The sequence below is a fragment of the Psychrobacter sp. PAMC 21119 genome, from assembly GCF_000247495.1.
Lineage (GTDB): Bacteria > Pseudomonadota > Gammaproteobacteria > Pseudomonadales > Moraxellaceae > Psychrobacter > Psychrobacter glaciei.
This window is the reverse complement of record NZ_AHVZ01000040.1, coordinates 1-165,371: the sequence shown is the minus strand read 5'-3', so window position 1 is coordinate 165,371 and position 165,371 is coordinate 1. Positions and strand designations below refer to the sequence as shown.

Annotated in this window: 120 protein-coding genes, 5 tRNA genes and 2 pseudogenes; 83 read left to right on the top strand and 44 right to left on the bottom strand. The window is 43.0% G+C overall.

Going from position 1 to position 165,371, the window contains the following annotated elements; all coding sequences use genetic code 11:
• A partial coding sequence (locus RH96_RS13485; RefSeq protein WP_010201744.1) for an FAD-binding oxidoreductase occupies positions 1–284 on the bottom strand: 284 nt, incomplete at its 3' end.
• A gap of 336 nt (positions 285–620) precedes the next feature.
• Here RH96_RS13485 and serA point away from each other — a divergent pair.
• Positions 621–1,847, top strand: a complete 1,227-nt coding sequence (serA, locus tag RH96_RS13480) for a phosphoglycerate dehydrogenase (protein ID WP_010201743.1) — start codon at positions 621–623, stop codon at positions 1,845–1,847.
• Positions 1,848–2,057: 210 nt separating this feature from the next.
• Here the strand turns inward: serA and RH96_RS13475 are convergent, their stop codons facing one another.
• Entirely contained in the window at positions 2,058–3,143 is a 1,086-nt protein-coding gene (locus RH96_RS13475) for a rhodanese-related sulfurtransferase (protein WP_010201742.1), read from the bottom strand.
• 506 nt (positions 3,144–3,649) lie between these two features.
• Here RH96_RS13475 and RH96_RS13470 point away from each other — a divergent pair.
• Complete coding sequence (locus RH96_RS13470) at positions 3,650–4,447, top strand: hypothetical protein (protein ID WP_010201741.1); 798 nt, start codon at positions 3,650–3,652, stop codon at positions 4,445–4,447.
• Positions 4,448–4,986: 539 nt separating this feature from the next.
• Here RH96_RS13470 and RH96_RS13460 read toward each other — a convergent pair.
• From RH96_RS13460 to metX, 3 genes are all read right to left on the bottom strand, one after another.
• Positions 4,987–5,568 carry a tetratricopeptide repeat protein gene (locus RH96_RS13460; protein WP_010201739.1) on the bottom strand — a complete coding sequence of 194 codons (582 nt, stop codon included), beginning with the start codon at positions 5,566–5,568 and terminating at the stop codon, positions 4,987–4,989.
• 402 nt (positions 5,569–5,970) lie between these two features.
• Positions 5,971–6,588, bottom strand: coding sequence for a methionine biosynthesis protein MetW (metW, locus tag RH96_RS13455; protein WP_010201738.1), 618 nt, complete (start codon positions 6,586–6,588; stop codon positions 5,971–5,973).
• The gene (gene metX / locus RH96_RS13450; RefSeq protein WP_010201737.1) at positions 6,585–8,069 is read right to left on the bottom strand and encodes a homoserine O-acetyltransferase MetX; all 1,485 of its coding nucleotides are present in this window, start codon (positions 8,067–8,069) and stop codon (positions 6,585–6,587) included. Before metX ends, metW begins: the two co-directional genes overlap by 4 nt.
• A 300-nt stretch (positions 8,070–8,369) precedes the next feature.
• Here metX and hemH point away from each other — a divergent pair, with 300 nt between their 5' ends.
• Both hemH and RH96_RS13440 read left to right on the top strand, forming a co-directional pair.
• On the top strand, positions 8,370–9,389 hold the full coding sequence (hemH, locus tag RH96_RS13445) for a ferrochelatase (RefSeq protein ID WP_010201736.1): 1,020 nt from the start codon (positions 8,370–8,372) through the stop codon (positions 9,387–9,389).
• A 235-nt stretch (positions 9,390–9,624) separates the two neighbouring features.
• Positions 9,625–10,455: a BPSS1780 family membrane protein gene (locus RH96_RS13440; protein ID WP_010201735.1), complete on the top strand. Its 831-nt coding sequence runs from the start codon at positions 9,625–9,627 to the stop codon at positions 10,453–10,455.
• 101 nt (positions 10,456–10,556) lie between these two features.
• On the opposite strand, the gene RH96_RS13435 is transcribed toward RH96_RS13440, so the two are convergent.
• Positions 10,557–10,889 (bottom strand): hypothetical protein, encoded by a 333-nt coding sequence (locus RH96_RS13435; RefSeq protein ID WP_010201734.1) that lies wholly within the window; start codon positions 10,887–10,889, stop codon positions 10,557–10,559.
• Between the two features lie 178 nt (positions 10,890–11,067).
• Here RH96_RS13435 and RH96_RS14660 point away from each other — a divergent pair, with 178 nt between their 5' ends.
• The gene (locus tag RH96_RS14660) at positions 11,068–12,378 is read left to right on the top strand and encodes a NosD domain-containing protein (protein WP_010201733.1); all 1,311 of its coding nucleotides are present in this window, start codon (positions 11,068–11,070) and stop codon (positions 12,376–12,378) included.
• Positions 12,379–12,443: 65 nt separating this feature from the next.
• On the opposite strand, the gene RH96_RS13425 is transcribed toward RH96_RS14660, so the two are convergent.
• The 3 genes from RH96_RS13425 to RH96_RS13415 all read right to left on the bottom strand — a co-directional run bounded on the left by RH96_RS13425 (position 12,444) and on the right by RH96_RS13415 (position 15,484).
• Positions 12,444–13,229, bottom strand: a complete 786-nt coding sequence (locus tag RH96_RS13425) for an SDR family NAD(P)-dependent oxidoreductase (RefSeq protein ID WP_010201732.1) — start codon at positions 13,227–13,229, stop codon at positions 12,444–12,446.
• Between the two features lie 294 nt (positions 13,230–13,523).
• Positions 13,524–14,072, bottom strand: coding sequence for a hypothetical protein (locus RH96_RS13420; protein WP_141629770.1), 549 nt, complete (start codon positions 14,070–14,072; stop codon positions 13,524–13,526).
• A gap of 365 nt (positions 14,073–14,437) precedes the next feature.
• The gene (locus RH96_RS13415) at positions 14,438–15,484 is read right to left on the bottom strand and encodes a hypothetical protein (protein ID WP_010201730.1); all 1,047 of its coding nucleotides are present in this window, start codon (positions 15,482–15,484) and stop codon (positions 14,438–14,440) included.
• Positions 15,485–15,576: 92 nt separating this feature from the next.
• On the opposite strand from RH96_RS13415, the gene RH96_RS13410 reads away from it, so the two are divergent.
• Complete coding sequence (locus RH96_RS13410; RefSeq protein ID WP_010201729.1) at positions 15,577–16,353, top strand: hypothetical protein; 777 nt, start codon at positions 15,577–15,579, stop codon at positions 16,351–16,353.
• Here RH96_RS13410 and RH96_RS15395 read toward each other — a convergent pair.
• From RH96_RS15395 to RH96_RS13395, 4 genes are all read right to left on the bottom strand, one after another.
• Positions 16,350–16,574: a WG repeat-containing protein gene (locus RH96_RS15395; RefSeq protein ID WP_202801466.1), complete on the bottom strand. Its 225-nt coding sequence runs from the start codon at positions 16,572–16,574 to the stop codon at positions 16,350–16,352. The two genes, RH96_RS13410 and RH96_RS15395, sit on opposite strands and share 4 nt — an antisense overlap.
• The gene (locus RH96_RS15155; RefSeq protein ID WP_010201728.1) at positions 16,525–16,860 is read right to left on the bottom strand and encodes a WG repeat-containing protein; all 336 of its coding nucleotides are present in this window, start codon (positions 16,858–16,860) and stop codon (positions 16,525–16,527) included. The genes RH96_RS15395 and RH96_RS15155 overlap by 50 nt, the downstream gene beginning before the upstream one ends.
• Positions 16,861–16,982: 122 nt before the next feature.
• Complete coding sequence (gene polA / locus RH96_RS13400; protein WP_010201727.1) at positions 16,983–19,961, bottom strand: DNA polymerase I; 2,979 nt, start codon at positions 19,959–19,961, stop codon at positions 16,983–16,985.
• A gap of 339 nt (positions 19,962–20,300) precedes the next feature.
• Positions 20,301–20,714 (bottom strand): Ohr family peroxiredoxin, encoded by a 414-nt coding sequence (locus RH96_RS13395; RefSeq protein ID WP_010201726.1) that lies wholly within the window; start codon positions 20,712–20,714, stop codon positions 20,301–20,303.
• 298 nt (positions 20,715–21,012) lie between these two features.
• Here RH96_RS13395 and RH96_RS13390 point away from each other — a divergent pair, with 298 nt between their 5' ends.
• From RH96_RS13390 to RH96_RS13295, 20 genes are all read left to right on the top strand, one after another.
• Positions 21,013–21,918 (top strand): hypothetical protein, encoded by a 906-nt coding sequence (locus RH96_RS13390; RefSeq protein ID WP_010201725.1) that lies wholly within the window; start codon positions 21,013–21,015, stop codon positions 21,916–21,918.
• A gap of 190 nt (positions 21,919–22,108) precedes the next feature.
• On the top strand, positions 22,109–23,704 hold the full coding sequence (locus RH96_RS13385) for a peptide chain release factor 3 (protein ID WP_010201724.1): 1,596 nt from the start codon (positions 22,109–22,111) through the stop codon (positions 23,702–23,704).
• A gap of 455 nt (positions 23,705–24,159) precedes the next feature.
• Entirely contained in the window at positions 24,160–25,014 is an 855-nt protein-coding gene (locus tag RH96_RS13380) for an RsiV family protein (protein WP_010201723.1), read from the top strand.
• A gap of 79 nt (positions 25,015–25,093) precedes the next feature.
• Complete coding sequence (locus RH96_RS13375; RefSeq protein WP_010201722.1) at positions 25,094–26,440, top strand: FHA domain-containing protein; 1,347 nt, start codon at positions 25,094–25,096, stop codon at positions 26,438–26,440.
• Positions 26,441–26,635: 195 nt separating this feature from the next.
• A complete protein-coding gene (locus RH96_RS13370) occupies positions 26,636–28,132 on the top strand; it encodes an anthranilate synthase component I (RefSeq protein ID WP_010201721.1) in 1,497 nt (498 codons plus the stop codon).
• A 193-nt stretch (positions 28,133–28,325) separates the two neighbouring features.
• Positions 28,326–28,401, top strand: a tRNA-Thr gene (locus tag RH96_RS13365).
• 67 nt (positions 28,402–28,468) lie between these two features.
• Positions 28,469–28,552 (top strand) — tRNA-Tyr (locus RH96_RS13360).
• Positions 28,553–28,634: 82 nt separating this feature from the next.
• A tRNA-Gly gene (locus tag RH96_RS13355) sits at positions 28,635–28,708 on the top strand.
• A 119-nt stretch (positions 28,709–28,827) separates the two neighbouring features.
• Positions 28,828–28,902, top strand: a tRNA-Thr gene (locus RH96_RS13350).
• A gap of 436 nt (positions 28,903–29,338) precedes the next feature.
• Positions 29,339–30,529 carry an elongation factor Tu gene (gene tuf, locus RH96_RS13345; protein ID WP_010201720.1) on the top strand — a complete coding sequence of 397 codons (1,191 nt, stop codon included), beginning with the start codon at positions 29,339–29,341 and terminating at the stop codon, positions 30,527–30,529.
• Positions 30,530–30,838: 309 nt separating this feature from the next.
• A tRNA-Trp gene (locus RH96_RS13340) sits at positions 30,839–30,914 on the top strand.
• Between the two features lie 51 nt (positions 30,915–30,965).
• Positions 30,966–31,454 carry a preprotein translocase subunit SecE gene (secE, locus tag RH96_RS13335; RefSeq protein WP_010201719.1) on the top strand — a complete coding sequence of 163 codons (489 nt, stop codon included), beginning with the start codon at positions 30,966–30,968 and terminating at the stop codon, positions 31,452–31,454.
• Positions 31,455–31,511: 57 nt separating this feature from the next.
• Positions 31,512–32,042 carry a transcription termination/antitermination protein NusG gene (gene nusG, locus RH96_RS13330; protein ID WP_010201718.1) on the top strand — a complete coding sequence of 177 codons (531 nt, stop codon included), beginning with the start codon at positions 31,512–31,514 and terminating at the stop codon, positions 32,040–32,042.
• An 89-nt stretch (positions 32,043–32,131) separates the two neighbouring features.
• Positions 32,132–32,563, top strand: a complete 432-nt coding sequence (gene rplK / locus RH96_RS13325) for a 50S ribosomal protein L11 (RefSeq protein ID WP_010201717.1) — start codon at positions 32,132–32,134, stop codon at positions 32,561–32,563.
• Positions 32,564–33,265: a 50S ribosomal protein L1 gene (gene rplA, locus RH96_RS13320; RefSeq protein ID WP_010201716.1), complete on the top strand. Its 702-nt coding sequence runs from the start codon at positions 32,564–32,566 to the stop codon at positions 33,263–33,265. It abuts the gene before it with no gap.
• Between the two features lie 431 nt (positions 33,266–33,696).
• Entirely contained in the window at positions 33,697–34,224 is a 528-nt protein-coding gene (rplJ, locus tag RH96_RS13315; RefSeq protein ID WP_010201715.1) for a 50S ribosomal protein L10, read from the top strand.
• 126 nt (positions 34,225–34,350) lie between these two features.
• Positions 34,351–34,722 (top strand): 50S ribosomal protein L7/L12, encoded by a 372-nt coding sequence (gene rplL, locus RH96_RS13310; RefSeq protein ID WP_010201714.1) that lies wholly within the window; start codon positions 34,351–34,353, stop codon positions 34,720–34,722.
• Positions 34,723–35,570: 848 nt separating this feature from the next.
• Positions 35,571–39,689, top strand: a complete 4,119-nt coding sequence (gene rpoB, locus RH96_RS13305; RefSeq protein WP_010201713.1) for a DNA-directed RNA polymerase subunit beta — start codon at positions 35,571–35,573, stop codon at positions 39,687–39,689.
• 185 nt (positions 39,690–39,874) lie between these two features.
• A complete protein-coding gene (gene rpoC / locus RH96_RS13300; RefSeq protein ID WP_010201712.1) occupies positions 39,875–44,092 on the top strand; it encodes a DNA-directed RNA polymerase subunit beta' in 4,218 nt (1,405 codons plus the stop codon).
• 215 nt (positions 44,093–44,307) lie between these two features.
• Positions 44,308–44,835 carry a DUF6586 family protein gene (locus RH96_RS13295; protein ID WP_010201711.1) on the top strand — a complete coding sequence of 176 codons (528 nt, stop codon included), beginning with the start codon at positions 44,308–44,310 and terminating at the stop codon, positions 44,833–44,835.
• Between the two features lie 127 nt (positions 44,836–44,962).
• Here RH96_RS13295 and RH96_RS13290 read toward each other — a convergent pair whose 3' ends face one another.
• Positions 44,963–47,635, bottom strand: coding sequence for a penicillin-binding protein 1A (locus RH96_RS13290; RefSeq protein WP_010201710.1), 2,673 nt, complete (start codon positions 47,633–47,635; stop codon positions 44,963–44,965).
• 193 nt (positions 47,636–47,828) lie between these two features.
• Between RH96_RS13290 and pilM the strand changes: the two genes are divergently transcribed.
• The 11 genes from pilM (at position 47,829) to RH96_RS13235 (ending at position 64,762) form a co-directional block, all read left to right on the top strand.
• Positions 47,829–48,884, top strand: coding sequence for a type IV pilus assembly protein PilM (pilM, locus tag RH96_RS13285; protein WP_010201709.1), 1,056 nt, complete (start codon positions 47,829–47,831; stop codon positions 48,882–48,884).
• Positions 48,884–49,543, top strand: a complete 660-nt coding sequence (locus RH96_RS13280; RefSeq protein WP_010201708.1) for a PilN domain-containing protein — start codon at positions 48,884–48,886, stop codon at positions 49,541–49,543. Before pilM ends, RH96_RS13280 begins: the two co-directional genes overlap by 1 nt.
• Positions 49,540–50,271 carry a type 4a pilus biogenesis protein PilO gene (locus RH96_RS13275; protein WP_010201707.1) on the top strand — a complete coding sequence of 244 codons (732 nt, stop codon included), beginning with the start codon at positions 49,540–49,542 and terminating at the stop codon, positions 50,269–50,271. The genes RH96_RS13280 and RH96_RS13275 overlap by 4 nt, the downstream gene beginning before the upstream one ends.
• Complete coding sequence (locus tag RH96_RS13270; RefSeq protein WP_010201706.1) at positions 50,271–50,804, top strand: pilus assembly protein PilP; 534 nt, start codon at positions 50,271–50,273, stop codon at positions 50,802–50,804. Before RH96_RS13275 ends, RH96_RS13270 begins: the two co-directional genes overlap by 1 nt.
• 27 nt (positions 50,805–50,831) lie before the next feature.
• A complete protein-coding gene (pilQ, locus tag RH96_RS13265; RefSeq protein ID WP_010201705.1) occupies positions 50,832–53,192 on the top strand; it encodes a type IV pilus secretin PilQ in 2,361 nt (786 codons plus the stop codon).
• 165 nt (positions 53,193–53,357) lie between these two features.
• Positions 53,358–53,918 carry a shikimate kinase AroK gene (aroK, locus tag RH96_RS13260; RefSeq protein WP_026037374.1) on the top strand — a complete coding sequence of 187 codons (561 nt, stop codon included), beginning with the start codon at positions 53,358–53,360 and terminating at the stop codon, positions 53,916–53,918.
• Positions 53,919–54,056: 138 nt separating this feature from the next.
• Complete coding sequence (aroB, locus tag RH96_RS13255) at positions 54,057–55,166, top strand: 3-dehydroquinate synthase (protein ID WP_010201703.1); 1,110 nt, start codon at positions 54,057–54,059, stop codon at positions 55,164–55,166.
• A gap of 83 nt (positions 55,167–55,249) precedes the next feature.
• Positions 55,250–56,356 carry a hypothetical protein gene (locus RH96_RS13250; protein ID WP_026037373.1) on the top strand — a complete coding sequence of 369 codons (1,107 nt, stop codon included), beginning with the start codon at positions 55,250–55,252 and terminating at the stop codon, positions 56,354–56,356.
• 899 nt (positions 56,357–57,255) lie between these two features.
• Entirely contained in the window at positions 57,256–61,719 is a 4,464-nt protein-coding gene (gltB, locus tag RH96_RS13245) for a glutamate synthase large subunit (RefSeq protein WP_010201702.1), read from the top strand.
• A gap of 192 nt (positions 61,720–61,911) precedes the next feature.
• Positions 61,912–63,333 carry a glutamate synthase subunit beta gene (locus RH96_RS13240; RefSeq protein ID WP_010201701.1) on the top strand — a complete coding sequence of 474 codons (1,422 nt, stop codon included), beginning with the start codon at positions 61,912–61,914 and terminating at the stop codon, positions 63,331–63,333.
• 205 nt (positions 63,334–63,538) lie between these two features.
• Positions 63,539–64,762 (top strand): FUSC family protein, encoded by a 1,224-nt coding sequence (locus tag RH96_RS13235; protein WP_010201700.1) that lies wholly within the window; start codon positions 63,539–63,541, stop codon positions 64,760–64,762.
• An 85-nt stretch (positions 64,763–64,847) separates the two neighbouring features.
• Here RH96_RS13235 and RH96_RS13230 read toward each other — a convergent pair whose 3' ends face one another.
• On the bottom strand, positions 64,848–65,981 hold the full coding sequence (locus tag RH96_RS13230; RefSeq protein ID WP_010201699.1) for an ABC transporter substrate-binding protein: 1,134 nt from the start codon (positions 65,979–65,981) through the stop codon (positions 64,848–64,850).
• A gap of 890 nt (positions 65,982–66,871) precedes the next feature.
• On the opposite strand from RH96_RS13230, the gene RH96_RS13225 reads away from it, so the two are divergent.
• The 6 genes from RH96_RS13225 (at position 66,872) to RH96_RS13195 (ending at position 74,897) form a co-directional block, all read left to right on the top strand.
• The gene (locus RH96_RS13225; protein WP_010201698.1) at positions 66,872–67,930 is read left to right on the top strand and encodes a DUF2156 domain-containing protein; all 1,059 of its coding nucleotides are present in this window, start codon (positions 66,872–66,874) and stop codon (positions 67,928–67,930) included.
• Between the two features lie 320 nt (positions 67,931–68,250).
• A complete protein-coding gene (locus RH96_RS13220; RefSeq protein ID WP_010201697.1) occupies positions 68,251–69,009 on the top strand; it encodes an HD domain-containing protein in 759 nt (252 codons plus the stop codon).
• 5 nt (positions 69,010–69,014) lie between these two features.
• Positions 69,015–69,812, top strand: a complete 798-nt coding sequence (locus RH96_RS13215) for an alpha/beta fold hydrolase (protein WP_010201696.1) — start codon at positions 69,015–69,017, stop codon at positions 69,810–69,812.
• Between the two features lie 395 nt (positions 69,813–70,207).
• On the top strand, positions 70,208–71,107 hold the full coding sequence (locus tag RH96_RS13205) for a hypothetical protein (protein ID WP_010201694.1): 900 nt from the start codon (positions 70,208–70,210) through the stop codon (positions 71,105–71,107).
• A gap of 50 nt (positions 71,108–71,157) precedes the next feature.
• A complete protein-coding gene (locus RH96_RS13200; protein WP_010201693.1) occupies positions 71,158–72,207 on the top strand; it encodes an acyl-CoA/acyl-ACP dehydrogenase in 1,050 nt (349 codons plus the stop codon).
• Between the two features lie 95 nt (positions 72,208–72,302).
• The gene (locus RH96_RS13195; protein ID WP_010201692.1) at positions 72,303–74,897 is read left to right on the top strand and encodes an aminotransferase class III-fold pyridoxal phosphate-dependent enzyme; all 2,595 of its coding nucleotides are present in this window, start codon (positions 72,303–72,305) and stop codon (positions 74,895–74,897) included.
• 222 nt (positions 74,898–75,119) lie between these two features.
• Here the strand turns inward: RH96_RS13195 and RH96_RS13190 are convergent, their stop codons facing one another.
• On the bottom strand, positions 75,120–75,956 hold the full coding sequence (locus RH96_RS13190) for an HAD family hydrolase (protein ID WP_010201691.1): 837 nt from the start codon (positions 75,954–75,956) through the stop codon (positions 75,120–75,122).
• A 257-nt stretch (positions 75,957–76,213) separates the two neighbouring features.
• On the opposite strand from RH96_RS13190, the gene RH96_RS15000 reads away from it, so the two are divergent.
• On the top strand, positions 76,214–76,411 hold the full coding sequence (locus RH96_RS15000; RefSeq protein ID WP_141629769.1) for a hypothetical protein: 198 nt from the start codon (positions 76,214–76,216) through the stop codon (positions 76,409–76,411).
• Between the two features lie 336 nt (positions 76,412–76,747).
• Positions 76,748–77,227, top strand: a complete 480-nt coding sequence (locus RH96_RS13180; protein ID WP_010201690.1) for a BLUF domain-containing protein — start codon at positions 76,748–76,750, stop codon at positions 77,225–77,227.
• Between the two features lie 192 nt (positions 77,228–77,419).
• Here the strand turns inward: RH96_RS13180 and RH96_RS13175 are convergent, their stop codons facing one another.
• Together RH96_RS13175 and parC are read right to left on the bottom strand one after the other, a co-directional pair.
• Positions 77,420–79,645 (bottom strand): P-loop NTPase fold protein, encoded by a 2,226-nt coding sequence (locus RH96_RS13175; RefSeq protein ID WP_010201689.1) that lies wholly within the window; start codon positions 79,643–79,645, stop codon positions 77,420–77,422.
• Positions 79,646–79,751: 106 nt separating this feature from the next.
• Positions 79,752–82,058, bottom strand: a complete 2,307-nt coding sequence (parC, locus tag RH96_RS13170; protein WP_010201688.1) for a DNA topoisomerase IV subunit A — start codon at positions 82,056–82,058, stop codon at positions 79,752–79,754.
• A gap of 350 nt (positions 82,059–82,408) precedes the next feature.
• On the opposite strand from parC, the gene RH96_RS13165 reads away from it, so the two are divergent.
• From RH96_RS13165 to RH96_RS13140, 6 genes are all read left to right on the top strand, one after another.
• Entirely contained in the window at positions 82,409–84,211 is a 1,803-nt protein-coding gene (locus RH96_RS13165) for a vWA domain-containing protein (RefSeq protein WP_010201687.1), read from the top strand.
• A gap of 360 nt (positions 84,212–84,571) precedes the next feature.
• Complete coding sequence (locus tag RH96_RS13160; protein ID WP_010201686.1) at positions 84,572–86,299, top strand: AMP-binding protein; 1,728 nt, start codon at positions 84,572–84,574, stop codon at positions 86,297–86,299.
• Positions 86,300–87,048: 749 nt separating this feature from the next.
• The gene (locus tag RH96_RS13155) at positions 87,049–88,833 is read left to right on the top strand and encodes an AMP-binding protein (protein WP_010201685.1); all 1,785 of its coding nucleotides are present in this window, start codon (positions 87,049–87,051) and stop codon (positions 88,831–88,833) included.
• A 259-nt stretch (positions 88,834–89,092) separates the two neighbouring features.
• Positions 89,093–89,809, top strand: a complete 717-nt coding sequence (gene rph, locus RH96_RS13150) for a ribonuclease PH (protein ID WP_010201684.1) — start codon at positions 89,093–89,095, stop codon at positions 89,807–89,809.
• Between the two features lie 163 nt (positions 89,810–89,972).
• Positions 89,973–90,464 carry a hypothetical protein gene (locus RH96_RS13145; protein ID WP_010201683.1) on the top strand — a complete coding sequence of 164 codons (492 nt, stop codon included), beginning with the start codon at positions 89,973–89,975 and terminating at the stop codon, positions 90,462–90,464.
• A 303-nt stretch (positions 90,465–90,767) separates the two neighbouring features.
• Positions 90,768–91,604, top strand: coding sequence for a hypothetical protein (locus RH96_RS13140; RefSeq protein ID WP_010201682.1), 837 nt, complete (start codon positions 90,768–90,770; stop codon positions 91,602–91,604).
• 152 nt (positions 91,605–91,756) lie between these two features.
• Here the strand turns inward: RH96_RS13140 and hemJ are convergent, their stop codons facing one another.
• The 6 genes from hemJ to serB form a co-directional block, all read right to left on the bottom strand.
• Positions 91,757–92,191: a protoporphyrinogen oxidase HemJ gene (gene hemJ, locus RH96_RS13135; protein WP_010201681.1), complete on the bottom strand. Its 435-nt coding sequence runs from the start codon at positions 92,189–92,191 to the stop codon at positions 91,757–91,759.
• A 76-nt stretch (positions 92,192–92,267) separates the two neighbouring features.
• Complete coding sequence (gene bioB / locus RH96_RS13130; protein WP_202801467.1) at positions 92,268–93,338, bottom strand: biotin synthase BioB; 1,071 nt, start codon at positions 93,336–93,338, stop codon at positions 92,268–92,270.
• A 335-nt stretch (positions 93,339–93,673) separates the two neighbouring features.
• Positions 93,674–94,180 (bottom strand): SCP2 sterol-binding domain-containing protein, encoded by a 507-nt coding sequence (locus RH96_RS13125; protein WP_010201679.1) that lies wholly within the window; start codon positions 94,178–94,180, stop codon positions 93,674–93,676.
• Positions 94,181–94,369: 189 nt separating this feature from the next.
• Positions 94,370–94,768 carry an AciT family ciprofloxacin tolerance protein gene (aciT, locus tag RH96_RS13120; RefSeq protein WP_010201678.1) on the bottom strand — a complete coding sequence of 133 codons (399 nt, stop codon included), beginning with the start codon at positions 94,766–94,768 and terminating at the stop codon, positions 94,370–94,372.
• Between the two features lie 241 nt (positions 94,769–95,009).
• A complete protein-coding gene (locus tag RH96_RS13115; protein ID WP_010201677.1) occupies positions 95,010–96,005 on the bottom strand; it encodes a DUF368 domain-containing protein in 996 nt (331 codons plus the stop codon).
• A gap of 165 nt (positions 96,006–96,170) precedes the next feature.
• Positions 96,171–97,361 (bottom strand): phosphoserine phosphatase SerB, encoded by a 1,191-nt coding sequence (gene serB, locus RH96_RS13110; protein ID WP_010201676.1) that lies wholly within the window; start codon positions 97,359–97,361, stop codon positions 96,171–96,173.
• A gap of 460 nt (positions 97,362–97,821) precedes the next feature.
• On the opposite strand from serB, the gene RH96_RS13105 reads away from it, so the two are divergent.
• The 6 genes from RH96_RS13105 to RH96_RS13080 all read left to right on the top strand — a co-directional run bounded on the left by RH96_RS13105 (position 97,822) and on the right by RH96_RS13080 (position 103,366).
• Positions 97,822–99,387 (top strand): hypothetical protein, encoded by a 1,566-nt coding sequence (locus RH96_RS13105; RefSeq protein WP_010201675.1) that lies wholly within the window; start codon positions 97,822–97,824, stop codon positions 99,385–99,387.
• Positions 99,388–99,581: 194 nt separating this feature from the next.
• Entirely contained in the window at positions 99,582–99,815 is a 234-nt protein-coding gene (locus tag RH96_RS13100; RefSeq protein WP_010201674.1) for a PA3496 family putative envelope integrity protein, read from the top strand.
• Between the two features lie 505 nt (positions 99,816–100,320).
• Positions 100,321–100,878, top strand: coding sequence for a YecA family protein (locus RH96_RS13095; protein ID WP_010201673.1), 558 nt, complete (start codon positions 100,321–100,323; stop codon positions 100,876–100,878).
• Positions 100,879–101,051: 173 nt separating this feature from the next.
• Positions 101,052–101,513: a heavy metal-binding domain-containing protein gene (locus RH96_RS13090; protein ID WP_413540233.1), complete on the top strand. Its 462-nt coding sequence runs from the start codon at positions 101,052–101,054 to the stop codon at positions 101,511–101,513.
• A gap of 49 nt (positions 101,514–101,562) precedes the next feature.
• Complete coding sequence (locus RH96_RS13085) at positions 101,563–102,048, top strand: YbjQ family protein (RefSeq protein WP_010201671.1); 486 nt, start codon at positions 101,563–101,565, stop codon at positions 102,046–102,048.
• A 394-nt stretch (positions 102,049–102,442) separates the two neighbouring features.
• Positions 102,443–103,366, top strand: a complete 924-nt coding sequence (locus RH96_RS13080; RefSeq protein ID WP_010201670.1) for a bile acid:sodium symporter family protein — start codon at positions 102,443–102,445, stop codon at positions 103,364–103,366.
• A 146-nt stretch (positions 103,367–103,512) separates the two neighbouring features.
• Here RH96_RS13080 and RH96_RS13075 read toward each other — a convergent pair whose 3' ends face one another.
• The gene (locus RH96_RS13075) at positions 103,513–104,640 is read right to left on the bottom strand and encodes a formate/nitrite transporter family protein (protein ID WP_010201669.1); all 1,128 of its coding nucleotides are present in this window, start codon (positions 104,638–104,640) and stop codon (positions 103,513–103,515) included.
• Between the two features lie 356 nt (positions 104,641–104,996).
• On the opposite strand from RH96_RS13075, the gene RH96_RS13070 reads away from it, so the two are divergent.
• The 5 genes and pseudogenes from RH96_RS13070 (at position 104,997) to RH96_RS13055 (ending at position 112,266) form a co-directional block, all read left to right on the top strand.
• Positions 104,997–107,942, top strand: coding sequence for a valine--tRNA ligase (locus tag RH96_RS13070; RefSeq protein WP_010201668.1), 2,946 nt, complete (start codon positions 104,997–104,999; stop codon positions 107,940–107,942).
• Between the two features lie 189 nt (positions 107,943–108,131).
• Complete coding sequence (locus RH96_RS13065; RefSeq protein ID WP_010201667.1) at positions 108,132–108,806, top strand: NYN domain-containing protein; 675 nt, start codon at positions 108,132–108,134, stop codon at positions 108,804–108,806.
• Between the two features lie 48 nt (positions 108,807–108,854).
• A pseudogene (locus RH96_RS15390) lies at positions 108,855–108,977 on the top strand (hypothetical protein); the annotation flags it as partial.
• 269 nt (positions 108,978–109,246) lie between these two features.
• Positions 109,247–110,680, top strand: a complete 1,434-nt coding sequence (locus RH96_RS13060) for an integral membrane protein (RefSeq protein WP_010201665.1) — start codon at positions 109,247–109,249, stop codon at positions 110,678–110,680.
• A gap of 287 nt (positions 110,681–110,967) precedes the next feature.
• Positions 110,968–112,266: a VWA domain-containing protein gene (locus tag RH96_RS13055; RefSeq protein ID WP_010201664.1), complete on the top strand. Its 1,299-nt coding sequence runs from the start codon at positions 110,968–110,970 to the stop codon at positions 112,264–112,266.
• Between the two features lie 192 nt (positions 112,267–112,458).
• Here the strand turns inward: RH96_RS13055 and RH96_RS13050 are convergent, their stop codons facing one another.
• On the bottom strand, positions 112,459–113,289 hold the full coding sequence (locus tag RH96_RS13050) for a hypothetical protein (protein ID WP_010201663.1): 831 nt from the start codon (positions 113,287–113,289) through the stop codon (positions 112,459–112,461).
• A gap of 281 nt (positions 113,290–113,570) precedes the next feature.
• On the opposite strand from RH96_RS13050, the gene RH96_RS13045 reads away from it, so the two are divergent.
• Together RH96_RS13045 and RH96_RS13040 are read left to right on the top strand one after the other, a co-directional pair.
• Positions 113,571–113,993 (top strand): YbaN family protein, encoded by a 423-nt coding sequence (locus tag RH96_RS13045; protein ID WP_026037370.1) that lies wholly within the window; start codon positions 113,571–113,573, stop codon positions 113,991–113,993.
• A gap of 244 nt (positions 113,994–114,237) precedes the next feature.
• Positions 114,238–114,447: a cold-shock protein gene (locus RH96_RS13040; protein WP_010201661.1), complete on the top strand. Its 210-nt coding sequence runs from the start codon at positions 114,238–114,240 to the stop codon at positions 114,445–114,447.
• A 465-nt stretch (positions 114,448–114,912) separates the two neighbouring features.
• Here RH96_RS13040 and RH96_RS13035 read toward each other — a convergent pair whose 3' ends face one another.
• Positions 114,913–115,998, bottom strand: coding sequence for a YeiH family protein (locus RH96_RS13035; protein WP_010201660.1), 1,086 nt, complete (start codon positions 115,996–115,998; stop codon positions 114,913–114,915).
• A 192-nt stretch (positions 115,999–116,190) separates the two neighbouring features.
• Here RH96_RS13035 and RH96_RS13030 point away from each other — a divergent pair, with 192 nt between their 5' ends.
• Complete coding sequence (locus RH96_RS13030; protein WP_010201659.1) at positions 116,191–117,126, top strand: LysR substrate-binding domain-containing protein; 936 nt, start codon at positions 116,191–116,193, stop codon at positions 117,124–117,126.
• 154 nt (positions 117,127–117,280) lie between these two features.
• Here RH96_RS13030 and RH96_RS13025 read toward each other — a convergent pair whose 3' ends face one another.
• Positions 117,281–117,742, bottom strand: a complete 462-nt coding sequence (locus RH96_RS13025; RefSeq protein WP_010201658.1) for a universal stress protein — start codon at positions 117,740–117,742, stop codon at positions 117,281–117,283.
• A gap of 434 nt (positions 117,743–118,176) precedes the next feature.
• On the opposite strand from RH96_RS13025, the gene RH96_RS13020 reads away from it, so the two are divergent.
• Complete coding sequence (locus RH96_RS13020; protein WP_010201657.1) at positions 118,177–121,254, top strand: insulinase family protein; 3,078 nt, start codon at positions 118,177–118,179, stop codon at positions 121,252–121,254.
• A gap of 72 nt (positions 121,255–121,326) precedes the next feature.
• Here RH96_RS13020 and RH96_RS13015 read toward each other — a convergent pair whose 3' ends face one another.
• On the bottom strand, positions 121,327–121,890 hold the full coding sequence (locus RH96_RS13015; protein ID WP_010201656.1) for an NUDIX hydrolase: 564 nt from the start codon (positions 121,888–121,890) through the stop codon (positions 121,327–121,329).
• 655 nt (positions 121,891–122,545) lie between these two features.
• On the opposite strand from RH96_RS13015, the gene RH96_RS13010 reads away from it, so the two are divergent.
• Positions 122,546–123,283, top strand: a complete 738-nt coding sequence (locus tag RH96_RS13010) for an NUDIX hydrolase (RefSeq protein WP_010201655.1) — start codon at positions 122,546–122,548, stop codon at positions 123,281–123,283.
• A gap of 54 nt (positions 123,284–123,337) precedes the next feature.
• Here RH96_RS13010 and RH96_RS13005 read toward each other — a convergent pair whose 3' ends face one another.
• Both RH96_RS13005 and nhaA read right to left on the bottom strand, forming a co-directional pair.
• Positions 123,338–124,669 (bottom strand): oxygenase MpaB family protein, encoded by a 1,332-nt coding sequence (locus RH96_RS13005; RefSeq protein WP_010201654.1) that lies wholly within the window; start codon positions 124,667–124,669, stop codon positions 123,338–123,340.
• A gap of 73 nt (positions 124,670–124,742) precedes the next feature.
• Positions 124,743–125,942: a Na+/H+ antiporter NhaA gene (nhaA, locus tag RH96_RS13000; protein ID WP_010201653.1), complete on the bottom strand. Its 1,200-nt coding sequence runs from the start codon at positions 125,940–125,942 to the stop codon at positions 124,743–124,745.
• 541 nt (positions 125,943–126,483) lie between these two features.
• Between nhaA and RH96_RS12995 the strand changes: the two genes are divergently transcribed.
• Positions 126,484–127,239 carry a TSUP family transporter gene (locus RH96_RS12995; RefSeq protein ID WP_010201652.1) on the top strand — a complete coding sequence of 252 codons (756 nt, stop codon included), beginning with the start codon at positions 126,484–126,486 and terminating at the stop codon, positions 127,237–127,239.
• 200 nt (positions 127,240–127,439) lie between these two features.
• On the opposite strand, the gene RH96_RS12990 is transcribed toward RH96_RS12995, so the two are convergent.
• The 3 genes from RH96_RS12990 to radC form a co-directional block, all read right to left on the bottom strand.
• Positions 127,440–128,816, bottom strand: coding sequence for a dicarboxylate/amino acid:cation symporter (locus RH96_RS12990; RefSeq protein WP_010201651.1), 1,377 nt, complete (start codon positions 128,814–128,816; stop codon positions 127,440–127,442).
• Between the two features lie 450 nt (positions 128,817–129,266).
• Complete coding sequence (locus RH96_RS12985) at positions 129,267–132,164, bottom strand: acyl-CoA dehydrogenase (RefSeq protein ID WP_010201650.1); 2,898 nt, start codon at positions 132,162–132,164, stop codon at positions 129,267–129,269.
• Between the two features lie 540 nt (positions 132,165–132,704).
• A complete protein-coding gene (radC, locus tag RH96_RS12980; RefSeq protein ID WP_010201649.1) occupies positions 132,705–133,388 on the bottom strand; it encodes a RadC family protein in 684 nt (227 codons plus the stop codon).
• A 128-nt stretch (positions 133,389–133,516) separates the two neighbouring features.
• Between radC and coaBC the strand changes: the two genes are divergently transcribed.
• Complete coding sequence (gene coaBC, locus RH96_RS12975) at positions 133,517–134,920, top strand: bifunctional phosphopantothenoylcysteine decarboxylase/phosphopantothenate--cysteine ligase CoaBC (RefSeq protein WP_010201648.1); 1,404 nt, start codon at positions 133,517–133,519, stop codon at positions 134,918–134,920.
• Between the two features lie 39 nt (positions 134,921–134,959).
• The gene (locus RH96_RS12970; RefSeq protein WP_010201646.1) at positions 134,960–135,742 is read left to right on the top strand and encodes a sulfite exporter TauE/SafE family protein; all 783 of its coding nucleotides are present in this window, start codon (positions 134,960–134,962) and stop codon (positions 135,740–135,742) included.
• A 48-nt stretch (positions 135,743–135,790) separates the two neighbouring features.
• Here RH96_RS12970 and RH96_RS12965 read toward each other — a convergent pair whose 3' ends face one another.
• From RH96_RS12965 to RH96_RS12955, 3 genes are all read right to left on the bottom strand, one after another.
• On the bottom strand, positions 135,791–136,708 hold the full coding sequence (locus RH96_RS12965; RefSeq protein WP_010201645.1) for a histone deacetylase: 918 nt from the start codon (positions 136,706–136,708) through the stop codon (positions 135,791–135,793).
• Between the two features lie 118 nt (positions 136,709–136,826).
• Entirely contained in the window at positions 136,827–137,681 is an 855-nt protein-coding gene (locus RH96_RS12960; RefSeq protein ID WP_010201644.1) for a YbjN domain-containing protein, read from the bottom strand.
• Between the two features lie 61 nt (positions 137,682–137,742).
• Positions 137,743–138,780 carry a hypothetical protein gene (locus tag RH96_RS12955; RefSeq protein ID WP_010201642.1) on the bottom strand — a complete coding sequence of 346 codons (1,038 nt, stop codon included), beginning with the start codon at positions 138,778–138,780 and terminating at the stop codon, positions 137,743–137,745.
• A 133-nt stretch (positions 138,781–138,913) separates the two neighbouring features.
• On the opposite strand from RH96_RS12955, the gene ccmA reads away from it, so the two are divergent.
• The 5 genes from ccmA to ccmE all read left to right on the top strand — a co-directional run bounded on the left by ccmA (position 138,914) and on the right by ccmE (position 142,364).
• On the top strand, positions 138,914–139,543 hold the full coding sequence (gene ccmA, locus RH96_RS12950; RefSeq protein ID WP_010201641.1) for a heme ABC exporter ATP-binding protein CcmA: 630 nt from the start codon (positions 138,914–138,916) through the stop codon (positions 139,541–139,543).
• Between the two features lie 56 nt (positions 139,544–139,599).
• Positions 139,600–140,337, top strand: a complete 738-nt coding sequence (locus RH96_RS12945) for a heme exporter protein CcmB (protein WP_010201640.1) — start codon at positions 139,600–139,602, stop codon at positions 140,335–140,337.
• A gap of 218 nt (positions 140,338–140,555) precedes the next feature.
• Positions 140,556–141,344, top strand: coding sequence for a heme ABC transporter permease CcmC (gene ccmC, locus RH96_RS12940; protein ID WP_010201639.1), 789 nt, complete (start codon positions 140,556–140,558; stop codon positions 141,342–141,344).
• 44 nt (positions 141,345–141,388) lie between these two features.
• Positions 141,389–141,610, top strand: a complete 222-nt coding sequence (ccmD, locus tag RH96_RS12935; RefSeq protein WP_010201638.1) for a heme exporter protein CcmD — start codon at positions 141,389–141,391, stop codon at positions 141,608–141,610.
• Positions 141,611–141,863: 253 nt separating this feature from the next.
• A complete protein-coding gene (gene ccmE / locus RH96_RS12930; RefSeq protein ID WP_010201636.1) occupies positions 141,864–142,364 on the top strand; it encodes a cytochrome c maturation protein CcmE in 501 nt (166 codons plus the stop codon).
• A gap of 271 nt (positions 142,365–142,635) precedes the next feature.
• On the opposite strand, the gene RH96_RS12925 is transcribed toward ccmE, so the two are convergent.
• The 7 genes from RH96_RS12925 to RH96_RS12895 all read right to left on the bottom strand — a co-directional run bounded on the left by RH96_RS12925 (position 142,636) and on the right by RH96_RS12895 (position 151,306).
• Positions 142,636–143,484 carry an aldo/keto reductase gene (locus RH96_RS12925; RefSeq protein WP_010201635.1) on the bottom strand — a complete coding sequence of 283 codons (849 nt, stop codon included), beginning with the start codon at positions 143,482–143,484 and terminating at the stop codon, positions 142,636–142,638.
• A gap of 357 nt (positions 143,485–143,841) precedes the next feature.
• Entirely contained in the window at positions 143,842–144,801 is a 960-nt protein-coding gene (locus RH96_RS12920) for a MetQ/NlpA family ABC transporter substrate-binding protein (RefSeq protein ID WP_010201633.1), read from the bottom strand.
• A gap of 169 nt (positions 144,802–144,970) precedes the next feature.
• Complete coding sequence (locus tag RH96_RS12915; RefSeq protein ID WP_373299678.1) at positions 144,971–145,627, bottom strand: methionine ABC transporter permease; 657 nt, start codon at positions 145,625–145,627, stop codon at positions 144,971–144,973.
• A 48-nt stretch (positions 145,628–145,675) separates the two neighbouring features.
• Complete coding sequence (locus tag RH96_RS12910) at positions 145,676–146,446, bottom strand: methionine ABC transporter ATP-binding protein (protein ID WP_037033699.1); 771 nt, start codon at positions 146,444–146,446, stop codon at positions 145,676–145,678.
• A 281-nt stretch (positions 146,447–146,727) separates the two neighbouring features.
• Entirely contained in the window at positions 146,728–148,935 is a 2,208-nt protein-coding gene (locus tag RH96_RS12905; RefSeq protein ID WP_010201628.1) for a sensor histidine kinase, read from the bottom strand.
• Positions 148,936–149,046: 111 nt separating this feature from the next.
• Entirely contained in the window at positions 149,047–149,769 is a 723-nt protein-coding gene (locus RH96_RS12900; protein WP_010201627.1) for a response regulator transcription factor, read from the bottom strand.
• A gap of 295 nt (positions 149,770–150,064) precedes the next feature.
• Complete coding sequence (locus RH96_RS12895; protein WP_010201624.1) at positions 150,065–151,306, bottom strand: efflux RND transporter periplasmic adaptor subunit; 1,242 nt, start codon at positions 151,304–151,306, stop codon at positions 150,065–150,067.
• An 815-nt stretch (positions 151,307–152,121) separates the two neighbouring features.
• Between RH96_RS12895 and pilG the strand changes: the two genes are divergently transcribed.
• From pilG to RH96_RS12855, 8 genes and pseudogenes are all read left to right on the top strand, one after another.
• Positions 152,122–152,499 (top strand): twitching motility response regulator PilG, encoded by a 378-nt coding sequence (pilG, locus tag RH96_RS12890; protein ID WP_010201623.1) that lies wholly within the window; start codon positions 152,122–152,124, stop codon positions 152,497–152,499.
• Between the two features lie 334 nt (positions 152,500–152,833).
• A complete protein-coding gene (locus tag RH96_RS12885) occupies positions 152,834–153,196 on the top strand; it encodes a response regulator (RefSeq protein WP_010201622.1) in 363 nt (120 codons plus the stop codon).
• A 3-nt stretch (positions 153,197–153,199) separates the two neighbouring features.
• Positions 153,200–153,730, top strand: coding sequence for a chemotaxis protein CheW (locus RH96_RS12880; RefSeq protein WP_010201621.1), 531 nt, complete (start codon positions 153,200–153,202; stop codon positions 153,728–153,730).
• A 548-nt stretch (positions 153,731–154,278) separates the two neighbouring features.
• Positions 154,279–155,325, top strand: a pseudogene (locus tag RH96_RS12875) (methyl-accepting chemotaxis protein); the annotation flags it as partial.
• Between the two features lie 128 nt (positions 155,326–155,453).
• Entirely contained in the window at positions 155,454–156,404 is a 951-nt protein-coding gene (locus tag RH96_RS12870) for a CheR family methyltransferase (protein ID WP_010201619.1), read from the top strand.
• Between the two features lie 30 nt (positions 156,405–156,434).
• Positions 156,435–163,406 carry an Hpt domain-containing protein gene (locus RH96_RS12865; RefSeq protein ID WP_010201618.1) on the top strand — a complete coding sequence of 2,324 codons (6,972 nt, stop codon included), beginning with the start codon at positions 156,435–156,437 and terminating at the stop codon, positions 163,404–163,406.
• On the top strand, positions 163,396–164,391 hold the full coding sequence (locus RH96_RS12860) for a chemotaxis protein CheB (protein ID WP_010201617.1): 996 nt from the start codon (positions 163,396–163,398) through the stop codon (positions 164,389–164,391). The genes RH96_RS12865 and RH96_RS12860 overlap by 11 nt, the downstream gene beginning before the upstream one ends.
• Before the next feature lie 17 nt (positions 164,392–164,408).
• Entirely contained in the window at positions 164,409–164,993 is a 585-nt protein-coding gene (locus tag RH96_RS12855; protein ID WP_010201616.1) for a hypothetical protein, read from the top strand.
• The last annotated feature ends 378 nt before the right edge of the window (positions 164,994–165,371 follow it).

Below are 165,371 nucleotides of genomic sequence, written 5' to 3'. Positions count from 1 at the left end.
CCAGCAGAGAGTCCTGTACGACCACCACTTGGAGTCAGAACAACGTTGTGCTCATTGGCAAGGAGTACGATAGATTGCACTTGTTCGGTAGTTTTTGGAAAGACAATGGCGGCAGCCGCTGGCGCAAAGTGCTTGGTCCAGTCTTTGCCCCAATGCTCTAAGCTTTCAGCGTCGGTTTTTATTTGGCTCGCATCAAAGTCATGAGTATCAATTAAAGTACTCAAAATAGTTTGGACGGCAGTTGTATTGGTTTCGGGTGTAGGCTGAGCGGTAGTTGGCGTCATGATAAAATCTCAATATTAGCGTAAACACGATGCTGGGGTTGACTATTATATAACGAAATATCTCTAAATTCAGTGATCAGTCAGCTCGTGATGGCAATAAGTAGGTGATAATCTGTCTATATGGCAGGCTGTAAATCACAAAAAAATGGTCTGGTTAGTTTCAAACAGAATGATTCACTATAGCATAAAAATTTTTCAGGCTTGATAACCAATAATTCATCTAATCTCCTAACATCGACGTCGAATTTTGTGTAAGATATCGGGACTGTTTTCGTTTCATCCCTCAGACTTATCCCACTGATGATTTTTATAAGACAATTATAGGACAGTTCTCATATGGCGTTATCACTACAGAAAGACAAAATACGTTTTTTATTGCTTGAAGGTCTACATGCCAATGCTCTAAAAGTATTGGAAGGTGCTGGCTATCATAACATCGAAAATATCAGTCACGCGCTGGATCAAGATGAGCTGATCGAAAAGATTAAAGACGCTCACTTTGTTGGTATTCGCTCGCGCACGCAGCTGACTCGTGAAGTACTTGAGCATGCGCACAAGCTGATCGGTATTGGTTGCTTCTGTATCGGTACCAACCAAGTAGACTTAGAAGCCGCTCGTGAACTGGGTATTCCAGTCTTTAACGCGCCATACTCAAATACCCGCTCGGTGGCTGAACTGGTATTGGCCGAAGCTATTATGCTGTATCGCGGCATTCCTGAAAAGAATGCGACTGTGCATCGCGGCGGTTGGGGTAAGTCTGCCACCAACTCACATGAAGTGCGTGGTAAGACCATCGGTATCGTCGGTTACGGCTCTATCGGCTCACAACTGTCAGTATTGGCAGAAAGCTTCGGTATGAAAGTCATTTATCATGATGCTGTCACCAAGTTGCCATTAGGTAATGCGGTACAAGTGGGAAGTTTAGAGGAGCTGTTATCAACGGCTGACATCGTGACCTTGCATGTACCTGATGTGCCAAGCACGCGCTATATGATGAAAGCTGAACAATTCGCTCAAATGAAAGAAGGCAGTTACTTTATCAATGCTGCACGCGGTACGTGCGTCGAAATTGACGACCTAGCTGCTGTGCTTGAGTCTGGTAAAATATTGGGCGCGGCGATTGACGTGTTCCCAAAAGAGCCAAAATCTGCTGACCAAGAGTTTGAGTCACCACTACGTAAATTTGACAATGTTATCCTGACCCCGCACATTGGTGGTTCGACCCAAGAAGCTCAAGCTAATATTGGACTCGAAGTAGCGGATAAATTCGTCAGATACTCTGATCAAGGTGATACAGCTACTGCTGTCAACTTCCCAGAAGTCTCAATTCCATTCAAAGAAAACTCGCATCGTCTGCTGCACATTCACAGAAACGTACCGGGCGTACTGTCACAGATTAACCGCTTGTTTGCTGAAGCGCATATCAATATCTTGGCACAGAGCTTAATGACGGAAGGTGATGTTGGTTATCTAGTGATGGATGTCGATTATAATGATTCGACCGCTGCGCTAGATCAACTCAAAGACGTAGAAGAAACTATCCGCGTACGTATCTTATTCTAGTATAGTCAATCCACTATAAAAGAGTGACAGCGTTAACCTCGCTTGAAGTATTGCATATACATCTGCACTCGGTTGCTTTGTACCACTTTTAAATTGGATCAACTATATCAGCGTTGATTGTTGCGATAAGCACTGACAATTTGTCATAAAAAAAGAGAGGCTCTATTAATTAGAGCCTCTCTTTTTTTGTTTAGCTTGAAGTAAGACTGTTTATCTATTTTTGGCTTGATTTGCTGCATCGGCTAATCGTTGTGCTTCAACCTTAGCGGCTTTGCGTTTCTCTATCACATCTATCACGTCGCTGCCGATATGCGCTTCACCACGTTTTTTCGCTAGCTGCATTTGATGCTCGCGTTCACGAAAGCGCGCCTTTTGTTCATCAGTTGCTTTATCGATACAATGTGGGCATGACTCGCCTTTAATGTAAGCACTGCTTTGCATCTCTTCTTGAGTAATGGGCATACGGCAAGCGAAGCATTGCTCATAGCTGCCTTTTTCTAAATTGTGATTGACCGACACGCGATTGTCAAAGACGAAGCAGTCGCCTTGCCACATAGAGTCGCTGGCAGGCACTTCTTCTAGATATTTTAGGATGCCGCCTTCTAGATGATAAACCTCTTCAAATCCTTGCTCTCGTAAGTAGGCAGTAGATTTCTCACAGCGGATACCACCCGTACAGAACATCGCGACTTTTTTATGCTTCGTTGGGTCAAGCTCTTTTGCCACGTATTCTGGGAACTCGCGGAAGGTTTCCGTATTCGGGTTGACCGCATTTTGAAACGTACCGATTTGCACCTCATAATCGTTACGGGTATCGATGAGCATAACCTCAGGATCAGAGATTAGCGCATTCCACTCGCTTGGTTTTACATAGCGACCGACCGATTGCAAAGGATCGATATTTTCGACACCCATGGTGACGATTTCTTTTTTGAGCTTCACCTTAGTTCGATAAAAAGGCTGAGCATTGGTATAAGATTCTTTAAAGGTAAAACTGCCAATCGCTTCGATACTACGCAGGTAGTCAAGGACGGTGTCAATACTTTGGCGCGTGCCAGAAATCGTCCCGTTAATGCCTTCAGCGGCAATCAACAAAGTGCCTTTGACGTCGTTATCGAGCATGGTATTTAGGATTGGCTCACGATATTGCTCAAAGTCAGCAAAGCGCGTGAACTTATAAAGGGCAGCAACGACGATATTATTGGTGACGCTATCGTAAACGGGGGCTGACTTGTTATCAGTTACTGTGTTGTCTTGGATATTGCCATCTATATTTTTGTCTTGAGTGATGCTCATGTGTTTCTCCTGCTGGCTAGGTCGCAAACCTAGTGCGTTGGGTTAACAGTCTGGTTCAAATAAACACGCTATTGTGTCATCCTCGCTTGATGTACTTTGGGTACAATCTGTGCTCGGCTTCCTTATATCGAATTTATTTGAAATAGACTTTGTCGGTTCGAAATGGGTTATAACACTAGCCCGATTGTGGGATTGGCTAATGCGCAGGTAGTGTAGCAAATTTTAGGTGAGTTTTGAATATTTTAAAAGTTAATAGCATCGTTAAGCGTATACATAACTCATTAAGTGATCTGCTCTAAGCTGTAATAGCTTTTAAGCGTTTATCCTATGAGTAGAGCTTGCTATAGTAGACATTTCTCATTATCTGTTCTGTTTATTTCATGGTAAAGGCAACTAATTATATTTATTTTAGCCATCACCATCGAAAATATATTAACAAGATCCATAGTTCCTTATAGAGCTATAAATCGTGCAAAATTTGTGACGAGTAGAAAATAAGAGATTGCATGCCAAAAACAAAACCTAATAAAGTTTTAAACCTAACTTGTCCTCATGAAAGTTGTCATGAGTCGTTTGCTGTCCCTTTAATCGAAAAAGGAATACTATTTTGTCCACATTGTAATCACAGTCTTTTGACGGAGAAACCAGTTGATATAGCTCAAATCAACAAAGTAAGTATAGTTGAAAATAAAAAATCTAAATCATTGTTACATCACTGGCCCTATTTCGCATGGCTGTCGCTATACGCAATTCTTTTAATTATGGCAAAAATATATAGTTGGACAGATATCATGGACTTATATCTGATCGCGATATTTTTGGTAGGTTCCATAATATTTGAGAGGTATAAATCTCACTATAACAGTGTGTTATACGGATTGAAGCATAATAAAGTGAAGTTTGAGGCTGGTGTTGATACCTTATCTAACATTAATAAGTTTTCTGAAATTAATACTGACTATGTAAATGATGATGGTGTACTCAAGCATAGCAAGTGTCGCTTCAATAAAGTAGAAATGCCAGTTCTAAAAAACTGTCCTCATTGTAAATCGCAAATGGTTATAAAGTTGCAGCAGATGGTTGATTGGCAGAAAAACCTTTACACTAAATATGATATTTCTCGTCCAGAGGGAGTTCCAGATAGTGAGTATTGCAGGGTCACAAATCGTTATGTGTCGAGCGATACTACACTGGCTAATATATTCTTATGTTTAAATTGTTACACTCATTATAGTTGGTTATATATTGCAAATGAGCATTCAATTATAGATGAGGAAGGTGCACGACAGTTATGCAAAATGTAGGCATAAAATCCAAAATTTAAATGTGGCTATCAAATAGACGTCACCTTTCCTCACTATTGTAGAATATAGAATGACAAACCTTGTTTTAACCTACCTTCCGAGTGGCATGAGCATAGCGGTCGAATATATTGATAAAACCAAAGCCAGTGTACCGGTCAGACTAATAATGAGTGTTAAAGCTGACAAGAGCTTTGATTGGCGTTGTAGTGTAATGACCACAAGTATTAAACACACAACAGGAACTATCGACCACCATTCAATGGTACTAAAAACAAACTTAGTATAGGCTGTTTGTTCGACACCAAAGCTTATCCAAAGTGAGATAAAATGTTCAATGAATTGCGGTTGTGCTATGAAATAGATAAAAAATGACTGTATTGTGATACAAGTCATGATGAAAATCCAAAAAATTACTTTTTTCGTAATATGGTTCAGTACTGCTGAGAAATAATATTAAAGGGCATAATGCCTTAAGTATAAAAAATCCAGCTCAAAGGCTGGATTTTTATTTTTAAACTAAAACTGTATGTTGCTAGATATTACTTACTCTGGAACCAAGTATCTGCTTTGCTACGAGCGCTAGCGATATCTGAGCTTGATAAGTTCAATGCCAACTGACCGATTTTACCACGAGCCTTGTTACGGACTTTTTCATCTAGCATGCCATCACGGGCAGCCAAGTCGTACCACTTATAAGCATCGACCAAATTCTTTTGCTTCTCATCTAACAAAGCAAGCGTATAGCTCGCACGGTTATCACCACGCATGGCCGCTTTCTCTAACCAAACTTTCGCTTGTTGCAAGTTAGGCTGCACACCTTCACCGCGCAAGTACATGATGGCAAGATTCAACTGAGCAGGGGCAACGCCTTGCTGAGCAGCTTTGGTATACCATTGGATGGCTTGCTGGGTGTTTTGGGCAATGCCTTCACCTTTTTGCAAACGTTTGGCTAAGTAAAACTGAGCGTGATCGTTGCCTTGGGCAGCACGATTAGACAATTCACTGACAGGCATTAGCTCAAAACGTGAGGTATCAAGTGGCACGTTTGATATTAACTCAGCGTTGGCAAGGCCGGCACAAGAAAACAAGGCAGTGAACAACGCAGCTTTTAATAATTTCATAGCAGCTCCAAAATTAGGCAGTTAATAGGCAAAAAGAGTTGTACCGCTAAACATTGTCTCGCTAAAGACAGTTAGACGGTGATAACAATTAGGTGACATCTTGCGATATAAACCTACCTAATTATTAGCAATATAGTTAATCGTTGAGTGTTGCAATTACCGTTAGTCGGACCGATAAACGGTCGAAATCAGGGTGCGGTTGACACTATTTTGCTAGCTTAACACCCAAACTTACGAAACTCAAATACTAATTACACGATTTAATCCTCAATACTACCTTAGCGTCCTCAACAAAATCATAGAGTTACTAAGAGGTAATAAAGAATTAACAATGTATTAAGGTTAAAAAGGTGTTTATTAGCCATCATTAGATAGCTTAAAAGGAGGTGGAATTGCCTATGACTATACGGGTTTTTGTTTGGTCACGCGGTAAATAGCGACGTCTGCCAGCAGATTTGGCGCTTGGCGTATCAATGCTTTCATGAGCGGTGTGTGGCCTTTTTCCGAATCACTAACGGCGAAACGGTTAATAATATGAATGTCATGCTTGGCACAAAGCTGCTCAAAGTCTTTAAAGGTACATAGATGAATATTTGGTGTGTTATACCATTCGTAAGGCAGCGCTTCTGAAACGGGCATCATCCCTTTAAGCCCTAAATGCAGCCGGTTTTGCCAGTGGGCAAAGTTAGGGAAGGTGATAACTGCTTCGCGAGCAACTCGCAGCATATCGAGCAATAGCACATCTGGTGACTTGACTGCTTGCAGGGCACGCGCCATGACGACGGTATCGAAGCTATCATCAGCGAAACGCGCGAGACCATCGTTCAGATCTTGCTCGATGATGGACAACCCTTTGGCGATGCCATCATTGATTTTTTCTTCGTCAATCTCAAGCCCATATCCCGTCACGCCGCGATTTTGTTGTAAATGCGCGAGCAATTCGCCATTGCCACAGCCTAAGTCTAGTACATGGGACTGCGGGGCAATCCAACGCTCAGCCAATTGATGATCCATTCTCATGAGCGCTCTCCAGTTTTCCGATGGCTGTTTTTCGACTGACTATTTTTTGACTGGCTGTCCGTGATAAATGGCGCGGTCAAAAACCCTCTGACGGCACCCATATAACGGGGGATATCGAATAAGAAGGAATCATGACCATGCGGTGCATCGACATTGATATAGTTGACGGGTTTTCCAGTCGCCATTAAGGCATCGACAATCTCTTGCGAGCGCTCAGGGGCAAAGCGCCAATCGGTGGTAAACGACACCACTAAGTACTGACACTGAGTATGGGCAAAGGCCGCTTTGAGCGCCGCTAATTCTTGCTGACGATCAATTTCATTGTCAGTTTGAACGTCATTGTCGGTTTCATTATCAGTTTTTAAGTTGTCAGTAGGTAAGTCATCTGCAAGCTCATATTTAGCGGATTTTTCGGTCGCATTTTTGGTCGTTTCGACAGATGCCGCGATTGAGTCCTCAAGTAGCGCTCCAGACTCCGACGGATTTGTAGAGTCTACTGATGGTGTTGATGACTGTGTTGATGGCTGTACGGATGATTGTACTGACAGATAGCCACGCGTTGGGTCAAAGTAATCTAACGCTTTGGTCATAAGCAAATAAGTATTGGCATCGAAGTTTTCGCTAAAGCGCTCACCTTGATAGCGTAGATAGCTTTCAACCTGAAACTCGACATCATAGCCATACATAAATTTGCCAGATTTTAAATCACGACCGAACTTGGCTTTCATCGCATCATCGGTCAAATAGGTGATATGACCAACCATTCGTGCGAGGATTAGTCCGCGACGAGGATAAGTACCAGCTTGTAAATAGCGTCCGTCCTTAAAGTCAGGATCCGATAAAATCGACTGACGTGCGACCTCATTAAAGGCAATATTCTGTGCAGAGAGTTTCGGTGTGCTGGCGATGACTACGCAGCGCTTCAGCCTCTCAGGGTAATCGACCGACCATTGCAGCGCCTGCATACCGCCCATAGAGCCACCGACGATAGCATGCCAAACATCGATACCGAGACGATCTGAGAGCATGGCTTGGGTTTTGACCCAGTCTTTGATGGTGACTAACGGAAAGTCAGGGCCGTAAACTTCTGATGCGCTAGCGTTGTCTGCTTTTTCTGAATCGATGCTGTCTGGATTGATCGTCGTTGGACCCGTCGAGCCAAAGCAGCTGCCGATATTATTGAGGCACACCACATAAAATTGATTGGTATCGATGGCCTTATTAGGGCCAATCATATTGTCCCACCAGCCTGCTTTTTTATCATCGGCACTATACCTGCCTGCCGCATGATGGTTGCCAGATAAGGCGTGACAAATTAATATCGCATTTGATTGATCGCTATTGAGGGTGCCATAAGTCTCTACCATCAAGTCAAACGAGGGCAAGGTTCGATTGCACTCCAAGGTCAAGGGTTCAGCGAAATGGAAGTTCTGTGGTGTGACGATTCCAACTGAGCCAACTGTATCGACTGAGCTATCCACATGAGCGTGATCTTTTGGGGAGTGGTCACTGGTAGTACTATCAGGACGTGCGTTCAAAGCTACCTCGCAAGACGACAATTATCAATAAAAAATAGGACGGCAATATGCTTGCCTATTGTATGGCGATGCGTGGATGAGCACAACCTTCGAGTTGAGTCTTTCGCGCACAGTAAAAACTCAGTGCGTATCAAATTGTAGGGTTGCTATTTTTACCATGCGTTATTGCGCTATAAAATGCTACACTAATAATCGTTTATCCTATATTCTTTTTTAATCAACCTAATAATAAAATAGTACTTTATGAAACCAAAACTGCCCCCACGTATTGCTGTTCTATTGGTCAACCTTGGTACGCCTGATGAGCCGACAGCGCCTGCGGTACGTCGCTACCTCAAGCAGTTTTTATCAGACCCGCGTGTGATTGAAATCCCAAAATTCCTGTGGGCGATTATCCTGAATCTGTTTGTGTTGCCAAGCCGTCCTAAACGCGTGGCAGAAGCTTATGCCAGTATTTGGGATGGTGACTCGCCAATGCGCAATATCCTGAACCAACAAGTAGCGATGTTAGATACGCGTTTGGCTGAGCAGGCTGCACCATTTCGCGTTTCTGTCCATTCTGCAATGAGCTATGGTAATCCAGGTTTGCCCGATGTGATGGACAAACTGCGTAGCGAAGGCGTTGACCACTTTGTGATGTTACCCGTATTTCCACAGTATTCAGCGACTTCAACGGGTGCAGTGTACGATGCCATTACTAAATGGTCTCTAAAGCAGCGTAACTTGCCTAATATTACGATAGTTAAAGACTACTTCGCGCATCCTTTATATATCAAAGCATTAGCGGATAGTATTCGTCGCTTTCAAGCGGTACATGGCAAACCTGACAAGCTTATGTTTAGCTTCCACGGTATTCCGCAGCCGTATATGGATAAAGGCGACCCTTATCCTAGACGCTGTAAATGTACCGCAGCGCAAGTGGCACAAGCGCTTGGCCTAAAAGATGATGAATGGATTATCAGCTTTCAGTCACGCTTTGGTAAGCAAGAATGGGTTAAGCCTTATACCGACGTCATACTCGATGAATGGGCTAAATCAGGTGTAAAATCAGTACAAATTCTCAGTCCAGCGTTCTCAGCGGATTGTCTAGAAACCTTAGAAGAATTGGCGATTGAAAACCGTGAGAACTTTCTTCATGCTGGCGGGCAAGAATATCACTATATCCCAGCGCTGAATGCTGATGAGGCACATATTGATTTATTAGAAGCCATGAGTGCGCCATTGGTCAAAGGCTGGGCAGGCACGCTGGATGGTTGGGTTTAATCGCTTAGTTTGATCGCTAGATGTCATTGATGTAATGGCTACAATGAATAAATGATAAAAAATACCGGACATAATGTTCGGTATTTTTTTGTATAGGCAAAATTAATAGAATAAAGTCGATATTTTTTGTTACTGGTATGTAACAATGTACCAAGCAGATTTTTTTTGTGCACTTTGCTATTTTTACATAGTTGCTTAATTTTATATTTGTACCACTTTATTTTTGAGGATAAGCATGTCTAGTTTTAACGATTCACAGAACCCTATATCATTGCAAAAACCTAATGGCCAACCACCGAAATTATCGCCAACTGATGAGTATGGCAGCCCATTACCGCAGTTATTGGCAGAACCTCGATTTTGTAAAATATCATGGGGAATAAGTTGGATAATTAAACCTTTTGAGTTGTTTAAAGATAATTTTTCAGTATGGTTAGCAGTCGGCTTGATATCTTGTGTTGCCTCATTAATAGGCGCATACGTACCCATAATCGAGATTTTTTTTAAAGTTATAAGCATACTAATTATTGGAGTAATCATACTCATTTGTGCAGCACAAGCTCAGAATGAAGATCTTGACTTCACTGAACTTTGGTTAAAACTCAAAGTACAATTACGACCTTTAATCATTCTAAGCTTATTATTCGTCGTAGGAATAGTAGTGGTATTGATACCCTTGTTAATCTTATTTGGCTTCATGTCCGTAACAGCTTCATTAGATATCGAGGCGATAAAGCTCCAAGAATATCCCATGGGTGCATTAATATTTAGCGGGATAGTATCATTGGTATTGTTTTTATTATTATTGATGGCAATGTGGTTTGCTCCCGCGCTGATTATCCTGCACGGCCTAGAACCAAAAATAGCAATGAAAAGTAGTCTCAAAGGGTTTTTGGCAAATCTATTACCAATGATGGTTTACAGTTTAATTGGCAGTATTATACTGTTGTTTTTTTTGAGCATAACATTAGGTTTTGGCATCGTTATAGCTCTCCCATGGGTAATGATGAATCATTACATTAGTTATCGTGACGTTTGGACCGATCAGCCAGTGTCAGCAGTGTAGTTTTTGAATTTGATAAAACCTTAAAACTTAAGCATCTTCTAAGAAACAAAAAATCCCGCTCAATGCTATCGAGCGGGATTTTTTATGACTGAATAGTTGTTCTAAAAAGAGTCATCGTTACTACGTTCTGCTGCTTCTTTATCAGCGATATCCATCGCATCTGGATAATTATTGTCATCTAAATTGTCTTGAACCAAGACTTCATCGACACGTGATTCGTCAATATTTTGGCGGTGCATGGGTGTTAGTCCTTGCGTGGCATCTGTACCGACTTCTGAATTATCAAACCCAGCACTATTGTCGATCACGTCATCATTATCAATCGTGTGCAGCATAGGATTGTCTAGATTCACTTCTTGACTGTTATCATTGATGTTTGTATCACCTTCAATGTGATCCATATTTTCTGGTAGCGGACTCTTTGAATTGTCCATAGTGGTTTCCTTATTATTGGTGGTTATTATTAGATAATTATCAGCTGTTATTGTTGATTTTGTTTATCAAGATTCATTTATCAAAGTTAGTGTGACGCGTTATGATAGCTACTGATAGTAGTAAGGTGTCACAGGATGTTCAAAAAATGTAAGACGGACAATAAATAAGAGGTGCTTAATGGTCGCCAGCAAGAAGGGTTTACTCACATTCTCGTTAATAACAGCCTCATTGATGGGTGTCACGGTAGGCATGACAGCTTGCGAACGTTTGCCTTTTATTAATCCTGAGGCCATGAGAGAAACGAGTCATGTACAGCCGCCGCTTATAATCGATGCCAAGCTACCAAAAGCTACGACGATAATAAATTGTGCACCATTGAAACCTAAGCAGACAGTGACGGTAAAAGGTCATAGCGCACTCAGTAACGGCTGTGATTTGACAGGCAAGTCGATACGTTTTGAGCTAAACCACTCAAACAGCTCACTCGACTGTCGAGGCGCACGGCTTAGTACCACGGCTGATGACCCATCAAAAGCTAGTGCTATTACCATTAAGCCTAAAGCGGATGTGGCTATCGACAATATTGCCGTTGCCAATTGTCATGTGGAGGGCTACGGTCATGCGCTGCACATTCGCCAATATAGCAATCCCAACCAGCGTTACGCGCGCGGCTTTATTAAGCCTGCTGCCAACCGTGCTCTTGCGCCAAGTAATATCCGAGTCATTAATGTCAGCAGTCGCAATAGTATCAATAGCGGGATGTTCGTCGGCGATCATGTGTATGACATCACTTTTGATAAAGTGCATGTCCAAAACGCAGGCACCGTTGGGCTCTATTTAGAGTTTGGTAGTCGCGATAACGTGATTAAAAACTCTGTGTTTGTCGGGAATGGTTTTCGTACGTTTAAACCCAATCGTGAAGCTATCGCCGTTGATTCATCGAGCAATAATCGTATCGAAAACAATCAATTTATCCATAATGGCGCAGGCAGTATATTGTTATATCGCAATTGCTTTGAGCACGCCGATGACCCGACGCGGGGCAACCATTTTAAACGTACTGAATCGAGCCGTGACAATATTATCGCCAACAATAATTTTGAAGATGAGCCAGTTGGTGTATGGGTGGCATCCAGACAGTCGCGCAATCTGAAAGGTTTTGAATGCGGTGCTTATTTGGTTAAGCAAACGCCATTTGCCAGCTATCATTTAGACAGTGCTAAAGACAATCAGATCATTAATAACCGTTTTGAGCAAGTCGAGCAGGGGATAATCGTAGAGGATGACGGCACGCTGATTAAGGGCAATAAGTTCGCAGCAAACGTCCGCTTACCTATCAGTGTTGGTTCTGAGATTCGTGAACAAAGCGCAGCAGGGGTGATAAAAGGGACGGTTATCAGCAACAATGTTTTTATTGATAAGACCACTGAGCAAGCCATAAAAATTCGTGAGGCAAGCAAAACGGCTACTCATATTGAGCAGCCGTAAGTGTGGTTTTATATTAAATAAGCATTACCGGTCAATAACAGTATAACGAATAGGTGATGTTGTTATTAAGCACCAACCTTGGTATTGACCCAGCGGATTACAGAATCTGGCGTGACTTGCGAGACTGCTTGAAAGAGTTTTGCTGGCATGCCCACAGAGTAATGCGTACTTTTGAGTTTACGATTGGGGCTGGTCGTCAGTTTACACAATGTTTTGGCGACATCGTTGACCGTTAGATGGATGCCCAAGCGATCCATACTGGTCACTTCGATGTCGGCAGTCATGTCAGATTTGACCCACAGCGGCATCACATCGATCACCTTGATACCCAATTTTTCGTATTCAATATTGAGGCCTTCTGTGAGACCCCGCACAAAAAATTTGCTGGCCGCATAAGTCGCGACTTCGGGTTGACCATAGATAGCAGAAGCAGAGGACACATTGATAATTTTGCCGTCTTTGCTATCAGCCAGATAAGGCGCCAGTTTATGACAGCCAATCAAAACACCTTTACAGTTGACGTCAATCAAAGCCAGTTGCTCATCCAAGTTGGTCGTTGGCAATGCGCCACTGACCAGCACCCCAGCATTATTAATGAGTGCATCAATACCACCGAAATGTTCAATCATTTGATTGATCGCATTGTCCCACGAGTCAGGCTGGGTGACATCCAACTGACCTGTGATAATACGCTGTTGTTTGACGGCTTTTTTAAAAGATTTGTCTTTAATGGCGCTTTCAAGGGTAGCAGTATTGGTCGCAAATAACCCAATATGATGGTCTTTTTCCGCCAGCTTTTTGGCGGTGGCCAAGCCGATACCACGTGATGCGCCTGTAATCAATATATTCATAATAAGTGACTTAATCGTTATTAATCATGAGTAAATCGAGGTCGTATACTAGGATGCTTATCCCTCGGACTTATTATTATAGTCATTCCACTATAATAATATTACTGCGTTAGCCTCGCTTGAAGTATTAAATATACATCTACACTCGGTTGCCTTGTACTATTTTTAAATTGAACCGACTATAGTATAACAAATTCGTCTAAATGTATTTTGCTAGAGAGTATAACTATTGATGTAGGGCGCATGGTAATTAATATAAAGAGTAGTTATCACTGTTAGCAGAGACACTCTGCGTTAGTGTGAAGCCGTTTGACAATGCAGCTCGCTCGTCTCTTTTGCTTGACAGTCGTACTCGTTTAAGTTTAAGCGCCACAAATAAATCAAGGCAATGCCATAAATAGCAGTCTCTGACAGCTCTTCTGTAACGACACCAAAAGCTTCGGGAATCATAATGGCGTTTTCGCCCATATATTCTAATAATGCCAAGGCGGCGACGCTAAAATACAAAGAAACGGGTACTTTTTTTAATATTGCCCAAAGATAACGCCATGAATAAGCCAATAAACCAACGATCAGCACATAAACGATGGTCAGGACGAGGTCTTCCCACCAGTCATAAGAATGGCTGAACAATACAAAGTCAGTGGGAACCAATAAGTCTGGTAGATAATTTAACTCACGGCGTATCACAGCAAAGAATACCAGCACCGATGCCAACCAAAAAGCTCGAATCTGTTTAAAAGTATTTGGGGTAGAGCTTTGTAGTAAATACTGCACACAACGTAGCAGACAGGCGAATAAAATAATGATACCGGGGGCTTCGATGATGCCATCTGAACTCAAAATAAAAATCTCCTGGTTTTTTAAAATAAAAAAAGTGAGCACAAAGGCTCACTTTAGACCGAAATTAATTTAATTACAGGTAACGTAATAAGCCGCTATTATAACGCCAATGTCAGTGCTATAACGTTATTTAATATAACTAATGAGTCATATATCATTGTTAATACAAGCAAACAAATGCTCTTCGTTGTGCACATTGCTATCGGCTATTTATACCTATGATGATACAACCAATTCAATAGATAGTAGGGTTAAAATAAGGCTTCCATCCGTAATAATGCTGACGGGTAATGGTCCTTATCCGCTGTTTTATCATTGTAATAATTTAGCTCTGTTTGTACATAAAGCCACTCTCGCCAGACAGGTTAGCGGTAGCTTATAGCAGGGCCATAGCTGTTTAATGTTGATTTATCATGGTCAAAGTAACCGCCAGTAGAGACACCATAAGCCAACTGTTTTTCATTGCCCAAATAGTGCACTTGTCTGAGATCGTTGCTCCAGTCCGTGCTTTCTTCATTGTCTTGATTGCGATAACGGATGGCGGTGCGATTATTGATGAACCGCTCAGCATTTGTGCCATATTGCAGATTTAGCCCGCCTTTCGCATAGTGCTCACTATCGAGTCCATAACGATAGTAACTATTACTAGTGACAGTCCATTTTTTGTTGTCATACCAGTCTTTATCGACGCTCATTTTTACGTATAAGTCATCGAGCGAGCGAACCCCGACATCGATATCTGTTTTGACCCCTAACTGCTGCTCAACCTCATGACTAAAACGTGACCAACGAATGGCGATAGAACCATTGTCTTCTCGCGTTTTTCTCCTGTTGACGAGTCCATCTTGGTTACTGGCACTTGCTTGGTAAGTATCGCCCGTCACATTCTGTTTTAAGAAAGTATCCTCATCCAAATCTTCATCACCGATAATCAGGCTCAATCTTTTTTCTAACACTGGCAATCGTAAGCGGCCGCGAATCCTAGGTTCAACGCTCACGTCACTGCCTGATTGTGGATCGTTGACCCAGCGGGTATCTAGTACAACTCGTAAACTGGCTTTGGCGGGTTTTTTGGGATCCGGTTCGCCGAACCAACCGTCCATTTTGTGCGCCCATTCATGCAGCTGCTCTTGGACATCTTCACGGCGTTCGTCCGTCCAGTTTTGTGCTCCTTGTACTGATGGAGCAAACTGCTCGGCAGATGTTTCGGTAGGTTGAGGTCGATAGCCAAATTGATTGAAGTTTTCATCTCGATTAGAGTTAGCATCATGAGATAACGAAGCCGTGTCAGATTTTGGCAGTTCGACTTTCGGCTCTGTGGTGGACGTAGTATCCGCCCATGCTTGCGTGCATAAACTTAAGCTGGCAAGTGTGTAAAGGGTAATGGTGTTGAGATTTGCTGGTTTAATCATGGAGAGCTTCAATTACTTTGGGTAGCTAAAAAGGACAAACAAAAGTATTATGCCATAGGTCGTTAAGCACATACATATAGAGGCGCCATTATATGAAAGTTTTAATCATTGTAAGCTTGTTTCTGATAGTCTTGCCTTCAGCACATGCTGAAATATCTCTTGATGTCAGGCAAGCGGTTGAAAAAATTATGAGTGTTTATTACAGTTCAAGCTATGATAAGTTGCGTGGTTGTACCTTATATGATGACGGCTCAGAAATCTATTGCCTTGCTCCTAAGCATTATGAATTTAAAAACATCAAGGGAATAGATACTTTATATGTATTGGTTTCTGGTGATACGGTGGAAGATGGTGCACGAGTGACACCAGGACTTGGCGGTTTATTCATTCTTTATAAGCTAGGCAATTCTTGGGTCGTCTCTTCAAGCAGTCCTTATATAAAAAATGGCGGAGCGGGTAGAAGTCAGCTGATAGATTTTGATTTAAGAGAAGTGGGTGCTGATAGGTACGGTTGGGTAGGTAAGTTTTGTGGCTCCGGTGCAGGTGGTCAAACCAATTGTTCTTGGAGTATGTACGCTGCTATGACAAGTGGTAAAGTCGAAGAAGTGGCAAGATTGGATTTAGATTATTCGTATGAGCTGATGAGTAAACCGTCATATGGTGAAGCTGAAAGTGATGTTAGTATCAATACAGGTGGGGTTATGACTCAAGGCTTTTATCCCTTAAAAGTCACTGTCGATTACGAACACGGTCTTTATGATAACAACTACGAGCCAATACCCTCTAGTCTGGATAAAGGTACAGATAGCTTTATTGTAGAGTTCAACGAGCAGACACAGACGTTTAACTTGCCAGATGATAAAAGTTAAGATGAAAAATTATTATTATCTTTCTCTTTTGCCACGACTGCCAAGCCATTATGAAACGAACCAGCATTCAGATAGTTTAAGGGTACAACAGTCTTTCCACTGCTATCAATATAACCCCACAGTTCATCCTTTCTTACAGCCGCCTTACTTTCAGAAAAAGGTCTGATATCATCATATATTATCGGAATAATGACTTGGGTTTTTTTTGTTGATGTATCCATGATGTTCATTTTTTTTAACGATGGCGAGTCCTTCAGAAAACTCAGCAGTAAAGTTATAATTGAATGGAACGATGATATTGGCTTGTTTATCAATAAAACCATATTCCCCATCTTTCTGAGCACTTGCTAAACCTTCATTGAAGTCACATAGCTCACCCCAACTTACTCCCTTCGACAACTTATATCCTGGCAATAATCCGCATGCTATTGCGTAATTACTTAAAGACAAGCTAAAAGCTAGGATGAGCGTGGTCAATAATTGTTTGATAACGGAATCCTTAGTCATCAACGTCAGCTCCTACGAATTAGATACTATCGATTGGGTATGATATGGGCAATCTAAAGAACAGCCCATATCCTATAAAATAAAAACGTTAGGTCTTGAACTGTTTTATTCTACAAAAACGCTTAATGCGCCTCATCCCAGTTTTGACCGCTATCAGTCTCGACCAATAATGGCACTGCAAAGTCTACATTCCAGCCTTTTTCCACGGCTGTCGTCCTTAAGACATCTTGCATTGCATCGGTAATCAACTGGCTAATCTCATCGACCTTATCGGCATCGACTTCGAACACCAATTCATCATGGACTTGTAGCAGCATCTTAGCTTGCTCTTTTGGCAATACCTTATCGACGGCAATCATAGCAAGCTTAATTAGATCAGCCGCTGAGCCTTGTAGTGGCGCATTAATCGCCGCACGTTCAGCGCCTTGCTTAACCATGCGGTTGCTATGGGTGATATCAGGGGTATAAAGCTTGCGGCCCAATATTGTCTCGACATAGCCTTGTTCGTGAGCGCTGGCGCGCGTATTGATCATATAGTTTTTCACACCCGGATAGCGATCAAAGTACATGTCGATATAGTCTTGCGCCTCATTGCGGCTCATTTGCAATTGCTTGGCAAGTCCAAAGGCACTCATGCCATACAGTAGTCCAAAATTGATGGCTTTGGCATTACGGCGCTCAGTTGGCGTGACATCTACGACCTCTTTGCCAAGTACTTCGGCGGCAGTCGCAGCATGAATATCTAACCCTTCGTTAAAGGCATGCGTTAAATTATTATCGCCTGAGAAATGTGCCATCAAACGCAATTCAATTTGTGAATAATCCGCTGCGAGAATTACGCGACCTTCTGGTGCGATAAAGGCTTGGCGAATTAGGCGACCAGTTGCCGTACGGATGGGAATGTTTTGTAAATTGGGGTCAGTTGAAGATAAACGACCTGTGCTGGTCAATGCCTGATGATAGCTGGTATGCACACGATCAGTCTCGCTATCTGCGACATTATCAAGCGCATCGGTATAAGTGCTCTTTAGTTTAGATAGTCCGCGATATTCTAAGGTTATATCGACCAATGGGTGATCAATTTTCGATAGTATGGCTTCACCAGTAGAGTATTGACCGGATTTGGTCTTTTTGCCACCCGGAACGCCGAGTTTCTCAAATAACATTTCGCCGAGCTGCTTAGGTGAGCCTAAGTTAAATTCTTCGCCAGCGATTTCATAAGCCTGTTTTTCAAGCGCGATAATTTCTTCATCGAAGCGCTTAGATAATTCGTTTAAGAATGGACGCTTGATGAGAATGCCATTTGCTTCCATTTGACAAAGTATCTCTGCCGTTGGAATCTCTAACTCATGTAGCAGCTTGGTATTATTGGCATCGTTCGCCAGCTCAACGCTAAACACTTCAAATAACTGATAGGTGATGTCAGCATCTTCACAAGCATAGTCGCTAGCTATATCGATGGCGACTTGGTCGAACGTAACTTGTTTAGCGCCTTTACCAGCGACGTCTTCATAGCTGATGGTTTGCGTTTGTAGGTAATGGCGTGATAAATCATCCATGCCATGACGAGTGATAGCGGCATTAATCACGTAGCTGGCAAGCATAGTATCCATCGCCCAATTATTAGGACTGGCATGAATGCTACCTAACAAGTCGATATCATAATGACTGAGAATATGCGCATCGTATTTTAGGTGTTGACCGATTTTACCGATATCTGCGTTTTCCAAGATAGGTTTTAAGCGTGTCAAAACGGTATCACGGTCGAGCTGTTTAGCCGTTAGCTCGTCACCTTCTAGACTATGCGTCAGCGGAATATAATAGGCTTCGTGGGCTTGCATGGCAAAAGACAGACCAACGATTTGTGCCTCACGCCAATGAACACTAGTGGTTTCGGTATCGATAACAAAATGCGGCGCAGATTCTAACAATTCAACTAAGCTGTCAAAAGCAGGCTCGTCTAAAATCGTGTGCCACGCTCTATCAGGATTTTGGCTGTCAGTGATATTATCCATCTTGCTTGATTGTAGCGACTTAGCGATTTGTGCTTGTGATTCAGCATCTGCTTGACTGTCAGCGACACTCTGCGAGCCATTGGCAGGATGATTTGGGTGGTCAAGAGACGCTAGCTCGTTTCTAAACTCAAGCTCATTATACAATTCGCGCAATTCGTCTATATGAGCACAAGGATCGGTATTGATTTTCAAATCATTCCAGTCTTGACCGATACCTAAGTCTGTCACGATGGTAGCCAGCTTCCGATTAAACGGAATGTCATCAGCGTGTTCAATCAAACCTTTGGCACCGCGCCCTTTGATAAAGCCAATATGCTTTAACATATTGCCGATATCGCCATACTCAACGAGTAGGTCTTTTGCTGTTTTTTTACCGATACCAGGCACGCCTTTGATACCGTCTGAGGCATCGCCCATCAATGTTAGAAAATCAATCATTTGGTTTGGCGTGATACCAAGTTTGTCTACGACCGCTTGAGTGTCCGTGACTTTGCCAGTAAAGCTGTCTTCTAATATGACGCAGTCATTAACCAGCTGCATCATGTCTTTATCGCCGGTGGAGATGACGACGTGATGACCTTGTTCGACTGCACGATGCGCCAGTGTCCCGATGATGTCATCGGCTTCTGCACCCTCGATGCGCAACAGTGGAATACCTAACGCGGTCACCAAGCGATGGATATAAGGAATCTGCTCTAGCAGTTCGATATCGATGGGCGGGCGAGCGGCCTTGTAATCAGCAGACATATGGTGGCGAAAAGTCGGTGACTTGGTATCGAAACAGACGGCCATATGAGTAGGGTGATAACGACGCATCAGCTTGAGTAACGCATTGAGCGTACCACGGATGGCATTGGTTATCAGGCCTTGTGAGTTTTGCATGGTCTTTGGTAAGGCATGATAAGTGCGAAACAGATAGTAAGAGCCATCAACCAAAATAAAAGGGGGCTGATTGCCGTCCACATGACTGGTGTCCATGGTCGCTACATTGGGCATGGTATCAAAGTTTGGCAAAGCGGCAGGATCAATCGCGTGATGGGAGTTGTGGTCACTGTCGGTAATGGAGTCGGTCATAGGATCAGTCATGGAGTCGGTCATAGAGGTCACTTATCAGCTATTAGATAGAAATATGTGCTTATTATAACGATAAAAATGACGTGTGCCGAACTGCTTAAAAGTTATGATAGGTTCTATAGTCAAAATATTCTAAAAACACGACGGTATGGCTGATATCAATTTTTTGTCGCCTATGTCTGCGCAGGCACAGCAAGCAAGAAAAATGGATATCAGCAGTGCGTGATGGTTCGATACTACTTTTCACTCACTATAGCGTTATTATTTTTTGGCCAAAATTTAAGAAAAAAAAGAACCCAGCGTTAACTGAGCTCTTTTATATCTATTACTGATACTGTCATTGATCAGGAATTATTTTACTTCTGACGTCACTTCGCTGTCGATATTACCGTGTGTGGCTTTCGAGTATGGGCAAACTTTATTGGCTTTTTCGACCAGCTTTTGAAATTCATCAGCAGATAGCTCAGTGTTTTCAGCAGCCACATGAATTTTCACCGCCAATTGAAAGTCTAGACCTTCACCTTTACGTAAATCTACCGATACTTGAGTGGTCGAGTCAAATTTTGCCTTTTCTTCGCCTTTTACTGCCGCAAGTGCGCCATCGAAGCAAGCCGCATAACCCATAGCAAATAATTGCTCTGGATTATTACCGTCTTTACCTGAACCCGGTGCGACCATATTAATCGTCAAATCACTATCTTGCAGACTAGCCTTACCAGCACGGCCGCCAGTAACGGTTGCTTGAGTAGAATATAGAGTTTTCATAACAAATCCTTTGTAATTGGTTTATTTATATAATTATTAAATTCAATCAGCCATTAAGCATAACAAACTATGCGCCTAGCTCCATAGGTCAGTCGTAACTATATGGTACGACTTTGTAAGTGAGCATTTGCATGGATAATGAGAATATTTTTAACATTCACCAATAAGCCCTGCTACACAATTAATGGCTTTAGATATATAAGTCATGGTGACATTGATGTAAACTAGTAACATGGTTTTCATACCAACATTATCAGCAGAGATGTGTAAAACATCTTAATCGTAAGGACACCTTATTATGAAAGCAACAGTATTTTTACCTATGACCTTATCCTTGCTCGCGATGGCACTCGTGGGATGTGGCGAAGACGATGACGGTGTCTACGGTTCAGGCGGCAATAAGATTACGCTGACGAGTTTTTCTAATAGCTATGACAACCAAGCCAACGCGAGCGCCATTGCGCGAATCGAACAGACCTACCGTACTGGTGGACGTGAAATAAAAATAAAAAATCTGGTCAACAGTTACAACAACCAAAGTCTTAATAACTTAGACAGAACCGTGCTGGCAGATGATTTTGAAGGCAGACTGGAAAATAACGATATTGAAGTCAATGGTCGCACGGTTAAACGTCCTATTTATGAGACAAACAGCAACAATAAATTGAACTATGAGACCACCTATAAAACCCTTGATTTAGCAGGTTTGAACGCTGGTAGTTATAGTTCTGGCACCAATATAGACAACAGCCGCGGCATCATTACTGATTTGAACAACTATCCTGATATTCCAGCCAATGTGACGTTCCCAGCTGGCTCGGTTTGTTATATTCCAGTTGTCACTAGCGAGCGCTCTTTTTTAGCCTTTAGTGACAGTAATAAAACGGGCTATAGTACGCTAAACAGATGGATTGAGGCGGCCGAAGAACGTTTTAACGACGATAGAGACTTTAGCACCTCGCGCTTTGGGGTGGGTTTTGACAACGACCAAAAAGCGGCGCAAGTGACGTTTTTTGAGTTTAACAACCAGCCCGCTTATCGATACAATGGTGTTGAATATGATAATGATATTTATGAAGCCGATTATGTGGCGCAAGGCCGCATTGACCCGAATACCAACAGTGTGCGCGGTGTCGTTGACTGTACGCTAGTCAATGAGGTGGCAGGGGACTTCTTGGCAGCGCAAATCACGCGCTATTATTAAATTCCAAAAAATGACTGACACTCTCTATTTAACGATCTAGAGAGTGTTTTTTTATGCGCTAATTCTGCACCCTCACGCTAAATCCGCTACAATACGCCCATTATTTATTTTATTTATTGAAATTAATACCCAAAAGAAAGTTACTGTCTAAGAGACAGCCTTTTTGAAGTTAAGGTTGAAGCCAAAAATTATGAGCGTAGATCCAAAGAAATTGAACAAAGAAGTGGCCAAACGCCGCACCTTTGCCATTATCTCGCATCCCGATGCGGGTAAGACCACCATGACCGAAAAGCTGCTGCTATGGGGTCAAGCGATTCAGGTGGTTGGCGAAGTAAAAGGCCGCAAAACTGACCGTCATGCCACGTCCGACTGGATGAGTATGGAGCAGGAGCGTGGTATTTCTATCACCACTTCAGTCATGCAGTTCCCTTATCAAGACCATATGGTCAATCTACTAGACACGCCGGGTCACGCCGACTTTAGTGAAGATACCTATCGTACGTTGACCGCTGTCGATAGCGCGCTAATGATGGTTGATGGTGCGAAAGGTGTCGAGGAACGAACCATCAAATTGATGGAGGTTTGCCGCATGCGTGACACACCGATTATCTCATTTGTGAACAAGTTGGATCGTCAGATTCGCGAGCCGCTTGAGCTGCTGAGTGAAATTGAAACGGTGCTTAAAATTAAATGTATTCCGTTGACGTGGCCGATTGGTATGGGGCAGGATTTCGTTGGCGTCTATCATTTGACCGAAAATAAGACTTACCTTTATGAAAAAGGTAATGGCGGCAAGATGACGGTCTCTGAGACCCGCGACGGTTATGATTATCCGGATATACGCGAGCGTCTTGGGAAGCTGATGTTTGATGCTTTTGAAGAGTCGCTTGAACTGGTACAAATGGCGCTAGAGGACTTTAGCGAAGAGGCGTTTTTAGCGGGCGAGATGACGCCAGTATTGTTCGGTACGGCGCTGGGTAACTTCGGTGTCAATATGGTACTCGATACCCTTGTGAAATATGCACCACCTCCAAAAGCCCATCCGACTACTGAGCGTGAAGTCTCAGCATCTGAGACAGACTTTACAGGTTTTGTCTTTAAGATTCAGGCCAATATGGATCCGCGTCATCGTGACCGCATTGCATTCTTACGCGTGTGCTCAGGTAAGTACGAAAAGGGCATGAAGCTGAAGCATGTACGCTTGGGTAAAGACGTGCGTATTGCGGATGCACTGACCTTTCTAGCCGGTGACCGTGAAGCGCTAGAAGAAGCTTATCCGGGTGATATTATTGGTCTGCATAATCATGGGACAATTTCTATTGGTGATAGCTTTACCGAAGGCGAGGAGCTGAACTTTACCGGTATTCCACATTTTGCCCCTGAATTGTTTCGCCGTGTCGTTCTAAAAGATCCTCTGAAGTCTAAGGCTCTACAAAAAGGTCTACAGCAGTTAAGTGAAGAGGGCGCAACGCAGGTCTTTATGCCGCAGATTAACAACGATTTAATCTTGGGCGCGGTGGGTGTGCTACAGTTTGAAGTGGTCGCGCATCGTCTCAAAGAAGAGTATAAGGTTCAATGTATTTTTGAGCCAGTATCGATTGCAACGGTACGTTGGATCCATTGCGATGATGATGTGGCCTTGGCCAAGTTTAAGAAAAAAGCCCACGATCAGTTATCAATCGATGGCGGTGGTTATCTGACCTATCTTGCGCCATCGCGAGTCAACTTGCAGCTGATGCAAGATCGTTATCCAGAAGTGACTTTTAGCAATACTCGCGAGCATTAATATCTGTTATTTAAGTATGAGCAAATGGTTGAAACCTATTTTCTATCTTTTAAAAGACACGCTAGCCGTGTCTTTTTTATTGCCTGTCGTTTAGTCCGTTATTAAATCACTACTTCTCATAAACATCGATACTAGCATTTTGAAACCAGTCTTTTGAAACTGGTACTTCAAAAGATTAGGGCGTGTCTTCATTTCAAAAATGGTGATAAAAATGAGATAAATTGCCGTCAAACAAGAAAAATAGCGCAGATAATATCGGGATATTAACCAGCTATTTGACGATGTTTGGCAAGATTTAGCCATTTTTAGCCCATTTAGATGACTATCGAGTGAATTGAAGACAAGCCCTAATACCTCAAAAACACAAACAGTGTTTCAACAATACATCACAGTAGTTACGGTAGAATATTATTAACCATTATATTATTAATCAATGTTTTTTTATGGAAAAAATTATGACAGCCATGCCTCAATCTAGTAGCGCCACACCAAAAGCCAACCAATCATTAGTACTGAGAAAGACCAGTCTACGCCGAGTTGGTACGTTAGTGACTGGCCTACTATTTGGGGCAATAGGGTTGTCAGCTAATGCGGGTAATCTCATTAGCAGTACCGATTATTTGGATTATGAGTTGCCCAACGATGTGCAAGAGAAATGTGCCGAACGACAGAATTGTCCAGAGATCGAGATTAAGTATCTCAAAACCAATCATGATTGGATAAACGATATTACCAATGCCCGTATCAATCATTTCGTCGTCAATAGTAAACCGACTGAGTCAGCATCTATTAACACCAGAGCGACGCCAGCTATTGTCAAGGCAGCTATCGATGACTTTGCGAGCTCACAATTTATAGATATGCCAAACGACAGTTCAGGGTCGTATAATTTGATGGTCACGCCTGATTATTTGGGGCATGTGAGTGATTTTGAGTTGTTTGAAATCAACTCGTATGTGTTTACAGGTGGCGCGCATGGCATGCCCTATAGTGAGTATTTAATATTCGATGCCAGCGGCAAAAAACAAATCCAACTGGCAGATATGTTGCAGACAGGCAAAAAATCACGTTTTGAAGCGCAAGCTTACGCTGCTTATAAAACGTGGGTAAAAACGGTCGATAATGACCTAAGCAGCTATGAGAAAAACTGGCCGTTTACCTTGAGTGATAACGTCACATTGACGGATAAAGGCGTCGATATTCGCTATCAACATTATTCTATTGGGCCTTATGCTTATGGGATGCCAGTCTTAAGTATCCCTTACAGTAAACTTGGTGGTGTGATCAAGCCGCGTTTCATGCCCAAATAACCGTTTTATCCCGAAATAATATGAGTCATAAATTTTAGAAAACCATTGAATATTTAATAATAAATTAAGGAGCGATGTTATGACGAGCGATATAGAAAACACAGCAACGACAACAGCGTCAACAGTTACAGATACTTGGCGTCTCAATGCTTTAACAGTAGCGCTGGGTGATCTGGCACTTACTGTGAGCGACAGCTTGTCTGTGGGACGTGGCAGTGATAATGATGTGGTACTTGGCAGCAAGGAAGTATCACGAAATCACGCGGTGCTGAGCGTACTAAATGGTAAGCTGTACGTCAAAGATCTGGACTCATCTAACGGTACGTTTATTAATGAGCAACGTATTGATAGCAATAAGTCTAAGCATCTTGAGGCTAATGATACGCTTGGTTTTGCCAGTTTTGCCTTCACAGTAACGCCGTTGAGTGTCGTAAATGAAGCTGTAGTGGATGAATCTGTAGAGCAGCCAGTCATCGCTGAAGAACCGATAGTTGACCACGAACCTGTCGTTGATATTACTGCTGCGCCAGTGCTCGCATCAGATTCTACTAATGCCCATGATGCTGAGTCTATCGTTGCCGATTCAAGCAGTGTTGATTCTGAAACTGTTGCTTCCAAAACCATTGACTCTGAGATTAGTCCGTCTCCTATCGTAGAAGAGCAGGTAACACCGACTGTTGCTGACAAACCAGAGATGGCTACTGATACACCAGAAGTGAATCCTGAGCCGCCTGTAGAGGTTGAGCCTATCGTGAAAGAAACCATCATTGCAGATGTGTTGTCATCGGCGAATAGTTCGGATAGCACACCTGTTCAACCAGCTGATATTACCGAAAGCAAGGTTGATAAGACTAATGAGGCAGCTACTCCAGTCGTTAAAGAAACGATGATCGAAGAAGTCTTAACCGCCAAAGATACTGTGGATACCACACCTGTACAAGCGACTCCAGTTGCCGCCGCCGCAGTAGACGAGCCGACGCCCATTACTGAGCAAGAGAATGCCATATCTAAAGAGGTCATGCATAAAGAAACAATAACTGAGACGCCTGTTGCTGAGAAGCCTTTAGCTACTGAAAAGCCGTTAGCTACTGATAAGCCTTTAGCCAAACAGCCCGTTGTCGAGCAACCAGCATTAGACAGTGCAGAGCATGACAAAACCACCAAAACTGAACTGCAGGAAGAGGCTGATCCGGACGTCTTACGTGCTAAGCAAGCAGCAACTGCCCAGTTTTCGGGTACAGCCAATCTAGGACAGGCTCACGATCTCGGTACCAAAGGTAATAATGCGATGGATCAAGCCGTTGATAACCCTGCCAATGCTGGATACGTAGAGAAGAAGCCCAGCGGTGGTTGGTTTATATGGGTGTTTGCCGTCATTCTTATCATTGGCTTAGCGCTATGGCTGTTCAATATGGGCGGTGTATAAGCCAAGCTTTGGCATGTCCATCATGTCATGCTGAGATGCATTAAGGCTAACGTCCTTATACTTATAACTAGCGTTCTATAGCGTCAACGTTCATGAGAGTGTTGACGCTATATTTTAATTGTACTTTTACTCTCTTTTTAAGATTGCTTTTAAGTTTATGGCCTTTTGCCAATACTGTGTTAAGAGACAGCTACTATGATGACCTTTGTAGAATATCAAGCTTTCAAAAATCAAGGCTTTAGTCATACCCCTTTGGTAAAAAAGCGTTTGATGGATGCGCAAACGCCCGTGTCGGTATTCTCTAAAGTACGTGATTTGAATGGTTCTGCTTATCTGTTTGAGTCCGTGGTAGGTGGTGAGCGCTGGGCACGATACTCTATGATAGGCTTGGGCAGTGATCTGATAGTACAGTATGCTGACGGCAGTATGACGACCAAAAAAAACGATCATACGGATACCGAGTCAGTAGAAAATCCATTTGAATATATTCGTCAGTTAATGGCTCAGTACCAGATGCCAACAGTTAAAGATATTCCCACATTACCGAGCTTCAGTGGCGGTTTGGTGGGTTACTTTGGCTATGACATGGTGCGGGTCATTGAGCCTAGTGTAGGCTTGTCTGATGCGCCTAATCCGATGTTAATGCCAGATATGTGGCTGATGCTCTCGATGAGCGTCATTGTCTTTGACAATTTAGAAAATACTTTATCAATTATTGTTTATGCTGATTGTCAGGCTGAGGATGGTTATAGCATGGCCATACGTGAGCTAGAAAAAATCGAAGAGAAGTTGACAGAGCCGTCAAATTTATCTGCGCCAGTTATGCCGACTCCAGCTTTTACCTCGCAGACAAGTGTAGAAAAGTATGTTGGCGACGTCAAAAAGATAAAAGCTCACATCGAAGAAGGCGCTGTGACGCAAGTGGTTGCATCACAGCGTTTGACGGCGGATTATACAGGTGACTCACTGGCTGTCTATCGTGCGCTACGATACCTTAATCCATCACCTTATTTATTTTTGGTACATGGCTATACGCTTGATGATCACAAGCGTTTTGATATCATTGGCGCTTCTCCTGAAAGCCTGTCACGTATCGAAAACGGCAAAGTGACGGTGCGTCCACTGGCTGGTACCCGTAAGCGTGGCCGAGATAAAGCAGAAGACCTAGCACTCGAGCAAGAGCTACTCAACGATGAAAAAGAGACTGCCGAGCATTTAAGGTTCATTGATTTAAGCTGCGAGGATATTGGCCGTGTTTGTACAGATGGCAGTGTGAAAATCACTGAAAAGATGTCTATCGAGCGTTATTCACAAGTCATGCATATTGTGTCCAATGTTGAGGGCAAGGTGCTGCCTGATAAAGATACGCTAGATGTGTTTTGCGCTACCTTTCCTGCTGGTACATTATCAGGTGCACCTAAAATTCGTGCCATGCAAATCATTGACAAAATAGAGCCGGTGCGTCGAACAGTGTTTGGGGGCTCAGTAGGATATCTGGGCTGGAATGGGAATATGGATACGGCTATCGCTATCCGAACAGCAGTGATGCGCCGTGGCCAAATACATATCCAAGCAGGGGCAGGGATCAATGCCGACTCTGTGCCAGAGGCGAAGTGGGATGAAACCAATAAAAAAGCACTTATATTGGTAAAAGCGGTAAAAATGGCCTGTAATGGATTGTATATTCGTTAGCGATATTGTCAGTCGTATCGCAAAAATAAGAGTCGCAAGCATAAAGAGCCATCAAGCTTGAATTTTTATCTGAAAAAAATAGCAATATAATCAATGTCTTGAATATTATTATTAAAATAATTAGAAAAAACATGAAAAAGAGCTTGCGTCTGTCCAAATATTTGATAGAATAGCCACCACTTTGAGAGAACAAGCCGACTTAGCTCAGTTGGTAGAGCAACTGACTTGTAATCAGTAGGTCGCCAGTTCGATCCCGGCAGTCGGCACCATCTCTCTCAAAGTAGCTTTTTATGAATATGTCTTGAATTAAAGCCATTTTTATTCAAAGCAACCTAAGGTGGGATTGGGGAGCGGTCAAACCCAACAGACTGTAAATCTGTCGCGAAAGCTTCGAAGGTTCGAATCCTTCTCCCACCACCATATTTTTTTAAGTTTGTCATAGCGCCAAGCATACTCGATATATAATCACTCTTTATTAGAGTGAGCTTACAGAAGAGTAAATGCGGGTGTGGTATAATGGTAACACCTTAGCCTTCCAAGCTAATGACGCGGGTTCGATTCCCGCCACCCGCTCCATATAGGCACAATCGCAAAAACTATTAAACATTCATCACGACAGTCAGTATATTATTGCTGTATCGTGATATTTTTTTTAGTGCAACCCACTGGTTGGCTACCGTAGTTGTTAAAAGCATGCTCATATAGCTCAGCGGTAGAGCACTCCCTTGGTAAGGGAGAGGTCTCGAGTTCAATTCTCGATATGAGCTCCATTTATTATTCAGCCTTTTATGTTTGCTTTGCTACTTTAACACACAGCTTTATGTCGATATCGAAACTATAGAATATTGAAAACAATAAAAAATTGGTACGGTAAATAAAAATTTAAGGGTGACACTGAGGTGTTGCCTTTTAGTGCTGTCAATTTCTAAATCAATTGCATTCACAAAAAAATACTGTAATGACAATGTTATATAATACAGTGTAATGCTTGAAAAGTTAGTGATTGAAAAGTAGGTATAATGCCTGCATATAAAAGTATGGTGTTTACATTTTACTAAAGCATTTAACAGCAACACGATAAAGTAATTTTTAGTAGATAAGCCATAGCGTCAACGGTTTGATGGTTTTGTACGCATCATAAGCCGTCAAACAGCTATTCATCGATCTTTGACTGATAAAGATTCACCAAAAAAAGAGGAAATACCCATGGCAAAGGCCAAGTTTGAACGCAGCAAGCCACACGTCAACGTCGGTACCATCGGACACGTTGACCATGGTAAAACAACCCTAACAGCCGCTATCGCAACCGTAGCAGCAATCACCTCAGGTGGCGAAGCCAAAGACTACGCGTCTATTGACTCAGCCCCAGAAGAAAAAGCACGTGGCATCACCATCAACACCTCACACGTAGAATATGACACCCCAGCACGTCACTACGCCCACGTAGATTGCCCAGGTCACGCCGATTATGTTAAAAACATGATCACCGGTGCAGCCCAGATGGACGGCGCAATCCTAGTAGTATCAGCCACTGACGGCCCTATGCCACAAACACGTGAGCACATCCTGCTTTCGCGTCAGGTTGGCGTACCGTACATCGTCGTATTCATGAACAAGTGCGACGTTGTTGATGACGAAGAATTGCTTGAACTAGTAGAAATGGAAGTTCGTGAATTACTAAGCGACTATGACTTCCCAGGTGATGACACCCCAATCATCCATGGTTCAGCCACTGAAGCCCTAAAAGGCTCACAAGAAAAATATGGTCAACCAGCTGTCGTAGAACTACTAAACGTTCTTGACACCTACATCCCAGAGCCAGAGCGTGACATCGACAAAGCATTCCTAATGCCAATCGAAGACGTATTCTCAATCTCAGGTCGTGGTACAGTTGTAACTGGCCGTGTTGAATCTGGTATCGTTAAAGTTGGTGACGAAATCGAAATCGTCGGTATCCGTGACACTCAAAAAACCACCTGTACTGGTGTAGAGATGTTCCGTAAACTGCTTGACGAAGGTCGTGCAGGCGAAAACTGTGGCGTACTACTACGTGGTACTAAGCGTGAAGACGTACAACGTGGCCAAGTACTTGCTAAGCCAGGTTCAATCACGCCTCACACTAAGTTTGACGCTGAAGTATATGTGTTGAGCAAAGAAGAGGGTGGTCGTCACACACCATTCCTAAACGGCTATCGTCCACAGTTCTACTTCCGTACTACTGACGTAACTGGCGCAATCCAATTACAAGATGGTACTGAAATGGTTATGCCTGGTGATAACGTTGAGATGGGCGTAGAGCTTATCCACCCAATCGCTATGGACAAAGGTCTTCGCTTCGCTATTCGTGAAGGCGGCCGTACTGTAGGCGCTGGTGTTGTTGCTAATGTATTGAACTAATCTATCAGTCTCAGTAATGAGCTTATGAGTTAGTTATGAAAAAGCCGCTCTCTTTATTGAGGGTGGCTTTTTTTTGGATAGTAGAAGGTTGTTTTAGAATTCTTAGAGAGATTTAAATTGAATGCCATATCTGCTATGTCTCCTATTGTAATATAGCGCTTGCCTTGTTATATTAATGCTGCTTCTTACGAAGCGTTTTTTATGAAAAGAGCGTTTGTTGATTAGAAAAATTAGCTAAAATATACAATTTTAACGCTAAAGGCTTGCATTTTATGCTCAATATTGTATAATGCTGTCCTTTACACCCATAGGCGATTGGCTCAATTGGTAGAGCATCGGTCTCCAAAACCGAGGGTTGTAGGTTCGAGTCCTACATCGCCTGCCATCTTCTTATCACATCTTTGTTACACCTCACCATCTCCGAAGCGAGTTCTTTATGAGCAATAATCAAGATAACCTCGAGAATAAGTTATCTGATGCCAAGGCGGGTGCTGGTGGAATGCTGTCTAAAGGTCAGCACATCTCAGCAGGCAATCAAACGACGGCTGTTGAAGTTGCTAAAACTGGCTCAATGAAAGATGTGATTCTGTGGCTACTTGCCGCAGCAGTTTTAATTGGGGCGACGTTAGTTAATCAATATTTACCTGGCTATTGGCAGCCTGCCAATGATGTCTGGATACGTATTGGTATTATCGTTGCCCTTATTGTATTTGCTTTAGTCTGTTTAGCATTAACGCATCAGGGTCGCGCTTTTAAAATATTGTTAAAAGATGCTGCCGTTGAATTACGCCGCGTGACATGGCCAGGCAAAGACGAGACTTTTCAGTATACTTGGCAAGTTCTTGTGATGATTGCCATTGTTGGATTTCTAGTTTGGTTATTAGATAATTTCTTCAACTGGTTCGTTGGCCTCTTTATTGGTTAATAGCACGTATTAGTGAGTATTAACCCAAAATTTACTTATAACGATTAGGAGCGTGACATGCGTTGGTATATTGTCCAAGCGTTTTCAGGATATGAAAAGCAAGTACAGCGTTCATTAACTGATCGTATTAATCGTAGTGACTTCGCTGAATCATTCGGTGACGTATTGGTTCCTACTGAAGAAGTCGTCGAAATGAAAGACGGCAAAAAGCGTAAAAGCGAGCGTAAATTCTTTCCAGGCTATGTATTGATCCAAATGGAAATGAACGACAATACTTGGCACATCGTCAAAGACTGTCCACGTATTATGGGTTTCATCGGTGGTACACCTGAAACACCAGCGCCAATTACCCAAGTAGAAGCAGATCGTATTCTAAACCGTTTGAATCAGACTGAAACTGACCCACGTCCTAAGACTCTATTTGAGCCGGGCGAAGAGTTGTTGGTTATCGATGGTCCATTTACTGACTTTAAAGGGTTGGTTGAAAAAGTGGATTATGAAAAGTCTAAACTACATTTAACGGTAAACGTATTTAATCGACCGACTCAGGTCGAGCTTGAGTTTAGTAAAGTTGAGAAACTAGACTAAACCCGTAAAAATTCATCAACCGGGGAGCTGTTAGTCAATAAGGTTTATACCACGTTGATTTGGCGCTATTACCCATTTAGGAGAGTATCATGGCTAAGAAGATTGATGGTTACATCAAACTGCAAGTGCCTGCAGGCAAAGCAAATCCTTCACCACCGATTGGTCCAGCATTGGGTCAAAAAGGCGTGAACATCATGGCATTCTGTAAAGAATTTAACGCTGCAACCTCAAACCAAGAGCCGGGTCTACCGATTCCTACTGAGATCACTGTATATAGCGATAAGTCTTTTACCTTTATCATGAAGTCGCCACCGGCTGCATACTTACTACGTAAGGCTGCTGGTATCGCTAAAGGTTCTGGTACGCCAAACACCGCTAAAGTCGGTAAAGTTGATCGTGCACAATTAGAAGATATCGTTAAGACTAAAGATGCAGATTTAACTGCTGCTGATCTTGATGCTGCTGTTCGTACCATCGCTGGTACTGCACGTTCAATGGGTATTACCGTGGAGGGTGTGTAAATGAGTAAACTTACTAAGCGTCAAAAGTTAATCGCTGAGCGTGTAGAAAACGAAAAGTTATACACGATTGAAGAAGCGGTTCAAATCTTAAACGATTTGCCAGCACTAAAATTCAAAGAGTCTATCGACATTGCAGTAAACTTGGGCGTTGACCCACGTAAATCTGATCAAGTCGTTCGTGGCGCTACCAACCTACCTGCTGGTACTGGTAAAACCAAACGCGTTGCTGTATTTGCTCAAGGTGCTGCTGCTGAAGCCGCCAAAGAAGCTGGTGCTGACATCGTTGGTTTTGAAGACCTAGCAGAACAAATCAAAGCTGGCAACATGGACTTTGATATCGTTATTGCTGCTCCTGATGCAATGCGTGTTGTTGGTCAGTTAGGTACTATCCTAGGCCCACGTGGCCTAATGCCTAACCCAAAAGTTGGTACAGTAACGCCTAACGTTGCTGAAGCTGTGAAAAATGCTAAAGCTGGTCAAGCACAGTATCGTGTAGACAAAGCAGGTATCATTCATACTACTATTGGTCAAGTTGGTTTCACTGCTGAGCAAGTTATTCAAAATGCTGAAGCATTAATCACAGATCTAAAACGTGCTAAACCTGCTACGTCTAAAGGTACTTTCATTAAGAAAATCACCTTGTCTAGCACTATGGGTCCAGGCATCACTATTGATGCTGTTCCTTATCGCACTGCTAAATAATTAAGTATTCACTCTTCAAATATTTTGAATAATGAGTACAAACCAATTCTAAAAAATTAGGTCAGCGTAGCATATGCTACGCTGTCTAAGACCGTAGGTAGAGAGTGGTTTAGTGTCATAGATAGCAATTTTCGAATGGTTAAATATGATAACAAGCTGCTTTTTTTAATCGACCACAGATGAAAATCTTAGTTGTCCTACGCAGACGGTGATCCACCCAGTTGTTGATAAGAGCCGATAGTTCAATCTATCACTTGATGTCATTCTGATAACGGTGCCGTAATCAGTCGTTACGAGTAGGTTTTATTTTTATAGAATTTATAAATAACGTGTCGTATCAAGTCAGTCTAAGCCAGTCGTTCAATCATTGAGAACTTAGGTTGTTGAGCATTGAATACTGAGCGGATTGATAAGATTAAAGGAGTCAACTTATGGCATTAACGCTAGAGCAAAAACAACAAGTTGTGGCTGAAGTGTCTGAAGTTGCTGCTAATGCTTACTCAGCAGTAGCTGCCGAATATCACGGTATTGGTGTTGCAAAGCTTACTAAGCTGCGCGAACAAGCCCGTGAGAAAGGCGTGATTTTGAAAGTGGTAAAAAATACCCTAGCAAAACGCGCTTTTGAAGGCACTAAGTTTGAGAGCATGTCAGACCGTATGACTGGTCCACTACTTTTGGCTTTCTCTATGGAAGATTTGGGATCTGCCGCTCGAGTCGTTTTCGACTTTAGCAAAGATAACAAAGCTTTAGAGACCAAATTGGTATCAGTCGGTGGTGTTGTTTATGGTCCAGAAGAGCTAGAGCGCGTATCGAAGCTACCAACTCGCGACGAAGCAATCTCTATCTTGATGGCTACTATGAATGCACCAGTGACCAAGCTTGTCCAGACTATGAACGCTGTTCCTGGCAAGTTCGTTCGCACTGTAGCGGCAATCAAAGACGCAAAAGAAGCTGCTTAATTGCTTGTTTTAACGTAACTTTGACATCGCTGATTGTACTTTATTGCCAACACTATTTGAACATTTGGCAAACAATCAAAGCGATATTAAAATCAATTAAATTTTATCAGATAACGGAGAGTTCTCATGGCACTATCTAAAGATGATGTGTTAAACGCAATCGCTGAAATGTCAGTAATGGATATCGTTGAGTTAATCAGCGACATGGAAGAAAAATTCGGCGTAACAGCTGCTGTTGCTGCTGCACCTGCTGCTGCTGGCCCTGCTGCTGCTGCTGCTGAAGAAAAAGACGAGTTTGACGTAGTTCTTGCCAGCTTTGGCGAGAAGAAAGTTGGCGTAATTAAAGCCGTACGTGAAGCTACTGGTCTTGGCTTGAAAGAAGCGAAAGATTTGGTTGAAAGCGCTCCAGCTCCAATCAAAGAAGGCGTTAACAAAGCTGAAGCTGAAGAGTTGAAAAAGAAACTTGAAGAAGCTGGTGCAACTGTTGAACTAAAATAAGCTGAGCTTATCTTAGTGTTGTACAAAAAAAGCTGGTAATGCCTTGCATTGCCAGCTTTTTTTTATTATAATTCGTAGCTTGACCTTTTGTGTCTGCCAACATACGTATGCAACAACACGGTGGATACCCATCAAAAGGACAGACGATAGCTATGCAAATAAACACAGTGCAAGCACACATACCAGTTTTTGAAATCAGTTAATATCAGCTAAACGTCCATAGATGTTTGGCATTTTTTTGTGTCTGCATGCTTTCCCATTAACACTATAGTTTATACTGATTCTAAAAGTTATAGTTACCCCAATTATTATTAATTCTGAAAAGCTGTTAATCTTAGGTTATCCATTTAGCATGGTTTTACTGTCAGTAGGTAGGCTCGTAGACGGTATATATCAGCGACGACATTGGTTTTGATGGTAAGTAGATTAGGATAACCCTAATAGAAGTTGTTTCTTCTCAAGAGTATTGGTAAGTATTAACCTATAAATCAATTTATTGTAGATTGGCTTATATTGAAACTGTCGGTCTAAACCATCATATAGAGTGGCTTAGATACCGATGATAAGACTAGATTGATTTGTAAGATTAAATGCAGTTATAACATTAAATGCAGTTGCAACATTAAATGCAGTTGTAACATTAAATGATAGTGTCATAGTGGCGCACTGATGAAGCACATACCAATGTATCACCTGTACGAATGGATAAACAGTCACTAGCTGAGTATTAACACCCGTTTTATATTATCGTTTACGTTGCCAAGTTTGCATAATATTAATATCAAATAGTATTGATGCATGCTGGCCACGCTTTCAATTTGTTTCCACGTTTACTGTAAGGACTCTCGATGGCATATTCTTATACTGAAAAAAAGCGTATTCGCAAAAGTTTTGCTGAATTGCCCACTGTGATGGACATTCCCTATTTACTGTCTATTCAAGTAGATTCCTACGAGCAATTTTTGCAAGAGCATAAAAAGCCAAAAGCTCGTGAGAATAGTGGCCTGCAAGCTGCGTATTCCTCTATTTTCCCAATTGAGAGTCACTCTGGTAATGCTGAGTTACAATTCGTTGAATATTATTTGGGCGATCCTGAGTTTGATGAGCGTGAGTGTATCTTACGTGGCTCAACGTTTGCAGCACCAATGCGTGTCAAGATCCGCTTAATTATCAAAGATAAAGACAGCAAAGACAAAGACAGTAAAGCGGCAATCAAAGATATCCGTGAGCAAAGTGTCTATATGGGTGAAATCCCATTGATGACCCAAAACGGTACTTTTATTATCAATGGTACTGAGCGTGTTATCGTATCGCAATTACATCGCTCACCTGGCGTGTTCTTTGATCATGATAAAGGCAAGTCACATTCAAGTGGTAAAGTGCTTTATAACGCCCGTATCATCCCTTACCGTGGTTCATGGCTTGACTTTGAATTTGATGCAAAAGACTTAGTCTTTGCTCGTATTGACCGTCGTCGTAAATTACTGGCGTCTATTATTCTACGTGCGCTTGGTTTAACAACTTCTGAAATCTTAGATCTTTTCTTTGATAAAGTAGCGGTTTATAAAGGTGAAGAGCAGTTTGAGATTGATCTGGTTGCAGATCGTCTGCGTGGCGAGATGGCTCAGTTCGATATCGTATCACCTGAAGGTGACGTTATCGTAGAGCAGGGCAAACGTATCAATGCCCGTCGTATCCGTCAGCTTGAAGAAGCGGGTATGACTAAAATCTCTATCCCTGATGAATACTTATATGAGCGTATTTTGGCCGAAGACATCGTCGTTAACGATGAAGTCATCGCTAAAGCCAATACATTAATTGACCATGAATTATTGGTTAAATTAAGCGCATTTGAAGCCAGTGACTCTATCAAAGAGTTCAGCATTCTGTTCACCAATGATATCGATCAAGGCAGTTATATTGCCGATACGTTACGTGCTGACAGTACTTCAAGCCGTGAAGAAGCCTTGATTGAAATCTATAAAGTCATGCGTCCAGGTGAGCCACCAACGGTCGAAACTGCTGAAAAACTATTTGATAGCATGTTCTTTAACGCTGATCGTTATGACCTATCAAATGTTGGTCGTATGAAATTCAACCGTCGTCTTGGTTTAGAATTTGATAACACGGATGATCCAGATATCCAGCGCGAACGTAGCGTATTGACCAATGCTGATATCGTTAACGTGCTAAAAGAGCTGATCGAAATTCGTAACGGTCGCGGCGAAGTCGATGATATTGACCATCTAGGTAACCGTCGTATTCGTTCGGTTGGTGAAATGGCAGAAAACCAATTCCGTGTTGGTCTAGTGCGTGTTGAACGTGCAGTTAAAGAGCGTTTAAGCTCAGCGGAATCTGATAACTTGTCACCACAAGATTTGATTAACTCAAAGCCTGTTGCGGCTGCGGTTAAAGAGTTCTTTGGTTCAAGTCAGTTGTCACAGTTTATGGATCAGAACAACCCGTTGTCTGAAGTTACCCATAAGCGCCGTGTATCAGCATTAGGACCCGGTGGTCTGACTCGTGAACGTGCAGGCTTTGAAGTACGTGACGTACATGATACCCATTATGGTCGTGTATGCCCAATTGAGACTCCTGAAGGTCCAAACATTGGTCTTATCAACTCATTGGCAACATTTGCAAAAACCAACAGCTTTGGCTTCTTAGAAACGCCTTATCGCCGTGTGGTTGATGGTAAAGTCACAGATGTTATTGAATATCTATCAGCGATTGAAGAAGTAGGTACAGTCATTGCACAGGCTGATTCACCAGTAACCGCAGAAGGCGCGTTATCTGATGAAATGGTCAGTGTGCGTAGCTATGGTGAATTCGTTCGCATGCCGCCAGAAAAAGTGACGCATATGGATGTGTCACCGAGTCAGGTCGTATCGGTCGCAGCAGGTTTGATTCCGTTCCTAGAGCATGATGATGCTAACCGTGCCTTGATGGGTTCGAACATGCAGCGTCAGGCTGTTCCTACGCTACGTGCTGATAAGCCGTTAGTAGGTACGGGTATGGAGCGTCACGTTGCTCGTGACTCTGGTGTTTGTGTGATCGCTAAGCGTGGCGGTGTGATCGAAGACGTTGATGCCTCACGTGTTGTGGTTCGTGTAAATGAAGATGAGATGATTGCTGGTGAAGCCGGTATTGATATCTATAACTTAGTTAAATATACGCGTTCTAACCAAAACACTTGTATCAACCAACGTATTATCGTTAACCAAGGCGATGCTATTGCTGTGGGTGATATCTTGGCTGATGGTCCGTCAACGGATCTTGGCGAGTTGGCATTGGGTCAGAACATTCGCATCGCATTTATGCCGTGGAATGGTTATAACTTCGAAGATTCAATCTTGTTATCTGAAAAAGTGGTTAAAGAAGATCGTTTCACCACTATTCATATTCAAGAATTGACCTGTGTGGCGCGTGATACCAAGCTAGGTACTGAAGAGATTACTGCTGATATTCCAAACGTTGGTGAAGCGGCTCTATCAAGCCTTGATGAAGCGGGTATCGTTTATATCGGTGCTGAAGTTGACGCTGGTGATATCTTAGTTGGTAAAGTGACGCCAAAAGGTGAAACACAACTAACGCCAGAAGAGAAACTCCTCCGGGCTATCTTTGGTGAAAAAGCGGCTGATGTTAAAGACACGTCATTACGTGTTCCAACATCAAGCAAAGGTACGGTTATTGACGTTCAAGTCTTTACCCGTGATGGCGTCGAAAAAGATGCGCGTGCAAGAGCGATTGAAAAATCACAGCTTGATAGCTACCGTAAAGATTTAAAAGAAGAGCTACGTATCTTTGAAGAAGCTGCTCGTGGTCGTATTGGTAATCTGTTAGATGGTCAAAAAGTCAGTGGTGGTTCAGGTCTAAAAGCCGGTACAGTGATGGCATTGGCTGATATGAAAGATATGAGTCTTGAGACTTTGCTTGATATTCAGCCAGTTGAAGAAGAAATCTCTGAGCGTCTGACGCAAATCGCTGATTACTTAGTTGATAAGCAAAAAGACATCGATGTGAAGTTTGCTGAGAAAAAACGCAAATTGACTGCTGGTGATGACTTACAACATGGCGTACAAAAAATCGTTAAGGTATATCTAGCGGTTAAGCGTCGTATTCAGCCTGGTGATAAGATGGCTGGTCGTCATGGTAATAAAGGTGTTGTATCGCGCATTATGCCGGTTGAAGACATGCCTTATGACGAAAATGGTAATACCGTTGACATCGTACTGAACCCACTAGGTGTTCCGTCTCGTATGAACATCGGTCAGGTGCTAGAGACGCATTTGGGTATGGCAGCAAAAGGTTTGGGCGAGAAAATCGATGGTATGCTTAAAGCACAAGCCGCGATCAAAGACTTACGTGATTTCTTAGACCAAATCTATAACAAAGTAGGCGGTGAACAAGTTGATCTAGATAGCTTGAGTGATGACGACATCATGGCGCTATCAGACAACTTGCGTGGCGGTGTACCGATGGGCACGGCAGTATTTGATGGTGCGCATGAGCATCAAGTCAAAGACTTGTTAGAGCTTGCTGGTCTAGCCAGAAACGGTCAGCAGACGTTGTATGATGGTCGTACGGGTCAGAAGTTTGATCGTCAAGTAACCGTCGGCTACATGTATATGCTCAAGCTTAACCATTTGGTTGATGACAAAATGCATGCACGTTCAACCGGTTCTTATTCACTAGTGACGCAGCAGCCACTTGGTGGTAAAGCGCAGTTTGGTGGTCAGCGCTTCGGTGAGATGGAAGTATGGGCACTAGAAGCTTACGGCGCGACTTACACGCTGCAAGAGATGTTGACAGTGAAATCGGATGATGTTGAAGGCCGTACCCGTATGTATAAAAACATCGTCGATGGTGAGCAATATATGGATCCAGGTATGCCTGAATCGTTTAACGTCTTGACCAAAGAAATCAAATCATTGGGTATTAACATTGAGTTAAAACAAACCCATTAAGAATGGCTGGCTGACTGAATTAAGATTATTACAGTCAGTTATTAACCTTAGTGGTTAGCTAAAAGCAGTATGCTAAATTGCTGCTGCTTTTAGCCATTTATCTCAACCCTATTCATTGCCTTCATTCATCTTATCCGCGTTAATAGTACGCTGTCAGATGATTATAAAGATAACGGAGAAGCAACTTGAAAGATTTACTCGATATCATGCAAAGCCCTACCGGCAACGGTAATCAAGAGTTTGATAGCATCCAAATTACCTTAGCCTCACCTGACGTAATCAAGTCATGGTCGCATGGTGAAGTGAAAAAACCTGAAACCATTAACTATCGTACGTTTAAGCCTGAGCGTGATGGTCTTTTTTGTGCCAAAATTTTTGGCCCAGTAAAAGATTTTGAATGTCTATGTGGTAAGTACAAACGCCGTAAATTCCAAGGCGTTATCTGTGAAAAATGTGGCGTTGAAGTCACTACTGCTAAAGTCCGTCGCGATCGCATGGGTCATATCGACCTAGCCAGTCCTGTGGCGCACATTTGGTTCTTAAAATCATTACCAAGCCGCATCGGTCTCTTGCTAGACATGACGCTACGTGATATTGAGCGCGTTCTATATTTTGAAAGCTATATCGTTACTGAGCCGGGTTTAACTTCTTTAGAGAAGTACCAATTGCTTGACGATGAAGATTACTACCGAGCGCTTGAAGAGTTTGGCGACGAATTCACTGCCAAGATGGGTGCAGAAGCGGTACAAGACCTGCTAAAAGATATCGACTTAGATTTAGAAATCGATGAGCTGCGTGAAGCGATTCCGCAAACGGGTTCTGAAACTAAGCTTAAAAAGATGTCTAAGCGTCTTAAACTATTAGAAGCATTCCGTGATTCTAATAACAAACCTGAATGGATGGTCATGACCATCTTGCCAGTATTACCACCAGATTTACGTCCTTTAGTACCACTAGAAGGTGGTCGTTTTGCGACTTCAGATCTAAACGATTTGTATCGCCGCGTTATCAACCGTAATAACCGTCTTAAGCGCCTGCTTGAGCTGAGCGCCCCTGATATCATCGTACGTAACGAAAAACGTATGTTGCAAGAGTCAGTCGATGCGTTGCTAGATAACGGTCGTCGCGGTCGTGCAATTACAGGTAGTAATAAGCGTCCATTGAAATCTTTGGCAGATATGATCAAAGGTAAGCAAGGTCGTTTCCGTCAAAACTTACTTGGTAAGCGTGTCGATTATTCTGGTCGTTCGGTAATCGTTGTAGGTCCAACCCTACGTCTACACCAGTGTGGTCTACCAAAGAAAATGGCGCTTGAGTTATTTAAGCCATTTACTTATAACAAACTGTTATCTCATGGTTTGGCAACGACGATTAAAGCTGCCAAAAAGATGGTTGAGCGTGAAGAGCCGCAAGTGTGGGACATGCTGGCCATGGTTATCCGTGAGCATCCAGTGCTTCTTAACCGTGCACCGACGCTTCACCGTTTGGGTCTACAAGCGTTCGAGCCAGTACTAATCGAAGGTAAAGCAATTCAATTGCACCCGCTCGTATGTACTGCATTCAACGCCGATTTTGATGGTGACCAAATGGCCGTTCACGTGCCATTGACGCTAGAAGCTCAGCTTGAGTCACGTGCTTTGATGATGTCGACCAACAACATCTTGTCACCTGCGAACGGTGATCCAATCATCGTACCGTCACAGGATGTGGTATTGGGTTTGTACTACATTAGCCGCTCATCAGTGAATGCTAAAGGCGAAGGCATGATCTTTGCCACCGTCAATGAAGCATTGCGCGCGATTGGCTCAAACGATTTGCATGTAAACGCGAAAATTAAAGTTCGTGTGACTGAAACGCATTTCGATGAAGAAGGCAACGAGACCAAAGAAATCAGTATCAAAGATACGGTTGCTGGTCGTCTACTTATTTGGAACATCATGCCTAAAGGTATGACGTTTGATGAATGTAACCAAGAGATGACGAAGAAAAACATCTCACGCTTGATCAACTCTTGCTATCGTAAAGTAGGCGTTAAAGACAGTGTTATGTTTGCTGACCAATTGATGTACCTAGGTTTTGCACAAGCAACGCTGTCTGGTGTGTCTATCGGTTTGGATGACATGGTTATTCCACCGAGCAAAAAGCAAATCATCGAAGTTGCTGAAGGCGAAGTGCGCGAGATTGAAGATCAGTTTGAGCAAGGTTTTGTGACGGCTGGTGAGCGTTATAACAAAGTGGTCGACATCTGGTCACGTACCAATGACAAAGTCGCTAAAGCTATGATGGATAACTTGGCGACTGATAAAGTCATCAACGCGCAAGGTGAAGAAGAAGAGCAGAAGTCATTTAACTCTATTTTTATCATGTCAGATTCTGGTGCTCGTGGTAGTGCGGCACAGATTCGTCAGTTGGCTGGTATGCGTGGCCTGATGGCGAAACCAGATGGTTCAATCATTGAGACACCGATTAAAGCCAACTTCCGCGAAGGTTTGACGGTACTACAGTACTTTATCTCTACGCATGGTGCACGTAAAGGTCTAGCAGATACGGCATTGAAAACCGCTAACTCGGGTTATTTGACTCGTCGTTTGGTTGATGTTGCACAAGATTTGGTTATCACCAGTGATGACTGTGGTACCGAGCAAGGCTTGCTCATGAAACCACATATTCAAGGTGGCGAAATCATTGAGAAGTTGGGTGAGCTAGTACTTGGTCGTGTAACCGCTCGTGATGTTACTTATAATGATGACGCTGATAAGATATTGATTCCAGCGGGTACGTTGATCGATGAGCATTGGGTCAATGTGCTTGACGAAAATGCTATCGATGATATCTGGGTACGTTCAGTTATTACTTGTAATGTTGAGCACGGTGTTTGTTCACAGTGCTATGGTCGTGATCTTGCTCGTGGCCATAAAGTAAATATCGGCGAATCAGTCGGTGTTATGGCGGCACAGTCTATCGGTGAGCCGGGTACTCAGTTAACCATGCGTACGTTCCACGTGGGCGGGGCAGCAAGCTCAGCCTCTGTAGACAACAGCATCTCTGTACGTAATGCTGGTCAAGCGCATTTCGAAAACATGAAAACGGTTCAACATACCGACGGTCACTTAGTCATCGTATCGCGTTCTGCTGAAATTGCATTGACTGATGAGCTTGGTCGTGAGCGTGAACGCTATAAAGTTCCTTACGGTTCAAGCGTACTTGTGAAAGATGAAGATCAGGTCGAAGGCGGCCAGACCATCGCTAAATGGGATCCGCACACGCATCCTATCATCACAGAATTTGCTGGTACAGCACGTTTCAGTGACATCACTGATGGCTTGACAGCGACTGTGAAGGTTGATGACGCGACTGGTATGAGCTCGTTTGAGATTCTTGCTACTCGTGACCGTTCAAGCTCAGCAAAAGACTTACGTCCTGCTATTATCTTGAACACAGACGAAGGCAAAGAAGTGGTTTACTTCTTACCAGCCGAAACCATCATTCGTGTGAGCGATGGTGAAAAAGTAGCAGCAGGTTCGATCCTAGGCCGTGTACCACAAGCTTCTTCTGGTACGAAAGATATTACCGGTGGTCTACCACGTGTTGCTGATTTGTTTGAAGCACGTCGCCCGAAAGATCATGCCATCATGGCAGAAATGTCAGGTGTGGTTAGCTTCGGTAAAGAGACTAAAGGTAAAAACCGCTTTATTATCACCAATGAAGATGGTGAAGTACATGAAGAGCTGATCCCGAAATGGCGTCAAATTAACGTCTTTGAAAATGAGACAGTTGCCCGTGGTGAAGTGATCGCTGATGGTCCACAGAACCCACACGATATCTTGCGCCTAAAAGGTCAAACGGCACTTGCCGATTATATCGTTAACGAAGTACAGGACGTTTATCGTCTGCAGGGTGTAAAAATCAACGATAAGCACATCGAAGTTATTATTCGTCAGATGCTGCGCAAAGTTGAAATTACCGATGGCGGCGATTCAAGTCACTTCAAAGGTGATCAGGTCGAGTACGCTGATATCAAAGCGTTGAATGCCAAACTAGAAGCGGAAGATAAATTCCCAGTACAGTTCGAGCGTCAATTACTAGGTATCACCAAAGCCAGCTTGGCAACTGAAAGCTTTATCTCAGCAGCGTCGTTCCAGGAAACGACTCGTGTTCTAACTGCTGCTGCTGTGACTGGTAAAGTCGATGAACTACGTGGTCTGAAAGAAAACGTCGTCGTTGGTCGCTTGATTCCAGCTGGTACTGGTCTTGCTTATCATAAAGCCCGTAAAGAGAAAGCGGATCAAAAGCTACAAGACAAAGATCTCAATGCAGCGTTTGATATGACTGCTAGCACTGATAGTAAAGACTTTGCTAGCTTTGATGAAGCCTTTGCACAAGAGCTGAACCAAGATAACTAATAGTATTAGACATCTTTGATTCATTGTTAACTTAATAAAAAAGCCAGCCTAAGTTGCTGGCTTTTTTATGCGCTGAAAAAACAGATAAAAATGAATGATTGAAAGTACATATAATGAAAGACAATTCTCTTAGAAATCTGTTTCAAAAAATAGTAAACTGAAAAGTAGCTTATTTTTTATGAATACTGAACTCCCAATATAAGGATAATCAAAGCATGGCAGGCAAAACGCGCGTTGCTAAATATCAAGCAGATCGAACCAACCAAAAGCTGTATTTTTGTCGTTTATCTTGCCAAGCGGCTGGAAGTACCAACGATAAGCAGTTATATCAAGCACATTGTGAAACTGCTATTTTTCATTTGTATGGCAGTTTTTTAGCTTTTATCCAAGAGCTTGGTCATTTTTATAGCTTAAACATGACGGCACCTACTTTGTCAGATATCGAGCAAGTACTGAGCGAACGTACTCAAGTGTCACCTGAAATTCAACGCTTGCAGCAGTTACAAGAACAAGGCTTTCTTGCCAATGTAGAGCGCGCTTATCAACGTTGCCTGTATGCGGTACTGCCAGATAATTCGGTGGCTGAAAATACTAATATGGTTGAGATAGAACCAAAAGATCTTATCGTTAACGTTGTCACTTTATCGAATCAATGGTTGCCAGATGAGGCGACCATACGTGAGTGGCGGCAGCAGCTTTTAGAGCTGATTGAGCAGTTGCGTGCTGGCATGGTTGAGTTTTAGCAGGGTAGGACTTAACTGATTTTATAAGCAGGTCTTTAAGATTATAGTTCTAAAATAAAAAAGGGCTGGTTCAGTGATTACTGAACCAGCCCTTTAATGCTAAGTAGCCGTTACCCTCGCAAAGTATTTACTCTGGCATGGGCGGCATACGTTCGACAGGGGTGACCGTTAAGGGGTTTTGTGGCACGCTATCGGCGTTATTATTGCTTGGCTGTGACACGGGCGAACGCTCAGGTTCTAAAGGCTTACGTTGCTGTGCTTTGGTCTTGACGGGTTTGGCTGACGTGCTAGTATCGATACCATCATCTTCGCTGTCAACAGTGCCATCATCTGTCATCTCTATGATTTGTTGCATCTGTTTCTTAGATTTGGCACGGTTGTTAACAGACACCCATTGATTAGGCGCATCTTTAAGCTGCGCTCTCATAAAGTCCATCCATACAGGCAGCGCTGCCACGCCACCATACTCACGGCGACCCATAGTTGATGGTTGATCAAAACCCATCCATACGACAGTAGTGTTAGTAGGATGAAACCCTGCAAACCATGCGTCTTTCGCATCGTTGGTTGTACCAGTTTTACCACCAATATCATTACGTCCCAACGCTTTTGCTCGTACAGCTGTACCACGCTGCACGACATCACGCAAGATATCAGCCATATCATAAGCTACCCTTGGCTTCAAAATACGCGGTGCTTGCGTGGCAGTAATGTACTGCACGACAGGTGCTTTCAAACGATCTGAGGCTGGACTCCCATCATAAATATTTAAATCAAGCGCCTCGTTATCTTTTGCCGTATTGTCGCTATTTTCTGCATTGAGGTCAGCAGCTGATTTATTCTCTGCTGCTTTGTCTTTAGCGTTGGCTTTTTCCTCTTTTTTAGCAGCAAGCGCTGCATTCTCTTTTTCTATTTTTGCCTCATAATCTACGATAAGCTTTTTATTGAGATTTTCAAGTTGTTCGTTAAAGCATACAGCACAAGCTTGCTGCGGATTGGCTTGGAACAACAATTTGTTGTCGTAGTTGTAGATTTGTTCTATAAAGTAAGGCTGAACACGGTGACCACCATTTGCAAACGTGGCATAAGCTGTTGCCATCTGTAATGGTGTAGCCTGTCCTGTGCCTAGCGCTAACGATAAAGTCGTCGGTAGCTTTTCTTTATCAAGACCGAATTCGTCCAATAGATTGCGGGCATCGGAGATACCAATAGCCTGTAATAAGCGAATAGAGACTAAGTTACGCGATAAATACAAGCCACGACGTAAAGTGATGTCACCTAAGAATCGTTGATCAGAATTTTTCGGTTTCCAATCACCTACTTGAATCGGTCGATCCGAGACAATGCTATCTGGGCGATAGCCTTTTTCTAGGGCAGCGGTATAGACAAGCGGTTTAATGATGGAGCCTGGTTGACGCCAGCCTTGTAGAGCACGGTTGAACTTACTGTGGTTAAAGTCAAAACCACCAACCAAGGCATTAACCGCTCCAGTTTCGGGATTCAAGGAGACCAGACTTCCTTGTATTTTAGGGATTTGTCCCAACTGCCAATTACCATTCGCGGTCGGTATCAAACGAATGATATCGTTTTTATTGACAATTTGGCGAGCATTGTCAGGAAAGTAACCGATACGATTAGCAGAAATATACTTGCGTGCCCAGCTCATCCCAGACCAACCGACAGTCACATTCTCACCAGAGGGCATTGTCGCCTCAAAACTGCGGGCATTCACTTTGGTGACTTTGGCAGGAGTCATATTACTATAACGACGGAAATTTTCTAGCGGTTCATCATTTGCTTCCGCACCGCGCCAACCATGACGATGTTCGTAAGCCACCAAACCTGTCAGTACCGCCGCTTCCGCATCTGTTTGTGCTTTGCTATCAACCGTAAGGCGTACCCGCCATCCACTATGCATCACTTGCTCACCATAGCGATCAACTAAGGTAGAGCGTGTCATTTCTGCCAAATAAGGCATATTAACGTCTAGCTTTTCTTGGTATAAATTGATAGCTACCGGAGAGTTTACCGCTTCGTCGTGTTGCGCTTTATTGATATAGCCCAGCTCAAGCATACGGCCAATGATCCAGTTACGGCGAGTAAGGGCGCGGCTAGGATTGGCAACAGGGTTATATTTAGAAGGGGCTTTTGGCAGACCTGCTAACATTGCCATCTCAGCAATATTCAGGTTTTCTAACGATTTACTATAATATTTTTTGGCAGCGGCACGAATGCCATAAGCCCCTTCACCGAGGTAAATTTTATTAACATAGAGAGTCAAGATATCATTTTTACTGAGTTCGTCTTCAATCTTACGAGCCAAAAACAATTCCGTCAATTTACGATTTAAGGTACGTTCGGGACTTAAAAAGTAATTTTTGGCAACCTGCATGGTGATGGTAGAGCCACCAGTTTGGCTGTCATCGTCAGTCACCACTTCAGTCACCGCGCGACCAAGACCTTTAATGCTAATACCACTATGCTGGAAAAAGGCCGCGTCTTCTGCGGCTAAAAAAGCATGGGTGAGATCTTTAGGAATGTCATCAAAAGTAACAGGTAGGGAGAGACGATTACCATACTGACCGATTAATTTGTCATCTCGGCTATAGATCTGTAATGGCATCTCTAAATTGGCAGTTTTGATTTCTTGGGTACTAGGCAAGGTGGGTGATAGATACATCGCCATCCCATAAAAACCAATAGGCACGGCAAGCGCTAAGATAACGGCGAGCGCCAAACAGGCAATGAAAAGCCCCACCAAAAAGCGAATGAGACGAACGGTAGCATTTTTTTTAGCCATAATGAGACTTATCAATTAAAATTTGCAACAAATAAGCTATTATACCTTGAACAAAATAGGGAGGTCATAATAAATGTGTAAGTTCACCTTAATAACTTATTTAAATGCTTGAATCTATCTGTTAAGTAAAGTATTGTACTAAAATATTACAAATCACTATCAGATTGTACACTTAATATAAGGTATAGAGTTTGTGAGGCTATTTACTTCCAAAAGTCGACATTTGATTGGCATAGATATCTGTGCTACTTCGGTCAAATTGGTTGACATACAGCGCCAACAAGGGATGTTTCATCTAAAATCCTATGGTATTGAAAGACTACCGGAAGGCGTAGTCGTTGACAAACTTCTTGTAGATACTGAGGCAGTGGGTAATATTATAGCTGGCTTGGCGCGACGCTGTCAGGTAGCGGGCAGCGATGCCGCCGCCGCCGTCTCAGGCTCAGCAGTGATCACCAAAATCATTGATATGGATATGGTGCTAAGCGATATTGAGCGCGAAGCGCAAATCCGTCTGGATGCCGATCAATATGTGCCTTATCCTTTAGAAGATGTCAATCTGGATTTTGAAGTATTGGGCCCTTCTTTAGTAAATGACGAGATGGTACAAGTGTTGCTTGCTGCCTCGCGCTCGGAAAATGTCGACCAAAGAGTTGATGCTTTAACCTTTGGTGGCTTGCAAACTAAAGTGATGGATATTGAAACACATGCCATTGAACGTGCGTTCGGTTTGATGGCAGATAACTTGCCAAATATGCCAGAGATTGTCGCCTTGGTCGATATCGGACACAACCAAACCACACTATATATCGCCAAAAATGGCGAATTTATATATAGCCGTGAACAGTTATTTGGTGGCTCTCAGCTCACAGAGGCGATACAAAATCGCTATGGACTATCAGCTGAAGAAGCAAATATTAGTAAACGTGCAGGTACCTTGCCTGATGATTACTATCCAGATGTATTGACCCCTTTTATAGAAAATACTATCCAACAAGTCACTCGCTCTCTACAGTTTTATTTTTCCTCGAGCCAGTACAGCAGTATCGATCATATCGTACTGGCAGGCGGTAGTAGCTCTATTGCAGGTCTGGCCGGTATGGCGCAACAAAAACTGGGTGTGACGGTTAGTATTGCCAATCCTTTCACCAACATGACTATTGCGCCGCACATTGATAATGAGCAACTGGTCATGGATGCCCCGAGTTTAATGGCCGCGTGCGGTCTTGCGTTAAGGAGCTTCGACTAATGGCTCGTATTAACCTACTGCCCTGGCGGCAAGAAGAACGCGCGCGTCGCAATAAAGAATTTCTTACTTTAGTAGTGGCGGTAACTTTATTTGCCTTACTAGCAGCGTTCGCTTCATGGAGCTATTTTAATAATGAGCTTGATGAACAACGCAATGCGAATGTACTGATTGAGCAAGAGAACGCTCGCTTAGACAAAGCATTGATCGAAATTGATAGCCTAGAGCAACGCCGTGAAGATATTATCTCTCGCATGCAGGTGATTCAAGATTTGCAAGGTCGACGACCTGTGCCTGTACGTCTATGGGATGATTTGGCCAAAGCCATTCCGCCTGCGCTTTATCTAAATAACTTAAAGCGCGAAGGCGATATCCTTACTTTGACGGGTCTTGCGGACAATCCAAATATCGTATCAAGTTTGATTCGTAACCTTGATAGTAGCAAATGGATGGGCAACTCAGCGGTCAGCAATATTCAGCAAAATATTAGCGCGTATACACCAGCGCCTGCGCTTAATGAGCCGGTAACAACTGATGGACAGCCACGTCCCGTTTATCCTGAGGACAGTTACGTACAGTTTGTCGTAACGACCAAGGTGCAATCAGAGACTGCTGTAGCCGTTGATGCTGATGGTAGTACTGGGCTGGGAGGTGAGTTATGAAGCTGAGCCGTAAAAAAAGCCTAATCAAGACTAAAAAGAGCGCTGTCAATCCTAAAAAACAGTTTGACTTGAATGAGTTTCGCCGCAGTTTTGAGTCTTTGGATTCTGAAAACTACGGCAGCTGGCCAGTTCCGGTAAAGATAACGGTCATTGGATTTATCATTGCACTGATAGCGGCGCTATCGTGGGCATTACCGATTAGCAGCAAGATTGATGAGATTACTGCGGCAGAAAGTCAGCAGCAAACTTTACTTGATAGTTACCGTGAAAAAGAATCACGTGCACGTCACTTAAAAACTTATCAAGCACAGGTTGTCCAGATGGAGACGGAATTCAACACCTTACTTGACCAATTACCAAAAGACACCCGTGTGTCAGAGCTGGTAGAGGGTATTAACATGACGGGTGTTGGCAGTAATATACGCTTCCAAGATATTTCTGTAGAGCCTGAGATTGAAAATGAATTCTTTATCGAGCAGCCTATTCGCATTGCAGCGTTAGGGGAATATCATCAGTTTGGTAGCTTTATCAGTGGTCTTGCCGCCTTACCACGCATCATTACGATGCACGATTTTGAAGTCAGTAATCCACAGCCTACTTTAGATGTGTTGCCGGAGCTAAATTTGGTATTACAAACCAAAACGTATCGCTCAAAAGAAGCGGCGCCTGAAGGTGAAGAGGCTGTTGCTACTGATGCCGCTACGACCGATGCTGCAGGAGGCAACTAATGAATATCAAAAAACTGCCCATGCTGCTGATTTTAAGCGCCGCTGCTTTATCAATCACAGGTTGTAGTGATCGTATTGGTATGGCAGAAAAGGCGATGACCGATATTCGCAATCAGCCCGCTCAGCCTATCGAGCCGCCGCCAAAAGCTGAGCTGGTAGAAGATTTTGTCTATAGTGCCAGTACGCAGCGCAGCCCGTTTTTGCCGCCAAGCTTAGTCAATGTACAAGGTCCTAGCACCTCTATCGATGGCGTGCGCCCTGATATCACCAGAGTAAAAGAACCGCTTGAGCAATATGAGCTCTCACAGCTGACTTTTCGTGGCGTCGTAATTTCGCCAGAAGGTCAGCAGTATGCACTTGTACAGCGTCCTGATGGTTCGGTTGCTAGTGTGAGAGTAGGTGATTATCTTGGATTAAATGACGGCCGTATTGTTGAAATCACGCCGACCCAGATTAATTTGATTGAAATTGTGCCAGACAGTCGCGCCGGGTTTATTGAAAAACCCCAGTCGCTGGTCTCCCCTATAAGTTAAGTCGGCAGATTTTTTGAGGAATAAATAATGACAGTACGCAATAACAAGGTAATGATGATGAGCAACCGCGTCTCTTCTGCTTTTGCCATTTCTGCATTGGCAATCAGCATGGTAGCAGTTAGTAGCAGCGCCCATGCCGCCCAGCGCATTAATAATGTCTCTGTGGTACAGACTGCACCAGCAGTGACACAAATGCGTTTAGGCTTTGTAGGCTTGCCAGTATTACCTGCTGCTTACCAGCTCGATGATCCTAGCCGTCTGGTGTTGGATTTTGAACAGGTGCAAAACGGACTTGCCAGTCGCTTTAACGAATACAATATTGGTATGGTAAATGATGTCACGACGCTAAGCAGCGACAATACGACGCGTCTGATCGTTGGGCTTAAACAAGCGGGCAACTATACGACAGCGATTGATGGCAATGATCTGCTGTTGACCCTTACCGATCCCAGTCGCCCAGTCATCACCAATGACCCGATTCAAGACGTACTCAATAATAATAGCGGCATTACCACGACGGCAGTGGTCACACCGATTGTAGACACCAGTAGCGTGCCTGTCACTTCAGTGAGAACAGTCGCAACTAGCACGACCGTGGTGAATAACCAAGTGCCGAAGGATACAATGGTAGTACGAGTCAATCCGCTATTAAATCCACAGCTTGCTGCCTCTCAAGTTAGTAAGCAGTATAGCTATGATGGCTTAACGGCGGTGAATTTTTCGGCAGGGAGTAACGGCGGTGGCAACGTCAGTGTTGCGCTTGCCAACGAAGCGATTCCGGTTGATGTACAGCGCCAAGGTAATAAACTGGTCGTACGCCTAACTGGCAGCACGGTACCGAGAAACTTATTGCGTCGATTGAATATTAATAGTGGTCTCGTTAGTAGTATCGATACCAAAAACCAAGGTCAAAATGGGGTTATCACCATTAATATGACTGAAGATTATGAGTATCAAGCATATCAGTCGGGTAACCAGCTAAATATCAGTATAAGTAAACCTGAGCTGCTACGAGAGCCAACACTGGAAGAGAGGGTGTACAGTGGCGAAGCGCTATCCATGGAATTTCAAGATGTTGAAATCCGTAGCGTCTTAGATATTTTAGCGCAGTTTACTGATATGAATATCGTCGCTAGTGATTCGGTGGCGGGTAACATTACCTTGCGTCTGATCAATGTGCCTTGGGATCAAGCGCTTGATATTATTCTAAAAAGTAAAAATCTGGGCAAACGCGAGAATGGCAATGTGATTTTAGTCGCGCCATCTACAGAACTTGCTGAACAAGAAGCGCGTGAGCTTGAAGCGCAGCAAGCAGTTGAATCTTATGCGCCACTGCGTACCGAATACATTCGCTTAAGCTATGCAAAAGCGCAAGATGTATTAACCCTTATTTCGCAAGGTAGTGGTTCATCTGGTGGCAGCAACACTGGCAATTCAAATGCTAATGACAACAATACCTTATTGTCTAATCGTGGAACGGTCACGGTTGATGAGCGTACCAATACTCTGATTATCAAAGATGTCGCGGATAGTATCGAAAATATCCACAATCTAATCAGCAAAATTGATATTCCGGTCCGTCAAGTAATGATTGAAGCGCGTATCGTTAGTGCGACTGATAGCTTTAGTAAAGAGATTGGCGTTCGTTGGGGTATCCTATCGAATGGCGCAGCGAATAACCGTAGCCTATTGGTCGGCGGTAGTAATCAGACTTTGGCAGATCTTAAGGATTTTGATATTGAAACGACGACTGTCAATGGTCAAACGGTTTCTTATCCTTCCTATGATATCAGCCGTCCCGATAACTTAAACGTTGATTTAGGCGTTGCCAATCCAGCGGGTAGTATCGCTTTTGGCTTGTTAAGTATGTCGGATGTGATGCTGGATCTTGAGTTGTCAGCACTGCAAGCTGACAATCGCGGTGAGGTCATTTCAACACCAAAGATTTTGACAGCGGACAAACAAACAGCCAAAGTATCATCGGGTACGCAGATTCCTTACCAAGAAGCATCTGCCAGTGGTGCAACCACGACCAGCTTTAAAGAAGCGGCACTCAGCTTAGAAGCGACGCCAAACATTACACCAGACGGTAAAATTGGCTTGCAACTTGTTATTACCAATGGCACGCCAACGATTATCAATAATCAGGTAGCAATCGCCGAAGATTCAATCTCGACCAATGTCATCGTTGAAGATGGTCAAACCATCGTACTAGGCGGGGTCTTTAAAAATCGTACCACTAATGAGGTGTCTAAAGTGCCTTTCTTAGGAGACTTGCCTTATGTTGGCCGAGCTTTCCGTAAGGACGTACGTAGTAACTCTAAAGAAGAGCTACTGATATTTGTCACGCCAAAGCTGATCAACGATGGTGTGAGCCGTTTAAATTAATAATCGTGTTATCGGTTATAAATCAAAAAAAGCAAGCACTAGTGCTTGCTTTTTTTATGGGTAAGTTTTTGTGCGTGCGTGGATTTTACTCATAATAATCACTGCTCATTACTAGCCAGAATATCAATGACGTTGTATCATACCTAATTTAGCTGAGTGAGTGTTATGGTGGAGGAATTACCGTCGGTATTTTTAGTGGGGCCGATGGGAGCGGGGAAGACCACAATTGGCCGACTGCTTGCCAAGCAGTTAGGGCGGACATTCGTAGATAGCGATTGGTATATCGAGTCGCAAACCGGTGCTGATATTGCTTGGATATTCGCTAAAGAAGGCGAAGCGGGCTTTCGTGAACGTGAGACACGTGCCATTGATGAGCTGAGCCAGCAAAAGCAGATTGTCTTGGCAACGGGTGGTGGTGCTGTCATGGCTGCTGAAAATCGTGAATTTCTTAAGCAGCGTGGTATCGTGGTTTATCTCAATGCACCAGTTGATGTGCAAATGGCCCGCACTGCCAAAGATAAGTCGCGACCTTTACTACAACAGCCCAACCCCAGAAAAATATTGCAAGATTTATACAGTAAGCGCGATCCATTATACCGGCAAGTGGCACATATCATTATGCCTACTGGTCATACGTATCCTCGCCATATGGTCAATCAATTATTACAGCAGCTCGAATCCTTGTGTTGCGCGCCTTCTATAACACCAGACTCTAAAGAAGATTGAAGATAAAAAATAATAGACTATGGCGTGTCCTCATTTTTAACCTATTTAGATCGCTATCGATTAAATTGAGGACACGCTCTAGATGTATAACGATACTCAGCTAATGTAACTTCACTAAAAATGCTCAGGGAGACTTTCATGGCAACGGCACTGTTTCATGATGGCTTAACGGTACACACACAAAGCCATGATTATCCAATCATCATTACTGAAAAATCTGCGACAGAAGCTAGCAGTATGGCGAAGCAAGTCGCACCTTATATTAGCGGTCGCCAAGTATTGATTGTCACCAATGATATTGTGGCACCTTTATACTTAAAATCGTTAGAAGATGAGCTAGCACAGCAATTTACGGTAAAGGTCTGTGTGTTACCAGATGGTGAGCAATATAAGAACCAGACGAGTATTGACCAAATTTATGATGCCCTAATGGCTGAGCATTTCAATCGTGATGTTACGCTTATCGCACTTGGTGGCGGCGTGATTGGTGATATGACAGGCTTTGCAGCTGCCAGCTTTATGCGCGGAGTGAATTTTATCCAAATTCCAACCACGTTATTGTCGCAAGTGGATTCAAGCGTTGGTGGCAAAACAGGCATCAATCATGCCCAAGGCAAAAATATGATTGGGGCTTTTTGGCAGCCGCAAATAGTACTTGCTGAGATGAGTACGCTAAAAACCCTACCAGCGCGTGAGCTTTCGGCAGGCCTTGCTGAAGTCATTAAATATGCTCTTATCATGGATGCGGATTTTTTGACGTGGCTTGAGCACAATTTACCGGCGATGATGGCTTTAGATTTGGCGGTACTTGGCGAGGCGGTAAAACGTTGCTGTCAGTACAAAGCCGATGTCGTCGCCCAAGATGAAAGAGAGTCGGGTGTGCGTGCGTTATTGAACTTCGGCCACACTTTTGGTCATGTGATCGAAACCCATGAAGGCTATGGTAATTGGCTGCATGGTGAGGCCGTTGCCGCTGGCATGGTACAAGCGGCTGAGCTGTCACAAAAACTAGGCTGGTTAACGAATGAGGACGTGGCTCGTGTTAAGCGCGTTTTGACATTGGCCAATTTGCCTATTACCCCGCCTAATATTGACGTACAAACGGCTTTAGACTTGATGGGTCATGATAAAAAAGTGAAACACGGACAAATCCGCCTTATTTTGCTAAAATCAATAGGTGAAGCTGTGTTGACCAATGATTTTGATGCCGAGCTTCTCACTGATGTCTTGTCACAACATAGCTCATGAGAACGTCAAATTTATTGATTGTCACCGTATTGGTATGAGCACAGATTTAAAGCGTTTAACTATATTTCACCAAGGATCTCCTCATGGCAGCATCTAGCTCGTCGACTCGCACCCCTGGTCAGTCATATCGTCGTCAAGCACTGATTTGGTTGTTAGTGACCCTAGTATTGGGCGTTGCCACCGCTTTGGTCTGGATGTTTAGTCAAACACCAGCGATGGGTGCCAAGATTGAAAATGCCCCGATATCAGCTCCGCAAACATTAAGTGCCGAACTTGAGCAGCCGTTGGCCATCGAATCGCTACATGAGCTAGACACTGATGTGCAGCCGATCAGTTTTGATACGACGGTTCGTGATTTACGCAGTTATCCTGATGAGTTTAAAGACAAGCGTTATCTGTTGGCTAATAAAGGAAAATGGACCGTGCAGGTGATGAATGTTGCGGAAAACGAGGTGATTGTCAGTTATTTAGAGGGCCGTGAAGACCGTGAGAAGTTTTCGTACTTTCGCTATCTTGATGATAATAATCAGATCCGTTATATGCTGACTTATGGTTTGATGAGCAGTCCGCAAGAGGCTGTTGGTGCTGCCAAATTAATTGATTTCAGACTACCTGCCAATGTGCGTGTCTTGCCTGAAGAAATTAATCGCTATGTCAGTATCATCGACAATTATGAACGCCCTGATCCGGTCAAAGACTTGAGTGCTAGACGCACACAATCTGTTAATTTGCGTCCAACCAAACGTGAATTGCCGGTGCGTCAGACAACGCAAACTAATGATAGTGTCAATGAAAAAGCTGTCAGTAATAATGCCAATCGTGGCGGTCAAGAAGCAACTAATGATAGTAGCGAGGAAAGTATCCGTCAGTCGGTTGATACCTCTGCGACCTTGTCGGTCAATGAAGAACGTACTGTTGGTAATGAATCACAATCAATCTCTGAAGTACCGGCTAAAAACGAAAATGAGGCAAATAGGTCTAATCAGGACAATAAAACGCCTACGACATCAGGAACGGGTAATAATCCTATAAAAAAACCACCAGTGGTAGTAGCGCCAAAACCACCAAATACGAATAGCAGTAATGGTGCAAGTAGTAATTCGAACGCTACTGGTCGAGTCGCCAATACCAATCCTTCGAAAAATAATAGTGACAGCATGAAGGCGCTAATAGAAGATAAAAGCAACTGATTCTTATTGAGTGTTAATTGAATAATGAAACCCACTAACAAGAATAGTTAGTGGGTTTTTTAGTGTATTAGCACTCGTTCTGGCTGTGTTAAAACAACGTTTTAGAGACAGCTAGGCTTTATGTCTCTTGGCAGTTGAGTCTTAAATTTCTCTCTTTGTATTAAGTTTTTAATAGGGTTTTTCATTGTCCTATAACTAATAGTAATAAGTTGTCTTACAATTTATGGCTGATGAATCGATAGAAAAGACTAGATTTTTTGTTAAGCATTAACTAAGATGAGTATGGGCAACGCTCTGTATAGTTATCGTAAATAATGGTTTAACGAGCAGTCATTTAGTAACTTATTATTAGTGGTAAGATAGTTGCTTACTAAACGGTTGTCGCTTCAAGCGCGGCGATTGGCCCTCTATAGTAAGCTTATTACAAATCGCACAATCCCTGCTAGTGTCACTTCGATTAGGGTTACTAAGGCGCTTGTATATAGAGTGTCTGATATTCAATATTAATAAAATGCCATATTGTCGCATGCTCAACTAGCTGCTTATTAAGCCACGCTAGTAGGATGTAACACCAAGCGTTAATGAAAGTGCTAATGAGTGGGTAACTGGTATACAGGGTGTTATTTTACCCGGTTGCCATGGGCGGTTACTGATTGTTTATTGGTGCATTTTATTATTACACGAGTGGTCTGTTATTAGATTATCAAATGATTGGTTGCCAAAGCACTGTGAGAGTTAGAATTTCCTCTTATTCTCACAGCATAACTGTCTACTGAGCATCGCACTATTTATTAATTCGCATATACGAATATTTACCTACCAGCCCGTTCTGCCTGCGGTCACCAGTTTATACTCCGCATTGGATATATAAGCTGCCCGTTTACTCAAAAGGACAAGCTATGTCAATGATCTCTTCCCATACGCATTTGGCCACGCCGGATGACTTTTCTGATAACTGCGGCTTTGGTTTGATTGCTCATATTGAGGGACAAGCCAGTCACGATTTGGTAAAAACGGCTATTCATAGCCTCAGCTGTATGACGCACCGTGGTGGTGTTGCTGCTGACGGTAAGACAGGCGATGGTTGTGGTTTGCTATTGGCAACGCCCACGGCTTTCTTCAAAGACATTGCCCGCGAGCAGCAGTTAGCAATCACGGACAACTTTGCAGTGGGTATGGTATTTGTCAATTTGGACGATGACAAAGCCAAGCAAAGCCAGCAAGTGTTAAGCGATGAGATTACGGCTCAAGGGTTAGAAGTAGCTGGCTGGCGTGATGTGCCACTCGACTTGAGTATTGTTGGTGAGATTGGCCGTGAGACCTTGCCAGATTTTAAGCAAGTATTTGTCAATGCACCTGACACTTTAGATGCAGAAGATTTTAACCGTAAGCTGTTTGTCGCCCGCAAAAAAGCAGAGCAGCGTTTGGTGGATGATGAGCTGTTTTATGTGTGTTCGCTGAACTGTCAAACAATTATTTACAAAGGCTTGGTAATGCCTTCCGATCTACCAGCGTTCTTTTTAGATTTACAAGATGAGCGTTTGGCGTCGCATATCGTGGTGTTCCATCAGCGTTTTTCAACCAATACATTGCCGCGCTGGCCATTGGCACAGCCATTTCGTTATCTTGCCCACAATGGTGAACTGAATACCATCACGGGTAATCGTAACTGGTCTAAAGCACGTACGCCAAAATTAAAATCAGACAAACTGCCTAACTTAAATGAACTGACGCCATTAGTGAATAGCACCGGTTCGGACTCATCAAGCCTAGATAACATGCTTGAAGTACTGATGTCTGGTGGTATGAACTTGTTCCATGCAATGTCGATTCTGGTACCACCAGCGTGGCAGAATGTTGATAGCATGGATATGGATTTGCGCGCGTTTTACGAATTTTACTCGCAGCATATGGAAGCGTGGGATGGCCCAGCAGGCCTTGTGATTCAAGATGGACGCTATGCGGTCTGTATGCTCGATAGAAACGGCCTGCGTCCTTCACGTTGGGTGACGACCAAGAACGGCTATATTACCGTTGCGTCAGAGGTTGGCGTTTGGGATTACTCGCCACAAGATGTATTGGCAAAAGGTCGAGTCGGACCTGGTCAAATGCTGGTCATTGATACGTTGACCGGTCAAGTCTTAGATACGACTGCCATTGCAACCTTACTAAAAACCGCTCATCCATATCGTAAATGGTTACGTGAAGAAGCGACACGCGTCCGTGATGATGAGCGCTTAGAAGAAACCTTGGCAGCGCAAGCTTGCCGTGGTGATAAGCTAAAAGCCTTGCAGAAAATGTATCACATTACCAATGAAGAGCGTACAGAAATCATTCGTCCTAACGCTGAAAATGGTCAAGAGCCAGTTGGTTCGATGGGTGATGATACGCCAATGGCGGTACTGTCGCAGCAAATTCGCCATGTCGGTGACTTCTTCCGTCAGCAGTTCGCTCAAGTAACCAATCCACCAATCGATCCACTACGTGAATCCATTGTGATGTCGCTACAGACCTGCTTAGGTGCAGAAACCAACGTATTTGCGCCATCAGCTAGAGATGCACACCGTATTATTTTATCGTCACCAGTCTTGTCAGCCAGCAAAATGCAGCAGCTTGAAACCTTGGATGATTCGGCGTTCAAAATGGTGCGCATTGATCTGAACTATGACCGTACTGTAGAGTTGTCTGATGCTATCGTGGCTATCTGTGAGCAAGTAGCGACTAGCATCCGTGCTGGTAACACGCTGATCGTATTGTCTGATAAAGATATCGATGCCAACAAAGTACCAGCCAATGCCATCATGGTTACTGGTGCCGTACATCACTATTTAATTGGGCAAGGTATTCGTACTGATGCCAACTTGGTGATTGAGACAGGTCTGGCTCGTGACTCGCATCAAATAGCGGTATTGATTGGTTTTGGCGCGACATGTGTTTATCCGTACTTAGCTTATGACGTCATCGATGATTTGGTTGCCACTGGTGAGCTGCTTGGTGATCCGATTCAAGCGCGGGTTAATTTCCGCAAAGGATTGGATAAAGGACTGCTAAAAATCTTATCAAAAATGGGTATTTCTACCATTGTTTCTTATCGCGGTGCGCAGTTGTTTGAAGCAGTCGGCCTCTCAGAAGAAGTCGTCAATTTATGCTTTAAAGGCGTACAAAGTCGTATCAAAGGGGCTACCTTCGCAGACTTAGCTGCCGATCAAGCGCAGCTAGCAGCGAATGCCTTTAAACGTCGCGCGCCACTGGATCAAGGTGGTTTGCTGAAATTCGTCTTTAATAAAGAATACCATGCCTTTAATCCTGACGTGATTAACAGCCTACATACCGCTGTACGCACGGGCGATTATGACAATTATCGTAATTATGCCAATTTGGTTAATAGCCGTCCGGTCGCCACTTTGCGTGACTTATTGCAGTTAAAGACTGACAATCCTATCGATGTCAATGACGTCGAAGATATCTCCAAGATTCTGACCCGTTTTGACTCGGCTGGTATGTCGTTAGGCGCGCTATCTCCTGAAGCGCATGAAGCCATTGCTATGGCGATGAATACCATTGGTGGTCGCTCAAACTCTGGTGAGGGCGGTGAAGACCCAGTACGTTATGGTACCTTGCGCAACTCAAAAATTAAGCAAGTTGCCTCGGGTCGTTTTGGTGTAACTCCAGCGTATTTACGCTCAGCGGAAGTGATGCAAATTAAAGTGGCACAGGGTGCTAAGCCGGGTGAGGGTGGTCAGTTACCGGGTGGTAAAGTCAATGCCTTGATTGCCCGTCTGCGTTATTCAGTGCCGGGGGTGACGTTGATTTCACCGCCGCCGCATCATGATATTTATTCTATTGAAGATTTGGCGCAGCTGATTTTTGACTTAAAACAAGTCAATCCAGATGCCTTGGTTTCGGTCAAACTGGTCTCACGTCCGGGTGTTGGTACTATCGCTACTGGCGTGGCAAAAGCCTATGCCGACTTGATTACCATCTCAGGTTATGATGGTGGTACCGCCGCTTCACCATTGTCGTCTATCCATCATGCTGGTTCGCCGTGGGAGCTAGGTCTTGCTGAGACGCACCAGTCGTTGCGAGTCAATGGTCTTCGAGACAAAGTGCGTATCCAAACGGATGGTGGTCTAAAAACTGGTCTAGATGTGGTCAAGGCCGCTATCCTTGGTGCCGAAAGCTTTGGTTTTGGTACGACGCCGATGATCGCCGTTGGTTGTAAGTATTTGCGCATTTGCCATCTCAATAACTGCCCGACTGGCGTTGCTACACAAAAAGCTCAACTGCGTGATGAGCATTTCATTGGCGAAGCGGAAATGTTGATTAACTTCTTTAAGTTTGTCGCTACGGAGACACGTGAATGGTTAGCGGCATTGGGCGTGCGTAGTATGGAAGAGCTGGTCGGACGTACAGACTTGCTTGACGTGCTAGAAGGCAATACTGATAAGCAGCGCCATTTAGATTTATCACCACTATTATTTAGCCATCCGGCCAGTAGCGGCAAAGCGCAGACCTGTCAGGTAGAGCGTAATGAGCCATTTGATAAAGGCTTACTTGCAGAGCAAATGATTAGCGATATGCTGCTCAATATTCGTCAAGGTAATGGCGGCGATTATAGCTATTTTGTTGGTAACTGTGACCGATCTATCGGTGCTCGTATTTCTGGCGAGATTGCACAAGTATGGGGCAACCTTGGCATGAGTGATATGCCGATAAAACTTCGTTTGACTGGTACAGCAGGGCAGAGTTTGGGCGTGTGGAATGCTGGCGGCTTGAATATTGAGCTTGAAGGCGATGCCAATGACTATGTTGGAAAAGGCATGGCAGGTGGTGAGATTGTCATTTACCCACCTAAAAACTCAAACTTTATCGCCCAAGAAACAGCCATCATCGGCAATACCTGCCTATATGGTGCAACTGGTGGCAAGCTATATGCTGCTGGTACCGCAGGTGAGCGTTTTGGGGTTCGTAACTCTGGTGCGCATGCGGTCATCGAAAGCACTGGTGATCATTGCTGTGAATATATGACTGGCGGCATAATGACCATTCTTGGGCGTACTGGTCTCAACTTCGGTGCTGGTATGACGGGTGGCTTTGCTTATGTGCTCGACATGGAAGGGGATTTCTTTGATCGCTGTAATCATGAATTGATTGATTTAAACCGTATCTCAAGCGAGCAAACAGAAGAGCACCGTATTCACTTGCAACAAGTGATCGAGACTCATGTAGATAAAACTGGCAGTGCATGGGGTCAGACGATACTGGATGACTTTGAGCATTATGTACGTAAGTTTTACTTGGTGAAGCCAAAAGCGGCAAACATTGCGAGTCTCCTTAAAACCACGATGGCTGACCCACAGTAGCTTGTATTAAGTTGATTCAATCGATTAATTTAATCAGAGTCGCCAGCGTTCCGTTTTAAGACACGTTTTAACTCACAGGTTTCGAGTAGGTAAGTGGCAGCAACGACATAGAGGTCCTAAGTCCTGATGTATTAAGCATCGTTGCCTGCCACCACCCATCATATAAGAGCCTTATATTAAAGAGATAACACCATGGCAAAACGCTTAGAAAATAGCTTTCAGTTTTTAGATGTACCTCGGCTTGAGCCGACCAAAAAAGACATCGCGACGCGCTCAACAGAGTTTGTCGAGATTTACAAACCGTTTGAGAATGAATCAGTGGCGCAGCAGTCGCATCGTTGTCTTGAGTGTGGTAACCCGTACTGCGAGTGGAAATGTCCAGTACACAACTACATTCCAAATTGGCTCAAACTGGCGACAGAAGGTCAAATATTTCAAGCAGCAGAATTGTGCCACCGTACCAATACCTTGCCTGAGGTATGCGGACGAGTTTGTCCACAAGATCGTCTGTGCGAAGGTGCTTGCACGTTGAACGACGGCTTTGGTGCAGTGACGATTGGTAACGTTGAAAAATATATCAATGATACCGCTTTTGCACTCGGTTGGCGTCCAGATATGTCTGAGGTGGTATGGACAGACAAAAAAGTCGCGGTTATCGGTGCGGGACCAGCAGGTCTTGGCTGCGCAGATATCTTGGTCAGAAATGGCGTAAAACCTGTCATCTTTGATAAACGTCCTGAAATCGGTGGCTTACTGACTTTTGGTATTCCTGAATTCAAAATGGAAAAAGACGTCATGCGCAATCGCCGTGTGATTTTTGAAGACATGGGTATGGAATTCCGCCTAGAAACAGAAATTGGCACAGATGTCACTATTGATGAGCTATTGGCTGAATATGATGCAGTCTTTATGGGTATGGGTACGTACACCTATATGCGCGGCGGCTTTGCTGGCGAAGAGCTGACAGGCGTCTATGATGCGCTAGATTACTTAATCGCCAATGTGAACCGTTGTAATGATTGGGAAAAGGATGCTGAAGAGTACATCGACTTTAAAGGTAAGAGAGTGGTGGTATTAGGTGGCGGCGATACAGCGATGGACTGTAACCGTACCAGTATTCGTCAAGGTGCTGAGCAAGTGGTCTGTGCCTATCGCCGTGATGAAGAGAATATGCCGGGCTCACGCCGCGAAGTGGTCAATGCTCGTGAGGAAGGCGTTGAGTTTTTATTCAACCGTCAGCCTACTGAAATTATTGGCTTAAACGGTAAAGTGAATGGGGTAAAAGTCGTCACGACTCACTTGGGCGCACCGGATAATCGTGGTCGCCAGCGTCCTGAGCCGATTCCTAATTCTGAAGAGATTATCCCATGTGATGCAGTCATTATGGCGTTTGGTTTTAGACCAAGTCCTGCTGATTGGTTTGAGACTCAGCAAGTAGCGATGGACAGCTCTGGTCGCGTGTTGGCCGCAGAGAAACAAACCTTTAAATTCCAGACCCAGAATCCTAAAATATTTGCCGGTGGCGATATGGTACGTGGCTCTGACTTGGTTGTTACGGCTATTTGGGAAGGCCGCGAAGCTGCGGAAGGTATACTAGACTTCTTAGAAGTTTAATTAGATTTATTAAACTCAGCAATTTATAAGTAGCGTTTGAACATGAACGTCTTTTGTCTTTTGATAGGCAGGAGACGTTTTTTTTGATTAATGCTTTGTAAATAGAGAATCGACTGCTAGCATGTTTGTGAGTAACCTAGGTGATTTATCATTTATCTCGCTTATCAACTAAAACTCGCTTAACCACTAAAAAGAGTAGCCTTGCGTGAAACCAACCCTTTATCAGCATGTTACTGCGCCATTTATTGAGCCTTATGTCCGCTACCAACATGCAGATGTTTTGCATGCTATACGCTTAGGTACCGCTGTAATACTGGCTTTGTTAGTCAATAAAGTCACTAACTTCCCACATGGTGAATGGACGACCATTACGGTTTTTATCATCTTGGGATTATTACAGTATCAAGGCGCTATTTATACCAAAGCGAAAGAGCGCATACTGGGTACGCTATTTGGTATTGGCACTGCCTTTGGGGTTTTGTGGTTTAATCAAAACGCAGGTGCATGGCTATGGGTGGACTATGCGCTCATCGGTCTATTAAGCGGTATCATTGGTTATTTAGCGGTTAGAAATCTTGGATATACAGGGCTACTGACAGGTATTACCATGTTGATGATTGTCTCTGATCTAGGTAACAATAGTATCGGTCAAGACGGCATCTACCGCGCTCTAAATATCTTGTTGGGTACTGGCGTTGCGGTAGCCGTGACGCTGATTTTGCCGTTGAAGTCGACCTTGATGTGGCGGTTTTTATTGAGTAGTAACCTTGACGCTTGTAGTAGTCTCTACGCTGGCGTCGGCCATCACATTGATGCAACGGAGGGTGGAGTAGATGGGACAACAGATGACTCTGTGCAAAAGTTAAAACCCGTAGCCTTTCCTGTTAAGGAAGTGCCCGTTGATAGAGCATTGGTCACAGCGCTACAGCAGATTAACAAACGCCTGCTAGCCGTGCGTCCACATATCGCTGCGACAGCAAGTGAGTCAGGGATCGAGAAAGAAACGCTAGAGACGATTCAGCGTACTCATCGTAATATCATCGGCACGATTGATTTACTATTAAGTGCCGCGCCGCGCTTGGCGAATATAGAAATCGATGAAGAAAACCATGTCCTATTGATGCACTATCAGCATGAGCTGACCCAAGCCATGCATCATATGGCCGCGGTGCTACGTAGTCCAAGCGATGAAGTATTTCGCCCCATTACTCGTATTGCCGTCTCAGAGTATCCAAGCGTACAGCACTTGGCGTTTGAGTGGCAGGGGTATTTTTGGTTGACACAGACGTTGCAAACCCAGCTACAGCAGTTGAGCGACTTGCTACAAACCAGCAAGCCGCACTGGTTTGCAGCGTCAGGTCTGGGCTATCAACGCCGTGAGCAGCGCCGCATGAAAGAGCAGGGCGGCGAGACAGATCTGCATTTATAACACACAAAAAAAACGCTGACCATTTAAGATCAGCGTTTTTATTTTTAAAAGTATGCTTTATTTTTAAAACTCTAAATCGAGACTATTAACGTCCAGTTTTTAGCTTATCCCAGTACTGCTGATACACTTGCAACGCTTCATCACCGACATCTTCTTGAAATTCCGCTTTTGCCAGTATTTCTTGAGATGGATAAATCGTTGGATTGTTACGGACGCTTTCATCCATAAGCTCACGTGCTGCTATATTTGGTGACGCATAGCCGATCTCTTCACTCACGATTTTTGCATTCTCAGGGCGCAATAAGTAATCAATAAATTTGTGTGCTGCATCAACCTGCTTAGCGTTTTTTGGAATGACAAAATTGTCCATCCATAATATTGCGCCTTCACTTGGGTATTTATAAACCAAGCTGGTCAGACCTTCGTCATTGGCCATGACTGCCTCGCCATTCCATGTCATACCGAGCGATGTTTCACCTTCGATGTACGGCATACGTGTGGCATCAGAGTTAAAGGTTTTGACGTTTGGCATCAATGTGGTCAGTTTATCGTAAGCGGCTTTGATTTCGTCAGGATTTCTACTATTGCCTGAGTATCCAAGAGTCAGTAGTGCCATACCAAATACTTCACGCACATCATTGGTGAGCATCACTTGACCTTTATACTTAGGATCCCATAGGTCGTTCCAGCTATTCACAGTCGCAGGATCGACAGTGTCACCGTTGATGGCTAGACCTGTGCTGCCCCACATATAAGGGATTGAATATTTGTTTTCAGGGTCGACTTTGGTATTGGTGAATGAAGTATCAAGGTTTTTAAAGTTGCTTAATTTGGACTTATCTAGCTCTTGTAACAGCCCTTCTTTAGCCATCTTTTCGACATAATACGTTGATGGAATTGCCAAATCATATTGGCTAGAATCATCGAGTAGTTTGAGTTTGGCATACATCGCTTCGTTAGAATCAAATGTGGTGTAATTGACCGAGATGCCAGTCTCTTCTTCAAAACCATCTAAAATCTCTTGCGGCATATATTCTGACCAGTTATACAGATTGAGCGTCTCATTACTCGCGGCAGCGCTACCATCCGCCGCATTGTCAGAATTGCTACAGCTGGCTAGTGCCAAGCCAACAGCTGCCGCTAATAATGCTTTTGGCACTATGCGACCGATACGGGCTGAGGTATTAGTGGTTGGATGGGACGATGATAAATGGGTCAAAATATCTCTCCTAAAAGAATATGGGCAAAAAATTAGTGCTGAATAAAAAGTGACGCTGAACATGGTTCAAGCCATCACATTCCTACAGTAATGACCATCTATCATAACAATTTAGAGCATGACAATGTAGTTCTGCTTGGACACGATTAGGGCGTGTCTTAAACCCAAACCATCGGAATTATCAGCGCTTTCCTAAAGTGACACCAAATAAAAAGTCACACCAAATAAAACTCAACTATTGATTATTTAACCGAGTCTATTTAAAACTTACGTCTTGCTAGATAATTAATAATATAACAAACAAATATAGGTTGTTTTTTTTGTTAGCCTTATACCCTCAGTCATTGTCTGCGGCTAAAAAAGCATGTCATCTACCTAAAGGTTTAGCCTTGTAATAAAAAATTATCTAAGGATTTCAAAAATCTAGCGTAGACAGACAACCAACGACTATGCCTTTCAAAAGCTCAGTGATTCATGCATCAATCAATAGCTGATATCGAATCGGACTCTACCTAAATGATAGGTATCTTTCTGTTTTTATGTAACAAATTAATTTCATAGTCAAGAAGCTATAGGCTTTATGGTCTGATGAGCTGCTATAAATATAGATGTCATTATCAAGCCTAAAGTCCGTACAACCTTGATTTGAGCTTCGCTAACAAGCTCATCATGCGTCAAAAATCTGTTTACAGAATAATTTATTGTAAAGAAAAGTTATGTGAAAATAAGTGTAAGTTAACTAATAAATTAATAACACTTATAAGATTATTGTGATAATCTATATTTATAAACGGGCAATTGTTTGATATATTTATAAAGACTAAATTGGCTATCGATTTTATTAAACAGTCTAATGTTTGTTTTTTAGCTGGTTTATTTAGGAAAGATGTTTGAGCGTAAAGCGTGCTGTCCCTAGCATAACTAGAGCTGTTGGCCTATTTTTTGAGAGAACTATGTATTCTATACACAAGTTTGGCTATGAGACGATCATAGAAAGAGACTTTCTACAGTACTGCGGCAGTCCAGTGTCTGCTTTATTATTTAATCCGTCCTATCAATGGTTTGTATATGAAAAATACGCAATAGCCTATTTTAGCTATAAAAACACATTGATCAGTATCGGGGGGCTATTGGCTGATACTGCCAATAAACCAAAAATTCTAAAACATTTCCTAGATTTCTGTAATGAAAACAAACTCAACTATATGTTTTTGCACTTTGCCTCTGAAGATATCGATTTTTTGAATAAAGAAGGGGTTTTGGTCAATCAACTTGGGGCTTCATTTGTCATCGATTATAAAAAATATTCAATGCAAGGAAAACGGTTCCAGCAGATTCGGAATAAGATAAACAAGGCAAAAAGTAAAGACATCCAAGTTAGTGAAATTAAAAACCAAGCGAGTTATTTGAAGGTAAAAAATCAGCTTAGAATTATAAATAATGAATGGCTTAATAATAAAAATGCCAAGCTACTGAAAAATATTGTGATTGACTTTGAATCGATTGAATTAGGAAGTGACTTGCACAAAATTTTTATAGCAACGCATGAAGAAAAAATCATTGCTTATATTATTTATAGCAAAAACTTTGGCACGTATAATGGCTGGTTTCATAATTTGTCAAGAAATACGCAGGATGCGCCAAATGGTGTGATGCAGCTTATAAATAAAACTGCGATGGAGACGTTTGGAGATTTTTCTTATCTCAGTTTTGGTTTTACGCCTCTCGTTGATGTTACTTCAAAAATAAAAATAAAAAGATCGAATATATTCAATACTATCATAAAGTTTTTAGAAAATAGGGGCGGCGTTGTTTATCCTGCTAAGTCACAACGTCAATACAAAATGAGCTGGCGACCCCAAATTATTGAACCAGAGTACATTGCATTTCCCAATAAAAAAGCCCTTATTTCACTCTATACCCTTTTGAAATCAACCAATAGCATATAGTCAGGGCAATATAAAAGAGACACAGCGTGACTGGTATAGTCGATTCAATTTAAAAGTAGTACAAGGCAACCGAGTGTAGATGTATATGTGATACTTCAAGCGAGGTTAACGCTGTAATACTTTTATAGTGGAATGACTATATAAATTGTTTGTAGCCTCTGTCTGCGAAGGCACAGCAAGCAAGAAAAATTTTTACCAGTCACGCATTATATTTAGTATCTACTATATAAATACCAATAAATAATTTATGTGCATAAATTAGTGGTAAGAATACGGTACAACCAAACGATAGGTAAGCATAAATAGACTTGGAGCATGTAATGAATCCTTATAAATTAGGAAGCTTTGACTGGATGACATCTACTAAAGGAGTGTTAAGTACCAAAGAAAAGATACGTATCATCAATAGAACGATGGTGCCGACGACTATTGGTCTGATAAAAAATAAAATCAGCTATAACAATAGTGATAAAGGTATAACGGTGGAGCAATTACGGATACCAGATACCGCAATCATCAAAGAATCAATCAACGAGTTGACGAATAAGGCCAATCAGTCTTTGATTAACCATTCGTGGAGAACGTATTTTTGGGGTGGCGCACTTGGTCTGATTCATCAAAAAACATTCGATCATGAATCATTGCTCACCGCCTCATTACTCCATGATATAGGTCTGACTGAGGCGCATATCCATGATAAGGGGTGCAAGTGTTTTACGCTTGAGAGTGCTGAAAATTTTGAGCGGCTCGCAAGTAAAGTGGACTATCCAGTAGATAAAGTCGAGCTGGTTAAAGACGCAATTTGCATGCACATGAATGGATATATAGAAGAAGACGATCCAGTTGAGGTCAAGTTATTACAATATGGCGCTTCTTGTGATGTCATTGGAGAAAAATGGTCTGAGCTGCCTGAGTACTATAGAAATGACATCTTAAAACAATATCCTAGAAAAAACTTTAACACCGCATTTAAGCGCTTATTACGTGAGGAATCAAAGTCCGTAAAAAACTCCAGGACAGCATTATTAAGTGTCTTAGGGTTACCCATTATGATTGATATCAACCCTTTTAAAGAGTAGAGAGAATGATGACACGTAATTTTAAATTCAAGTCCGTACACGATGTTGTCGTTCAAATTTATGATGCCAAAGCCGACAAGAATAATGAAATGACCGCTGTGCTATTGCCAGCTATCGGTGTGCCCATCGTCAAGTATGAGCGTTTTATTCATCAATTGTCTCAAATTGGTTTTACGGTTATCGCGGCAGACTATCCTTACTGCGGCGCAAACACACCTCATGTTAATAAGTCTATCAACTACAACTATCGCGACTTAATAGAGGGCTTTATTCCTGAGCTTTTAAAACAGTCATCAACGAAAAAAACGATATTGATCGGGCATAGTTTAGGTGGACATCTGGCTACCTTATTTGCGACCACCACTACCATTCCTGTCATTGGCATTGCCACAGGAAATGTACATTACGCCAACTGGCAAGGAATAGAGAGGCTGAAAATATTAGGTTTTGCCGCTTTTATTAAAAGCATGTGCAAAGTATATGGATATTTTCCAGGATACAAAGTTGGGTTTGGTCGAAAAGAAACCAAAGACCTTATGAAAAACTGGTGTCATACGGTGTTGCATGGCAATTACACGTTTTATGCCGATCCGCTACCCAAAGCTGATGTATTGGGTTATTTCATCAGTATACACAACGACAGTTTTGCACCGCTTAGATCCACTGAATCGCTCGCCGATAATTTTTTAGAAAACCAAATCGTCATCGTCAAACTCCCTGTAGAAACAAAAGGTAACCCCCATAGCGCATGGTTAAAAAATCCAGAAGCCATTGTCAGTCATATTAAAAACTATAGGATGTGATGCTGTGTTAAAAAAAATAATGTACCTAAAAATAGAAAGTCTACTACTTTTCGTCCTTAGCATCGTAATGACGATTGTCTTAAAAGCTGAGATTAATTTTTATTATTACGTGCTGTTGTTTTTTTTAGTAGATATTGTGGGTTATGTGCCAGGGCGGATTTTTAACTATTTTAAAGGCGATGAAGTCACTCACAAAGCCTTTTATATTATATACAACTCGTTTCATAATCTGGTTACGATCACCTTAGTAAGTCTGCTTTGGTTTTATTATTTCAAAGATTTTAGCTTCTTGGCTCTATATCTGCATTTGTTTCTAGACAGAGGTATTTTAGGTAATTTTTTGAAGTCATCAACTGACACATATAAAACGCCAACCACTCAGCTTAGGAGCTAGAATGAACAACATAAATGGATTTTTGTTAGAGGTTGTCAACGCAAAACAAAGATTGTCACCTTCTGTTATCAGTGAGTGGTTTGATATAAAGTCAACGCAAAAGAAATTTGAAGGGTTTAAAGAATTGGAGTTTTTAGAACATCCATCTCTAAAAGAATCGCTTATACAAGAAATGTCATTCAAATCTTTAACTGAATATTACGCCTCAAAAGCTATTTTAGACATCATCAAAATAGCCCCCAGTATGGAGGAGTATGATTTTTTAAATACGTTACTCATTGATGAGACAAACCACAGTTTTTTGTTTAGAAATTATCTGATTGAAAATAATCTTATTGATTCAAAAAGATCAATGGAGCAAATGGCCTCTATTTTGAGCGACACCCATATGGACGTGGTTGAGCCATTTCAAGCATTTATTAAGCAGTGGGTCGTCAACAAAAACGACTTTTATGCTGGAATAATAATCATTACCATTATTTTAGAAGGAGTGCTTGCACCAAGTGCTGAACTCAGCGAAAAAAAATGGCTTCCCTTTTATCCTCGTGCTTCAGCTATTCAAAAATATGCAAATTCAGATGAAGTAAGACACCTCACTTTATGCTGCGATATTTTGAAAAAAGCCATAAAGAACAATGCTAATACGCTGCATACCTTAAAGAGCTGCATCGTTGAGGGCTTAGGAATATGGAATACCTCCAATATTAATAACATCATCATGAATAGAGAGATTCTTTTTCAAAAAGGCATGAATGACAATATTAATTTGTTAGAAAACTATTATCTGACAAAAGACGTCATGCTAAAAGACACCACTCCTGACAGTCGATTAAAAATATCCCACGAGATGGTAGAGGCGCTACAAAAATCTAGATTGAGAGATATCGGTATTGATTTATAACCATGAGATGGTGATATTTTTATCACTCAATGACATACAAGGTATTTTTTATGAATACGAATGCTGATGCTAATCACTATAACTCGAGCCTTATTTTTGAGCAGCCATTGGCCAGTCCAAATGAACTCAAAAATTATCTGGTCAAAAATAAACTGCTGTCAGCTTCTATTAGTAGCCAAGCCTATAAATACGAAAGCAGTTTGCTGACATTGTCTCAAATGGTTCGTAAGCAATCTGCATTGAATCCGAACTTGGGCATAGCGCTAACCATGCACCATCATATCGTCATGGTGCTGGCCAAATATAGAAACATATTTATAAATTCATCCGATGTGATAAACAACGTGTTGTATAAAGAATATCTAGTGGCTTCTGCTTTTTCAGAAGGAAAGACAGGAATCAGTGTGTTTGAACCTTCATCTTTTTTAAAAACCACAAATGAGGGTATAGATTTGCATGGTTACAAGCGTCCTTGTACGCTTTCATCGATTGCCGATCACTATGTTTTATCCGCTAACCATAAAGGCTCTCTGACGCTTTTATCGATTCCAGCTAACAAAAAAAACATCACTGTCAATAAGTTTTGGATCTCAGAGGTATTCACCTGCTGTGACAATAATGAAGTTGTTTTTAATAATGTGCCTATAAATAACAGCGAAATTACGACTCTCAAAAAAGAAGAGTTGGGTGCCTGTTTGATCTATGGATTGTCTCAATTTAATTTTTTAGCATCGAGTACCTATATAGGAATAGCGGATAGAATTTTAGATATTTTTCCGGAGCGATTAAAGATATTGTTTCATTTAAAAATAAAAATAGCTGAATACAAAAATATCAACAATACCTTGCTTGAGCAAATGGCTAGTATTTGCTCTAAGTCCGAGGTATCGGAACATGATTTGAATTCTATATTGACACTCAGATATCTGCTAGAGGCCAACTTAGATAGTATTTCTAATTTCATATTCGATAATTGCGGTGGCGTCACAGTTATGTCTAATCCAGAGATTATGTCGCTGACCAATCACTTAAGAATGTTTAAATATCACCCAACCAGTAAATTTCAGTTTTATAGTCATTTATTACAGGAGGCCGTATAAAAATATCCATTTAAAGTAAATAGACTTGTAAATTAATATTATAAATAAAGCCCAGCTTTTTACCCATAAAATTAATTAAAAAAGGATGTTTTGATATGCTATTGAATGAATATAGAGAAAGTCTCATAGAAAAATTTGGTCTGCATCTGTCGCCTCAGTCGGCTAAAGGTAATGTCATAACGCTCAGCAATGGAGACAAGATATACGATTACTTGGCTCAATATGGTGCGTTGCCTTTTGGACACAATCCCAAGTTTTTAAAAGAGTGCGCCATAAATTTTCTGTCAACCGATCAGATAAATTTTGTCCAGCCAAACATCCATCCTGCTGCATCAAAACTTGCTGAAACACTGACGGCACTGGTCAATAGTGAGTTATACACGCGCTGTGTTTTGACTAATAGCGGTGCTGAAACGGTTGAGGCCGCCATAAAACTTGCCAAAATTAAGACAAGAAGAAAAAAGATTCTTGCCGTTTATAAAGGGTTTCATGGCAAGACTTTTTCGGCGCTGTCTGCCAGTGGCTCTCACAGGTTCAAAATGCTTAATATACATGATGACATCAATTATGATTATATAGAGGTTGGTGACAGTGATGGATTGCATAGCAAGCTTGCCAGTAAGGAGTATGCCGCTTTTATCATTGAACCTGTTTTAGGTGAAGGCGGAATGATCACTGTGCCTCATGAGTTTTTGGCATCTGCAGTCAAGCTATGTGAAGAGACAGGCACGCTCTCAATCTTTGATGAGATCCAAACGGGTTTGGGTAGGTTGGGTGATATCTGCGTCGCAAAACAATTGAATATCTATCCAGACTGTCTATTATTTTCAAAAGCGTTGGGCGGTGGTCTAGTCCCAATAGGGGCGATGATTTATAAAGAAGCGTGCTATGATTTAAATTTTGATAAAAAACACAGCTCTACTTTTGCAAATAATGGGTATGCTTCTACTATCGCCACTGCAACCCTAAATGGGCTTATGAGTGACAATAAATCAGCGTTAAAGCATGTTAAAAAACTCAGCCAACACGTTGATAAACTCAAAGATACCTTGTTACACAAATATTCAGACATTTTGGCTGTTTCTGGTAGCGGACTCATGCGAGCTTTTACGTTTTATGACGCGCTTGCAAAGAACAACATACTGGTGAATTTTTGTCAAAACAGCGGCAGTATGGCATATATCATCTGCGGGTTTTTGATGAAAATGCACAAAGTATATGTTATGCCCCTATTGTCTCAACCCTGCTCCATCCGATTTGAGCCACCTTTAAATATAAGCTATGAAGATGTCGATAAGTTTTTTGCTGCGATAGAACATGTCTGTCTATTAATAAAAAATGGCCGCTACGACATGCTTTTTGGCACCATGATAGAGGCAAGAGGGCTGCCATCAGTAGAAAAAAAATACCCAGTGTCTTTTGTTCCTAACGTGATTATGTCAGACGATGAGAGCACAAATGAAGGTCTGATAAAGGGCAAGAAGTTTGCCTTTTTTATTCATTCAACGTCTCGTGATGATCTGATTCATAGCTTTCCTTATTCAGTAAAAAACAACTATACCACTGAGCAAAAGATAGAGCTGGCTGATAAGATCTTTGAGATATCAAGAATTGATTATAGCCCAGATGTTGCTGTTAAGTTTTCAGTAAATAATGACAAAAACGCTTCGAGTGGCATGTTTATTTTTTCGCCTTTAGCACCAAAAGATATGATGAATCTTACGCAAGCGCAGAGATTGGATCTGATGCTTGAGTACATTCAGATTGCCAAAGACAACGACGTCGAATTGGTAGGTTTGGGTGCATACACTTCTGTTATTTCTGCAGGCGGGATGACCTTATTGCCACATTTAGAGGATCTGCTTGTCACAAATGGAAACTCGCTGACAGCGCTGTCAACGGTCGAGAGTATTTTTTCTATTATTGGCGATAAAGAGGTCGCTGATGAGTATGCTGTCATCGTAGGTGCGCGCGGCTCTGTTGGCAAGGTATGCGTGGCAGGGCTGGCGCATAGATATGGTCATTTGATATTGGTCGGACGACAAGGCAGCGAGGATAAAATCAAAAAAGACATACTGCCTTATTTGCTAGAGAGCTGTCTTGACACCAGCAACAAGATATCTGCCGGATCGTTTTTTGATAAATTAAAAAGAGTGTTGACCACCCGTCATTTTAACATTGAATCCATAGATATCGATGACTTCTACTTTGAGCTAGAAAAAATAGGCTTAAGCATTGATTCTGACTATGAAGCATCGTTTTTAAAGGCAGATGTCGTCGTTTCAGCGACAAGTGAAGGTAAAGCATTCCTCAGTACGGACTATTTAAAGCGTAGTGCCATCGTGTTCGACGCTGCCCGTCCTTTTGATTTTATTGCAAATAATGACTTTACCATTTATGAAGGAGGGTTAGTGACTCAGCCCAATACAACCTATTATAGTGACTGTAATATGGTGAAATCCCCTCCTGGTATCAATCTAGCTTGTTTGTCTGAGACGATTGCCTTGGCATTGGACGCAGCAGGAGACAGAGTCAGTCTTGGTAAGAGTGTCAACTATGCCAATGCAAGCTCTATATTAGACATCGCGCTATCGCAAGGGTTTACGCCTGTTAGATACGATACGGACAAGGGTGAAGGTAAGGCACACACGCTCAAAGAGGGAGGTGATACCGTCGCTGTACTGTCGTAGCGATATGTGACTATATAAGTCTTTGGCCTGAGTCTTGGACATAAATAATATAAGAGTCATCCCAGTAGATACACAGTGCTGCTGGGATGACTCTTTTTTGACTGCCATACGCTCTAGCAGCCCATCAATCGTCCAAAATTACACCAGTAGACCTAAATTTTCAGTAAGCCTAAGGGTTTTTACTATGAATGGATAATATGCCTGAGCCTACGCACAAATGCCTCAGACATTTATTACCATAGGCAAATGCCCAAGCACCGCCTGTATGCCATATTCTTCAATCGTACCAGTGACAAAATCAGCACGTTCTATCAGAGCAGGTTGTGCATCGCCCATCGCTACTGCATATCCAACCAAGTCAAACATCTCTAGATCATTCATACCATCACCAAATGCCATGCACTCGCTTGCATCTACCGCATAATATTCGCACATATCTTTTATACCTCGTGCTTTAGACGCATCGGCTGGTAGGATGTCTGCACCAATCTGATGCCAGTGCACCAGTTTTAAATCATACTGCGCAAAGTCGACATTTTGCATTTTTTCTTGTTGATTATTAAAAAATACCGAGCATTGATAGACAGTGTTTGACTTGTAATACTCAGGGTCAACAACAGAATTGGGTGTGACAGCATTGAACTCGCGCAAACGGTCATTTTCACCTGACCATGCGATATGGGTTGCCGAGTCAAACTTATGAATCAAATCACTCTGCTGGCACAGGCGTACTATTTTATCTGTTTGCTCAGCGGACAACGGATAGTGGCTGATCCGGCCGCTTTTATCAAAACTATACTGTCCATTCATACAAATAATGGCATCTAAGACATCAGCTTCGAGCAAGGCTAAAATATCTGCTGGCAATATCGCTTTGGAGCGTCCCGTTGAAATCACCAGCTTAATATTAGTACCTGCAAGCTGCTCAAGGGTCGCTTTGTTGTGTTCGGCGATAATACCGTTACGGCTCAAAGTATCATCGATGTCAAAAAAGATGATCTTGGGTGTCGATATTTTAGTGGTCATACTTTCTTTGGCAATCTTATCTTCGATAAACATGATGTTCCTATTATTTTTAGTCGTTTCAATACCAATGATTTAGATACTACTACAACACACCCAAAGAGATAAATAACTATCGAGTAACCTGTGATGTTGCAAATTTAGCTACTGATGCAGTATTCATTCTGCTGGCGGTGCGATTGATTACCGCTTGTGCAAAGGATTAACAAAAATCCTAAACGATATTATTAACTTAATAGTGTCGATTCATTGTAAGGTTATATTTAATTATCAAAATTAATTCATAAGATGAGATGGATTTTTTTCATTCTTATGAGGTGCCAGTAGGAATTGAGATGGTCGCAGAATACCGTAGCCGTGAAGGTGAGGTGGGCGGTGCATATAAACCGCCTTGCTCAGGTGGCAAAAACCATCTGTATACGGTAGATGTGCAAGCATGGCAAAGCGATAGTGTCCGTGCTGAGACAACGGTTGAGATGGGTCGCTATTGATGCTTTGATTGTTTTTGATAGAGAGTTGGCAGTCGTCTATGATGCGTTACGTTACTAGTTGGTTTCTATTTTGGGCTTAAATTGCGGTTAATAGGCAAATACAGATTAGACTTTTGAACGATTAGAATAATGCTATTACACTGATTTTGACAACTTTTATAGTACTATTTTACTGTGATAGACGCTGCGTGCTATCCCGTTAAAATTTTCATGCTATAACTCTAAAAAATCATGATGGATGATAAAAAATCGGTCAAAATCTAAAAATTTTATTGATTATACTTTACCTTAAAGTGTATCTTAAATTAGATTAGGTTCTCACAAATAAGGTTTCTTATGACTATAACGACAAGCCAACCTTCAAAAGATAGAAAAACGCATGGCGAGCATATTCTTATCCACATGACATATATCGCAAAAAATGTCGAACTAAATTCGGGCATTGAGTTGACTCGCGCACTTGAATATTGGCGCAGATATTTTGAAGAAAACGATATCGTTTCAGCTTTAGTTATTAGTGAAGGCTATTTTGTTCAAAGTTTTCAAGGGACAAGGCCTGCTATCAATACTGCCTTAGCAAAAATATTTGATGAGCATTCAACCATTTTTCCTAATATTGTTAATATAGAGGAAATAGAATCGCGTCAATGGAATGGGTTTTTAGTCAAACATCTAACATCAAGCGTTGAAGATGAAGAGTATGCCCTAAAAAGCTTCTCAGCAGGTTCTGACTATAATCCCTATCTAATGACAAGTACTCAGATTGAAAGCTTTTTGACAGCAGTTTTTGAAGATGCTGACTCTAACAAGTCTTAGATGAGTTTTCTATTCTGACCAGCTTAAAGAGGCCGTCTATACATTGTGTATAGGCGGCTTTTTAATAAGAGTAAGTTTTGTTTCACATATCTATAAAATGTGCTGACTTAGTAATGAGGTAAAGTTTTAGCTGATACTCGCAACATTTAACTGATGAGAAAACGTTGGTCAGTCGTATTGTGGAGTTTAAGGTTAGGGCTGAACTATATTACTAACAAGAGGAACAATATAATTTGTTGAAACTGATACTAAGCTAAAGTGTTGATACTTTAGGTTGTTGTATTTATTTCTAATAATTTCTTTTCTATACCACCAAATAAACTGTTGAGGAATAATCGACTCTCTGTCTTCACCACGACTTTTCAATGTTGGATATTCATTTAGATTAACTATTAAGTCAGGGTAGTTCTGTTCAATTGATTCAAATAGAATTGAAGTATCAATAATTTTGGACAAGCTTTTATAAGTAGCTTCATCAAAACCTTCTTTACTTGTAGTTCCATTTGTAAGACTCGTAAAAGTAGGAACGTAATCGTTAAGGATTTTATAAATAGTTGCTGGATCTGAACTAACTAATGACTTTACATAACCGTTCAAACGGTTTTTATCCATATACTCACTTAATATCCAAAAAACACGTGATAGCAAATCAGGTTTTTCAAAAGTAATGTCAATAGTCTCAATCTTAGAAAAGATTTTTTCCCCTAGATATGCACCTAACTCCTTTCTCTCATCTAAACTAAAACAGTCAGGTTTAGGGTTCTTGTTCTCACTGTGATATAGCCACCTAAATAATTCAATTTGGTATTCAAGTGTTGGAGCATTGTCAAATGTAAGTTTCGCAATGTTTATCTGCTTGTCTTTTCTAGTATTAATTATCATATCTGCGATTAACACTACAGATTGGACAAGAGGATTAAATGAAAGAGAGGTTCTAGTATCAGGAATAATATCACCAGATTGCGCTATAGATAAAATAAGTGGCTGGTAAACACCACTACTCCAGTCAATTTGGCTATGTAATTTTTGTATTACCTTTTCAGCGTTTTTGGGTGTTATGAAGTCCTTTAGAGGATTGTCTTGATAATTATAAGGCGCATCCCAGTTATTTATCTCTCTCAATATTTGGGTGACTGCTACGTCAGATACGTCATTAGGCGATACTGAGTAACCAAAGTATCTTGAAAAGTAGTTTTTCGAGCAAATATCTTGGTTATCGTTCCATGATTTTAGTGAATCATTACCGTAGTACATTCTTCCATAAACAGCCTGTAACTTAGGAAAAATACTTTCTAATAATCTGATAACGTTTGTCTTATTATGTGAGTCAATATCACTTAACGCATTATCAACTAAACTTTTAATGAAGCCTTTTTCTGTATCAGATTTCGAATCACTACCTGTAGGAAAAATTCCTACAAACGATAATTCATTGTCCCTAATAATTTCATATAGTTTTGGATAAAAAGTTCTAACACCTTCAATTAGCATCAAATCAATAGGATTAACTTCACCTTTCAAAATAGGTAAAGAAAACATAACTACATTGCCATATAACTTTGCCTTTCTTGGTGTTGTAATGCAGCTATCAAATGCAGCGACAAAATGTCGAGAAAATTCTTGAGCTTGCTCATCAGTTAGTTGGATATTGGCTAGATCAAGAGCTGTATCCACCCCTTGAAAACAAAAACCTCTTAAAGTTTGTTTATCGATATATGGTAAGTGCAATGGCACTTGAATAATTTTTTCTAAGAACGCTTCGCCTGAATTGCCTTGGGTGGTCGAATATCTATCTTGTAAAGATGAAGCGACGATATCTTTATCAAACGCAAGAATGTAAGAGGTATACCGAAAATCGGCTGTTAGTTTTACTAGACGAAATAAAGCATGAATTTCGGTCTTATCTAACCTATCAACATCATCAATCAAGACCAATATACGCTTTTGAGATTTTTCTAAAAGCTGTTCAGTTCTACTCTTGAAAATATTTATGTCGGGCATTGAAATGTAAGACGATACTATGTCGCCTACTACTCCCATGCCAGCAGCACTAGATACAGGTTTTAAGATTTTATTACCAATATCTTTAAGTTTATCTTCTCTAGTCTCTAACTTAGCGTCTAAAGAATCAGCTATCTGGTTAAAAAATCCCATTAAGAGCTGATCTTCTGTACCAAATCGCCAAGGATTAAATTTTATACATATAACATCATCGTTTGTATTAAGAGATTGTTCAATAAAGTTGAGGACTGACGTTTTACCATCGCCCCATTTACCATAAAGGCCAATTACGATACTGCTTGGGTCACGACGATTAGCAATTACTTGTGCTACTCGTTCAGAAAATTTCCAACGAGAAAATATATCTTCTCCTTTAGTAGAAACTGGAGCATCGGACGAGTAGTTTTCAGTTGTCATTTCAATCCTTAATGAACTGAGCTTTAGTCGAAATAGATGTTTTAATTCTAAACCTAGGTTTCGCTATTGCTCCGCCTACGCTTCTTTTGGAATACGAAAAACCTAACTACCCAACCTCAACACTCGTTACATTCTGAAAGCCTCTCGGCAATTGACCACCGCGATTGCCGCGAACACCCGTATAGTTAGCCAAGTCATTTGGCTTGAGCGTCACATGGCGTTTGCCAGCGGTAATGATTAGGCTGTCTTGCTGACTCAGTGGCGTGATAGTAAGCACTTCTTCGCCATCTTTTAACTTGATAAGTTTATTACCTTTACCGCGAGCTTGCTCAGGCAGATCATAGAGGCCAAATATCAGTAAATATCCTGCATTGGTTGCGACGGCGATATGGTCAGGTGCTACGCGTGTATTGCTATTCTCACCATCAGCATTGGCGGTTGTTTCCACTGGTGCATCAATACGTGCAACAGGAAGCAAGCGACTATCAGTGGCTAGATTGATGACATTTTTCCCTGCTTTTTGATTGCTGTCTAGATTGCCAATGGTGTTGATAAAGCCATAACCTGCGGAGCTGGCGAGAATAATGCGTTGATCGTCAGCACCCGTTAATAGCTGCTCAAAGCTGGCACCTGCTGGCGGTTTTAACACACTGGTTAGTGGATCGCCTTGACCACGGGCCGAGGCGAGATTGTGTGCATCGATACTGTAGCTGCGTCCAGTGCTGTCGAGCACGTAGATTCGCTCATTGGATTTGCCGCGTACGTGCGCTTGATAGCTGTCACCTGAGCGGTAACTCATACCAGCAGCATCGACATCATGACCTTTAGCAGCACGAATCCAGCCTGCTTTTGATAGGATGGCGGTGACAGGCTCGCTCGGTACAAGATCAGACTCTTTTAATGCTTGTGCTTCTTCGCGTTCTACTAATGGTGACACACGTTCGTTGCCGTGTTCTTTCATATCAGCAGTGAGCTCATCAATCATCAGATTGGTCAGACTGTCTGGATTGTCTAGATACTCTTGAATAATGGCACGTTCGGCAGCCAGCTCATCTTGCTCGCGGCGTAGCTCAATCTCTTCTAACTTTGCCAACTGACGCAGACGAATATCCAAGATAGCATTTGCTTGAATATCAGTTAGATCGTAGTCCTGCATCAATGTTGCTTTTGGATCGTCCTCTTCACGAATGATGCGAATCACTTCATCAATATTAAGATAAGCAATCAGCAAACCTGCCAAGATGTGTAAGCGCTTGTCGATTTTATCGAGGCGATATTGCAAGCGGCGCGTGACCACAGAGCGGCGACAGACTAGCCATTCATCAAGGATTTCTTTTAGGTTTTTGACCTGCGGTTTACCATTTAAGCCAATCATATTCATATTGACGCGGTAATTGCTTTCTAGATCCGTACTGGCAAACAGATGACTCATGACACGAGCGACATCGACCCGTGTTGATTTCAGCTCAAGCACGATACGGCAGGCATTTTCGTGATCTGACTCATCATGAATATCAGTAATCCACGGCAGCTTTTTATCGGTCATGAGCTTAGCGATTTGCTCCTGGATTTTATTACCTGAAACTTGGTAAGGCAAGGCCTCGATAATGACGAGGTTTTTCTCTTTAGGGTCAACATGAAACGTTGCACGCATTTTATAGCTGCCACGACCCGTCTCGTACATCGCTTGCAAGTCTTTTTTACTGGTAATGATTTCAGCTGGCGTTGGCAAATCAGGTGCTGGTATCGATTGGGTAAGCTGCTTGACCGACAGTTCAGGGTTTTTTAACAAACGAATCGCCGCACGTACCACTTCATTGAGGTTATGTGGTGGGATATCCGTTGCCATACCGACCGCGATACCTGTTGTACCATTTAATAGGATATTAGGCAGGCGGGCAGGTAGGGTGGTTGGCTCTTGCATCGTACCATCGAAGTTGTCTTGCCAATCGACAGTGCCTTGACCTAACTCTGCGAGCAATGTATTGGCATAAGCTGACATTTTGGCTTCGGTATAACGCATCGCCGCAAATGATTTAGGATCATCTGGGCTACCCCAGTTACCTTGACCAGTGATGAGTGGATAGCGATAGCTGAACGGCTGCGCCATCAGTACCATCGCCTCATAGCAAGCGCTGTCACCATGCGGATGGTATTTACCCAACACATCACCGACCGTACGCGCCGATTTTTTGGCCTTGGCAGTCGATTTTAGCCCCAGCTCGCTCATGGCGTAGACGATGCGGCGCTGTACTGGCTTTAGGCCATCAGCGATGTTTGGCAGCGCCCGATCCATGATGACGTACATGGCATAGTTGAGATAGGCTTGCTCAGTGAACTCTGCGACTGAGCGAGTATCCATCGGTTCATTGGGTATGATTGGGGCAATCGTATTATCAATAACATCAGACATAAAATAGGATTCACTTATCAGTTTTAATAGGTATAGATAATTGGTGCAAGCGTACAAATAGGATAGTGCTATCGTAAAGGAAATTGGCAGAATTAAAAAGGTATAAGTCAGAATAGACGACAGGTCGTGACGCGCTTATATTTTGCTTTTATAGAACCTTCTCATGATGTTCTGATACATAGCTTTTATGGATTAAGTTGAGTATAGTAAATCTAATATTTGTTTTCTATATTATTAATAAGTGTTCCAATATTTGAGCGCGTTTATCTTATGTCATTCATCTATCATTGGCGTAATGTGTCGATACGAACACGCTGCCATTGACCTATCTATAATAAGGAATATCTGCCATGTCATCTGACCATTTATCAAAAATGCTTACACCTGCCGTTATTGAAAACAGAACCAAACCCATAGGCAAAAATTTTACTAAAAATGCACTGTTAATTAGTGTTGTAGCCAGTCTAGGATTGACAGCCTGTAGTCCCTCACAAATGAGTAAATCTGTGCCAGCCGAGACAAGCAGCACCGTGGAACAAGATGCAGCGGTGATGTCAGAATCTGTCATGGCGTCACCCAGTGCCATAAACTTGGCCAGCGGACAACAGATGATGATACGTTCTGCACCCCAGACAAGTGTCATACGTCCGTCACCGAGCATCATAGTCACACCAGAGACGAAAGACAACTATCAAAAAAACGAGGCGAATCCTGTACATCGGACTACGGACATGGCGATATCGACCTTATCTATCGATACGGATACGGGCAGCTACGCCAATGTGCGCCGCTACTTAAATGAAGGACAGTTGCCACCCGTCGATGCTGTACGAGTCGAGGAGATGATTAACTATTTTAACTATCAATTTGATGATGGCAAACGCCTTGGCAACGCACCATTTGTTGTATCAACTGAAGTGGTTGATTCGCCGTGGGATAGAGCAGATCAAGGCAATAAAATCGTCAAGGTTGGCATCAAAGCCGTTGATAGTAGCTGGTCACAGAAAACTGATAAGCAGTCTATGCCACCTGCCAATCTCGTATTCTTAGTAGATGTCTCAGGCTCTATGTCGTCGCGCGATAAGCTACCATTGGCGCAGTCGTCGCTTAAACTATTGACGGAACAAATGCGCGCTCAAGACAGCATCAGTATCGTCACGTATTCAGGCAGTACCAGTGTGGCGTTGCCTGCGACCAATGGTGACCAAAAAGCGAAAATACTGGTTGCGATTGAAAGCTTAAGCGCGGCAGGCTCAACCAATGGGGAAGACGCGCTAAAACTGGCCTATAGACAAGCTGAGCAGGCGCTAAAAAAGAACGGTATCAATCGAATTATGATGTTAACGGATGGCGATTTTAATGTCGGTATCAGTGATGTCGATGAAATGTTGGATTTGGTCAAAGCCAATCGCGATCGTGGTATCTCTTTGTCTACGGTTGGCTTTGGGCGTGGCAATCTCAATGACCACATGATGGAGCAGATGGCGGACAACGGCAATGGTAATTATAGCTATATCGACAGCTTAACTGAGGCCAAAAAAGTCTTTGGTGATGAGTTAGCCGCGACATTCAACACCGTTGCCAAGGATGTAAAAGTCCAAGTTGAGTTCAATCCTGATGTGGTAAGTGAGTGGCGTTTGATCGGTTATGAAAACCGAGTATTGGCTGAAGAAGACTTTAATAATGACAAAGTAGACGCAGGCGAGCTAGGTGCAGGTAAAGCAGTCATTGCGCTGTTTGAAGTGACACCAAAAGGGCAAAAAGGTCTCTATAGCGACCGACGTTATGGAGAAAGCAGTGCTAAAGAGATAAATGCCAATACCAAAAAAGGTCAAAAAAATAATGAGCTTGGTTATCTAAAAATCCGTTATAAAGCGCCTATAGGCGGTAGCTCTAAACTGATTAGTCAACCAATTAACAACACCAGTCATGCTTTGAATAAAGCCAATATTGACACCCAGTTTGCTGTGGCGGTAGCGGGCTTTGGTCAGCGTTTAACCCAAAGTGAATATATTAATAATTGGCAATACAGTGATAGCACAAAGCTTGCAAAAAGCAGTATTGCAGATAAACCAAGTAGTGACAAAGATGGTACACGTCGTAACTTTGTGACGTTGACCGAGCTTGGTAGTGCGCTTGACGGCAAGCGCTAATGAAACGCATATCAGACGATAGCAACTGATATAAACGGATAATTGTTTAGTAGTTAAAATTGGTGGATATGGCTATTATTTTATAGATAGGCTATTGATATAAATAGTAATATACTACGTCAAGGTGCTTTGCGAACTCAGGTAGCAATCTTTTGTATTGAGTAGTTTGTACAAAGTGTGTATGTTAAAGAACAAAGGGCTATTTGCTGCTACATTGTTTACTCATCACCATACGTCGACGTCGTCAGCCTTGCCACCCTGAAGAGGGTTCGCTTGTGCTCCGATGTTTCGTATGTTTATCACTCTGTGATTGGTATGGGTGGACGATAACGCATTATTATTACTAGGAGAGATAAGATTATGGAAAATCAAGGCAACCTCATTCGTCGTAATGACAAGGTATGGGTCAAAACTTACGAAAAACTTGGTATTCAGTACAATATTGATATGCCAGCTGCCAACACCTCTTTAATTGACATACTTGAGCAAAATTTCATCAATCACGCAGGCAAAACTGCGTTCGTATGTATGGATGTTAAGCTCTCTTACGAAGATTTAGACTGTTATAGCAAACAAATTGCTGCCTATCTACAGTCACTTGGGCTAAAAAAAGGCGATAAAGTCGCGGTCATGATGCCAAACATTTTGCAGTTACCCGTTTCTGTATTGGGTGTACTTCGCGCTGGCATGACCTTGGTCAACGTTAATCCGCTTTATACCACCAAGGAGCTTGAGCATCAGTTAGAAGATTCTGATACCAAAGCTTTGATTCTTTTAGAGAACTTTGCCAAAACCTATGAAGATATTGGCAAGGACTTGGTTGATCATGTGGTCGTGGCGTCCATGGGTGATTTGATGAGCCCATTAAAGGGTCTGATCGTTAATACCGTTGTGCGTCATATCAAAAAAATGGTGCCTGATTATCATATTAGAGGCAGCGTTAAGTTCAAAAAAGCCCTACATCGCTTCCCAGCCAAAAGCTATAAACGCCCTAACAATATCAATCTCGACGACGTCGCGGTACTTCAGTACACTGGTGGTACTACGGGCGTGGCAAAGGGTGCGATGCTGACCCATGGCAACTTGGTGGCCAACCTGATTCAAAGCGATACGTATCTAGGTGATGCTTTTGATAAGTTTGATGGTAGTAATGAGCAGCCAGTCATTATGACCGCTCTGCCGCTATATCATATTTTCTCATTTACCGTGTGTGGTATGTTTGGCCTATACCGTGGTTGTATCGGTTTGCTCGTGCCAAACCCACGTGATGGTGCTAGCTTGATCAAAGCTTATAAAGACTATCCACCAGCATTTTTCCCTGCGGTTAATACACTGTTTAATGCCCTCGCCAACAGCGAAGTTTTCCAAGCGTTAGATCATAGCAAGCTTGAGATGTCTATGGGCGGCGGCATGGCAGTATTGAAAGACACGGCCGAAAAATGGCAGAAGATTACTGGTAATGTAATCGTACAAGGCTATGGTTTGTCAGAAACCTCTCCTGTTGCCTCAGCAAATCCGCATGGTACAGGGGAGTTCTCCGGTAACATTGGTTTGCCAATGCCTATGACTGATATGGCCATCTTGGATGAAGAAGGCAATGAAGTGGCCCTTGGTGAGCGTGGCGAGATTTGTGTTCGCGGCCCGCAGGTTATGAAAGGTTATTGGAAGCGTGAAGATGCGACGGCGGAAGTCATGACTTCAGACGGTTATTTTCGTACTGGTGATATCGGTGTGATGGATGAAGAAGGTTACTTTAAAATTGTCGATCGCAAAAAAGACATGATTTTGGTATCTGGCTTTAACGTCTATCCAAACGAAGTTGAAGACGCCATGTCAACGCATCCCAAGATTTTGGAATGTGGTGTTATCGGTGTTGATGATGAGAAGAGCGGTGAAGTACCGAAGATTTACGTGGTACGTAGTGACAACAGCCTGACAGCCGAAGAAGTCATCGCTTATGGTAAAGAAAACCTAACTGGTTACAAACGTCCTCGCCATGTTGCATTTATTGATGAGCTACCAAAATCTAACGTTGGTAAAATCCTACGTAAAGATTTACGAGTGCTTGAAGAAAAAAACCACGGTTAGATAATCAATAGTCAATACTAGACAGTTTGTTATCAGCTGCCTTTTATTGGAGCTGATAACAACTATCGTGGTATAAAATTTCGTAATGACCAAAAATGATAAGGCCAGTTCTATACTGCCTTATCATTTTTGTTTGTTTCTATCAGCGTTTTTTGCCAGTATTCATAGAGAATGGTTAGAGCGTGTCTTCAATTCACTCGATAGTCATCTAAATGGTCTAAATATATAGTCAGTGAAAAGTAATATCGATACATCACGCACTGCTGATATCAATTTGTTTTGCTTGCTGTGCCTGTGCCGACAGAGGCTACAAAAAATTGATATCAGCACTATCGTCGTGTTTTTGGGGTATTTTGACTATAGCTAAATCTTGCCAAACATCGTCAAATAGCTGGTTAATATCCCGATATTATTCGCGCTATTTTTCTTGTTTGACGGTAATTTATCTTATTTTTATCACCATTTTTAAAATGAAGACACGCCCTAGCAGAACTGCTATAGTGCCTGCCGATATATTTTCTTATTTAGCGATAGAATCGAATGAGAATCGCATGAGTTTGGCGCTATAGAGCTGGCATGATTATCGTCGTAAAAACGTATTAGCGGCTTAACCTTTTTGCCTGATTTGTAGTAGGCTTAGTGATGAGTGTCAGGATTGTTCATTTATTGGAATGCATAAACAATCCTGACGTTCAGGATATTTTCATCAGATTATTCTATCTTTTTAACGGTAATATTTAGGGGAAGTTATGACGGACAATATCAATAAAGAGACAACAAACGACAGCGCGGCTAAAGATGCTCAGTCAACGATTGAGACCAACACTTTTCCTACGATGCCGACGATAGCTAGTGACAGTCCTTGGCTGAATGCTTACGAGCGCTATAATATCGATGCGACTATCGATATGCCAGATGACCGTACCTCTTTACTTGAAGTGTTCGAACGCAACTTTAGCCGGTATGGACAAAAACCTGCCTATATCTGTATGGGCGCCTCTATTAGTTTTAAGCAATTAGACCTATACAGTCGCCAGATTGCCAGCTACTTACAGTCGTTAGGACTGGTCAAAGGGGATAAAGTGGGGGCGATGATGCCCAATATTTTGCAATATCCTATTGTGATGTTAGGCATCATTCGGGCAGGTATGGTGTTGGTCAATATCAACCCGTTGTATACCAGCCGCGAATTGTCGCACCAGTTGCATGACAGCGGTGCCAAAGCGTTGTTTATCGTCGAAAACTTCGCCAAGACTTACGAAGAGGCGGAAGACAAAGGTCAGGTCAAGCACGTCATTGTCTGTAAGCTCGGTGATATGCTCGGCACGGTGAAAGGGACTGTGGTTAACCTCGTCGCTCGTCATGTCAAAAAAATGATTCCGTCTTATAGTTTGCCAGAGAGCACCAGCTTTAAGCATGCGCTAAATGCGGTCTCAGCTAGCGAGTATAAGCGCCCTGACATGAATCTAAGCGATGTGGCGTTGTTACAATATACTGGTGGCACGACCGGTGTTGCTAAAGGCGCGATGTTGTCTCATGGCAACTTAATAGCCAATATGCTACAGATTAGTGCGCTCATGGACAGCGCTTTTGAAGATGATATCGAAGCTACTGATGTTCTTTTGACGGCGCTACCGCTATACCATGTGTTCTCATTTATGGTTTGTGGGATGTATAGCATGTACCAAGGTTGTGCTGGTTTACTTATTCCAAATCCACGTGATCTTGACGGCTTGATCAAAGAGATGGGTAAATACAAACCTGCTTTTATCCCTGCGGTAAATACCTTGTTTAATGGCTTGGTACATAAAGACGGCTTTGCCGACCTAGATTTCTCTAACTTAAAAGCCTCGATTGGCGGTGGTATGTCGGTATTGCCGAGTGTGGCAAAAGAGTGGCACAAAATCACTGGTCTACCGATTGTTGAAGGTTATGGTCTGTCTGAGACATCTCCTGTGGTTGCTTTCAACCCAATGACTATCGCTGAATTCACGGGTAAAATTGGTATTCCTGCTTCTAGCACCGACGTGATACTGATTGATGATGATGAAAATGAAGTCGCCTTAGGCGATCGTGGTGAAATCTGTGTCAAAGGCCCGCAGGTGATGATTGGTTATCAAAATCGTCCAGAAGAAACCGCTGAGAGCTTTACTGTCAACGGTTACCTAAAAACGGGTGATATCGGTATCATGGACGAAAAAGGCTTTATAAAAATTGTTGATCGCAAAAAAGACATGATTTTGGTCTCTGGCTTTAACGTCTATCCAAATGAAATCGAAGAAGCCATGAGCGAGCATCCAGGTGTGGTAGAGTGCGGTGCCATTGGTATTCCGAACGATGATCGTGGCGAAGAACCAAAAATCTTTGTGGTCAAAAAGGGCGATGTGACTGAGCAGGAGCTGCTTGATTTTGGCAAAAAGCAGTTGACTGGTTACAAACGTCCGCGTCACGTGCAGTTCGTTGACGAATTACCAAAATCAAACGTGGGTAAAATCCTCCGTAAAGAATTGCGTAAGATGGAAGGTTTAGAATAAAGTAAGCGCCACATTTAACGGCAACAGCGGCGTAATAGCTTGAGTGAATCTTGCTATTGCGCCGTCGCCACGTTAGGATGTCGTAATATTTAGGTCTGCTAAGGCATCCAGTTATCCTTTATTTCGAAGTGTCAGTATGTTGGAATGCAAGTGTTTCGAAACTTGAGTGTTTCGCTAAATAAATACTGGCTACTACCCAAATAATGACAGACCCCTTATCTTATGACATTGCTTTTAAAACATCGTACTAGGAATTTTTATGCGTATTGACAATCGTGAGCTTGACCAACTTCGCTCGATCAGCTTTGAGCGCCATTATACTAAGCATGCTGAAGGGTCTGTATTAGTCAGCTTTGGCGATACCAAAGTACTCTGCACAGCCAGTGTTGAATCAGGCGTACCGCGTTGGCTCAAAGGTAAGGGTAAGGGCTGGATCACGGCAGAATACGGTATGTTGCCAAGAGCGACCAATACCCGTAATCAACGCGAAGCGGCACGTGGTAAGCAGTCAGGCCGCACGCAAGAAATCCAACGTCTCATCGGTCGTAGCTTGCGTGCCATGATTGACTTGAGCAAGCTGGGCGAAAACACCATTTATCTTGATTGTGATGTGTTGCAAGCAGATGGTGGTACTCGTACCGCTAGTGTGACTGGCGCAGCTATCGCGCTCATCGATGCCTTAGAGAGCATTCAAAAAGCCAAAAAATTGAAAGCCGATCCATTGATTGGTTTAGTGGCTGCTGTTTCTGTTGGTATGAAAGATGGCAAAGCGTATCTAGATTTGAACTACGAAGAAGATGCTAGCTGTGATACGGACTTGAATGTGGTGATGACTCAGAAAGGTGAGTTCATTGAACTACAAGGTACGGCAGAAGAAAAGCCATTCACCCGTGCGCAAGCAGACGATATGTTGGTACTGGCAGAAAAAGGCATTGCAGAGCTTATTGCGATGCAAAAAACAGCGTTAGGCTGGTAATTCACTGTTAATGTCTAAGATAATGAAATGTTTTTTTGATGCTATCGTTAATCTTCGATAGTTAAGTGTCTTTTGACAGATAGTTGTTTCCCAAAACACATGGTTGTCTTTTAAAAGATAATTGTCTCTCAAAAAACAGTGGTTCTGCAACAGGTAGTAACGCATGCTCAAGCTGACTGATGATGGTGCCAAAATCACTCTGCAGGCTCAACCGCAAACGGCTGATAATGGTCTGTTTTGGTTTGGGGCAGCATTGCTTATTGGTGCAGTTGCAGTAGCCATGGCCATGAGTTTACTCTCTGAGCGCTTAGCTATTGGTGCGCTTGCCTTGCTTATTATCGGTAGTTTTATTTTTAATAAGCAACGCCAACAACGCAAAAAGGCCATGAGTGGCGTTATTAATAACGGTATCTTATGGGTGCGAGCTGGCGAGCTGGTGCATGACAATAATGGTAAGCGTGAGCACATCCATTTGACCGATAGTGATGACGTCAAGCTTATCGGCGAACAGCTACAAATTTGCGATAGTGACAATGTACGTAAGTATCATATTAGCGGCTTTGAGACTGTCCAAGAAGCAACCGCTGCTAAAGCTATCTTGCAAGGTCAAGGGCTGACAAAGCGTCATGTCAATATTAAGATGAGCAGCGATTAGCGTCTTTACTAGGGCGTGTCCTCGTTTTTAAAATGAGGACACGCCCTAGCCTTATAATTGTGAGCTAATACTTTTCTAAAAAATTGCTATCCCACTCCCGTATTATTCGTACTTACATTTTTATTGCCTGTCTAAACCCTTTTTCTCTACTACCATTAGTCTGTCTTTTTATACCTTTTATCGTCAATGAAAAAGGAATAATGCTTGCAGATGCACGCTTAAATAGTTTATAAATAGGATTGGAAATCCAACCCCTATTATTGTTAATGCTATCATTGCGATGCTATTGACAAGGAGCTAGTCATGTCGCGTTTGCCAGTGTCTATGTCGTCGGTCACAACGTCATGTAGTATGTCGTGCAGTCTATTGCTACTCACTATCGGCGTGGTAGGTCAAGCCCATGCAGATAGTATGAGCGCGCTTATTGCACAAAAATCCGTCCAGCCTGAGTACAGTGCCCGTTATACACCAACGCATGCTGCGGTACCTGCTGCCAAAGTGAGTACACGCTCTACGATTCAACGTGCTGGCAGCTATCGCTCAAGCCCTGTCAATGTTCGACCAACTAGTAATCCCTCTTATTCAACCACCACTTATTCCAATAACAACCCTTACGCGAATCCGCCAGCTGTCAATACTTCTTATCGTTATCCTGACGTACAACGTCAAGCACCTAGCGCGCTACCAGCATTTTTATCCGGTAATTATGACAACGTCGATAGTGAGTATTTACCGTTGCTCAGCAATGCTGAGACCCAAAGCAATATGGCAGCGCGTGAGGTGGTGAGTACAGCGCGCAAAATGGCACTGAACGAGCGCTCGATTATTCAAGGCGGCTGTTGGGATTATCTGGATGCGGTATTTAAACGGGCAGGGGTGACGCGTGATACGGTGCATAAAGGGACTTATGGTCAAGGTCCGTACGCCAATAGTGGTGAGATTGAAGTTGGGGATTGGCTCTACTATATTAATCATGGCTACAATGGTGTTGAGCATAGCGGACTGTTCGTCGGCTGGGTCGATGAGCGTGCAAAGCAAGCCTTGATACTCAGTTATGCGGGCGAAAACCGACGCGAACCTGCACGTTATCGTGTTTATGATTTGAGCAATGTTTATCAAATCATGCGCCCTAGTGCTTAAGCTCTACTGTTTGACAGTAAGTCATAAAATACGATTGGCTATGTCAAATGCCTTTGGTATATTAGGATAATAAAAAAGCGTCCGTCACTGATAAAGTGGCGGACGCTTTTGATTGGTAAGTATCAATTATTCTTCTGGTTTTGGCGCTAATTTTAGAAAGGTTTTACCACCACTAAAATTACGATAATGACCAAAGCAAATACTGGCACTTCATTAAACCAGCGCCAAAATTTATGCGACTTATAATGTGGATTATCCATCAGTTTTTTACGATAAAATCCGCATGCGCCATGATAGCCAGATAGTAGTACGACCAGCAAGAGCTTAACGTGTAGCCAACCTTGAGTTTTATACACATCCCAGCCTAGCCCTAACATCCATAGACCAAATACCCATGTCGCTATCATCGACGGTGTCATAATACCGCGATAGAGCTTGCGCTCCATAATGGTAAAGCGCTCTTGGCTAATGCTATCATCGCTCATCGCGTGATAAACGAACAGGCGTGGCAAATAGAAAATCGCCGCAAACCAGCACACCATAGAAATAATGTGTGCTGCTTTAATCCAGTTAAAATAGTCTGCCATCTAGGTTTCTCTTACTCAGCTTTGATTGTCTACTGCTAGTTGGTTATACGGTAAAGTGGAATGTGTTCATCAGGCCTTAATCAGCCATCACGACTTGTGTTTGATGACCGTTCATCGCATCCATCACAGGCAATACTCTAGGCGATCTTGGTGCGGCAAACTGCTTTGTTAGACCAAGCTTACGCATGAGTCTGTCATCGCCTGATTGACTGGCGTTACCAGTGGTCAAAAGCTTGTCACCATAAAAGAATGAATTGGCACCTGCCATAAAGGCCAGTGCTTGCTCAGAGTCAGATAAGCTCTCGCGACCAGCCGACAGGCGCACATAGCTGGTCGGGCAGCAAATACGCGCCACGGCAATGGTACGAATCCACTCAAGTACAGGCAGCTGACCTTCTGCTAATACCTTATCGCCAATCGGAGTGCCTTTAATGGGCACTAATAGATTGACCGGAATCGACTCTGGCGCTTTAGGCATTTTTAGTAGCTCGTGTACCCAGTCGATGCGATCGTCACGGCTTTCACCCATACCAACGATGTTGCCGCTACAGACATTGATACCTGAATTGCGCACGTTATTGATAGTATCTAAGCGCTCGTCATAGCTGCGCGTGCTGACAACTTGCTCATAGTAGCGGCGCGAGGTATCCAAATTATGATTGTAATAATCCAATCCTGCATCCGCCAATTGCGTTGCTTGATTGGTATCAAGCATACCAAGCGTCATACAGGTCTCAAGACCTAACGCTTTTACTTCTTTGACCAGTTCAACCACATAGGGCATGTCTTTGGCGCTAGGATGTTTCCACGCTGCACCCATACAGAAGCGTGACGAGCCACTGGCTTTGGCACGTTTAGCAGCGGCAATGACTTTATCGACTTCTATGCGTTTCTCTGCTTGCAAGTTGGTGGTATCGCGATGATGACCTGATTGCGAACAGTAGCCACAGTCTTCTGGGCAGTTACCTGTTTTAATAGACAGCAAGGTGCTGATTTGCACTTCATTCGCTTTAAAATGTTGACGGTGGATAGTTTGTGCTTGTAATAATAAATCCATCAAAGGCAAATCAAAGAGCTGAGAAATTTGTTCACGGCTGTGTTTGCTGGTCACATTTTGGTCTGTTTTAATCGCGTCTGTGGCTAGCATCGCCAACAACTCATTGGTTGTATTGGCTTGATTGTTAAGTGTGTCAGTTTGGCTGTCGGCGTTAGGTTCTGAGATACTAAGCAGTCCTGCCATAATATAAGTCCTTTTATAACGGTATTAAAAATATGGATATTTGCGTCTTTTATTGTTTTAAAATATTTAATGGTTCTAAAACAATAAAAAAGGCTGCGATATAGTATACCGCAACCTTTTTAGAAAGTCAGAACGCGACTAGATAGTATTTAGAATGGCTACAATTAAGCACATTAGAAACATCTTAGAGGCACATCAATAGTCATTGTTGGCTATTCAGTTATCTAACTGTTTATGTCTGACTATTTACCCAGTTTATGCTTAGCAACACCAATCCAATGTTCTGCAAATTTCTGTGCTTTATAGGCATAAGGTTTGGCTTTATCAAGATAAGGCTTACACTCTTCTGGAATGGCTGGCACGATGTGTTTGGCAAGCTTGTTGAACCACATCATTAGACTGTAATCACCCTCGATGCTCAGGTTACCTTCTTGTACTGCTGTCATAAAAGCAGGCAGACTGCCTTGGGTCAAAAGCTTAACGCCAGTCATAGAGTCTTTGAAGTTAATGGTTAGATCCGCTTCTTTTGCATGACCGCTATGTTGGCTAAACTGTCCATTATCAAAGCTAAAAGAACGGGCAATATCAGATTCAGTACTGGCAAATTCAATCGTGACTTTGCGATCAGCAAATAGTGCTTTGACGTCTTCATTGTCGCTATCAGCTAGCATAGACAAGCGATAACCAACAACCGCTAGCAATGCATCTAATGGGTCAGATTTGATATCTAATACAGGAATAGTAAACATAGTGGAACTCCTAAAGGATGAGGCATAAAAATAAAGCGTACTTTATACCAGTTTTTATGATAAATATATAATTAGATTATAAACTACTGAGTAGTTTCAATTCTTTAGGAGTTAAGTAGAGAGCGTTAAGTATCTTGTAACATTCGATGTCAATGTTATTGGCAGGGTGTTTGTATAAGCACAACATAATCAATGAAAACGTGGCTGATAATCATCATCGTAAACAGGCGTATGCTCGACATAGCGAGCCGCTTCTAATTCGCGCTGCTGACTGACCGACTGACTCACATCATCGTATCGTAATGCTCGATACAGCACCCAGACCGCCAAAGGTAGCCAACTTATTCCAATAGCGATGACATAACTGTGCCATTCTGAAAGCTCTGATAGTGTAGGGCGACCTGCCAAGATATTTTGGATAACCTCGACGCTCAACCAGTAGACCATACCGCCAAATAGATATAGTAAGAGCCAACGATACGATGAGAGAGCAAGTGCCACGACCACACCTGCTAGCAGCCCATAACCAAGCCATGCCGCGCTGCTCCACGCATCAACACCGATAAAAGAAAAAATAGTCAGTAACATCATTCATCTCGCTATTCATAAGGTGAATTCCAATGAGGCTATTATGAAAGGTTATTGAACAAAGCTGAAGAGGGTGTAGGCGACTTTGCGACAACCGTTGACGTTTGGTTTTTTGAATGATTTTGACCGTTTAGCGTAGGGAGTTGCTAGAAAAAACGCCGCAAGGATGGGCGCTTTTTATTGGGAATGAGGAGAATGTTTTGTTAATTTTAGATGAGATTAATACAAGCTTGAGGCAGGGCTAAGCTCGATTGGTACGGTTGCCCCACCAAGACAATAGCGAGACTAAAATAGCACCGAGTAGCATAAGTCCGACTGTGCTTAACCAGTGCGCGCCAGTAGGATATTGCCATGGCATGACATTGGTGATCGCCTCGCTATTTAGAGAACCTAAGGCGTCGACTTTCCACGGCCAGACTTTAACCAAGGATCCGGCGATAAAGCCTGTGAGCAAGGCTAATGTAGCTTGATAATAGCGAGACAATAACCATTTAAGCGCACGAGTAAATAATAACAATCCCGTTGCCATACCCGCCATAACAGTAAAAATGATGGTGAAATCATGAGTATGGACAGCCTCTAATACCGTATCGTATGCCCCCATCAACAGTAAGATAAACGATCCTGAAATACCCGGTAAAATCATCGCACAAATAGCAATGGCTCCGGCAAAAAATAGATAGGGTAAGCTTGGAGTGGTGGTCAGTAAAGGCAAGCTACTGATAGTAACAGCTGTTACTATTCCAATGATAAACAGTACTGCTCGTCCTATATTCCAGCGCTTAATTTCGCTTAATAAAATAAATACGGTTGCGACAACCAGCCCAAAAAAGAATGACCAAATCAGTAATGGCTCATTGTCCAGTAGATGCTTGATCATACCAGCCAAGGTCAAAAAACTGGTGGCAATACCGAGTAGCAGACATAACAAAAAAGTGGCATCAACTTGTCGCCAAACCGCAACTAAACCTTTGATGCCACCTTCTTGGCGGAATATCTGCCAAAGATTGGGGCCAATGCTACTAAGCGCATTAATCAAACGTTCGTAAATACCTGCAATCAATGCAATAGTACCGCCAGAGACACCAGGCACGATATCAGCCGCGCCCATGGCCATTCCTCTAACGTAAACCCCTAATAGTTGTTTTGGGCGATCAGTGCGTACAGGGACGGTACTGGCATCTAATGGCTGCGCTGCTGACGGCTGGTTTGGCCGTGGAGATTGTGGTGCCGTCATGAACAGTCCTTTATTATCTAAGAGTGAATGTTGTTTAAAAATAGGTATCAGAGGTTGGTACTACTGGACACACTAAAATACCTAAAAAGTGCGCTAACACATAAAAGCTGGATTAATGAGAAAAACATTAACCCAGCTTAGCGGATAGCCTAGAATATTTAGCGATTACTTAGTAGGGGCAAGTGCTGGATAGCCAAGCGCGTAAAGCATACCTTCAAGCCCAGTCACGTTGATAGCCGCATCGGCACGTGCTTGCACAATAGGCTTAGCATGATACGCGACCCCTAGATCAGCAAGCGCCATCATCGGCAAATCATTGGCACCGTCGCCGATACAGACCACTTGTGACATCTCGATACCCAAACGCTCAGCAGTATGTTCGACGATAGCGGCTTTTTTGGCACCATTTATGATGGGTAATTGTATGTGGCCAGTGACTTCACCTTCGTCGATGTCTAATGCATTGGCATGGACTTCATCAATACCCAATTGCTCAGCAATATACCGGGCAAAATAAGTAAAGCCGCCAGATACCAATACCGTATGATAGCCCAAGACTTTTAGTGCGCTGATGGTAGTGCGAGCGCCTGCAGATAGCGTTAAGCGGCTGCATATATCATCGAGCACATCTGTTGAGATGCCTTTTAGTAACGCCACCCGCTGAGCAAATGATTCATCAAAATCAATCTCACCGCGCATGGCTGCCTCAGTAATGGCTTCGACTTCTTCACCAATTCCCGCTGTTTTTGCCAGTTCTACGATGACTTCTTGTTCAATCAACGTTGAGTCCATATCAAAGCAGGCAAGCTTGTGGGTACGCAGCATATGACCGACGGATAAAATATGGCAATCAACGATGTTTAGGTCGTCCGCAGTATCTGTGCTGCGTGTGTTTTTATATTGCTCGGTCAACTCATGACGCAAGCGCGTGGTCAATTGATCATCGATGATATGAGCCGCCGCCGTCTTCTTGCCAGGGTGCATGAGAGTGTCGGTTACTGGCACCAGTAGATAGCGGAATACTTGCGCCTGTGTAAAGGGAAGACGTTGCGCATCTGCTGCCATCGGCTCTGTATCAGAAACCGTGATATTGATAAAGCTTGCATCGGTGTCTTCGGCGACGGTTACCAAATGCCAGCTTGGTTGCTCATCGACCCATGACTGAATATATTGATGAATATCCATTGCTGACACTTGATTCGGCAGCACTACGATGAGTGCAAAAACAGGCAGCGACTGTAGCGCATCAAAATCTTGCAAATTAGTATCATCAGGTAATAATGCCGCAATAGAGTCGACGGCTTGTTGCCATGCTTTGCTGTCTTTTGGTAACGAATAAGAGGTATTTTTTGGCATGGCTCAATTGTCCCTTGTATGCTCATATAAGATTGGGAATAATAACAGTTTTACTGAGCAGCGCCTATAGATGACGTGCAAAGTATCACAGGTGTCTAAGATTGCCTGTCAGGGCGCAAAAACTGCTCAAATGCGATAAAGTTATCATGATAAATTTATAAAGCGACTAACGCTATAAGACTTATTATGGTGATATAGTAGATGAGATAAACTGCCCACTTGGTAACGATGTTGTGGCAAAGACAGCAGTGGTGTTAATGATGCAGATTGCGATATTATCATGAGTTAAGTTTAGTCCGATGGGCGAAAGCTATTTGACGTCATAGTGATTTAAATAATGGTGATTGGTTTCAGTAACGCTCTATCAATATGTACGCATCACAATTTTCTAAAAATTAGCCAAAAAATGAGCAATAGCCTCGTTTTTTAATTTCTCTTCTCCAAAAAAGTTTACCATATCATGACGTATTTAGCGCCGCGGCAAGGGTTGTTTGCCATTATTCTTCTGGTTAGTTTTTGTTTGCAGACTCTATTATTGGTCATCAGTACCGACCAACAGCTGAGCAAAAGTCGTGCGTTAAAAGGCGAGCAGATGGTCGCCCAGCTGATTGATGAGGCAAGGTTGTCTTTAGAAAACAAAGACCGTGTCAGCTTGAGCGTTATTGCCAATCGCTATACCAGCGAGCAAGACGTCACACGGATACTGATTAAAGACAACAACGACGACATCTTGGTGCCTGTTGGCAATGCGCCAATGCAGCAAGGTGATACCATTCGTCAGATCGCCACCAATGGCGATGCGGTGATTGGCAGTGTGTCGTTGACACTAAAAGATATTAGCAAAGGCGAGATTATCGCTATGCAATGGCCGTTTGTCATCGGTACTATGCTGCTGCATTTATTGCTTTGGCTGATTTATGGTTATCTGGCTCGTCCTACTAAAGAGCAAATCAATGCGCTCAGCCGTGATGTCGAAGATTTATATCGCGAGCAATATCGGCAGGTTGATCAACGCAGTGACTATCGTGAGAATGCTCGCGAGAATGCTCGTGGCTATGCTGATGGTGCGAATGGTGCAAATGACAAGCGCTCAGCCGATAACGAGAATGACAATACTAGAAACAGTAGCACTAAAAATGAAGGTCGTAATCTTGATGATAATCAAGTGACTGCTGAAACCAGTGATAAAACCACAAATACCCGCAAAATCGACGTCCATAATGAAGTTAATGCCTATCTAAGGGCGCAGCAGAATCAAGAGGCGACGACTGAAGACACTGGTCTTAATGCTGACAATACCTCTGAATATCGTACAGATGATCAGGCTACCAACGCAACGCAAAACGATGGGTGCAGCAGTGATAATGGCACTCATAAAGTCAATGGCAGTGCCTCTCAGTCATCTACCGCTAAGCTATCTGCCACACGCGCAGTTGACACGGTCAGTGTCCAAATCGTATTTCATGACGAATTTAATATGCTTGAGCGTCTAGCACCTTCCCAGCGCTTGCCTTATCTTGCGCTATGTACGCAGCTACTCAATCAAGCAATAACCGAGCTACTCAAACAACCGCTATTGATGGGTGTGAGTGCGATGAATGAACCACGCTTTGACGAAAGCGGTGCTTGTGCGGTGCTCAAAGCGGATAATAGCCATGCCAAAGTCGCGCTAGCAGGCGTGATGCTTGGCAAGCTCTACCTAATGCTCAACAAGATCATCCACGACAAGCATATTGAACTGTCGCGTTTTGCCTTGTCAGCTAAAGCTGGCGTGAGTGATGATGCTCAAGCCGATGCCATGACCCAACTGTTACAAAGCGTGGGCAAAAAAGAGCAGATGTTGATATTGCTGCCTAATGCTGGACTCAAACAAATCAGCAACCATGTTCAAGTACACAGCATCATGCGTCCGACAACTGTCTATGAGCGTGAGTGCGCGATATTTGATGGTGGCAATGACTCGATGATTCAGCGTTTGGCAGATGTCCGTAACGCAGTTCTGATGATTGAAGAAACGGATGAGTAATATGCTTCATCGCTATTAATGCTGCCACTTTCTCTACAATTGCCTGCGAGATAGCCTGTACGATTGTTCTTGTGTTTGTTGCTAAATAGGGCATAGTGATAAAAAGGATTGACAATGCCCAGTAGAGACTTTATAAGGCATATATATATTCACGTATTTTTAATACACTTGCCAAAAAATGATAGGAGTTTGTCATGAGTGACGCTGATATTGACGACGATTTTGATGATGATTTTGTCGACGATGATGATGCAAAGATGGTAGAAGAGGCTGAGACTAGTGTGCGTACGCGCCTAAGTAGTCTTGAGAAGCGTCGACTAATCGATAATTTGCTAGAAGAAAAGCGTTTGGCTAAAGAGTTAAAAGACGATCTTGATGATCTAGATAACTTCGATGAAGATGGCGATGACTGGGATGATGATTTTTAGGTTTTAGACTTAAGTTAGGGGTCCTGTTAGGTCAGCCAAGCAGATGATACGATTAAAGTAGGCCCAGTAAACCAAACTAAGCCAATGCCTTAGGGGTTGATCGTGACTGAATTGTGCTAAGCTGGCTGTACCATATTTTGGTTTTGAATGCTTGATTTTAGTTTTTAATGATTGCTGTGCCACTTAGGGCGTGTCATCAATTAGCACATTGATACATTTAGTGGTCTTAAAATGGTTAAATTTTGCCAAATGTCGTCAGAAATCTTGTCAATAGGTTCATATTTACGGCATTTTTTTTCTTGTTTGGCTACAATTTTCCTCATTTTAAGCCTCACAATCTAAATGATGACACGCCCTAGCTATATTCAATAAATTTATTTATAAAGGTTGTTTGGTTTTAGGTGTGTCATCCAAGCAATTGCTATCCTCTTCTTATTCACCATCAGACATTTAATCGGTCGTTTGTGGTGACTGACGCAATCCATCTTTCAAGGATTATTACATCATGAGTAACCAACTAAGTTTTGATGAATTACTAGATTATTTGGACAATCAAGAGAGCCAGTTTGTGCTCGATAGTGTCGCCGCGCATGGTTTTCTGACAGCGACAGTCATCGGTCGTCCATTGCCTAATTGGATGGATGCGCTATTTGAAGGTCATGCTAGTGAGATTCCAGAAAATGTCATCGATGGCATTAAGCGCTGGCGCGACTCTATCATCGCTGAACTAAAAAATGAGACACCTATCGAGCTACCGTTTGGTGAAGGTGCTGGCGACGAAGAAGTGGCTGTCGATTTTTCAGACGAGTCAGACATCGTTGCTTGGTCAATTGGTTTTGTCGATGCCATGTATGGTGATGAAGCCAGTGATTGGTTTGAAGATCAAGACACCGCAGAAGACGTGGCAGTACTGACCTTGCCTATGATTGTGCTTAGCGGCATCGATGATGAAGATCCAGAGCTATCTGAGATGCGTAAAGATGAAGACAAAATGGTACAGATGGCCAATAGCATCGAAGGCAATTTGACTGAGCTATTTTTATTGTTTCATACCAATGATTAGTCTTTTATAGACAGTTTTTATAGACAGTTTTTATAGGCAGTGTTGATTGCCATTAATAATGTGGTTTGTTCGCAGCAATGTGGTCTGCCATTATTCTTTGTCAATGTTGATTAACGCTGACCATTTCTAGCTGAATGATTTTTATAAGTCACCGATAAGGTCGTACTATGACTGTGCAGCTCTCCAACCTTGAACATTTACCCAATTATCAAATCACCGAGCGTCTCGATGTGGTGTACGGCAGTACGGTACGCTCAAAGCATGTCGGTAAGGACTTGTTCGCCAGTCTAAAAAACATCGTTGGCGGCGAGCTGACTGCCTATACTGAGCTGCTAGAAGAGTCACGCCAAGAGGCGATAGATCGCATGATTGTAAAGGCCGAAGCACTCGGTGCTGATGCCGTCGTTGGTCTGCGATTTTCGACCTCTAGCATCGCGCAAGGTGCGTCAGAGCTGTTTGTCTATGGTACCGCGGTCAAAGCAGTACCTGTGCAACAGCAGCCTGCATCACCGCCACAGTACCCATCTGGTCACACTCCACCTATTCAAAATGCACCTACTCAAAATGCACCTACTCAAAATCCGCAAACGCCAACTCCAGCGGACGATTTACCACGTTTCAATCCTTTTGGTTAGTTAATTAAGTTTTAAAATACTAGAACTTTTTTATGATAAGAGACGTGCCATGAATAATTCTATGACTCAATTCCTCATTAACTACGCGCCGCTTATTATATTATTCGTGGTGGGGTGGTTCTTTGGATCGCGTCATGAGCGCCAACACTTAGCACAGCTCAGTATCGCAGAGCAAACCTTGGGTCACATCGTGGTCTCAAGCGAGCGCTTTTATTACCCCAAGCTGGCAGCCGATAGTAAAGGTGAGCTGGTACTCGGCAGCGTGGTGATTGCCCAAGATTACTTTAAGATGATTATCGCTCGGGTACTGAGTTTATTTGGCAAAAACTTAACCACTTATGAGACTTTGCTAGATCGCGCACGGCGTGAGGCTATCGTCCGTATGCGCACGCAGGCACAAGCCAAAGGCTACAATCATATCTATGGTTTACGTCTGGAAGTCACTAGTATCAATCAATTGGGCAGCATGGTCGAAGCCATTGCCTATGGCACAGCAGTGGTCGATATCGACACAGCAACTGACCACCACAAATAGCTGAGCCAATCCCTAATTATCTGTAAGTTTCTATGGCTTTTCCGACAGTCATCAATGCTTGTTTCTTCAATGCCATCGTAAGCATGCCATCCTAAAATTTATATTTACATCTATCAGCGTAAATAGCTCAAACCTATATTCCATTACAAAAGCCCATTATTGACCGGGGAGTAACTGAATGATGTAAGTTATGAGCACGCGACAACGCTATACTTAATTTTATCGTTCGATATGCTGGTGTACGTGTATTAGCAGGATTGGCTTATACCGCTAGCGTGAAAAATATCGTTATAAATTCTACAGCAACCTAGCCATTAAGTGCTTTGATCAAGTGCACTAAGGACAAGCGCTGTGTGTCGACCTATAGACAGGTCTTATCTACATGGATGTAGTTATGGAAAATCTTGAAATAGTCACCTTAGTAAACTCAGTCGTTATTCCCCTTTGCCTATTTTTGATTATGATGGGCATGGGTATGACCCTCATTACCAACGACTTTAAACGTATTTTGAAATACCCAAAAGCGGTCAGTATTGGCTTGCTCAATCAGCTTATCTTATTGCCGATTATTGGTTTTGCACTGGCAAATATTATGCCGTTGCGACCTGAGTATGCGGTAGGGGTCATGTTACTCGTGCTCTGTCCGGGTGGTACCACTTCCAACCTATTTACCTTCCTTGCCAAAGGCGATGTAGCGTTATCAGTCACTATGACGGCCATTGCTAGTGTCGTCACGGTATTTAGTATTCCTGTTGTCCTGAGCTTTTCACTGATTCACTTTATGGGTGCTGGCAGCGAGTTTCAACTGCCGATTATAAAGACAATGATTTCTTTATTCGTCATCACCATTCTGCCTATTAGTATTGGTATGCTGATCAAACGCTTTGCGCCAAGGGTTGCTGATAGCTCACAAGTCATAGTCTCTCGTTTTGGCGTGACATTTTTGACATTCTTAGTGGTGTTTTTGAGTTATGTACAAAGAGATATCATCGTTGAGGCCTTGATCGCTACCGGACCAGTATCATTGCTACTAAACCTGTCAACCATGGCGCTTGGTTACTATAGCAGTAAATGGTTGGGCTTAAACCTAGCACAGCGAACGTCCATCACTATGGAAGTCGGCTTGCAAAACAGCACCTTATCTATATTTATGGCGCTCACGCTATTGTCTAATTACGACATGTCGATGACACCAGCTATCTATACGTTAGTCATGTTCTTGACAGCGGGTATTTTGGTACGAATATTTAGCGCAAAGTATAATAAGATGAAGAAGACGGAAATTGAGAAAGGTGTTTTGGCCGCCCGTATGCTTTAAAAGTGTCATCAGTGTTGAGCACTTATTGCCTATAAAATATAATTACTCATAAAATATTGCCAGCGCACACTCTTAAATAATGAGTGTGCGCTGGCATATGTTTGTGCGAATCAGAGGCTTTATGAGTTGATAATAATTTGATTACTCTAGCGATGTCGTCTATCCATTCTTGCTATTTGATTGTCTTTATTTTGCTGCTTAACTTTGGCGACATCAAATAAGAAAGTACGGTTTTTGAGAACAGCGACAAATACCACGCCACCGACGGTATTGCCCAATATCACCACCACCAAAAATATCAAGTAACGCCAAAAACTAACGGTATTGCCGTACAGTAAGGCAGAAAATACCTCAATATTACCCACGATACTATGATGCAAACCCAAAAAGCCAATACTGCCTGTGATCAACGACACCAGCACGATACGGCTAAGGGTGTCGCGTGCCGAGGTGACAAGCCACGCAGCAACACCCATCATCCAACCTGCCAGTACCGCGCTACCAAATATGACCCACCATTCAAATCCTAAAACATGCTCGGAATAGGCGTCGATATCGCTGGCGTCAAACAGATGCATATGCAAACCCAAACCGATCATCAACGCTGCAAATAAACAGCCGCCAACGATATTGCCAGCGATGACAATCCCCCAAAGCCGCATGAGTTTGTTTAATGGTTCGATACCATTGAGTACCGGTAGGCTCAGCAGAGACGTTTGCTCAGTGAACAATAGCGACTGACCAATGACGACGATAATAAAGCCAATCGGATAAAGTAATGACGCCAGCACCATGGCATATTGATTGGGCATTACATCGGTCAATAGGGCGAAGGCGGACAAAATCATAAACAGACTAATACCAATCTCCAATCCTGCGGTAAAGGCACTGGTAAATAACGAGCCAAGCGAGCGATTAAAGGTTTCTTTGGCATCGATAACTTGCTCGACTAAAATGCTGGCATAACTTTTTGGCTCGCTTAAGTTGTCATCGCTGGCCACTTCTTTGATGGTTTCTTTGTCTTCGTCACTGATTTCTTTTGGCAAATCTTCATCTTTTATGGCGTCACCTTTGGGCACACCTTCATTTTGGTTTGCGTCTTCAGAGTCATTTTGGCTTTCATTTTGAGCGCCATCCTGATTGGTTCCAGTAGCCACATCTAACGCCTTGCTATTGTCCTTCTCATCGGTATTGTCACTACTCTGCGCCGCGTGAATACTAGCTGTCGAATTCGGATCACTATTTTTATTAGAATTGTCTTTAGTATTAGGCATGACAGTAAACTTATATAAGAGGAGCGGTGAGTGAAGGATATAAAAATAACGGTCAAACCAGTGTCAACGTCATAGCCGTTGCGATGTTGCTGCAATGCAAAAAAGCTTATTTTAACAAGTTACAGTAAGACCATAACGACTGCAAGTATCGAAAAAGCATTCGATACTAACAAAATCTGCCCATATAAGATAAAATCATCCTACTAACTTTTTTGTTTGCTCGAATCACCTATTATTATCCAGCGTTAGCGCTATGCCTGAACCCAGCTTGCGTTGGTTAATTGTATGAATTCAGCGATAACCATACTTTTGCTTACTATTTATTTAATCCATTTACGTTTTAGTCTGAGAGCCTTATGAGTAACCCTAATAGCAAAAATAATTTAACCCAGTCTATCCAAGCCGCCTTAAGCCAATTAGAGAATGCCTATAATCCTGCGGAAGTCGAAGCAGGTATGTATCAAGGCTGGGAAGAAAGCGGCTATTTTCAGCCGACGTTTGACAAAGAAGAGTCATTTTCTATCGCGTTGCCGCCACCAAACGTCACTGGCTCGCTACACATGGGTCATGGTTTTAACAATGCAATCATGGATGCGCTCACCCGTTATCACCGCATGGATGGTGACAACACATTGTGGCAACCAGGTACGGATCATGCGGGTATCGCCACCCAGATGGTCGTTGAGCGTCGTCTGGAGGCGCAAGGTATCAAGCGCCGTGATATGACCCGTGAAGACTTCATCGATAAAGTGTGGGAGTGGAAAGAAGAGTCGGGCGGCAATATCACTAGCCAGATTCGCCGTTTGGGTAGCTCGGTTGACTGGTCGCGTGAACGCTTTACCATGGATGATGGTTTGTCTAATGCGGTAAAAGAAGTGTTCGTTCGTCTATTTGATGATGGTTTGATCTATCGTGGTAAGCGTCTAGTTAACTGGGATCCTAAGTTCCAAACCGCATTGTCTGATTTAGAAGTGGAAAACCACGACGAAAAAGGCAGCTTGTGGCATTTCCGCTATCATTTCACGGATGCAGACCTAACGACCCAAGATGGGAAAAACTATCTGGTCGTCGCTACCACACGTCCTGAAACGCTCCTTGGCGATACCGCTGTCGCAGTCAACCCAAGCGATGAGCGTTATGCACATTTGGTCGGCAAAACCATTACCTTGCCAATCACTGGTCGCGTCGTGCCTATCGTCGCTGATGATTATGTCGAAAAAGACTTCGGTACAGGCTGCGTAAAAATAACTCCAGCGCACGATTTCAATGATTATGAATTGGGTCGTCGTCATAGCTTGCCACTCATCAACATCCTTGATGAGCGCGCCAATATCTTAGCATCGATGGAAGTCTATCCTGATTTGCAGACACGTGAGCCAGAGTTAGAGACCACGCCGAGCGAGTATGCAGGACTTGAGCGTTTTGCCGCACGTAAGTTCCTCGTTGAGCAAGCAGGCGAGCAGGGCTGGCTAGAAGATATCGAAGACTACGCGCTAAAAGCCCCGCGTGCTGAGCGTGGCGGCACGATCGTTGAGCCGTGGTTGACCGATCAATGGTATGTCGCTGTTAAAGAGCTGGCCAAGCCTGCGATTGATGCGGTAGAAGACGGCAGCATCGAGTTCGTCCCTGCGCAGTACAAAAATATGTATATGTCATGGATGACCGATCTACAAGATTGGTGCATCAGCCGTCAGCTGTGGTGGGGACATCGTATCCCTGCATGGTATGACGATGCGACGGGTGAAATCTATGTCGCCCGTGACGAAGCGGAAGTGCGTAGCAAGTACAATCTCAGCGATGATATCGTATTGCGCCAAGATAATGACGTGCTCGATACGTGGTTCAGCTCAGGTCTATGGACGTTCAGTACGCTTGACTGGGCAGACGTCAACGCTGATCCACGCGTGATGGATACCTTTCACCCAACTAGCGTATTGGTGACAGGTTTTGACATTATCTTCTTTTGGGTGGCCCGCATGATCATGATGACCATGCACTTCGTGAAAAACGAAGACGGCACGCCGCAAGTACCGTTTAAGACCGTCTATGTGCATGGTCTGGTACGTGATGGTAATGGTCAAAAAATGTCAAAATCAAAAGGCAACGTCTTAGATCCGATTGACCTCATCGACGGTATTGATCTAGAAGCGCTGGTCGAAAAACGTACCAGCAATATGATGAATCCAAAAGACGCCGCCAAAATCGAAAAGCAAACGCGTAAAGAGTTCCCTGAAGGCATCCCAGCCTTTGGTACGGATGCATTGCGCTTTACCTTTACCTCTCTTGCTAGTACCGGTCGCGATATCAACTTTGATCTAAAGCGGGTCGAAGGCTATCGTAACTTCTGTAATAAAATCTGGAACGCCAGCCGTTTTGTACTCATGAACTGTGTCGATAGCGAAGGCAATGCCAAGCCTATCGACCAAGCGGCGAATCCTGACGTTTGGGAATTGCCAGAAAAATGGATCATGAGTCGTCTGAACTCTACCGTTGCCGATATCCATCAGCATTTCGCCCAGTATCGTCTGGATATGGTCAGCCAAGATATCTATGAGTTTATCTGGAACGAGTACTGTGATTGGTATGTTGAGCTTGCCAAAGCCAGTCTAAATGATGACTCGGTGTCTGACGAGCGTAAAGCGCAAATCCGCTATGTATTGCTGCATGTGTTAGAGACGGCGCTACGCTTTAGCCATCCAATCATGCCGTATCTGACTGAGCAAATCTGGCAGACGGTCGCACCGCTACTCGGTCGCAAAAACACTGACAGCATCGTGGTCGCTGAATATCCACAGACCGATGATAGCCAAATCAGCGAGCAGACCGAAGCGGATATGGCGTGGCTACAGGAGCTAATCGCTAGCGTCCGTAACATCCGTGGTGAGATGAAACTGGGCAATGCGGTACGTCTGCCAGTGCTACTACAAAATATCTCTAGCGACGAAGATGCGCGTCTATCACGTATTAAAAACCAGTTCAAAGCGCTTGCCAAAGTCGAGAGCTTAGAGATCGTCAAAGAAGGTGATGAAGTGCCACTATCGTCATCAAGTATGGTCGGTCAGCTACGTGTACTCGTACCGATGAAAGGTCTGATCGATCCAACGGCTGAGCTGGCGCGTTTAGGTAAGTCATATGATAAGTTGAAAGGTCAAGCCGAAGGCATCGCGCGTAAGCTTGGTAATGAAGGCTTTGTCAGTAAAGCCCCTGCGGAAGTGGTAGAAGCAGAGAAAGCGAAACTGGCTGAGCTAGAAGGGCAGTTGACCGCGATGACGGCGCAGATGGAGCAGTTGAAAGCGTTGTAACTTGGTAATTTTGTTGTAAATAGACTTACCAAATATATTTGCATAATACCTTTTGGGTAGTTATAATTAATTTACAACTCACCCTTAGTAACTAAAATTAAGTTTTTAGATTGCCTAGGGCAAAAAAACCGTTACAGTGCTATGCTGTAGCGGTTTTTTTATGTCAATAAAATAACTGGGTGGATAAACTTGAAAACCAATGTATATATTGATGGCTATAACCTATTTTATGGCTGTCTAAAACACAGTAATGATAAATGGCTAGACTTATACCACCTGTTTGCCAATCGTATTATTCATGCTCAAGATCCAAATGCGATGGTTGAGACTGTCTACTTTTTTACCGCAGATATCAAATCGAGTATATCAACGCAAGGAGAGGCCGCTCAAAACGCTCAGCAATCCTATCATAGGGCGTTGCTAAAAATGTATCCTGACAAGATAGCAATCATAAAAGGGTACTATGCGCGTGAGAAAGGCAACTTGCTGAGATACAAAAAACCTCCTGATAAAAGTGACCGTGTTGAAGTGTGGCGTCTGGAGGAAAAGCAAACTGATGTTAATATCACATTGACCGCTTACCGAGATGCGATACAGAACAAGGCGCAGCAAGTGGTTTTTGTTACTAATGATACCGATATCGAGCCAGCGCTTAAGGCGCTACGAGAAGATATGGGAGATACCATTATTATTGGTATCATCATTCCCATACGTGCTAATAGTCGTCGCCCACCAAATGAGCGATTAAGTAAATATGCTGACTGGACACGCTCGTATATTACCGATGATGAACTGGCAAACAGTCATCTACCTGATAAAGTGCCTACCGCAAAAAAACCAATTTTCAAGCCTGAATATTGGTAAAATAAAGTTTGTAATTTTTATAAGTTATTTTATACTTAAAAAAGTTGTAAGCTCGGTAATGAAGGATTCGTCAGTAAAGCCCCTGCGGAAGTGGTCGATGCGGAAAAAGCAAAACTGGCTGAGCTAGAAGGGCGGTTGGCGGCGATGATGGCGCAGCTGAAGGCGTTGTAAATAAAGCGTAAATATCTATAGTAATAAAAAACGCTGTCACGATTGTGATGGCGTTTTTTGTTGTCTACTGGTTAGTTCTCTAACCAACTCTTATTGCTAATAAATACTGAATATTTGTGTGCTATTATTTAGTAGATCATATGGCGTTTTAATAAATTCACGTGCTATAAAAATGGCTTTTTTGTAGTGCGGTTATTATAAGTAAAAATTTACTTATAAAGTATTAGCAATCATAAAGAGTATTTTAACTAATATATTTAAGGGCACTAATGGTCAATCAACCACATAAAATAGATAAAGATTATAAGCGCCTATTGACGGTAATCGGATTTTCTGTAGCTTGCTACATTGCCTCATTGTTTTTGCCAGCTATTGGTTTCTACCACTCACCGATGAATGGAGGCGACGAATGGATACAGTATGATAAAGGATATGAACTACTATTTATAGGTACAATATTTGGATGGGCATCAGCTCTTTTCAAAGCAAATATTGGCGCTTTAGCAGTATATGCTAATTTTTTATATGTCTTAGTGGTGTTTTTACTGATTTTTAGAGTAAAGCTATTACCCGCCATTATGTCTTTGCTAATGATATTACTGGCTAGTCTAAGTTTTGTTTATAGAGATGCAGGAGGAGAGATTCCTAGCCCTCTTGGAGATGAAATTTCTTTATGGGGATATGGGGCATTCTTATGGTTTCTTGCACAAGCTATAGTAGCTATTGCTGGATTCATGCAAATATTTAGAGAAAAGTCGGCAAGCATATGGTTTTATATCTTACTATTTGTAATTGCATTTGCTTATATCTCGGAAATACAGCGTCAAAAGTATAGTAATTTAGCTAACGAGCTTGAAAGAGAATCTTACTTTTCAAAATGGATTATGTTAACAACTAAAGAGATGTCTGGTATTGAGTATATCAATCTATCTGACACACTACCAGTTACCGCTTTGTCTTCTGATACTGTCGTAGGAATTATCGATAATGAGATTGAATATCGTAAGTATAGTGTAATAAACCCTACTGCAGTTTTAGGCTATCAAGAAAGCTTTGTGACTCCCAATAAGTTTCAATATAAAGGTCACTTTTGGCAAGTGCATGAGGTTTGCGAGCACTACTCTTGTATGAATATCGCTGAGTTATCAGAAAAAAAAGATGTCGATTATTACTATACTATTAAATCTTATACTAATAATGTCGACTACCTTGTAACTGATAAAAGTAAGAATGTAGTATGGCAGGCTAAGGCGCGCGCTGAAAAATTAGGTCATAAATACTTTCCTAACTACGGATCTGAGTTATATCAATTGTTTGAAAGGTTGAAAACACCTAGCACTACAGATGAAGAAGATTTAAGAGATTTAATTGTGTCCCAAACTTATAATACTGGTGTTTTAGGTTGTCGTGTTGACTCTTACAATAGAGTAAGTAATGCTATTAAATTAGAGGGTAGAGTCTATCAGATGTCAGAGTATGACCTCAGTAATTTTAGACTGTGGTGTTCTGAAAAATATCTAGCATTAATAGAGACTGAAAAAAACAACAATATACCAAAAACTGTTATTTTTTTCGAAAGAGAGCCAGATATACATCCAATTAGAATATATGCTTGGTCATATTTGGATGAGAATAGCCAAAACCCCACTAAATTACTCTCTAATGAATTGATTTTTACTAAAGATCTTTTAAAAAGGATGTGATATGGCTTTCTACATAGCCCACTTAGCTCAGGTACGATAAACACTTAACTCTCGAAAATAAACAGATAAACTTACCAGTAAGCGCTAAGCAGGTTAATGTTAAGGCACGAGGTCTAACAGATTTTTAATTCAAACCGTTAATTGTCATAAGCACTACTCAATCTACAATCCGATTTGTGATTCTGTCTAAACTTAAAAACCGCTACAGTAAATACTATGACGGTTTTTTAATATCAGTAATTAAGCTACTATCTTTAAAGGAATAAAAATCTAACGTAAGGAACACCATGAACCATCTCACCGTCGGACAACGCGCGCCTCTAAGCAACCTTGCTATTGACGATACCGCACCCATCACGCTCAAATTTACTCGCCAAAGCCCAATAGAGATGGACATCAGTTGCTTTGCCTTAGACGCAGCGGGCAAACTGATCAATGATGATTACATGGTGTTTTATAATCAGCCAACCTCACCATGCGGGCAAATCAAGCTTACCCATTACGAGTCGCAGCCAACGGCGAATAAAGGCATCCAAGCCGAGTTTAAGGTGGATTTATCCAAATTGGCTGCGAATATAGACAGCTTGTTTTTTGTGTTATCAGCCGATACTCCGCTGAATCAAATTCAATCGTTAGAGATTGGCCTTTGGCAACAATCGCAAAAAGCGCAGGCAGAATATCAAGCAGCAGACTTTGCCCAGCAGCAAGCCAGTATGTTGATGCAGCTGTATCGTAAGAGTGGCGTGTGGCGAGTATCTAACGTTGCGCAAGGCTTTAATGGTGGACTTGCCGCTATCGTGCAGCATTTCGGTGGTGACGTAGAAGAGACTAGCTCGACAGCAGCAGAGGTAACTGCAACGCCAGTTCAAGCAAAACCGTCGTTAGAAAAGGTTATGCTAGACAAAGCGCCAAAGCTGGTCAATCTGGCCAAAAAAGCCACGATATCGCTTGAGAAACGCCAATTGCAGCAATTAACCGCAAAAGTAGCACTGGTGTTAGATGCCTCAGGCTCAATGAACAGACAATATAAACAAGGCCGCGTGCAAGAAGTGGTCAACCGCTTATTGCCATTGGCAGTGAGCTTTGATGACGACCAAGCGTTAGACTGCTGGGCGTTTGCCCGAGATCCGCAGTATTTGGGTGAGATTGGGTTGAGCAATTATGACGGTTTTATCAATAACGCTCATGGCGGCTGGCGCAAATGGGCACTTGGCCCGCGCATCAACAACGAAGCAGAAGTCATGAAAGCGGTGACGGAGTTTTATCAAAAGGACGGCTTGGATGTGCCTGTCTACGTGCTATTTATCAGTGATGGCGGGGTGAATGACAATCGTGGTATCACCAAGGTCATGACGGAAGCCGCGAAACTACCAATATTTTGGCAGTTTGTGGGCTTGGGCGGGCGTGGTTATGGCATCCTAAAAAAACTAGACGACATGACAGGGCGCGTGATTGATAACTGCGACTTTTTTGAGCTGGATGATTTAGACGATATCAGTGAAGAAGCCTTGTATGAAAACATGCTAGAAGAGTTCCCAATGTGGCTAAAAGAAGCTAAGCAGCTTGGTATAGTCATTCCACTATAAAAGTATGACTGCGTTAACCTCGCTTGAAGTATTTAATATACATCTACACTTGGTTGCCTTGTACTACTTTTAAATTGAATCGACTATATCGTGCAGCAATAATTTTATTATTCTATTATCACTACATAAAAAACCGCTCACCTTATAGGGTCAGCGGTTTTTTAGACTAAAAATTTAGTGGCTTATTCAGTTCTACTCAGCATATAGAGGCGCAAGAATACCTTTATAGGCAAAACGCTCGTTCACAGGCATTTTAAATACTTGCCCGTTAAATGCGGCAGTTTTGCCCCATTCAATTTTATTGGTTTTCAGATTCAGTAAGTATAGATGATGAAACTGACCTTGCTGCGGTGCAGAGAAGCTGGTTCCTGCGGTCGCCACAGCCGTCGTCACACCGACTGCCATCGAATAGCCGAATGATGGTTTAGAACCAGTCACCATGGATACAAATACTTTGTCAGTCCCTTCCATTTTTTGAATGGCGGTTAGCGTGGCTTGATCTAATGCCAACTCAACACTAGCCCCTTTTGCAGCTTCAATTTCTTGACGCTTGGCTTTATTTAAAGTGCTAAATAGTGTGAGGTAGGCTTGATTGGTCGCTGTATCAAAACTGTTGCCCGCGCTTAATAGAGGATAGGTTGTGTTGAGCTGCTCTTTAGCGCCTGCGGTGGCGGCAATATCCATTTTGGTTACAGCTTCTTTGGTTAGCATGCCACAAACAAAGGGCGCTGTCGTACGAGCAACCGTGAGCCCTTTGTGACTCAATGCCTCTTTAACTGTGTGCATCATGGCCACAGAAGTCGCATCAGACTGCTGATATAAAATATCATTTTTGCCCATCTCAACTCGAATCAAACAACCATCACTTAAAACAGTAATAGGCTGATTGGCCAATGCTTTTTGAGTTTGATCATAGGCCAAACGTGAATCTGGGCTAGTGGTGGTGGCGCAACCACTAAGCGCTAGCATAGTCGCTGCTACCAAAGATACCGTTAACGCTTTAGCCATAAAAAGGTTGGTCATAAATATCCCTATAAATACCGAAACACTTAAAAAATGTCGATTAATAAAAAAGAAGATTATGCCTGAGTTTTTATTTTTCACCTACTAAAAAATATACTAAAAAACAGTGTTTTTGTGTACCGTACAGTCGTTATATTTTTAGAAAAAACGACATAAAGATGCAAAATTACGCTTGTACCGTTTTGAGCAATATCGCATGCTTAGCTACCTATATAGGTAGCTATTTTATAAACCAGTAGCTACTTACCCCAACTGATGCATCGTTGAATGACACTACTTATATGACCAATCATAAAAAAACATTTTACTATAGACCTAATACCAATCAATCGAGAAGCCCCGCAGTGCGTTGGACGTTTGTCATACTGGGCTGGATATTTTTTATATTGGGTATTATAGGAGTGCTGTTACCCGTAATGCCAACTGCGCCTTTTATACTACTGGCAGCAGGGTGCTGGGCACGCAGCTCGCGGCGCTTTCATTTTTGGCTGATCAATCACAAATATTTTGGGAAGTTTGTCCGTGATTGGGAAAATAATCATGCTGTACCTCTCTATGCCAAGTGGTTAGCAACGATAATGATGACTATATCGACGGCAATGTTATTTTATCGCTTGCCAGCCGATACGATGTGGATGGCATGGGCGGTAGCCACTGTTTGTAGTGGGGTTGCGGTGTATTTGTTCCGCTTGCCAAATGCCTAAAATCGTTGCAATTTGGACCAAAAATGACTAATAAAAGAGCTTTGTTACACGAAATCTCAGATAAGACTTGCGATACTAGGATGTACCCCTTATAATACGCCCAAGCTTAAGAGCAGTTCTGCACCAAATCATTACCTCGTAGTATTAGTTATAATCCTTCGTTTTAATATTTATCGTTCAGTAGCTATTTGCAAGCGTTACCGGTCACTAGGCCATTAATAAATTAAAAAGTAGGATTATCAATATGTCAGATACTCAAAAAGGTACAGTTAAGTGGTTCAACGAAGCTAAAGGCTTTGGTTTTATCGCTCCAGAAACTGGCGCAGACGTTTTTGCTCATTACAGCGAAATCACTGGTTCAGGCTTCAAAACTTTAGCTGAAGGCCAAGAAGTTGAGTTCACTGTAACTCAAGGTCAAAAAGGCCCACAAGCCCATAACATCGTTGCTATCTAATCTGTCTTTAAAGACACTTAGAGCAAGATGAAAAAAAAGCGAACCTTCGGGTTCGTTTTTTTTCGTCTGTCATTTAGTATTAGACACAATAATATAGTCAGTGAAAAGTAATATCGAACCATCACGCACTGCCGATATCAATTTTTCTTGCTTGCTGTGCCTGTGCAGATAGAGGCTACAAAAAATTGATATCGGCAGTATCGTAGCGTTTTTGGGGTATTTCGACTATATATTAAAAAGGCCTCCGACTATAAAGAGTTGGAGGCCTTTTTTTAAAGAGTGTGGCTAGGGCGTGTCCTCAATTCAATCTATGAATATCTAAATGAGCTAAAAATGGCTAAATTTTGCCAAACTTCGTCAAACAGCTGGGTAATATCACGGTATTAACTGCGCTATTTTCCTTGTTTGACTGCAATTTATCTCATTTTTATCACCATTTTTGAAATGAGGACACGCCCTAATCTATTAGATAGAGCTAATACCAATATTAATCAGACCGCCACCAATGATTAACCAAGCAAACATAATAGCACCCAAGATCAGTGGCTTCATGCCAGCTTGCTTAATCGCGCTCAGATGAGTCGTCAAACCCAGTGCAAACATAGCCATCGTGAGCAAAACATCATCAAACTTGACCATACTCTGCTCAAAGCTGTCAGACATCGGCACCCATGTGTGCAGTATGACGATAAGAATAAAAATAAAGGCAAACCATGGCACGTTGACCTGTTTAACGCGGTCTACAAATGATATTTTTTCGCCATGAATATCATTGTCACCCTTGGTCAAAGCAAAGGATAAAATCAGTAGAAAAGGGGCGAGCATCATGACGCGTATCATTTTGGTCACGACGGCTGTATTACCAACCTCAGGATTGATCGCGTTACCTGCCACCACGACTTGCGCGACTTCGTGTATGGTCGAGCCAGTATAGATGCCATATTGTTGAGCATTTAGCCAAGGCTGCAACCAACCAAGATGATATAAAAATGGATAGAGTAGCATCGCAATAGTGCCAAAGACGACGACGGTTGCCACAGCGATAGTGACTTTATGCGCTTCTGCTTTTACCACTGGCTCTGCGGCAATCACTGCGGCTGCCCCGCAAATACTCGCGCCTGAGCCAATCAATATAGTCGTTTTTTTATCGACTTTTAGCCATCTCGTACCCAGCCAATAGGTCAATAAAAAAGTCGATGTCAGTACCAGTGCATCGGTCATAATCGCTGGCATACCCACGCTAGCCACTTGGGTCATCGTTAGCTTAAACCCATAAAACATAATGGCTAAGCGCAAGATTTGACCTTTGGCAAAGCATACACCAGCATTTAGCTGCTCAGCGAAATTAGGGTATACCATATTGCCTAAGACCATACCGAGCAAAATTGCCAATGTTAAAGAGGACAGTCCGACGATGCGCCCGTTTGACCAAGTGTCTAGACCAGTATTGAGCCATAAACAAAATAAACTACCGACCAGCACCACGACCAATCCTGCTAAGTGCCGATTGCTTGGAAAGTAACGATTCACTGAGTGGGTAAAAGCGTGCATGACAGAGCTATCCTATTATTGCTAATCGACATAAGCATAAACTTATGAATAGACAGTATAAGATAAGCTGATTTATAATAAAAACAGATTAATAAGATACAAACTATCGAAAATTTGGGTTAATAGGGTTGTATTGACCGTTTGATATTAAAAGATTAGTCCTAAAAGACGGGCATAAGGTGTCATTAATTAATGAAAAAAGCGATGCAGACGCTACCGAAGATTACGCTAAAACAATTGGCGGTATTTGTGAGTATTTATCAGACAGGCAGCACCAGCCGTGCCAGTGAAGCGCTGCATTTATCACAGTCAGCCGTCAGTAGCGCGCTGACTGAGCTTGAATCTAGACTGCAAATGCCGTTGTTTGAGCGCGTTGGGCGTAGGCTCAATCAGCATCCCAATGCCCATCCTATTTATGTGCAAGCGCAAGCAATTTTGGGGCAGTCACTGACGCTTGAGCATTATCACAAGCACCAAGCAGGACAGATTCATATTGGCGCGAGTACGACCATAGGCAACTATGTATTGCCACCGCTGCTGGCTGAGTTATATAAAGCCTTACCAAATGCAAATGTGAACACTTATATCGCCAATACCCAAGAGGTAGTTGCGGAGGTCGAGCAACTCAACATCGATATTGCGCTAGTAGAAGGGATGCCGCGACCTGCGGATACTAAGGTCATTGAGCAGCGTGCATGGCGAACGGACACCTTGATGGTCTTTGCCAAACGCGATAGCAAATGGCTGACAGATATGGCAGCATATAACGATGTGGATAATTGCTACGAGCTTAGTATTGAACAACTGGCAAAGCTACCCTTGTTAGTACGCGAAGCAGGTTCAGGTACTCGGCAAATTATCGATGAGCAATTATTACAGCATATGCCCGATGCCGAAGTTATCATGGCCATTCAGCAATCGGAAGCGATCAAGCATATGGTCAGTGCCGATATTGGGCTGGGTTGTCTATCACAGCACGTGATTGAGGCAGAATTGGCCAGCGGTAAGTTAGTACAAGTAAAAGTGGCAGGCATTGATTTGTCGCGAACTTGGTGGCTAGTGTGGCATAAAGCCCGCCATCAAAGCCCAATTTGGCAAAGCTTTATTGATATTTTGACATCAGAATGAGGGTTAGAGACAGATAATAAAAAACGTCCCATAGCCATGACTATAGGACGTTTTATAAAATGTTATGTTTAGTTTGTAATATAAGCGGCTCAAGTTAACTCATTAAAGCTAAGCCGCCTTTACATTTAGGCATTGTTTATTTAAAGGTGATTGCTTATTTATTAACTGGCTTATCCAGTCTCACGACTAAGCTATCGCAGGGGACATTTGGCAAAATATTATCTGCTGTTGCCCCACTGAGCCATGCGACGATACCATGGCGCTCATGACGACCGATAACCAGTAAATCAACGTCATGCTTATGACAATAATTGACGATACCTTCGCTACTAGAGATGGCGGTGGTCACCTCGGCATTGACGGCGGTTAAGCCATTACGCTCTAAAAATTGTGCTAGCTTGGCTCGTGCTTCTTGGCAACGCTCATCGTCAATCTGGTCATATAAGCTAGAGGCGGGTACTAGCTCATAGCCAAAACCAACCATCGTATCTTTAACAATATGCAGTACAGACAGCTTAGAACCCGGGCGGTTATCGACGATTTGTTTGGCTTTTTGCGCCACTGTGTCGGCATCAGATAACAAATCGGTAACCAGTAAAATATGTTGGTAACTCATGAGGTGCTCCTCGTAGCAAGTAGTCTTAACTATAGCACTACTGATGACTGCTGTTAAGTAATGTCGGCATACTTTTAAAGCGCTAAGGTATTGCCCTTCCTAATTGTACTATAGTTAGATTCAAATAATTTCGATACAAGGAAACCGAGCGCAAGTTATACATTAGTATGCTTAGCGAGGATGACGATGTAGCGGATTTATATGGATTTGACTATATCAGCGCTGCTCTTTATTAGGATAATGCCTTGACTTCTCTGTCTGCTAGCCCCATCTATTAGCGCTAGACCCATTTTTTCATTGCTATACCTTACCCACCATAAAACCGATAAAATTTTGAGCATTAAATTTTAATGATCATTTTATCACGCACATTGTTACCATTCTATTTACCCTGAACTGCAGGGCATTATCTACATAATGAGCTAAGGACAACTATGACTGACACCGCATTTACCGCTGACCTAACATTGCACTCCGCATTTGAGTTGATTGAACATCGCCATATTGAGGCGCTATCGATGGATGTGCTGATCAGTCAGCATGTTAAGACTGGTGCGATGCATTATCACTTAGCACATCCAAGTGATGAAAATGCGTTTTTGGTAGGTTTTCGCACCCAGCCAATGGACTCAAAAGGCGAAGCGCACATCTTAGAACATGTGGCTTTATGTGGTTCTGAAAAATTCCCTGTGCGTGATCCGTTCTTTTCGATGATTAAGCGCTCGCTCAATACCTTTATGAATGCGATGACCGCTGCTGATTGGACGGCTTATCCGTACGCCACACAAAACAAAAACGATTACTTTAACTTGCTTGCCGTTTATCTTGATGCGTCATTTTTCCCGAATATTCATCCGCTCGATTTTGCTCAAGAAGGTATTCGTGTTGAGTTAGATGAAAATGACAAGCCGCAATTTAAGGGTATCGTTTTTAATGAAATGAAAGGCGCTATGAGCGGCGAGATTGATCAGCTGTATCATGCCGTTGCCCATCATCTCTTCCCAACGACGACGTACCATTATAATTCGGGCGGCGAGCCTGCTGATATTCCTGACTTGACCCATCATGAGCTGGTCGAATTTCATCAAAGCCATTATCACCCATCAAACAGTGTGATTATGAGTTTTGGTAATATTCCTGTCGCTGAGACGCAGGCAAAAATCCATGAAGATGCCTTGATTCAGTTTGAGGCGGGCAAGAAGCATGTATCGCGTCCAGAAAAACGTCTGTCTGCACCGATTAGCGCTACCGACACTTATACCGCTGACGAAGCTGGCCCTGACCAAACCCATCATGTTGTGGCGTGGTTATTGCCATCGATTACCGACCCCAAGCAGCGCCTTGCTTTGCGTCTACTAGAAGGCGTGTTGATTGAGCATGCTGGCTCGCCGTTGCGTGCTTATTTGGACAGCCATCCACTCGGCAAAGCACCAAGTCCGCTATTGGGACTGGATGACAGTCATTATGAAATGGTCTTTTATACGGGTCTGCGCGGTTCAAACCCAGAGCATGCCGAAGCAGTCGAGCAGGGCATTATTGATTTGCTGACCGAAGTTGCAAACTCACCAGTCGATGACGAAACGATTGAAACCATCCTGCATCAGATTGAGATAGATCAGCGTCATATCGGCGGTGACAGCATTCCTTATGGTTTGAATCTCATGCTAGAAGGCTTTAGTACCGCCATTCATGATGGTAACCCAATCGATGTCTGGGAAGTGGACGAGCATCTACAATGGCTACGTGAGCAAGTAAAAGACGCGCAGTGGTTACCGAATTTAATTAAGACTCATTTGCTTGATAATCAGCATCGTGTCCGCGTTACTCTGACGCCTGACAGCGAAAAAACTGCTCGTTTAGCGGCAGCTGAGCAAACACGTCTCGACACTATTGCGATGGATTTGACTGCTGATGATAAAGCCATCTTGCACAAGCAAGCATTGGATTTGGCAGCGCGCCAAGCGGCACCAGATGATTTGAGCTTATTGCCAAAAGTTGGCTTGGATGACGTACCGACGGATATCAGCTTTAAGCAAGGCAAGCAAAAGCAAGTAAATTTGAGCGGGCAAGACAGCACCTTATTTGAATATGAAGCAGGCACCAATGGCTTGTATTATTATCAAGTAATTGTGCCGTTGACCGATGCGATTGGTAATGCAGGTACAAGCGAGTTACCCGTCAATGAAGTCATTAATCATCCGCTACTGCCTATTTATCTAAGCTTACTGTCTGAGCTAGGTACAGATTCTCTTAGTGCCCATGAAATGCAAGCCAAGCAAGCGGCGCATTCGTCAGGTGTGACAGCGCGTATCAGCCAACGTACCAATATTGATGACAGCCAGTCTATCAGCAGTTATTTTGTGGTGGCAACGCGCGCGCTAAACCGCAAGCCTGAGGCGATTGATTTACTCAAAGAAGTGATGGAGCACAGCGTCTTTACGGAGCATGACCGTATCAAAGAAATTCTGCAGCAGCGTCAAGCAGGTTGGCAGTCAAATCTTGCTGGTTCAGGGCATGCTTATGCGATGCAAACGGCCAGTCGTGGTATGAGTCGCCAAGCGCAGTTAGAGTATGTGCGTAGTGGTCTGCCAGCATTGAACGCGTTAAAGGACTTTTTAACCCATGCCAGCAATGATGATGCGCAGTGGGATAAGCTTGCCACCAGTTTGATGGATTTACATCAACGTTTCATCAGCCTCCCTAAGCATGCCGTTATCATCTGTGAAGCCGAGCAAACTGAACGCTTAAGCAGTTTGATTGTCGATAGCTGGAAAGACAGCCAAGCGCCACGTATTGCCGCGCAGCTAAGCAGCTCTGATGCTAGTATTGAAGACAATATCCCAAGTGAATTTGCCGAGTTGCAACTTGATGCGGCACTAAATGGTGAGAAAGACGTTGTCAAATCGTTAGAAAGTGGTGTCGCGCTCGATGTTGAGGACTTGGCATGGTTGGTGCCGACCAACGTCTATCACAATGCTAGTGCCTATACGGTTCCAGCGGCTGATCATCCGGACACAGTAGCCTTGATGGTATTAGCGCCTTACTTACGCAATGGCTATTTGCATAGCGCCATCCGTGAGCGCGGCGGTGCTTATGGTGGCGGTGCGGGCTACGATGCCAATGCTTGCGCCTTTAAGTTCTTTAGCTACCGTGATCCGCAGTGTGCTGAAAGCTTCGCCCACTTTGATGCCAGTATCGAGTGGTTATTAAATGAGCCGCAAACCGATGAGCAATTGGAAGAAGCCATCTTGGGTATCATCTCCGGTATGGACAAACCGGGATCTCCAGCAGGCGAAGCGATCAAAGCATGTTTTTCTGACCTGCATCATCGCGGTGCTGACTGGCAGCGTAAAATGCGTGCGTCAATTTTAGCTGTGACAGTCGCTGACTTACAGCGCGTTGCCAAGCAATATTTGCAAGGGCAAAAACATGTACGTGCAGTCTTAGCGCCTTACGACAAAGAAGAAAAGGTAAAAGATCTTGGTTTTGAGGTTTGTAAAATAAAAAGCTAAGGTGGTCAAACTTACCATGAAGCACAAAAAAGCCAAGCATTAAGCTTGGCTTTTTTGTGCCTAATCACTCAATTAATACCGTTTAATGCTTTGGTCTTTACCAATATAATCTTGATGCACAGGGAATTTATCATGGCTATCGAATTGCTTACGATCTTCAAAGTAACTGGTTAGCGTGCGACGTACCGCTTCAAAGGCGATGCTATCCCATGGAATGTCTTCTTCACTAAATAACGCACAGTCAAGACTCTCAGAGCCAATACCATAAGCGCCATCTTTTAGATCGTTCAAGTAAATCGCATAAATTTGCCCAATATCAGGGATATCATAGAGGCAGTATAAATGGGGGTTGGTCACCACCGCTTCAGCTTCTTCAAAGCTCTCACGCGCCGCGCCATCAGCGATGGTTTCGCCATTCTCCATAAAGCCTGCTGGTATCGTCCATAAGCCATACTGTGGCTCAATCGCTCGGCGGCATAGCAATACTCGGCCCTTGTGAACGACCAATGAGCCACAGATGACCTTTGGGTTTTCGTAGTGAATATAGCCACAATTTGGGCAGACCAAACGCGGGATATTATCGGTGGCCGGTATTTTACGTTCAGCCTCGTGGCCACATTGTAGACAATAGCGCATATAAACTGCCTTGTTATTATGATAAGAAAGGATATGGGGTGTCATGGTAATAGCTTGGGTGTGCAGCGTTATACTTAGGGTGCAACAGTCATGCTGCCGTACGATCGTAAATAACAGCCATTACCTTAAGATAGCACATATTTTCTTTGCACAGAATGATGATAACAGTAATGTATAGTCAGAGCACTTTTAAACCGCTACGGTGTTACCCGTCCTAGATGTACTGAGTGTGCTATCTGCGGTCGGGCGGCTTGTAACAATTCTAAAATTCCTTGACTATATTATTTCACCGCAGAGACGTTGTTTGTTGCTATAAAACAGAGGCTCTCAATTAATTCTTGTGATACAAATAGGCAGTCACATAAATAGCATGCAGTAAACAGGCGATTGCGCTAATCTAGATTGAGACATTATTTTGGGTCTTTAGTTAGCACACGCTCTAGGGTATGTCCTCAATACTATGTTCCTTGTTTGACGGCAATTTACCTCATTTTTATCACCATTTTTAAGATGAGTACACACCCTAGCAATTATTAAATAATTTAATGATAAATTTATAGATTTGATGACGATAACTATCGTTTTATGACTATTGTTTTTATGACCATCTTATTGTGACAAGGCTTTATACCGATAAAAATACAAGGCAATTATAATGTTACTTCCCCCGCAGTCTGTAAATTTTGATGAATTGTCAGTCGCTGTGCCAGACTTTATTCGTTATCCCACTATTAGAAAATTGGCAGAGCGAGTGCAGCATGAGACATTAAGTGCTGTCACCAGTCCAGCAATGTACAACGCTGGTGGCACCTCTCGTCGTACTCGCATTTTAGATAGCCTATATCAGACACCCATTGCCGATGCCTCAGTATTGGTTGCCATCACCCATGAACGCCATCCTAAGCTGCTATTGACACGCCGCGCTGCCCATATGAATAGTCATGCTGGCGAGGTATCTTGTGCAGGCGGTAAGCATGAAGCTGGCGATGGTAACAATGTCGTTACCGCATTACGTGAGGCTTGCGAAGAGACGGCGCTACTACCCAATAAAGTCCAGCTACTCGGTCAATTGCCGATCCAAACGTCCAAAAGCGGTATGAGTGTGCGTCCGATTGTCGCGCTTATTGCGCCAGATTTAGTATTAGTACCTGAGCTTGGCGAAATCTCACGTATTTTTTGGGCAGATTTTGAAACCTTATTAACTCAGCCCACCGTAGAGTATGCGATAGAATATGTGATGCAAGATCAAATGGCGACCATCCTTACGCCCAGCTGGCAAGTGGATGGTGAAACAGTATGGGGTTTAACGGGACGAGTCATCGCTAGCTTATTAGAAACGGGGTTTGATCGGCAGCTTGAGTGGTATTACCGTATACAAGATACGCGCAATTAACGCGCAGGGCAGTTGAGTTTTTCGCTTAAAATGTTCAACAGACCCTAGTCATCATTACTTATAGTAGTCGTCATTTTTTTTGAGCCACCAATTCATATTGTCTTGCCGTTTGGCACGGAAGGCTTCTAATTTATGCGCCAAAGCTTGATTGTGCTGTCTGGCAGTGTCAAGAGCAAAGAGAATCGGTACTGAGGACAGGACGCCAAAGCGGATTTTCGATTTGGGCAAATCTAAGCCATCACCGATATCGTCACCGACTAGCGTACGTGTCACACTGGCATTGACCATCTCAACAAAACGTCCACGGCGATTGTCTTCTCCCATGAGCTGACGAGGCAAATCATGCAGGGCTTTTGCTAGCGGCTGTCCCATCTTAAAATCAAGCTGTTGAATCGATAAATAAGTATATAACCACTCCCAGCAAGCCGCTTCATCTGTTGGCAAGCGCTCTAAGTCAACGCCCATCCAGTAGCTGGCCAGATTCCATAAATGCAAAATCCCTTCTGCTTCCTCAGGGCTGATGCGTGCACCCAGTAGGCGTAGGCCGCGCATAATCAACAATGAAAACTGCAAATGGGTAGCAATCATATCGGTTTGATTAATAGGAAGACCCCAATAATCTGTGTTCCAGCTGCCATCTGGATTATGATGCTGGTCGGCATTTGCTATGACACCTTTAGCAGCATTTCCTTTACCTTTAAGCAGGTTTTGCCGCACCAGTGTATGGATTTGACGTACCTGAATGGACTGCCGCCATCCCTCAGAGTCAATCGCTAGCACTTGCTCGATAGGCTGGCGGTCGTTAGCCATGTGTGCAGTTGATTGTGGATGCTCAGAGACCGCTAGAATATAAGCATAAGTACGCATCAAGCGCGGTAGCGCATCGTGCATCAAAGCACCAGTTTGAATCAAAGGCAAGGAAAGGGCAGGGATGCTATAGCCAGCCATCAGCGCGACGTTACGAAGTAGCCAAATAAGCATCAGCGGATAACGTCGATAGGCGACTGCGCCAATTTGCGCAAGCTTAGGATCAAACCAATCAGGATGGCTGCTAAATTGTTCAGTTAAGGCGCTAAACGAAGAGTGGGTTATGGGGTCATGAGTTGGAGTATCATCAAGAATGATGTGCTGTAAGGGTTTAGAAAAACGAATACCGTCAGCCGCTAAAGCATCCGCGAGTGGATCACCGATATCATAGCCCGCGACTATCTCGTCTAATAAGTCTTGCGAGATGGCAAAGTCTTTTGGTAATAAATAACGCTTAATGCGCTTTAGGACCTGTAAGTCACTATGATCATCGACAGCAGTGGTACGACCATGACGCTGATAAGAAGTTGCCGACTGACGATAGGTGTCTAAATCTAAACCATTGTGCTTTTTGTTCATATTTATCTCTACACCTATCATCTATCGCGTGCGTCTGTTGCTTATAGATTACCTCATTAACCCATCAATCGAATTAATGACGGGTCAGATCTACCGAGGTACTGTTAATGTCTTCTTTTAGCGTTGCTTTGAGCATCATGTAACCGGCGATACCAGAGACAATTGAACCCATAATAATACCCAAACGCTCATCGAATAAGGTCGTGTCGCCTGCGAATGCTAAGCCACCGATAAACAAACTCATGGTAAAACCAACCCCGCATAGTAAGGATGCACCGTAGATTTGCTTAAAGTTCATGCCTCGTGGCATGGTCGAGATGCCAAGTTTAAAGATTAACCAGCACATTATCATCACGCCCAGTTGCTTACCGATGAAAAGACCAGCGGCGATACCTAGCGGTACTGAGTGAAATAATTCAGCGAAGCCTGCACCCTTGAGCGAGATACCCGAGTTGGCAAACGCAAACAGCGGCAAAATACCAAAGGCAACGGTATTGTGTAGATCGTGTTCTAGCTCTTCTACTGGCGAGTGCTCAGGATCAGTACGATCGAACATAGGAATAAATAACGCTAACACCACCCCTGCCAATGTCGCATGAATACCAGATTTGAGTACCGCAATCCACATAATCACGCCGATGAGTAGATAAGGGGTGATGCTCGTCACATTGCGACGATTGAGTAAATATAAAAACGGTAGACATAAACCAGCGACAGCTAATGAGCCCAGTGACAAGTCGTTGGTATAAAATAAGGCGATGATTAAAATGGCACCAATATCATCAAAAATAGCAATAGACACCAAAAACACTTTTAATGAGTTTGGTACACGATTACCAAGCAGGCTTAAGATACCCAAAGCAAAAGCGATGTCTGTCGCCGCAGGGATAGCCCAACCCTTCCAAAAATCAGGTTCATTATAGTTAAAAAGCAAATAGACAATGGCGGGCATAACCATGCCGCCTAGTGCCGCTCCAGCAGGCAGGATAATCTGCTTAATATTAGAGAGCTCACCAATCAAGACTTCACGCTTTAGCTCAAGTCCGACTAAGAAAAAGAAAATAGCCATCAGACCATCATTGATCCAATGATGCGCATCTTTGGCAATACCAAATTCGCCAATACGAATGGATACAGGGGCATGAATAAAAGCCTCGTACCAAACGCTGAGGGGACTATTAGCAATGATCATTGCAGCGATGGCAGCCAATGCTAAAATGATACCGCCTGCTGCCTCAAATTCGAAAAATGCCTTAATTCTTTTTATTGCCATATCATCCTCATTTACTAAATACAATTTGCTAAATAATGCAATAACCTCAAGTATCTATACTGCTAAATTTGACAGTGTCGCAGATAGACGTTAACAGTTTCTCATAATCTCATTCATATACACAACAAAATCCGTCAAACTGAAACCATAAACCTATCTTACCCTAGTAATAAGAGCGAAATGCCAGCGCTATGGCGAGAGGCAAAGCAGGAATAAATCATAAAACCTGTCATTGATAAAAATATTATTCTTAAATATTTCAATAACCTGTTAGACAAATCTAGCAGACTTCACCTCGTTTTTGGCTTTTTTTAGTCTTTTATCTCTATAATGAATGGCATCACGCAGTGTTCTGTCACAGCTTTGATACATATCAGCAGTACTATTGGCTAGCCACTAGCAAAGTTGGTAGCAACACTGATAGTGATCATTTATTCTTATTTCTTAAAGCCAGTTCTTAAAGCCAGTTCTTAAAGCCAGTTCTTAAAGCCAGTTTTTAGGGCTTCTTCATTTTTTATCATAAAGTTTACAGGTCGGTGTTATGGACTTATCATTCTCTCTAGAGATTATTTTAATGCTGACAGCCGTGGCAGTGCTGGCAGGTTTTATTGACGCTATCGCAGGTGGTGGTGGCTTATTGACCATACCAGCCATGCTACTAGCCAATATTCCCCCAGTGCTAACGCTAGGCACTAACAAGCTACAAGCCGCTTCAGGTGCGCTAGCAGCATCCATTACGATGATTAGAAAAGGGGTCGTCAAGCCACAACGTATCAAGGTGGCCATTATTGCTGCTTTTATCGGTTCGGTTATCGGTACGATCGCCGTACAGATGTCACCACCTGATTTGCTCGAAAAGCTGATTCCGTTTTTAATCGCAGCGATTGGTCTCTATACGCTATTTGCACCCAGACTTGGTGAAGTAGAAGCCGCACCGCGTATCTCAGAAGGTAAATGGCAAAAAGTCGTTACGCCCATAATAGGCTTCTATGATGGTTATATCGGCCCAGGAACTGGCATGTTCTTTGCGCTTGGTAATGTGGCTTTGCGCGGTCGTCAGATCATTGAAGCGACAGGCACGGCAAAGGTCTTGAACTTATCGACCAATATTGGCTCGCTGATTTTCTTTATTTTAGGCGGTAATGTACTGTGGAAAGTGGGGCTAGCAATGATGGTTGGGCAAACGATAGGTGCGTATTTTGGCTCGCACATGGTGGTTAAAGGCGGTAGTAAGCTGATTCGTCCGATGATTGTATTGGTGTGTTTTGCCATGTTAACTAAATACGTTTTTGGTTAAATAACAATAAATAATCTTATATGTCTCAAAAAAACCTCAGCCGATTTGGCTGAGGTTTTTTATTTTATGAACGTCTATTTATAGTCGATTCAATTTAAAAGTAGTACAAGGCAACCGAGTGTAGATGTACATGTGATACTTCAAGCGAGGTTAACGCTGTAATACTTTTATAGTGGAATGACTATAGATAGCAGTGTCGATTAGCGACGACGATCTACATCATCATACTCACTACCCATGATGCCATCACTAAAGACTTCAGAGAATTCACGCTCGTTGTCTTCATCAATATGACCGTCAAATACGTCTTTCGCGCCAGCGTCAGGATCGTTATAAATAGCCAGATCCATTTTGCCTTCTGATTTTGCTACGATGGCAGTTACTGCCGCATCACCACCAACGTTGACAGCGGTACGTAACATATCAAGAATACGATCCACACCTAAGATTAAGCCAATACCTTCGATTGGTAAGCCAACTTGAGCAAATACCATAGAAAGCATGATCAGACCAACACCTGGTACACCAGCCGTACCGACAGATGCCAGTACCGACATCAAGATAACCGTCAGATACTCGGTCACGCCCAAATCAATACCATAGATATTGGCAATGAAGATGGTTGCTGTACCTTGCATAATAGCCGTACCATCCATGTTGATGGTGGCACCAAAAGGAACGGTAAACGAGGCAACAGAGTTATTAACACCCATACGCTTGGTAACGGTACGCAAGGTAATAGGAATCGTCGCGTTTGAGCTTGACGTACTAAAAGCAAAGATTTGAACTTCGCGCATTTTTGCCAAAAAGGTCTTGATAGACAAGCCAGAAGCAAGCTTAAGGACAATCATCATGGTGATAAAGAAATGGAAGGCCAATGAACCGACCAATACCGCAACATAACCAAGTAATGACCAAATTAAATCTAAACCAAGCTCAGCCATTGCCTTGGTCAATAGGGCAAAGACACCATATGGTGCTAGGTTCATAATGATCGTCACCATCTTTAAGATGACTTCATTGATTAGCTCTAAGCTTTGCACCAACCCTTTAGCAGGCTTACCAACCATCAGAATACTGACACCGATGAGAATCGCAAAGAAAATAATCGATAACATATCGCCATTGGCCATCGCACTGATAGGGTTTGATGGGATAATGTTTGAGAAAACATCAAGCAATGGCGGTGCTGATGCTGCTTCAAAAGTGGCGTCAGTGCCAATGGTCATGCCCTTACCGATACCAAATAGCGAGCCAAGTCCAATCGCCGTCGCAATAGCAAGCGCGGTGGTGAACATATAGATCATAAATGTTTTGGTACCAATACGTCCAAGCAAGCGAATATCACCAATGCCGCACACACCGCAAATCAGTGAGATAAGCACCAAAGGTACGACCAACATTTTTAGCGAGTTAACAAATAGCTTGCCAATAATAGCGAGGAAGCCGTTTGTAATATACGTATTAACAAAGCCGCCTTCAGCGTTTAGTCCTGAATAGTTTATAAACAAACCCAGTATGATACCGAGCGCCATGGCAACCATGATCTTGCCCGTCAGTCCCATATTTTTCCACATACCCTCTATCCTTTTATATGCAACGCTCAGTAGTCAGTACGGCAATAAATCAATATATCTATGATTGTTGTCTCAACGCCTGATGGTGTTACGTCTATATGTTTTTGTGTGTTACTTAGTGTCAAAATTTTGGACAATATAAAATAATTGTTAAGGGTACTGCAAGATTTTTTTATCATTTAAATAGCGTGACATTAGCGATTTTTTCCGTTTCATTTATTTGATTGTCATAATAAAGATCTTAAACGCGAGTAAAGTGCATGTTAAATAGTAAATATAGACGGCGATTTTTTTTGGCAAAAAAGCGAGACCGCCTATTTTAGACGGTCTCGCTTGTGGTTATTTATCTAATTGATTTAAATGACTTTTTGGAAGTAAGGGTTTCGTATGATTAAAAGGTTAAAGCGATATCTATCATAAATAGACGCCTGTCAGTGATTGCCTGCATCTTTAGACCTTGTCGCTTTCATCACGACGGAGGCCATCCTGCCATTTGCTGTCCTTGACTACCTCAGGTTGTGTATTGGTTGAAGTAGACTCTGAATCGTTAGACACTTCAGAGTCTGTTTTATTCAGACCATGATTATAGCTCATGCGCTGATTAAGCGTTGATTCGGCATCACGATAACGAGGGTCAAGTGCTTCTGCTTCTGGATCAGATGCTTCAAAATGTGTTTGCCCTCGAACTTCTTCGACGGTACTTTGCTCGTCCACCATTTTTACATCGCCATCGCTCTCATAGCCATGATCAGGGTTGGCATCACCCGTTTGATCTTGAGGATCTGTGGCTACCATCGTGTTACTAGGCGCTGTGCCATTTTTTGCTTGGGCATCATTTTTTAGCTGCGCGTAATCAGTCAGCTTGTGCACGGCGTTTTCTAAGCTATGTGGATTTTCACGCTCTTGCGCTTTCAATAGATGTCCATCGAACACATCTGTTAATAATGAATCAAACCGTAGCCCATTATATTGAATCAGTTTCTCAGCTTCTTCTTCAGTGATATCACCATTTTGGCTGGCATAGACCACATGATCTTCGAAGGTTAAGCCTTCAAAGCTGTCTTTATGCTCTGCTTTTTTGAATTTCTGCCACAAGGGTTCAATGTCAAGTAAGGTTTGATACGCATGCTCCATGCGACCGCTGACATCATCAGGCAAGGTATTATAATAGACCATGGTCTTGAGATAATCACGGAAGGGATTGGCTTCATGGTCATCCATAAACACATCGCCCAGTTTGGTTTTCAACTCATCGCTCGCTGGAGTAAAGATACGACCACTCGGGAAAGTCACAAAGCTGACGACGCCCGCCGCCATACGATTTGGAAAGTTGGCAAAGAAAGAAACAAAGGCTTCTTGAATGGTATATAGGCTGTTTTGTAGCGCGACCTCGGCATGTAAGCGCTCGGCTTCTGATTTGCTACCGTGCTCATAAAACTGCAAAATCGCGGTCGCAATGAACAAGTGACCATGAATATCTGCCAAACGACCAGAGAGCATCTCTTTGCGCTTCAAATCACCAGCTAACAATCCTAAAGCCATGTCAGCTGTCAAGGCAAAGCTAGCACTTAGACGGTTGATATGTTTGTAATAAGGGCGGGTAAAGTCATCGGCAAAGTTTGGTGCATCGCTACTGCCACCGATATAACCAGCGATAAAGGCTTTTGCCCCGCGGTTAAAGGTATAACCCAAATGTTTAAAAAATAACGTATCGAACTCTTTGGTCGCAGATTCTTTGTCTTCACTTTGCAAGAGTTGTAATTCGTCAAATAAATACGGATGACAACGCATCGCCCCTTGACCAAAGATCATCAAAGAACGCGTTAAAATGTTGGCACCTTCAACAGTGATAGAAACGGGAATCGCTTGGTATGGCGTCGCCAAAAAGTTACGAGGCCCCATTTGTACAGCGCGTCCACCCACGACATCCATACCATCGTTAACAACGCTACGCATGGTTTCTGTCGCATAGTATTTTGCCATTGCCGTCATAACCGATGGCGTACCACCTTGATTCAATCCGCATGTAACGAGATGTCGGAACGCTTCTAACATATAAGTATTACTCGCCATACGGCTAGTGGCGTCTTGTACACCTTCAAATTTACCTACTGATATCTTGAACTGCTCACGAACTTTGGCAAACGCACCAACCGACAGATACGTCATCTCGCTTGCTGAAGTAGATAAGGCTGGCAGAGAGATACCTCGACCCACACCCAGACACTCCATCAGCATGCGCCAACCGCGCCCAGCGTTTTCAACACCACCGATGATATAATCTAGCGGGATAAAGACGTCTGTGCCATCGACTGTACCATTCATAAATGGTGAGCCGATTGGGTTATGACGCGGCCCTGTGATGACCCCTTCGTGGCTAGCAGGAACCAACGCACACGTAATGCCGTAATCGGTTTTGCTAGGGTCACCAAGCAGACCTTCGGGATCGTGCATTTTAAATGCCAATCCAACCACAGTAGCGATAGGGGCAAGGGTAATCCAGCGCTTAGAAAAGTTCATACGCAGACCAAGCATTTGCTCGCCTTTGTGAGTTCCGTAACACACCACACCTGTATCAGGAATAGCGCCAGCATCCGAACCGGCCTCAGGACCAGTCAGACCAAAGCATGGCACTTCTTCGCCTTTTGCTAAACCGGGTAGCCAGCGTTGTTTTTGCGCGTCCGTCCCATAATGCATGAGCAGCTCACCAGGGCCGAGCGAGTTTGGCACCATGCAGGTCACAGCTGCGGTGGGTGAGCGCGAGGCAATTTTACTCATTACCCGACTTTGGGCATACGAGCTAAACTCAAGACCACCAAACTCTTTAGGAATAATCAGACCTAAGAAGCCATTGGCTTTAATAAATTGCCACGCCTCAGGCGACAGGTCTTTGTCTTCGTGCTGAATTTTCCATTCATCAAGCATGGCGCACAGCACTTCTACTTCATTGTCTATAAAGCTTTGTTCTTCTTCTGACAGTTTTGGATATGGGTAATTGGCAAAAGTGTCCCAGTTCGGCGAACCCATGAATAGCTCTTTTTCCCACCAGCTCGTACCCGCATCGAGAGCTTCACGCTCAGTATCACTCATGCTTGGCATTGCGCCAGCGAGTATCTTATAGACAGGCTTGGTAATCAATGACTGACGGATAGGCGCGACAAGCAGCACCAAACACAATAGCAATATCGGTATGCCTAAAATAAGTGACCATGGACTGATGATGGCGGTCACGACCACGGTAATAATGGCGACGATACTACCAGTGACGCGCGATAGAGACAGCAAAAAGATGGCCAAAACTGTGGCTAACTGTATGATTACTGCCAAAATAAATAAGCCAACTGCCATGACTGTCTCCTTGGTAAAACCTAACTGGAAAATGAGGTAAAGCTCAGAAAGAGATTATATTAAGAAAGCATTTTATTTAAAATAATGGGTTTTAAATCAATTAACTTTGAATCTAAAACCTTTTAAAATAAACAATGTCATTATTTTTATAGCAATCATATTAAAAATCTATTGGTGAACAAACTTATAAACGTCTATCACAACGTCATTCTGACTCAAAGAACCATTCTTGAGTCAAAAAAATGCGATAAAACTAGGATTGCTGACCATTAGAAATATATATTTGATGCTCTACAAAAACTAATGAATCAAAATATAAATAACTGAGCGAAAGTTAGCTACTAATATGAAATAGTTATCGATAACTATCAATAGCGAAAATGCTATTCTGTGTCGAGGATATGTATCATATTCTAGATATATCGCCAATAAACCAGCGTTATAATTGATTCAAGATAACTGCGTGTCCATTATCAAAGTATCATGGCGTTAACCTCGCTTGAAGTATGGTGTATAAGTCTTTACTCGAATATTTTTCGACTAACCGAAAGGCGCTAAGCAGCTTTCGGCATAAGATAATGTCTGATTGCGTCCAACGATGATGTGGTCAATTAAGGACAAGTCTATTAAATCGCAGGCTTTCTTTAGCTCGTAGGTCAATAGATTGTCTGCCGTTGAAGGGGTCGCATCGGTATGCGGATGGTTGTGCGCGACGATGAGTTGACTGGCAGCATGGCTCAACGCATGACGAAGTACGTGTTTGATACAGACGGAACAGGACGAGATACCGCCAGTAAACAGTATCTCAAAGTTTAACAGGTTTAGCGCATTGTCTAAGCAAAGGACGGCAAAGACTTCACGGTGCTCACCGCGCAATTGGGTGTTGATATAGTCCTTGACGACTTGTGAGCGTCCCAGTGCTTGACCTGTCTTTAGCTTACTGTCTAAATAACGCGTACCCATCTCAAGCGATGCCAATATCTGTGCGTACTTGGCAGGGCCGATACCATGACAAGCAAGCACAGTCTGTGGCGGCGCTGCTAAGAGTTCAGCAAGACTGCCAAACTGATCGATCAGATGACGTGCCAGCTCAATTGCTGACTGCGACTGCGTGCCAGTCCGTAAAAATATCGCCAATATCTCAGCATCTGTTAAATGAGCGGCGCCAAATTTTAGCAGTTTTTCTCGTGGTCTATCATCTTCATGCCAGTCTTTAATCGCCATTGTCACTCCTTAATGAGGGTTGGATGCTAGATATATGATATAAATGCGGAAAACGTTACCCAACTTATCTCATAATTGTTACTATAAGCGCAATTTTATCTTTCAATTTTTTTACTGATGCCACGCTTATGTCGAATGTTATCCTTGCTATCACCGGCGGTATCGCCGCTTATAAATCTGCTATATTTGCCCGTCTGCTAATGAAGGCAGGCTTTGATGTGCGTGTGATTATGACCGCAGGTGCGCAGGCTTTTATTACGCCATTGACCCTACAGGCATTGACCGGTAATGAGGTGCATATCTCCTTGTTAGATGAGCAGGCAGAGGCGGGGATGGGGCATATCGAGCTTGCTAAGTGGGCGGACTTAATCGTCATTGCGCCAGCATCTGCCAATACACTGGCTCGCCTCGCGATGGGCATGGCTGATGATTTGTTGGCGACCGTGTGCTTAGCAACGACGGCTCCCGTTATTATTGCTCCAGCGATGAACCAGCAAATGTGGGCGCATCCAGCAGTGAATCTGAACGTACAGACCCTGCGCGATATGAATTATCAAATTATCCAACCTGCTAGCGGTGAGCAGGCCTGCGGTGATGTGGGGGCAGGGCGTTTGCCTGAACCTGAGCAGCTATTGGCAGAAGTATTATTATTTAACGCGATGCAAACCACACCGCAATTATTGACAGGTAAAAGAGTGGTGATTACTGCTGGACCAACTGTCGAAGCGATTGATCCGGTACGCTATTTGTCTAATCACTCTACTGGCAAGATGGGCTTTGCATTAGCACGTGCGTGCGTGGCTGCTGGTGCAAATGTTATCTTGATTGCGGGCGGCAAAGTGGCACTGCCGACACCGCTGAATGTCACGCGCATTGATGTGTTGTCGGCTAAAGAGATGCTGATAGCAGCTCAGCAGTGCGTGGATGGTACGCACAGTGCGCTACAGTATGTGCCTGAAGATGAGCACGACCATTCTCACGATCATAGCCATCAACATGAACATCATGGCGAGTGTGATTGCGGCGATGATCATAGCCACAGTCATAATCACAGCCATGAGATTGATGATGAGCATGCTCATAGCGAGAATCAAAATGTAATGGCGGATATCTTTATTGCCACTGCGGCTGTCGCCGACTATCGTACTGAAGAAGCTGCCCCGCAAAAAATCAAAAAGACCCAAGATGCGATGACGCTGAGTTTGGTCAAAAACCCTGATATCCTAGCGACGATTTCGCTTGCGCATCCAGCGCTGTTTGTCGTTGGTTTTGCGGCAGAAACGCAAGATATCGAGCGCTATGCTCGCGGTAAGCTAGTGGCTAAAAATTTAGATTTGATCGCTTGTAATGATGTCTCACGAGCAGACATTGGCTTTGCTAGTGACGACAATGCCATGCAGGTATTTTTCTCAGAGCGTTATGAGCAAGCGGCAGTGACGCTGGAGAAGGCGAGCAAAGATAAGATTGCTGAGCAGTTAGCTGGCATCATTGGTGAGACAATATGGCAACGCCACAATGGTCACAATGCCTAGTTATGTCACTCTTAATCCAAATATTAGGTCTTAATATTTATGGCTAATATGATGGATAGTGATAGCACCCAGACGTTGTTACTGATGGTAATCTTTGCGCTAGCATCGTTGCTACATGGTATTAGTGGGCTGGGTGTGACGTTGGTTACGACCACTGCGCTTGCTAGCATTTACCCGTTACCCCATGCCATTGTATTAGTTATCTTCCCCTCGTTATTGCTTAATGCCATGACTTGGCTCGCGGGTGGCGGGCGCACGATCTGGCAAAATTTCATCTATTACGGCAGGCGCTATTGGTTATTGGCGTTGACCAGCTTACTCGGTAGTATTCTAGGCGCGAAGCTCTTACTATGGGTCGATAGCGCATATATTTTATTGCTATTGGCAGCGGTTATTGGTTTTTACGTCATAAGCAGCTTGCTTGGTAAGCAACTCCGGCTACCTGCTACCAAGCCTGTATTAATCATCGTTGGCTTTAGTGCAGGTGTGATTGGCGGCTCGACCAATGCCATGTCGACCATATTGATGATGTATCTACTGTCTGCCAGCGATGATAAGAACACCATCGCCAAAGTCGGCAACATGTGCTATTTCTTAGGTAAAATTGCCCAAATCATTGTATTACGTGAGCCTATTATGGCGCTCAGCAGTGGTGAATGGCAGCTGATTACTTTGCTCAGTGTTTTATCTATCGCCGCGCTTTTAGTTGGTATCCGCTTACGTCGTTATTTACCACAAGCACGCTTTCGTCAGCTCATTTTATTGATTCTCACGGTGCTTGGGCTGCGTGTGGGTTGGCAGGGGATTGTAGCATTTTTATAAACTAGCTCGCGAGGCAGCTGGCTGTTTAGATGCTATTTTATGCGTGCGTTACTCTGTTATTTCATCAAAAAATATCTGTTGCGCCAAACGAAACGTATTGCAGTGCGCTTCAACCACATCTTCAATATCTTCTGAATACCCACCGCCCATCACGATAGCGACAGGAATTTTAGCGGCTTTTGCTTGGCGTAATACATATTCATCACGTGCCTTGCAACCAGCTTGCGTTAGCCCAAGCTTGCCCAGCTTATCGGTAGCAAGGACATCGACTGCCGATTGATAAAATATCATATCTGGTGCAAATTCAGTTATTAAGCGCGGTAGTGTTTCTTCTAAAATCTGTAAATACTCAGCATCACCAGTATTGTTGGCAAGCTCAATATCTAGGTCAGATATCTCTTTGCGAAATGGATAGTTCTTTGCGCCATGCATACTGAACACAAAAACCCTTGGCTCATTCGCCATGATACTGGCATTGCCGTTGCCTTGATGCACATCCAAATCGACCACCAAAATCTTTTGCGCCTGTCCACGATTTAATAATAAATTACTCGCGATACAAACATCATTAAACACGCAAAAGCCCTCGCCATGATCGGCAAACGCATGGTGCGTACCGCCGGCAACATTCATCGCCACGCCATATTGCTGAGCATAAAGCGCACATTCATAAGTCGCATGGGCAATATGACGACCACGATCGACTAAAGCTTCAGTCATCTCAAAGCCGATAGGGCGTGCTTCCTTGCGCGGTAAGGTTTGGGTTTTAAGCTTATACCAATAGTCCATAGTATGAGTGGTCAAAATCTCTTCTTCGCTTAATCGCGCAGGCGCAAAGAAATTAACCATACTGATAGTGCCTTCAGCCAATAGCCGCTCAGGAATCATGGTGTATTTTTGCATGGGAAAACGGTGCTTTTCAGGCACGGCATATCGAAAAATATCAGAGTAAGCAATTTTGAGCATAGCGTTAAAGGATGTCTTTGTTGAGAGGGGTTTTAAGGATAGATAGGTTTAAGCGCTTTGAAAGTAAGGTATTGGTGAGAAATTGTAAAAACCGCGAATATCTATTGTGATCAGTTGATTACTGAACAAACTGCGTTGGCAAAAAGAAGGTTTTAGAATCTGATTGTTGACGCAGCTCTATTAATAAAGTCTGCATGTCTTCCGCAGGATCTTGGTTATTGAGCAAATCACTAAACAGCTCATTTGCCACAGTGGTCATTGCAATAACGCTTTGTAGTAAATGCTCGATTATTTCGTCATTAATACCAACGGTTTCGACATCGACAGCGTGTTTATAGCGTATCTCGCCATCGTTGATATCCATTTCTAGGTTACCAATCAGCATGTCATAATTGATCTGAGTAATCAGTAGCATCGCTGCACTTTGATGACTTTCTGGTATTAAAAATGGCAAAATGCCATAGACTGCCAGTAGCTTGGTTTTTTCTTGCACCCGAAATAGGTAGCCGCAGTTCAGTTGTTTATGACGCATTCTCAGCGACAAATGATGCGTTGTTTGGCTGTCAGTGCTTTTATCGCCACTGGTCTGGGGTCGATAGTGAGTATAGTGCCATTGCTTATCATTAAAGTACTGTTTCAGACAATCGACAATACCTGTGTCATGACCTTCATGTTGCCCTGCGTTTAAATGAGCTTTGGCCTGCAGGTACTCGCTGTGGTCATTATTGTTATGATGGGGCTTGTTGTCACGCTGACCGAAAAAACTGCCAGTAGAGTCAGCCGTATTTGCCTCATCGCTATTGCGAGTATTGGCGCTAGATATTCCTGCCTGCATCAGATCAAGATCAATGTCATCGTCAGCCGCTGATGACTGCGTCGACAAGTTTGCGCCATCGATAACAGACTGCGGTGCTGAGGCAGTCAGTAACCGTTTGAGTTTTTGCCACAAGCTGAGTTTGTTACGTTGACTCATAAGTATTGTGCTGACAAGTAAATGGATGATATTAAAAACTGACCACTAAAAAAACAGTCAGTTACTTATTGTTAAACATCAAACCCTCTTTGATAGAGGGCTGTGCATAAAATGCTTGCAACATCTCACGTATATGCGCTGTAAACCACTCGCTTTCAATGGCATCATGTACTACAGGCAATAGAGCGGTACTCAATTGCGTCATGGCTTGATCATCTATATATAAACTCGCGGCTACCGTTGCCATGCTATCGCCTTGATGGTTGGCATACCACGTATCGATGCTGGCTGACACGAGGCTGTGCAGATAAGGCGACATGCGCAGGCGGTTGTAGCTCTGTTGGATGCTGGCTTCGATATGCTCGATACTACTATTACCAGGCTCATCACTTAAATAATTTTGTAGTTGGCTAATCGGCTGATCTTTGATTCTTGCCCAACCGCTTACTAGTAACCGAGCGACTTCGTCATTTGATAAGTGCTCTTGGGCATTGGCTTCTGCACGACGTGCTAAGTCTTTAATATTACGGTGCAAATACGTCTGTAATTTTTCATCAAGATTTCTATTGGTCGCCTTTTCAAAAGAGCTGCGCCCAAACTTCATCAGTTTGCCAGCAGCGCCTGCTTTATCCAGCGTAGTTTCCATAAAGTCGTTAATCGCGTGATAGAGCGTTTGCGTCAGCAAATCTGCAAAAGTCTCGTTGCCGACCAGCGTATGAATCAAGATATTACGCTGCTGCTCATGGCTACCCACATAATCGGCTAGGGTCTGCACTTGAGTGTCATCCACCAGCTCAGACAACGGCACATTGTCATTGACTGGATGATAAATAATCGTATGCAAGATATCGCGAATATCTTTACGTATCACATCCGTCATCGGTTGGTTCAGTAGCCAATCGTTGATCAGATGTTGCAAATCATCGGCGCTGACATATTTATTCAACGGCTGGGCAGCAAACCACTGCCAAGCCTCTATGCTCAGTGGTTCAGCTTGTGTGCGTAGCCATTGCTGCATAAAGGCAACTTGTGCGTCGACTAAGCTATCTATTGTTAGCGCTTGCGTATCTAAATTTTGGCTATCTTTTGAAGTCTGCATAGGTTTTGAGGTCATAGTTATCGACAATTTGTTATACTGTGTGGTTGGGGTAAGCATAAAGTATTATGCCACGAACATGATATTTGTTGGTGATGAATATTGACTGCTGCTTGATAAATAATAAGAGGTTTGAATGACAGCTCTGAATACCGCCTTACTTACGCTTGATGAGCTGACCGTTCAGCGCGGTGAAGTCCCCTTATGTGAAGGCGTTGCGCTCGATTTACCTGCGGGCAGTATTTGTCACTTGATTGGTGCCAATGGTACAGGCAAAACGACGCTACTGATGCAGCTGGCTGGATTATTACCAGTGTTGGAAGGTCAAGTTTATTATCAAGGAATAGCCAGTTTACCGGTTCAGCCTTTATATGTGTCGCATCAGTTGGGCATACATCCAAATTTGACCGTCGCGCAAAATCTGACCTTTTTGCTGAATTTATACGGCATTAGCCCAAGTGTTGCTGATATTGATGACGCTTTAGCTTGGGTCGGACTGCAAGGCTTTGAGACGATTAGCTCAAGCCATTTATCTGCTGGACAAACTCGCCGTATCACTCTTGCGCGCTTATATTTATTGACGCCTGAGGTGACACCGTTATGGCTACTTGATGAGCCTTTTACTGCTCTTGATGTCGATATGGTGGCGCGGATTGAAGACAGATTACGCGAATTTGCCAATGCTGGCGGCGCTATATTAATGACCAGTCATCAGGCAGTCGGCGTAGCCAACCAAGTGCTCGATTTATCCGATTATATGGTTTGAATGCTAGGGCGTGTCATCAGTATAAATGTGCCAAGCATCCGTAGAAGAGCGAATAAATGATAGAAACAGACAATCCAGTACAAGTAGCGAATAAAAGCTCAAACGTTAGCGCATCGGCTGCGCGCGGTATCAGCTTTGTGCAGTTATGGCGGCGCGAGTGGCACGTGAAGCAGCAAGGGGCGGTACAGTGGTTGTACCCTTTGGTGCTGTTCTTAGTGATTATTACCTTATTCCCGTTAGCGGTTGGTAGTGAGCCTGCGCTATTGCAGCGCCTTGGCGTGTCGGCAGTGTGGATTGCCGCTCTGTTGTCACTGGTAATGGGTGTCGACGGCTTGTTTAAGCCTGCCCTTGATAATGGTACGCTGGCGCAATTGGTTGTTGCCAAAGCGTCGCTGCCGTTATGGGTGTTGATTCGTTTGGTGATTCACTGGATTTTTAGTAGTGGTATTGTGGCGGCATTGAGTTTGCTTGCCGTGCCATTGTTTCAGCTTAGCTGGTTTGAGGCGTGGATATTGATGGCTTCTATTGTGACGGGCAGTCCGATGCTATTGATGTTATCAGCGGTTGCCAGTAGTTTGACGCTGTCATTAAAGAATGGCGCGGTGCTAGTGCCTTTGATTGCTTTGCCGATGCAGTTACCAGTATTGATTTTTGCCACCGGAGCAGTTGATTTATTTGCCACTGGTCTTAATGGCTTACCGATACTAGCATTATTATTGGCAGGGAGTATTATTTCAGTATTAATCATGCCATGGGTGATTGCGATGACCTTAAAAATGTCATGGCTCAATTAAACTGTAGACTTTCTTTACTATCAAAACCCAGTCATTTAAACCCAATGTATTAACAGCATGTTGAAAACTGGCAACTTTGCTATAATAGCCAGCTAACTAAGCAAACAATCACTTGTAGATTCTATCCAGTGTTTAACGCCGGCAGGTTGACAGATAGTCGCGCCCATGATGCGCTATATCGGTTACAACCAATACGCTGTGCCAATAGGTTTATTCCCATGCCCAACCTGAATAACGTCTCATCTCCTAGCCTGTGGCAGCGCATCTGGCAGGGCTTTTTGACCACTGTGGGTACCAAGCAGTTTTTTCGTATTTTTTCGCCTTGGGTCAAGTGGCTGGCAATATTAGCCACTATTTGCCTATTGATCGGTAGTGTCTGGGGCCTCGCTTTTGCGCCGCCTGATTACCTGCAAGGTAATAGCTACCGCATTATCTTTATCCACGTACCCGCTGCCAGCATTGCCATTTCTATCTATTTTGCCTTAGCAGTGCTCGGGGTTATTTATTTAGTTTGGAAAATCAAGACCGCTAGTCTGGTGGCGCAGGCGCTTGCTCCGCTAGGATTTTTGCTCTGTGTGGTTAGCTTAATCACGGGCTCTATTTGGGCGAAACCCACTTGGGGTACTTACTGGGTTTGGGATGCACGTTTGACCTCTATGCTCATTTTGGCGTTTTTGTATGCGGGCGTCATGGCACTGTTTGCCGCGTTTGAGCATACGGCCAATCGTGGTAAAGCCGCCGCTATTTTGTCTATTGTTGGTGCAGTAAACCTACCTATTATTAAGTATTCGGTACAGTGGTGGAATACCTTGCATCAAGGCTCGACCTTTACCTTAACTGCTGCACCAAAAATGTCAGCGGATATGTGGATGCCATTATTACTGATGATTATTGGTAGTTATTTATTGGTCGCGACGTTAGCGATTTATCGTACCAACACGCTGATTTTGTATCGTGATCAAGGCAAAGCGTGGGTCAAAGAATATATCCGCGGACAAGCCAAATGACTGCAATGACTGTCGCCAAAACAAATAACGGCTAGGAAAATATTATGCAGCCTTACTTTTATAGCGTATCTGAGTTTCTCGCCATGGGTAAGCATGGTGTTTTTGTTTGGTCATGCTGGGCCATTACCGTTGGCGTGATGTTGGCTTTTATCATTTATAGTCGCAGGCAGCGACAGGCCCTTATCAAGCAGCTGACCATTCAGCAGACTCGACAAGCTCAACGTACGGCTAAAACCCCTAATCCTGAAACCAAGCAACCGATGTAAAAATTATTTTAATATCATGGCCTTAGCTAAAAAAATTACGACCTCTCAATTGTAAATATATGACCTCGTCAGTTGCTAAGGGCTTATTGATTTATGCGAAAAATGCTACCATATAGCCATTAGAAGAGTACGATTAGAAAGACATTTTTAGAACGTTTTTCTAATGGTAGTTTCTTTAATATTTTCTGTTTTATATTTTTGTATGTCATTAAATATAGTTTATAAAACAGCGACTCATCAATGAGGTAGTGGTATGAACGCAGTTCGTCGCAAAAAACTGATGTGGGTTATGTTTACGTTGGCAGGGGCGGCAATCGCCGTCGTATTGGTAATTTATGCCATTGGACAACAAACCGACTATTATTTCGATGCCACAGCCATTGCGCAAGGTGAAGCACCCCAAGATAAGCGTATTCGAGCGGGCGGCATGGTAGTCGCGGGTAGTGTCCGACGCGCAGAAGACAATCCATTGAATGTTGAATTTGCTATTACTGATTTTCAATCGACCGTACCTGTGACTTATCAAGGTATTTTGCCAGATTTATTCGCTGAAAACTCAGGCGTCGTCGCCACGGGTAAAATGCAAGGCGATACCTTTGTGGCAGGGGAAGTGTTGGCTAAGCATGATGAAAACTATATGCCGCCAGAAGTGGCCAAATCAATGAAAGAAAACAACCGTAGCGGTGCAGTGCCTTCTTCTGAGCAATACAATCCTGCTGAAAAGGTACATGAGACGGACACTTTACAGCAGTAATTTTCTAGGGCGTGTCTTCATTTCAAAAATGGTGATAAAAATGAGATAAATTGCCGTCAAACAAGAAAAAGAGTGCAGATAATATCGGGATATTAACCAGCTATTTGACGATGTTTGGCAAGATTTAGCCATTTTTAGCCCATTCAGATGACTATCGAGTGAATTGAAGACACGCTCTAGTCAATCCAATAGTAAAAAGAGCCGCTAATAATTTATTAGCGGCTCTTTTTTATACAAATTTTGGTACTAATAGATCTTCATTATCTAGACCTTAATCATCCCATACAGGGCTGTAGTCAGGATGCTCAATTTTACGACCATCGCTACTGGCAAGTTTGCCAATTTTCTCTAACTCATCTGCACTCAACTGCACCTTCATTGCATCTAAATTACCTTGCAAATGGTCAGGGTTAGACGTCTTCGGAATGGCAACGCGGTGCTTGTCTGATAGAATCCAAGCCAGTGATATCTGTGCTGGCGTGACGTTATGCTTATCAGCGATTTCTTTAATAACCTCATTATCGAACACATCACCGCGTGCAAGTGGCGAATAAGCTTCCAATAAAATATGGTGATTGTTTAAAAAAGTCTGTAAGGTATTTTGCTTAATAAAAGGGTGAAACTCAACTTGGTTGACCACGATTGGTACATCCGCATATTTCTTGGCTTCAATGATATTAGCAATATTAAAGTTGGAAACACCGATATGACGCGTCAACCCTTGTTTCTGTAGTTCGCACAATGCAGGAATGGTTTCAGATAAAGGTACGCGATCGTCGGGCCAATGCAAGAGCAATAGATCGACATAATCTGTACCCAAATCTTCTAAAGAGCGTTTAGCGGCTGCGACCAATTTCTCAGGCTCGAACTTCATATCATCAGGGAAAATCTTAGTGGTCAAAAAGAATTTGTCACGAGCGATACCTGATTGCTTAATACCTTCGCCAACTTCTTTCTCATTACCATAAGCTTGGGCGGTATCGATATGCTCATAGCCCATCTTAAGACCTTGGCTGACGACATCAATACAATCTTGACCGGTTGACTGCCAAGTACCAAGACCTAATACCGGGATATTTGCTTGTCCAGCAGTACGAATATTATAATTTTTTGAACTCATATTATTATCCTTATGTGCAAGTTTTCATATTATTAGTTGATGACTTTATTCAGTTCATTAGCATTCGGTTCATAGGCTCAGATTCCACTTTTAAAGTTGATCATATAAAGAGCCAGAACCGATTCAACTGCACTCACTATAAGGAAAATGAGGACAGTACGATAGAGTAGGTGACGCTTTCCTACAAAGGGCAAACAGGCTGTAACGTCATTTTTAGTAACTGGTAACCACTAGAGACAGGTTTAAAAGAGTAGTAATCACAAAATTGAGGCCATCAAAAACGCCCATTACTATTCAGCAATGGGCGTTCGTCATTAGCATGATACCTATATGTTCAGGTATTTTTCGATCTAAAAATTATTGAGCAGCAGCTTCTACTGGTGCAGATTCTGTCGCGGTATCCGTGTTTGCACCGTGATCAGCGCCCCAGATTTTTGGGTACTTATAACCAGGGAAAGTATCATGAGCATACTTTTTAAAGGCTTCAGAATTATAAGCATTGGTTACGTCTTCAACCCATTTTTTACCAGTATCTGCTGATTTAATCGCTGACCAGTTGACGTAAGCAAAGCTTGGCTCTTGGAACAAGGCTTCGGTCAGTTTGATACCAGCGTCAGTAGCATAGTTACCGTTGATAACTGCAAAGTCAACTTCATCACGCGCGCGTGGTAGTTGGGCAGCTTCTAGTTCAATGATTTCGATGTCGTATTTGCTGTTATCAGCGATATCAGCTTTTGACGCAGTCAATGGATCGATATCGTCTTTTAGCTTAATCCAGCCAAGATCATTCATCATGACCAAAGCACGAGCAAAGTTACTTGGATCGTTTGGTGCAGAAACACTCATGCCTTTAAATGCAGCATCAAGGCTGGTTTTTTTACCTGAATAGATGCCAAGTGGCGCTGTTGGTACTTGGAACACTTCAACTAGGTCAAGGTTGTTTTCTTTTTTGAAGGTATCAAGGTAAGGCTTATGCTGGAAGATGTTGATATCCAAATCGCCTTCAGCCAACGCAAGGTTAGGACGGACATAGTCAGTAAAAGCAATCAACTCAACTTCATAACCTTGTGTTTCAAGCGTGTTTTTCACTTGATTGCGAACCATATCAGCAAAGTCGCCTTCAGTAGTACCGATAATGATTTTGGTATGGTCAGGATCGATATCGCTAGCGGCAGTTTCTGCAGTTGACCCTTCGGTAACTGGTTCTTTGGTCGCTTCTGGTGCTGATGAATTGCTGCAACCGACTAAGACCAAGCTTGATACACCAACAGCGGCAAATGCGGTCGCTAACTGACGGCTGATATCTGTTAATTTCATAATATGTCCTTTAAGGAGTGGGATTGAGTAAAACGTTTATCGTCTGAAAATTAAAAAAGCAACATTATCAATAGTAATGCTGCTTTTTGGTATAAGCGCTGAGATAAGGGTTGAGTATGGCCAAAAATAAACCTAGTCGCTCGTGATGTCAAGTATTCTCTAAAGCGGTTTAACGTTTATCTAAACGATTGGCGAGCCAATTGCCAGAGGCTTGGATTGAGATAACCATGATCGATAATACAATCACGATAAAAATCATTACCTCAGTTTGATAACGATAATAGCCATAACGAATGGCCAAATCACCCAAACCGCCACCACCAATCATACCAGCCGCCGCTGAATAAGACAGCAGACTGATACAGAGGATGGTCACTGATAGCACCAGTCCTGAGCGCGCTTCGTTTAGTAAAACTTTTATGATAGTAAAAGGTCGTGCACCCATAGACTCGGTTGCTTCAATAATACCGCGTGGCACTTCACGTAAGTTTTGCTCGACCAAACGGGCAAAGTAGAACGAACCTGCAATCGCGAGTACTAGCGATGCGGCGATGGGTCCAATACCAGTACCGACGATGGCTTTAGTAAATGGGCTCATGGCAATCATCAAAATCACAAACGGGAAAGCGCGCATAAAGTTGGTGATGCCGCCAAGTACCCCGTAGAGGGTTTTGTTTTGCAAAAACTGTCGATCACTGGACAAAAATAAGAATATGCCAAACAGTCCGCCAATGACAATGGCGACTGTTGTAGAAATACCAAGCATAACAAAGGTATCGATAAAGGCACTTATAATTTCTTTGCGCAGCACCAACAATTTATCTATCGAGGCGGATAATTCACTACCAGTTAACATGTTTTTTCTCCTGCCTCATTAGTCTTCGTGCACTAAGCCTTGGCCAATAGGGGTGGTTGCTTGAATCAGACCGTCTTTGACATCTGCAACTTCTAATAGTTGTCCTTGATGTAGTAGTGCTGCACGATGACAGAGCCTACGAATGACGCTCATCTCATGAGTCACAATGACAATGGTGACGCCAAGTTGTTCGTTGATATCGCGTAGACAGGTCAGTAGACTGCGCGTCGTTGCAGGATCAAGCGCACTGGTTGGCTCATCGGCCAATAGTACTTTTGGGCTGGGCGCAATCGCGCGTGCAATACCAACACGCTGCTTTTGTCCACCTGACAGCTGCGCAGGGTAGTGACCAGCACGATCAGTTAAGTCAACGATGGCTAGACAATCCATAACCCGTTTATGAATATCACGGCTTGGATAACCAGAGATTTTTAAGTTAAATGCCACGTTATCAAAAACAGTTTGATTAGACATCAGGTTAAATTGCTGAAAAATCATACCAATATTATGACGTGCGATACGCAGCTCACTGGCAGATAACGTTGTTAAGTCAGTACCATCGATGATGACTTGACCGGCATCTGGGCGTTCAAGCATATTAATCAGACGCAATAAAGTCGATTTACCGGCACCTGAGTAGCCCATCAAACCAAAAATTTCACCTTGCTGAACAGACAATGAAGTCGGTTCGACAGCGGTAAACCAATGCGGCTTACCGTCTTTATCTTTGATTGATCGGTCGCTTAAAAAACTTTTGGTCACATCGTTTAAGACAATCATGTCACTCATGGAGGGCTCAAAATTTAATAGGTTTATGATGGTTATAGAATAATTAGGCTGCAACTTACTAATGACAGCGTCAAAGTGGATGGTCGCTACCATTAACAATGCAATAAGGGGCGGTAATATAGCATATTATGTAATGTTTTGGATATGCACATCCGTGAACGGCTTATGACTAATGGTTATTAGTTATAAGCTATCTGGAAAATTTAAGTTGTTGTATGAGAAGGAGGTCATGACCAGCAGAGTAGAGGAGGTTCTGCCAGTTGCTAGTGATGATTATCGTGCTAGTGGTTATTGTCGTGATAGTTATAATGTGGATCTTGCTTTACGGGTATAACGACCAAAAATCTGGTGTGACCATTGATAGTATCAGTCACGATACGCCCTTGATGAGCAGTGACGATTTGCGAAACCAAGGATAAGCCCAAACCTGAGCCTTTGTTTTTTTGTTGCAAGCGCACGAATGGACTAAAGACTTCTTCGCGTTTGTCTTCAGGAATACCTTCGCCTTCATCAATGACCGCCAGCACAACGTATTTTGGTAGCGGGCGTATTGGTTCGGCTTTGGCTTTTTTCATGTGTTTAGTGAATAAATTTTCTTTACGCGCTGTGGTCGGCGTCTCGCTCTCGCTTTGAGCATTGCCTTTAATATCATCTTTGCTAACAGTTTCATCGGTCGTTAATTTACTGGTTTTCCGAGATTGGATATTATCATTTAATAGCGCATCAGTGGATTTACTGATCGCTTTACTACTAATAATTGCTTCGTTATGGCTACAGATTTCTACAGATTTTTTACTGTCAGGAACGGCTTTCCACATGACTTTTTTAATTTTCTCAGTCAATTCCGTGGTAAAACTCTGGTAGTTAGCGATTAGGGACGATTCTGAATTAACGTTGAGCGTATTGTCACTGATTATAGAATCTCCAGCAGCATTTTCTTCAACATCGGCACAATTGCTAGCGTCTGTTGCTGAGGTGCCAGTTTCTAGCCCAGTCATGTCAGTTATTTTAGTGTTGTCAGTGATGACGTCAGTTACATCCACATTTGAACCGTCATCATCAGCATCGTTATTATCAAGCACAATGCTCTCACCATTTCGATAAATCGGTGGTGCTGGTAGTGTGATTAGCGCTGCTATTTTTTCTGCTTTGTCTTTGTCAGTATTGGTTGTAGGAGACCCATTAGAAACGTCGTCAAGTTGTGCCGATGTTTGCTGCGCTAAGTTATCAGAGGCTTGTGATTCATCATAATGGTCAAAATCTGAACTGTTATAATCAGCAAAGCTACTACAAACCACTGTTTGCAGCAAATAATCTGGAATGGTATCGGCTTCATCAACAGTCTGAATGCCATAGATCAAGACGGTAACCGGTGGCTTACCATGTAGCATGGCATTGGTTAAGAGGTTGCGAATGAGATGGGTCAGCATCGGTGCCTGACCATCAATGACGATATGCTCACCTATCAAAGTGGCTTCAGGATAATGCTGACGTTCTTGATTCACTAAGTCATACAAATCCAAATGCTCGACTTGCTGCATGACATGACCAGCATCTAAGCGACTCACCAATAATATACTTTCAACCAAATCATTAAGCCCCGACAAATCTCGGTTGATCGCTTGCGCACGTTTATCAAATTTTGCTTTGGTATCTGTTGGCATCGCATTTGCCAGCATATCCATCATCTCGATTTGTAGGCGGATACGGGTAATCGGCGTACGCAGCTCGTGAGAGGCGTGCGCCAATAGCAGATTGTTGGCATTAATAAGGTGCTCAATTTTTTGTGCCGCTTGGTTAAAGCCGCGTGCTAACGAAGCAATTTCATCGTTACCACGTGCATTGACTCTTACCGTAAAATCACCATCACCCAATTGGGTCATTTGCTGGCTCATTTGATTGATACGCCACGTCATAGTGCGAGCAATCAACCATAGAACGCCTGCCATAATTAATAGCAGCAATAGGGTACCAGTAAATAAATTTAAGGCAGCGGAGAGCACGGGTTTTTTTGGCGGCAAGCGTGATTCGTACAGCAATGTATAACCAGTGCTGCTATATACTTGAGCTTGCTTGGTAGGGGAGGTGTCTGAAAGGGATGGAAAAACTTGTGAAAATAAAGAGGGAGTCGGCGGTAGCACTAACGGCAAGTCACTATTGTCAGTTTGCATAAGCAAACGACCTTCGTTGTCGTATAACCCCATCTTTGCTTGTAAGGATTCGTCAAAGATATCAAAGCTTTTTTTGACCACTGCCAGCATAAAGCGTGACTGTAAACGGTTGTCCTTACTAATGGAGATATTCAGCTCATGCAAAAAAGGATCAATTTGACCCAAAATCTGTGTAGCCAATACTTCTGAGCGGATACCCGCATCTTTGTCATGCACCAGCTGTGTCAATAGCACCATGGCGACTGCAAATAAGGTAAGTGCCAGCATCACGCTGGCAAATAACTTGGCAAATACGGAGCGAAAACCCAATTGCTGCATTAAACCATCTCTATTGTCAGATGCTCGTATCAATTCATATCACGCCATTCGTCTGATTTAATCCAAACTATGGTGACAGGCTCGATTAATTGTATATCGAGCCATTTAAGATTAAACCTGATCGGTAGCAAACTGATAACCGACACCGCGTACAGTAATAATACGCTTTGGTTGGCGTGGATTGTCTTCGATCAAGGCACGTAAGCGTGAGATATGAACATCGATAGCGCGATCAATATTGTCTGAACTGTCATCATTTGGCATGGCTTGCCACAATTGCTCACGATTCAGTACCTTACCAGAATGGGTAGCAAAGTAGTGCAGCAATTGAAACTGATGCGTCGTCAAACGCACAGGCAGCTCATCGATCGTTACTTCGTGGCTATCAGGGAACACACTGAGACGCCCAAAGGTCAAACTGTCCGATTGGCTGTCTGCTTGATTTGGCTGCTCGTGACGACGAATGACCGCTCGTATCCGTGCCAATAGTTCACGTGGCTCAAACGGTTTAGAGATATAGTCATCAGCGCCCATCTCAAGACCCAATACGCGATCGGTAGTATCGCCTTTAGCCGTTAGCATGATGATCGGCACTTTATTGGTCATATTGTTTTTGTTACCGCGTATCTTTTGGCAAACCTGCATGCCATCCATATCAGGTAGCATCAAATCAAGGACCACCAAGTCAATACCGCGCTCTTTGGTATCTAGCAACTCTAGACCTTCTTGACCAAGTCCTGCATGATGCACATCATAGTAATTCATGGTCAGATAGTCGCTGATTAGTTCTGCTAAATCTGGATCATCTTCAATTAACAAAATCTGCTTACTCATAGCTTGTCCTTTAGTTGTTGTTATGGTTTGTCAAGAAATCGCTTTTTATTAAAATTCTAGCGCGCCTCGATATCTATATTATCCTAAATCTGCATGATCCTAAATCTAAGTGCTTCTAAATCGTTATTGTCCTTAATCATAAGACATTGACCGTTAAGATAGGGTTAAAGAAACATGATTAAGCTTTCAGTCAATATAAGACAAAGTAATAATACTATATTGCCTAATTAACACGTGACTAAACAAGACACGCTTTGTTAATGTTTCTACACAATGTAACTGTCTCTACTGCTCTCTAAGAAACCACCACTTTTTTACCTTTAGATTCAATGGTTAAGTCGGCAAGACAAATTAAGCTGTCATTGCTAATGCCTGCAATTAAATACTGCTTGGTAATAGGATCGTATTCGACGACCTCAACTGGCTGACGAGTTAGGCGTTGGTCTTGCTTAATAATCCATACATTGGCGCTCAAGGGTCTTAACGGTTTATAGGGTGGGCGCTGCAACTCTGTTAAGTCAACGTCATGTAACGCGCGTTCGGGGACAATCGTACCGACATCGATCTGACCATAATTGACACGCCCCGTCACTTGCATATCAGGCTGTAATTTCTCGCGACTGATTTCATTATTGACGACATTCACATGAACCAAAAGCTGTTTGGGCTGAACTGTTGCCGTCAACCTGCTAACTTGTCCAGTAAACTTATCCGACATGCCTTCAGCGGTAAAATTGACCGTCTGTCCGACAGAAAGCTGAGGCTCAGCTTGAATGGGTACAATGCCGATGAAATGTAATTCAGTTTCATCACTGAGCTGCAAAAGTGGTTGGCGTGCGTCCATTTTTTGTTCAGCTTCGGCATACAGCTTTTCGACACGTCCTGAGAAGCTGGCACGCACCGTCATCAATTTGTAGGATGGTTTGGTACTAGCAGGTGCATTTTTGCTGGCTATTACATTATTTTTATCAACGCTAGTTTTATCACCGCTAGACTGAGGAGCTTCAGCGTTATTTTCATTAGCCTTTATCGATGTTGGTGTTGGTGTCGGTGTCGGCTTCGTTGTTTGGCTTTGGTTATCAGTCTTGTTCTCTGTTTTACTATTTTGTGTGGATTGGTCTGATGTTGCAAATTCTGTATTTTCAGCTGTGGAGGTAGGAGCTGACTCTGTGGGTTTACTAGCGGCTTCCTGACGCTGGACGATCAGCAGTGGCGTGCCTTTTTCTACCCATTGATTTTCTTCTACCAATACCTGCTGGACAGTGAGCGCTTTTGCTGCGGTGAACTGGGTCTTCTTGATTGGTTCAATACGGCCTTGGAGTCCTATGCTGGGCTGATAGCGTGATGGCTTTATACTTAAAATATGGTCAGGCGTCATGGTAACGCTATCGTCATCAATGATAATGGGTGTCTCTACCGTCTCACTATTTTCTGCGGTCACAGGCTCATCAGTAGGGGGCGAGGGCTGACAGGCAGCAAGCAATAATAAAGCACTGCATAAATACGCACTATTTTTTAGACCTATAAAAACTCTCATACCAATTGCCCTCATAAACATTGGTTTATTATATAGTGAATCGGGGCAAGGGCAAATAATAGTGCGATATTTACGCAACGAGACAGAGTTATTGATTTCAAACGCATGACTGGAAGAGGAAGAGTCATAATCAGAGTATTTTTGCTAAACCGATGATTAATTTGAACATAAATTCACTAAATAACTGGAAAACAACGAGTAACTGTGCTAAAACGAACATATTAAAATACAGTGATACATATTTATCACAAATGAAGATGATTCGGTAAGATAGCTGTTGCTTCTACCCAATGTTAAATTCTTACCACGCTTCTTTGATGAGTGTTATGCCCGTTAAATTGTTTGTCTTTATAACGATTGTGCCTGCTAATTTTGACAGGTTTGAAATTTACATAAGAAAAATGACTGGGCATATAGGCGGTTTTATACAGTAAGACGCTTTTTAGCCACATGACTTCTTAGCTATATGACCTCCCGTTTAAGTATTTATCTCATTTTTATTATTATTTTCAAAATGGGGACACGCCCTAGTGATGGTCATAGAAATCTGACAATTATCTTCGTAAATTAAACTCAGATTAGAAATTAATTTACGAAGATAATTGACGATAAAGTGCGTATAGTAACTGAAGGTAACGTCATGCTTGATAGACAATACTGATAAAGAACATGTTAGCTATTATGACAGCGTAAAATGCAAACTTAGTCGTTCATATCAATCCAAGAATAAGCCATTTTATAAATTGGAATAACTGTTAAAATTTTGCACTGACAGATAGCGCTACGAATAAATAGTCATTCATAGGATAATGATAATGGAAAATAATTTTGAGGGTCTGAAGGTCATGGTTATCGATGACTCAAAAACCATTCGCCGTACGGCAGAGACTTTATTACAAAAAGCTGGCTGCGAAGTAGTAACCGCTATTGACGGTTTTGATGCTTTAGCCAAGATTGTTGACAACAATCCCGATATCATTTTTGTTGATATCATGATGCCACGCTTGGATGGCTATCAGACTTGTGCATTGATCAAAAACAACCCTGATTATGCCAGTAAGCCGGTGATTATGCTGTCATCTAAAGATGGTTTGTTTGACAAGGCACGTGGACGTATTGTCGGTTCAGATGAGTATTTGACTAAACCATTTAGCAAAGATGAGCTTTTTGAAGCAATCAATCAGTACCGTTAATAACCAACCATTTTATAAAACTGATAATTAGGCAGTTATATTGGTATGCTTCATATGTGCAGCGGTACGGCTAGTGCAAGTAGCTAAGAAGACTGTCATACAAAAAGCAACTATTAGCTGTCGTGACTGTTCCATGAATTAAGATTTCAGGTTAATTAAATAGCCGTGTTAGAAATAGCTCAGTGACGATCACAACAGTATTGTTTAGTGTTTACTACTTTATATATATCATCGTGGAAATAGTGCTGCCCTCGAAAGTGTCAGGCATTATTTTTAATAGATTTGTCTCAATAATATATCCCAACGGATATCATCGAAAATAAAGGAAATTTCCATGGCTACTATTTTAGTCATTGACGACTCGCCATCAGAGATGGCGAAATTTCGCGACATGCTTGCAAAAAACAACTATCAGGTGCTTGAAGCAACCAATGGTGAGCAAGGCTGTCAAATGGCAACTGATCATTTACCAGATGTCATCTTGATGGATGTGGTCATGCCTGAAATGAATGGTTTTCAAGCTACTCGTAAGATAACTCGTGGCAAAACAACATCGCATATTCCTATCATTATGATTAGTACCAAAAATCAAGAAACGGATCGTGTTTGGGGTAAGCGCCAAGGCGCTAAAGAATACATAACTAAGCCAGTTGACGAAAATGGTCTGGTTAATATTATTCGCAAAGTAATGGGGTAACTTGTGGCTTCCAAAGGGTTTATTGAGCTTCTGCGTTTCGCAGATTTGGCACGCGCACGTAAAAGTGGCCGTCACGGTGGACAAGAATCCGACTGGCAGGGTGTGGTATTTGAGATTGGTGGTCAGCGCTTGGTGGCACCAATGGGTCAAGTCTCAGAAATACTCACTATGCCAGAATTCACCAGTCTGCCCTTAGTAAAGCCTTGGATGATTGGCATCGCCAACATTCGCGGACGCCTATTACCACTGACGGATTTGTCTGAGTTTTTGCAGGTTCCTAGTCGGTTGGCGCAAATGAGCCAACGCAAGGTTATTGTGATCGATCATGATAATGTGTTTTCAGGATTACTTGTCGATCAAGTACTTGGTATCGAGCAATTTACTCGTGATGAATATCGCCCAGAAGCGCTTGAATATAACTCGCCATTCTCTCCTTATAATCATGGCAAGTTTTTTAAAGATGAACAAGATTGGTATATTTTTATGCCAAGCTTGTTAGTGCAAGATTTGCAGTATGCTGATGCAGCGCTATAACGGTCTTTCATACGGTATTTGCTGCCATGAAATACTCGCCTGCTAGCACGATGAAAAGAAACACCGACTGACATAATACAGTTGTATGTCAGCATTCATACAGGCTTTGCTAATCACTATTGTTTCGATAACAATATGATTGTCGGAGTCAGTCACGATAAGACTTTGACGATTGTTCGAAAGGGATACGCAAGATGAGTGATGTTATAAAGAACTCTGTAACTGGCAATAGCAAAACAACGCACGCGGTTAAAGACGCTAATAATATTTGGAAATTATTATTGGGGTTTTTTGCTTTATTGACCGTGGTTTGTCTAATTTGGCTAGTCAATTCATTGTCATCAGTAAGTCAATATCTGCCTGATTTTAATCAATCAGTAGTATTGCCAGTGATTATATTTGTAGTAGGTGTTGCCGGTATTCTATTTGCTTTATATAAGTTACTTAGTCAGCGTGGCGGCTCAGAGCGTCTACTCATCGAAAAAGAGACCTTACGTCGTCGTCAAGAAGCAGAAGCAGAATCCGAGCGTGCTCGCCAAATTCAAGAAGAGAATGAGCGCAACCAGATTGCAATTTTGCGTTTGCTTGATGAATTGGGTGATTTGGCAGACGGTGATTTGACGGTCAATGCGACTGTATCAGAAGATTTCACTGGGGCGATTGCTGATTCGGTAAACTTCGCCATTGACCAATTACGTCAATTGGTACTGGTTATTAACAGTACCGCTGATCGCGTTTCACAGTCCTCAGAGCAGACGCAGATGAATGCGGTTGAGCTTGCTGAAGCCTCGGAAAACCAAGCGCAAGAAATCGCTGGTGTATCCGCAGCAATTAATGAGATGACTGTCTCAATTGACCAAGTTTCGAACAACGCGGCAGAGTCTGCAACGGTTGCCCAGCGCTCGGTTGCTATCTCTTATAATGGGGCAGAGGTTGTACAGCGCTCCATTGAAGGCATGAACGTTATTCGCGATCAGATTCAAGAGACGTCAAAGCGTATCAAACGCCTTGGTGAATCTTCGCAAGAGATTGGTGATATCGTTGGATTGATTAATGATATTGCGGATCAGACCAACGTATTGGCATTGAACGCGGCCATTCAGGCGTCAATGGCAGGGGAGGCTGGTCGAGGTTTCGCGGTAGTTGCTGATGAAGTTCAACGTCTCGCTGAGCGTTCAGCCAATGCTACCAAACAGATTGAAACACTGGTAAAAACCATTCAGGCAGATACCAACGAAGCTGTGATGTCAATGGAATCCACAACCTCTGAGGTTGTACGCGGTGCACGTTTGGCCAAAGATGCTGGTGAAGCACTAGAAGAGGTACAGAGCGTTTCTAATACCTTGGCAGATCTGATTCAAAACATCTCAAATGCCGCCCAGCAACAGGCTGAGTCTGCTGGACATATCTCTCACACGATGAATATCATTCAAGACATTACCTCACAAACCTCATCTGGTACGATGGCTACGGCGCGTTCTATTGGTGAGCTAAGTGAAATGGCTGCTGCCCTTCAAGAGTCGGTTACTGGCTTTAAAGTATCGAACGATGATGAGCAGTTAGAAAATGAAGAAAACCTATTGGCCAACGCTTAATAATTAGCGAATGCGCAATAAGTGAGTATCATAATTAGTCATCAAGCTTAGGGTTTTGTTATCTTGAGATGTTAATCAAAGTGCTGCTCTAGTAGTGATGCTGGGCAGCAGTAATAATAGCAGGTCACGTGGATAAGCATACTCAACAAGACGTTAGTGTAGTCGATAAAGCCAATCCCGATTTGGTGACAGTCTTAGGGCAAGTTAATGCCTTTGATACACAGCAATGGCAGCGTTATATAGAGCAAGAGATTGGCTTTGTTTTACCTCCTATCCAACGACAGTGGTTGGTAAATGCGATTGACCGTACGGCTGCCGCGCATGGACTATCGATTTTGCAATTATGGCGTCAACTGCCAAGCAATGATGCGCTGCGCCAGCAATTATTGGACAAAGTGCTGATTGATGAAAGTCGCTTCTTTCGTCATATGCCTTCTATAGACTTCATTACAGAGTACGCCTTGCGACATCAGCGACTGAGGCTAACAGATGACAGTATTGATGAGATGTTTCGTATTTGGAGTGTTGGTTGTGCCAGTGGGCAGGAGACTTGGTCGCTTGCCATGAGTTTGGCATCGAAGCAGCTGGTCAATTACGCTGTATTGGGTACGGATGTCAGCCAAAAAGCAATTACGAAAGCACGTTTGGCACAATATGACAAACGTCAAAAAGCATTGATTCCGTCAAGCTGTCAGCAGTTTATTTACCCATTACATTCTGAAACTGTACCCGATCAATCGACTGTTTTTGATTCATCTATAGTAGAAAATACTATTAACGACACTCAAGCACATTGGCAAATCGTGCCAACTTTACAGCAGTATGTTAGCTTTGCTTTACACAATATTATCGGTCAAGAACCACCTACGTCCGATCTACAGCAGGTCATCATCTGCCAAAATATGCTGCTATATTTTCGTAAATTTGATCAACGAGATATTCTTAACAAGCTGTCAGAGCAGTGTGCGCTAGGTGGTTATATAGTATTGGCTCCAGGTGAGGCGTTATTTTGGCGTCCTTCAAATATGCGCCGTATTGCGCACCCAAAAATTAATGCGTGGCAAAAGATCAGTGCCTAAATTAGCGCCTAGACGAGTTAGGATAAATCTATGAAAAACCAGCCCAATGACATGGTGACGATCGAGTGGTTATTACCACTTTTTAATCAGCAATTATCACAAGTATCTGATGGCTGGCAATTAGACGCTGACAGCAATAATTACGAGCAAATGGTGCAGCACTATCATCAAGTTGGTGGTGCTTTAACTATGATTAATCTGCCTTTGCTGTCAAATTTAGCGACTAAGCTGAGTCTGTTGGCAGGGGCGGGTAGCCAAGATGGTTTTACCCCTGATGATCGCCGCATCGGTCAGTTTTCTCATCGGCTGCTACAACGTGAGCTGACGCAATATATGCGTACAAGCAGTCATCATACCGCTCTAATCAGTAGAGCGGCTGATGATCTTACTCAGTCGCTATCACGACTGGGTATAGCGACCGACCATTTGTCACCGCAATCCACGATAGCTGGCAATACTCATTACAAAGACCTTGTCGATGGCGGTATTACTTCTGAAAAAGTTATCGATGATATTGAACTAATCGTACCAAGCCATGCGGTAGATGCTCATCTAGACACTCAGCAGTATCAAAAATTACTATTGGTTTGGCGTCAGCAAGTACAGGCGCTACTGGTTGCCAATAGCAATCAGCCCTCAGTACTGACGGTCTTAGAAAAGGTAAGTGAGTATTTATGGCAAACCACGCAAGACGATGATTTGCAGCGTCTATGGTATTTAACCGAGCTGTGGTTGCGCGATCTTGCTCATAATAAAACACCGTTGCCTAAGCACTATGCACCGCTATTGGCAAAGCTTGAGCAAGTGCTAGAGTCTTGTGGACATCAAGCCGAGTTGGCGCCGAGCGTTATTAAAGAATTGCTCGCCAGCCTCTATATTGAGCTGAGTGGTCTTGCGCAAAGCAGCGATCATACTCAGTCTATCCTCAGTAATCTACCGCAAAGTGCGATAATGGATGCACGTTTTTTGCCTCGTATATTGAGCGAGCTTGAGACCCTTATTTTCGGTCTCGATCAACCGCAGACTTTATTTAACCCACTGCAACGTATAAATAGTCAGCTCGAAGCTCGAGGTTGGACTTTTTATGCCTCAAAAGCAGCATCCATCATTGCCGACATAGAGCGTGCTCTTTCCTCAGAGACAGGATTTGCACAAGAACAGTGGCAGATTGAACGCCAGCTTCAAGAGTTATATAGTGCTATTTATAATACAGAGCAGGCAATATCGACAAAGATCGGTGATGCCGCTGATTTTACGCCGGTGTCTGATGTAGCAGCGAGTGTCAACGCACAGCCAGATTCTAGTATGGATATCAATTCTAATAGTAAAGACTTACGTGAATTGCGCATTGCTGTTGAAGACATAAAACAAAGCTTTAACGCATATATACAGCGTCAGGATATTGCTCTCTTACCTGAGGCTGCTGATTTTACTAATATTGGTCATGCTTTTGATGAAATGGGGTTGCCTTCAATCCGTGAAGCGACTGATGCTATAGCCAGCCTATTTGTACAACTCACTACTCATGAAATTGACGTGCTCAGTTGGCAGGTTACCCAAGCATTGGCTGAAGGTCTGACTTCAATAGAGCTGTTGCTTGATTATCTGGCTCAGCAAGTTTTTGACCAACCGCTATTAGCGTTGGCAAATCAGCATATTGATAATGCTGCCACATTGCTCAGTGAGTATATTCAAGCACCTGAAAGTGTTGACCAAAGCTTACTTAGCCAAAAAGTCGCGGTGACCGATGTACTACGCTACGATGATAACGGTGAGATTGCGCCAGTTATTGAGCACGCTATCGATGACCAAATTCTTAAAGATCAAGACTTTGATACGGCAATTTTGAGCCATGAAATGGCGGTAGAAGATGAGTCGGATAACCTCACCATAAATAATACCGTCGGTGATGATTTTAGTACTGTTAATGACAGTGAAGCTTTGCTACGTGCGCGTGAACAAGTGAAGCCAGATAGTTTTGATATAGATGAAGATATTCGTGATATTTTCATTGAAGAGGTGACAGAGGTCGTCGAGGACTTAGAAGATTTTTTACCAATTTGGCAGCAGGATTCACAAGATCTAACACCTTTAACAGAAGTGCGTAGAGGTTTTCATACGTTAAAAGGGTCGGGGCGCATGGTTGGTGCCTTTAGTATCAGCGAGATGGCATGGTCAATCGAAAATCTGCTCAATCGACTTTTAGACAAGACATTGCCTGTCACTGATGAGGTCGTTGCGCTAGTAACAGAGACGACCAAGCGACTTTCAGTTTTAGTGACAGATTTTACGGCGCAACAATCGCCAAGCTTTGATCCTGCGGTAACCATCTTACAAAGTCATAATGTACTAACGGGACAGCCAGTTAACACGGGTTTAAATATTGCCGTATCTGCCTCATCGGACACTGAATTAGACGAGGCTTTGGACTCAGATGAGCCAATGGCAACTGCTGAATATAACAATCTGGCAGACGCGATTGATAAGTCTGACAATGAACTGGAAGTAGGCGGAGACAGAAACGTCATAGACTCTCTTTCCGGTCTGGTATTGCCCACTGTACTCATTACTTTTATGCAAGAGACGCAGGAGTTACCGACGGATGCGAATGATGCCGATCCTGATATCAAAGAGATATTTATAGAAGAGGCGAATGAAGTATTGGACGACATTGTGCCTTTATATGAGCATTGGCAGCTGTCTCCCACTGATTTGAGCGATTTGGCAGACATTCGTCGCGGATTCCATACGCTAAAAGGTTCTGGCCGTATGGTTGGTGCCAACTATACTGGTGAGCTGGCATGGTCAATAGAAAACATGCTCAATCGCATTTTAGATAAGAGTGTTGTCGCTTCAGCTGATATAAGACAGCTTATTACCGATGTTTTAGCAGCATATCCTGCCATGCTCACCACGTTTGAAAGTGGCAGCCAAGATTATCCAGCGCTAGTGCCACTATGGATCGCCTGTGCGAACGCTTTTAGTAAGCAGCATGGTAATGAGTTCAGCTATGCCAAGTTATATGAGCAAGCGCTTACCTCTACTGAGCAACCTTCAGTATTAGAGTCTGATAGTACGATCGAAAGTAGTAATGATAGTAGTGATGAAGACATTGATAATATGCTGCAGACCATTCATTCGGCTAATGAAATGATGGCAGAGGCGCCAGTCATTTTGACGCATCAAAATGCAGAAGAAAAAGCATTTTTTGAGATTTTCATCGAGGAAGCAGAGACCCTGTTACAGGAGGTTGATACCTTTGTTAATGAGCATCAAGGTCAACCCTATGTTGAAGTTAGTGATCATATTGTTCGGGCATTTCATACCCTAAGAGCCGCTTCAGGTTCTAGCGCGTTGACGGCGATTAGCGAAATCAGTGCAACAATAGAGAAAAGTCTAGAGCTGTTGCAACAGCAAGATATTCCTATGAGTGGGCAACACTTAGAGGCGTTAGCACAGTCTGTGACACTGATTAATGGCTATCTTAATAACTACAAACCAAACGTCGAACAGCAAGATATATCGGTAGAAGAAGCGCAGAGCCAGCAAGATATTGCGTCATTGCAAGCGATGCTGGGTGAGCATTATGCTGTCGGTGATTATAGTGGGATAGCAGACAATAAACTCACTATAGAGCAGCTATTCGACGAAAATATCGATGAACTGCTCGATGCTGAATGGCAATTAAATGAGGCACTGAGCCACTCTGAAAGTGAGCATGTCCAGAAATATATTGAACAACAACTGGCACAAATAAATTATCTGGCTGGCAAAGCGGTAGATATTCCAAAATTCACTGCAATTCTCAGTGCCTTAGCTGGGGCTTATAGTCATCTGCAAGACAGTCCTGAAACAGCAGCTGATACAGACATTCAAACCACGTTGTTGGCTGGGCATGCGCAGTTAGTAGGGTTGTTCGATGCATTGGCCGGTAGCACGTCATTAAAAGTTGATGGGCACATTCTTGAGGATTTACAGCGTATTGCTGATGGCGTTGACACTGAAGATGGTATTACTGATGAGTATAATGATGGTCTGCCTACCGTGCAAAGTGTCTCTGCCGCTGAGTTTCAGCTAGAGTCTATCGATACTGACATTGAACTGTTAGAGATATTTTTAGAAGAAGCGCAAGAGCTTGATGATGCCCTTGCCGAAAGCTTTAATAAGTGGCGTGCGGATATTACTAACATCAATACGCTAAAGGTATTACAACGTCATCTGCATACCATCAAAGGTGGTGCACGCATGGCAGGTATCCGTAGTATTGGAGACTTGACCCATGAAGCAGAGAGTATCTATGAAGCTTTTGTAGAGTACAGACGCGCGCCAACCACACAGTGGCTTGAGATTATGCAAATCGTGCAAGATACCTTGTCTTTGCAAGTCATGCACATGGTAAATCATCAGCAATCATTTTTTGCTCCCGAACTTATTGAGCAATTACAACGTTTTGAGAAAGCACAAGTATTGCCAGATACGGTTAATTTGATTGTACCCGTGCCAAAACATCATACTGTCGCTGAGCCCCAAGCTGTTGAAGATGACTTTATACTCAGCAATGTCGAAAATACAGAAATCCTAACGCTTGATAGAATGATTAAACAGTCATGGGCCAATGGCTTACCGGATCCTGACATATTAGAAGTATTCTTAGAAGAAGCAGAAGCGCTGACCAATAATAATCAATATCTACAGTTATTTTTAGATAACGTAAGCGATACGGTTGCCTTACAAGCGCTACAGCGTGACTTGCATACCCTTAAAGGTGGTGCAAGAATGGTCACGGCTAATGGAATAGCGGACTTGGCACACGACATGGAGTCGGTCTATGAAGATCTTGCCCATCATCGTCGTCCTGCTACAAAAAAAGTCTTAGAGCTACTCGTGGCCTGTCATGACTGGATGGCAGATGCACTATTTATTCTCAAGCAACAAGTCAACCCGCCAACGCCTGCTTTATTAATAGAGTCGCTACAAGAATTTAGTAAAAACCCTGATAGCTTAAAACAAATACCTAATGAATCTCTGCAAGCGCAGCGCAAAGCGATTTTGACTGCCAAAGAAAATCGAAACTCAGCAGGTATGGTAAAAGACATCAGTAAAATGCCGTCGATGATCGGTGAGTTTACGGAGCAAGAGCAGAGCGCTAGTAGCAATGAGATGATCCGTATCTCAGGTGGTTTGATTGAGCATATGATTAACTTGTCTGGCGAGTCGGCGATTAACCGTGCGCGTATTGACATGGGCATGAGTAGCTTGACCAACAGCCTTGAAGAGATGGGCATCACGGTACAGCGTTTGGCAGATCAGTTACGCCGAATGGAGATTGAGCTTGAAGCCCAAATTTTATCGCAGATAGATGATGAGTTGATAAGCCATGAAGGTTTTGACCCGCTAGAGATGGATCAATACTCTTCTCTGAATCAGCTATCAAAATCTCTGACAGAGTCGGCATCAGATTTGGTTGATATTAATCACACTCTTTTAGAAAAAACGCGTGATAGTGAGAGCTTATTATTACAACTGTCGCGAACGCAAACTGAGCTACAAGATGGCTTGATGAATTCGCGTATGGTGCCATTTACGCGCTTAATACCACGCCTTGAGCGTACGGTACGCCAAACGGCTAATGAGCTTAATAAGTCGGTTGAGCTGACAATTATTAATGCTGATGACGAAATGGATAGAACCATTCTAGAGCGTATTACGTCGCCGCTTGAGCATATGCTACGTAACGCCGTCGATCATGGTATTGAAGACAGTAAAGCGCGTTCGAAAGCTGGTAAAGAGCGCAGTGGTAACATCACTTTAGAGGTGTTGCGCGAAGGCAGTGAAATTGTCATCAACTTATCCGATGATGGGCGCGGCATCGATGTCGAAGCGGTTCGCAGCAAAGCCATTGCTCAAGGCCTTATCGATGCAGCAGACAGTAGTCTGACCGATCTTGATATCATGCAGTATATTTTTAATGCGGGCTTGAGTACCAGTAAGCAATTAACGCAGATCTCAGGGCGCGGCGTCGGCATGGATGTCGTCATCAGCGAGATTCGTCAATTAGGTGGCGTCGTGTCTGTAGTCTCTGAGCTGGGCAAAGGGTCGCGTTTTACCATGCGCCTACCGCTCACAGTAGCCGTATCGGATGCCTTGGTAGTGCGAGCAGCAGATCGCTACTATGCCATACCACTGGTTCAGATTGAGCGTGTGGTACGTATCAATCCAGAAAAGCTTTATGATTACTATCAGTCAAATGACGCCACGCTAAACTTTGAAGATGCTGATTACCGTGTGCGTTATTTAAATGAGATTTTATCAGGTAATAAACTCAATGAGCTGGTGGTCAATACCAATACGAGCTTACCGGTGATTATCATCAAAAACCGTACTGGACAGAATATTGCCCTGCAGGTCGATCAGATAGCTGGGTCACGTATCGAAGTCGTAGTAAAACCGCTAGGACAACAATTCTCAAACCTATCGGGTATTTCAGCCGCTACCATCATGGGTGATGGCTCGGTCATGCTTATCTTAGATTTGATTGCCTTGATGCGTAATGCACCAGCGCTTAAAAAAGTCATGCCATCTGTTGGCTCTAAGCAGAGACGTTTAGAATCCCAGCCGACGGTTATGGTCGTCGATGACTCGGTCACGGTACGTAAAGTAACGTCGCGCTTCTTAGAGCGTCAAGGGTATAAAGTTGCTGTTGCCAAAGATGGGGTCGATGCGATTGAGATACTACAAGAGACGATACCGGATCTTATATTATTGGATATTGAGATGCCACGTATGGACGGCTTCGAAGTAGCCATTCAAATACGCCACAATAAACGCTTGCAGCATATTCCGATTATTATGATTACCTCACGTACTGGTGAAAAGCATCGTGAGCGTGCCCTAGAGATTGGGGTGAATGACTATATGGGTAAACCATTCCAAGAAAACGAGCTACTGAATAAAATCCAAATGCTATTGGGTGAAGAGGTCAGCTTAACTTATGAAGGATAAGGCCCCTGTTCCATTAGCGTTCAAAAACAAAAGTGATATCAAGGTGCTGGTGGTCGCAGAAGATCATCACCAGCGTATGGCCTTTTCGGATACCGTACGTGGTTGTGGTTTTACCCTCATTGATTGTGTATCACAGGCGCAGTTGCACGATAAGTTTGAACGTTATGAAACACCCATTGATATTTGGTTGATAGACAGTGATTACGATGACAGTGTAGCCACGGCTACTGCTATGTCTCAATCAATTGGGGTTTTGGTGGGTTTTAGTCAAGCGCCTTATTTAAATGAGGCAAAGCAGTATGCTAAATGGCAACGCAAACTAAAACGTAAGCTTGCACAGATGCTACTCCTACCAGCATTGGTAGATACCAAAGCTTACCAGAGCGATACCAGTGACTGGCAGTACGTTGTGTTTTTGGGTGCGTCTATGGGCGGTCCTAGCGCCGTAAAAGAGTTCTTAGATAACTTGTCACCCACGCTACCCATTTGTATTTTATTGGCGCACCATTTCAACCAGACGATGATTGGGACGCTACCACGCATACTGAATCGCCATAATGATTGGCGCTGTCAGGTCATTACCTCGTCGCAACGTTTACAGGCGGGTCAATGTTTAATTGCACCTATTGATAAGCAAATTGTTTGCGATTCGACTGGACGGATTATATTACTTGCTAAAGCATGGGAAGGTGATTACAAGCCCGCTATTGGTCAGATCCTAAAAAACACCAGCGATGTTTATGGTAGTGAGCTGATCAATATTATTTTTTCAGGTATGGGTAACGATGGGGCTCAGCATCTGGATTTAATCCAAGACAATGACAGTCAGTTGTGGGCGCAAGATCCAAGTGTCAGTACTTGTCCTAGTCAGCCACAAGCGATTGTTGATTCTGGATATTGTGGTTTTATTGGTAGCCCTGTGGCTTTAGCACAAAAACTTACCGACTATATTGGTGAAAGGGCGGCTGTTGCCTCTTCGCATTAATCTATTGTGAGCGACGTATGAAACAAATTCTAAAACATTCGTTTGAGGCAGTAAGCTTGCTAACCACGAACAATGGTATGCTAGATGTCACTATCGTTCCAGCATTTAATCAGCCTGATTGGATTATTCCGAGCAGCCTGATTTTGAGTGTGGATGACTTTGATGAGCATATTTGGACTTATCTATGGCAACAACAAGAAGTCGCTGTATTCCATTTGCTATCCAGTGGGCAAACGCCAGAAAAGATCATAGTATTAGAGGGTAATACGGCTGCCCATCGCATAGCATTACAGACTGTCGGTGAACTGCACCATCTACAGGTACGTATCTCTGACGTCAAGGATATTGAGCTTCCTGAACAGTATACCAGCAATGCTAATATCAGTTATAGCGTCGCCCAAAAAACGCAAAATAGCGACAGCGAAACGGTTCAAGCGACTGGCGAAAATCTAACAAATAGCGAAATCGACTACGTCAAAGAACGCTTTCAAGAAAACGTTGTAGAATCCTACTTGTTTCAAACCGTAATTATCGATAACATGCTCTACTTGGTGCCTGATTTGGATAAAATTGCGCATCAATTGGTTGATTTAGACAGCTAGCTTGTTTAGTAAATGTGGCCTATAGTGAATAGCAATTCATTAGTCTTAATCATGACTAATGATCACGACTAATGATCACGACTAATGATCACGACTAATGATCACGACTAATGATCACGACTAATGATCACGACTAATGATCACGACTAATGATCACGACTAATGATCACGACTAATGATAGTGACCAGTAACATCGTCAAGACTAAGGCGTGTCTTCAATTCACTCGATAGTCATCTGAATGGGCTAAAAATGGCTAAATCTTGCCAAACATCGTCAAATAGCTGGTTAATATCCCGATATTATCTGCACTATTTTTCTTGTTTGACGGCAATTTATCTCATTTTTATCACCATTTTTGAAATGAAGACACGCCTAG

Excerpts from the sequence above, each read along its gene's own strand:
- RH96_RS13440 (WP_010201735.1), top strand. The coding sequence starts at position 9,625 with ATGTCTAGTTTTAACGATTCACAGAACCCTATATCATTGCAAAAACCT.
- RH96_RS12985 (WP_010201650.1), bottom strand. The coding sequence starts at position 132,164 with ATGGCAGTTGGCTTATTTATTTTGGCAGTAATCATACAGTTAGCCACA.
- RH96_RS12860 (WP_010201617.1), top strand. The coding sequence starts at position 163,396 with ATGAAGGATAAGGCCCCTGTTCCATTAGCGTTCAAAAACAAAAGTGAT.
- RH96_RS13190 (WP_010201691.1), bottom strand. The coding sequence starts at position 75,956 with ATGTTTATCGAAGATAAGATTGCCAAAGAAAGTATGACCACTAAAATA.
- RH96_RS13055 (WP_010201664.1), top strand. The coding sequence starts at position 110,968 with ATGAACCATCTCACCGTCGGACAACGCGCGCCTCTAAGCAACCTTGCT.
- RH96_RS13460 (WP_010201739.1), bottom strand. The coding sequence starts at position 5,568 with ATGAAATTATTAAAAGCTGCGTTGTTCACTGCCTTGTTTTCTTGTGCC.
- hemH (WP_010201736.1), top strand. The coding sequence starts at position 8,370 with ATGAAACCAAAACTGCCCCCACGTATTGCTGTTCTATTGGTCAACCTT.
- RH96_RS13125 (WP_010201679.1), bottom strand. The coding sequence starts at position 94,180 with ATGTTTACTATTCCTGTATTAGATATCAAATCTGACCCATTAGATGCA.
- RH96_RS13195 (WP_010201692.1), top strand. The coding sequence starts at position 72,303 with ATGCTATTGAATGAATATAGAGAAAGTCTCATAGAAAAATTTGGTCTG.
- RH96_RS13275 (WP_010201707.1), top strand. The coding sequence starts at position 49,540 with ATGAAGCTGAGCCGTAAAAAAAGCCTAATCAAGACTAAAAAGAGCGCT.
- RH96_RS13025 (WP_010201658.1), bottom strand. The coding sequence starts at position 117,742 with ATGAGTTACCAACATATTTTACTGGTTACCGATTTGTTATCTGATGCC.
- RH96_RS13045 (WP_026037370.1), top strand. The coding sequence starts at position 113,571 with ATGACCAATCATAAAAAAACATTTTACTATAGACCTAATACCAATCAA.
- RH96_RS12945 (WP_010201640.1), top strand. The coding sequence starts at position 139,600 with ATGATAGAAACAGACAATCCAGTACAAGTAGCGAATAAAAGCTCAAAC.
- rpoB (WP_010201713.1), top strand. The coding sequence starts at position 35,571 with ATGGCATATTCTTATACTGAAAAAAAGCGTATTCGCAAAAGTTTTGCT.
- bioB (WP_202801467.1), bottom strand. The coding sequence starts at position 93,338 with ATGCTAGCCACAGACGCGATTAAAACAGACCAAAATGTGACCAGCAAA.
- RH96_RS13375 (WP_010201722.1), top strand. The coding sequence starts at position 25,094 with ATGACGAGCGATATAGAAAACACAGCAACGACAACAGCGTCAACAGTT.
- nhaA (WP_010201653.1), bottom strand. The coding sequence starts at position 125,942 with ATGGCAATAAAAAGAATTAAGGCATTTTTCGAATTTGAGGCAGCAGGC.
- RH96_RS12910 (WP_037033699.1), bottom strand. The coding sequence starts at position 146,446 with ATGAGTGACATGATTGTCTTAAACGATGTGACCAAAAGTTTTTTAAGC.
- coaBC (WP_010201648.1), top strand. The coding sequence starts at position 133,517 with ATGTCGAATGTTATCCTTGCTATCACCGGCGGTATCGCCGCTTATAAA.
- parC (WP_010201688.1), bottom strand. The coding sequence starts at position 82,058 with ATGTCTGATGTTATTGATAATACGATTGCCCCAATCATACCCAATGAA.
- rph (WP_010201684.1), top strand. The coding sequence starts at position 89,093 with ATGCGTATTGACAATCGTGAGCTTGACCAACTTCGCTCGATCAGCTTT.
- RH96_RS13380 (WP_010201723.1), top strand. The coding sequence starts at position 24,160 with ATGACAGCCATGCCTCAATCTAGTAGCGCCACACCAAAAGCCAACCAA.
- RH96_RS13035 (WP_010201660.1), bottom strand. The coding sequence starts at position 115,998 with ATGCACGCTTTTACCCACTCAGTGAATCGTTACTTTCCAAGCAATCGG.
- RH96_RS13295 (WP_010201711.1), top strand. The coding sequence starts at position 44,308 with ATGGCAGGCAAAACGCGCGTTGCTAAATATCAAGCAGATCGAACCAAC.
- RH96_RS13290 (WP_010201710.1), bottom strand. The coding sequence starts at position 47,635 with ATGGCTAAAAAAAATGCTACCGTTCGTCTCATTCGCTTTTTGGTGGGG.
- rplK (WP_010201717.1), top strand. The coding sequence starts at position 32,132 with ATGGCTAAGAAGATTGATGGTTACATCAAACTGCAAGTGCCTGCAGGC.
- RH96_RS13180 (WP_010201690.1), top strand. The coding sequence starts at position 76,748 with ATGACTATAACGACAAGCCAACCTTCAAAAGATAGAAAAACGCATGGC.
- RH96_RS13215 (WP_010201696.1), top strand. The coding sequence starts at position 69,015 with ATGATGACACGTAATTTTAAATTCAAGTCCGTACACGATGTTGTCGTT.
- RH96_RS13030 (WP_010201659.1), top strand. The coding sequence starts at position 116,191 with ATGAAAAAAGCGATGCAGACGCTACCGAAGATTACGCTAAAACAATTG.
- polA (WP_010201727.1), bottom strand. The coding sequence starts at position 19,961 with ATGACTGATCCTATGACCGACTCCATTACCGACAGTGACCACAACTCC.
- RH96_RS13080 (WP_010201670.1), top strand. The coding sequence starts at position 102,443 with ATGGAAAATCTTGAAATAGTCACCTTAGTAAACTCAGTCGTTATTCCC.
- RH96_RS13005 (WP_010201654.1), bottom strand. The coding sequence starts at position 124,669 with ATGAACAAAAAGCACAATGGTTTAGATTTAGACACCTATCGTCAGTCG.
- RH96_RS13015 (WP_010201656.1), bottom strand. The coding sequence starts at position 121,890 with ATGCGCTATTGTCTACAATGTGGCCACGAGGCTGAACGTAAAATACCG.
- RH96_RS13280 (WP_010201708.1), top strand. The coding sequence starts at position 48,884 with ATGGCTCGTATTAACCTACTGCCCTGGCGGCAAGAAGAACGCGCGCGT.
- pilG (WP_010201623.1), top strand. The coding sequence starts at position 152,122 with ATGGAAAATAATTTTGAGGGTCTGAAGGTCATGGTTATCGATGACTCA.
- RH96_RS14660 (WP_010201733.1), top strand. The coding sequence starts at position 11,068 with ATGGTCGCCAGCAAGAAGGGTTTACTCACATTCTCGTTAATAACAGCC.
- RH96_RS13410 (WP_010201729.1), top strand. The coding sequence starts at position 15,577 with ATGAAAGTTTTAATCATTGTAAGCTTGTTTCTGATAGTCTTGCCTTCA.
- metW (WP_010201738.1), bottom strand. The coding sequence starts at position 6,588 with ATGAGAATGGATCATCAATTGGCTGAGCGTTGGATTGCCCCGCAGTCC.
- hemJ (WP_010201681.1), bottom strand. The coding sequence starts at position 92,191 with ATGGCAGACTATTTTAACTGGATTAAAGCAGCACACATTATTTCTATG.
- RH96_RS13020 (WP_010201657.1), top strand. The coding sequence starts at position 118,177 with ATGACTGACACCGCATTTACCGCTGACCTAACATTGCACTCCGCATTT.
- RH96_RS13270 (WP_010201706.1), top strand. The coding sequence starts at position 50,271 with ATGAATATCAAAAAACTGCCCATGCTGCTGATTTTAAGCGCCGCTGCT.
- RH96_RS13165 (WP_010201687.1), top strand. The coding sequence starts at position 82,409 with ATGTCATCTGACCATTTATCAAAAATGCTTACACCTGCCGTTATTGAA.
- RH96_RS13220 (WP_010201697.1), top strand. The coding sequence starts at position 68,251 with ATGAATCCTTATAAATTAGGAAGCTTTGACTGGATGACATCTACTAAA.
- aroB (WP_010201703.1), top strand. The coding sequence starts at position 54,057 with ATGGCAACGGCACTGTTTCATGATGGCTTAACGGTACACACACAAAGC.
- RH96_RS13060 (WP_010201665.1), top strand. The coding sequence starts at position 109,247 with ATGGTCAATCAACCACATAAAATAGATAAAGATTATAAGCGCCTATTG.
- RH96_RS13105 (WP_010201675.1), top strand. The coding sequence starts at position 97,822 with ATGACGTATTTAGCGCCGCGGCAAGGGTTGTTTGCCATTATTCTTCTG.
- RH96_RS15395 (WP_202801466.1), bottom strand. The coding sequence starts at position 16,574 with ATGGATACATCAACAAAAAAAACCCAAGTCATTATTCCGATAATATAT.
- RH96_RS12885 (WP_010201622.1), top strand. The coding sequence starts at position 152,834 with ATGGCTACTATTTTAGTCATTGACGACTCGCCATCAGAGATGGCGAAA.
- RH96_RS13470 (WP_010201741.1), top strand. The coding sequence starts at position 3,650 with ATGCCAAAAACAAAACCTAATAAAGTTTTAAACCTAACTTGTCCTCAT.
- RH96_RS12995 (WP_010201652.1), top strand. The coding sequence starts at position 126,484 with ATGGACTTATCATTCTCTCTAGAGATTATTTTAATGCTGACAGCCGTG.
- RH96_RS13115 (WP_010201677.1), bottom strand. The coding sequence starts at position 96,005 with ATGACGGCACCACAATCTCCACGGCCAAACCAGCCGTCAGCAGCGCAG.
- RH96_RS13385 (WP_010201724.1), top strand. The coding sequence starts at position 22,109 with ATGAGCGTAGATCCAAAGAAATTGAACAAAGAAGTGGCCAAACGCCGC.
- RH96_RS13390 (WP_010201725.1), top strand. The coding sequence starts at position 21,013 with ATGAAAGCAACAGTATTTTTACCTATGACCTTATCCTTGCTCGCGATG.
- RH96_RS12925 (WP_010201635.1), bottom strand. The coding sequence starts at position 143,484 with ATGAGTTCAAAAAATTATAATATTCGTACTGCTGGACAAGCAAATATC.
- RH96_RS12900 (WP_010201627.1), bottom strand. The coding sequence starts at position 149,769 with ATGAGTAAGCAGATTTTGTTAATTGAAGATGATCCAGATTTAGCAGAA.
- tuf (WP_010201720.1), top strand. The coding sequence starts at position 29,339 with ATGGCAAAGGCCAAGTTTGAACGCAGCAAGCCACACGTCAACGTCGGT.
- RH96_RS13205 (WP_010201694.1), top strand. The coding sequence starts at position 70,208 with ATGAACAACATAAATGGATTTTTGTTAGAGGTTGTCAACGCAAAACAA.
- ccmC (WP_010201639.1), top strand. The coding sequence starts at position 140,556 with ATGCCCAACCTGAATAACGTCTCATCTCCTAGCCTGTGGCAGCGCATC.
- RH96_RS13075 (WP_010201669.1), bottom strand. The coding sequence starts at position 104,640 with ATGCCTAATACTAAAGACAATTCTAATAAAAATAGTGATCCGAATTCG.
- rplJ (WP_010201715.1), top strand. The coding sequence starts at position 33,697 with ATGGCATTAACGCTAGAGCAAAAACAACAAGTTGTGGCTGAAGTGTCT.
- aroK (WP_026037374.1), top strand. The coding sequence starts at position 53,358 with ATGGTGGAGGAATTACCGTCGGTATTTTTAGTGGGGCCGATGGGAGCG.
- rplL (WP_010201714.1), top strand. The coding sequence starts at position 34,351 with ATGGCACTATCTAAAGATGATGTGTTAAACGCAATCGCTGAAATGTCA.
- secE (WP_010201719.1), top strand. The coding sequence starts at position 30,966 with ATGAGCAATAATCAAGATAACCTCGAGAATAAGTTATCTGATGCCAAG.
- RH96_RS13435 (WP_010201734.1), bottom strand. The coding sequence starts at position 10,889 with ATGGACAATTCAAAGAGTCCGCTACCAGAAAATATGGATCACATTGAA.
- RH96_RS13145 (WP_010201683.1), top strand. The coding sequence starts at position 89,973 with ATGCTCAAGCTGACTGATGATGGTGCCAAAATCACTCTGCAGGCTCAA.
- RH96_RS15155 (WP_010201728.1), bottom strand. The coding sequence starts at position 16,860 with ATGACTAAGGATTCCGTTATCAAACAATTATTGACCACGCTCATCCTA.
- RH96_RS13425 (WP_010201732.1), bottom strand. The coding sequence starts at position 13,229 with ATGAATATATTGATTACAGGCGCATCACGTGGTATCGGCTTGGCCACC.
- gltB (WP_010201702.1), top strand. The coding sequence starts at position 57,256 with ATGTCAATGATCTCTTCCCATACGCATTTGGCCACGCCGGATGACTTT.
- rplA (WP_010201716.1), top strand. The coding sequence starts at position 32,564 with ATGAGTAAACTTACTAAGCGTCAAAAGTTAATCGCTGAGCGTGTAGAA.
- nusG (WP_010201718.1), top strand. The coding sequence starts at position 31,512 with ATGCGTTGGTATATTGTCCAAGCGTTTTCAGGATATGAAAAGCAAGTA.
- RH96_RS12970 (WP_010201646.1), top strand. The coding sequence starts at position 134,960 with ATGGCTAATATGATGGATAGTGATAGCACCCAGACGTTGTTACTGATG.
- RH96_RS13415 (WP_010201730.1), bottom strand. The coding sequence starts at position 15,484 with ATGATTAAACCAGCAAATCTCAACACCATTACCCTTTACACACTTGCC.
- pilQ (WP_010201705.1), top strand. The coding sequence starts at position 50,832 with ATGACAGTACGCAATAACAAGGTAATGATGATGAGCAACCGCGTCTCT.
- RH96_RS12920 (WP_010201633.1), bottom strand. The coding sequence starts at position 144,801 with ATGAAATTAACAGATATCAGCCGTCAGTTAGCGACCGCATTTGCCGCT.
- RH96_RS13040 (WP_010201661.1), top strand. The coding sequence starts at position 114,238 with ATGTCAGATACTCAAAAAGGTACAGTTAAGTGGTTCAACGAAGCTAAA.
- RH96_RS12865 (WP_010201618.1), top strand. The coding sequence starts at position 156,435 with ATGAAAAACCAGCCCAATGACATGGTGACGATCGAGTGGTTATTACCA.
- ccmE (WP_010201636.1), top strand. The coding sequence starts at position 141,864 with ATGAACGCAGTTCGTCGCAAAAAACTGATGTGGGTTATGTTTACGTTG.
- RH96_RS13140 (WP_010201682.1), top strand. The coding sequence starts at position 90,768 with ATGTCGCGTTTGCCAGTGTCTATGTCGTCGGTCACAACGTCATGTAGT.
- RH96_RS12965 (WP_010201645.1), bottom strand. The coding sequence starts at position 136,708 with ATGCTCAAAATTGCTTACTCTGATATTTTTCGATATGCCGTGCCTGAA.
- RH96_RS12955 (WP_010201642.1), bottom strand. The coding sequence starts at position 138,780 with ATGCAGACTTCAAAAGATAGCCAAAATTTAGATACGCAAGCGCTAACA.
- serA (WP_010201743.1), top strand. The coding sequence starts at position 621 with ATGGCGTTATCACTACAGAAAGACAAAATACGTTTTTTATTGCTTGAA.
- RH96_RS13155 (WP_010201685.1), top strand. The coding sequence starts at position 87,049 with ATGACGGACAATATCAATAAAGAGACAACAAACGACAGCGCGGCTAAA.
- aciT (WP_010201678.1), bottom strand. The coding sequence starts at position 94,768 with ATGTTACTGACTATTTTTTCTTTTATCGGTGTTGATGCGTGGAGCAGC.
- RH96_RS12990 (WP_010201651.1), bottom strand. The coding sequence starts at position 128,816 with ATGTGGAAAAATATGGGACTGACGGGCAAGATCATGGTTGCCATGGCG.
- RH96_RS13370 (WP_010201721.1), top strand. The coding sequence starts at position 26,636 with ATGATGACCTTTGTAGAATATCAAGCTTTCAAAAATCAAGGCTTTAGT.
- RH96_RS13395 (WP_010201726.1), bottom strand. The coding sequence starts at position 20,714 with ATGAAAACTCTATATTCTACTCAAGCAACCGTTACTGGCGGCCGTGCT.
- RH96_RS12960 (WP_010201644.1), bottom strand. The coding sequence starts at position 137,681 with ATGAGTCAACGTAACAAACTCAGCTTGTGGCAAAAACTCAAACGGTTA.
- RH96_RS13070 (WP_010201668.1), top strand. The coding sequence starts at position 104,997 with ATGAGTAACCCTAATAGCAAAAATAATTTAACCCAGTCTATCCAAGCC.
- RH96_RS13050 (WP_010201663.1), bottom strand. The coding sequence starts at position 113,289 with ATGACCAACCTTTTTATGGCTAAAGCGTTAACGGTATCTTTGGTAGCA.
- RH96_RS13160 (WP_010201686.1), top strand. The coding sequence starts at position 84,572 with ATGGAAAATCAAGGCAACCTCATTCGTCGTAATGACAAGGTATGGGTC.
- RH96_RS13100 (WP_010201674.1), top strand. The coding sequence starts at position 99,582 with ATGAGTGACGCTGATATTGACGACGATTTTGATGATGATTTTGTCGAC.
- RH96_RS13250 (WP_026037373.1), top strand. The coding sequence starts at position 55,250 with ATGGCAGCATCTAGCTCGTCGACTCGCACCCCTGGTCAGTCATATCGT.
- RH96_RS13085 (WP_010201671.1), top strand. The coding sequence starts at position 101,563 with ATGAATAATTCTATGACTCAATTCCTCATTAACTACGCGCCGCTTATT.
- serB (WP_010201676.1), bottom strand. The coding sequence starts at position 97,361 with ATGCCAAAAAATACCTCTTATTCGTTACCAAAAGACAGCAAAGCATGG.
- RH96_RS13240 (WP_010201701.1), top strand. The coding sequence starts at position 61,912 with ATGGCAAAACGCTTAGAAAATAGCTTTCAGTTTTTAGATGTACCTCGG.
- radC (WP_010201649.1), bottom strand. The coding sequence starts at position 133,388 with ATGGCGATTAAAGACTGGCATGAAGATGATAGACCACGAGAAAAACTG.
- RH96_RS12855 (WP_010201616.1), top strand. The coding sequence starts at position 164,409 with ATGAAACAAATTCTAAAACATTCGTTTGAGGCAGTAAGCTTGCTAACC.
- RH96_RS13200 (WP_010201693.1), top strand. The coding sequence starts at position 71,158 with ATGAATACGAATGCTGATGCTAATCACTATAACTCGAGCCTTATTTTT.
- RH96_RS12905 (WP_010201628.1), bottom strand. The coding sequence starts at position 148,935 with ATGCAGCAATTGGGTTTTCGCTCCGTATTTGCCAAGTTATTTGCCAGC.
- RH96_RS13175 (WP_010201689.1), bottom strand. The coding sequence starts at position 79,645 with ATGACAACTGAAAACTACTCGTCCGATGCTCCAGTTTCTACTAAAGGA.
- RH96_RS13010 (WP_010201655.1), top strand. The coding sequence starts at position 122,546 with ATGTTACTTCCCCCGCAGTCTGTAAATTTTGATGAATTGTCAGTCGCT.
- ccmD (WP_010201638.1), top strand. The coding sequence starts at position 141,389 with ATGCAGCCTTACTTTTATAGCGTATCTGAGTTTCTCGCCATGGGTAAG.
- RH96_RS15000 (WP_141629769.1), top strand. The coding sequence starts at position 76,214 with ATGGATTTTTTTCATTCTTATGAGGTGCCAGTAGGAATTGAGATGGTC.
- ccmA (WP_010201641.1), top strand. The coding sequence starts at position 138,914 with ATGACAGCTCTGAATACCGCCTTACTTACGCTTGATGAGCTGACCGTT.
- RH96_RS13475 (WP_010201742.1), bottom strand. The coding sequence starts at position 3,143 with ATGAGCATCACTCAAGACAAAAATATAGATGGCAATATCCAAGACAAC.
- RH96_RS12895 (WP_010201624.1), bottom strand. The coding sequence starts at position 151,306 with ATGAGAGTTTTTATAGGTCTAAAAAATAGTGCGTATTTATGCAGTGCT.
- RH96_RS13095 (WP_010201673.1), top strand. The coding sequence starts at position 100,321 with ATGAGTAACCAACTAAGTTTTGATGAATTACTAGATTATTTGGACAAT.